The following is a 229300-nucleotide window of genomic DNA, read 5'->3' as shown; positions in this document are numbered from 1 at the left end:
GGGCGCCTGAAGGGCGCGCGCTATGTGTTCGACATGGTCAGCGTCACCGGCACCGAGAACGTGCTGATGGCCGCGGTGCTCGCCGAAGGCACCACGGTGCTGGAAAACGCGGCGATGGAGCCGGAAGTCACCGACCTGGCCGACTGTCTGATCGCACTCGGTGCGCAGATTGAAGGCGCCGGCACGCCGCGCATCGTGGTGCAGGGCGTCGAGCGGCTGGGCGGCGGGCACCATGCGGTGCTGCCGGACCGCATCGAAACCGGCACCTTCCTGGTCGCCGCGGCGATGACCGGCGGCAGCGTCACCGTCCGCCGCGCGCGCCCGGAAACGCTGGATGCAGTGCTGGACAAGCTGACCGAGGCCGGCGCCACCATCACCACCACCGCCGACAGCATCACGCTGGACATGCAGGGCAAGCGTCCGCGCGCAGTCAGCCTGACCACCGCGCCGTACCCTGCGTTTCCCACCGACATGCAGGCGCAATTCATGGCGCTCAACTGCGTGGCCGACGGGGTGGGCGTGATCAACGAAACCATCTTCGAAAACCGCTTCATGCACGTCAACGAGCTGCTGCGCCTGGGCGCGGATATCCAGGTCGAAGGCCACACCGCCATCGTGCGCGGTGCCGAACGCCTGAGCGGCGCGCCAGTGATGGCGACCGACCTGCGCGCATCGGCATCCTTGATCCTGGCAGGCCTGGTCGCCGATGGCGACACCACCATCGATCGCATCTACCACCTGGACCGTGGCTACGAAAACATCGAGGAGAAGCTGGGGGCGCTGGGCGCGACCATCCAGCGCACCGCATGATCCTGCACGGCCGTTTCACCACCCGGCGCAAGATCCTGCTCGGCGTGATCGTGCTGATCCTGGCGTGGCTGGCCTATGCCTGGAGCGTGGGCATGGCCATCACCCAGGGCATGGAGTTCAAGGACATGGACTGGAACAACGACGGCACTGCCAGCCGCGAAGAGATCGCACAATCGTTCTATGCAGTGGCGGTGAAGAAGACCGTTGAAGGCAAGCGCCATTGCGACCTGTTCTACTGGCGTAGCACCGGCGAGCAGATCCGCGTGGACTGCCGCACGGTGTTCTCCAGCGGCGATGACAAGGCCGCGGCCAAGCCCTGAGAGGTCGCAGCTCGGCCTGGCTCCGATCGGTGCATGAAGAGCGGCTGAGCTGAGGCTTGGCTGCAGGGTCCTCGCCTGCCCACCATCGCGGGACACGCCGCAAGTACGTCCGTGTAGGCTCTTATGCGGCATCCATGCCGCATAAGGTCCCGCGACGGTAGGCGGGCAAGGACCAGTCACGATGGTCGGGGTGCGCAGTCTCAACCAAACAACACTCAGCGCGCTGGCGTGGCGTCTTGGTTCTTCAATCGAGGCGCACGCAAGAGGTTTGAGGAGGTGTCCTCACCGTGCCTTCAACCGGCCGTTGCTGCTCTCGCTTTCAACAGAGCAGCCCGCGAACTGCCTGGTGCGGTGTCCTCGCCGTTTGCGGGACGTGTGGCGGCATGGATGCCGCCACCGAGCCTCCACGGACGGATTCACGGCGTGTCCCGCGAGCGGTGAGGGCATCGCGCACTCGGTTCACCACGCTTCAGAATGGCTATTGGCGGGTTGCCGCTCAATAGTGCCTCCCAGCAGCGCACCGCAGCGCATTCCTGGGCACGCTCGATCAGGCACAAACGCTCAGCGCAGCGACTTGATGGTCAGATCCAGCGCGTCCTGGCCTTTTTCCTTCTGCAGCAGGCGCGCCGGTACCGGCAGATCTTTGACCACCCACGCAATCAATTCCTTGTCGCCGTCCACGCGCGAGACCTTGGTGGCCTGCTCCTGCTTGCCGTTGACGGTGATGGTTTCCTTGCCGACCACCTTATAGCTCATCGGCTTGATGCGGCCTTCGTCCACCATGCGGTAGTTCAGTGGTTTGCCGGCGGCCAGATCGCGCGTGATGGCCAGGTTGATCAACAGCGCGTCCATGTCGCCGGGCTGCAGTTTCACCGGCCCGCGGCGGTCCGGCTTGATGTCGCCGCCCCAGGTCGCCTGACTGGTCTTCCAGTCGTAGTTGGCGGTGACATTACGGCGCTTGACCATCATCGATGAGGTGTCGTTGCTGCTGACCGGGCGCAGTTGGCCATTTGCTTCTTCGAACACCGTGCTCTGGGTCAGGTTGGCCAGCTGGTTCTGGATGGTCAGCGTATAGCGCCACTGGTTGGCGCCGGCAGCGGCCAGGGTCATGGTGCCATTGGCTTGCATGCCCATGTAGTTGGCCGAGTAGTCGGCCTGGAATGGCTGCATGGCCAAGGCAGGCAGACTGGCCAAGGCCAATGCGGCGGCGGCAACGATGGCGCTGGGACGGGGGAGGGTTTTCATCGATCAGGCTCCTTGGTATTCGACCAGGCGTAGATCGACCTGATCCTCACCTTTGTCACGTTGGAGGATGCGCACCGGGGTGGGGACCCCGTTGGCGATCCAGAGGATGGTTTCGTTGTCGCCACCGTTGACGCGGTACACGCGCAACGCGTCGTAGCTCAGATCGCCCACCTGCACCACCTCGGTGGCGTCGGCTGCGCGGTAGTCGTATTTGCGCACCTTGCCTACGTCGACATAGCGATAGCTGAGGTTGCGCCCGGGTTGCGCGTCGCGCATCAGCGACAGGTTCAGCGACAACGCGCTTTGGTCGCCGTGCTGCAAGGGGATCGGCTGCTGGCGATCTTCCTTCAGATCACCGTTCCACTGCGCTGTGCCGGCCTGCCAGTTGTAGACACCGGTGACCTTCTTGCCGAAGAACACCGCCTTGCGCACCGTGCTCTGGCTCAGCGGCACATAGGTATCGCCATCGACGCGGAACACCGTGCTCTGTTCCAGGTTCAAGCCGAGAATGCTCGCGAAGCCCTTGCGGCCACGCACCGACATGTCGATGCGCCACTGGCTACCCTCGCCGTGGCTGACCTGCATGGTGGCATCGCCTGCTTCCTTGCCACGGTAGAACGCCTGGTAGGTCGCCACGAACGGTTCCAGTGGCGGCGGGGTCCAGGTGCTGGCGGGCAGGGCTGCGGGCGGTGTCGGCGCGGCGCCTGGAGTTGTGACCGGAACGGGCGCCGCTGGCACAGGCGCGGCGGGCGCCTGCTGCGCACGGCCGGGGCCGGCCTCGGTCAGCAAGGCGACAGTTAACAGCGCGGCGGCGATCGGGATGACGTTCATGCGCTGGTGGCGGGCACGGAGGCCGCAAGGATGTCCGAGACGGGATGAGGGGGATGTCTTCCGCATTCAGGAGAGTGCGGTGTTTGCGGACTCTAGTCGCAGTGGCGTAAACAGGCACTGACCGTCGACAAGCACGGTGTCGCCGTGCACCGCGACGCGGCCACTGGCAAGCAGCTCCAGCGTGGCCAGGAGCAGCGGGTGCTCGCGTGCCAGCACCCGCGTGGCCAGTTGTTCGGCACTGTCGCCGGGCAGGACCGGCACGCGTGCCTGCGCGATCACCGCGCCGGCATCCAGCTCCGGCACCACCAGATGCACGCTGGCACCATGCTCTGCATCGCCGGCTTCCAGCGCGCGCGCGTGCGTGTGCAGGCCGCGGTATTTGGGTAGCAGCGAGGGGTGGATGTTGAGCGTGCGCCCGGCGAAACGGCGCACCAACGGCTCACCCAGGATGCGCATATAGCCGGCGCAGATCACCCAGTCCGGCTGCGTGGCGGCGATGGCATCGCCCAGCGCGGCATCGAAGGCGGCGCGGTCGGCGAAATCGCGCGGGCTGGCGCTCCAGCGACGCGCCGGCTCGACTTTCTGCAAGGCCGGCGCCTGCGGGCGATCGGAAAATACGCCGACCACCTCGGCATGCAGGCGTCCGGTGGCGATCGCATCCAGGATGGCCTGCAGGTTGCTGCCGCGGCCGGAGGCCAGCACGGCCAGGCGCAGGCGGGCGTCAGGTGCGTGCATTGAATAACGTCCTCACAACGGGGTAGGCAGCCAGGCTGCCAAGGGTGGCCAGCAGCATGTCTGTATGCGCATCCCACGGGTCGCCCTGCTGGCCGTTGTAGGCTTCGGCCGCCTGCGGCGACAGCAGCAGCGCGATGCCCCATTCGAACCATTCGTAGACCAGGCTGACGCACATGATGGTCATCACCATCAGCACGAATGCTTGCCGAAGCGTCAGGCGTGGCCAGCGCTGCATCGCCAGCTGCGCAATGGCTGGCGTGAAGCACAGCCCGAACAGCAGATGGATCAGCCGATCGAAATGATTGCGTGTCCAGCCGAACGTGGCGCTGGGCGACCAGTGCAGCAGCTGCATGCTCCATTGCTCATAGGGCACGTTGGAATACAGCCAGCGTGCGCCAATGCAGTGCATGGCGATGAACACGCAGATGGCTACGAATGCACCCGTGCCCAGCGGCCAGCGACGGTCGGCCCACGCCAGCGCAAGCAGCCCCAGCACCGTCAACGAACTGTGCAGCGCCTGTTCCACCGGCCACGGCGGCGAGATCCAGCTCACCGAAAAGACCGCGACCGTAATGAGCAATGCCGCTAGCTTGGGACGGCGCAACGCGGGTGTGCTCACGTCGATTTCAGGCGGCGGGTGCGGCGACGCCGAACAACGCTTTGACCTGTGGACGCAGCAGCAGCACCAGCGTAAACACACCGACGACGGTGCCGAACGGCATGAACGAGCAGGAGATGCCGGCCACGATCAGGCACAACAGATGCCGCCTGCGCTGGGCGATGCAACGGCCGGCATAGGCGATGAACCCTGCCAGCGTCAGGCCGCAGCAGATGAACGCTGCCGCGAACACCACGAAAAACCAGCCGAACCAGCGCGGGTCCATTGGCGGCGCGTCCGGGCTGGTGCTCTCCATGGGCAGATGGCCAGTCACGATGGCAAGGCCCATGAACAGATGGATCAATGGAAACAACGAAAACAACCCGGTGATGCCGGCCAGCACGTAGTGGAAGATCGACAGCAGCTTGAGCTGCTGCAGATCTTCGGCGCTGGCAGCGGCAGTGGAAGGGCTGGCGATCGGGGACGCGTCCATGCAGGTCTTCTCTCAGCCGATCCGCACGCGCTCGTCGCCATGCGCCGGCACCACCTGGCCGATGCGCCAGTGCGCCAGCGACTGCGCATCCAGTGCCTGCTCCAGCGTGGCGGCCTGCTCGGGCGAGGCGATCAGCACGAAGCCGATGCCGCAGTTGAAGGTGCGCCACATTTCGGCATCGGCCACCGCGCCTTCGCGCTGCAGCCAGGCAAAGACCGGCGGCAGCGTCCAGGCGGTGGCGTCGATGTCCAGACCCAGCCCGTCCGGAACGACGCGGATGATGTTCTCGGTCAACCCGCCGCCGGTAATATGCGCCATGGCGTGGATCGCCTCGCCATGCGCCTTGAGCAGGGCCAGCACCGGCTTGACGTATAGCGCGGTCGGCGCCATCAGCGCATCGATCAGCTTGGTGCCATCGTCCAGCACGTGTTCGGCCGGCGCACCGGCGCGCTCGTAGATCTTGCGGATCAGCGAATAGCCGTTGGAATGCGGGCCGGAGGAGGCGATGCCGATCAGCACGTCGCCGTCGCGCACCTGCGCGCCATCCAGTAGCTGCGATTTTTCCACCGCGCCCACGGTGAAACCGGCCAGGTCGTATTCGCCCGGCGGGTACATGTCGGGCATTTCGGCAGTTTCGCCGCCGATCAGCGCGCAACCGGAGAGCTCGCAGCCACGCGCGATGCCGCCCACCACCGCCGCGGCGGTGTCCACATCCAGCTTGCCGGTGGCGAAGTAATCCAGGAAGAACAGCGGCTCGGCGCCCTGCACCAGCACGTCGTTGACGCACATGCCGACCAGGTCGATGCCGATGGTGTCGTGCCGTCCCAATTGCTGAGCCAGCTTGAGCTTGGTGCCCACGCCGTCGGTGCCAGAGACCAGCACCGGCTCCTTGTACTTGCCGGACAGGTCGAACAGCGCGCCGAAGCCACCCAGGCCGCCCATGACCTCGGGTCGGAAGCTGCGCTTGACCAGCGGCTTGATGCGTTCGACCAATGCATTGCCGGCGTCGATGTCGACCCCTGCGTCGCGGTAGGTCATGGGCGAGGGGCTGGAAGGCGTCTGGCTGGTCACGGGCGGGGGTGGCTCGGCGGTAAAGGCGGCGATTTTAGCAGCCACGTTGGCGCTAGCGCCCCATTCGGGCAACAATTCACCCGGATACGCTTATGTCATGGAACCGTCGATGCGCCGCAGTCTCGCTTTCTTTCTCGCCCTCGTGGTCGCCATGCCCGTTGCTCCGGCCTTTGCGCAAGCAGATCTGCGCACCGAAGGCGACGTTGCCAAGGCGCAAAGTGCCTACGACGCCGAAGTGCCGGTCAATAGCCAGAGCGAATCCGATCGCCCCGGCGCACTGGCACGTGCGCTCGGCGCCGTGCTGGGCAAGGTCTCCGGCGACCGCGCCGTGATGAGCCGCCCCGGCGTTCCGCAGGCGCTGCGCAACGCGCCGAACTACGTCGAACACTACGACTACCGCCAGGATCAGGGCACCTCGCGCACCGGCGCGCCGACCTTCCGTACGACCCTGGTGGCACGTTTCCGGCAATCGGATGTGGATGGCCTGATCGCCGCGCTGGGCTTGCCGGTGTGGCCCTTGCCGCGGCCCAAGCCGGTGCTGTGGTTGGCCATCGACGACGGCAGCGGCCCACGCCTGGTTGGCGTGGCCCAGGCCAATGCCGCGCGCAGCGTGCTGGACCGTGCGATCGAACGTGGCTACCGCCTCGGGCTGCCGAGCGGCGCCGCCGCCGAGCAGGCGCTGGCTGGCGCGATCTGGCGCAAGGACACCGCCGCGGTGTCGCGCGCCTCGGCCAAGTACAGCCCACCGATGCAGTTGATCGGCAAGCTCTACCGCAACGCCGCCGGCTGGACTGCCGATTGGGTCTTCGTGGACAACGGCAATGTGCTGTCCAGCTGGACCAGCAGCGACGGCGATGCACGCCGCGCCATGGCGGCCGGCGCCGACGGCGCCGCCGATGCGCTGGTCAAGCGCTACGCCAAGCGGGTGGATTCGGGCGTGCCCGGTGTCTACCGCGTGGTGATCACCGGCATCAGCAGCGCCGACGACTACCTGCGCGTGTCGGCCGCGCTGCAGGGCGTCTCGGTGGTACGCAGCATCCGCCCGGTCAGCGCCAATGGCGACCGGATGGAATTGGACCTGGAATTGCTCACGGGTATTTCCGGCCTCAACCGTATGCTCGGCGACAACAGCCCGCTGGTCTCGGTCTCGGTACCGACCGAAGGCCCGATCATTCTCGAAAACGAGCACGCCGAGTACCGTCTGAAATGACTTTGACTCCCGAAGCCGAAATTGCCCTGTTCCTGCGTCGCCTCAAGTGGGCGGCGGTGATTGTCGGTGTGTTGTGGGTGGTCTCGCTGCTGGCGCCGATCCTGACCCCGTTCGTGCTGGCGCTGTTGCTGGCATGGCTGGGCGACCCGCTGGTGGATCGCATCGAACGTGCCGGACGCTCGCGGAATGTCGCGGTGATGCTGGTCTTCGTGCTGGCGACATTGCTGTTCGTGCTGGCGCTGATGATCCTGGTGCCGATGATCGAGCGCCAGATCATGACCTTGATCGATGCGCTGCCGCAGATGCGCAACTGGGCGATCGGCACCGCCATTCCGTGGCTGGAAGCCAAGACCGGCATGCAGCTGATGGCCTGGCTGGATCCGGAGCGCTTGATCGACTGGATCCGCAGCCACTGGGAACAGGCCGGTGGCGCCGCCAAGACGCTTTTCGGCTACGTGTCGCGCTCGGGCTTTGCGATGGTGACCTGGGTGATCAACCTGGCGCTGCTGCCGATCCTGGCGTTCTACTTCCTGCGCGACTGGGATCGCCTGGTCGAACGCGTGGCTGCCGTCATCCCGCGCGCCTACATTGGTACCGTGAGTCGCCTGGCACAGGAATCCAACGACGTGCTCGGTGGCTTCATCCGTGGCCAGTTCCTGGTGATGCTGGCGCTGGGTGCGATCTACGCCACCGGTATGTCCATCATCGGGCTCAACCTGGGCCTGTTGATCGGCATCATCGCAGGCTTGATCAGCTTCATCCCGTACCTGGGCGCGACCACAGGCATCGTGCTGGCGCTACTGGCAGCCATCGTGCAGGCGCAAGGGCTGGATCTGAAATTGCTGATCGGCGTGGGCGTGGTGTTCACCGTCGGCCAGTTGCTGGAAAGCTATGTGCTCACGCCGCGTATCGTCGGCGACAAGATCGGCCTGCACCCGGTGGCGGTGATCTTCGCGGTGATGGCCGGCGGCCAGTTGTTCGGCTTTCTCGGCATGTTGCTGGCATTGCCGGTCGCGGCAGTGGCCAACGTGCTGTTGCGCTATGCGCATGAGCAGTACACGCGCAGCGATCTGTATGCGGGCGAGCGCGCCGGCATCGTGCTGCAGTCCACGCCCGAGCGCAGCGTGATCATCGACCCCAGCAAGGACCCGGACCGGTCGTGAGTGTTCCGCAGTTGCCGCTGGCGTTGCGCGCGCCACCCGATCAGCGTTTCGACAGTTACATCGCCGCGCCCGACGGCCTGCTTGCGCAGTTGCAGGCGCTGGCTGCGGGGCATGTGAGCGATTGGTTGTATCTCTCCGGCCCCGCCGGCACCGGCAAGACGCATCTGGCGCTGTCGCTGTGCGCCGCCGCCGAGCAGGCCGGGCGCACTCCCGCGTATCTGCCGCTGCAGGCGGCCGCCGGCCGCTTGCGCGATGCGCTCGAAGCGCTGGAAGGCCGCGGCGTGGTCGCCCTGGATGGCGTGGAAAGCATCGCCGGCCGACGCGACGACGAAGTGGCGTTGTTCGATTTCCACAATCGCGCGCGCGCGGCCGGCATCACGCTGTTGTACACCGCGCGACAGATGCCCGATGGGCTGGCGTTGGTGTTGCCGGACCTGCGTTCGCGGCTGTCGCAATGCATTCGGATCGGGTTGCCCGTGCTCGACGATGCGGCACGCGCGGCAGTACTGCGCGACCGCGCGCAGCGTCGCGGCCTGGCGCTGGACGAAGCGGCGATCGACTGGCTGCTGACCCACAGCGAGCGCGAACTGGCGGGGCTGGTGGCCTTGCTGGATCGTCTGGATCGCGAATCGTTGGCCGCAAAACGCCGCATCACCGTGCCATTTCTGCGGCGTGTGGTAGCGGGGATGCCGGGACCCGAATAACGCAGAAGCGAAGCGGGTCGCGGTGCAGTTGTGCCGTGTGTTGGATACGCTGCGGTGGATCGGCGGCAGGTAATGCCCACGCCCTGGCGCGTCAGCTTTTCTCCGGTCCCGCCAGTTCCCCCTGCAGCGCGGCCAGCCGCTGCGGCGTGCCGACATCGGTCCAGCGTCCGGGGTGGTGGATGCCATCGATCAGGCCCTCCGCCATCTTTGCGCGCAGGATCGGCGCCAGCGCAAAGCGCGGCGCAGTACCAGTCTGTTCCGGCAACTGGCCAATGACCGATTGCCAATCGCGCAGCAGCGCTGGTCGATACATGCCAATGCCGGAATAGGTGAGCGTCGCGGGCAGATCTGCGCGCACCTTGCCATCCGCATCCAGCGCGAAGTCGGCGCGCGCTGCGTAGCTGGGGCGGTCGACCAGTACCAGCTGTGCAAGTCCTGCGGGTACCTGCGGCAGACGGGAAAAATCGAAGTCCGTCCAGATGTCGCCGTTGATCAGCAAAAAGGGCGCATCGCCTAATAGCGGCAGCGCATGCAACATGCCGCCGCCGGTTTCCAGCGGCGTGGTCCCTTCGTAGGAATAGGTCAGCCGTAGACCGTAGGCGCTGCCGTCTCCCAACAGCTGCGGAAACTGCTCGGCCAGCCACGAGGTATTGATCACCGCCTCGTCCACGCCCAGCGCCGCCAACTTGCGCAGATGCCACACGATCAACGGCGCACCACCGACGGACAGCAGTGGCTTGGGCGTGTGCTCTGTCAGCGGGCGCATGCGCTCGCCGAATCCTGCCGCAAAGATCAGCGCCTTCATGCCGTGGCCTGCTGGGCACGCGCAGCCAGCGCGGGCTTGATCACCGCGTCAAGCAGGCCGATTAACGGCGCAAGCTCGGCGTAGCGCGGCAGCACTTCGTCCAGATACGCCATGAAACGCGGCACATTGTCCAGATACCAATGCTTGCCATCGCGATGACTCAGGCGCGAGAAAATCCCCAGGTTTTTCAGGTGGCGCTGCACGCCCATCCAGTCCGCATCGCGCAGGAACTGCGCCAACGGCGGTACCGGTAATCCAGCCGTTGCGGCACGTGCGTGATAGTGCTGCAGCCAGCTGTCTACGCGAGCGATCGGCCAGCTCACCGAAGTGTCCTTGAACAGGCTGATCGGGTCGTAGGCAATCGGGCCGATCACGCAATCCTGGAAGTCCAGCACCGCCGGGCCATCGGGCACCGGCATCAGATTGCGCGGCATGAAATCGCGGTGGGTGAACACGCGCGGCTGGGCCAGCGCGTTGTCCATCAGACGGCGCTGCACCAATTGCAACTGCTCGGCATGGGCGCAGTCCAGCTGCACGCCCAGGTGGCGGCCTAAAAACCACTCTTCGAACAAGCCGGCATCGCGTTGGAGCAGCGCCTCGCCAAACACGCCACTATCGGCAGGTGGGGGAATTCTTTGCAGCAGCAGCAGCTGGGCAATCGCGCCATCCAGCAAGTCGTCGGCGTTGGCGTCGGTGAGCACCTGTGCCAGCGTCGGAACGCCCAGATCCTCTAGCAGTAAAAAGCCCGTTTCCAGATCCTGCGCAAGCACCTGAGGCACGCGTACCCCATGGGCGCCCAGAAGTGCATGCATGCGCAGCCAGGGCGCCACGTTTTCCAGCTGTGGCGGCGCATCCATCAAGATGCGATCCACGCCACGCCCGCGCGTGCGCCAGTAGCTGCGAAACCCTGCATCGACCGATGCGCGCTGCAGCGAAGCGTGTGGATCGTCGAGCGCTTGTTGTGCCCAATGCAGGCGAAGCGCGTCGCGCGCAGGATCCGGATGAAGTGACGTCATGAAGAGAGAAGGCGTAGTGGAGTGATGGATAGACGCGGAAGAGACGCGTTGAAACGCTCAGCGCTTGCTGCCACTGAACAACCGCAACAACGCCAGGATGGCAATCGCGCCGAGCAGCGCGCCAAGGAAACCGGCCGGCTCGCCCGCGCGGTACCACCCCATGTAGCGGCCAAACCAGCTGGCGACCACGGCACCGGCAATGCCCAGCACGATCGTCAGCAGGCAGCCCAGACGTTGGGTACCCGGCGTAATGAAACGCGCCAGCAGCCCAACCACAAAACCGACCAGCAGAATGTAGAGCCAGCTGTCGCTACCAAACAGATGATTCATCGCAGCACCGAAGGTGGACGGGATCGGCAGACTAGCATTTCGGATGTCGCTGCCTCACGCAGCGAGCATTGGAGCGCGCGGGCCGATGCACTGCCTTCAGCATGACATGGTCATCGGCTCCTGCTACCACGCGCTCATGGTTCGGGCAGTGACTCCCGGGAAGTTGTCTTCCCGCGCAAAGAAGCCGTCTTTCGATAAACAAACCCCTGCGGGAACCCTTGCCGACTTGGGTGTGCAAAGAACGCCAGTTCTGCGCTGGGCAATGCGCGCCAGGCACGTCCCGAAGAAGAGCAACCGATCTCCCCTCTGCCAGCGGCAGAGGGAATCGGGTAAGGATGCGGTCCAGGCAGTACGTGGAGCCCGGCGGCCAGGTTGCGCCAGCAAGCCTGAGCGCCAAAGCGGGTCAGCCCGACGACCACGGCGCACCCGCTCATCCCCACTTAAAGCGCAGCCCCACCTTTCATGAAATCGATGCGCGCCAACCGCACGCATCGATGAAGCCACAACTCAACAGCAACCATGCCCACCATGACGGGTGCCGCTATCGGCCGCCACCGGCGAGCCGCTGGTTTCGCCGCGCAGGCAGGCGGCGTGATGGTCGGCAATCACCTTCGAGACGCAGGCAGTCACGCGCTTGCCCATCGGGATGTGCAGGAACTCGTTGGGGCCATGCGCATTGGAATGCGGGCCAAGCACGCCGGTGATCATGAACTGCGCGCCGGGAAACTTCTCGCCAAGCATGCCCATGAACGGGATCGAGCCGCCTTCGCCCATGTACATCGCCGGCTTGTCGAAAAAAGCCTGGCTGGCGTCGTCGATCGCCTTCTCCAGCCATGGTGCCATCGCCGGTGCATTCCAGCCGGACGAGGCCTTTTCCAGCTCTAGCGTCACCTGCGCACCATTGGGCGGGTCGCGCAGTAGCGCGGCCTTGAGCAACTCGCCGCAGGCCTTGCCATCGGCCGTTGGCGGCAGTCGCAGCGACAGTTTCACCGCGGTCTGCGGACGCAGCACGTTGCCGGCCGACGCCAGCGGCGGCATGCCATCCACACCGGTGATCGACAGCGCCGGGCGCCAGGTGCGGTTCAACACCAATTCGGTGAGGTCCTCGTGCATCGGCACCAGGCCATCGACCATCGGGAACTTGTCGAAAATCGCGGTATCCAATGTGGCAGCGGCGGCCTTCGCTTGGGTCAGCCGCTCGGCGGGCACCTCCACATGCAGGCCATCGAGCAGGATGCGGCCGGTGGTTTCGTCTTCGATGCGGGACAGAAGCTGGCGCAGCAGGCGGAAGCTGGACGGCACTACGCCCGAGGCATCGCCCGAGTGCACGCCTTCTTCCAGCACCTTGACCATCAGGTTGCCGCCGGTTAGCCCGCGCAACGAAGTCGTGCACCACAGCTGTTCGTAATTGCCGCAGCCCGAGTCCAGGCACACCACCAGCGACGGCTTGCCGATGCGCTCGGCCAGATGGTCCACATAGGCCGGCAGATCGTAGCTGCCCGATTCCTCGCAGGCCTCGATCAACACCACGCAGCGCGCATGCGGCAGGCCCTGGTTGCGCAGTGCCAGAATCGCGGCGAGAGACCCGAAGATGGCATAGCCGTCGTCGGCGCCACCACGCCCGTACAGCTTGTCGTCGCGCAACACCGGCTCCCAGGGGCCCAGGTCCGGGTCCCAGCCGGTCATCTCCGGCTGCTTGTCCAGATGACCGTACAGCAGCACGGTGTCCTCGCCCGATTCGGGGCCGGTGGCCGGAATCTCGATGAAGATCAATGGTGTGCGGCCTTCCAGGCGCACCACCTCGACCTGCATGCCGTCGATGGCCTGCGCACGCGCCCAGGTCTCCATCAACACGACCGCCTGCTCCATGTAGCCGTGGGCCACCCAATCGGCATCGAACATCGGCGACTTGTTGGGAATACGGATGTAATCGACCAGTTGCGGGACGATCTCGCGGTCCCAGGTGTCGCTGAGGAATTGGTCGATCTTGGCGCTGTCCATGGAGGCTCCGAATGCGTGACGTAGCCGCACATTCTACGCCCGCCTCGGGGGGTAGGTATTTCCCTACAAGGCGGCGCGCAGTTCACCGGCTGTGTGAAAAGTTCGTTGGCGATAGGATTGCTGCATGTGGCGCGGGACACTGGCTCCGCCGGCAGGAATGCTGGCTAGGACCATCACCCAAGCCACAAGGAGCGTTGCAATGAAGTCATTTACCGTAGTCCTGAAGTCCCTGCTACTGGCGTTGTTGTTGTCCTCGAATGCGTATGCGCTCGACAAGGTCGATATCAACACCGCGTCTGCTGAGGAATTGGACAAGGTGCTGATGAATGTCGGGCGATCAAAAGCCGAGGCAATCGTCGAGCACCGTCAGGCAAACGGTCCCTTCAAAAGTGCCGAGGAACTGGCACTGGTCAAGGGCATCGGACTCAAGACGGTCGAACGGAATCGCGACCTGATCGAAGTTGGAGCCACGATGGCTCCAGCCAAGAAGGCTGCCAAGGGGGCGGCGGTGAAACCGGTGGGACGGCGTTAAGGGGAAGGGATCCGAGATACGGTTCGACGCGAGGATGCGTGGCCGCAACCTAACTGGACAGGATGTCTGGGGGATGGCTGGAAGCCGACAAGGACGTGGAATCGCCCGGTGTTGCACTTGGATGTGCAGCCGGGCGTTTTTCGTTTTGGCCTGTGAAGATCTTGGGATCGCGCATCGCCAAGGTGTTTTGAAGTGGACAGCAAAACTTGGTGGGCAGTCTTCAGGCAGAGTGGACTGCTTCAAAGCCTCCAAGTGTTCGAGTGACTCATGCGTACCAAGTATTGGTAGAGCCCGCCTTGCGATGGGTCGTGGCGTCAGCCCGCCGCTTGATGTTCAGGTCACTGGCTATGCGTCTTGCCGATAAAGACAGACGAAGCAGCAAGATACAGCCTGATCTCGGGGCGTGAGCTTGAGGCACAATGCGCCGATGCAGCTGACAGACCTGAGCAGCCGGGTGATTCCGGCCAATGAGTACCGCCGTGAGCGGTGGCGCAATCAGTTGGGTTGGACGCGGGAGATCCTGCGTGTGGGCGATACAGCGCAATGGGCATTGCGGCTGTCGATTGCCGAAATCGAGCAGGATGCCGCGTTCTCGGCATTCCCGGGCATCGATCGTGAGTTGGTGCTGCTTCGGGGTCATGGCATGCGTTTGACGTTCGGCGGTGGCGATACTGATGTCCAAGCCGCAACCAAAGCCAAACCCAAAGCCGAAACCCATATCCATACCGGTGCTAGTGACATTGCCAGCGCTCGTGTGACCGTCAGCGCCGAGAATGCCGGAGCCGAAACCGAAACCGCTGCGGGTGCCTGGAAGGGTGTTGGTTCAGACGCGAGTGGCGCAGAGAGTGTTGGCGAGCATGCTGCTGTCGATGGATCGTTGAGCGCTGGTGAGCGCCTTGCTGCAAATGCTTCGGGCAGCAGGCGATGGGTGGACTTAGTACCGCCCTATCAACGCGTGCGATTTGCCGGCGAAGAGGCGGTTGAGGCAGTGCTGCTGGACGGTCCTACCCAGGATTTCAACCTGATGTGGCGGCGCGATGTGCTGCAGACCGAGCTGCTGCATCGTCCTCTGGTCGGCACCATGTTGTTCTTTGCCGACCCAGGTAGCGCCTGGGCGATTCATCTGCTTGCCGGCCAGGCCAGTTTCGGGCGCGACAGCGGTTTGCCGCCGTTGGCGGCTGGCGATACCGCGTGGTTGAGTGCAGCGACGCGCACCCGTTACGTACTCGACGGTGGGGGCGAATTGCTGGCGATTCGGGTGAGTCCGGTCTAGGGCCTTCTTCACGTATCTGCGAGCAGGGCGCGCCTCCTGGCACGCGCCCGGATGCATTCGTGTCAACGCAGACAAGCGACGGCATCGCTGTGCCACCTGGCTAGGGAACAGTGCAGGCGCCGCGAGTGGTTCCGGCAATTCCAGGGGGAAACCAATGAGTACCATCAGCTCGGTCGGAGCCGGCTACGCCGCCTACACGTCCTATGCAAGCCGCAGTGCGACCACCGGCAACGCCGCATCCGCCGCACAGGCGGAAAAAACCAATCCGCTGACGCAGTTGTTCAAATCCATCGATAGTGACAGCGATGGCAGCCTGACCGCGTCCGAGCTGTCGACCGCGCTGTCCTCCAATAGCAATGACGACAGCAAGATCGACATCGACGGGCTGCTGAGCATGCTCGATCAGGATGGTGGCGGCACCGTCAGCGAGAGCGAACTGGCGCAGGCCTTGCCGCCGCCTCCGCCACCGCCGGGTGAGCAAGGACAGGATGTGCAGTCGTTGTTTGCCGGCCTGGACAGCGATGGCGACGACAGTGTCAGCAGCGGTGAATTGAGCACGCTGGTCAATGGCGACAGTGCGTCGAGCACGCAGCTGCTGGACCTGCTCGACAGCGACAAGAGCGGGGCGCTGAGTCTGCAGGAACTGCAGGAAGCGATGCAGCCACGCGATCCGCCGCCGCGACCGCCGTCATCGGCCGATGCATCCAGCAGCGACGGCACACAGCAGGCCTATGCAGCGTTGATGCAGATGGCCGTGGGGCAGTACCGCAGCATTGGCGGCAGCGCGACACCGAGCAATCTGGTCGATCTGGCAGCGTAATGCGGTGATCGAGAGAGAATGGGGAAGCCGGAGCGCGGTCCTGGATCAACCGGCGCGTCTAGCGCGCAGCCACCGCAAGCAGGGATGTTGCGGATTTCAGCAGCAGACGCGCTGCGGGTATCTGCGTAATCGCTTTGTTGATCGCTTTTGGCGGTGCCGCGTGCGATGGTTCAGTACACGTCGCGGCGATAGCGCCCGCTGCCCAGCAGTTCCTGGCTGACATCGGCTCCGAGGATGCAATCCAATGTGCGGTCGAGTTCGGGTGCCATGCCGCGCAGGCTGCCGCAGACGTAGATACAGGCATCTTGATCGATCCAATGACGCAGGCGGTCGGCGGCTGCGGCCAGTGCGTGTTGGACGTAATGCGGTGGCTGCGGTTGATCGCGCGAGTAGACAAGCTCCAGGCGTTCGATCCAGCCGTCCTGGTGCCACTGCTGCAACTCGTCGGCATACAGCGCGTCGTGCGCGGCATTGCGTTCGCCGAACAGCAGCCAGTTGCGCCGCGCGCCGGCTGTGATGCGTGCACGTAGATGCGCGCGCAGACCGGCGATGCCGGTGCCGTTGCCGATCAGCAGCATCGGCTGGTCGGGTGCGGGCGGGTGGAAGCCGGGGTTGCTGCGCAAGCGCAGCGCGATGGGCGCGCCTATCTGTGCATGGACGCAGAGCCAGCCGCTACCCAGCCCCAGGCTGCCGTCGGCGTGTCGATGCTCGCGCACCAGCAGTTCGGCATGGCCTTCCTCGGGGATGGAGGCAAGCGAATAGTCGCGATGGGGCAGGGCGGCCAAACTGCGCACCAACACATCTGCGTCCAGTGGTGAAGTTGTACCTGTGGCTGTTCCCGTAGCTGTATCAGTGCCTTTACCTGTGCCCGTAGTTGGGTCGATTCTGACTTCGGCATCGGCATCGGCATCGGCATCGGCATCGGCATCGGCATCGGCATCGGCGCCAGCCCTAGCACTAGCACTAGCTCTGAGGCTGGCACCGGCATCCACATCGATACCAAGAGCGGCATCGGTATCGACGGGAAGTTGCGCGCCGCCGAGCCAGTCGCGCAGGGGGCGGCCGTCGATCTGCTGCGCGCCATCGTAGTGGTTACGCCGCAGCCAGGACTCGACCGCATCCGGGGTGTGACGCGGTGCGATCTCCGCGATATCGCCTGCGCTCCACTGCGGCAACGCGCCATCGCATGGCGTCAGGCGCAGTCGGTAAATCGGCGCACCCACACTGCCGGGATTGACGTGGACACGTTCGCGTAGCTGCCAGGTGGTGTAGGTGGGCAGGCTCCAGTCGGGTTGCGTCGCCATTGCGGGCGCCAGTTCCGCCAGACGGCGTTGCCAGTGCTGCAGGGCGTTCGGGTCAGCGTTATCGACCTCGATGCGTTCGAACAGGCGAGTGGCGCCGCGCGCCTGCAGGCGACCGTCGAGGCGTCGGCCGAACGCGCAGTAGTGCGCGTAACCACGGTCGCCAAGCGCCAGCACTGCGTACTGCACCGCCGTCAGATCCTGCGCGTGGTCGGCACGCCAGGCGCGCTCGGCGGCCTGCGCATGGTCGGGCGCATCGCCTTCGCCGGTGGTGCTGACGATGCACAGCAGCCGCGGCACGCGTGCGAGTTGATCGCTATCGACGGCTTCGATCGGCAGCGCATGCGCGCCGACGCCAGCCGATTGCAGCGCGGCAACGCTGCGTTGCGCCAGCTCACGCGCGAAACCGGTCTGGCTTGCCCAGACGATCAACACGCCGCTGGCGTCTGCGCGTTGTGCGCCGACGCGCTTGCGGGCACGCAGCAGCACGACCGCACACAGGCCCAGATACAGCGCCAGGCCGAGTGTGGCCAGTTGCCAACGATGCGGCGTGGGTGGGCTCCACCATGCGCCCTCATGCAGGCCGGCCAGCCAGCCGACGATGACCGCAAGCGCCAGCAGAACCAGCCCGTTGCCCAGCCACACGCGTGAGGTGGCGCTGCTCATGACGCGGACAGGTGGCGTTCGAATGCCGGGCTCATGGATTCGAGCAGGATGCCGTCTTTGCGTGCCAGGAATCGCACGGCCAGTTCCGCCTTGCGTGCATGGGCAAGACCGGCATCGACGCCAAGCACGGTCATCGCGGTGGCCCAGGCATCGGCCTGCATCGCATCGGGCGCGAGTACGGTGACCGCCGCAGGGGCATGCGGAACGGGCGCGCCGGTGCGTGGGTCGAAGGTGTGCGTATAGCGTGTGCCGTCGGCATCGAAGCGGTGCCAGCGATCGCCGGAGGTGGCGACCGCCAGGCCGTCCAGCGCCAGCACGCGTGGTGGTAGTGCGCTGCCGGCGTCTTCGTCGGGGGCGGATTCGACCAGCACGCGCCACACGCTGGTATCGGGCTTGCGTCCGTAGCCGAACAATTCGCCGCCGACCTCGATCAATGCACTGTCGATACCCGACTGCAGCAATGCGCGATGCACACAGTCCACACCGAAGCCCTTGGCGATGCCGGACAGATCCAGTCCCACTGCGCCTGGCTGCAGCACACGCTTGCCATCCAGCTGCAGGCGTTGCCAGCCGCAACGCAGGCTCGCCAATGCGATCGCCTGCGCTTCCGGCACACGCCGGCGCGCGCCGGCGGCGCCGAAGCCCCATAGCTCGACCATCGGACCGACGGTGGGGTCGAAGGCACCCTCGCTGGCCTGTGCGATCTCCAATGCTGCGCTCAGCACTGCGTGGAATTCGTCGGGCAGGTGATGCCAGCTACCCGCCGGTGCGCGGTTGTAACGGCTGATATCCGAATCGACCTCCCAGGTACTCATCTGCGCGACCACGCGATCCAGCGCGGCCTGGATGCACGCATGCAAGGGGTGCAGATCGCGTCCGCGCGGCGCCACCAGCTTCACGCTCCAGGTGGTGCCCATGCTGCGGCCGCCGAGCGTGGCAATGGCGTGGTCGGCGGAAGACGATGCGGGCATGGACGGGTCTTATGAAGATGGGGCGGCAGGATGCACGTTGCGTGCGCTCCTGCCGCGTGCCGGCAGATTACTGCGGCAGCACTTCCAGCGTGGCGACATAGCCCAGGCGACGTTGCTTGGCCTGCGGCAGCGAGGTCGTTGTGTCTTCGCTGGTGGTTTCCAGCCAATACATGCCGGCTTCCGGCCAAGTCACGCTGAAGCCACCCTTGGCATCGGTCTTGAGCTTGATCTCGTTTTGCGCATTCCGGTAACGGGTGCCGCCGCGCACGATGTCGATCTCCAGCCCGGCGGCCGGTTTGCCGTCCAGCTGCAGGGTGAACTGCGCGGGTTCGCCGGCAACCAGATCGTTGGGATGGGTCACCGGAATCAACTCGATGCCCTTGCCGGCGGGCTTGAAGACCGTGGTGGTCGGCGCACCGCGGGTGACGAAGGTCTCCACCCGATTGAAGGACTGCGAGACCTGTAAATCCTGCGCGTTCTTCGGCACCTCGGTGGCGAAGCGGGTTTCGTCGCCACGCCAGCGCTTGGGCTTGCCGTCTTCCTTCCAGCTGGCGAACAGGCCTGCATTGACGATGGCCAGCTTGTAGGTGCCGGGCTGGGTGAGCTGCAGGTCGAACACGCTGCGGTACTTGCCGATCGCCGGGTTCTCCGGCGTGAGCGCACTGCCATCGGGGGCGGTGATGCTCAGGTTATCCAGTCGCAGCGGCACGTGGTTGAAGTAGAACAGATCGTTGGACACTGCAGCATCCACGGTGATCCACGGCGCATCGCCAGCGATGACGGTCTGCGACGGCAGCAACCAGGCCTTATGAGCAAGTGCGCTGAGTGGCAGGCTGGCAAGCAGGCTAATCAGGACGAGCGAGCGTTTCATGACGACTCCTTGAAAGACGATGACAACGATGGGACGCACGTGGAATCAGCGCGAGACTGCAGCGCTGTCTGCATGCGTGGAAAGCGCCGGGTGTGAAGCAACACGCCTTGCCGCCATGCGGCAGGTGTGACCTGCGGAAACAGCGACGTGCTGGAGAGCACCGCCAACGCCAGCGCAGCGTTCAGGGCTTTGCAACCAGGCTGATCGCACCGAGCTCGCTGCTGCCGCTGGCTTTGGCTGTCTGCGCGGAGGTCGCCGGCCAGGTGAAAGGCACCTTGACCAGCTCGCGGCCGCCAACTTCGCGTGCGGCTTCCACCACCAGCGTGTATTGCCCAGCCGGCAGCGACTTCAATGCGCCCTTGGTGTCGGAGAACGACAGCGCATGCGCGCCGGCCGGCCGGGTGGGGCCGGTGACGCCGTCGACCGGCACGCTCAGGGTGCGGCCGCTCTTGCGCCACCACTGGCGCAGATCCGGCAGCCATTTGGTGCCGTGGCCTTCGGCGGTGTCCCTGGATTGATACCAGACCGCCAGATTGGCGGCGACCTTCTGATCGGCACCTTCCAGCCAGACCGCGACATACGGGCGGTGGTATTCGGCGACGTTGAGCTTGGGGATTTCGATGTTGATGTCGAGCGTGGCCGCATATGCCGGCATGGCGAGCAGGCCGCTCAGGGCGATGGTCAATGTGGCGCGCATGATCGTCTCCGGTAGAAGGATTCAGTGGACCAACAGCAGGGCAAGCAACAGCGGAATCAGCAGGCCCAGGCCGACCAGCGGCCAGGTCATGTGTCGCTGCCGTGCATGCAAGTGAAGAAGAAACAGGCCGGTGATGCAGAACACCAGGCAGGCGATCGCAAAGACATCGATAAACCAGCCCCAGGCCGGCCCGGCGTTGCGGCCTTTATGCAGATCGTTGAGATAGGCCACCCAGCCCCGCGATGTGCGCTCGTATTCGATTGCACCCGTCGTACGGTCCAGGCTCAGCCACGCGTCGCCGCCTGGGCGGGGCAGTGCGACATACACCTCGTCGGCCGACCATTCTCCATTGCGCGCGCCGATGCTGATGTCGAGCTGGCGCCCTAACCATTGCGCCACACGGGGCGGCAGCGGTGCATTGCCGTCCTGCCGCTTGCCCAGCGTGTGCAGCAGGGCAGGCGGCAGCGTCAGCGTGCGTTGCTCGGTCGATGGGCTGGCTTCGATGCGCGCGGCGTGATTCAAGGTCAGCCCGGTGACCGTAAACAGCAGCATGCCGATCAGGCACAGCGCCGAGCTGATCCAGTGCCACTGATGCAGCATGCGCAGCCAGAAACCGCGACGTTGCTGCGCGCTGGCGAGGTGAGCGTGGTCTGAGCTGGACATGCTGCGCTCAGGCCATAGCGTCAGAAACGCGAGGCTGCAACTGCCGCTGCCGTGCAGCCACCTCGTGCAGCAAGGCGCGCAGGCGCGGATGGCGCGCGCCGGCCAGCAGCGGGGCGAGCTGTTGCAGAAAACCGGCGTGGCCACCTGCGATGGCGCGGCGCATCCACTGTTCTGCGTCATCGAACTCGCCGCTGTCGGCAAGCAGGGTGGCGTAGCTGGCCTGACCGCGGAAATCGCCCGCCTCGGCAGAGCGCCGGTACCACACGCATGCGGCCAGGGGATCTGCAGCGCAGGCCAGGCCCTGGTCGAGATAGCGCGCCAGGAAGTTCATCGACTTGGCATGACCGGCTTCGGCCGCGCGGCGGTACAGCGCCAATGCCTGCGTGTGGTCCTGCGCCACGCCGCGCCCGGAGGCGTACATGTGCGCCAGGTTGTACATGCCCCAGACCAGGCCCTGTTCGGCGGCGTGGCGATACCACAGCACGGCCAGCACATCGTTGCTGGCCGTGCCGAACCCGAGCTCATGGCAGCGGCCCAGCTGGTTCATCGCCTCCGCACACCCTGCGTTGGCGGCCACTTCGTACCACAGCATCGCTGCAGCCGGATCTGCGGCAATGCCGCGTCCTTCGGCGTACATCTGCGCGAGCAGTACTTGTGCACTTACGTCATGGTTCGCAGCGGCTTTGTGCAAGAGCGCACGTGCCTGTTCCGGCTGCGTGCGCAGCAATGCGCTCAGCTGCGTGATGTCCAGCGCCGGCTCAGACATCGGCCCATTGCCGCAACAGGTTGTGATACACGCCGGTGAGCTGGATCAATGAGGGATGCCCGGGCGTGTCCTGGGTGAGGCGGCGGATCGAGACATCCAGTTCGAACAACAGGCGGCGCTGCGCAGCGTCACGCAGCATGCTTTGTGTCCAGAAAAAGCAAGCCACGCGCGCCCCACGCGTGACCGGCATGACCCTGTGCAGACTCGTGCCCGGATAGATCACAAGATGCCCGGCCGGCAGCTTGACCGACTGCGTGCCGTAGGTGTCTTCGATGACCAGCTCGCCGCCGTCGTAGCTGTCCGGGTCGCTGAGAAACAGCGTGGCGGAGACATCGGTGCGTACTGCTTCGGCGCCGCCACGACTGCGGTCGTAGCGCACTGCGTTATCGACGTGATAGCCGAACGACTGCCCGCCGCTGTAGCGATTGAACAGCGGCGGATAGATCCTGCGCGGCAGCACTGCGGAAAAGAACGTGCTGCTGCGCGCCAGTGCCTCCAGCACCAGCGCGCCGGCCTCGCGTGCAACGGCGCTGTCTTCGGGCAACTGTGCGTTGTCCTTGGCCTGTGCCGACTGGTGGCCTGCAGTGATGCGGCCGTCTGCCCAGTCGGCCACGTCCAGCTGTGCGCGCAGCTGGCTGAGCTGCGCGGGGCTGAGCACATCGGGAATGGGCAGCAACATGCGGTGGTCTCCACGTCGCCAGCGCAGCGCGCACGGCGTGCCTGAGGGTTAGAAGCTGAAGGTGGCGTTCAACACTGCCGAGCGGCCGTCCCCCGGCAATGCCCAACCGCTGCCCGCCGTGACGGTTCCTGCGGCATTGACAGTGAGGTTGTTGCGGATGCTGGTGTAGTAGACCTTGTCGAACAGGTTGTTGACGTTCAACTGCAGGCTGAGCCACGTGTTGACGCGCAGGCCGACCATGGCGCGATGCACCCAATAGGCGTCGGTCTTGCGGTAGACCGCGGTCGAGGTGTTGTTCGGGTAGAAGCTGCCCTGATAGTTGACGCCGTAACCGAAGGTCCACTGGTTGAGCTGGTAGGTGGTCCACAGATTGCCGGCGTTGCGCGGGGTCTGCACCAGCTCGCGCCCGGCGATGGGGTCGCCTGTCAGGCTGGCGGTGCGGTTGGACACGCTCTGCAGCACTTCGCTGTCCAGGAAGGTGTAGTTGGCGAAGATGGACCAGCGCTCGGTCAGGTAGCCGGCCGCGCCCAGCGCAATGCCGTCCACGCGCGCCTTGCCGTCCAGCACCTGCTCGGGGACCAACGGGTCGCCGCTGTTGACCTTGTAGTTCTGGCGTTCGTTGCGGAACACCGCAGCGGTCAGCGCCAGGCGCTCGTCCAGCGCATCCCACTTGCCGCCCAGTTCGATATTGACCGCGGTTTCCGGTTCGACATTGCAGTTGGCACCCACGGTGGAGGTGGCAATCGGCGTGCACGAGCCGTTGACCGAGGCCTTGGAAGGCGTCTTCGCATTTGCATAGGACAGGTACAGGCTGGCGTTGTCGACCGGTTTGAATACCAGGCCGGCGCGATACGAAAACAGATCGTCCTTGCTGCCGGCGGGGAAGCCCGCAGTCACGCCGGTGATGCCGCCGGTGGCGTTGACGGTATAGGTGGTGGTGTCGCCTTCGTTGTGCTCGTAGCGGCCGCCCAGGTTGAGCATCCATTGCTCGTTGAATTGCAGCGTGTCGAACAGGTACACCGCCTGGTTGGTCAGGCTGCCCTTGCTGCGGCCGGTGCGGAAATAGTTCTGCGGGCCGGTCCAGATGTTGTACGGGTTGTCGAACGACTGCAGCGGGTAGGTGATGCCGGTGGTGGAGCCGTCGGCATTGCGGAACAGCGAACCGCTATCCAGCTCGAAGTCTTCCTTGCTGAAGGCGACGCCGGCGACGACGCGATGTTCGATTGCACCGGTGTGCAGCGTGGCGGTCAGGTCGGTCTGGCTGTGCGCGATGAAGTTTTCGGTATCGCGCACCAGTCCGCGCGGCCCGCTGTTGGGGTTCCAGGTGGACGGCGGCTGGCCCACGCACGCGCGGCCGGTGTAGGCGTTGGTGTTGTTGGGCAGGCACCAGGTGCCCTCCGGAGCAGTGGCGGTGGTGCGCTGATCCACGCGCTGCAAGCGCGCCAGGCTGCGCAGTTTGACGTTGTCGTCGAAGTCCATTTCCAGCACGCCGGTGAGCATGTCCACGTCGATCTCCTGACGCGCCACATTGCGATAACCGTAGTAGGTTTCGCGGTCCACGCCCGGCAGCGGGCCATCGTTGAACGGGCTGAGCGCGAAGGGCACGCCGTACTGCGGCAGGTTGTTGTCGTGCTGGTGCAGATAGCTCAACGTGAAACGCGTGTCCGAGCCCAGGCCGAACGCCACCGACGGCGCAAACCCCCAGCGGTGACGGAATTCTTCATCGCGGCCCGGCACGTCCTGGGTGTGGCCCATCGCATTCAAGCGCACGGCAGTGCCGTTTTCGAAATCGTAATTGCTGTCGGCAGTGAGGCGGCCGTAACGGTCGCTGCCGCCGCCGATCATGACGTTGGTGAAGTTGCCCTGGCCGGCAGTCTTGGTGACCAGATTGATGTTGCCACCGACCGAGCCGGCGCCGGACATGGCCGAGTTGGCACCGTTGATGAGCTCGACGGATTCGAGGTTGAAGGTGTCGCTGCGGCTGTACTGCGCGCTGTCGCGCACGCCGTCGGTGGTGATGTCGCTGCTGGCGGTGAAGCCGCGCAGGTTGATGCTGTCGCCATAGCCGCCGCCGCCTTCGCCCGCGCCGAAGGTGATGCCGGGCAGGGTGCTGAGCACATCGCGCAGCGACAGCAGATTCTGCTGGTCCATGGTCTGCTTGGTGACCACGGTAATGGTCTGCGGCGTGTCGCGCAGCGCTTCTGTGTACTTGGGCGAAGACGGCTTCTGCGCACGTTCCTGCTGCACCCGGATCGCATCCAGATCCACCGCCCCTGGAGGCGCCGACACATCGTCGGGCTGGGCGAAAGCGGGGGCGGACAGCGTCAGCAACACGGCCGAAGCGAGCGGGGAAATGCTAGGCGTCATGGAAGGTCTCAAAGAGGAGGCGAGGCTCCCACCTGGCGATGGCTCGGCGGATGCGGGATGGAATGCGTGGACGCTGCGCCGGCTAATCCGATGCGCTGCGCCGACAGTCGCCGAAGCCAGGCAAGCTGAAGCGCTGCGCGAGGGCGCGCAGGCGCAGCGAACGAGCGGGGCGGGTGTCGAGCAGGACTGGTTGCATGGGGTCGCAGACAGGCCAGTTGTTAAGAAGGCCTTAAGGATGCGATCTTAAATGCAAATCATTCTTCTTTGCAATATTTACCGATCGATGGCAGACGCTGCAACGCGTGGCGCCCTAGCGCCCTGGAGCGCTGGCCGCCGCAATGCACCGCGTCAGCGATCGTCGCGGGTCCAGATACCGTCGTGTTCGCGCTTGACCGGGAACTTGGGCACGGCCGTGTAGGCAGGCGCGCACAAGGGGCGGCCGTCGCGGACATCGAAGCGCGCGCTATGCAACTGGCATTCGATGGTGCCGGCAACCGGATCGAAGCTGCCGGGCGACAATTCGTAGTCTTCGTGGCTGCAGCGGTCTTCCAGCGCATACAAGGCGCCATCGAGGTTGAACACCACGATCGGCGTGTCGGTGACCTCGTCCCAGACGGTCTGCATTTCACCGGGCAGCAGCGCATCGCTGGCACAGACGAAGGTCCAGGTGTCGCTCACGGGGTTGGCCCGCCCAACTGCTTTTCCAGCACTTCAAAACGCAGATCCTGGCGCAGCGGAATGCCGAAGCGCTCGTCGCCGTACGGGAAGGGTTTGACGATGCCGGTGCGGCGATACCCGCGGCGTTCGTAGAACGCGATGAGTTCATCGCGCACATCGATGACGGTCATGCGCATGACCGGCAGCTGCCACTGGCTATGTGCCAGGCGCTCGGCTTCGGCCAACAGCGTCTTGCCGAGCCCGCTGCCCTGCAACGAAGGATCCACCGCGAACATCCCGAAGTACCCGGCGCCGTGGTCATCGGCGATATGCGCACAGGCCACCAGCCGCTCATCCTGTTCGACCACCAGCACCAGGCTGCGTTCGCGCAGGAGATCGTCGCGCAGCACGGCCGGATCGATACGCGCACCCTCGAGAATATCGGCCTCGGTGGTCCAGCCCACGCGGCTGCTATCGCCGCGATAGGCCGAGGTCACCAGCAGGACAAGGGCGTCGATGTCAGCGACGGTGGCGGTGCGGAAAGTGGTGGTCTGCATGGAGGCAGTTTAATCGGGAATCGGGAATCGGGAATGGGGAATGGGGAATGGGGAATGGGGAATGGGGAAAAGCATGTGCTGCTCGATGAGCCATGTTCCATGCATCGAGCGTTACCGGCGTTCGGGAGAACCGCTCTTCCGATTCTCCATTCCCGATTCCCGATTCCCGATTCCCATCAGCCCAACAGTCGACGCACCTTCACCAACGCGGCGACGAAGCGCTCGATTTCGTCGTGCGTGTTGTAGAACGCCAGCGACGCGCGGCAGGTGGCGGCGACACCGTAGTACTGCAGCAGCGGATGCGCGCAGTGTTGGCCCGAGCGCACCGCGACGCCTTCCAGGTCGAGCAGGGTGGCCAGGTCGTGCGAGTGCGCACCTTCGATCAGGAACGACACCACCGCGGCCTTGTCGGGCGTGGTGCCGAAGATGCGCAGGCCATCGATGCGTTGCAGCTCTTCAGTGAAATGGGCGAGCAGTTCGGCTTCGCGTGCTTCCACGTGCGCCAGCCCGAGCGACTCCAGGTAATCCACCGCCGCACCCAGGCCGACGAAACCGGCGATGTTGGGCGTGCCGGCTTCGAACTTGTGCGGCGCATCGTTGAAGACCGTGTTTTCGAAGCTGACTTCCTTGATCATCTCGCCGCCGCCCAGAAACGGCGGCATCGCCTGCAGATGCTCCCGACGTGCCCACAGTGCGCCGGTGCCGGTAGGGCCGCACATCTTGTGCCCGGTGATGGCGTAGAAATCGCAGCCGATGCTGGCCACGTCGATGCGTCGATGCGGTGCCGCCTGCGAGCCGTCCACCATGGTGACGATGCCGCGCTTGCGCGCTTCGCGGCAGATCTCGCGTACCGGGTTGACCGTGCCGAGCACGTTGGACACATGGGTAATTGCCAGCAGCTTGACGTCCGGGGTCATCGCCTTGCGCAAGGCATCCAGATCCAGCGCGCCATCGGGCGTGATTTCGGCCACGCGAATGGTGGCGCCGGTGCGCTGGGCCACCAACTGCCACGGCACGATGTTGGCATGGTGTTCCATGCGCGAAATCAGGATCACATCGCCGGCGCCCAGCCGCGGCAATGCCCACGAATACGCCACCAGATTGATTGCAAAGGTGGTGCCGCTGCACAGCACCAGCTCATCGGCGCGGACGTTGAGAAAGCGCGCCAGCTTGCTGCGCGCGCCCTCGAACGCGTCCGTCGCCTCGCTGCCGAGCGCATGCACGGCACGGCTCACGTTGGCATTCTGGCGCCGGTAGAACTCGTCGGTGGCGGCAATCACCTGCAGCGGCTTCTGGCCGGTGTTGGCGTTGTCGAAATAGATCAGCGGCTTGCCATGCACCTGCCGCATCAGCAGCGGGAAATCCAGGCGCACACGGTCCCAATCGGGCGCTGCGCTGGGCGGAATGGCCGGCATGTTCATGCCACGCCTGCCGAATTCAATGCACGGTCCAATTGCAGTGCCAGCACGGCACTCAGGGCGGCTGGCAGCACGCGCAAGGGCTCATGACAGAACGCGGCGCTCAGCAGGCGCTGCGCTTCTTCCTGCGGCAAGCCGCGCGAGCGCAAGTAGAACAAGGCGTTGTCGTCGAGCTGGCCCACCGTGGCACCATGCGCGGCCTGTACCTCGTCGGCATCGATCACCAGCACCGGCTGGGTGTCGATTTCGGCGTTGGACGACAGCAGCAGATTCTTGTTGGACAACCGTGCATCGGTGCCGTCGGCACCTGCGCGGATGCGGATGCCCCCATGGAATACCACGCGGCTGCGGTCCGCGCCCACACCGCGCCACACCAGCTCGCAGGCGGTGTCGCGCGCGATGTGCTCGATGCCCAGGCGCGTGTCCACATGCCGGCGGCCGTTGCCGAGCAGCACGCCATTGGCGGTGAGCTGGGCGTTGTTGCCTTCCAGCCGCACGTTGAGCTCGTGCCGCGACAGCCCGGCACCCAACTCCAGGTCCACACGCTGGTAGCGGGCGTCGCGTGCCAGCACCGCCTCGGTGCGCAGCAGCGACGTCGCATGTGCGCTGCCGGCTTGCACGCGCGCGTGCGACAGTGCTGCACCCTGGGCCAGATGCACATGCATCACGCTGTTGGCCAGATGCGCGGCATCGCCCACGTGCAGATGATGCTCGACCACCTGCAATGCGGCGCCGGCACGCAATTCGATCAGATGGCGGTGATGCCAAGACAGATCCTGCTCGCCGGCCACGCCGACGAACACCAGATGCAGCGGCAGCTCGATCTGCGCGCCGGCTTGCACGCGCACCAGCACGCCTTCGTCGGCAAGCGCAGCATTCAGACGCGCAAAGACTTCATCGCTGCCGTCGAAGCGGCGGCCCAGCAACTGCTGCGCCTCGTCGCTTGCAGCCAACGATGCAGACAGGGTGTCCAACTGCACGCCTTCCGGCAACGTGGACAGATCGCTGAGCGCCTCGGATGGGCGGCCATTGACGAAGACCAGGCGTGGCGACGGAATGTCGTCCAGCGCGGCGGCATCCACCAGCGTGGGCACCAGCGGGGCAGGCTGAAAGCTGCGCCGTTCCAGCTGCCGCAACGAGGTGTATTTCCAGGCCTCGGCACGCGGGCCGGGCAGGCCGGTCTGCAGGGCGGCATCGAGCTCGGCGCGGCGTGCGTCACTGCCGCAGAAACCGCGCGCCAGGGAATCGAGCAGGGCGCTCATCAGGCGGCAACCTCAGGCACGACGCGGTCCTTCAGGAAGTGGTAGCCGTGCTTTTCCAGCTCCAGCGCCAGTTCCGGGCCACCGCTCTGCACGATGCGGCCCTCGGCCAGCACATGCACCACGTCCGGCTTGATGTAGTCGAGCAGGCGCTGATAGTGGGTGATGACCAGGAACGAACGCTCGGGCGAACGCAGCGCGTTGACGCCGTCGGCCACGCTCTTGAGCGCATCGATATCCAGGCCCGAATCGGTCTCGTCCAGGATGGCGAGCTTGGGCTCGAGCACTGCCAGCTGGAAGATCTCGTTGCGCTTCTTTTCGCCGCCGGAGAACCCTTCATTGACACCGCGATGCAGCAGCTCGTCCTTCAGATGCAGCACGGCCAGCTTCTGCCGCACCAGCTTGAGGAACTGCATCGAATCCAGCTCGTCTTCGCCGCGCGCCTTGCGCTGCGCATTGAGCGCGGCGCGCAGGAAATAGGTGTTGTTGACGCCGGGAATTTCCACCGGGTACTGGAAGGCCAGGAACAGGCCGGCGGCGGCGCGTTCTTCCGGTGGAAGGTCGAGAAGATCCTTGCCGTCGAACTGCACGCTGCCTGCGCCGACCTCATAGCCATCGCGACCGGCCAGCACATTGCCCAGCGTGGATTTACCCGCGCCATTGGGACCCATGATGGCGTGCACCTGGCCGGGCTGGATGTCCAGCGACAGGCCTTTGAGGATGTCTTTGCCGGCGATGCTGGCGTGGAGGTTTTGAATGTTGAGCATAGTCTTATCCAGTGATTGAGCCCCTCTCCCGCCGGGAGAGGGGTTGGGGTGAGGGTTGGTGCGAAGCATCGTGCTGTTTGAGTGCACTTGGCTTCGCTCGTACCCTCATCCGGCGCTGCGCGCCATCTTCTCCCGAGGGGAGAAGGAAAGATGTGTCAGCCGACGCTGCCTTCCAACGAGACTTCCAGCAGCTTCTTGGCTTCCACTGCGAACTCCATCGGCAGCTCGCGGAACACCTGCTTGCAGAAGCCGTCGACGATCAACGACACCGCATCTTCCTGGCTGATGCCACGCGCGCGGCAATAGAAGAGTTGGTCGTCGCTGATCTTGGAGGTGGTGGCCTCGTGTTCGACGGTGGCACCCGGGTTCTTCACCTCGATATAGGGAAAGGTGTGGGCGCCGCACTGCTTGCCGATCAACAGCGAATCGCACTGCGTGTAGTTGCGTGCGCCATCGGCATTGCGGTCCACCTTGACCTGGCCGCGATAGGTATTTTGGCCGCGTCCGGCACTGATGCCCTTGCTGACGATCTTGCTTTTGGTGCGCTTGCCGATGTGGATCATCTTGGTGCCGGTGTCGGCCTGCTGACGGTGGTGGGTCAGCGCGACCGAATGGAATTCGCCCACCGAATCGTCGCCGATCAGCACGCACGACGGATACTTCCAGGTGATCGCCGAGCCCGTTTCGACCTGGGTCCAGGTCACCTTGCTGCGCGCGCCACGGCATTCGGCGCGCTTGGTGACGAAGTTGTAGATGCCGCCCCGGCCCTCCTCGTCGCCCGGGTACCAGTTCTGCACGGTGGAATACTTGATTTCTGCATCTTCCAGCGTCACCAGCTCGACGACCGCCGCATGCAGCTGGTTCTCGTCGCGCATGGGCGCCGTGCAGCCTTCCAGATACGAGACGTAGGCCTTGTCTTCGCACACGATCAAGGTGCGCTCGAACTGGCCGGTATGGCCGGCATTGATGCGGAAGTAGGTGCTCAATTCCATCGGGCAACGCACACCCGCAGGGATGAACACGAAACTGCCGTCGGAGAACACGGCCGAGTTGAGCGCGGCGAAGTAGTTATCGCCCACCGGCACCACGCTGCCCAGATACTGCCTGACGATCTCCGGGTGTTCCTTGATGGCCTCCGACATCGAACAGAAGATCACGCCTTTTTCGGCCAGCTCCTTGCGGAAGGTGGTACCGACCGAGACCGAATCGAACACCGCATCGACTGCGACGCCGGCCAGCTTGGCGCGCTCGTGCAGCGGCACGCCAAGCTTGTCGTAGGTGTCCAGCAATTCCTTGGGCACCTCGTCCAGCGAGGCGTACTTCGGGCCCTTGGGTGCGGAGTAATAGCTCAGCGCCTGGAAATCGATCGGCGAGATCTGCAGTTTCGCCCACTCCGGCATCGGCATCTTCAGCCAATGGCGATAGGCCTCAAGACGCCAGTCGGTCATCCATTGCGGCTCGTCTTTCTTGGCCGACAACGCACGGATGACGTCTTCGTCCAGGCCGGGCGGCAATGAGTCCGATTCGATTTCGGTGATGAAGCCGGCGTCGTAACGTCGACCCAGCCGTTCGAGGATCTGCGCATTCTGCGGAGGAGCAAGTTCGGTGGCCATTGGGCTGCCTACAGGTCAGGTGGTCGCGACGCGTGCGGCGATCGAACGCCGACGGCTGTCGCCAGGGAGAGAGAGGGGCTGCAACATCTGCGCGAGCGTGACGCGACGCAAGGCATCGCCGACCACGTCGTTGATCAGGCGCCAGTTCGACCGCACGCCGCAGCGCTGCGCGATACCGCACTGGCTGTGGTCCTGGCTGCATTCGGTGATCGCCAACGGACCTTCCATCGCTTCGACGATCTCCACCAGGGTGATGTCGCTGGCGGCGCGCGCAAGCCGGTAGCCGCCGTGCACGCCGCGCAAGCCTTCGACCAGGCCTGCCTGCGACAACGGCTTGAGAATCTTGCTGACAGTCGGTGCTTCCAGACCGGCCTGTTCGGCCAATTCGCTTGCGCTGAGCACCTGATCGCAGCGTGCCGCCAGGACGGTCAGCACCACGGTGGCGTAATCGGTGAGTTTGGTGACGCGCAACATGGGGAAGGCGGAATCCGAAAGCGGACCGAAATTGTACTCTTTCCGGCAGGGCAGGGCCAACGGCGCGGTTCAGCCGCCGGCAAGCGTAGCCCGTTGCGGCGCACGCTGCGCTTGTGCTTGGCGCAGTGGCGCGCTGCAGTCACAATGAGCGGCCCCATCACTGGACCCTTACATGTCGCGCAAAGTTGCCGCCCGCAAGTCTCGTATCCACGGCAATGGCATGTTCGCCCTCGCCCCGCTCCGCAAGGGCGAGCGCATCATTCAATACAAGGGGCGGCTGCGCACGCATGCCGAAGTGGATGCCGACGACACCGGCGACGTGGAAAGCGGGCATACCTTTTTGTTCACGCTCAGCGACGACTACGTGCTGGATGCCAACTACGAAGGCAATGTCGCGCGCTGGATCAACCACAGCTGCGATCCCAATTGCGAGGCGGTGATCGAAGAAGCCGAGGGCGACGACCGCCGCAAGGACAAGATCTTCATCGAGGCCAAGCGCGACATCAAACCCGGCGAAGAGCTCACCTATAACTACGGCATCACCCTTGCCGAGCGTCATACGCCACGCCTGAAGAAAATTTGGGAATGCCGGTGCGGCTCGAAGAATTGCACCGGAACGATGCTGCAACCCAAGCGCTGAGCACGCAGCCATGTGGCGCGTACTGACGCCGCGCACACATCGGTTCACGGATGCGCAACGGCATGATTCCTAGGGTCTGGGCTTCTTTTCAAGGAGCCTCCCATGTCTTATTCGCTCTCTGGCAAAACCGTCGCCGTGCTGGCCACCGATGGCTTCGAGCAATCCGAACTGACCGAACCCAAGCGCCTGCTGGAAGGCTGGGGTGCCAAGGTCGAGGTGATCGCGCCCGGCGACGGCGCGCAAATTCGCGGCTGGAATCACACAGAGTGGGGCGATTCGGTAACGGTCGATCGGCGGCTAGATCATGCAGCGGCGGAATCCTACGACGCACTGGTGTTGCCTGGCGGTGTGCTCAATCCCGACACACTGCGCACCGATGAGCAGGCAATCACGTTCATTCGCGCGTTTTCGAACGCACAAAAACCGGTGGCGGCGATCTGTCACGGGCCGTGGTTGCTGCTCGAAAGCGACTTGGTCCGCGACCGCAAGGTCACTTCATGGCCATCGGTCAAGACGGACCTGATCAATGCCGGTGCGCGCTGGCAGGATGCCGAAGTGGTGGTCGACGGCCAACTGATTACCAGCCGCAAGCCGGACGACATTCCTGCATTCGCCGCAGCCGTGGCCAAGGCCTTGGCTGCATAGGTTCTTCACTGGCCAGTGTCAGCTCGAAACACCAAGGCCCGGCGCAGATGCGTCGGGCCTTGATGTGTAGCCTTGCGTGGATTGTCGCCATCCACGCCAATACCACGCGGACCTACTTCCCGGACAGCGCTGCCGCGGGCACCAGTTGCTCGATGTTCTGGTTGAAGTTGACCGCAACCCGCCCGTTCTGGATGCCGACCGATTCCACCTGCACCGCACCCATCACGGATGCAATGGCCGGGTCGATCCGATAGATCGGCTCCTTGCGCGCATAGTCGGCCAGCCAGGTATTGAGCAGCTGCCGCGTGCTGTGGTCGAGCTTTGCGCCTGCATGGGCGGGGCGGAAGTCGTCGATGCTGGGTTGATCCAGATAAAAGCCCTGTTTGGCCACGTCGTAGCGCAGTGCGCTGGTCAAGGTCACATTGCCGACCGGTGCAGGAGCGCCGCCTGCGGTCGCCACGGCAAGATCGAAGGCCATCTTGAGCCGATCGCCTGGCGGCAACGATAGCGCCGGGTTGCTGACCGTCATCGCGATCAGCCCGCCCAGCGTGTCATGTGTCTGCGGGAAGCGACCACCCAGATAGTGCTGCAGGTCGCTGGCCTGCACGCTGATTTGTTTTCCCTGGATCTGCGGCGCAGCCCAGGCGCTGGTGATGGGCATTGCCAAGGCGAGGGCGAGCATGGAACCGGCAAGCGAACGCAGTTTCATCGGGTGACTCCGGCAACAGGTGACATCACCTTAGTCGGCGCCGGTGAACCACGGGTTAGCGCAACACCGGCTGCAGCGTGGCCGAATAGATTTCCCAGCCATCGCTGCCGGCCCGGGGTTGCAGCCGGTATGCCCCGACCAGGCGTTGCGTGCCGGTGGTGGTGCGTACCGTCAATTGCACCGGTACTTCGATACGCTGTGGCGGCTGCGCCTGATCCAGTGCAAAGGGCGGATCGTTGTTGATGCGCATCGACTGGATATTGGGGATGGCACGCAAGGCCGCATCGTCCGGTACCGGGGGAGGGCGACCGCCGGCCCATAAGGCATCGGCCTGCGCGCGCGCCGCTCCCGGCAACGCGCCGAGGTAGCGTTGAACGGTGGCGCTTGCTTGGGCGTAGTTGGCCAACGCAATGGCATCGGTGGGATCAGCCGCAGGGGCGGGTGATGCGGTCGCGGTGCCGGTAGCGGCGTTATCGAGCGGGCGCGATGCGCTCGCAGCGTGCGTCGCCGAGGCGACGTTTGCCTGCGGATCGCCAGTGCGATGACAGCTGCAACCGGAAAGTGCGGCTGCGATAACGAGCATTCCCATCCAGCGCATGGCGCGTCCCATCCCCGAGGTGCGCAGTGTAGCGGGTACGTGTGGCGATGCGTCTTCAGGCGCCGGTGGCGGGGTGTACGCGCTGCAGGCGTTCCAGCAGCAGCTGCAGTTTGGGACGCAATGCGTCCAGCGCATCGCTGGGCTGGGCGCGTGGGCGGGCCGCCAGGTCTTCCAGCAACTGCGAGCCTACGGTCAGTGCCGCGCATTCGTCGCTGCTCAGGTCGCGGCGCAGGTGCAGTTCTTCGAGCAGCCGCATCCAGTCGGCGCGCGAGCGTTGTTCGAATTCGATGGTGCAGCGGTCGTCACAAGGGCGGCCGTCGTTTTCGATCGGCGTGACCGTGATGCGATAGCGTTTGCGGGACATATGGGTCGCGTCGTTCTGGGCTGTGCTCACCATAGGCGTAGGACGCAACCGTCTCGATAGGGTGGCCCATGACGCAGTGTTCCAACGTGCTCAGTTTGCTGGCCGAGCGGCATGTTTGCGCAGGAGCGGCAGCGGATCGTACGCACCGTTGCGTCCATATACACCATAGTGCAGGTGTGGCGGCGTGCCGCGCGCATTGCCGGTGCTGCCGACCTTGCCGAGCAGGGTGCCGGGCTCGACCACATCGCCTACTGCGAGGCCGGCAACCCAATCGTCAAGATGCGCGTAGTAATGCCGTTCCATCGCTGGACCCAGCAGCCAGACCTGTTTTCCGCCCAGGCCCTGGTCGCGGATGGCGCTGACCACGCCGCGCGTTGCCGCCACCACCGGTGTACCGCGTGGCGCGAAGATATCCACGCCCGCATGCGTACGGTCGCGGCCACGCGGTGCACCAAAGGTGTCGGCAATCTGTCGCGCACGCACGCCTTCCACCGGCACATGCAACTGCGCAGGCGGCGGCATTTGCGACAGCTCCCAGCTGGTACGGAGCTGATGGGCGATCGGCAGCTGCCAGGCCCAGCGCGCGGCCACCGCCAGCACGCACAACAGCGCAATGGAGACAACAATGCTGCGCAGGCGACGTGCCGGGCTACGGGTGGCAACTCGGCGTGGCGACGATGGCGGGGTGTTCGACGGACCGGTCACAGGCACCTGCAGATGGCGAACCAGCATGCAGGGTAGGGCAGTGCCGATGAGCGGTATGTGCTGCTCTCTGCGGAGCGAGCGCAAAAAAAAGACGGCCCGCAGGCCGTCTTCGTGATACAGGATGCGTGCTCGATTAGAGCGCCGCGTCCTTCAACTTCTTCAGTGGACGTGACTTGAGCTTGGTGGTCGCAGGCTTGGCGGCGAACATCTGCTCTTCCTTGGTGAACGGGTTGATGCCCTTGCGCTTCGGCTTGGCCGGCACGTGCACGGTGGTCAGCTTGAGCATGCCCGGGATGGTGAAGCTGCCGACGCCCTTCTTGCTCAGCGAGGCGTGTGCGGTGGCTTCCAGCGAAGCCAGCACGGCGCGGACGTCCTTCGGGGCCAACTGGGTGCTTTCGGCAATGTGCGCGACCAGGCCGGTCTTGCTCAGTGCTTCCTTGATCGGCTTGGGCGCAGCGGACTTGGCAGCAGCGGCCTTGGCCGGCTTTGCGGTCTTGGTCGCGGCGACCTTTTTCACTGCCTTCTTGGGGGCAGCCTTCTTAGCGGCGGTTTTTGCCATGAGTGATGTGTTCCGTATTCGTTGGTGGTGTTGGGTCTGCCGACCCAGTCGGCAACGCGAAATGTAGGGCAACTGCTGCGCGCCGCCAATAGGCAAACGATGAAACAGCACGAAAAAAGCATCTTTCGACGGGGATTCGTTCACCAGCGGCAGAAAAAGCGCACAAAACGCATCGGCTTGCCCGTGCCATGCGCGCGTTCGCTGCATGTCTGACGCACAGCAGCAGATCGTTTGCGCGAGCAAACGCCGCAACACGCATCCGTGGGGACGATGGAACGAGCCGATAAGGCCAGCCTTTTGGGGGATGCATGTAACGGGGCCACGCGCCGACAAGATGGCTGCCATCGATTGCAAACGTGGACGCACGTTCCATGTGCGGCAAATGGAGCGGTTATTGGGCGCTATGCAGCCTTCGGCCTTGTATTGCCCTGCATCCACCTTCCGGTGATCAGGCGCTGGCGCGGCGGTTTGCGCAGATGTTCGAATCGTTTTCGGCGTGCCATGCGCGCCACGCGAAGGCACCGCGCGATACGCGACATGCAGACCCGCCGCGTTTCAATCAGTCATTGGCCGCGGACAGGCTGCGGCCGCGTTCGGTCGCTGCGGCAATGGCCTGGGCGGTGAGGGCTTCAAAGCCGCCGGCCTGGAACGTCTCGATGGCGGCGTGGGTCGTGCCGTTGGGCGAGGTCACGCGGCGACGCAGGACCTCCGGTGGTTCGCCCGATTCGGTGAGCATGCGTGCGGCACCGAGCAGCGTTTGCAGCACCAAGGTGCGCGCGGTTGCGGCGGGCAGGCCCTGCGCTTGCGCGGCAGCTTCCATCGCTTCTGCCAAGAGAAACACATAGGCCGGTCCGCTGCCGGAGACCGCGGTCACCGCATCCATCTGCACTTCGTCGTCGATCCAGACGGTGACGCCGGCGCTGTCCAGCAGTTGGGTCGCCTGTTGGCGTTGCGCCGCCGACACGCGCGCGTTGGCGTACAGCCCGGTGACACCGGCGCCGAGCAGGGCGGGTGTGTTGGGCATGGCACGAACCACCGCGATATCGCCGCCCGACCAGCGCTGCAGCTGCGTGGCGGTGATGCCGGCAGCGATGGAAACCAGCAGCGGTTGTTGTGCCTGCGCCAGATCGGCCAGTTGCGCGCACACCATTGGCAAGACCTGCGGCTTGACCGCCAAGACCCAGGTCGTGGCCGCATCGACAGCGGCGCGCGCATCCTCGACCACCTGCACGCCGAAGTCGCGCGCCAAGGCGTCGCGCAGCTCGGCCACCGGCTCGGCCACGCGGATGCTGGCAGCCGGCGTGCCCTGCCGGATCAGCCCGGCAATCAGGCTGCGCGCCATGTTGCCGCCGCCGACGAAAGCGATGGACGTGGCAGCGGAAGACGAGGGCGATGACGAGGCAGGTGTGTTCATTGCGGCACCTTCATAAGACAAATCGATGTGGGAGGCGAGGCGATCAGGCAGAGGCGGCCGGCGCCTGATCGCGCGCACCGAACAACGCCGTGCCCACCCGCACCATGGTGGCGCCGGCCGCGATCGCTTCGGCGAAATCCGAGCTCATGCCCATCGACAAGGTGTCCACCTGCCGATGGCGGGCTTGCAGCTGCTCGAACAGCGCCTGCATGCGCATGAACGCGGCCTGGCGTCGTGCCTGATCCGGAAACGGGGCAGGGATGGCCATCAGTCCGCGTAGCTGCAAACGCGGTTGCAGGGCGATCGCTTCGGCCAGGCTGTCGATCGCTTCGGGTGCGCATCCATGCTTGCTGTCCTCGTCGTCGATGTTGACCTGGATCAACACATTCAACGGCGCGCGGTCGGCAGGGCGATGGCGTGCCAGCAGCGGAATCAATTTGGCGCGGTCCACCGTCTGCACCCAATCGAAGCACTGGCTCGCCAGTTCGGCCTTGTTGGATTGCAGGTGGCCGATCAGATGCCATTCCAAACCCAACGCACGCAACTGGGCAATCTTGGCATCGGCTTCCTGCACGTAATTTTCGCCGAAGGCGCGCTGGCCCTGCGCGGCCAGGGCGGCGACGGCGTCGGCCGGCTTGGTCTTGGAGACCGCCAGCAGCCGCACGTCGGCACGCGCGTGTGCGGCCGCCGCGGCGTGGATGGCATCGAGAATCTGCTGCAGCGACGAAGCCGGCACGTGGCATTCCGAAGAAGGGCGGGAACGCTATAGTGCCGGCCGCAGACGCTTCCATCCAGTTGGGGGCTGCCGGGCGCCTGTATCGGCGCGCCGGCGCTGCGTGTATTTAGAGGAGTGTCTGGAAGCAAGGTGGGAGACCGTCCCCAGGTCCGCCCAAGGCCGGGCGCGATACGCACTGACGGCAGCGCGACCGGCTACGCTCGGGCCAGCGCTGCGCTCGCCAGCATTCCTTGAAGCCACCGAGCAGCAGCCGTTCGGCCTTGGGCGGTTCCGCACCCGGGCGCAAGGCAACGGTTTCAGCCAGGCGCGTTGCGGCCGACCTGAACCGGCAACAGGGCTGCTTCCCGCCGGCAGCCAGAACGCTATACTGCCGGCCGGGGAGTACCTTCCAATCGCAGCCTAGGGGAAAAGCAGCGCATGGATATCGCTGAACTATTGGCGTTTTCTGTCAAGAACAAGGCATCGGACCTGCACCTGTCTGCAGGGCTGCCGCCGATGATCCGTGTCGATGGCGATGTCCGTCGCATCAATATTCCGGCGTTGGACCACAAGCAGGTGCACGCGCTGGTGTACGACATCATGTCGGACAAGCAGCGGCGCGATTACGAGGAATTTCTCGAGGTCGACTTTTCGTTCGAAATTCCATCGCTGGCGCGTTTCCGCGTCAATGCGTTCAACCAGAACCGCGGCGCCGGCGCGGTGTTCCGTACCATTCCGTCCGAAGTGCTGACGCTGGAAGACCTGGGCTGCCCGCCGATCTTCCGCCAGCTGATCGACCAGCCGCAGGGCCTGATCCTGGTCACCGGCCCGACCGGCTCGGGCAAGTCGACCACGCTGGCAGGCATGATCGACTACATCAACAAGAATGAGTACGGGCACATCCTCACCGTCGAGGACCCGATCGAATTCGTGCACACCTCGCAGAAGTGCTTGATCAACCAGCGCGAGGTGCATCGCGACACCCACGGTTTCAACGAGGCGCTGCGCTCGGCACTGCGCGAAGACCCGGACATCATCCTGGTCGGCGAATTGCGCGACCTGGAAACCATTCGCCTGGCGCTCACCGCCGCGGAAACCGGCCACCTGGTGTTCGGCACCTTGCACACCAGCTCGGCGGCCAAGACCATCGACCGCATCATCGACGTGTTCCCGGCCGGCGAAAAGCCGATGGTGCGCTCGATGCTGTCCGAATCGCTGCGCGCAGTGATTTCGCAGGCACTGCTGAAGAAGGTCGGCGGCGGCCGCACGGCGGCGTGGGAAATCATGGTCGGCACCCCGGCCATCCGCAACCTGATCCGCGAGGACAAGGTGGCGCAGATGTATTCCTCGATCCAGACCGGCCAGCAATACGGCATGCAGACGTTGGACCAGCATCTGCAGGACCTGGTCAAGCGCAGCCTGATCACGCGCAACCAGGCGCGCGAGTACGCCAAGGACAAGCGGATATTCGAGTAGCCGGGATTCGGGATTCGGGATTGGGGATTCGCAACTGCGATTTCCCGTGCCGGATCCGCTCTTGCCAATCCCGAATCTCCACTCCCGAATCCCTGCTCCAGAGGAGCACGCCATGAGCACCATCGACTTCACCTCCTTCCTCAAGCTGATGGCGCATCAGAAGGCCTCGGACCTGTTCATCACCTCGGGCATGCCGCCGGCGATCAAGGTGCACGGCAAGATCAGCCCGATTACCCAGACCCCGCTGACTGCGCAGCAGAGCCGCGACCTGGTGTTGAACGTGATGACGCCGTCGCAGCGCGAGGAATTCGAAAAGACCCACGAGTGCAATTTCGCCATCGGCGTATCCGGGGTCGGGCGTTTCCGTGTGAGCTGCTTCTACCAGCGTAATCAGGTGGGCATGGTGCTGCGCCGGATCGAAACGCGCATCCCCACCGTGGACGAGCTGAGCTTGCCGCCGGTGATCAAGACGCTGTCGATGACCAAGCGCGGCATCATCATCTTCGTCGGCGCCACCGGAACCGGTAAATCGACTTCGCTGGCGGCGATGATCGGCTACCGCAACCAGAATTCCACCGGGCACATCATCACCATCGAAGACCCGATCGAATTCGTGCACAAGCACGAGGGCTGCATCATCACCCAGCGCGAGGTCGGCATCGACACCGACAGCTGGGAAAATGCGCTGAAGAACACCCTGCGCCAGGCGCCGGACGTGATCATGATCGGCGAGGTGCGCACCCGCGAAGGCATGGACCATGCGATCGCCTTCGCCGAAACCGGCCACCTGGTGCTGTGCACGCTGCACGCCAACAACGCCAACCAGGCGATGGACCGCATCATCAACTTCTTCCCAGAGGATCGGCGCAACCAGCTGTTGATGGACCTGTCGCTCAACCTCAAGGGCGTGGTCGCGCAGCAGCTGATTCCGACCCCGGACGGCCGCGGCCGACGCGTGGCGATGGAAATCATGCTGGGCACGCCGCTGGTGCAGGACTACATCCGCGATGGCGAGATCCACAAGCTCAAGGAGATCATGAAGGAGTCCACCAACCTGGGCATGCGCACCTTCGACCAGAGCCTGTTCGAGCTCTACCAGGCCGGCGAAATCAGTTACGAAGATGCGCTGCGCTACGCCGACTCGCAGAACGAAGTACGCCTGCGCATCAAGCTCTCGCAGGGTGGCGATGCCAAGACCTTGTCGCAGGGCCTGGACGGTGTGGAAATTTCCGAAGTGCGCTGAGTGCAGCACGCTTCGGTGCCCGCGTGCACGGGTGCCAGTGTCGACGGATAACAAACGCGGATACCTGCCCGGGCGTGCACGGAACTGACCTGCTGGCGCCGCGGCGACGCCAGCCCGTCTGCGTGCCGCTGCCATTTCGTGCCGGGCGTGGCGACCAGCGTTGCGCCAGGATCGTACCGACGACGCGGCCCGGGCCGCCGCGTGGAGGAATCGCCTGAGCGCGCCAAAGAAGAAGACGGCCCGGCTCGAATCGTCCGCGCATCTGCCGACGATCGAGAAGCCCGGCCATACCGTTGCCGCGCCGTCCCGGCATGCCCGGGTGCTGCGGAGGAGGCGGCGGTCGACGGCCGGCCGAGGCGCCCCTGTCACGCAGCGAGCTGGCGAGGCGTCGTCCCGGTTTCAGATGTAACCGGGTAGGTCGATAGTGTCTAATATCGCACCCCACTGCAGTGCCCAAGCCCGTGAGCCTTCCCGATTCCGATCTGCGACCGGAGCAAGAACCCTTGCCCGACGATGGTGCCGTGGTCACCGCCGGCCCGCTCACTCCTCCGCCGGATTCGGCCGGGACTGCCGCCGACGACCACGCCTTCCATCATTCGGTGGCTGAGGATGCGCAAGGCATGGTGCTGGCGACCCTGGTTGCATCCCTCGGTCTGGCCATCTTTGCCAAGGGCGGACTGATGATCGGCGGCATGGCCGGCGTGGCCTTCCTGTTGCACTACGCGCTGCACTGGAATTTCGGCCTGGTGTTCGTGCTGGTCAATCTGCCGTTCTATTGGCTGAGCGTGCGCCGGATGGGGTGGGAATTCACCCTGAAGACCTTCGCGGCAGTCGGCGCGTGCGGCGTTCTGACCAACCTGCTGCCGCGCTGGGCCGACTACGCGCACATGAGCACGGCATTTTCGGCAATCGTCGGCGGCGCGCTGTCTGGCCTGGGGATTTTGTTCTTCATTCGCCACCGCGGCAGCCTGGGCGGCATCGGCATCCTGGCGGTGTACCTGCAGCGCGAGCGTGGCTGGAGCGCGGGCAAGGTGCAAATGAGCTTCGACGCGATGCTCATGCTGGTCGCCTTCTTCGTGCTGACCCCGGACAAGGTGCTGTATTCGGCCATTGGCGCCTTGATGCTGAGTCTGGTGCTGATGTTCAATCACCGCCCGCACCGCTATATGGGCGTGTGATACGTGCCGAAGATCGCTCGCATGCGTCCGGGAGCGGCTAGCACGATGTCGCGGGCAGACGGTCAGCGGGCGCGGCTGGCGCGGCCAGAACCGCAGCGTGCCAGCGATGCATGCCGCTTTCCGTGTACCGGCCAGGCCCGCCTGGCGACAAGCGCCGTCGTTTGTCAGCAGTTCTAGGTGGTTTCGCGTGCCGGGCAATCGGTAGGCAACTGCAGCCGTTGCATCAACCCGCGCGCATCGAACGGTGCATGCACCTTCATGTCGTTGTCGAAATAACAGTACACATCGCGCATTGCGCGCTTGCGGGCGCGTGCGCCGACCCGGGCTGCATCGTCCGGTTCGGCTCCGCTGGCCCACGCGGCGATGCGTGCTGCCCAGCGATCCAGTGCGGTATCGCTGTAGCCGCTGGCGTACAACTGCGCATCGCCATGCAGACGCACATAGACAAAATCGGCGCTGACGTCCTCCAGGTACGGGAATTTGCCTGCGGTGTCGGCGACCACCACCGCGACATTGTGACGCCGCAGCAGGCGCATGCAGGCTGGATCGCAGAAGCTGTCGTGACGCACTTCCAATGCGTGACGGATCGGCCGATTGCGATCGATTGCCAGGGCGCTGCGGCCCTGCATCAGCGCGGTGTCGCGCTTGCGCGCCCGCGCCAACGCGGCCTCGCTGTCGCGCGGCAGGCTGCCTAGAAATGCGTCCAGCAGCTCGGCATCGAACCGGAGTGTCGGCGGTAGCTGCCACAGGACCGGGCCCAGTTTGGCGCCCAGCCGCAAGATTCCCGAAGCGAAGAAGTTGGCCAGCGCCTGCTCGCAATCGCGCAGGCGCTTCATGTGGGTGATGAAGCGCGGGCCCTTGACCGAAAAGACGAAGTCCTCGGGCGTTTCGTCATGCCAGCGCTGGAAGCTGTCCGGGCGCTGCAGCGAATAAAAGGAGCCATTGATTTCCACGCTGGGAAAGCATCCCGCGGCGTATTCGAGCTCACGCCGCTGGGCCAGGCCAGCCGGATAGAACGTGCCGCGCCAGCGTGCGTAACGCCAACCGGAAATGCCGATGCGAATAGCCATGACCCCGAGCATTTCGCGTGCGCCGTGCAAGAGGTGTCTAGCCGCGCTGGACCGTGCGCGCTTTCGCCGGCGTCTGCGCCTGCAGCCAGGGCGGCGCCAGTGCCCGGATCTGCGCAAACACCGGGCACCGGGCATGGTGTGCGCCGGGCAGGTAGCCCAGGCTCATCAGGAACTCGCCGGTGATTTCGCCGCCGGTGAAGCGGAAGGTCTTCTTGAACAGCTTGACCCAGGCCGGTTTGTCGAGCGGGTGGTGGGCGTCCAGCCACTGCGCGAAGCTGCCGTGCGTGGCGCGTAGCGCCTGGATGACCTGTGCATTGTGGATGGCCGCCAGCACCTTGAGGCGATTGCGGATGATGCCGGCATCGCCCATCAACCTGCTGATGTCCTGGTCGCCATATGCCGCAACAGCGTCCACGTCGAAGCCGTCGTAAGCCCGCTGGAAATTGACGCGCTTGCGCAGGATGGTTTGCCAGCTCAGTCCGGCCTGGTTGATCTCCAGCACCAGCCGTTCGAACAACTCGCGTTCGTCGCGCTGCGGAAAGCCATACTCGTGATCGTGGTAGTGGCCATGGACCGGATGGCCTGGGGCGATGCTGCAGTAACCGCTCATGTGGATGCCTGTGGTTGTGGGGCGAGGCTTGCCAGTCGCGCGCCGGTCGCTGCCGTGGCGGGCGAGCGGCAGTAGCGCAGAGGCCGGGAGGCCGTTTGCGCCGCTGCAGCGCTGCAACTCGCACGCATCGCGGTCAAGCTGAACGTGTCGGTCAGGCGCCGCATGCGGTCTGCCGCGAAGGCTGCCGCATCGGCGGCATCGCACGTTTCCGGCGCCGGCAAGGCCCAGTATGGCAGCGGCTCTGCGCGCGGCGAAGCGAACGGCTAGAATGCGGCCATGTCTGTTTTGCCCACGCCTCTGGCCAACCAACTGCTGATTGCGCTTCCGGCGCTGTCCGACCCCACCTTCTCGCGCAGCGTCGCGCTGATCTGTCAGCACGACGAGAACGGCGCCATGGGCGTGCTGGTCAACCGGCCTTCCGAATACACCCTGGGCGAAGTGTTGTCGCAGATGGGCATCGACACCGACGATGAGCCGCTGCGCGAGCAGGTCGTGCTCAGCGGCGGGCCGGTGCACCCTGAGCGCGGTTTTGTGATCCATGACGATGCGCGCGAATGGGATTCCAGCCTGGAAGTGGGGCAGGGCGTGTTCCTGACCACCTCGCGCGACATCCTTGAGGCGATGGCGGCCGGCAACGGCCCGCGCAATGCGCTGGTCGCGCTGGGCTGCGCGGGTTGGAGTGCCGGCCAGCTGGAATTCGAGCTGGGCGAAAACAGCTGGCTCACCGCGCCCTCGGATGCCAACGTGCTATTTGCGACCGCGCTGGAAGATCGCTGGCAGACCGCTGCCGGGCGTATCGGCGTAGACCTGTTCCGGCTCACGGATTATTCCGGGCATGCCTGAGGCGGGCGCGATTCGCCCCGATGGCACGGTGCTGGGCTTCGACGTGGGGTCGCGCCGGATCGGCGTGGCGGTCGGAACCGCGCTCGGTGCCGGCGCGCGCGCGGTGGCCGTCATCAATGTGCATGCCAACGGCCCGGACTGGGTTGCGTTGGACCGCGTGTACAAGCAGTGGCGACCGGACGGCCTGGTGGTTGGCGACCCGCTCACGCTGGACGACAAAGACCAACCCGCCCGCAAGCGCGCACACGCGTTCGGCCGCCAGCTGCGCGAGCGCTATGCGCTGCCGGTTGTCCTGATCGACGAGCGCTCCAGTTCGGTCGAGGCTGCGCAGCGTTTCGCGCGCGAGCGCGCGGATGGGCGCAAGCGCCGCCGCGACGCCGAAGCACTCGATGCGATGGCCGCCGCAGTGATCGTCGAACGCTGGTTGGCCGCGCCCGACCAAGCCACCTCTCTTCCTTGACTCCCGACCTGCGATGACCACCATGCAACTCGATTCGGACGGACGCCTGCGCCACCTGCTCACCCTGGAAGGACTGCCGCGCACCACGCTGCTGCAATTGCTCGACCGCGCCGGCCAGATCCGCGATGCGGCGGTGGGGCGCGTGGGCAAGCGCAGCGTGCTGGCGGGCACGGCGGTGTGCACGCTGTTCTTCGAACCCTCCACGCGCACGCGCAGCTCCTTCCATCTGGCCGCGCAGCGGCTGGGCGCGGACGTGCTCAATTTCGATGCATCCACCTCATCCACCCGCAAGGGCGAAACCGCGCGCGACACCTTGAAGAATCTCGAAGCGATGGGTGTGCGCGGCTTCGTGGTGCGTCACCCCGAGGACGGCGCGGTGGAAGCGCTGGCGGCAGCCGCGGGCGAGGGCACCGCGTTGATCAATGCCGGCGACGGGCGTAGTGCGCATCCCACCCAGGGCCTGCTCGACATGCTCACCCTGCGCCAGGCCAAGGGCACCGATTTTTCCAAGCTCAAGGTCGTCATCGTCGGCGACGTCAAGCATTCGCGTGTTGCGCGCTCGGACCTGCATGCCCTGCGCACGCTAGGCGCTGGTGAGATCCGCGTCTGCGGCCCGGCCAGCCTGCTGCCGGACGACGGCATACTGGAGGGCTGCGTGGTCGGCCAGGATTTCGATGCCATGCTCGAAGGTGCCGACGCGCTGATGATGCTGCGCCTGCAGCGCGAGCGCATGGAAGAAGGCCTGGTGCCCTCGCTGGAGCAGTACCACGCCGAATATGGTCTGACCCGCGAGCGTCTGGCGCGTGCTGGCCGCGACGCCGCGGTGCTGCACCCGGGCCCGATCAACCGCGGCGTGGAAATCACCGATGAAGTGGCCGACGGCGCGCAATCCTGCGTGCTGCGGCAGGTTGCCAATGGCGTTGCCGTGCGCATGGCCGTGCTGGAAACCCTGCTCGGCTAAGCGCGGCTGCGCCGTCATATCGTGAGTCGCTCCAGGAGCGGCGCCCCCACCGCGCAACCAACGCGCGGTGGCCTTTGATCCATGAGGCGTCGATTGCGAAGAGGCAGCCGCTTCTCGCCGAACGTGCACCGTGGTCGGTCGCGCGGTGGCGTTCGATGCGCAACATCATGCGTGCAGACAAACAGTCGCTTGCTGCCTGAGGTGCCTGGCGGTCTGCTCTTGCGAATCCCGAATCCCGAATCCCGAATCCCGAATCCCGAATCCCCGCACCACCAGCTAACACCCTCTCACCTATCGTGAGCGCTCCTTTCAGCGCAGGAGATCGCAATGGGTATTTCACGTCACGCCACCGCCCACTGGGAAGGCGACCTCAAGACCGGCAAGGGCCAGCTCAGCACGCCGCAGAGCGGCTTGATGGACAACACCCGTTATGCCTTCAGCAGCCGCTTCGGCGACGAGAAGGGCACCAATCCGGAAGAACTCATCGCCGCCGCGCATGCCGGCTGTTTCACCATGGCGTTGTCTGCGCAGTTGACCGAAGCCGGTTTTCCGCCGGCCTCGCTGGACACGCGCGCCGATGTGGATCTGTCGATGGAAGGCGGCCCGCAGTTGTCGCAGATTCGCCTCAAGCTCAAGGCCGTGGTGCCCGGCATCGACGAGGCCAAGTTCCGCGAGCTGGCCGACACCGCCAAGAAGAATTGCCCGGTCTCCAAGGCACTGAGCGCGGTGCCGATCAGTCTGGAAACCGAGTTTTCCAGCTAACGCCAATACCGCTGCGACGCGTCGGCGCAAACGCCCGGCGCGCGCAGCTGGCGGCAACCTGAATGGGGCTTTTTACGGCCGGTTTGGTTCAGTGCGGTTTCACTGGCGCAGGACGAGCATCGGCAGCGTGTCCTCCCTATGAAGCTGCCGCAATGAAAACTCTCGTGCTTGGTGCTCTGGTGATGGGTCTGGTCGTGGCGGGCAATGCCACGGCGCAGCGCTATGACAGCGGCTATCGCGATTACGGCCGCAGCGGCTACGAGGATGGCCGTTACGAATATGCGCGCGTCGTGCGCGTGGATCCGATCATCGTTGCCGACTCCTACAACGAGCGCACCAGCGAGCGTTGCTACGATCGTCCCGCCGACGGTTATTACACGAGCAACGACGGGTATTACCGCGACGGCGGCTATGCACAGGCCGGTGTGTCCAATCGCGGCGTGGCCAGTGTGATCGGTGGTATTGCGGGTGCCGTGCTCGGCAGCCAGGTCGGCGGCGGCAATGGTCGTCTGGTCGGTACCGCCGTGGGCACCATGGCGGGCGTCGCGGCGGGCCGTTCGATCTATGAGGCCAATCACCGCACCTACCAGGGCAACGTGAGGGTCTGCGAGCCGGTGTCCTACCGCCGTGAACGCGACCGCGTGGATGGCTACGACGTCACCTACGAATACGCCGGCCGCATGTACCACACGCGTAGCGATTACAACCCGGGCGACCGAATCCGTGTGCGTGTCGACGTGCGCCCCGACTGATCAGTGCCGGATGCATGCGGTACCGCTGGTGGTTCCGGCATCGGGCTAAACAGAACGCTGCGGGCAACCGCAGCGTTCTTGCGTTTGGCGGAGCGATTGCCGGCAGCAATGGCGCGTCAACCAGGCGTGGGCGCTGATTGATGCGAGGCGCCTTGCTTCACACAAGCGCCGATGCGCGCTGCACCGGCGGTGATCAGAAATTGGCAGCACCTGCAGGCCACCCGCTGCGTTGAATCCAGCGCGGCAGCGCTGCTGCCGCCCTAAGCCCAGTCCAGCGTGCCGCGAATCACCGTCTGCACCTGGCCACCCGACCACACGTCGCCGTCGGCATCGATATGCAGTTCCAACAGGGCATCGAAGCCGATTTCGCGGCCCTGGCTGACGGTGTAGCGACGGTCGGTGCCGGGCAATGCGTCACGGCTGTCCAGCCATGCGGCCAGGACCGCATTGGCCGCGCCGGACGCCGCATCTTCGAAGCGCCGGCCATTGCCGACGAAGGCACGTACTGCCAGATCGTAGGCGCCCGGTGCGCCGGCGCGTGCATACGCAAACACGCCCATGCTGCCGGTGGATTCTGCCAACCCGGCAATCGCGTCCCAGTCCGGCTGCAGGCTGCGCAGCGCGGCTTCGCTTGCCAGTTCCACCACCCACCAGATGCGGCCGCCGTCCATCAGCGCAGGCGGCAGCGTCCCCAGCGGCCAGCCCTGCAAGGCATCGCGCAGGCGCGGATCGTCGGCATCCACCTGCTCGGCCACGCGTGCGCGTGGCGTGCGGATCGCAATGCTGCGGTGGCCGCCGCGCTGCTCCACACGCAGCGGCAACCGGCCGGCGATGCCGTCCTGCACCAGGACGCCATCCTGTGGTGCGGCCAGGCCGGCCTCGAGCACGGCATGCGCAGTGCCCACACTGGGATGGCCGGCAAACGGCACCTCCTTCTGCGGCGAAAACATGCGCAGCCGGTAGCTGCTGTGCGTGCTTTCGGCGGGAAAGACGAAGGTGGTCTCCGGCAGTTTGGTCCAGCGTGCGATGGCCTGCATCGCCGCATCGTCCAGACCCTGCGCATCCAGCACTACCGCCAGCGGATTGCCGCTGCCGGGGCGGGCGGAGAACACATCCAGTTGCAGGAAACGGCGAGTGGTCATGGGCGTCGATCCGCAGTGAGGGCGCGGCAGCTTACCAATCGATGCGGCCGTCGATCACCTGCAGCGTCGCTCCACCAATCCAGACTTCGCCTTCCGCGTCCACCTCCACCTGGACGCGGCCGTCGCGGCCAACCTCGCGGCCCTGACTGGCGACGTAGCGCGACTGCGCTCCGGGCAGGCGGCCCTCGCCATGCAGGCGGGCGGCAATACAGGCATTGGCGCTGCCGGTGACCGGGTCTTCCGCAATGCCATCGCCCGGGCAGAACGCGCGGACGACCAAGTCGGCATCGCCATCGTGCACGGGCGCGTAGATGGCCAGGCCAACGGCGGCGCTGGCCTGGGTCAGGCGCGCAATGGCGGCAAGCTCCGGGACTGCCTGCCGTACCGCCTGCGCGTCGGCCAATTCCAGCAACCACCAGTTCGGGCCGTTGTTCCAGAGTGCGGCAGGCTGCGCGCTGACGCGCAGGCCAGTGCAGGCGGCACGCAGCGCCTCGGCGTACGTGTCGCCCGTGTCGATGGCGCGTCCGCGCGGGGCGCGCAGCCGCACCAACAAGGCGCCGTGCCGGTCGAACACGTCCACCGGCAGCACGCCAGCCGCGCATTGCTGGCGCAGCCGGCCGTCGGGCTTGTACGCGGTCACGCCGTGGGTCACCGCCGCCCACGCGGCACCGACGCTGGGGTGGCCGGCAAACGGTAGCTCGGCACGTGGGGTGAAGATGCGGATGTGGTAATCGGCATCGGGCACGCTGACCGGCAGGAAGAAGACCGTCTCGGACAGATTCAGCCACGCGGCGATCTGCTGCATCTGCGCAGACGACAACGTCTCTGCATTGAAGACCACGCCCAGCGGGTTGCCGCTGCCGGCCCGGGCGGCGAAAACATCCAGTTGCAGATAGCGGTGCTTGCTCATGGTGGGGACATCTCGATCGAAGGAGGGGCGCGGCGATGGTTGCAGTGCAAACCGATACGGCAGTGGACGTGGCGACCGGAACGCTGTGATCGCACGCGGGGTCATGTCAGCGGCATTGGCAGTAGAATCGGAGGTTCCGCTCGGCATCCCGGGCATCTTCCCCCCATCCTAAACGCCTATCTCAATGTCAGCTCCCCACTCTACCGATCGTTGGATCGTCCTCAAGTTCGGCGGCACTTCGGTGTCGCGTCGTCATCGCTGGGACACGATTGGAAAACTGGCGGGCAAACGGGCGCACGAGACCGGCGGTCGCGTGCTGGTGGTGGTGTCTGCATTGTCGGGCGTGACCAACGAGCTCACCGCCATTGCCGACGGCGCCGCCGATAGCGCACAGCGCGTGGCGGCACTGGACCAACGCCATCGTGAGTTTCTGGCCGAGCTCGAACTGGACGCCGATGCGGTGCTGGGCGAGCGACTGGCCGCACTGCATGCTTTGCTGGGCGACGCGCGCGCTGCAACGCGCACGCTGGACTGGCAGGCCGAGGTGCTGGGGCAGGGCGAGTTGCTGTCGTCCACCATCGGTGCGGCGTACCTGCATGCCAGCGGCCTGGACATGGGCTGGCTGGATGCGCGCCAATGGCTGTCGGCGCTGCCCCCGCAGCCGAATCAGAGCGAGTGGTCCAAGCGGCTGTCGGTGTCGTGCCAGTGGCAGTCCGATGCCGATTGGCGAACGCGTTTCGCCGCGCAACCGACACGCTTGCTGATCACGCAAGGCTTCATTTCGCGTCATGCCGATGGCGGCACCGCGATTCTGGGCCGTGGCGGTTCGGATACCTCGGCGGCGTACTTCGGTGCGCTGCTCGGCGCCAGCCGCGTGGAAATCTGGACCGATGTGCCCGGCATGTTCAGCGCCAACCCGAAGGAAGTGCCGGATGCGCGGCTGCTGACTCGGCTGGACTATTACGAAGCGCAGGAAATCGCCACCACCGGCGCCAAGGTGCTGCATCCGCGTTCGATCAAGCCGTGCCGCGACTCCGGCGTGCCGATGGCGATCCTGGACACCGAGCGCCCCGATCTGCCGGGTACCAGCATCGACGGCAATGCCGAGCCGGTGTTGGGCGTCAAGGCGATCAGCCGTCGCAACGGCATCGTGCTGGTGTCGATGGAAGGTATCGGCATGTGGCAGCAGGTCGGCTTCCTGGCCGATGTGTTCACGCTGTTCAAGAAGCATGGCCTGTCGGTGGACTTGATCGGTTCGGCCGAGACCAACGTCACCGTGTCGCTGGATCCTTCGGAAAACCTGGTCAACACCGACGTGCTGGCGGCGTTGTCGGCCGATCTGTCGCAGATCTGCAAGGTCAAGATCATCGTTCCTTGCGCGGCCATCACCCTGGTCGGGCGCGGCATGCGTTCGCTGCTGCACAAGCTCTCCGACGTGTGGGCCACGTTCGGGCAGGAGCGCGTGCACATGATTTCGCAGTCGTCCAACGACTTGAACCTGACCTTCGTCATCGACGAAGCCGATGCCGACGGTTTGCTGCCGATCCTGCATGCCGAACTGATCGACAGCGGTGCAATGCCGGTCAGCGAGGGCGAGGTGTTCGGCCCGCGCTGGCGGCAGATCATCGGCTCGGTACGTCCGCGTCCCACGCCGTGGTGGCATGCCGAGCGCGCGCATCTGCTGTCGCTGTCCAAGGCCGGGACGCCGCGTTACGCGTACCACCTGCCCACGGTGCGTGCGCGTGCGCATGCGCTGGCGCAGATTGCCGCGGTGGATCAGCGCTATTACGCGATCAAGGCCAACGCGCATCCGGCCATCTTGATGGCGCTGGAACAGGCCGGCTTCGGGCTGGAGTGCGTTTCGCAGGGCGAATTGCGCCGCGTCTTCCAGGCGCTGCCGGAGTTGTCGCCGCGGCGCGTGCTGTTCACGCCGAGCTTTGCGCCCAAGGCCGAATACGAAGCGGCCTTCGCGCTGGGCGTGACGGTGACCGTGGACAACGTCGAAGCGCTGCGCAACTGGCCCGAGGTGTTCCGTGGCCGCACGATCTGGCTGCGCATCGACCTGGGGCACGGCGACGGCCATCACGAGAAGGTCAACACCGGCGGCAAGGCGTCCAAGTTCGGCCTGTCGTCCACGCGCGTTGATGAATTCGTCGATGTGGCGCGCACGCTCGAGGTCACCATCACCGGCGTGCATGCGCATCTGGGCAGTGGCGTGGAGACCGGCGAGCACTGGCGGATGATGTACGACGAGTTGGCCGGCTTCGCGCGTCGCATCGGCACGGTAGAGACCATCGACATCGGCGGCGGCCTGCCGATTCCGTACAGCGCCGAAGACGAGCCGTTCGATCTGGAGGTGTGGGCCAAGGGCCTGGCCGAGGTCAAGGCGGTGCATCCTGGCTACCGCCTGGCGATCGAGCCGGGCCGCTATCTGGTGGCCGAAGCCGGCGTCTTGCTGGCCAGCGTCACCCAGGTGATCGAGAAGGACGGCGTGCACCGCGTGGGCCTGGATGCGGGCATGAACACCTTGATTCGCCCGGCGTTGTACGACGCCTGGCACGACATCGAAAACCTCAGCCAACTCGACGCGCCGGCCGATGGCATGTTCGATATCGTCGGGCCGATCTGCGAATCGTCGGACGTGTTCGGCAAGCGTCGCCGGCTGCCAGCGGCCACTGCACCGGGCGATGTGGTGCTGGTCGCCGATGCCGGTGCCTACGGCTACACGATGGCCAGCACCTACAATCAGCGCGAATTGCCGCGCGAAGAGGTGATCGATGCGTCCACTGGCTGAGTTCGTCGTACTCAGCACGTTGGCCGGTGGCGTGGCGATGGTGTTTTCCACCGCCATCGATATCGCCGGGCAACCGACCCCGTGGACCGACAGCTTGAAGTGGGCAATCCCCGCATTGGTCGCTGCCGGCCTCGGCGCGTGGAGCGCAGCGTTCTGGCAACGTCGGCGTGCCCGGCAGGCACGCGCGCAGCGCGCCGGCGGCATGGCATTGCGCACCGTGGTGTTGAGTGCGCTTGGCTATCTGCCGGCGTTGCTGCTGTATCTGCTGGTCGCGTTGGCCATCACCGGCGACGCAACGGTGATTCGCTCGGATGTGATGCTGCTGTTGTTCGTGATCGGTTGCCTGCCGTTGCTTTGGGCGGCGGTGCCGTTTTCCATGATTGAATATGTCCTGTGCCGACGTTATCTGCGTCGTGTACGTGTTTCTGCAGGTAGTCCATGAGCGCTTTCGACAAACATCAGATGTCCACCTTCCGTTTCGTGCGTTGCGCACTCGACGCGCAGACCGGCGTGGCGACGCTGGTGTATGCCTTCGATCAAGGCCCGGAGCTGGTCGAGACCGTTGCGGTGCCGGGCGCTCCGTTCGTGCTGGAGGGCGCGCGGGCAACTGCCGTGCAACAGGCGCTGCGGCTGCTGCATCTCATTGCAGGGGTCAGTTATTTCAAGGCCGCGGTGCCGCCGAACATCGCCATCGACAGCTACGGCATCGATGCCGAGACGGCCGCGCTGGTGGAAAGCGTGTATCTGCACGGCCTGGGCGAATTTGCCTACCGCAATGGCTTGGATCTGCACGGCAAGATCCACTTCCCGGTGGAGGCGCAGGCTTCTGCCGCCGCGCCGGCGGTGGGGTTGCGCGAGCATGCGCTGGTGGCGATCGGCGGCGGTAAGGATTCGCTGGTCAGCATCGAGGCGCTGCGCCAGGCCGGCCTGGCGCAGACCGTGAGCTGGATCGGCGGTTCGCAACTCATCCGTGCCTGCGCAGAGCGCACCGGGTTGCCGGTACTCAACATCGGCCGCGTGCTGGCACCGGAATTGTTCGAACTCAACCGCCAGGGCGCGTGGAACGGGCATATCCCGGTGACCGCGGTGAACTCGGCCATTCTGGTGCTGGCAGCGCTGCTCACTGGTGTTGACCAGGTGGTGTTCTCCAACGAACGCTCGGCCAGTTACGGCAGCCAGATTCCCGGCACCGGCGAGGTCAATCACCAGTGGTCCAAGGGCTGGGCCTTCGAACAGGCGTTCGGCGAGTACGTGCAGCGGCACGTGGCAGCCGATCTGCGCTACTACTCGTTGCTGCGGCCGCTTTCGGAGTTGGCGGTGGCGCGGCAGTTCGCCAAGACCGATCACTACGACGCGCATTTTTCCAGCTGCAACCGCAACTTCCACATCATGGGCGAGCGCCCCGTGCATCGCTGGTGCGGCGTGTGCCCGAAGTGCCATTTCGTGTTCCTGGCGCTGGCGCCGTTCATGCCCAAGACACGGCTGGTCAACATCTTCGGGCGCAATCTGCTCGACGATGCGACCCAGGCCGGCGGCTACGACGCGTTGCTGGAATTCCAGGACCACAAGCCGTTCGAATGCGTGGGCGAAGGCCGTGAATCGCGCGCGGCGATGGCGGTGCTGGCCAGCCGCGCGGAGTGGAAGGAGGACGCGTTGGTGAAGCGCTTCATCCGCGACATCCAGCCGCAGCTCGACCCAAATGATCTGCAGGTCGAGCCACTCATGGCCATCGATGGCGAGCACCGGATTCCGCCGGCGCTGTGGGAGCGCGTGCGTGCGAATTTCGCAGCTTGAAGGCAAGACCGTTGCGTTGTGGGGCTGGGGGCGTGAAGGACGCGCGGCGTACCGTGCGCTGCGGGCGCGCCTGCCGACGCAAGCGCTGACGGTGTTCTGCAACGCCGAAGAGGCGCGCGAGATTGATGCGCTGGAAGATGCGGCCTTGCAGGTGGAAACCGCTGCCAGCGCGCAGGCGCTGGGGCGATTCGAGATCGTCGTGAAGTCGCCCGGCATCAGCCCGTATCGCGCCGAGGCATTGGTCGCCGCCGCGCAGGGCACGTGCTTCATCGGCGGCACCGCGCTGTGGTTTGCCGAACACGCGCAGGCGGACGGCAGCGTGCCCGGTGTCATCTGCGTCACCGGCACCAAGGGCAAGAGCACCACCACGGCGCTGCTGGCGCACCTGCTGCGCGCGGCCGGGCATCGCACCGCGTTGGTCGGCAATATCGGCCAGCCCTTGCTGGAAGTGCTGGCACCGCAGCCGCCGCCGGCGTATTGGGCGATCGAGTTGTCCAGCTACCAGACCGGTGATGTCGGGCGCAGCGGCGCGCGCCCGGAACTGGCACTGGTGTTGAATCTGTTTCCCGAGCATCTGGACTGGCACGGCGATGAGGCACGCTATGTGCGCGACAAGCTGTCGCTGGTGACCGAAGGCCGGCCGCGGATCGCCTTGCTTAACGCTGCCGACCCGCTGCTTGCCGGCCTGCAGTTGCCGGATAGCCAGGTGCGTTGGTTCAATCATTCCGCCGGTTGGCATCTGCGTGGCGACGTGGTCTATCGCGGCGAACAGGCCATTTTCGATACCGCCGATGTGCCGCTGCCGGGCGAGCACAACCGCCGCAACCTGTGCGCGGTGCTGGCGGCGGTAGAGGCCTTGGGCCTGGATGCGGCGGCACTTGCGCCGGCGGCAGCGAGCTTTCGTCCATTGCCCAACCGCCTGCAGTTGCTCGGCAGCGTGGACGGCATCAGCTACGTCAACGATTCCATCAGCACCACGCCGCATGCATCGCTGGCTGCCCTGGCGTGCTTTGCGCAGCGACGCGTGGCACTACTGGTCGGTGGCCATGATCGCGGGCTGGATTGGCACGATTTCGCCCAGCAGATGGCGCGGCAGGCGCCGCTGGAAATCGTGACCATGGGCGCCAACGGCCCACGCATCCATGCATTGCTGGCGCCGCTGGCCGAGGCGGGGCACTTCGGCCTGCATGCGGCCAACGATCTCGAACACGCCATGGGACTGGCGCGCGCTGCGCTGGGCCAGCAGGGCGGTGTGGTGCTGCTCTCGCCCGGGGCGCCCAGCTTCGGCGCCTACAGCGACTACGTTGCGCGCGGCCGCCACTTCGCGCAGCTGGCAGGGTTCGACCCGGCGGCAATCAGCGCGATTGACGGACTGGGTGTGCACTGAAGGCGGCTAACGCACCGGCTGCGCTCATCGGCTGGTGGGCATGGCCGATGCTCGGCACTGGCATGTGCCGCTCGCACACCGCTGTGCCTGCGCGCTGTTCTCCGCCACCCGATGGATGTTCGTTGCCTGTTGGTCGCCGCGCCAACGCCAGCGCCGCCGCGGTGGCGTGATCGCCTCGAAAGCACGCACGCACACACGCGCAGCGCATGCGAACGCGCAGGTGTGATCGGACTGACTGCCTGCCGCCACCGTGGCCGGCAGCGGCGACGATGACCTCTCCTGCACGGCAGCAGCGCCTACACTCGCCGCACCATCCTGGGAGCAAGCACATGTACAAGCAACGGACATGGCGTGGCATTGGGTTGATCGGTGTTCTGGCTTCGCTGGCCTTCCCCGCAGCAGCGGCGATGCAGGCCAAGCCGCTGGAATGGAAGATCGGCAAGGACACCTATAGCGGCGTGCTGGTGTACGACGATGCCGGCGATGCCAAGCGCCCGGGGCTGGTCATGGTGCCCAACTGGCGCGGTGTCAACGACTCGGCGGTGACCAAGGCCAAGCAGCTGGCCGGCGACGATTACGTGGTGCTGGTGGCCGACGTGTATGGCAAGGGCAAGCGCCCGGCCAACGACAGCGAGGCTGGGCAGTTCGCCGGCGCCCTGAAGAAGGATCCGCCGGAGTTGCGCGCACGCGCGCTGAAAGCGGTAGAGGTGCTCAAGGCGCAGGCCGGCAAGGCGCCGCTGGACGCAGCGCGCATCGGTGCGGTGGGCTTCTGCTTCGGCGGCACCACGGTGCTGGAGCTGGTGCGCTCAGGCGCGCAGCTGGCCGGCGTGGTGAGCCTGCATGGTGGCATCGCGACTCCCAGCCCGGCCGCCGCCGGCTCGGCCAAGACGCCGCTGCTGGTGCTCAACGGTGCCGACGACAAGAGCGTGAGCAAGGCGGATATCGCCGCGTTCGAAACCGAAATGAATGCAGCCGGAGCGGATTGGCAATTCGTCAATTTCAGCGGCGCGGTGCATTGCTTTGCCGAGGCCGACGCCAACAGCCCGCCGGGCTGCCTGTACAACCCGCGTGCGGCCAAGCGGGCGTATCGCATGCTCGGCGATTTCTTCGACGAGCGCTTTGGGCAGTAACCGGGATTGGTGATTTGGGATTGGGGATTCGCAAGAGCGAAGTCCCGTCCTTCAGCGAATCAAACCCCCGGGTTTTTGCTCGGGCGTTGCGCTGATCAATCATTCGGCTAACCGATGTCGGGACGCGCAAAACCGCGATCACGCCGCCTTTGCGAATCCCTGATCTCCAATCTCAAATCCCGGCCGGCGCGCGCTGCGCGCCGGATCAGTGCGTGCGCTCGACCGCGTAGCGCGCCAGGCCGCGCAACGCCGCCACGGCAGGGCTGTGCGGCAGGGTTTCCAGCGCCTGTTCGGCGGCAGCGGCGTATTCGGCCGCGCGTTGACGGCTGTAGTCCAACCCGCCGGTGGCATGGATGGCGGCCAGCACTTCCGGCATCGCCGCCGCATCGCCTTGCTCGACGATCTGTCGCAGGCGCTCACGGGTGGTGGCATCGGAGTGCGCCATCGCGTGGATCAGCGGCAGGGTGGCCTTGCCTTCGGCCAGGTCGTCGCCCAGGTTCTTGCCCAGGTCCGCGGCCTCGGCGGCGTAGTCGAGCACGTCGTCGGCGATCTGGAAGGCAAAGCCCAGCTGCATGCCGTAGTCGTACAACTGCTGCTGCACCTGCGCGCTGGCGCCGGAGGCAAGCGCACCCAGACGCGTGCCGGCGGCGAACAGCACCGCGGTCTTGCGCTCGATCACGCGCAGGTAGGCCGCTTCGTCGGTGTCGGGGTTATGCACGTGCAGCAGCTGCAGCACTTCGCCCTCGGCGATGCGGTTGGTGGTGTCGGCCAGGATCTGCATGACTTCCATGCGGTCCAGTTCGACCATCAGCTGGAAGCTGCGCGAATACAGGAAGTCGCCCACCAGCACGCTGGGAGCGTTGCCCCATAGCGCGTTGGCAGTGCTGCGTCCGCGGCGCAGGTCCGATTCGTCCACCACGTCGTCGTGCAGCAGGGTCGAGGTGTGGATGAATTCGATGATTGCCGCCAGTTGGTGGTGCTCCGGGCCGGAGCCGCCAGCGGCGTGGCCGGCCAGCATCACCAGCATCGGGCGCAGGCGTTTGCCGCCGGCAGAGATGATGTGATCGGCAATCTGGTTGATCAGCACGACGTCCGAGGCCAGACGGCGGCGGATCAGTGCGTCGACCGCGGCCATGTCGGGCGCGGCGAGGGACTGGATCTGGGGCAGGCCCAGCACGGTGGGGAGGTCTTCGGCGATGGTCATGCGCAGGCATTCGTGATGTGGGTCGATTATAGGTGCCCCGGCCGGATCCGTCCCGCCGGGCACATCCGGCGTCTTCACATTTGCCGCCCTGCGCAGCTGGGCCGTGACCCGCAAAGGTCTGTACGGGCTGGATTTCCGACCCTTGGCAAGGCACTTGCCCGGCAGCGCCGCGCGGCAACCTGCCAGGACCGCCGAGCGGCAGGTGCGGTAACATTGCCGCACAGACATTCATCGTTGCGCGCTCCCGGCGCCAGCGCATCATCTCGGAAGCACCTATGGCCCGCGGCATCAACAAAGTCATCCTCGTCGGCAACCTCGGCAACGATCCCGACACCAAGTACACCCAGGCCGGCATGGCAATCACGCGCGTGAGCCTGGCCACCACCAGCATGCGCAAGGACCGCGACGGCAATAACCAGGAACGCACCGAGTGGCACCGCGTGGTGTTTTTCGGAAAGCTGGGCGAAATCGCCGGCGAGTACCTGCGCAAGGGTTCGCAGGTCTACGTCGAAGGCGAACTGCGCTACGACAAGTACACCGGCCAGGACGGCGTGGAAAAGTACAGCACCGACATCGTCGCCAACGAGATGCAGATGCTCGGCGGCCGTGGTGAAGGCGGCGGTGGCGGGATGGGCGGCGATCGCCCGCAGCGCTCGGCGCCGCGTCAGCAGGGCGGCGGCGGTGGGCAGGGTGGTGGATACGGCGGCGGTGGCGGTGGTCAGGACTATGCGCCGCGCCGTCAGCAGCCGGCCCAGCAGCAGTCGGCACCGCCGATGGACGATTTCGCAGACGACGATATCCCGTTCTGAGGGCAGCTCGTCGTTGCCTCATCCAGGAAGGCCCGCATTGCGCGGGCCTTCCGCGTTATGGGAAGTCCGCGCAGGCATTGGCCGGTTTCGGCAGAACGGCGGCAAGAGCCACGCGTGTGTCACGCGTGCTCGGAGGCGCGGGTCGTACGTGCAGCGCCCCTCCATCGCAGGCGTGCGCGCAACGCATGGAGTGGGTGCGCCGTCCATGCGTTGCTTCCGGCTCGCGACATCCACCTTACGACAGCAGCGTGACCTCTACGGCAGGTTGTCGGCATCCCGGCAGCGCTAGGCTGATGTGCGATTGCGTCCCTTCTGCTTGGCGCGATACAGCGCCGAATCGGCATCGTGCACGATGGCGTTGGGGCTCAGCGGCGCTTCGCCCGGCTCGAAGGTGGCTGCGCCGATGCTGACGGTGACGTGCGCGCTGGTGGGGCTGGACAGGTGCATCAGGCCGAGCTCGGCGACCGCATTGCGCACGGCGTCGGCCAGGCGCAGCGCGCCGGCGGCATCGGTATGCGGCAGGATCATGCCGAACTCTTCGCCGCCGTAGCGCGCGGCGAGGTCTTCGCTGCGGCGCGAGCAGCCGGCAATGGCGCCTGCGATCAAACGCAGGCAGGCATCGCCGTTCACGTGGCCATAGGTGTCGTTGTAGAGCTTGAAGTGGTCGACGTCGATCATCAGCACCGACAATGGCGCCTCCAGGCGAACCGCGTCCTGCAACGCACGCGATAATCGGTGGTCGAAGGCGCGCCGGTTGGCGATGCCGGTCAATGCGTCTACCCAGGCTTCGGTGCTCAGCTTGGCTTCGTTGCGATGCATGCGGCGCAGTTGCAAATCCAGCCAGATCCCCACGCCCAGCAGCAGGGTGCAGCCCAGCGCGGCCACCACGATGCGCTGGCGCGCGGCTTCCCGCCAGTTCGCCAACGCATCGTCGACCGAAACGCCGGTGAGCACGGTCAGCGGATAGGGGCGCGCCGGTGCAAAGCTGGAGATGCGCTCCACGCCGTCGATCGGCGAGCGATAGGTGGCGGTGCCGTGCTTGCGTGCGCGCATGGTCACGTAGATCGACGTCCCCGCGATCGAGGTACCGATCACGCCCTGTTTGTCTGGCCGTCGCACCATCACGATGCCATCGTCGTTGGTCATGCCGATGGTGCCGTGCGGGCCAACTTCGAAGGTGCTGTAGTAGTTCTGGAAATACTTCAGCTGCAGGGTGACCAGCACCACGCCGGCGAACTCGCCGCCGGGGGCGTTGAGACGGCGGCTCAACGTCAGCACCCAGGAGCCGTCCGAGCGGCTTTGCACGGGCGGGCCGACCAGCGACAAGGCGTCGCGATGGTCGCGGTGGTATTTGAAATAAGCGCGGTCGGCGTTGTTGTGGGTCCTGGGGGTGCTGTCCAGCGACGAGCTCACCCAACTGCCGTCCGCGGCATAGATGAAGATGCCATGCAGGCGATCGGAGCGGCGCGCTTCGCGCACCAGAAACTCATGCATCGCAGAACGCGCCGCGCTGGAGCCCTGGTCGTGTTCGACCCGCGACACCAACCCGGACAGCACTGCGTCGGCAATGGACAGGGTGTCGCTGGCATGCTGCGCCAGCGAATTGGCCAGATTCAACGACTGCGCCTGTGCGCTACGCAGCGCGGTCGCGCGTTCTTCGTGGATGGACCAATACTCCGAGCCGAGCAACAACATCCAAGACACAGTCAGTACGAAATGCAGCGCGATGCGCTGAGCACGTTGCCGCCGCCGCTTGCTTGTTGACGTCACTGTGGCTACCTGTCTGGATACCAGGGCGATGCAACCGCCGTGCCAGCCTACGCGTCGCGGCACGCGTGCCTAGGTGCAGCAACACGTGCAATGACAGATCTGTGATTGCTGCCTCACGTTGCATGCAACAGCCCGCTTGCCCACGTCGCTACGCGCGATAGCCGCTGCAGCAGCGCTCGCTGCATCGCATCACCACGCACCGCGACAGATGTCAGAGCCAGCTCGACTGCGTTTGCGTAACGGGCAGCATGCTATCCCGGGTACCGAATCACGCTCAGGAGTTCCCCATGCACGCCATTCGTCTTCGCCATCCCGCCGCCATCGCATCGCTGCAGTCCGTTGCACTGCCCGATCCGGGGCAGCCTGCACGCGGTCAGATCCGCGTCCGCCTGCATGCCAGTTCGCTCAATTTTCATGATCTGGGCGTTGTGCTCGGACAGATGCCGACCGCAGACGGGCGTATTCCGATGTCCGATGGCGCCGGCGTGGTGGAAGCAGTGGGGCCGGAGGTGGACGAGTTCGCAGTGGGCGATCATGTGGTGTCCACCTTCTTCCCGCAGTGGCTGGACGGCGAGCCCTTGCATGCCGGTTTTGCCACTACCCCAGGCGATGGCGTCGATGGCTATGCGCGCTCGGCGGTCGTCGCCGACGCGCAGGCATTCACCCATGCACCCCGCGGTTACAGCCATGCCGAGGCTGCGACGCTGACCACTGCCGGCGTTACCGCGTGGCGCGCGCTTGCGGTCAATGGCGGGCTCAAGGCCGGCGACAGCGTGTTGGTTCTGGGCACCGGCGGCGTGTCGATTTTCGCGCTGCAATTTGCCAAGGCGATGGGTGCGCGCGTGATCGCCACTTCCTCATCCGACGAGAAACTGGAAAAGGTGCGAGCGCTCGGTGCCGACCATCTCATCAACTATCGGCAGCATCCCGAATGGGCGGCGCAGGTCCTGGACATCACCGAAGGGCGTGGGGTGGACCATGTGGTCGAGGTCGGTGGCCCGGGCACGCTGACGCAATCGATCCGTGCAGCGCGCGTGGGTGGGCATATCGCCTTGATCGGTGTGTTGACCGGTGCCGCTGGGCCGGTTCCGACCGCCGAAATGATGGGGCGCCAGCAACGCCTGCAGGGGTTGGTCGTTGGCAGCCGCAGGCATCAACAGGACCTGGTGCGCGCACTCGACAGCTTGCCGCTGCGGCCGGTGATCGATCGCAGCTTTGCAATGGATGAGATCGGTGAAGCGTTCGCGCTGCAGAAGGCCGGTGGGCACCTCGGCAAGATCGCGCTGGAGTTCTGATCCAGCCTGCGGTACTGAGCGCCGGCGATGCGTCCGCAGCGCCGGCGTGTGACTTCCGTAGTTCGACGTGTGCAAGGGCCGCCGCCTGCATGACGCTGCTGGCGAGCGCAACCAATACTTCTCGAGTTTCGTTCGTTCGCAGCCCACGGCGGCCAACCCGCGTGCTGCACGTGCACATTCCAAGAACTGTTCGGCCGGCCCGTCCGACTCCAACGTCATCGGCGCATGGGCCTGGTTACTCGCAGTGATGAGCGTCTTTCATAGGCGCATGCAGCAACCAGCGCTAATGCGGGCAAAGGCGGCAACTAGAATCTGGCAATACCACTGCTTCACGCGTGCAGTCGCCACCGCGCACTCACGCGCTTGTGACCGGCAGCGCTGCACATTGATTGAGAACTGTAAAAGCCAGCATTGTTGGAGATGCCAGCCATGAGAGACATCAAGATGACCCGTCGCGAGGTATTGATCGCAGGAACGGCATCGGCAGCCAGCGTTGCCGCAACCCAGTCGATGGCCGCCACCGCCGCCACTGCGATCTCGCAGCGGCCGGCAACCGAGCCTGCCAATGCATCCAGCCAGGTCGCTTTCGAGGTGAACGGCAAACCGGTCACGCTGACGCTGGATAACCGCACCACCTTGCTGGATGCGCTGCGCGAACATCTGCATTTCACCGGCACCAAGAAGGGCTGCGATCACGGCCAGTGCGGCGCCTGTACGGTCATCGTCGACGGGCAACGCATGAACGCATGCCTGTCGCTGGCAGTGATGCACGAGGGCGCCAAGGTCACCACGATCGAAGGGTTGGGCACGCCGGACAAGCTGCATCCCATGCAGGCGGCGTTCGTCAAGCACGATGGCTACCAATGCGGGTATTGCACGCCCGGGCAGATCTGTTCGGCAGTGGCGGTGCTGGACGAGGTGAGGCGCGGGATCCCCAGCCATGTCACCGAAGACCTCACCGGAAAGACCAAGCTCACCACCCCCGAATTGCAGGAGCGCATGAGCGGCAATATTTGCCGCTGCGGTGCGTATTCCAACATCGTTGAAGCCATCAACGACGTTGCCGGAGGCCGCGCATGAAGGCCTTTAGCTACGAGCGGGCCACCTCGCCAGCAGATGCGGCAGCCAAGGCCGCGCGCCAGCCCGGTGCCAAGTTCATCGCAGGCGGGACCAACCTGCTCGATCTGATGAAGCTGCAGATCGAAACGCCGTCGCACCTGATCGATGTCAACGGCCTGAGCCTGGATACCATCGAGGCCACGCCTGAGGGCGGCCTGCGCATCGGTGCATTGGTGCGCAACACCGATCTGGCGGCCGACCAGCGCGTGCGCCGCGATTACGCCGTGCTGTCGCGCGCATTGCTGGCCGGTGCCTCGGGACAACTGCGCAATCGCGCCACCACGGCCGGCAACCTGCTGCAACGGACGCGGTGTCCCTATTTCTACGACACCAATCAGCCGTGCAACAAGCGACTGCCTGGCAGTGGCTGCGCGGCCATCGGTGGCTATAACCGTCAACTGGCAGTCATCGGTGCCAGCGATGCGTGCATTGCCACCCATCCCAGCGATATGGCCATTGCCATGCGCCTGCTTGATGCCGTGGTGGAAACGGTGCGCCCGGATGGGCAGACGCGCGCCGTGGCCCTGTCCGAGTTCTATCGCGCACCGGGAACGACGCCGCATCTGGAAACCGTGCTGGAGCGCGGCGAATTGATCACCGCCGTCACCTTGCCCAAGCCGCTGGGTGGCACGCACGTGTACCGCAAGGTGCGCGACCGTGCCTCGTATGCTTTCGCCCTGGTGTCGGTGGCCGCCGTCGTTCAGCGCGACGGCAGTACGCGCGTCGCAGTCGGCGGCGTCGCGCACAAGCCATGGCGCAGCGAAGCTGCCGAAGCCAGAGCGAAAGAGGGTGCCCGCGCCATTGCGTCCGTGTTGCTCGACGGCGCACAGCCCACCGAACACAACGCATTCAAGGTGCCGCTGGTCGAGCGCACCTTGACCGCGATCCTGGCCGACACGAGGGCCTGATATGAAATTCGACACTCCCGCCGGCACCAATCCCATCGATCAGCTCACTGTCGTCGGCAAGCCCGTCGACCGTATCGACGGGCCACTCAAGACCACCGGGCAGGCACCGTATGCCTACGAACATCACGACCTGCCGGGCCAGCCCGCTTACGGGCATGTGGTGGGCGCAGGCATCGCCAAGGGCACCATTCGCAGCATCGATCTGAGCGCGGCGTGCAAGGCGCCGGGCGTGCTGGGCATCGTGACCGCGCAGAACGCAGGCAAGTTGCAAAAGGGCAAGTTCAACACCGCCAAGCTGTTGGGCGGCCCCGAGATCGCGCATTACCACCAGGCCATTGCCGTGGTGGTGGCGGAAACCTTCGAGCAGGCGCGTGCGGCCGGCCAGTTGATCAAGGTCGATTACGGCCGGCACGTTGGCGCCTACGATCTGGAAAAGGCCCGTGCCGGCGCCAAGGTGACCAAGAAGGGCGACGCGCCCAACAGCAATGTCGGCAACTTCGACGCTGCCTTCGCTACAGCGCCGGTGCAACTGGATGCCCAATACACCACACCGGATCATTCGCACGCGATGATGGAGCCGCACGCATCGATTGCCATGTGGGAGGGCGACAAGCTCAGCGTGTGGACATCCAATCAGATGATCAATTGGGGTGCCGGCGATCTGGCCAGGACGCTGGGCCTCCCGCGCGAAAACGTACGGATCATGTCGCCGTACGTCGGCGGCGGTTTCGGCGGCAAGCTGTTCCTGCGTGCCGATGTAGTCCTGGCATCGCTGGCCGCGCGTCAGGTCGGACGTCCGGTCAAGGTGATGTTGCCGCGGCCGCTGATCGCCAATAACACCACCCACCGCCCGGCCACGGTGCAACGCATCCGGCTTGGGGCCGGGCGCGACGGCAAGCTCACGGCGATTGCGCATGAAAGCTGGTCGGGTGACTTGCCCGACGGCAGCCCGGAAAACGCCGCTGCACAGACGCAATTGCTCTACGCTGGTGCTAACCGCCTGATTACGACCCGTCTGGCCGTGCTCGATCTGCCCGAAGGCAATGCCATGCGCGCGCCGGGCGAGGCGCCGGGATTGATGGCGTTGGAAATCGCCATGGACGAGATGGCCGAAAAGCTCGACATGGATCCGGTCAAGTTCCGCATCGTCAACGACACCCAGGTGGACCCGGAAAATCCGCAACGCCCGTTCTCGCAGCGTCAGCTGGTCAAATGCCTGGAAGATGGCGCAAAGCGATTCGAGTGGTCCAAGCGCAAGGCCAGGCCGGGCAGCACGCGCGACGGTCGTTGGCTGGTCGGCATGGGCGTGGCGGCGGCATTTCGCAACGCGCCGGTCACGACCTCCGGCGCGCGCATGCGGCTGGAGCAGGGTGGGCGCGTGGTGGTGGAAACCGACATGACCGATATCGGGACCGGCTCCTATACCATCATTGCGCAGACCGCTGCGGAAATGCTCGGGGTCCCGCTGAACTGGGTGGATGTGCGCCTGGGCGATTCGAGCTTTCCGGCCTCTGCAGGCTCCGGTGGGCAGTGGGGCGCGAACAGTTCCACCGCAGGCGTCTATGCGGCCGCAGTCAAGTTGCGTGAAGCGGTGGCCAGGCAATTGGGCCTGGATCCGGCCGCTGCCGAATTTGCCGATGGCTATGTGCGCGCCGGTGGCAAGCGCATTGCGCTCGGCGATGCCGCGGCCAGTGGCGTGCTGGTGGTAGAAGACAAGATCGAGTTCGGCGACCTCAGCAAGACGCATCAACTCTCCACGTTCGGCGCGCATTTCGTCGAGGTGGGCGTGGATGTGGCCACCGCCGAAGTGCGCATCCGGCGCATGCTTGCCGTATGCGCCGCAGGACGCATCCTCAATCCCAAATCCGCACGCAGCCAGGTCATCGGCGGCATGACCATGGGTGCCGGCGCGGCACTGATGGAAGAGCTGGCAGTGGACAAACGCCTGGGCTTTTTCGTCAACCACGACCTGGCCGGCTATGAAGTGCCGGTGCATGCGGACATCCCGCATCAGGACGTGGTGTTCCTGGAAGAAAGCGACCCGCTATCGTCGCCGATGAAGGCCAAGGGCGTGGGTGAGTTGGGCATCTGCGGCGTGGCAGCAGCCATCGCAAATGCGGTGTACAACGCAACCGGCGTGCGTGTGCGCGACTATCCGGTGACCCTGGACAAATTGCTGCCGCACCTGCCCGAGATGCTGCGCGCGTGAGCGCGGTGGTTGCCCCGGTCGCGCATGCGCCGCCGGCGTGGCCGGCATGGCCGGGCTACGCGTTGCTCGACGATTTGTTGCCAACGTTGAGCGCATGGCAGCGTGCAGGGCAGCGCGTGGCGATGGCAACCTTGATCGATGTGCAAGGCTCCTCCCCACGGCCGTTGGGAAGCGAGATGGCCATCAGCGCCGATGGGAGCGTGGCAGGCTATGTCTCAGGCGGCTGTGTCGAGGCGGCGGTGGCGCATGAAGCCATGGCAGCGCTGCGCGATGGTCAGCCGCGCTGGCTGGATTATGGCGAAGGCAGCCAGGTGCTGGACATCCAGCTCAGCTGCGGCGGGCGCATCGGCGTGCTGGTGTGGCCGGTGCCGGATCTGGGCGAGCACCTCGCACGTTGGCGTAACGCGCGCCAGCATCGGCGTGCATTTCATGTGGCCTTGGATCGTGCGTCCGGCACGGTGCGTTACCTGGCAAATGCACAGGACGCGCGTGCAGGCGAATTCGTGCGCACTCATCGTCCGCCGTTACGGCTGGTGCTGGTCGGCGCCGACCCATCGCTGCTGGCGCTGGTGTCGTTGGCCAGCCAGATGGGCATCGATGTGCGCGTGTTGCGGCCGCATGGTCCGGGCGAACCGCCGCCGGGCTTGGCGCCCGAGCACTACGACCGACGTGCGTTGGGCGATGCGCTGCAGGACCTGCATCTGGATGCCGACACCGCGCTGTATAGCCTGGCCCACGATGCCGAGATCGACATGCAGGTTGCGCAGCGCGGCTTGGCGTCCCCTGTCGCCTGCATCGGCATCCTCGGCAGCCGGCAGAAGCGCCAATGTCGCTTGCAGGCCTTGCGGGCGCTTGGGTATGGCGATGCCGCGCTCGCACGCCTGCGTATGCCGGCGGGCTGGCGCATGGGGCGCTCGTCACCGCACACCATCGCGCTCGGCATCATCGCCGAAGCCACGCAAGCGGTGGTAGATCTACAGGCGGTTACCGCAAGCCGATAAGTCGCTGGCTGCTCCTGCCGCGTGCGTGAGTCATCAAGGCGCATCGCAGCCGGTCGGGTCGAACACAGCTGCTTTCGAGCACTATCGTGGCAGGCCTCCGACAGTACGCTGTCATCTGCATCGCTATGGGCAGGCCTTGGCCAATGCATCCACAGCGCACGCCAAGGGTAGTCACCTTGCACGCACAGCCGGCGCTCTAGGCTGCAGCTGTCTTCCATTCAAGCAGCACGTCGCCATGACCCTTGTTCCGGATCGCCACGTCGACGTATCGCGTGATGCTGTTCGCGTTAGCTTCTTCGCCACCCACCATTCCGCACGTGGTGACAACGTCGGAAAGCGCCACGCTCCCGCCGTCTGGCAACCAGCGCCGCACGCTGCTGCCGCCACGCCAGCAGCGTACGGCGCATGAGTGGCGATCACGCCGCACTGGTGCTGGGCGCCGGGGCAGGGCGCCGGCTTGGCCGCTCGAAGCAATTGCTGATGCGCGATGGCGAGCCGTTGCTGCATCGCGCCGCTCGCATTGCGTTACTGACTGCGCCACGCCGCTGCGTGGTCGTGCTGGGTGCCGATGCTGATACGTTGAGCGAGGTATTGCAGGATCTGGATGTCGAAATACTGCGGCACCCCGATTGGTCCGAGGGCATGGGCTCCAGCCTGGCCGCGTTGCGCCGGCATGTGCAGGGCGACCCGGCATTGCGACGCAGCCTGATCCTGGGGTGCGATCAGCCTGCGCTGGATGCCCCGCATCTGCGCTCCCTGCTGGAAGAAGCCGATCGCGCCGTCTCCGGGTGTGCAACCAGTGGCTACAGCGGCGTGCGCGGCATTCCCGCGGTGGTCACGCATGCGGCCTGGGCGGATGTGCCATTGCAGGCCGATAGCGGCTTGCGGGGCCTGTTCGCCAGCCTGGACATGCAGAGCCTGGGGTGCGTAAGCGCCCCGGCGTTGGCATTGGATATCGACACGCCGACGGATCTGGCCGCCGCGCAGCAGCGCGGCTGGGTCGATGCGGACTGAGACGCCGTGACGGGTACGCACGCAAATCTCTGGCAGCCTGGGTCCTGACACGATCGGCGCCGGCCGCACCGTCAGCGGCAGGCACCGTCACTGCACGCACGCTGACGTGACCGGTGCCGATCACCGACACCGGTCCAGGCGCGTTACCTCTTTTTTGCAGCCCGCCAACCGACATGCCTGGCCGACACGCTCAACCGTGCAACAGCCTTACGACCACAGCACGACCGCTTCCCTGATCACCAACACATAGCCAATGACCATGGCGGTCTTGACCGAAAACTGGAATTTCCTAAGCAGATGCATGCAACCCCTCCCCAGAGGCAGTCTTCAAGAGCGACTGATCACCCACTGCGCACCGTCCACGCTCGTCTGACGGTTGCTGATGACGCGGCGTTCACCAGTCCTGACCGAATGTAGCGCTGGACGTGATGTGTGTCACGTAAGAATTTTCCTACCGACCTGCCAGTGTCAGCCCGACGGCATTGGCATGCATAAAAGAACATCCTGGCTATGCCGGACGCGGGGCCATTGGCTACTCTCCCGCGGCCCCTTGAGTAAGGGCACGCCGGCATACCGGACGGGAGAAGGCGTTCCCATTCCTCGCGCATCGCGGCCCTACGCCCCATGCGCCTTTGCTCGACCGCTAGACGCACTGGCCGGAGGCCTGATGGACGAGTCTCGTTATGTCGTACGCATCCACCCCGCACAGGGCGGCTGGTGGGTAACCCGCCCGCACTGGTCGCCGCTGCGGTATTTGCGCGAGCAGGGCGCCCTGGACTTTGCCGAATGGATGGCAAAACTGCACTGCCTGACCACCGGTCAGCCCAGCGGCGTGGTGGTCAACACCGGCGGCGGCGATCGGGTGGTGCGGCGTTACGGCTGAGGCCGTACGCAACGCAGTCGTTTGCTGCAGTAAACCATTGCCCACGGTGGCGGCTGTCCGCAGCTGTGCGGGGTTTGCGCAGACGTCCGGGTCGGCTAGATTCGAGGTATCGGCCACCTGGGGCCGGTCCGCGCTCTGGCGGCTACTTCTCTGGATGTCCGCCTGTCGTGAATGCTGCCGGTGCTGCGCTGATTCGAAACGATATCGTCGTGTTCGGCCTGATCGCCGCCACCCTGGGCGCGGTGTTCTGGACGTCTGCACGGGAGCAGGGGTTCTGGCGGCGTTTCTACGCGGTGGTGCCGGTCTTGTTGCTGTGTTATCTGCTGCCTGGCATCTACAACACGGTCGGTTTGATCGATGGTGCCAACACCCGGTTGTACAACCCGATCGCCCGTGACGTGTTGCTGCCTGCGGCATTGATCCTGCTGACCTTGAGCATCGATCTGCGCGCGATCCTGCGGCTCGGCCCCAAGCTGGTGGCGATGTATCTGGGCGCATCGCTAAGCATCATGCTGGGTGCGGTGGTGGCGTTCTGGGTGATGCGCTGGCTGCATCCGGCCACCGTGGCCGGCGATACCTGGGCCGGCATGGCAGCGCTGGCGGGCAGCTGGATCGGCGGTGGCGCCAACATGCTGGCGATGCGCGAAGTGTTCGATGTGGACGCAACCACGTTCGGGCAGTTCGCGGTGGTCGATGTCGGCGTGGGCTATGTGTGGATGGCGGCGCTGATCTTCCTGGCCGGCCGCGCGCGCAAGATCGATGCACGCAGCGGTGCCGACACCCGGGCGCTGGATGCCTTGCAGGAGCGCATGGCGCGCTTCCAGGCCGAGCATGCGCGCATTCCCAGCTTGGCCGACTTGATGGTGATCGTGGCGGTGGCATTCGGCGGTGTCGGCCTTGCGCATGCCCTGGCCAATCCTCTTGCCGCGTGGTGCAAGGCGCAGTTGGATTGGGCCAGCCAGTTCAGCCTGGACACGCCGTTCGTGTGGGTGGTGGTGCTGGCGACCAGCCTGGGCCTGCTGCTGAGCTTTACCCGTGCGCGCACGCTGGAGGGCGCGGGCGCGTCCAGGATCGGCACCTTGCTGCTGTATTTCCTGATCGCCTGCATCGGCATGCAGATGGATCTGCTGGCGCTGCTGGACCGGCCATGGTTGTTCCTGCTCGGCCTGATCTGGATTGCCGTGCACATTGCCGTGTTATGGGGGCTTGGCCGGTTGTTGCGGGTGCCGTTCTTTTATTTTGCGATCGGCTCGCAATCCAATATCGGCGGCCCGGCCTCCGCGCCGGTGGTTGCCGCGGCATTTCACCCGGCTCTGGCGCCGGTCGGTGTGCTGCTGGGCACGATGGGCTACGCCACCGGCACCTATCTGGCCTATCTGGTCGGCATTACCTTGCGGGCGATGGCAGGCGCTGGATAACTCGCGCCGCAATCTGCAACGCCACGATGAAGCGACCGAGCGAGTATCACACCGCTGTGCAATCGCCAGTGCGGCTGGGCGATGCTCGGCGTTGCGCCATGTGCCGCGCCTGGCATCCCGCTTCTGCGCACCGTGCGCGATTGGCTGACGACTCCGATGACACGGTGTCGGCCATGTCGCGCCGCGGTTCGAATACGCGCGCTAGTCTCAAAGACACGCTGCACTGCGCGAAGCCGACAGCGATCGCGCGCAAGACCTTGACGCGCTGCTGCCAGCCGCGTGCAGGCGAAGAGTGGCCCGCGACATTGCGCGGGCCACTGGCGCCTTACTGCTGAATCACCCGGCGCTGCTCTTCCTGCTGCTGCGGCGGCTGCTGGGTGTGTTGCTGATTGTGCTGGTGCAGCTGGCTGACATTGGTCTGCGCCGGCTCGTTGGCTGCCGATGCCGTCTGCACATGGCTGCGCAGATGGGCCGGGTCGTCCATGCGCCCCTGCACCGCGATCAGGCTGTCGCCGTCACGGTTGGGCACCAGGTGATCGATACGTTGCAAGCCATCGTTGCCTGCACGCGCGGCCACGCTGGCAGCGGTATTGAGAAACGCGGTGTCGTCGCGCAGCCCCAGGCGGTCGCGTTGCCCATCCAACTGCACCACCGCGTCGTTGAATAGCTGGCTGCCGGGCTGCAATGCGGTGCCGCGCGCCTGGTCCTGCAACTGCATGTCCTGCGCCTTCATCACCGAATCGATGCCGTGCAGATCCAGCCGATGCTTGAGCATCATGCCCGGCACCAGACGCTGGCCGAAGGACAACGGGTCCGGTTCGGGCAGTTCGATCTGATGACCGGCCGCATTGGGCATGGCCCATTTGAGCGGGATGCTGTCTTCCTGCAGATGGGTCAGGATTTCGTTCTTGACGTGGTAGCCGCGGATCAATTCGCTGTTGGCGTAATCCTTGGCCGCCGATGCATCCAGACCTTGGCGCTCCAGCGTGCGGTCGTTGACGCCGGCGGCGTTATAGGTCACTGCCGGAATGTCGTTGACCATTGCCGATGCCGCGGCCAGACCGCCGCCCAGCGAATGCCCGCTGATCACCACCTGGTCGCCGAACGCCTGTTTGGCCTGGCTACCGAGCTGGATCGCCGAAGCGTATTGCGCATCGTCCAAGCCCAGGCCCTGGCCGATGTTGTGCTTCCAGTCCTTGCCTTCGTCGGTGCCGCAGAAGCCCAGCACCACCTGCCCCTGATCATTGCGATAGAACGCGGCATCGAAGCCGCTCTTGGCGTCGTGCAGCAGTGCAGGGTCGATGCCTGCCTGCTGCAGCGCGCGGTCGTCCATGCGCGACCAGCCATTGGGCAGGGCGGCAAAGGTTTCGGCGCCGCCTTCGCGTCGTTGGGCGGCGGTGGCGTAAAGGTCCTGCAGCATCGCTGGAAGCTGGCGGTCTTCCGGATGCGGTTGTTGCCCGCGCATCGATTCTGCGAACGGGGTGGAAGAAGAGGATTCTGACGGGCTCATGCGCGGCTCCTTGCGTTCGTCATGCGAAAAGCGCGCTTAGCGGCTGCTTTCCACGGGAATGTTATGGGCGTTCAACCACGCGCGTACGTCCGACCTGACCTGCTGGCCGCTGGCGTTGAGCAGGCGGTCCGGCGTGGTGAAGAAATACGCCTGGAAGGTCTTCTGCTGGGCATTACGCACGGTGGGATCGACACCGGCCTTGAGCAGGGTGAGCACTGCAGGGCTGGCTGCGCCACTTTGCGCCGCAAGGTGCAGCAGGCTGTTGCCGGTGTGGTCGACGCGCTGTACATCTGCACCGGCCTTGATCAGCAAATCGATCTGCGCATCGCGCTTGCTCTGCACCGCGCGAAACAGCGGCGTCCAGCCCGCCCGCGCGCTGACGACATCGATCGGCGCCTTGTGCTGCAGCAGGATCTGCAGATACTGCGGGTCTTGCGCCATGGCGGCCATGTGCACGACCGTTTCCTGATCCATGCCGGGGAGCGATGGGTCTGCACCTGCATCGAGCAATGCGGCCAGCGCGCGCGGTTGTTCGTTCCAGATTGCCCATTCGAGCAAGGTGACGTTTTGATCGCCATGCGCGGCGAGATCGACAGTGGGGGCGAGTGCCTTGATCCGGGCCACATCACCGTGCGCAATGGCCTGGGCGATGTCGGTCAGGGCGGGGTCGCGGAAGGCGACGGTGTGGTCCTGCAGCGTGGCTGACATGGTGGTTTGCTCCTTGGCACCGGGCGAGGCGGTGCATGAGACCGCGAAAAACGAGGTCGCAAGAACGAGCAGGGCGGGGAATCGCGGTTGCATCGAAATCTCCTTCTCCTGATCGCATTCCTGATGACGCTGCAGCAAGTCCCGCCGCAGCGGGGCAGATCCTAGCAGCTGGAAAAATCGCTTGCGGTAAGATTTCGTGACATGGCTTTTTGTGACATGACGGTACGGCGTGTGACATGACGGTGCTGTGGGCCGCATGCTCGGGGCCGCCTGTCCTGATGGTGCGCATGCTGCAAGCGGCGAAGTGTCCATCGCCACAGCCTGCTGCCCCACAGCCGACGGTCACACCCGGGCCGGCATAATGGCGCTTTGTGAGCAGATGGGTGCGATGGAGTACGAGCTACTGATCAGTGACTGTGATGGCGTTCTTGTCGACAGCGAGATACTGGCCGACCGGGTAATGCGTGAGGCGCTGGCGTCTTTCGTGCCAAGCGAGCCGCTGGAACAGCTGCTGGAAACCACCTTCGGGCAGACCACGCGCGAGGTGCTGCGGCGGGTGGAAGAGCGCTTTGCATTGCAGTTGCCAGAGACCCTGCTCGCGCAGATCCAGGCGCGCAGCGAGGCCTTGATCCAGGCGCAGGTGCAGCCGATCGCAGGCGTACGCGAGGCGTTGGAGCAGATTCCACTGCCGTTGGCGGTGGCCTCCAATAGCCGGCGCCACAATGTGATTGCCTCGGTGGAACGGGCCGGGCTCACCGCACGCGCGGCGGGACGTATTTTCAGCACCGACATGGTGGAGCGGCCCAAGCCGGCACCGGACGTGTATCTGCTGGCGGCACGCACCGCCGGAGTCGCGCCGCAGCGTTGTGTGGTCATCGAAGACAGCCCCACCGGTGCAACCGCGGCCGTGACGGCCGGCATGCAGGTGCTGGGGTTTACCGGTGCAAGCCACATTCCACCGGGGCATGGCGACACCCTGCGCCGCATCGGTGTGCTTGAAGTGTTCGACGACATGCGTGATTTGCCTGCGCTGTTCGCGCGGCTGGCGCAGAAGCGGGCTGGGTAAGGCGGCAGCTTGGTGAGGGGGGCGGTGTCATGGGTACGTAGTGGACCCGTCCCGCAAGCGGCGAGGACACCGCGCCGCAAGGTGTTCGGTTGTCTTGTCGAAACATGCGTAACGACCAACGTGAGAGGGCCCGCAGCCAACGCGCGGGCAGTGTCCTGCAATTGATGGATTGGACGTTGCGATCCGTCCGAGTGATCGCGATTCGCGTCATCGCCCAATCTTGACGCATTCAAAAGCTGGGTCGTCGAGTGCGCGGTTTCCTCGCCGCTTGCGGGACACGCCGTGAACCCGTCCATGGGAGTCGTTGGCGGCATCCATGCCGCCAACGGTCCCGCAAGTGGCGAGGACACCGCACCAGACAGTTGACTGACGCCTGGTGAAAGCAGCTCGCTGCCGCGAACAGGTTCCTGCAGGCGTCGATTGGGTCTTTGCTGCGGATCGATCGGCCATCACATCGACAGGCGCTGCGACGAGCGAATGCGCCATTACGTGATTCGTTTTATCGAGTTGCGGTCGAGCCAACGCAACAGGGCGCGATTCGCATCGCGCCCTGCTGCGGTTCTACCTCTTGATCAGCCGACGACCGGCCAGGCAATCAACCGTCACCGATCAACAACAGCGAAACCCACTCTTGCCGCCATAGCGCGCATCCTGGCGCTCGCGGAAGAAGGCGGGGTAGTCCATCACCGGTTTGTCGGGATGCTTTTCCAGCATGTGGCGCACGTAGTTGTCGTAGTCGGGGATGCCGCAGCACAGCCGCGCGGTCTGGATCAGACGCCGCCAGATGCGGCGATGCGCCTGATAGTGACTGGCCAGGACGAGTTGCGTGCCCATTACAGGTCTGCCATCTGATGCGGCTGCAACGCCACGTACGGGGTTTCGCGGTCGGTGCGCTGCGGGTTGCGGCGTGCTGCCACGATCGTCTTGATCGAATAGATCAGGATCGAGCCGACCACGAACAGGAACAGCACGGTCAGCCCGGTGTTGACGTAGGCATTGGTGACGATCTGCTGCATCTGCGGCACTGTCTTGGCCGGCGCGGTGATGGTGTTGCTGGCGATGGCCGCCTGGAACTTGTGCGCCTGCGCCAGGAAGCCCTGCGCCGGGTTGCTGTCGAAGATCTTGATCAACCCGGCGTACGTGGTGCACAACAACAGCCACAGCGCCGGCACGATGGTGACCCACGCGTAGCGGTCGCGCTTCATCTTGAACAACACCACCGTACCCAGCATCAACGCGATCCCGGCCAGCATCTGGTTGGAGATGCCGAACAACGGCCACAAGGTCTGGATGCCGCCGAACGGATCGATCACGCCGGTGTAGAGCAGGTAGCCCCACAGCGCCACGCAACCGGCGGTGGCGATGATGTTGGCGGTCCACGACTCGGTTTTCTTCAACGCCGGGATGAAGTTGCCCAGCAGGTCCTGCAGCATGAAGCGGCCGGCGCGCGTGCCGGCGTCTACCGCGGTCAGGATGAACAGGGCTTCGAACAGGATGGCGAAGTGATACCAGAACGCCATGGTGTCTTCGCCCGGCAGCAACTGGTGCAGGATCTGCGCGATGCCCACCGCCAGCGTAGGGGCACCGCCGGCGCGCGCCAGGATGCTGTGCTCGCCGATATCGCGTGCCGTGGCCTCGAGTACCTGCGGTGTGATCGAGAAGCCCCACTCGCTGATCTTGGCAGCCACTGCGACAGTGTCGGTGCCCACCAGCGAGGCTGGGCTGTTCATGGCGAAGTAGATGCCCGGCTCGATGATCGACGCGGCCACCAGCGCCATGATCGCCACGAACGATTCCATCAGCATGCCGCCGTAGCCGATGTAGCGCATGTGGCCTTCGTTGGCGAGCAGCTTGGGCGTCGTGCCGGACGCGATCAACGCATGGAAGCCGGAGACCGCGCCGCAGGCAATGGTGATGAACAGGAACGGGAAGATGCCGCCCTTCCAGACCGGGCCATCGCCGGTGGAGGCAAATTGCGTGAGCGCCGGCATCTTCAGGTCCGGCATGACAACCAGGATGCCGATCGCCAGGGCCAGGATGGTACCGATCTTGAGGAAGGTGGACAGGTAGTCGCGCGGTGCCAGCAGCAGCCACACCGGCAGCACCGAGGCGACGAAGCCGTAGCCGATCAGCATCCAGGTGATCTGCTTGGCGGTGAAGGTGAAGGCCGGGCCCCAGGTCGGGTCCGCGGCCACCTTGCCGCCTAGCCAGATCGCCCCCAGCAGCAGGATCAACCCCACCACCGAGATCTCGCCGATCTTGCCGACGCGGATGTAGCGCATGTACACGCCCATCATGATCGCGATGGGCATTGTGGCGATGACGGTGAACATGCCCCATGGGCTTTCCGCTAGCGCCTTGACCACCACCATCGCCAGCACCGCCAGGATGATGATCATGATCAGGAAGGCGCCGAACAGGGCGATGGTGCCGGGCACCTGGCCCATTTCCTCGCGCACCAGATCGCCCAGCGAGCGGCCGTTGCGACGGCTGGACAGGAACAGCACCACGAAGTCCTGCACCGCACCGGCGAACACCACGCCCACCACCAGCCACAGCAGGCCGGGCAGGTAGCCCATCTGTGCGGCGAGCACCGGGCCGACCAGCGGCCCGGCGCCGGCGATGGCGGCGAAGTGATGGCCGAACAGCACGTGCTTGTTGGTGGGCACGTAATCCAGGCCGTCGTTGTTGGCGACCGCCGGGGTGGCGCGGGTGATGTCCAGCTGCATCACCTTGTCGGCGATGAACAGGCTGTAGAACCGGTAGGCGATCAGGTAGATCGACACCGCGGCCACCACGATCCATAACGCGTTGATGTGCTCGCCACGCCGCAGCGCAACGGTACCCAGGCAGAACGCGGCCAGCAGCGCCAACGCGCCCCAGGCCAGCTTGGAGAACCCTTTCATGCATGCCCCTCAGGAACGATTCGTTCAAGGGTCCCCCCACGCCCGGCTGCGGTCAATGCCAGGCGGGCGCAACGGGTTAAAACTTTGGTCGTAGGGTGCTGCGGTCACAGATCGGTTAGGGCGCTGGCACGCTGGCGGCGTTTGGAACGATCGGTTGCAATGGTCGCGGTTGGGCGGCGGCCCGCGCGCACCCATCATTGGCGCTTCGCCACAGGGCACAGGGACAAGCGATGAGCACCACGACCACCACAGCAGCGCACGTACTGCGCACCATTCGCGGCATGCCGACCTCCGACGGGGCCGGGGTCAAACTGACCCGCGTCATCGGCACCCAGCAGCTGCCGGAGCTGGACCCGTTCCTGATGCTGGACGAATTCGGCACCGACAAGGCCGAAGACTATCTGGCCGGTTTCCCCAGCCACCCGCATCGCGGTTTCGAGACCGTGACCTACATGCTCGACGGGCGCATGCGCCACAAGGACAACCACGGCAACGAAGGCCTGCTGACGCCGGGCAGCGTGCAGTGGATGACCGCCGGGCGCGGGCTGATCCATTCGGAAATGCCGGAGCAGGAATCCGGGCGCATGCGCGGCTTTCAGTTGTGGGTGAACCTGCCGGCGCGCGAGAAGATGACCGATCCCAAGTACCAGGAGTACGCACCCGACCACATTCCGGTGGCGCATCCGGCGCCCGGCGTGACGGTCAAGGTGATTGCCGGTGCGGTGGGCGAGGTGGTCGGGCCGATCGTGCAACCTGCAACGAGCCCGGTGTACCTGGATATCGCGTTGGAACCGAACGTGGAATGGGAGTATCAGCTGCCCAGCGGACATAACGCGTTCGCGTATGCCTTCGAGGGCGCGCTGACGGTGGGCGAGAGCGACACCGCGCGCGTGTTGCCGGCGCAGCAGCTGGCCGTGCTGGGTGGCGGACAGCGCCTGCGCCTGCACGCCGGTGCCGACGGTGCGCAGCTGATCCTGGTCGCGGGCCGCCCGCTCAACGAGCCGGTGATGCGGCATGGCCCGTTCGTGATGAACACCAAGCAGGAGCTGATGCAGGCGTTCGTCGATTTCCAGGAAGGCCGGTTTTGAACCGGCCCGCGTACGACAACAGGAGCCGGCAATGAGTGACCGGCCCGTCAGCGTGCGCACCGGCACGGTGCCGTACACGGTCAGCATCCACGACGGGCTGCACACCTGGAGCGGCGATACGCAGCCGGCCAATGGTGGCAGCGACGCCGGGCCGGATCCCGAATCGCAGGTGTTGGGCGCACTGGGTGCGTGCACCGCCATCACGGTGTCGATGGTGGCCGCGCGCAAGCAGTGGCCGCTGACGGCGGTGCACGTGCATCTGCGTTACACGCAGCGCGGCGCTGCCGGCACGGCGATCGCCCGCGCGGTGGTGCTTGACGGTGCGCTCGACGACGAGCAACGCGCACGGTTGATGGAGGTGGCCGACAAATGCCCGATCCATCGCCTGCTGACCGGCGAGGTGCGCATCGAGACTCAGTTGCAGGCGGCTGGCGGCGGTGGAGACACGGCGATTCGAAGCGACTGACAGACGCTTGCCGGCAGTCTTTGGGTTCGGTGAGTGCGGAATCGGAATTGGAACGAGCGATCGGTCCACCCCGATTCCGGGCGGATGCCGACATGACATGCGCCACTGCTCCAACGTTTGCAAGCGTGAGCGTTCTCCAGCCCATCGCCGTCGCACGTGGTGGCCGCCGGAATCAAAATCGTTGAGCGGCTGGACGCATCGGCGCGCCTGGTGCGTCAGACACTGTCTGCAGCGTGCCGGCTAACCCGCGCGCTGCAAGACGGGTGCAGCAGTGCGCGGGGCTGTGACGCGCGCTGCGTCAGCGCTGCAGCGCCAGGCTGGCCGGCTGCAGATCCATGTTCTGCACCATCGACTGCATCGAGGCGAGTTCTTCGGTGCTGGCGCCATCGATCCACAGCTGGGCGTAGCGCTTCTTGCCCAGTTCGACCACGGTGACGCGGCGCGATTCCGTGCCCGGCATGTCGCGGCCGCCCAGATCGAGCTTGTACCAGTAGAAGTCTTCCTGCTGAATCTGGCCCTTTTCGGCGCGCCGCTCGCGTGCCAGTGTCATCGCCGGGTCGCGGGTAGTGAGCATCACGCCGACCACCTGCCGGCCATCGGCAGTCATGGCCTTGCAGACCAGGTAATCGGCACCGGCGAGCTCGTTCCACTGCAGGCCGGAGGCCGGTGGCAACGGCGGGCAGACCGGCGAGGTCTGGGCATGGGCGGTGGCAGCGGCCAGCAGCAAGCTCAGGCCAACAAGGCAGGATGCAGACTTCATACACGATTCCCCGGCATTGGATGACGATGCGGGCGCGCCGATTTCGTGCCGTTGCAGTGCCTCGAACTCCCCGTCCAAGGACTGCCGTCTACGCAACGCGCTCCGTCTACAAGGCCATCACTACCACAGTTTTGCGAATCAGCTCAAGTGGTGTCGCACCTGTGCCTGGCATCGCATGTGCAGCGTGGCACTTCCGGTAAGAGACCTGGTGATCGCGCGTGTGGGTCCACTCGCGCAGCGCACGGTTTCAAGGGTAATTAACCGGTTTTGGGGCCGGTGACTCGGGCAGCGGAATGAACTCCTTGTCGTCGCCGGGAATGCTGCCGAAGCGGCCTGCCTGCCAGTCGTCCTTGGCCTGCTCGATGCGTTCCTTGGAACTGGATACGAAGTTCCACCATAGATGACGCGGCCCATCTAGCGGGTCGCCGCCAAGCAGCATCGCCTTGAGCGGGGTCTTGGCGCGCAGGCGGCCGCGGGCGCCGGGCGAGGGCACGATCAGGTGGCGAGCTGGCACGTCGGCACCGTCCAGCTGCGCTTGGCCTTCCAGGATGTACAGGGCGCGCTCGGCGTGCCCGGTGTCCAGATCCAGTTCGGCGTCGGGCGCCAGATCCAGCGCCACATTCAGCGTGCCGCTGAACACCTGTACCGGCGATTCCTCGCCATATGCGCGGCCGGCGATCACGCGCAGCCACACGCCGTCGCGGCGCTGCTGCGGCAGGCTTGCCGCCGCGTGGTGATGGAACGCGGGCGCGGTTTCTTCGGCCGAGCGCGGCAAGGCGATCCAGGTCTGCATACCGTGCAAGGCGTGTTCGCGTGCGCGCTCCGGGCCAGGCGTGCGTTCGGAATGGGCGATGCCGCGGCCGGCGGTCATCCAGTTGACGTCGCCGGGGCGGATCACCTGATCCGAGCCCAGCGTGTCGCGGTGGCCGATTTCGCCGGCCCACAGGAACGTGACCGTGGCCAGGCCGATGTGCGGATGCGGGCGTACATCGATGCCGTGATCGGGCTCCAGCACGGCTGGGCCCATGTGGTCGACGAACACGAACGGGCCGACGCTGCGCGCCTGCAGGGTTGGCACGGCGCGGCGCACTTCCAGTCCGCCGATGTCATGGACGCGTGGAGCGATCAGGGTGGTCATGCGCGGTCTCGCGGAGTTGATGACGTGGGCACGAGCTTCGCATGCGCGGTGGCCGGGGCGGGCGCGTGGCGTAAAACGCAGTGTCCGGGTCATGGCGCTTCCTGCGCGTCGGGGGACGCGCCATCGGCGCGGCAGCGGGTGCCGCACCGCGAATGCCTTACGGAAGCGGTACGAGGTAGCAGCGGCTCAGCGCGAGACAGCCCCGGTCTTTGCAGGCAGATGCGGTGCCAACGAGGACATTGTTGGCAGCGAAGACGACGCATCCAGCGCTGCGGTCCGGGATCATGCAGGCCGCACTATTGAAGCTCGGCGCGGGCGCCATTGCCGTGCGCATGTTTCCCATCGGCAAGGCCCGGGGTGCCTGTGGCCGCCATGGCCGGCCTGATCTTGCAACGCAAGCGGCTGTCTCCAGGCCTCGCCACCGCTGCTGCCGCCAGGTATCGGTGGACGAGGTTCTGGCAGCGGCGAAGTTGCAACACGAACGAAGTTGCATGGCGGGAAACGTACCGCCGCCACCTAAATGCAGCGTGCCAGGTCATGTGCGTCATCGCGCCATGAATAATGGCGGCGCTGCACGATCCACGAGCGCTTTGGCCTTCACTGCATGCGTCTCAGGTGACGGATCGGCAACGGTCGCTTGCTGCGCATCGTCTGCGGTGTACACCTAGCGGCAAGTCGCTCGCGCTTTAGCGTTTTACTCGATGCGTTTCAGATTCTTACTCCCAATCCGAGGAATACGTTATGTCCTTATCGATCTCAGGAAGGAAGACAACATCGCTGCTCTTCTTGGTGATGGCAGCGTTGGCGCCCTGCCTTGGTAGTGCGCAGAGCGCTCGGGCCCTCCCCAGTCGCATCATCAGTGCGTCCGCCAATGTCCGCTCGCTGGCATTCCTGATAAATGGAAGCGCGGTCGGCTGCTATGCGGTCTACTCCGGCAGGAGTGTTGCAGGGCCGACGCTCAGCACGGCGACCACCTATCAGGTCGCTGCGTCCTCGTCCTCGTGCAGCGATCAGCCCTATGCAGTGGGCTCTTTGGTGAATTACCGGCCTCCGTCAGACAAGCAACTGATTTTCTTCCGGATCGACGGCTCCGGTCGCATCGTCATCACTTACAACTGATGGGTTGCCCCAGCGCCGTGCCTATGCGGCCGGCGCTGGGGCTGTGGCACGTGGCCGCTGACGCGACGCCTGCTCACAGCAGCTGACCGGAGCAGGCTGCCGGTACCGTCACCTCGCCGCGGCGCGAGGCCAGCCGGTCGGCCAGGCGCGTGGGCTCGGGCAGGCGATAGGCGCGCAACGTGCGCAGGGTCCAGTCGAGCGCGCCTTGCATCGACACGCAATGGCCGGGCGAGACAATCAAGGGGTTGCAACGCGGTTTGCTGCGCAGTGCCCAGCCGATCTGCGCACCGCCCAGCAGGATCGGCGTGTGGTCGCCGCGTTCGGGCCCAGGCTCGGCGAAGCTGCCGGCCAGGCGCTGCTTGGCGATGCCGATGCACGGCAGGCCGGTGACCACGCCGAAGTGCGCTGCGATGCCCAGCCTGCGCGGATGCGCGATGCCCTGGCCATCGATGAACACCAGATCCGGCGTACGCGACAGCAGCGCCAGGGCCCTCAGCAACGCGGGCAATTCGCGAAAACTGAGCAGGCCGGGGACATAGGGCATCGAGGTCGGCACGCGCGCGACGTGCGTTTCCAGCGGGAGCAGCGTTTGCGCATCCAGCAACACGGCAGCCGCGCGGGTGGTCTGGCCATCGTCTTCGAAACCGACATCGAACCCTGCAAGCAACTGCGGCGTTGCGCTCACCGCGTCATCGAGCACCACGCGCCGTGCCAGTTGCTGCTGCAACTGTCGCGCCTGAATCACGCTGCCGTCCCAACCGGCGAAGACGGGATCGTTGGTCTGCATTGCGAAAGCATCGCGCGCTGCCTGTGGCGATCTCGTGCACGCCTGCGATGCACGCGCTGCCGCTACAATCGCAGGCTGATCGGCCCCAATCGGAGAACCGTAGTGACCCGCAAACTCGTACTGCTGCGCCATGGCCAGAGCCAATGGAATCTGGACAACCGTTTCACCGGCTGGGTGGATGTGGAACTCACCGACCAGGGCCGCCAGGAAGCTGTGGCGGCCGGCAAGCTGATGAGGGACGAAGGGCTGCAGTTCGATGTCGCCCACACCTCGGTGCTCAAGCGCGCCATCCACACGCTGCAGGGCGCATTGAAGGAACTGGACCAGGACTGGTTGCCGGTGTCCAAGAGCTGGCGCCTCAACGAGCGCCACTACGGTGGCCTGCAAGGCCTGGACAAGGCCGAAACCGCGGCCAAGCACGGCGAGGAGCAGGTCAAGATCTGGCGCCGTTCCTACGACATCCCGCCGCCGGCGATGGACGTCAACGACCCGGGCCACCCGTGCCATGACCGGCGCTACGCCACCCTGGACCGCAACGCGCTGCCGGGGACCGAGTCGTTGGCAACCACGCTGGTGCGCGTGTTGCCGTATTGGCACGACGCGATTGCGCCGCAGTTGAAGGCCGGGCAGACCGTGCTGGTGACCGCGCACGGTAATTCGCTGCGCGCGCTGTACAAGTACCTCAACGATGTCTCCAACGAGCAGATCCTCGAGCTCAACATCCCCACCGGCATCCCGTTGCTGTTCGAGCTGGACGACAACCTGCAGGTGCGCAGCTTCCGTTACCTGGGCGACCCGGAAGCGGCCAAGCGCGCGGCCGAAGCGGTGGCCAACCAGGGCAAGGCGAAGTAATCGCCGCCAGCGGTTGCAGCGCTGCGTGCGGTGCGCGCAGCGCGTGTTCTTGTGCGCATGCGGCTGCAAGCGGCTGCGTGCGGTGATGAATGGAAGCGGTGCGAGGGGGTAATACGCGCTCGGCACCGAGGCGCAGGCGAGACACGATGTCCAGCAAACGGAGAACCCGGCAGATGACTGCCGTTTACTGTCGCGCGTATCTGGTGACGCTCGGCATGCTGGTGGCCGGCGGGGCCGCGTTTGTCGCCTTGGCTGCTGGCGACATCTCCGGCGCGGGACTGGCGCTGGCACTGCTGATCTGCGCGATGGGAGTGCTGTTGCTGGGGTTTGGCGTGGCTGGGCCGGCGCCACAGATGGAAGCGTGGGCCGATGCGGCGTCGGGGCACGAGGTCGCCCTGGCGCTGATGGTGCTGGCGTATCCGGTGTATCTGGTGATGGCGCCGTTTTACGCGCGGCGTTGAGCGCATGCGATGGCGCGCGTTGCGCCGGCATGCAGGTGGGTGGAAGCAGTGCGTGGCGGTGCCGATGACGGACGCGCACGTGCTGTACAGATGCAATGGACTTTCATGGCGCACGGCATCGACTTCATGTTGCGGTGCCGCTGCACGGATGTGGTCTGGCCGGTTGCAGAGCGACTGACGAAGAGGCGGGCGCCTGCGCTGCGCGGTTCTTCGCCAGCGCTTGCCGACCGGATGTCGACTTTTTTCGATCGCGCCTGCGCGGTCATGCCCTGGAGAATTCAATGAAGTTGCGCAAGTTAGCTCCGCTGTCGCTTGCGGTCGCCATCGTGGTCGCGCTGTCTGCGTGCGGCGCCTCCGATGACACCGCCAAGGTGGCGCCTGCCGCGCCGCAGGCGGTATCGACCAAGGTGGATGTGTCCAAGCTCGATGCGCCGATCGTGGCATTCAGCAACAGCGACCTGGACCCGAGCATCGCTGCGTGTCAGGACCTCAACGGGTTCGTCAACGCCAAGTGGCTCAAGGCCAATCCGGTGCCGTCCGATCGCACCAGCTGGGGCAGCTTTGAGGTGCTGGCCGAGCGCTCGCTGACCATCCAGCACGCGTTGGTGGAGCAACTGGCGCGCGGCAATCTGTCGGCCGGTTCGGTGGATGCCAAGATCGCCGACCTGTGGCGGACCGGCTCGGATGAAGCGGCGATCGACAAAGCGGGCATTACGCCGCTGCAGCCGCAGTTGAAGGACATCGACGCATTGACCGATGCGCCGTCCATCGCCGCCTGGTTGCGCAACAGTTATGCGCAAGGCCAGGGCTTGGTGTTTTCGTTCGGTGCCAATGCCGACTACAAGAATTCCGAGCAGATGATCGCCTACGCAGGGCAGGGCGGTCTGGGCTTGCCCGAAAAGGGCTATTACACCGACCCGGCGCAAGCAAAGATCCGCGAGCAGTACGTGGCCTACATCGCACGGATGCTGGAGTTGTCGGGTATCCCGGCCGCGCAGGCGGCCGCGCAGGCCAAGGCGGTGATGGCGTTCGAGACGCGCCTGGCCAATGCGTCGTTGTCGCGTATCGAACTGCGCGACCCGGCCAAGCGCTACAACCCGGTCGATGTGGCCGGCGCCAACGCCATCACGCCGCACTTCGACTGGAAGGCGTTTTTCGCAGCGCTCAAGGTGCCGGCCGGCACCTTCTCGCTGAGCCAGCCGGGCTATTTCGCCGAGCTCGATGCGATGCTGGCCGATACGCCGATCGCTACCTGGAAGGCGTATCTGCGCTTCCATACGGTGGATGAAGCGGCGCCGTATCTGGCCAAGCCGTTCGAGCAGGCCAATTTCGATTTCTACGCAAAGACCCTGCGCGGCCAGCAGGACATGCTGCCGCGCTGGAAGCGCACCTTGAATGCGGTCAACGAGGCGATGGGCGAGGCCCTGGGCCAGCTGTACGTGCAATCTGCATTCCCGGCCGAATCGAAGGAGCAGATGCAGCAACTGGTGCAAAACCTGTCGGCGGCGCTCAAGGCGCGGTTGGAAAAGCTCGACTGGATGAGCGCGGACACCAAACAGCGCGCACTGGAGAAATGGGCCAGCTTCACTCCCAAGATCGGCTACCCGGACCAGTGGCGCGATTGGTCGGGCCTTCAGACGCGTGGCGACGGCTTTCTTGCCAACATGCAGGCCGCGCAGGCATTCAACTACCGCGACATGCTGGACAAGATCGGCAAGCCGGTCGACAAGCGCGAGTGGCACATGACCCCGCAGACGGTGAATGCGTACTACAACGCCACACGCAACGAGATCGTGTTTCCGGCCGCCATCCTGCAGCCGCCGTTCTTCGACCCCAAGGCCGATCCGGCCTTGAACTACGGTGGCATCGGTGCGGTGATCGGGCACGAAATGATGCACGGCTACGACGATTCCGGCAGCCAGTTCGATGCCAAGGGCAACTTTGATAGCTGGTGGACCGATGCAGACCGCAAGCTGTTCACCGAGCGCACCGACCGGCTGGTGGCACAGTTCGATGGCTATGAAGCGATCAAGGGCGTGCACGTCAAAGGCAAGCTGACGCTGGGCGAGAACATCGGCGATCTGGGCGGCCTGACCGTGGCGTACGATGCATTGCAAATGGCGTTGCAGGAGCAGCCGGCCGCCAACACGCAGATCGATGGGTATTCGCAGGACCAGCGGTTCTTCATGAACTGGGCCACGGTCTGGCGCCGCAACTTTACCGATGGCGAATTGCGCGTGCGCCTGAACACCGATCCGCACGCACCGGCGAATTTCCGCGCCAACGGTGCGCCGTCGAACATGCCGGCGTTTGCGCAGGCATTCCAGTGCAAGCCCGGCGATGCGATGGTACGTGGCGACAAGGAGCGGGTGACCATCTGGTAAGCGCCGCGGGCGCGCGATGGTGCTTCGGCAGCTGGCGCGCCATACCGCTGATGACGCCGTAACCACCACGTTCGCCCTGTGCGGCACGCGGTGCTGCGAGTACTCGCGTCCACGGCACTTCCACGACACCCGTCTGTTTCTCGCGGGAATTGTCGAGGTTGCTTGTGGCGGCGTCTGCACACCGGCCTGCCCGCATGGGCTCTACACTGCCGCGCTGCGCATCGCGGAATCGGCAGTGACAAAGCGGAAATTTTTCAAATGGTTCGGCATTGCGCTGCTGGTACTGGTGCTGGCCAGCGCGTTATCGCTGTACGGCTACGGGCGCTTTGCCGACCGCCAACGCGGGCCGGTCAGTCACGTGCTGCCTGCCACGGCGGTCGCGACGCCCATCGACAAGGTGGTGGCGCCACTGCAACAGGCGCACGTCGATCAGACCGGCATGGTGATCCTGCCGGATAACGTCGATGCGTTTGCGGTACGTGCGCTCACCGCGCGTGCGGCCGGGCGCAGCCTGGATCTGCAGTACTACATCTGGCATGCCGATTTCACCGGCAACCTGCTGCATAACGAATTGCTGCGCGCGGCCGATCGCGGCGTACGCGTGCGGTTGTTGCTGGACGACATGAATATCCATGGCAGCGATTCGGTGCTGGCTGCCCTGGATAGCCATCCGCTGATCGAGATTCGCCTGTTCAACCCGACACGCGCGCGCGAAGGCACCTTGATGCGCGGCGTGGAGATGGTGCTGCGCATGTTCAGCATCAATCGCCGCATGCACAACAAGGCCTGGATTGCCGATGGCCGCATCGCGGTGGTGGGTGGGCGCAACGTGGGCGACGAATATTTCGATGCGGCGCGCGACACCAACTTCATGGATATGGATGCGGCGCTGATGGGGCCGGCGGTGGGCCAGGCCGAGCAGGTGTTCGACGCGTACTGGAACAGCCCCAATGCCTTGCCGCTGTCTGCGCTGGTCACCGCAAAGCCGCAGGCACTGGAGGCCTTGCGTGGCAGCCTGGACGCGGGCATGGCATCGGTGCGCGCGCATCCGTATGTGGAGCGGCTCAAGCGCTCGCCAAGCGTGCGTGAACTGATGCAGGGCGACCGACCGGTGCACTGGGTGTCGCAGGCGCGCATCGTCTCCGACCCGCCGGAAAAAGCCGAAGGTGCGCCGCCGCAAGCCGACTGGATGACGCCGGTGCTGATCGGCGAAATGGCGCACGCACAGCGCGAGCTCAAAGTGATCTCGCCGTATTTCGTGCCGGGCGACGAGGGCATGCGCTGGATCGGCAACCTACGCCAGCGCGATGTGCGCGTGAGCATTCTGACCAACTCGCTGGCGGCCAACGACGTGGTGGCCGTGCACAGCGGCTATGCCGGCTATCGCGTGCCGCTGCTGCAGCAGGGCGTGCGCCTGCATGAGCTCAAGCCGATGGGCAAGCCGGACGGCAGCCTGTTCGGTTCCAGCGGCGCCAGCCTGCATACCAAGGCGTTTGTCGTGGACGACAGCAGCGGTTTCATCGGCTCGTTCAACCTGGACCCGCGTTCGATGAACCTCAACACCGAAATGGGCCTGCTGTTCAACGACCGCGTGGTCACCGCGGAGCTGGAGCGGCTGTACAACCACAAGATCAGTGCGCCGGTGAGTTACCGCGTGACCCTGGAGCAGGGCGAGCTGCGTTGGCACGACGATGCCGCGCAGCCGCCCGAGGTGTGGTCGCGCGAGCCGGCGGCGAGCGTGTGGCGACGTGGCGCAGCAGCGGTGATGGGCTGGTTGCCGCTGGAGTCGCAGCTGTAGCTGGCTGGTTAGCGTGTTGCCCTCATCCGCCCTTCGGGCACCTTCTCCCGCCGGCGGGAGAAGGGAATGTGGCGGTCTTTCATGGATAGGAGAATGCGCGCGTCGATGCGGCGCAGACGCAGTGGCTGCGTTGGAGCAGACGCAATGGCTGCATTGGAGCACGGGCAATGGCTGTGTCCAGCAGGTGCACAGGCTCTGTCCAGCAGGTGCAGTGGGTCTGTCGCGCGGAAGACGCGGTAGACGCGGTGGCTCTGTCAGAGCGTTGAGCGCGTGACGTGGACTTCTGTCGCGTTACTGCAGCTGCGTCACGATCTCGCGCGCCATCGCGCCCAGCGGCAGGATACGGTCTGCGCCGCCGCGCTTGATCGCTTCCTTGGGCATGCCGAACACAATGCTGGTGTGTTCGTCCTGTGCCACCGTGCGTGCGCCGGCCTGGCGCATTTCCAGCAGGCCGGCGGCGCCATCGTCGCCCATGCCGGTCATGATGATGCCCAGCGCATTGCTGCCGGCCGCGCGCGCGGCCGAGCGGAACAGCACATCGACCGACGGGCGATGCCGGTTGACCGGTGGGCCTTCCAGCACTTCGACGAAATACTGCGCGCCGCTACGACGCAGCAGCAGATGTTTGCCGCCCGGTGCGATCAATGCACGGCCCGGCATCACCCGGTCGTTGTTGGCGGCCTCCTTGACGGCGATCTGGCAAAGACCGTTCAGGCGCGCGGCGAAGGCAGCGGTGAATTTCTCCGGCATGTGCTGCACGATCACGATGCCGGGGCAGACGCGCGGCAGCGCGGTGAGCACTTCTTCCAGGGCCTGGGTGCCGCCGGTGGAGGTGCCGATGGCGACGATGCGTTCGGTGGTCTGCGCCAGCGCACGTCCGCTTTGTGCCGGCAGGATGACATCGGCGGTGTGCTTGACCTCCGCTTCCAGCGGCGCGGCAGTCACGCGCGCAGCCAGCCGCTTGACGTTGGCGCGCGCTGCGCTGCGCACGGTCGCCACCAGTTCGTCGGCAGAGTCGGTGAGAAATTGCTTCAGACCCAGGCGGGGTTTGGTCACCACCGCCACCGCGCCGGCGGCCAGTGCATCCATGGTGACGCGCGCGCCTTTTTCGGTAAGCGTGGAGCAGATCACCACCGGCGTGGGCCGCTCGCTCATGATCTTGCGCAGAAAGGTGATGCCGTCCATGCGCGGCATTTCCACGTCCAGCACGATCACATCCGGCCAGTGCTGGCGCATTTTTTCGATCGCCAGCAGCGGGTCGGCGGCAGTGGCGATGACCTCGATGCCCGGCGCGTCGTTGAGCACGCCCACCAGCACCTGGCGTACCACTGCCGAATCGTCGACCACCATGGCCTTGATGGTCGTGGGGTTGGCGGCGGGGCGATGAAGCGCTGTCGACACGGTGAATCCTTGGGTCATGCCTTGCGGAAGATCGAGGGTGCCACCTGGACCAGATCGATGTCGAGTTCGCTCAGGCTTTCCGAATGGCCGATGCAGAAGTGCCCGCCCGGCTTGAGGTTGGACAGCACGCGCAGGATCACTTCGCGCTTGGTCTGGCCGTTGAAATAAATCATCACATTGCGCAGGAAGATCGCATCGAAGCTGCCCAGTGCCGGCAGCGCGGCATTGAGGTTGGCGTGCACGAACTGCACGCGCTCGCGCAGCCGCCGCTCCACCAGCAAGGTGCCGTCGTACTCGCCCTGGCCACGCAGGCAATAGCGTTTGAGATAGGCCTGCGGGATGCCGTCGATACGTTGCAGCGCGTAATGGCCGGTGCGCGCCTTGGTCAGCACGCGCGTGCTGATGTCGGTGCCCACCACCTCGAACGGGCGGCCCTGCAAGGTGTCGTCCAGCACCATGGCCATGCTGTAGGCCTCTTCGCCGCTGGAACTGGCCGCGCTCCAGCAGCGGAACGGCAGCCCGCCACGGTGTTCGCCGGCCAGCCTGCGCAGCAGCTCGAAGTGCTTGGGCTCGCGGAAGAAATAGGTTTCGTTGGTGGTGAGCAGGTCGATCGCAGTCTGGATTTCCCTGCGGTCCTGGCGGCTTTCCAGCAGCTGCAGGTACTGCGTATAGGTGCTGAACTGATGTTCGCGCAGGCGCTTGCCCAGGCGGCCGCACAGCATCGCCTTCTTGCCGGAGGAAATGGTGATGCCGGCCGCTTCGAAGATGAAGCGCTGGAAGCGGCCGAACTCCTGTTCGGTGATGGCGGTCGCGGTGCTCATCGGCTCAGGCCACGTCCGCATCGCTGTGGAACGTGCTGTCGCTCAGGCGTGCGATGCGCATGGCGTGTTCGCGCCACCACTCCGACAGCATCGGCCCGGGCATCGGCGAGGCCATCAGATAGCCTTGGGCCAGGTCGCAGCCAAGTTCGCGCAGCAGCCGCCAGTCGTCGGGCGTTTCCACGCCTTCGGCCACGGCAGTGAGCTCAAGCCGATGCGCCAGCTCCAGCGTCGATTCGAGCACGGTGCGCTGGCTGCGGCTGCGATGCGCTGCATGCACGAAGCTGCGGTCCAGCTTGAGTTCGGTGAAGGGAATGCTGGCCAGCCGCTGCAGCGAGGAGAAGCCGGTGCCGTAGTCGTCGATGGACAGGCCGAACCCGTGCAGGCGCAAACGCGCCAGCATGCTCAGCGCATTGGCCGGCTCCACGATGGCGCTTTCGGTGAGTTCCAGCACCAGGTTGGCCGGGCTCAGGCCGTTCTCGCCCAGCTTGGCGCACAGCTCTTCGAGAAAATGGTCTTCGCCCAAGAGCCGGGGCGAGAGGTTCAAGGCCAGGCTCAGGTCGAAGCCTTCGGCGCGCCAGTCCACCAATTGCGCGATGGCCTTGTCGATGACCTGCTGCGTCAACGCGTGGATCAAGCCTTCGCGTTCGGCCAGCGGAATGAAACGGTCCGGGCCGATCATGTCGCCTTGCGGGCGGCGCCAACGTGCGAGCGCTTCCACGCCACGCAGGCGGCCGTCCTTCAGGTCGAGCTTGGGTTGGTAGGCCACACGGATCTCGCCGCGGCGCATGGCACGGTCCAGCCGCGAGGCGGCGGCACCACCGCTGGACATCAGCGGCGAGATCGCCACCGGCGCGAATGCCGGTGCATCGGCGGCCGGCTCCGGTTCGCAATCCAGCACGGTGGCCAGATCTTGCAGGTTCATCGGCTTTTCGATGCCGCCGAGCACGCGCACGCCGGCACTGCGGCTGAGTTGCATCACTGCATCGATCAAGGCACCGCCGCGTTGCGAGACCACTACCACCGGCACGCTGTATTTGCCCCGCGCCAGGGCGTCGAGCAACTGCACGCCGTCCATGCCCGGCATTTCCAGATCCACCAGCAACAACGATGGCGCCTGGGCGCGCGTCAGCCATTCCAGTGCCGCGTTTCCGTCGACGGCACCGTCGACCACGCTTGCGCCGAGCTGGCGACACAGCGCCATGGCGTGTTCGCGCTGGACCACGCTGTCGTCCACGACCAGGACCGGGCCGGCCAGCGTGCAGTTGCAGGAGAGAAGGGCGGGGCGCATGGGAGTCCTTGAGTGCATGCGTGAGGTCAGGCCGCCAGCTCGGCGGCCGGCAGCTGGGCGAGCGTGTCGTTGCCCAGCACGGCATCGGCATCGAGCAGGATCACGAAGCGCTCGCCGATCTTGCCCATGGCGTGGATGAAGTCGCGCGCGATGCCGGCGCCGAAGCTGGGCGTGTCGACGATGTCGGAAGGCGCGATTTCCAGCACTTCGCTGACCGCATCCACCAGGAGCCCGAGCACCTGATGCAGCTGGCCATGCGCGATCTCCACGATCACGATGCAGCTGCGCTTGGTGATCGCGCTGGCGTTGCGGCCGAAGCGTTGCTGCAGATCCACCACCGGCACCACCGCACCGCGCAGATTGATCACCCCGCGCAGTGCCGGCGGCATCATCGGCACATCGGTCGGCACGCGGTATTCGATGATTTCCTTGATGCCCAGGATGCCCAGGCCGAACATTTCCCCACCCAGCAAAAACGTGAGGTATTGCTGCGGTGCCGTCGAAGACGGCACTTGGCGGTCGGTTGCAGGAAGCGCTTGCATCGTCGGCTCCTCAGAAGCTGGCGAATTGCGATTCGTCGATCGCATCAGCGGTGGCGGCCACCGCACTGAGCTGGCGCACGTTGGTGCGTCGTGGCTGCGCGCTGCTCACCGTGGCAGGCGCATGCGCGGCGATCCTGCGCGGACCCTGCCTGTTGCTGCCCGACGCGGCGCCGCGGCCGCCATTGCCCAGCCGGAAGAAGCCCATCAGCTGCTGCAGCTGTTCGGCCTGCGCGCTCATCTCTTCCGAGGTGGCGGCCAGTTCTTCGGCATTGGCGGCGGCCGATTGGGTGGTCTGGTTCAATTGCCCCACGGCGGTGTTGATCTGGCTGACACCGGCGGTCTGTTCTTCGGAAGCGGCGGCGATTTCCTGCACCAGGTCGGAGGTGCGGCGGATCGAAGGCACCATCTCGCCGAGCACGCGGCCGGCGCTTTCGGCCAGTTCCACGCTGGATTCGGCCACTTCGCCGATTTCCTGCGCAGCGATCTGGCTGCGCTCGGCCAGTTTGCGCACTTCGGCGGCGACCACCGCAAAGCCCTTGCCGTGTTCGCCGGCGCGCGCGGCTTCGATGGCGGCATTGAGCGCCAGCAGGTTGGTCTGATACGCGATGTCGTCGATGATGCCGATCTTCTTGGCGATGTCCTTCATCGCCACCACGGTGGCGCGCACGGTGTCTCCACCGTCGGCCGCTTCGCTGGCCGCCTTGGCCGCCATGCTGTCGGTGACGCGCGCGTTTTCGGTGTTCTGTGCGATGGAGGCGGTCATCTGCTCCAGCGAGGCGCTGGTTTCTTCCACGCCGGCCGCCTGTTCGCTGGCGGCCTGGGCCAGCGCCTGCGCGGTGGCGCTGACCTCTTCCGACGCACTGGCCAGGTTTTCGGCGTTGCGGTTGACCTCATCGACGATCTCGGTGAGGCGGCTCATGGTGGTGTTGACGTAGCGCTGCATGTCGGCGAAGGCGCCTTCGTAGCGGCCTTCCACGGTGTGGGTGAGGTCGCCTTCGGCCATCGCGCCCATGACCTGGATCACTTCGGAAATGCTGCGCAGGTTGCCGCGCGCGCGCTCCACGGTGTCGTTGATGAAAGCCTTCTTGCCCGGCAGCTGCGCCAGCGGGGCATCGAAGTTACCGCGGCCGAATTCGGCCACCACGCCCATCGCCAGCTTCTTGACCGCGATATGCGCGCCCACCATCTGGTTGATGCCCAGCGCCATGCTGCGGAAGTCGCCATCGAAGCGGCTGCTGTCGATGACCACGTCGATATCGCCGGCTTCATGTTCGGCCGACATGTGGTTGATCTCGGCGATCAGGCCGGTGAGGTTGCCGCGTACCTGTTCGATGGTGTCGTTGATGAAGCGCTTCTTGCCCGGCAGCAATGGCAGCTGTGCGGTGAAGTTGCCGCGGCCGAATTCGCTGACGCAGGCAATGGCTTGCTTCTTGACCGCGATATGGCTGGCCACCATTGCGTTGATGCCTTCGGCCATGCGACGGAAATCGCCGGTGAAGCGCTGGGTGTCGATGACCACATCGATATCGCCGGCATCGTGCTCGGCCGACATGCGATTGACCTCGGCGACCATGCCGGTGAGGTTGCCGCGGATCTGGTCGACGATCTCGTTGATGAAGGCCTTCTTGCCCGGCAACCGTTCCAGTTCGGCGGAGAAGTTCCCGCGACCGAACTCGGCCACACAGGCCATCGCCTGCTTCTTGACGGCGATATGGCTGGCCACCATGCGGTTGATGCCGTCGCCCATTGCGCGGAAATCGCCTTCGAAGCGCGCCACGTCGATGCGCGCGTCGATCTCGCCGGCATCGTGTTCGCGCGAAACGCGATTGATTTCCTCGTTGACATGGCGGATGCCGCTCTGCACCTTGCGCAGCCCGCGCAGGACATCGCTGGCCTGGTCCTCGCGCACCTGCGGCAGCGCCACATCGAAGTTGCCGCGCGAGAACGCGTCCAGCGTGGTGGTGGCCATCTCCAGCGACGCGCTGGCGATACGGATTGCCCAGACCAGCAAGGCGCCGCTGATCAATGCTGCAACCAGGCTGGTGCCCAGCAAGGCTGCGTGCGAGAGCGCCAGCGCCACGCCGGCGACGACCACGACAACGGGCAGGGCGATTGCAAGCGCGGCGGTGAACCACAACTGCGTAGCGATCGGTAGACGGTGTGACATGACGGTAGCTTCCTGGGGTCAGGTAACGACAAACGACGGTTCGGACGGAGCGATGGCGCGGGCGTTCAGGCCGCCAACGCGTCCTGGTTGGGATGCAACTGCTGAATCAGGCTGGGCACATCCAGAATCAATGCGACATCGCCGCTTCCCAGAATGCTCGAGCCGCTGATGCCTTTGACCTGCGCGAACACCTTGGACAGCGGCTTGATCACCGTCTGCCATTCGCCGAGCAGGGTGTCCACCACCAGGCCGAAGCGCTGTGCGCCCTGCCGGATCACCACGATGCTTTCGCGCGAGGGCGTCTTGCCGCCCAGCGCGAACAGTTCGCGCAGGCGCACGTAGGGCAACACGCTGCCGCGCAGGTCGATGTAGTCGCTGGCGTAGTCGGGGGTGAACTCCACGCACTCTTCGACCACGTCCAGCGGCACCACGAAGACCGATTTGCCCACGCCGACCTGGAAACCGTTGATGATGGCCAGCGTCAGCGGCAGGCGCACCGAGATGGTGGTGCCCACGCCGGCGGCGCTGTCGATCTCGACCGTGCCGCGCAGTGCGGTGATGTTGCGCTTGACCACGTCCATGCCCACGCCGCGCCCGGACAGATTGGTGACCTTTTCCGCCGTGGAGAAACCCGGTTCGAAGATCATCGCGAAGACGTCGCGGTCGCTGAGTTGGCGGCCTGGTTCGATCAGGCCACGTTCGAGCGCCTTGGCCAGGATGCGGTCGCGGTTCAAGCCGCCACCGTCGTCGGTGATCTGGATGACGATGCTGCCGGAGTCGTGATATGCGTTGAGCCCGACGGTGCCGCGCGCAGGCTTGCCGCGCGCCACGCGCACGTCTGCCGGCTCGATCCCGTGGTCCATCGCGTTGCGCACCAGATGGGTGAGCGGGTCGCCGATCTTTTCCACCACCGACTTGTCCAGTTCGGTGTCTTCGCCTGCCACCACCAGCGCGATGTCCTTGCCCAGTTCGCGCGCCACGTCGTGCACCACGCGCTGGAAGCGGCTGAAGGTGCCGCCGATCTTGACCATGCGCAGCTGCAACGCGCTTTCGCGCACGTCTTCGACCAGGCCAGCCAGGATCGAGGCCGATTCCAGCAACTGCGCATCGCCGGTGCGTTGCGCATTGGCACTCGTGCTGGACACGGCGATGATGAGTTCGCCGACCAGATCGATCATGCGATCGAGCTTGTCGGCATCCACGCGGATGGAACGCGCGTCGGCGCTGCGCGCGGCAGCGTCCGGCGCGGCACGGCCTGGGGCCGAAGCGGCGCTGGGTACTGCAGCAAGCGGCTTGTTCGGCGTGGGGCTGGCTGCCGCTTCGGCGCTGAGCAATTCAGCGGCGTCGGATGGCGCCGGAACCGACACGATCTCCAGATCGCAATCTTCGCGGACGAATTCGAACACCTCTTCGATGGCGGCGCGGTCGGCATCGCTGCGCAGCAGGATCTGGAAGCCCAGGTAGTTGGCTTCCGGATCGAGGTCGTCGAATGCCGGCAGCTGGCTGATATCGGTGGTGATCGATTCGACCGAGCCCAGGCTGCGCAGGTTGCGAATCAGCTTGAGCGGCGAATTGCCGAAGCGCAGTGCGTCGGCGAACAGTTTCAGGGTGATCCGCCAGTAACCACTCTGCTTTTCCGGTGCGCCTTGCGCAACCGCGGCTGCAGTGACGCCGCAGGCGCTGCGTTGCAGATACGTCTGCAATTGCGCCAGCAGCGGTTCGGCTTCGGCGGCCAGTGCGACCGGGTCGGCGTGGCTCGGGTCTGCGGCGGTTTCCACCAAGGCATGGATATGGTCGCAGCACACCAGCAGCAGCCCGATCAGTTCCGAGCTCAAGCTCAGCGCTTCGTCGCGTACCAGATCCAGCACGCTCTCCACCACATGGGTGAAGCCGACCAGCTGCGGCAGGTCGAACAGGCCGCCGGAGCCCTTGATGGTGTGCGCGGCGCGGAAGATGGCATTAACCGCATCCGGCGACGGTTCGCCGCGCTCGGCTTCGAGCAGATGACGTTCCATGTCTTCGAGCAGGTCCCGGCTCTCGGCCAGGAAGGTCTGCATCAGCTGGTTCATGTCCATGCGCGCGTCACCAGTCCGTTAGTGAATTCGTTCGCCCAGGCCTGCAACCGCATGCGGGTACAGGGCCTCGAGCAGGCCGAGCAGCTCGATGACATCGACCACCGCACGGCTGGAATCGGTCAACGAAAACGGCCGGCCATCGGCCTGGATCGCCTGCTTGGTGGCCAGCAACAATTGCAGGCCGGTGGTATCGATCTCGCTGACGGCGGCCAGGTCCAGATGCAATCCACCCGGATGCAGCAAGGCCGGCTGCAGCAACGGCTTGAGCTCGGCCGCGCGACGAATGGTCATCTCGCCCTCCAGGGCAAGGGTCAGCGGCGCGGGTAGATCGGACAGTGGCGTGTTCATTGGTGCCTCAAGCGGTGCGATGGCGCACGGGTGCGTACCATGGCCTGGGAAGGTCGCAACGGCCTGGACGGGTGTGAGCAGCGCTGCACACGGGCCATGCCGGTCTATGCAGGTATCGGCGCCTTTTGGAAATATTTAGGCAAAATTCAGCGCAATGACGGATTTGCGAAACCCGTCACCGCCTGTGGATTAATTGCTCAGCTTTGTCGGAAGCAGGCTCAGGGGGACTGTTCGAGCCTGTCCCGTCGGACAGTTCGCCCCGTTCCGGCACGGCGTTGCAGGTGACGCCCCGGCTTCGCGCGCGTGAAGCACCGGCGGGCGCTTTTATCCAAACCGGATGCGCGGCGCGCCTGCTGCGGTAGTCATGACGGGCAAATGCGACCAGGCGGTGGATTGCCCGCCTGCCTGGTCGCGTTTTATACGTGGTGATCGTGCTCGGTGCGGTCGCCGCTTGCCGGCGCCGCAGCGCTTCAGCCCGGTGACAATGCCGCCAACAGGCCGCGTGCCGCATTGAAACGGTCGGCGCCTTCGGGCATCGGCAGTTTGATGCGCAACTTGTCCGGGCCATCCATCGTGTAGATCTTCGGCTGTTTCTGGATCATCTGGATGATGGTCATCGGGTCGATCGCCGGCTTGGCCTCGAACACCAGCCGCCCGCCGTTTTCGCCCAGGTCCAGCTTGCGCACGCCCAGCGCATTGGCCTGCAGCTTGAGCTCGGCGATGGCAAACAGATGCTTGACCGGGTCCGGCAGCAGACCGAAGCGGTCGATCATCTCCACCTGCAGTTCGCGCAGCGCATCGGGGTCGCGTGCGCTGGAAATGCGCTTGTACAAGGTCAGGCGCGTGTGCACGTCGGGCAGATAATCCTCGGGAATCAGCGAGGCCACGTGCAGTTCGACGTCGGCACCGCGCACTTCTTCGCCGGCATCCAGGTCAGGCAGCTTGCCCTGGCGGATGCTGCGCACTGCGCGCTCGAGCAGTTCGGTGTAGAGGCTGAAACCGACCTCGGCCATCTGGCCGCTCTGGTCTTCGCCCAGCAATTCGCCGGCGCCGCGGATTTCCAGGTCGTGCGTGGCCAGGGTGAAGCCGGCGCCGAGCTCGTCCATCGAGGCAATCGCTTCCAGGCGCTTTTCCGCATCGGAGGTCATCGAGCGGCGATCCGGCACCACCAGGTACGCATAGGCGCGGTGATGCGAGCGACCCACGCGGCCGCGCAACTGGTGCAACTGCGCCAGGCCAAAGCGATCGGCGCGGTTGATGATGATGGTGTTGGCATTGGGAATGTCGATGCCCGATTCGATGATCGTGGTCGACAGCAACACGTTGAAGCGCTGCTTCTGGAAATCCAGCATCACCCGTTCCAGCTCGCGCTCGGGCATCTGCCCATGCGCGATACCAATGCGCGCTTCCGGCACCAGTTCCGACAGATCGCGCTGCATGCGCACGATGCTTTCCACATCGTTATGCAGGAAATACAGCTGACCACCGCGACTGAGTTCGCGCTGGAAGGCTTCGCGCAGCAGCGTATTGTCCCAGGCAGTAATGAAGGTCTGCACCGCCAGGCGGTTCGGCGGCGGGGTGGCGATGATCGACAGATCGCGCAGGCCGGCCATGGCCATGTTGAGCGTGCGCGGGATGGGCGTGGCGGTGAGCGTGAGCAGGTGCACATTGGCACGCATCGCCTTGAGCGCTTCCTTCTGGCGCACGCCGAAGCGCTGTTCTTCGTCGACCACGACCAGGCCGAGATCCTTGAACTTCACATCCGGCTGCAACAAGCGGTGCGTGCCGATAATCACGTCGATCTCGCCGCTGGCGACCTTCTCCAGTTCGGCCTTGATTTCCTTGGTGCTCTTGAAGCGCGACAGCACTTCCACCTTCATCGGGTAATCGGCGAAGCGGTCGCGGAAATTGCGGTAGTGCTGTTCGGCCAGCAATGTGGTCGGCACCAGCACGGCGACCTGTTTGCCGGCGCTGGCGGCGGCAAACGCCGCACGCACCGCAACTTCGGTCTTGCCGAAGCCCACGTCGCCGCACACCACGCGGTCCATCGGTTGGCTGCTGCCCAGATCGCGCAGCGTCGCATCGATGGCGGCCAACTGGTCGCCGGTTTCCTCAAACGGAAATCCGGCCGCGAACGGCTCGTACATTGCGCGGTCCACCTGCAACGCCAGGCCGGCGCGTGCACGGCGACGTGCCTGGATCTCCAGCAGTTCGGCAGCCACGTCGCGCACCTTCTCGGCAGCCTTGCGCTTGGCACGGGTCCACTGCTCGCCGCCCAACGAATGCAGCGGCGCGGTCTCGGCCGAGGCGCCGGAATATCGGCTGATCAGGTGCAACTGCGCCACCGGCACATAGAGCCGGTCGCCCTTGGCGTATTCGATCTCCAGGAACTCGCCGGGCATGCCGCCGGCATCGAGCACGATCAGCCCGCGGTAACGGCCCACGCCGTGATCCTCGTGCACAATCGGCGCGCCTTCGGACAGTTCGCCCAGGTCGCGGATGATCGCTTCCGGCTCGCGTCCGACCCGACGCGTGCGGCGCGGCTGATTGGCCCGCTCCGGGAACAGCTGGCGCTCGGTCAGCAGCGCAATCTGCGGTTGATCCAGCGCAAAGCCGTCCTCCAGCGGCGCCACGGTGATGGCAAAACGCAGCGTGCCCGCCAGGAACGCCGGCACATCGGCGACCAGCTCCGGTTTCAACTGCGCGGCGGCCAGCACTTCCATCAAGGCTTCGCGGCGGCCGGCCGAATCGGCAGCGATCAGCACGCGGCCCGGATAATGGCTCAGGAACGTCGCCAGCGCCTGGCCGGCCGGCGCGTCCTTTGCGGCCACCGGCAGCGGCGGCAACGGTTGGTCGCCGAGCGGGGCGGCCTCATCGATGCGCGCATGATCGCTGGCCCATACTTCGATACGCGCCAGCTTGTTGAGCCGCTCGCGCAGTGCATCCGGCGATTGGTATAGCTCGTCCGGCGGCAGCAGCGGGCGCTCCACATCGTGGCGGCGCTGTTCGTAGCGGTTCTGCGCCTGGGCCCAGAAGGCGTCGGCGGCATTGGACACGCCGGTGGCGATCACCGGCAGCACGCGCTTGTCCAGGTAATCGAACAGCGTTGCGGTCTTGGCGAAGAACATCGGCAGGTAATACTCGATGCCCGATGGCGCCAGCCCGGATTTCAGGTCCTGGTACAGCGCGCTGCGCCGGGTATCCACGTCGAAGCGTTCGCGCAGGCAGGCCAGCACGCGCTCCACGCTGGCATCGTCCATCGGCACTTCGCGGCCCGGCAGCATCTTGACCGCGTCCACCTTGTCCAGCGAGCGCTGCGATTCCGGGTCGAACACGCGGATCGAATCGATGTCCTCATCCAGCAGCTCGACGCGCAATGGCGTGTCCGCGCCCATCGGAAACACATCCAGCAGGCCCCCGCGCACCGCGAAATCGCCCGGGTCCATCACCTGCGGCACATTGCGGTAGCCGGCGCTTTCCAGGCGACGCTTTTCCGCATCCAGATCCAGCCGCTGGCCAACGGTGAGATCGAAGCTGCCGCCGACGATGTAGCTCAGCGGCGCCAGCTGCTGCAGCAAGGTCTGCACCGGCACGATCACCACGCCGCGGGTCAGGCCGGGCAGGCGGTGCAGGGCGGCCAGCCGCTGGCTGATGATTTCCGGATGCGGGCTGAACTGGTCGTAGGGCAGGGTTTCCCAATCGGGAAACGGCACCACCGGCAGCGCCGCCTGTTCGCCGAGCAAGGCGTGCAGATCGGCTTCGATCTGGTGCGCGCTCTGGTTATCGCGTGCGATGACCAGCAACGGGCCGGCATGCGCTTCGGCTGCCCGCGCAATCGACCAGGCCAGCGCAGTCGGAGAGGACGGAGCGCGCCAGTAGGCGCGGAGCTGGCCAGACTTGGGCAGCGGCGGGGAGGGGAAGGTAGGCGACGGCATCAGCCGGCGATTTTATCAGAGCCCCCGCTGCGGCCGGTCCATCTGGTGTGAAAGCTGGTGGTGGGCCACCCGCCCGGATGTGCACTGCGGGTCATGGGGTTGGGTACGCGGGTGCAAGTCATGCGCACGCTCGCGAGGCAAAGACCCCACTCGGTCGAGTGCGCGCGACCCTTACCGCTTGCGGGACACGCCATGAATCTGTATCTGCAGGCTCGGTGGCGGCATCCATGCCGTCACACGGTCCCGCAAGCGGCGAGGACACCACAGCAGACGGTTTTACGTGGCGCCTGGGTATGAGCCAGACACAGCGCTCCCGTCGGCACGGCAACACTCTCGACGGTTGTGGCAGCTTTCAATGGCGAAACGTCGGGCTGTCTACCTTCGGGAAGCGGCGTGCGCGGATGAAGCGTGGCACCCATGCCACCCCAGGATCCTGCAAGCGGCGAGGGGAAGGATCCGTAAGTGGCCTTAGGTGTCAGCCAGTGTGCCGATCCTTTCGGGGGTCTTGCAGCTTACCGTCGAGAACATCAGGCCGCCGCGCAACGGTGGCTCTCCGTGATGAAGCAAGACCCAAGCCCCGATCACGCAAAGCAGCCGCGATCTGCTTTTACGAATCCCAAATCCCGTATCCCGTATCCCGTATCCCGGCCCCTCAAGCATCCAGCTCCAACACCATCCGCACCAGCTCCGGCGACTCCGGATGCGCCTGCGGCTTGAAGCCCAGCGATTCTGCCAACTGCAGCATCGGCACATTGCTTTGCAGCACATCGCCGAACAGGCAGTCCAGGTACTTGCGCCGTGCCCACTTGACCAACTTGCGCATCAGCTGCCGTCCCAGCCCCTGGCCGGCGACGAAGCTGCTGACCAGGATGGTGTATTCGGCCTGGCGGGTGCCCGGCACCAGTGCGGCGCGCGCGACCGCGCCGACCAGCGCTTCGCCGGGCGGCAGTTGCTCGGCAGCGACCAGCACGATCTCGCTCTTGGGGTTGGGATGGGTCAGGCGCTGCACCATCTCCGGGGTGATTTCGGTGGAGGAGCGCACAAAGCGCGCGCGAATTTCCTCCGGTCCCAACAGGCTGAAGGCTCCCTGCAGCGGCGGACCATCCTCGGGACGGATCGGGCGAAGCAGAAGGGTGCGGCCATTGGGCAGGCTGAAGTTTTCATGCCAGGGAGGCATGCGATTGCGAATGGCCATGACCGGTGTTCCTTAAAGATCGGAAGATTCTGGCACCAGCCCGGCGCGCAACCGTGAATGAATCCGGTGTGCCGCCGGGGGCCGACAGGAGGTGGCAGTGCTTCTCACACAACTGTAACGAGCGGAGCCGTGAGCCGGTCGTGAGCGTGATGGGGCGCGCACTGTGGCAGCCGAGTGGACGCCGCGGGGCCGCCGGAAGGCATTGGTCGCCCGGCCCGGCCTTGCTGGGACATGGGCATCCGGCGCAGCGCCCGTTTGTTTACGCTGCGCTGGAGGTGCTCGCGGCACCTGCCGCGTTGCCGACGCGGTGCGCGTGGCGCGGGCCATTGCAGCGGTGCAACGACGCCGCCGGGCTACCCACCGTGATGGTAGGCAAACGCGCCTGCCGGCTCAGCCGTCCTGGCGCAGCCACTCCAGCCGGGTCGAGGCGCCGGGCTCGCCCAGATGCTGCTTGAGCACCGGCAACGCCGGCGCCAGCATCTGGTCGAACTGCCAGGGCGCGTTGACGATCAGCAGCCCGCTGCCGGTCAGGCGCAGCGGCGAGTCGTCCGGGCGCACCTGCAGCTCGGCGACCAGCACCGACTTGGCCGGCAACGCGGCGGCCTTGCGCATGAACGGCTGCAGGCTGCGGCGCAGCTTGATCGGGTACCACACCATGCAGATCGCCTGCGGCCAGCGCGCCAACGCTTCGCGCACGCTATGGATGATCTGCGGGTATTCGGCGTCCTGCGATTCGTAGGGCGGGTCGATCAACACCAGCCCACGGCCGATCTTGGTTTCGCCAGCCCGTGGCGGCAGGAAGGCGCGGATGGCCGCGTAGCCGTCGCCGGCGTGCACGCGTACCCGGCTGTCCCTGGCGAACAGGGCCTTGAGCGCCTCGGCTTCGTCGGGCTGCAGTTCGCAACATGCCATGCGGTCCTGCTCGCGCAGTGCTTGCGCAGCCAGCAGCGGCGAGCCGGGGTAGTGGTTGAGCTGGATGCCGGCGGTCGGGCGGGTGGGCTTCTGGCCGGGCGTGGCGGGGCGGGCGACGGCTTGGTTGTCGGCCTGTACCGCGCGCAGATAGCGCTCGACCACCTCGGGCAAGCTGGCCTCTGCCATCAGCCGCATCACGCCGGCATCGGCCTCGTTGGTCTTGCGGCTCTCTTCGCCCCCGAGTTGGTAGCGGCCGCGCCCGGCGTGCGTGTCGAGCACGAAGAACGGGGTGTCCTTGCGCTTGAGGGTGTCGATCAGGGCAAGCAGGGCGATGTGCTTGAGCACGTCGGCATGGTTGCCGGCATGGAAGGCGTGGCGATAGTTCATCACGGCAGTGTAGAGGCTGCGGCGCGATTTGTTGCCGCCCATTGCGGGCGACGCAGCGCAAGCGCACGGTGGCGACATCCAGAGGCCGCGCGATGCCGCGAGCAATGCGGCGTGTGCGCATGTCGTGCCACGCCATGCGTGGACCACCTCGACCTGTAGGCCGTGCCCGCATGCCGGTATGCTGCGCGGCATGTCCGAGTCTGCCGCCCGCGTGCTCGTCGTCGAAGACGAAGCCGCCATTGCCGATACCGTGCTCTACGCACTACGCAGCGAGGGCTATGCGCCTGAGCATTGCCTGCTGGGCCGCGATGCGCTGACGCGTCTGCGCGCCGATCCGGCCGATGTGGTGGTCCTCGATGTGGGCCTGCCGGACATCAACGGGTTCGAGGTGTGCCGCACGTTGCGCAGTTTCAGCCAGGTGCCGGTGATCTTCCTGACCGCGCGCAACGACGAGATCGACCGCGTGCTCGGCCTGGAGCTGGGCGCCGACGATTACATGGCCAAGCCGTTCTCGCCGCGCGAGCTGGTGGCGCGCGTGCGTGCGCGCCTGCGCCGACGCCATGCCGGCACGCCGGCCGAATCGGGCTGGCAGCCGCACGGCGCGTTTGCGATCGACCGCGAGGGCAGCCGCATCCGCTATGGCGAGACCCTGCTGCCGCTGACACGCTACGAATACGCGCTGCTGGCAGCGTTGCTGCAACGCCCCGGTGCGATCCTGAGCCGTGCGCAGCTGATGGACCGCGGTTGGGACGCCAGCGCCGACAGTGCCGATCGCACCGTCGACACCCATATCAAGACGCTGCGCGGCAAGCTGCGCCTGGCCGGCGTGCCGGCCGACCCGATCCGCACCCACCGTGGCCTTGGCTACGCGCTGGAGGTATAGGCATGCGCCGGCACGCATGTGGTGAACTGAGCGAGGCCGCGGGCTGACATGCGGCTTGGTCTCAAGCTGTTCCTGGGCTTCTTCCTGATCGTGGGCCTGGCCGCGTTCTTCGTGATGCGCGTGTTCGTCAACGAGGTCAAGCCAGGGGTGCGCCAGGCGATGGAATCCACGCTGGTGGATGCGGCCAATGTGCTGGCGGAAATGGCCAGTGGCGAGTTGGCTGCCGGCACGCTTGCCGATGGCCGCTTCGCGCGCAACGTGGCCAGGGCCCAGCAGCGCGACCCCAAGGCGTGGGTATGGCGCTTTCGCAAGAACACGGTGGATTACCGCGTGACCGTCACCGATGCGCGCGGCGTGGCGGTGTTCGATTCGCTGGGCCGCGACGTGGGCCGCGACAATTCGCGCTGGAACGATGTCTACCGCACGCTGCGCGGCGAATATGGCGCGCGTTCCAGCCCGGACATCGATGGCGACCCTGCCGCCACGGTGATGCATGTGGCCGCGCCGATCTACGCACCGGACGACCCCGGCAAACTGATCGGCGTGCTGACCCTGGCGCAGCCCAATCGCAGCATCGACCCGTTTATCGAAGCCAGCCAGCGCAACATCCTGCAGCGCGGCGCCTGGTTGATCGGCATTTCCGCGTTGATCGGCATTTTGATGACCTGGTGGTTGATGCGTGGCATCGGCCGGCTCAATCGCTATGCGCAGGCGGTGAGCGCCGGCATCCCGGTACCGCCGCCCGAACCGCGTGGCGATGAAATCGGCGATCTGGGCCAGGCGCTGGAGAGCATGCGTCGCAAGCTGGAAGGCAAGGCCTACGTGGAGCGGTACGTGCAGTCGCTGACGCACGAGATGAAAAGCCCGCTGGCGGCCATTCGCGGTGCCTCGGAGTTGTTGGCCGAGCCAATGCCGGAGGCCGACCGCCAGCACTTCGTTGCCACCATCCGCGCGCAGGAACACCGGCTCACCGAAACCATCGACAAGCTGCTGGCACTGGCCGAGGTGGAGCAGCACGGCTGGCTGCAGAAGCGCGAGCCCATCGGTATTGATGGGCTGCTGCAGGCTGCGGCGGACGCGGTGGCGCTGCGTGCAGCGGCGGCGGGCATCACCGTGGAGGTGGACGCAGGGGCTGGCGCGCCAGGCGATCACCACGTACTGGGCGATGGGTTTCTGCTCAGGCAGGCACTGATCAATCTGCTCGAAAACGCCATCGCGTTTTCGACGCAAGACAGCCATGTGCGCCTGCAGGCGCGGCTGCGCGACGGACACTGGGAGTTGCTGGTTGAAGACCGCGGCAGTGGCGTGCCGGATTACGCGCTCGAGCGCGTCTTCGAGCGGTTCTATTCGCTGGCACGCCCGCAGACCGGCCAGCGCAGCTCCGGTCTCGGCTTGCCGTTCGTGCGCGAGGTTGCGCGCCTGCATGGCGGGGACGTGATGCTGGGCAACCGCGATGGTGGCGGTGCGCGTGCGGTGTTGCGCCTGCCGATCGGCTGAGTCGCTGCAGGCCGTTGTCGCGGTTGGCTGGCGCCGGTGGCAGCCGCGCGTTCAAGGCGGCGGCATGCGCCAGGGCACATGCCGCGCCTGCATCACTCAGCGTACGGCGCGTGGCCGCGTCGTGCTAGTACACCACCTCGGCGCCGATCACATCCTTGGCGACCACCGACCAGGACAGTTTGCCGAAGCCTTTGTTGCCCCATGCGGTGCCCCAGCTGTTTTCCACGATCAGTCCTTCGCTGTCGTAGCCCAGCGCGATGACCGCATGCCCGCCCAGGATCGGCGTCGTGGTGTCGTAATCGACCTGATTTTGGGCTGTCAGGTCTTCAAAGCCCTGGCGCACATAGAAGCCGATCGCCACCGGCGTGGAAGAGGCAAGGGCGAGCTTGATCTGTTGGATCAGGGCGCTTCCCCCATTCCCCCTGCCCGAATACAGCACGGTGTAATGGCGATACGGCGTCGGGTTCCTGGCAGCGTTGGCCCTGTCGGCGGCAGTGGGTTGGTGTTTCCAATCGTAGTTGCCCCACGAATAGTGCTGCTCGGTGTCGATGCCCTGCGCAAGCGCGACCTGCAGCGGCGCTTCCAGGGTAGAGCCTTCATCCACGCCGCCGTTGACCTGGCTGTACAGGTACATCGGGGCAAAGCGCGTCTGGGCCTGTCTGTTGGCGTTGGCATACCAACCGGTCAGGGTGTGAGCGGTCGCCCATGACACGCAGGCATCGACCTGGCCCTGGTCGCCCGGCGTGATCGCCCATGCAGTCAGGTCGACTCTGGCAGGCAGCGGTGTGCTCACGCTCGCGGTACCGAACAGCGGGGTGACCGGCTGCATCAACGACGAAGGCTTCAGGCCCATGCCGTGCACTGCCGCCTGCGCGGTGGCGGCGGTCAGGCTCAGGGCGGCGAGCAGGCAAAGGGCGAGCGAACGGTGCGAGTTCATGGAAGGCAGCTCCAGGTTAAGAGAGGAATGCAGTCGTGCGCAGTTGCCAAATCACTGCCGAGTGGGCGTGCGGCCACGGCAGCGCTGATGCAATGCGTGCGGCTCGAGACCTCATCGAAGCGCGGCGAACTGGAAGCTGCGATCAGATGAAAGGAGGGATTCGGGGCTGCGCACCTGCCCGTGCATCGTTACGCGTGAAGTCGCTGCGTGCGGCGGCCAGGCGAAGTGCTGCCGATCAAACGGAAGCTCGTTTTGGGCAGGGGTGGCACTTTGGAGCGTTGAAAGCCGCATTTCGTCAATGCGTCACAGTGCCGGTCGCCGGATGTCCGGGTTGCCCACTTCACATTCGCTTCAAATTCGCCTCAAACCGCCGACACCGGCGCAGCGCACCCTGGCCACCTCCCAAGATGAGGATGGCCGATGAAATCCCTGAAACTGTTGTTGCGGTTCGCCACCATCGGCGGGCTGATCCTGCTGTTGTTGATTCCGCTGCTCCTGATCCGTGGCGCGGTGCAGGACCGGGCGCGCTACCGCGACGAGGCGGTGGAGCGGGTAGCGCAGAGCAAGGCCGGCGAGCAGCAGTTCATCGCGCCGGTGCGGGTGCTGCCGTATACCGAAGACGTGCAGGTCACCGAGCCGGACGAGCAGGGCAACCAGCGCAAGGTCTGGCGCAAGCGCGAAGGTACGCTGCTGCAAACGCCGCGTCGCCTGAAACTCAGCGGCGAAATGGTGCCCTCGGTGCGCGAGGTGGGCTTGTACCGCGTGCAGGTGTATTCCTGGAAGGCCACCTTGCATGCCGAGTACGACCCCTTCGACTACGCGGCTGCGCCGACCCGTGTGTATGGCCAGCCGTATCTGGCAATCGGTATTTCCGACGTGCGCGGCTTGGTCGGCACGCCGCGCTTGCAGGTCGATGGTCGCGCGCTGGCGCTGGAGAGCGGCGCAGGCGCACTGGCCGACCGTTCGGCCGGCATCCACGCCCAACTGGGTCCGCTGGCCGACCCGCTCGCCGGCCGGCTGCAGGACGGCAACGTGGTGGACATGCAGTTCGTGCTGGACGGCACGCGCCGGCTGGCCATCGCGCCGATCGCCGACAACAACGACATCGCCCTGCGCTCGGACTGGCAGCACCCGTCCTTCGGCGGCCGCTTCCTGCCGAATGTGCCGAGCATCGGGCCGAAGGGCTTCGATGCGAGCTGGTCGCTGTCGTCGCTGGCCACCGGTGCGCAGACCCAGTTGCAGTCCAGCCATGCGGCGCTGGATACGCTGGAAGTGCGCCTGGTCGACCCGGTGGACGTGTATACCCAGGCCGACCGCGCCAGCAAGTACGGCATCTTGTTCGTGGTGCTGACCTTCGTGGCCTTCGTGCTGTTCGAGCTGATCAAGCGCCTGCCCATCCATCCGTTGCAGTACCTGCTGGTGGGCCTGGCGCTGGCGATCTTCTTCCTGCTGTTGCTCAGCCTTTCCGAACACATCGCGTTCTGGCAGGCCTATCTGGTGTCGGCGGCGGCGTGTATCGGCCTGCAGTTCTTCTATCTGTCCGGCGTGTTGCGCAGTTGGGTCCGTGCGGCTGGCTTCTCGGTGATGCTCACCGCCTTGTACGCGGTGCTTTACAGCCTGTTGATCTCCGAGGACAACGCGCTGCTGATGGGATCGTTGCTGCTGTTCGGCATCCTGGCCAGCATCATGTGGGTCACCCGCAAGCTCGATTGGTACGAGCTTGGCAATAGCCTGCGCTGAGCCCGGCATGCTGACGCAGGCACACTTGCACCGGCGCGCGCAGCGTTTGCTGCCCGCCGGTATCGACACGGTGGCGCTGCTTCCCGCAGCGCTGCCGCACGTTTGGGAGAGCTCGGCGCTGTCGGCCTTGCCGCTAAACCGCGACAGGCGCCGCGGGGTGGTGGGCCTGCAGCTGCACGCACGCACCGCGCAGCAACTGCGCAGCGGCGGGCATGCGTTCCTGCAGGCGGCAGCGCAGCAGCACACCCGTACCGGCCACGCCCGGGCACACAGCTATGGGCCGTGGCAACGGCTGAGCAATGGCAGCTACTGGGCACGCAGCACCGATGCGCTGCTCGGGGTACTGCTGGCCACCGACGAAGCGGCGGTGTGGTTGCTGTGGCAACAACCGCAGACCTGCATTTCGAACCATGGTCATTGGCTGCGTTGAAGCATCGCATTGCAGCCACGCCTTGCTGGCTTACCATGGCGGCATGGCTGGCTCCTCGTTAATGGTGGAAACGGTGCGCGGCACGCAGGTGCTGCCGCATCTGGATGCAGTGGCGCAGCTGCGCATCAGCGTGTTCGGCGCATGGCCGTATCTGTACCAAGGCGATGCCGCATACGAGCGCGACTATCTGGCGGCCTATGCGGCATCGCCGGACAGCGTCTTCGTGCTGGCGCGCGATGGCGATGCGGTGATCGGTGCATCGACCGGTTTGCCGCTGCTCGATGACAGCGACGCGTTCCACGCACCGTTCCGTGCGGCAGGCATCGATCCGGCCGGCGTGTTCTATTTCGGCGAATCGGTGCTGCTGCCGGCGTATCGCGGGCAGCGTATCGGTCATGCATTTTTCGACCGGCGCGAAGCGCATGCACGCGCGTTGGGCCGCTTTGCATCGACCGCGTTCTGTTCGGTGGAACGCGCGCCCGACGACCCGCGCCAACCAGCCGATTACCGTCCCAACGATGCGTTCTGGCGCAAACGTGGCTACGCCCCGCAGCCGGGCATGCGCGTGCACCTGCAGTGGGCGGAGTTGCAACATGGCGAGATCGACCACAGCTTGGTTGTGTGGACACGTGCGTTGTCGCAGTGAGCGCGGCCAGCGCCCTACAGCCACCGACAAGCATCACGAGCGGTCTGCAAGATCGCTGCACAATGCGTTGGCGAGCTGGTCTGATTGCTTCGCCGCTTCGATCCAACACCCCAAAGGCCACCAGATGAAAATTGCCGTTGCCAAATACCCCATCGGCAAGCCAGTCGACTTCGCCGCGTTTGCGGCGCGCCAGTCGGCCCTGATCGCCGAAGCCGCCGCTGCCGGTGCGCGGGTGGTGGTGCTGCCCGAATATCTGTCGCTGGAACTGGGCGCAACGTTCGACACGCAGATTTCTGCCGGCCTGCCCGAATCGCTGGCGGCCATCCAGGCGCTGCGCGCGCCGTGGCTGGAACTGTTTGCCGACCTGGCGCGGGAACATCGGCTGCACCTGATTGCCGGCAGTTTTCTGCTGGATCTGGGGCACGGCCGCTACCGCAATCGCAGCGACTGGTTCACCCCGGAGGGCCTGCACGGCTGGCAGGACAAGTTGCAGCTCACCGGTTTCGAAAAGGCCACCGGGCTGATCGAGCCGGGCGAGGAACTGAAGGTGTTCGAACTGGACGGCATTCGCGCCGCGATCGCGATCTGCTACGACAGCGAGTTCCCGCTGCCGGTGCGTGCGCAATACGAGGCCGGTGCACGGTTGTTGATCGTGCCCAGCTGCACCGACACCGCCGCCGGCGCCATGCGCGTGCGCATCGGCTGCCTGGCGCGCGCGCTGGAAAACCGCGTGTTCGTCGCGCAATCGGTGACTGCAGGCCAAGCGCCGTGGAGCCCGGCGTTGGACATCAATACCGGCGAGGCGGCGGTGTTTGCGCCGATGGATGTCGGCTTCCCCGCCGACGGCGTGCTGGCGCAGACCCAGGGCGAGACGGTGTGGGCACTGGCCGAGTTGGACTTTGCGGCGTTCGAGGCCAGCCGCGCGCAGGCGCAGGTGGCCAACGACCGCGATTGGCCGGGGCAGTTGGCGGCCGATGTGGTGCGTGCCAAGCTGGCCGCGTTCGGTTGATCCCTCATCCTAGGTGCCCATGGCCAAGAAAACCCTGATTCCGCATAGCGTCAGGCTCGAATTCGCGCCCGGTGCGCTGGTGCACAGCAATCTGTCCGGCGCCGCCTTCACCGACGATTGGCTGTGGGTGGCCGGCGACGAAGCCTGCGCGGTGGATCGGCTGCGCAAGCTCGATCCGGTACGGCGCGAGACGCTGCGCTTCGGCGAAGGGCAGAGCTTTCCGTTGGCTGACCTGCTGGATCTGCCGGGCGAAGACGGCGAGGAAGCCGACCTGGAGGGCATGGGCCTGTCGGACGGATTCTTGTGGGTCGTCGGTTCGCACGGCAGCAAGCGCAAGAACGCCAAGCGCGGCCGCGACGACGCCGAAAACGCGAAACGCCTGACCAAGTTGAAGCTCGATGGCAACCGCCGCTTGCTTGCCTGCCTGCCGATCGAGCAGGCGCAAGACGGCAGCCCGCAGCTGGTACGCCAAGCCGCCGACGGCCGCCGCGCACTTCGCCTCAAGGGCGATGCCAAGCACAACCAACTCACCGACCTGCTGGCCGACGACCCGCATTTCGGCCCGTTCCTGAAGATTCCCGGCAAGGACAACGGCTTCGATATCGAAGGCATCGTGGTCGATGGCCAGCGCTTGCTGCTGGGCCTGCGTGGGCCGGTGCTGCGTGGCTGGTCGGCAATGCTGGAGATCCAGGTGGAAGCGCATGGCGACCATCTGCGCCTGGCACCGCTGGACGAAGACGGCACCCTGCTGCGCAAGCACTTCCTGCAATTGGGCGGGCTGGGCATTCGCGACCTGCATTATTCCGGCGACGATCTGTACCTGCTCGCCGGGCCGACAATGGTGCTGAATGGCGAGATTCGCCTGTTCAAATGGCCGGATGCGCGCACCGTGCTGGCCGCCAACCGCGCACCGGTGCGCTTTCAGCACGACCTGCTGGAATCGGCAGTGCTGCCGCATGGCAAGGATTGCGACCGCGCCGAGGCCATCTGCAACCTGCCCAGGCACCTGGCCGGCAAGATTCCCACCTGGCTGGTGCTGTACGACGCCCCGGGCACGGCACGCAGCGGCGGCGATTGCGTGGTGTACGGCGACCTGCTGCGCAACCGCTGAGCCACGGGCCGGGCAGGGCCACGCCGCGCAAGGTAAAATCGGCCGACTCCCGTCCGCCGAGCGCTCCATGACCTGCCGCACCCGTTTCGCCCCCAGTCCCACCGGTTACCTGCACATCGGCGGCGCCCGCACCGCCCTGTATTGCTGGCTGGAGGCACGTCACCGCGGCGGGCAGTTCGTGCTGCGCATCGAAGACACCGACCGCGAGCGCAGCACCCAGGCGGCCATCGACGCCATCCTGGAAGCGATGGACTGGCTGGGCCTGGGCTACGACGAAGGCCCGATCTACCAGACCCAGCGCATCGCGCGCTACCAGGAGGTTGCCGAGCAGTTGCTCGCGCAGGGCAAGGCGTATTACGCCTACGAAACCCGCGAAGAACTCGACGCCATGCGCGAGGCCGCCATGGCCAAGCAGGAAAAGCCGCGTTACAACGGCGCTGCCCGCGAGCAGAACCTGCCGTATCGCGACGACCCCAACCGGGTCATCCGCTTCAAGAATCCCGTCGGCGGCACGGTGGTGTTCGAGGACCTGATCAAGGGGCGCATCGAGATCGCCAACAGCGAGCTCGACGACATGGTGATCTTCCGCCCGGACGGCTTCCCCACCTACAACTTCGCGGTGGTGGTGGACGACTGGGACATGGGCATCACCGAGGTGATCCGCGGCGACGACCACATCAACAACACCCCGCGCCAGATCAATATCTACGAAGCACTGGGCGCACCGGTGCCCAGGTTCGCGCACATGCCGATGATCCTGGACGAGCAGGGCGCCAAGCTGTCCAAGCGCACCGGCGCGGCCGACGTCATGCAGTACAAGGACGCCGGCTATCTGCCGCATGCGCTGATCAATTACCTGGCGCGCCTGGGCTGGTCGCATGGCGACCAGGAGCTGTTCACCCGGCAGGAATTGCTGGACCTGTTCGACGTCAAGGACGTCAATTCCAAGGCCGCGCGCCTGGACATGGCCAAGCTCGGCTGGGTCAATCAGCATTATCTGAAGACCGACGACCCGGCCAGCATCGCCCCGCAGTTGGAATACCAGCTTGCCAAGCTCGGTGTGGACATCGCCGCCGGCCCGGCCGCCGCCGATGTGGTGGTGGCCTTGCGCGAGCGCGTGCAGACCTTGAAGGAAATGGCCGAAAAAGCCGTGGTCTGGTACCAGCCGCTGGAAACCTATGACGAAGCGGCGGTGATGAAACACCTCAAGCTTGGCGCCGAGGTGCCGCTGGGCAAGGCGCGCGAGCTGCTGGCTGCCGTGGATGCGTGGAGCGTCGAAAACGTCTCGGCTGCGCTGCACGACGCTGCTGCCGCGCTGGAACTGGGCATGGGCAAGATCGCCCAGCCGCTGCGCGTGGCCATCACCGGCACCCAGGTCAGCCCGGATATTTCGCAAACGGTGTACCTGGCCGGACGCGAGGGTGCCTTGAAACGCATCGATGCGGCACTCATCAAGATTGGAGCGGCCTGACGCCGGAGCCTGTATGACCAAGCACACCCACGCACCAGATCTCGCCTGCACTGCACCGCATCACCACGTCGACGATGCCAACGGTTTCGTGCGCGCGGTGGAGCGTGCCTGCAGCGAACGCGGCCTGCGGCTGACGCCGATCCGCGCGAACGTGCTGCGGCTGATCGCCGACGCCGGCAAGCCGGTCAAGGCCTATGAACTGCTGGACTGGGTGCGCGAAGGCAAGGGCGTCGGCGCCGACGCCCCGCCCACGGTGTACCGCGCGCTGGATTTCCTGATGGCCAACGGCTTCGTGCACAAGCTCGAATCGGTCAATGCGTTCGTCGCCTGCCACCACCCCAACAGCGCCCAGCATTCGGTGCCGTTCCTGATCTGCGACCGCTGCCACAGCGCGGTGGAGCTGGAAGATCGCGACGTGGTGTCGCAACTGGAAGCCCGCGCCAAGGCGCTGGGTTTCCAGCCGCAGGCACAGACGCTGGAAGTGCATGGCCTGTGCGCGAAATGCGCAGTGGCGGAGTAACCAGCCGCTAGGTCGTGCCTCGACGCGGCCTGTTCCAAGGTGCTGGTTGCGCAATGCCCGGGCGGCAACATGCGTGCGATGGCAACGTGTTCAAGCGCAAGCGCAACACCGTTCAATCGCTGCAGCAGCATTCCTGTGCCGGCCGTACAGCGCAGCCTCGCTGCCCGGTTGCGTCATGCGGTGATGATGCTGCTGCGCTCAAGCCAGCGGCGCGGCAGGGCAGTTAGGCGCCTGAGTGGACTGCAGGCCTGGCGTCCGTATGCGCGCACTGCGCCTCGTGGCGCAGTGCAATGCAGTGAAGTCGCAAAGGGCGTCACGCCGCCTTGCCTGCCTTGCCGCCATACGCGGCCAGAAACGTCTGCACCGCACGTCGCGTCGCGTCGCGCAGAAACTCGGGCGTGGGGTCTTTGAGTGCGCCAAACAGGCAGGGCATCAAGGTTTCCGATTCCAGCAAGGCCGCGTACTGGTGGGCGGCAAGCAGGGTGTCTTGGCAATGGAGCAGGCCGCAATCCACCTGTGCCTGCAGGTATTCGGCGAAGCGCTGTATGCCTTCTTCCTGGCCGGCGCTGAAATATAGTGCGCCGACCGCCGATCTGCCGGATACCCCGATGATGGTCTGCCAGCTGGTGATGTTGGGCGGGGCGCACAGGAAGGTCAGCACATCCTCGCCGAAGCGCTGCAGAGCCTCATCGACCGGGCCGCTGCTTTGCGAAAGCGCATGCAGCAATGGGTCGAAATAGCGGTCGGACATGTCCTTGGCAACGGCCACGAACAGCTCTTCCTTTGACGGAAAGTAGCCATACAGCGTGCGCTTGGAGCCGCCTACGCGGGCGGCGATCTGCGACATCGACGCGCCCTCGAAGCCCAGCTCGAGGAAGACCTCGCTGGCTGCCTGGACGATGGCCTCGCGTTTTTCTTCGGTTCTGACCCGCATCAGGTTCTCCCAATAATTCATAAGTATACCGACTGGGCAGAAATGCTTGACGGCCACGGATGTGCTTATTAGGATACCGAACCGTACCGTTTAGATTTAATCATCACACCTCCTGCGGAGACTGCCCGTGCGTGCTCATGCCTCGTTTCGCCTGTCGTTGCTTGCTGTTGCTGTTGCCGTTGCCGCCACCGCCCTGCTCAGTGCCTGCGGCAGCCCACCGGGAGGCCCGCCGCCGCAGGAAGGCACTCCGGAAATGGGCGTGCTGACCGTCAAGCAGCAACCGGTGACGCTCACCACCGAATTGCCGGGGCGCACTGTTCCGTACCTGATCTCCGAAATTCGTCCGCAGGTGGGCGGCATCATCCAGTCGCGCCAGTTCACCGAAGGCGGCGACGTCAAGGCTGGCCAGACCCTGTACCAGATCGATCCGGCCCAGTACCGCGCCAGCTATGCCAGCGCGCAGGCGTCCCTGGCCAAGGCCGAGGCGACCCTGCGCACCGCGCAGCTCAAGGCCGAGCGCTACAAGGAACTGGCGCAGATCAAGGCGATCAGCCAGCAGGAAGGCGACGACACCGATGCCGCGCTAGGCCAGGCCAAGGCCGACGTGGCAGCCGGCAAGGCGAGCGTGGAAACCGCGCGCATCAACCTGGCGTTTGCGCGGCTCGACGCACCCATCTCCGGACGCATCGGCCGCTCCAGCGTGACCCCGGGTGCGCTGGTGACCGCCAACCAGGCCACGGCGCTGACCACCATCCAGCAGCTGGACCCGATCTACATCGACGTCACCCAGCCCAGCAGTGCGGTGTTGCGCCTGCGGCAGGCGATGGCGCGCGGCGATCTGGAACAAGCCGGCGACGGTGCGGCCAAGGTGTCGCTGTTGCTGGAAGACGGCAGCACCTACCCGTTGCAGGGGCACCTGGCGTTCTCCGACGTGACCGTCGACCAGAACACCGGCTCGATCACCCTGCGCGCGGTCTTCCCCAACCCGAACGCCGAGCTGTTGCCAGGCATGTACGTGCGCGCGGTGCTGCAGGAAGGCGTCAAGGAGCAGGGCATGCTGGTGCCGCAACAGGCGGTCTCGCGCAACGGCGCGGGCAAACCCACGGCCTTTGTCGTCGGCGCCGACCAAAAGCTGCAGTTGCGGGTGCTGGAGACCGATCGCGCGGTGGGCGACCAGTGGCTGGTGCGCAGCGGCCTGAAGCCCGGCGAGCAGGTGGTCGTCGAAGGCGCATCGCGCGCACGCGATGGCATCGTGGTCAAGACCGTGCCGTGGCAGCCCAAGGCCACACCCGCCGCCGGCAATGCTGCCGGTCTTGCCGCCGCGACCGCACCGCGTGCGGCCAACTAAGGCGGGATCACACGTCATGGCACGTTTCTTCATCGATCGTCCGATCTTCGCCTGGGTGTTGGCCATCATCGTGATGCTGGCCGGCATCCTGTCCATCGCCACCTTGCCGATCGCGCAATACCCCAGCATCGCACCGCCGGCAGTCGCCATCACCGCCAACTACCCGGGCGCCTCGGCGCAGACGCTGGAAGACACCGTCACCCAGGTCATCGAGCAGAAGATGAAGGGGCTGGACCGCCTCAGCTACATGGCGTCTACCAGCGAATCCAGCGGGGCGGTGACCATCACCCTGACCTTCGAAAACGGCACCGATCCGGACACCGCGCAGGTGCAGGTGCAGAACAAGTTGTCGCTGGCCACGCCGTTGTTGCCGCAGGAAGTGCAGCAGCAGGGCGTGACGGTGACCAAGTCGGCCACCAACTTCCTCAACGTGCTGGCCTTTACGTCCGAAGACGGCAGCATGAGCGATTCGGACCTGTCCGATTACGTGGCTGCCAACGTGCAGGAAACCATCAGCCGCGTCGAAGGCGTGGGCGACACCACCTTGTTCGGTTCGCAGTACGCGATGCGGGTGTGGATGGACCCCAACAAGCTGAGCAATTTCAGCCTCACGCCCGTGGATGTGCGCAACGCGATCCAGGCGCAGAACGCGCAGATTTCCGCCGGCCAGTTGGGCGCGTTGCCGGCGGTGGCCAACCAGCAGCTCAACGCCACCATCACTGCACAGACCCGGCTGAAGACCGCCGAGCAATTCGAAAACATCCTGCTGCGCACGCAGTCCGATGGCTCGCAGGTGCGCTTGGGCGATGTGGCGCGCATCGAGCTGGGCAGCGAAAGCTACAACACGGTGGGCCGCTACAACGGCAAGCCGGCCGCCGGTCTGGCGATCAAGCTGGCGACCGGCGCCAATGCGCTGGACACGGTGCGCGCGATCGACAAGAGCCTGGAAGAGCAGGAAAAGTTCTTCCCGCCCGGCATGAAGGTGCAAAAGCCGTACGACACCACGCCGTTCGTGCGCATCTCCATCGAACAGGTGGTGCACACGCTGGTGGAAGCGGTGGTGCTGGTGTTCCTGGTGATGTACCTGTTCCTGCAGAACTTCCGCGCCACCCTGATCCCGACCATTGCGGTGCCGGTGGTGCTGCTGGGCACCTTCGGCGTGCTTGCGGCGTTCGGTTTCACCATCAATACCCTGACCATGTTCGCGATGGTGCTGGCGATCGGTTTGCTGGTGGACGATGCCATCGTGGTGGTGGAAAACGTCGAACGCGTGATGAGCGAGGAGCAGTTGTCGCCCAAGGACGCCACGCGGAAATCGATGGACCAGATTTCCGGCGCGTTGATCGGCGTGGCGCTGGTGCTGGCGGCGGTGTTCGTCCCGATGGCGTTTTTCAGCGGATCCACCGGTGTGATCTACCGGCAGTTTTCGATCACGATCGTCTCGGCGATGACCTTGTCGGTGCTGGTGGCGATGATCCTGACCCCGGCCTTGTGCGCCACCTTGCTCAAGCCGGTGCACAAGGGCCACGGCCTGGCGACCACCGGGTTCTTCGGTTGGTTCAACCGCCTGTTTGATCGCGGCAACACCGGCTACCAGGGCGTGGTACGGCACATGCTTGGCAAGGGCTGGCGCTACATGCTCGCCTACGCGGCGTTGCTGGCCTTGGTGGTGTTCGGGTTCATGAAATTGCCGGTGGGATTCCTGCCGGACGAAGACCAGGGCACCTTGTTCGTGCTGGTGCAGTTGCCGCCCGGTGCCACCAACGCGCGCACCAGCGAGGTGCTCAAGCAGGTGGAGCATCATTTCCTGGTCGACCAGAAGGAGTCTGTTGCCGGTGTCTTCGCCGTGACCGGTTTCAGTTTTGCCGGTAGCGGCCAGAACGTGGGCTTTGCCTTCGTCAAGTTGCGGCCGTGGGACGAGCGCACCGGCAAGGGCCAGAGCGTCACCGACGTGGCGGCCAGGGCCGGGGCATTTTTTGCCGGTATCCGCGATGCCAAGGTGTTTGCGTTCGCGCCGCCTGCGGTGTCGGAGTTGGGCAATGCCACCGGCTTCGATCTGATGCTGCAGGACCGCGCCAACCTGGGTCACGCAGCGCTGATGCAGGCGCGCAATCAATTGCTGGCCGAACTGTCGCAAGACAAGCGCCTGGTGGCGGTGCGCCCGAATGGCCAGGAAGACACGCCGGAGTTCAAGCTGGAAATCGACCCGCATAAAGCGCAGGCGATGGGCGTGTCGATCTCCGACATCAACGATACCTTTTCCAGCGCATGGGGCAGCACCTACGTCAACGACTTCATCGACAAGGGCCGGGTCAAGAAGGTGATGCTGCAGGCCGATGCGCCCTACCGCATGAACCCGCAGGACATCGACCATTGGTTCGTGCGCAACAGCGCCGGCACCATGGTGCCGTTCAACGCCTTCGCCACGGCAAGCTGGCAATCCGGCTCGCCGCGCCTGGAGCGCTACAACAGCGTGCCGTCGATGGAGATCCTGGGCATGGCGTTGCCGGGTGCGGCCTCCAGCGGCGAGGCGATGCAGATCGTCGAAGCCGCAGCCGCCAAGCTGCCTCCGGGCATCGGTTTCGAGTGGACCGGGTTGTCGCGGCAGGAAAAAGCCTCGTCCGGTCAGACCGGGCTGTTGTACAGCGTCTCGATCCTGATCGTGTTCCTGTGCCTGGCCGCGTTGTACGAAAGCTGGGCGATTCCGTTCTCGGTGATTCTGGTAGTGCCGCTGGGCGTGTTCGGCACGCTGCTGGCAGCGATGCTGACCTGGAAAATGAACGATGTGTACTTTCAGGTGGGCTTGCTCACCACCATTGGCCTGGCATCGAAGAACGCGATCTTGATCGTGGAGTTCGCAAGGGAATTGCACGAGGGCGGCAAGAGCCTGGTGGCTGCAGCATTGGAAGCGGCGCGCATGCGCTTGCGGCCGATCCTCATGACCTCGCTGGCCTTCATCCTCGGCGTGGTGCCGCTGGTGTTGACCAGTGGCGCCGGCGCCGGCGCGCAGCACGCGCTGGGCACGGCGGTGATCGGCGGCATGCTCTCCGGCACGGTGCTGGCGATCTTCTTCGTGCCGCTGTTCTTCGTGCTGGTGTGCGGCCTGTTCCAGCGCCGTCCACAGCCTGCCTCGCCCGCACCGCAACCGACAGGACACTGACATGACCACGATTCGCACGACACTCTGCGCGCTTGGCGTGGCCAGCGTGCTGTCCGGTTGCACGCTGATGCCGCGCTACACACGGCCCGACGCACCGGTGCCAGCGCAATTTGCCGGCACCGACGTGTCGGCAGCCCCTCCGGCTGCCACTGCCGATAGCGGCAGCGCCGCCGACGCCGCGTACATTGCCGATATCGGCTGGCGCCAGGTCTTCACCGACCCGGCGCTGCAGCAGGTGATTGCGCTGGCCTTGGACAATAACCGCGACCTACGCGTGGCCGCGCTCAATATCGAGGTGGCACGCGCGCAATATCGGGTGGACCGCGCCGCGCTGCTGCCCGCCATCGAGGGCACCGGCACCGCCAACAATGCGCGCACGCCCTCGGAGCTTGCCATTCCCGGCCAGCCGCAGGTGTTCCGCACCTACAGCGCCAATATCGGCGTCAGTGCCTATGAGCTGGACCTGTTCGGCCGCGTGCGCAGCCTGAAGGAACAGGCGTTGCAGCAATTCCTGTCCACCGCCGAGGCACGCCGCAGTACGCATATCAGCCTGGTGGCAGAAGTGGCCACCGCCTATCTGACCTTGGCGGCCGACCAGCAGTTGCTGCAGCTGGCGCAATCCACCCTGGCCAGCCAGAGCGACAGTTATCGCCTGCAGCAGCGCAGCTTCGAACTGGGTGCGGCCTCGCAACTGACCTTGCGTCAGGCGCAGACCACGGTGGAAACCGCACGCGTGGATGTGGAGCGCTACACCGCGCAGGTGGCGCAGGATCGCAATGCCCTGGTGCTGCTGGTCGGCACGCAAGTGCCGGTGGAATTGCTGCCGCATGCACTGCCCGACAACGCGAGCGTGGAAGGCAATGTGTTGGCCAGCGTGCCGGCCGGCTTGCCGTCTCAGTTGCTGCAACGTCGCCCCGACATTCTGGAAGCCGAGCGCAACTTGCGTGCGGCCAACGCCAATATCGGTGCGGCGCGGGCAGCGTTCTTCCCCAGCATCAGCCTGACCGCATCGACCGGTTCGTCCAGCAGTAGCCTGTCCAGGCTATTCGATGCCGGGACGCGCGCCTGGAGCTTCGTGCCCACGCTGACCTTGCCGATCTTCAATGCCGGGCGCAATCGCGCCAATCTGGACATGGCCAAGGCCAACCGCGATATCGAGGTGGCGCGCTACGAAAAGTCGATCCAAAGCGCGTTCCGCGAGGTCTCCGACGCGTTGGCGCAGCGCGACACGCTGGGCAGGCAACTGCAGGCCCAGCAAGCGCTGGTGGATGCCACTGCCGATAGCTACCGATTGTCGCAGGCGCGTTTCGAACGCGGCATCGACAGCTATCTGCAGGCGCTGGATGCGCAGCGTTCGCTGTACAGCGCGCAGCAGACCTTGATCAACACCCAGCTGTCGCGCTTCACCAACCTGGTGACGTTCTACAAGGCCATGGGCGGGGGCTGGCTGCAAAGCGCAGCGCCCACTGCCGCCGCGGCCCCGGCAACGGAGCCGCCGCGTGGATGACGACGCACCGTCGGTTGCGCCCAGGCGTGCGCCGCACGACAAGCGTGGCGCCATCCTGGCGGCGGCACGCGTGCTGTTTCAGCAGCACGGCTTCGACAGGACCAGCATGGACACCATCGCCGAGCGCGCGATGGTGTCCAAGGCCACGGTATATGCGCATTTCGCGTCCAAGGAGGTGCTGTTCCGCACCACCCTGGAAGCGCTGGCGCAGGCCTCGCCCAATCGCTGGACGGCCTTGCTGGAGCTGCAGGGGCCGCTGGAGCAACGCCTGACTGCGGTAGCCGATGCAGTGCTGCGCGTGTCTGCCAGCAGCATGCGGGATGATGCCGCGTATGGCCTGGTACGCCCGCCACTGCTGCCTGGCCAGGTGCGCGAGGAAATGTGGACGCTGTGCTTCGAGCGCTACGACACCATGATGCGCACGCTATTGGCGCGCGAGGTGCAACGCGGCGCATTGGTGATCGACAACCTGCCCGATGCATCGGTGCATTTTTTCGGATTGATGACCGGGCGGCCGGCCACCGCTGCCGCGCGCGGCGATGCGCCAGAGGCGCAATCGGTGCAGCTGGATGCGTATGTCAGCGGCGCGGTGGCGTTGTTCCTGCGTGCGTATCGTCCCGCATCTGCACTGGTTGAGGCGGATCGCAAGCGCGAGGTGCCCAGCGGGTTCTAGTTGCGGCAGCAGGGCGGCGCGCTGGATGGCTGGCGTCGGTAGCGCGCCGTCGTCGTCTCGTGCGCAGATCCTACGGTCAGCCTGCGCGTTGATGAGGGTCGCTCATAAGGCTTAGCGTCGCCCGCTGTGCAATGCGCCTGTGGCACCGGACTATCGTGGCGCATCGGTGCTGCAGCGGTGTTGTTGTCTGCGGCGGACTCATTCGATGCGGCCGTTGCCGCGGGAGCAAACGATGCAAACACGACAGTTGGGAAACAGCGGATTACGTGTGTCTGCGCTGGGGCTGGGCTGCATGGGCCTGAGTTATGGCTACGGGCCGGCGACCGCGCACAAGCAGGCTGTCGCCTTGCTGCATGCGGCAGTGGAGCGCGGCGTTACCTTCTTCGATACGGCCGAGGCTTACGGGCCCTTCGCCAACGAGACGTTGCTGGGTGAAGCGCTGTCGGCGCAGCGCGAGACGCTGGTGATTGCGACCAAGTTCGGCTTCAAGGAAGGGCAAGCCGACGCCGGGCTGGACAGCCGTCCCGAACGCATCCGTGCGGTGGCCGAGGCCAGCCTGACGCGTCTGAAGACCGACCGTATCGACCTGTTCTATCAACATCGCGTGGACCCGGCGGTGCCGATCGAAGAAGTGGCGAGCACGGTCAAGGACTTGATCGCCGAAGGCAAAGTGATGCATTTCGGCTTGTCCGAAGCGTCCGCCGATACCATCCGGCGCGCACACGCGGTGCAGCCGGTGACCGCAGTGCAGAGCGAGTACTCGCTATGGTGGCGCGAGCCGGAAACCAGTGTGCTGCCAACGCTGGAAGAACTCGGGATCGGCTTTGTGCCATTCAGTCCGCTCGGCAAGGGATTTTTGACCGGTGCCATCCGAGCCGACACGCAATTTTCCGCCGACGATTTCCGCAATCAGGTTCCGCGGTTCGCTGCCGAGGCGCGGCAGGCCAATCAGGCGCTGGTCGAACGCATCCAGGCCATTGCAGCCGACAAGGCCGCCACGCCGGCGCAGGTGGCGTTGGCGTGGTTGCTGTCGCGCAAACCATGGATCGTGCCGATTCCCGGCACCACCAAGCTGCATCGCCTTGACGAAAATCTGCGCGGTGCTGCATTGACCTTGAGTAGCGAGGAGCTTGCGCGTCTCCAGCAGGCGCTGGATGCGGTGGCGATTGTCGGTGCGCGTTACAGCCCGGAGCGGCAGAAACTCATCGGCAAATAACGTCAGCGGTCTTGCCTGCCGCACGCGTCATCGCGCCCGGGCACGCTCTGTACGAGCGTGTCAACGCACCAGATCGTGCCGCAATGCATCGATCACGACCTTGAGCGCGCTGGAGGATTGGCGGCGGCTGGGGTAGTAGGCGTAATAGCCTGCGAACGGCTCGCACCAGTCTTCCAGCACGCGGCGCAGCCGCCCGGCGGCCACGTGCTCCAGCACCATGGTCTCCGGCAGAAAGGCCAGGCCGCCGCCTGCCAGTGCAGCGCGCAGGATGGCGCTGCTGCCATTGAAGGTCCATTGCCCGTCCACGCGCACCTTCACTTCGCGCCCGTCCTTGTCGAAATCCCACGGCAGCAAACCGCCGTGGGTGGGCAGGCGTAGACAGACGCAATTGTGCTGCGCCAGATCGGCCGGTACTGCCGGGATGGTGTGGTGCACGAAATACCCCGGCACTGCCACCACAGCCATGCGCTGCATCGGGCTGATCGGTACCGCGATCATGTCCTTGGCGACCTGATCGCCGAGCCGGATGCCGATGTCGTAGCGTTCTGCAACGATGTCGGCCAGGCCGTAGTCGACGGTCAGTTCGACCTTGAGGTCCGGGTAGTCTGGCAGCACCTTCGACAATGCCGGCCAGATGTAGGCATCGGCGGCATGGCCGGCGGTGGTGATGCGGATGGTGCCGGCCGGCTTGTCGCGGAAGTCGGTGAGCGCGGACAACTGCGCGTCGATCTCTTCCAGGCGCGGTGCCACGGTTTCGAACAGGCGTGCCCCGGCTTCGGTCATCGCCACGCTGCGCGTGGTGCGGGTCAACAGGCGAATGCCCAGCCGCGTCTCCAGTGCGCGCACGGTGTGGCTGAGTGCCGACTGCGAGAGGCCCAGTTGCGCGGCGGCACGGGTGAAGCTGCCTTCGCGCGCTACCGTGACGAACACCTGCAGGTCATTGAGATTTTCCCGTGCCATTGCCACCAATGCCCGCGTCAGGCATGCCATTCATGCGGCTGCATCATGCGCGAATGTGCGTGATGGCTTCAATGCAGCAGCAGGCACTCCGCGGCGCTGCGGATTGATGCGCCGTGTTTCTGGGAGCATGCGCGGTTAGCCGGTTAGTGGCCTCGGGCAAGCGCGCTACAGTTCGAACACTCGAATCAAGGAGCACTGCAATGAATCTGTTCGCGACTGCAATGTCATTGTCGATGATGGCCGCCGTGGTTCCTGATGAGGCCGCGAGACCGATCAGGGTGAGCAAGGCGGGTGGGGCGCCGTCGGCAGTGGGGTCGGCCGCGTATTTCACCGGCAAGGTGCGCATCGATGCACCGTTCCAGGCCGACGCACCGGCACGCGTCGGCGGCGCCACCGTCACCTTCGAGCCGGGCGCGCGCACCGCATGGCATACCCATCCGCTGGGCCAGACGCTGATCGTGACCGCCGGCGCCGGGCGCGTGCAGGAGTGGGGCAAGCCGGCGCAGCAGATCCGCCCGGGCGATATCGTGTGGATTCCGCCCGGCGTCAAGCATTGGCACGGCGCCAATGCCAACGTGGCGATGACGCATATCGCCATTACCGAATCGCAGGACGGCACGCCCGTCACCTGGCTGGAGCAGGTGAGCGAAGCGCAATATGCGGCTGAGTAGACAGCGGTGATGCCGATGCTGGCGCGGTGACGGTGCCGCCTCGGCGTGAGTGGACGCTGCGGCGGATTGCCGGGGCTGCTGCGCGGCCCGCGCTGCGCCCGGCAGACCTCACGCCGCTTCGGTGGCGTCCTGCGCGTTGGCACGCAGCCGTTGCGCATCGCGCGCGGGCGAGATGCCGAGGATGCGTGCATAGTCGCGACTGAACTGCGATGCGCTCTCATAGCCAACCCGGAAGCCGGCGTCGGCAGCGGTCAGCGCCTCGGCGACCATCAGGCGGCGCGCTTCGTGCACGCGCAGCTGCGAGCGGTATTCCAGTGGCGTCATCGTGGTCACCGCCTTGAAATGCGCATGGAAGGTGGAGCGGCTCATCGCCGAGAGATCGGCGATCTGCTCGATGCTGAAGCGCTGCGCATAGTGCTCGCGCAACCACACGATGGCCCTGGAAATCTGGTTGAGCCGGCTGTCGGCGATGGCCATCTGGCGCACTGCCGCATTGGCCGGGTCGGCCATCAGGCGGTACAACAGTTCGCGCACGATCAGGGGAGCGAGCGCGGCAATTTCATGCGGTCGATCGAGCAGGCGCGCCAGCCGTAACGCTGCGTCCTGCAACTGCGGCGTGCTGCGATTGAGCAGCAGCCCGGCCGATGCCGCATCGCGCTGCGTGTCCACCAGTTCCGGATGATTGATCGCCAGCTCGCTGAGCACCGCGGTGTCCAGGTCCAGGCAGAAACACAGATACGGTTGCGCGCTGCTGGCTTGGATCACCGAGCCGACGATGGGCAGATCCACCGACGCCACCAGGTACATCTGCGGGTGATAGACATACGCCTGCGCGCCCAGCATTGCCTGCTTGCGGCCTTGCGCCACCAGACACAGCATGGGTGTATAGACAGTGGGCATGGCCACTGTCGGCGCTGCGCTACGCATGATCTGCAATCGGGCGATCTGCGTGGGATGCATGCCGTCGCCAGGCGCATGACGCAGCAAGATCGTGCTCAATTCGGTCAGCGAAGACATGCGAAAACCCGTCGACGATGCGATGCGGCCCGGCCGCGAGGGCACCGATCGTACAAGAGTGCAGGTGGTGTGGGCGGCAAGGTCCATCGCGCGGGCGGTGGGCTTGCGCCCGATGGACAGCGCGGCAGCAGTCGTGGCCGCCTGCGCGTGAACTGCGTCGGCCCTGATAGGGCGATCACAGGCCGGCCGTATCATGGCGAGGTCTCTCGCATTCACTTGCTGCCATGCCCGCAAAACGTTCCAGCTTTCCAACGCCGACCAGCCCGGCAGAGTGGAAGCGGCTCCAAGCCGCTGCCGCCACCGAATTGGCGCGGCGCACCGCACAGGCGCATCTGCAGATCCTGGGGCTGTTGCGGACGCATGGACATCTATTGAGCGATGCGCAGCGGCGTAGCCTGCACAAACGCCTGCTGCGCGGCGGGCGTTGATCTGCGGGAGCGATTGCCTCGGCGGTTGCGCACGCTGCCGGCCTCAGCTTGTGGTCGTGCACGGTCATGCCGATAGCACGATGCAGCAGCTCGCCAGTCACCTCATGCGACCGAAGGCTGCGCGTTCGGGCCGCCAGCCAGTCGCGCAGTCGGGGCGCGTGAGACGCAGCGACCATGCATCGATGCCGCCGTTTCCGAAGGTGACTGGCATGCCGCAAACGGCGCCCTACACCTGCTCGCAGTCGCGGCAGGCGCGTTTCGCTGCAGCGCCTTCCGCACGGCAACCGCCGGTGCCGGCCGGTCCTATGCGCGCGGCGGCGTTATGTCGCCAGGTCCCAAGGCGGCTGCTCGCCCAGCCGCTCCAGCAGGAAATCCACGAACGCACGCACGCGCGGCGGTTGCAGCTGGCGCGCCGGCGTCACTGCGCTGATGTGCGAGGTGGGCGGGGGGTAGTCGCGCATCACTTCGACCAGGCGGCCGCTGCGCAATTCGTCGGCGATGTGCCAGTACGAATGCACCGCGATGCCCTGGCCGGCGACCACGGCGTCGCGCACCAGCTCGCCGAAGTTGCTTTCGAAGCGGCTCTGCATGCGCACGCGCACCAGCCCACCGTCGGGCGTTTGCAATGTCCACACGTCCTGGCGGCCGTCACGGCCCATCAGCAGCACGCCGGCGTGCTGTGCAAGTTCGTCCGGCGTGCGCGGTATGCCGTGACGCTGCAGATAGGCGGGCGAGGCCGCCAGGGTACGGCGGTTGTCGGCAATGCGCCGGGCCACCAGCCCGGAGTCCTCCAGTGGTCCGATCCGGATCGCCAGATCGAAGCCCTGTTTGACCAGGTCCACCAGGTCGTCGCTCAGGTGCGCGCTGATGCGCAGGCGCGGATGGCGGGCCTGGAATTCCGGCAGCAGCGGCGACACGTATTGCCGCCCGAATGAGGCGGACATGGTCATGCGCAGCACGCCACCCACGTCGTGCGCGCTTTCGCGCAGATCCTCGGCCAGCGCGTCCAGATCTTCCACCAGCACGCGGCCACGTTCGGCCAGCCGCTGCCCTTCGGCAGTGGGATGCAGGCGGCGCGTGGTCCGGTGCAGCAGGCGCACGCCCAATTCGCGTTCCAGGCGCTTGAGACGCTGGCTGGCCACCGCCACCGACAGATCCAGGCTACGCGCGCCTGCGGTGATCGAGCCCAGGTCGAGCACGCGCAAGAACAGGGCAATATCGCCAAGACGGTCCATGCGATTGTCAATGATTGCTTGAAAGTGAATCAGGATAGCAGGGCTTTCTGTAAGTAAACGCAGGGCGCAGGCTGTGCGCAGTCCTCCCTGGCCATGCCCATGTCCAATCTCACCTCTGCGCGTGCGTCGCGCTTTCCGCCGGCATTGCTGGCATTGACCATCGGTGCCTTCGGCATTGGCACGACCGAATTCGTGATCATGGGGCTGCTGCAGCAGGTGGCCGCCGATCTGGGCGTTTCGCTCAGCGCGGCAGGCCTGTTGATCAGCGGTTATGCGCTGGGCGTGTTCGTCGGTGCGCCGGTGCTGACCCTGGCCAGCGCACGCCTGCCGCGCAAGGCGGTGCTGATCGGGCTGATGCTGATCTTCACCGTCGGCAACGTGGCCTGCGCGCTGGCGCCGGACTACACCAGCCTGATGCTCGCGCGGGTGCTGACGTCGCTGGCCCACGGCACGTTTTTCGGCGTCGGCGCCGTGGTGGCGACGTCGCTGGTGCCGGCCGAACGCCGTGCATCGGCCATCTCGCTGATGTTCGCCGGGCTGACCGTGGCCACCTTGCTCGGGGTCCCGGCCGGTGCTTGGCTGGGCCTGCAACTGGGCTGGCGCGCGACCTTCTGGGCGGTGGCAGCGATCGGCGTGCTGGCCACTGCCGCGGTCGCGGTGTGGGTACCGGCCACGGCAGGTGCTGCCACGCCGGTGTCGTGGCGGCAGGAAATGGCGGTGTTGCAGCGGGGGCAGGTGCTGCTGGCGCTGGCGATCACGGTGGTGGGCTACGCCGGCGTGTTCGCGGTGTTCACCTACATCCAGCCGCTGCTGCTGCAGGTCACCGGCCTTGCGCAATCGGCAGTGTCGCCGGTGCTGCTGGTGTTCGGCGTGGGCATGATCGTCGGCAATCTGCTCGGTGGCCGGCTGGCAGATCGTCGCCCCACCGCGGCCCTGCTGGGTAGCCTGGCCGCCCTGGTGGTGGTGCTCGGCGCGCTGGGGTGTGTCCTGCACAGCAAGGCCGCCATGGTGGCCTTTGTCGGGCTATTGGGCGTGGCCGCCTTTGCCACCGTGGCGCCACTGCAGTTGCGCGTGCTGGAACACGCGCGTGGCGCCGGCCAGAACCTGGCCTCCAGCCTCAACATCGCCGCCTTCAACCTGGGCAATGCGCTGGGCGCATGGCTGGGTGGCGTGGTGATCGCCACGCAGGCGGGCCTGGCCGCAACGCCCTGGGTGGCCGCGCTGTTGAGTGCCATCGGGCTGGGCATGGCGCTATGGAGCGTGCAGTTGCAACGCCGCCGCGCGACTGCGCCACTGGCCTGTACGCAGATGGGGTGAGGTGATCGCGCGCTGGTCATTCGCCGGGTTGGCGCAGTGCGCCTCAGGCGGCATTCGAGGCGCATAAACACTGGTTTCGCGCCCAGCATTCCACAAGCGCGAGCGGCCAGCGGTCACCCAACGCATCTCTCATTCAACGTTACCAAGGAATTCTCAATGGAAACCCGTCTACTGGGCCGTTCCGGTTTCAAGGTGCCCGTGCTTGGCCTGGGGGCCGGCACGTTCGGCGGTAAGGGGCCGCTGTTTTCTGCATGGGGCGATACCGATGTGGCGCAGGCGCGGCGCATGATCGATGTGTGCCTGGATGCAGGGCTCAACCTGTTCGATACCGCCGATGTGTACTCCGATGGCGCATCCGAAGACATCCTTGGCCAGGCCCTGCAGAGCCGCCGCGATCAGGTGATTCTCTCGACCAAGACCGGCCTGCGCCTGGGCGATGGCCCCAACGATGCCGGCGCCTCGCGTTTCCGTTTGCTGCGTGCGGTGGAGGCCTCCTTGCGGCGTTTGCGCACCGACTACATCGATCTGCTGCAGCTGCACGCCTTCGATGCGATGACGCCGATGGAAGAGACCCTGTCCACGCTGGATGGCTTGGTGCGCGCGGGAAAGGTGCGCTATCTGGGCGCGTCCAATTATTCCGGGTGGCAGCTGATGAAGTCGCAGGCGGTCGCCGATGCGCACGGCTGGAGCCGCTTTGTCGCCAACCAGACGTATTACTCGCTGGCCGGGCGCGACTACGAATGGGAGCTGATGCCGCTGGGTATCGACCAAGGTATCGGTGCGGTGGTGTGGAGCCCGCTCGGTTGGGGGCGGCTGACCGGCAAGCTGCGGCGTGGGCAGCCATTGCCACAACACAGCCGTCTGCACGCCACCGCCGCGGCCGGCCCGGCGATCGACGATACGCGCTTGTTCGACATCGTCGATGCGCTCGACGTCATCGCCGCAGAGACCGGCCGCAGCGTGCCGCAGATCGCCATCAACTGGCTGCTGCAGCGGCCGACCGTGAGCACGGTGCTGATTGGCGCACGCAACGAGGCGCAACTGCGCGAAAACCTCGGCGCGGTGGGGTGGTCGTTGACCGAGGACCAGCGTGCCCGCCTGGATCAGGCCAGCGCGGTGGAGCCGCCGTACCCGTACTACCCCTATTGGCGCGGGCATTTTGCAGAGCGCAGCCCGCTGCCGCTGTAAGGCGGGCTGCGCCAACGCGCCACGCTGCAACACACTGCAGCAGCGTGGCACGCGTGACTGCCGCGGTCCTCGTGCAGTGGCGTCACAACGGCCGTGCCGCCGGAACGATCACTTCCGGCTTGATCGCGCCCACGCCGTTGCTGCCTTGCAGCTGGCGGCAATTATTTAATGCGGTCATCGCCGAGGCATAGCCGATCATCGCGCTGCCGTCGGTGGCGGAGGCATAGATCAGCCTGCCGCCCGTACGCGTGGCCAGTGCGCGCGCGATGGCTGGCGTGGTCTCGAACAATTTGATCGAAGCGCCGAGCAATGCCGGCTGGCCGCTCCGCGTTTCCAGCGCGGCAACGACGGTCGCCGGTGGTTCGCTGCGCGCGGTGCGCGCGACCGCGTTCGCCGCGCCGCTGGTGTCCAGGTAGATCGCGTAGCGATCGACGCGGGCAACCGGTGCGTTCGCGCTGGCCTGCGTGCTTGCTAGCGTTTGCGTGGCGGCCGTACCGCGCGTGGTGTCGGCCAGCTGTACCACTGCCGCTGGAATCAGCCGGAAACTGGCACGGTCCACCACCACGGTTTGCCCGGTTGCGGCAGCCCGCAGGCGGACGCGATCGAATACCTGTGCCGAGGCGGGTGCAGACATGCTGGCGGCAACGACGCACAGCAATGTGATCAGAGAAGTTTTCATGTCAGTGGCCCACCACGCGCATTTCGAATTGCTGCAGTTGTTCCTTGCCGTTGTCGGCGAGCATGTCGTCCACCTCCAATGTCCAGCGACCGGCGGCCGCCTCATCCAGGAAGGCATTGCTGGAGGTCAGGAAGACCACGAAGCCATCGCCCGGATCGAGCGTGGAAAACGGCGTCATCACGGTGCTGCGGGTGCCGCTGGGCGAGACCAGCACGGCGCGCAGTTGACGAGGATTCTTGTGCGTCCCCGCGAAGTACAGCTGTACGCCTTCCACCTTGAAGGACTGCTTGATGTCGATCGCCAATCGCGCTGGCGAACCGATACCGCCGATGGTGCTGCTCTTGCCGTCATAGACGGTCCACTCGGTGTCTTGCATTGCAGGCAGCGGAGTGAAATGCATCGCACGCTCCACCGCCGCGGCTGCATCCACCAAGCCGAAGCCATACCAGTTGCTGAAACGGTGGCCGGCCGCGTTGGTGATCCAGGCGGGCTCGATCACGGCGTCCTTGTAGAACGCCTTGGCCTGATGGGGATCGACCTGCACCGCCGTCGTCGCCAGGATGTATTTGACATCGCGCAACGTCAGTTGCGGGTTGGCGCCCAGCATCAGCGCTGCGACGCCTGCAACCGTCGGTGTGGCGGCAGAGGTGCCGTTCATGCGTGCGCTGTAGTTGCACGAGGCATCGATCTTTGAGTGGCTGGTATCCAGCGCGTTCTGCGGCGCACGCGTGCGATCGCGGTTATTGCCTGCCGCGCATCCGCTCAGATCGGTCGTCACGATCGCCGGTGAGAAGAATGGTTGCGGTCCCTGTGCAGCGAGCAGTGTATAGAACGGACTGTAAGTCTCAGGATGCGGGTCGAAGCGACGCTGGAACCCAAATTCGCCGGAGAGACCGGACACCCACACTGCGGATCCGGGCGAGGAATAACTCGCACGCACACCGTCGGCGTTGACCGCACCGACCACAATCATGGTGGTCAGGCTGTTGAGGTTGTCGATATTGGCGCTGCTGCAGGCGACGCCAAGCTGCCGGGTCTGGTCGCTGCAGCGATCGATCAGCTTGCCCTGTGCATCCACATCAAGCAGCGTATTGAAATCATTGCCGGCTGCCTTGACGTAGATGCCGCCCTTGCCGCCACGCTGGGCACGCATCATTTTTTCCAGAGAGCGCTGCTCGTCGAGATCGCTGAATGGATAGACCGCTGTCGAGATGCCGAAGCTGTTGTTGAACACGTCCATCGCACGGGCTTCCGGGCCATCGCCCCAGGAGTAACGGATATCGACGTACTGCTTGCTGCCATCGACTATGGAAAGTGCATTGAAGCCAGCTACATTCGCCTCCGGCGCAACACCGCGTCCACCCAGCCCGTTCCATCCGCGTGCCGCGATGATGCCGGCGACCGCGGTGCCGTGGTCATTGTCGATTTCATCCGCAGGCGGCGTCGGATCGTTGGAACCATTCAAGAAGTTATGCGAGCCGCCGGCAACGATGTTGTCGACGAGATCCTCATGCGCAATCTCAAGCCCGCCATCGATGACCGCCACCTTGACTCCGGCTCCGCGAATGCCAAGCGTGTGCAGGATGTCCACATCCAGATCGACGCCTGGCCGTGGACGCTGGTCGCCGAACACCGGCTGGCCTTGATTGAGCAGATGCCATTGGTAGCGGAACAACGGGTCGCTGGCATTGTTTGTGTTCTGGGTGGTCTTGATCGGCGCGTCAACGCCGGTTGCTGCAGCATCGGCTGTCAGCGAGAAGGGCCCGAGCGCCAGCAGGCACGCGCAAAGCAGCGGCAATCGCCGCAGGGGAGACAGTGTCATGGCATGGTATCGGTCATGGGGGCGCACGCCAGATGCAGGTGCCGGCCAAACCGGCCGGCAGGCTGCCTGACGTGAAACGGCCGCAGGGATCGGCCTGCGGCCGATGTACTTACATCGGTTGCATCACCGCCTGCATGACCACCAGCGCCGCCTGCGCGACACCGCTGCTGCGCTGCAGGCCGGGCAGTGCGCGCTGGGCCTGGTCCACCGATGCATAGGTGATCACCGCGCTGCCGTCCACCGTCGAGGTGTATGCAATGGTTCCGCCGGTGCTGGCAGCCAGCGATTTCGCAGTGGCGGGCGTGATACCGGTGAGTTTCACCTGCGGGTTGACCAGCACGACACGCCCGTTGCGCTCATTCACCGCAGCGGCGATGGGGCGTTCGGTGTTCGTGGCAAGACTGCGTGCGGTACCCGCAGGCGCATCCAGCACGACCGCATACGGCCCGATGCGCGCGGCGACCTTGTCGCTGGGGGCCACCGCACCCGTAATGCCGGCTTTGGCTGCCGACCGCTGCGCCGATATCGCGTTCCGTGGCGGCTTGTGCTCGCTCACCACCGTGGCCGGCAGCATGCGGAACATGTCCGGTCCGGACTTGAAACGCACGCCGGTCGCTGCCGCACGCAGGGTGTTGGCGTCCATGTATTGCACTGCCTGGGCAGCACCGGTTGCGGCGAGTGACAGCGTCAATAGGCAAGCAACAATCATCGGTTTCATATCAGTGCCCCACGATGCGAAGTTTGAAAGCGTTGAGTGCGACAGTGCTCCTGGGATCGCTCATGTCGGTCACTTCCAGGGTCCAGATGCCGCGCGATTTCTCGTCCAGAAACGCATTGCTGGAGGTCAGGTCGATATAGAACCCGGTCTGCGCATAAGCAGCCGGATCCAGGACGGAAAACGGCGTGGCGACAACGCTGCGCGTCCCGCTCGGCGACACCAGCACCACACGCAGGTTGGACGGCGTCTTGTGCGCCGACTGCAGCGACAGCTGCACCGCTTCCACCTTCATCGCCTGCTGCACACGGATGCGCAGTTTGCCCGGGCGCGCCGGGCCGCCGATCTGACTGGCGGCATCGGTGGAGCTGATCCATTGGGTATCGCGCATGGGCGGCAGGGGCGTGAAATAGCGCGCCTTGTAGACCGCGGCCGCGGCATCGGCCAGGCCGAAGCCGTACCAATTGCTGAAGCGGTGCCCGGCTGCGTTGGTGATCCAGCCCGGATCGATCACGCTGCCCTGGTAGACCGCCTGCGGCTGCCATGGGTCGATCTGGCGCGCGGTTGTCGCAAGGATATATTTGACGTCGCGTGCGCTCAGGCTCGCATTGGCACCGAGAATCAACGCAGCCACGCCAGACACCGTGGGCGCTGCAGCCGAGGTGCCGTTCATGACGGCGTTGTAGTTGCACGATGCGTCGATCTTCGACTTGCTGCCGTCCAATGCGTTGTAGACCACGTCGGGAGCTTCGACGTTGTCGCCAGCTGCGCAGCCGCTGAGATCGGTGGTGACAATCGCCGGATCGTAGGCATAGGGCGCCGAATCCGGGAAAAAGGTGGACGCTGCGTCGGGATAGAACTTGCGTTGACGGCCGAACTCGCCGCCAAGACCGGAGACCCACAACGCAGAGCCTGTGGACGAATACGAGGCACGGGTGCCCTTGGCATTCAGGCTGGCCACGACGATGGTTCCAGGCAGATTTGCCAACGGATCGATGTTGGCCAGCGAGCAGCCGACTTTCAATGCACGCGATTGTTCGCTGCAGCTATTGACGGGGTTTCCGTTCTCGTCGGGCGCAAGGAAGCGCAGGAAGCTATTGCCCGCAGATTTGACGTAAATGCCGCCAAGGCCTCCGCGTGTCGAAGCCATCAATGCTTCCCAGCTGCGCTGGTCTTCCAGCGGAAAATCCTGGTAGAACGGGGTAGTCGAACCCCAGCTGTTGTTGAAGACATCGATGTTGCGCGCCTCCGGCCCATCGCCCCATGCATAACGGACGCTGGCATCGGTGATCGAAGAATCGCGCGCAAACATGTCGAATCCTGCCAGTTGCACTTCTGGCGCCACGCCGCGTCCGCCGCGGCCATTCCAGCCCACCGCACCGATGATGCCGGCGACGGACGTGCCGTGACCATTGTTCGGGTCGATCGGCGTGGTGTCGTGTGACCCGTCGCCGAAATTGTGCGACCCGTTTGGCAGGATGTTGTCTGCCAGATCTTCATGGCCCAATTCCAGCCCATCGTCCACTACGCCGACCCGCACGCCGCGGCCGCGAATGCCCAGGGCATGCAGGATGTCGACATCCATGTCCACGCCGGCGACCGGACGGCTGTCGCCGATCACGGCCTGCCCCTGATTGGAGATATGCCACTGGTACCGCAGCAATGGGTCGTTGCCAGTGGCTTTCGCTGTGGCGCTATTGCTGGCGCTGGCGCTGGCAGTGGCCGGGGTGGCGGCAGCCGTTGCCTGGGTGGCAGCAAGTACCGACGGCGGCGTACTGCCGCTCAGGAGGACAACGATCAACAGCGCGAGAGGTCGCCTGCGAAGAGAGTTCATTCCGTTTGATTCCAGTCAAATGGGGGGCGCCGTCGAGTGACACACTCCTCCGTCAGGCCAACCGCGCGATCGGCCTTTGCAGCTGCTCCACTCCACGAAGCTCGCGCCTGTGAAGCCGGTGTTGGTGGAGCCGGAAAGAGGAATGCGAGTGAAGGACCCAACAGGTGCCAGCCGGGTCCGGAAAGCCCGTCAGGCAGTGCGATCCGAAAGCCGAGCTGCACCGCAGGCAGTCAGATGCGGCGTGTCGATGCCCGGGGTGTGCGACATCGATGCAAAGGAGGCTGCAACAAGAGCCATGTGCGTTTATCCCAGTTGAGTTACCAAGCGCATGTCTGCCGATGGACGCTGCGGTCAGGTCCGGCGTCGGCTCCCCTGTGCGTGTCGACGCAGCCGATGTTGTCGATGCGTGTGCATCAAGAACGCCTGGATTACAAATGGGGGCAGCATTGTCTGCAAGGCATGCCAGCGACGACATCTTCGTGACACATCGCGCAATTTACGGCTGGCGTGTCGGGTGATGCGTTGCATGCGAAGTTCTGCCGACGAAAATTGCAGAAAAATTTGGCAGTGGCAGTCACTTCGATCGAAATAAGCGATCACGATGCGTCGTCGTGCTTCGCATGCGGCGCTGTTCGGCTCCGTCCTGTCATCACCGTGTTACACGGTCTGCCGCGCATGGGAAAACGCATGGGGCCCGCAGCGTCTGGCAACGTCGGCCATGGCCCGGGCATGCCAGTGCCACCAGGCTGCGCATCGAGACATGCGGTAGCGAGGTGCCGCGCAGCAGTCTGCGCTGCTGCGCGGCTCAGCGTGTGGCGGCAAACTACCAGCGGTAAGCCACCGACATCTGGAACTGCCGCCCGGCGATGGGGCGGCCCATGAAGACACCACCGGTGGCTGCGCCAGGCACGCGCACGTTGCCTTCGGTCAGGCCCAGCGTGTCGGTGACGTTGCTGCCGCTGGCCGTCACTTCCCAATGTTCGCCCACATGCAGGTTGGCGCCGATATCCAGCATGTCGTACGAAGGCAGGCGCTGGCTGTTGGCCAGGTCCGCAAAGCGCTCGCCGATGTACGAATAGGTAGCAAACACCTTGAGGTCGCCGAACGGCAGCATCCAGTAATAGCTGGGCGTGATGCGGAACTGGCGCTTGGGTTGGCGCATCACCTGGTTGCCGGTGAACTCGCGATAATTGCGGTACTTGGCGTCCAGCCACACCCCGGTGCCAGCCAGCTCGAACCCGCCGAACGGCCGGATCGCACCCTCCACCTCCAGGCCACGTGCGCGCGAATCGCCCACGGCGGTGAAGTTCTCGCCATTGGCCAGGAATGCCTGGAACGGCGAGTTCTTGAAGGTGTTGTAGAACGCGGTGAGATACAGGTCGTAGACGCTTGTGCCGGACTTCAAACCCAGCTCGTATTGATCCACGTCCTGCACGCGGGTCTGCCCATCGCGCAGGTTGTCGAAGCCGGGAAACTTCACCCCGGAGTTGACCCGCGCAAACAGGCTGTTGTGCTGGTCCAGCGTGAAGTTCAGACCGGCTGTCCATGACAGCGCTTCATCGTTCTGATCGATGCGCCGGGTGGTCGCCAGCGCCAGCGAGGTGGCGTTGTCGTACAACGTGGCCGGGTTGCCATCCAGATCCACGGTCGTAGTGTCGTGCACATCGCCGGTGACGCTCTGGCGCTCATAGCGTGCGCCCAGGTCCAGGCGCAGGCGTTCGCTCAGCTCCCACTCGTCGGCGACGAAGGCGGCGATGTTTTCGCCGTCGTACTTGGCGCGCAGGTTCAAGAACGCGGTACTGGTGAACCCCTGGCGCGTGGCCTGGCGGCCATCGTCCAACGCCACATCGATGCGGCGCGCGTTGTTTTGCGCGGTGAGCAACATGGTATTGCCCAGGTACCAGGTGTCGGCAGAGGAATACTTGGCGTAATACGCGCCCACCGTCAGCGTGTTGCCGGCAAACAGCTCGCGGCTCAGACGCAGGTCGTTGGTAAAGGAATTCAGGCGTTTGTCCACCGACCACCATCCGGCTTCGAGCACCTGCTGATTCGCATCCACCACGCCGCCCCCATTGGTGTAGCTGGCGCTACCACTGCTGCCGTAGCTGGCGATGAAATCGCCCAGGCGTTGTGGCGCATCGCCGGTAAACAGCGCGTAGGTCGGTGCGCTGCCGCTGATCACGTTGAAGCGGTCTGCAACGGTCCAGCCGCCGCTCTCCCAGTTCCATTCGCCGCCGAACACGTCGATGTTGACGCCGCGCCCGTCGGCCAGGTCGCGCCGCAGCGTCTGGCCATCGGGTCCGACCAACAGATCCACATTGCGGAAGTCGCGGCCGAGCAGGGTGCCGGTCTGCGCGTTCAAGCCGGGGAAACTGGAAAGATCGTTGCCGTTGTTGCGCGAGAGCAACGGGATCGCGGTGTAGAACGCGTTGTTATCGTCGGTGTGGCGCGCGTAGAACGACAGCTCGCCGTTGTCCCAGCGCTTGCTCAAGGTGGCGCTCAACTGGCCGCCCTTGTCGGCGGAGAACTGCGGGTCGCGCACGCCGTCGGTTTCGCGAAAAAAACCGCCTACGCTGTAGTACCAGCCATTACCCATCGGTCCGCTGTTGAACACATCGATGCGGCGCAAGGCGTTGTTGCCGCCGGTCAGGCGCACGCTGCCTTCGGGTTCGTCCTGGCCTTTTTTCTGGATGAAATTGACGGTCAATCCGGGCTGGCCGTTGGAGAAGATCGGGCTGGAGCCGCCGCGCAGCACTTCCATGCGATCGACGGTGTCATCGACACGGAACAGCGTGGAATTCTCCAGGAACGACAAGGTCGGCGGCGGAAACAGCGGCGAACCATCCAATTGCATGGTCACGAACGGCGCATCGCCTTCCGATGGCATGCCGCGCACGAAGATGTTGGCGCCGGTGCCGCCACCGCTGGGCTCGGCCCACACTCCGGGCACGATCTTGAGCAGGTCGGCGGTGCTTTGCGGCACCGCCTGCTGGATCTGCTCCGGGCTGGCCGTGGTGATCGAAAAACTGGCGTCGCGCTTGGCCAGGCCCTTGAAGCGCGCGGTGCCGCTGACGATAACCGCATCCAGCGTGGTGGCCTCCTGGTTGCCTGATGCAGGCGTGGCGGTCTGCGTGCGGCCATCCGGTGCCAGCAGCGCGGCAGCGACGGCAAGCGAAAGGGTGTAGCGGGGCGATGAAAAACGCATGCGCATGGCTCCTTTTCTTAAAGTGCAAGAACGCTGCCGAGCCACGCCGCGTGTGCAGGCATCGGCAGCCAGTGCACGCGCGCGCCCGCGCTATCGCGTCGCTTGCGCCCCCTGTCAGCGCAGTGCTAATGAAGTTTTAACCCTAGATGCGCCGCAGCGTGTTGTGCGACGCAGCAGCCGTGGGCTGCGCTTCCACGTTGGGAAGAAGGTCGTGCTGGCGTGTCGCGCGTCGGTGCTCCCGTCCTGAGTGCCGTGCAAATCCACGCGCTGGCGAACGCGACTGCAGGCGCAGTACAGTGCGCGCAAGCCGGCGCCGATAGCTCGGCAATGCACATAAAAAAGGCCGCCCGAAGGCGGCCTTCCTTCCAGTCAGCAGGGGAGAGAGTCTGCCGTCAGAAGAACAGGCGCACGCCGAACGAGGCGCTGCGGCCAGGAAGCATCACATCGTCCTTGAGGAAGGAGGTGTGCACGCGTGCGTCCTGGTTGGTCAGGTTGTTGCCGTCCAGGAACACTTCCCACGCCGTGCTGCCGCGGTCCACGTGATACGCCAGATGTGCATCGACGAAGGTGTAGCCGTCGGTCGGCGTTTCGTTCACTGCCACCTTGTCCTGCTTCATGGTGCGGGTGGCACCGAGCGATGCGCGCCACTGCTGCGCATCCCAGCGCAGCTGCGCACCGAAGCGGCCCGGTGCGATCCGCGGCAGGTTGCCGCCATCGTTCAGGCGCGCCCGCACGGTATCCCCGAACACGCGCAGGTCCCACGCACCGTTCTCGTTGTTGGCCAGGTGGAAGGTGGCCTCGCCTTCGAAGCCGTGGAAGATCGCATCGGCCTGCGTCCACTGGCGAATCGGCAGGAAGTCGTTGTCTTCTTCGTTGAACCACTGGCCGCCGGTGTCGACGATGTAGACGAAGTCGTTGTAGCGGTTGTAGTACGCCGCCACCTTGGCATCCACCCAGTCATTCTGGAAATTCAATCCCAGCTCGGCCTGGTTGGCCTTCTCGGTCTTCAGGTTGGCGTTGCCGATTTCGAAGGCGAGGGTGGCGATGTGCGGGCCGTTGGCGAACAGTTCTTCTTCGGCCGGCGCGCGCTCGGCATGGTCCAGGTTGGCGGTCAGACGCCATTGTTCGTTGAAGCGGAAACCGCCGCTGGCCGAGAAGCTGGTCGGCGTGAAATCTCGATCCACGCCGACATCGGTCTGGTACTTGACCTTGTCCACGCGCGCGCCGACTTCGGCGGTGACCCGCTCCCAACTGTTGCGCGCAACGGCAAATGCGCCGAGCGAGCGTGTATCGGTCTTGGGCACGAAGGATTCTTCGCCGATCGCCTGGAAGGTGCTGTCGCTGCCTTGCAGGCCGAATGCAGTCTGCCAGCCGCCGCCAAACGTGAACGAGGCTTCCACGCGGCCTTCGTTGGCCCGCTTGGTGAACACGGTGCCGACTTCGGCGCCTTCGAATTCGGTATGTGCGTAATCGGTATGGCCGAAGCTGTAACGCAACGCGCTGCCTTCGCCCCACGGATCGGTCAGCCCGCCCTTGAGGTCGTAGCGGTCCTGCTGCAGTTTCAGCGACACGCCGCGCTCGCCGATGGACGGGTCGCCCGGCTCGCCCGGGTTGCCGTAGTTGTCGCGGAAACGCGATGCCGACAGGCCGACAAACCCCCAGTCGCCGGACAGCGATGCACCGATCGAGCCCACCTTGGAATCGATCCAGCTGTTGAGCTGGCGACCCTTCGGCGTGTCGTAGTCGTTCTGGTTGCGATACACGCCATCGGCGTGGATCGACAGTCCGCTGCCATTACCGGCATCGACGCGGAACATATCGGTGTTGCCGTCCTTGTCGCCGCCGTCCATGCGCACTTCGGCGCGCCCGCTGAAGCCGTCCACCGGGGTCTCGGCGATGCGCCCGTCGACCACGTTGACCACGCCGCCGATGGCGCCGGAGCCATACAGCAAGGTCGAAGGACCCTTCAGCACTTCGATCTGATTGGCCAGGAACGGCTCGATCGCCGGGGAATGGTCCTGGCTGACGGTGGATACGTCCTGGGTGGACAGGCCGTCGCGCAGCACTGCCACGCGCGGGCCGTCCAGGCCGCGGATGATCGGCCGGCCCACGCCGGGTCCGAAGTTGGAACTCTGCACGCCGGGCAGGCTGGCCACGGTTTCGCCCAGGCTGGAACTGCGCACCTCGTCCAGACGCTCGCCGGCCAGCACTTCCACCGGGCGGCTCAACTCACCGGCCGCATCGCGCAGCGGGCTGGCGGTGACCACCACCTTGTCCAGATCCTTGATATGACGCCCACTGGAGGGGCTGGCATCGTGGCGCGTGTCCGAACTGGGCGGGGTCTGCCCATCGGCAGCGACCGGAGCGTCCTCGGCCATGGCCAGGGCAGGGGTCAGCAGGCTGGTCAGGGCCAGCGAGAGCGCAGAACGGCGGAAAGAGGGAGCAAAAGAGGGCATGGTGGACCGTACTCTGTAATTGTTACTGTGTATCAGTGGTAAGGCGCAGCTTTCCTGCTGCGCCGGCGGCGAGCCCGCATGACTGCGCGATGCACTGATGCGGGGCTGGAACAGTAAGATGTTATATTATTCCACGTCGCCGCGAGTACCCTGCTGGACGTCATGCCTCTACCAACCCTTCGCCATCTTCTTGACCGCTTCGGCGCAACCGGCTCGCTGCTGTGCGCGGTGCACTGTGCGGTATTGCCACTGGTGCTGGCGCTGGCGCCTTCGCTGGGCCTGTCGTTCTGGCTGGGCGACGGGGTGGAACGGGCCATCGTGGTGTTCGTGACGCTGCTGGGCCTTTTCAGCCTTGTGCTCGGGTATCGCCGGCATAAAGCGCTGCATGCACTGGCGTTGCTGCTGCCCGGCCTGGGGTTGCTGTGGCTGGGCCTGCTGTACGACCCGCTTCATCATTCGGTGGTGCCGCATGCGGTGGTGATGACGCTGGGCGGCGCCCTGGTCGGTATCGCCCACCTGGTCAATCTGCGCCTGAATCACGGGCATGGGCATGTGCACGACGCCAGCTGCGCGCACTAAGAGCGGCTAACAACACGACTGCGCAGCCGCCAGGCGGGCGCGGCCGGTGCTCGGATCGGCATGTACCACGCGTACGCTAAGGTTCTGAGCGTGCCTACCTGATAGCTGCTCGCTACGTTTTGTCAGCCGCACTAAGCCTTTGTCGTCGTGCGGTTGCGCCACCGCCAGGCCGGTGCGGACAGCGGAGTTCCTCCCGTCCGCCCCCTGCATTTTCTGGCTGCTCTGCTGCTCCAACCGCGGCCGAGCACAGTCCACGACTGCATCCATCGTTCTTGGATCGATCAGTGCGGCAAGGCGGCCGGGCGCTGCCCAGCTACGCGCGCCGGGGCCGCCGTGGTAGGCTTGTCGGCCTTGCGCGAGGGCGCCGCCGGTGAAACCTCGCCAGACCTGTGCCAGCACGGGAATTTGTATTCACATTCAGGAGTCGACGAAATGGGTAAGGGTGACCGTAAGACCGCCAAGGGCAAGCGCTACAACGCCAGCTACGGCAATTCGCGTTCGCACGCGGTGAGCAAGGTTGTCGTGGGTGCAGCTGCCCCGGTTGCCAAGAAGGGCGTGGTCAAGGCCCCGGCCAAGAAGGCCGTCGCCAAGAAGACCGTCGCCAAGGCCGGCTGATCCCGGCCAGCTTCGCGACACCAGAACGCGGCGCTTGCGCCGCGTTTTTTTATGTCCGCTGTCCGGCATTGCCCGGCCGGCATCGTGAAGGCGCCGGCTGGTCAGGCGATGCCCGATCAGTTCGCGGCAACGTCTTTTCCCCGGCACGTTCATGGACCTGGCGTACGTGTGCGCGCTGGCTTACGCCTGGCGCCACCCGATCAACGCCGGGACATGTGGTCGATCACCAGGCGACCCGGCACTGGATCGTTGCTGTCGCAGCCGGCCGCGCTGCGCACTGCTGGCCGGCCGCATCCAGCGTCAGTGACCAGGCGCGGAAGTCGTCGGTGCCACGGTAGCGCCACCCGGTGCCAGCAACTGCTCGGCCAGGCCACGATAGATCGGCGTCTTGCAGACCAGCCCGGAGACTGCGCGCGCGATCAGTACGGTGGCCAGGATCGGCAGCAGCATCTGGCTGGTGTCGGTGAGTTCCAGCGAAATCACCGCCGAGGTCAGCGGCGCCTGGGTCACGCCGGTGAGATAGGCGCACATGCCCAACAGCACGAAGGTGCGCGGGTCCACGCTGGGCATCAGTATCGAGAGGTTGTGGCCGATGCCGGCACCCACTGCCAGCGCCGGCGAAAACAGGCCACCTGGAATGCCGGCCAGATACGAGACCAGGTTGGCGATGAGTTTCATCATGCCGAACTCGTGGCCGACCACCGCATGCCCCTGCACCAGGCTGCGCGCCTGTTCGTAGCCGGTGCCGAAGGCGCCTTGCCCGAACACCAGCGCCAGCCCGACCAGGGCAACGCCGCACAACGCGGCCAGCAGCACCGGATGCCGTTGGCGCAGCGCGCCCAACCAGCGCGGTTTACCGCTGACGCTGGCCAGCACCATCCGCGCGAAGATGCCGCCGAGTAACCCGGCCACGCTGCCGCACAAGGCGATCGCCAGCCAGGCCTGGCCCAAGGGCAAGGCCACGGCCACCTTGCCGAAATAGGTGTAGTTGCCCAGCAGGCCCAGCGACACCACCCCACCGACGATCACCGCGGTGAGCAGGGTGCCGGAAAAGCGGTGCTCGAAACGCCCGCTCAGCTCTTCAATCGCAAAGACCACGCCCGCGAGCGGGGTATTGAATGCGGCCGCGATACCGGCGGCGCCGCCGGCGAGCAGGAAATGCGAGAGCTCGCGTGGGTCGCGAAAACCGAACCAGCGCCCGAACACATGCATCAGGCTGGCGCCGACATGCACGGTGGGTCCTTCGCGTCCCACCGATGCGCCGCCGAGCAGCGACAAGGTGGTCAACGCGAGCTTGCCAACCGACACGCGCAACGAGAGGTTGCTGTCGCGAAACGCCGGCTCCGGGTGCTCCAGCGCGGCTATTACCTGCGGAATGCCGCTGCCGCGCGTGGGCCGCAGCGCACCGGAGGTGAGCCAGGCGAGCAGCGCGAAGATGCCCGGCGTCAGCAGCAGTGCCCACCAAATCGAGTGTGCGGTTATGCGTTGAAATAGATGAAAGGCCGCGTCGCTGGCCTTGGCGAATACGATCGCCACCAGCGCCACCGCAATGGCGCCGCCCCACAGTGCAGCGCGACGACGCCAGCCTTCGCTGGACAACAACGGCCGCAAGCGACGCGGCGGGGGATTGGAACCAGACATTGCGTCATTGTCGCACTGCTGGGCCGCAGCGGTGTCTACAGCGAGCCACATTCCTGTGCTGTCGCCGACATGAGCCGCGCGGCCACGACGTGGCGCGGCGTCTTGCCTGCGTGCGCGTTTTCGGCGTGGATGCTGCGCGCGCGCATGGCGGCGTTGCTGCGGGTGCCGGTCGCGTCTATTTGGCGTCGGCTGCCGGCGGCACGCGCAAGGCCGGCAGCAAGGTTGCCGGGTTGCCATCGTTGGGCGCTGCCGGAATACCCAGCAGCCGGGTCATCAGCGCATACACATCCACGTTGTCGAAGCCTGGCAGTGTCTTGCCTTGCGCCAGGTCCGGGCCTTGCGCCAGGAACACCGCCCGCATCGATGGCAATGCCGGATCGAAGCCATGCGAGCCACGTGTGCCCCGCTGCGCGCGTTTGGCAAGCTTGTCCGGGAAGAGTGCATCCCAACCTTCGTGCATCTGGCACACGATCGACGGAATGCGCGGGTGGCTGCCGTACTGCCAGCGTGCCGGCAGCTCCGCCTTGCGCCAGCAGTCGTAGTGGTCGTGCGCACCGAGCACGCTGGCCTCGGCAGCGTCCTGTTGCCCGGGCAGTGGCTGCAAGCCGATCACCTGGCCATCGGTGATTGCGGTGGCGATCTGCGGCGGCGCGATGTCTTCCACGCTGATCGCATGCCCCGGCGCAACCTCGGCCATGCCATGGTCGGAGACCACGATGATGTTGGTGCGCGTACGCGTGCCATCGCGTTGCATGCCTGTCAGCAGCCGGCCGATGGCCGCATCCACCGCGCGCACGGCGTCGGCGTATTCGCGCGATTCCGGGCCGTGGTCGTGGCCGGCTTCGTCCACATGTTCGAAGTAGAGCGTGACGAGGCGATTGTGCCGGGCGCCGTCGGTTTTCAGCCAGCCCCGCACTGCGTCCACGCGCGTGTCCAGGCGCACGCCTTTTTGATAATGGCGCCACTGCGACGGGCGTACGCCCTTGATTGCCGCCTCGCTGCCTGGCCACGACCAGGTGGCCGCATGCTGGCCGCTGTTTTCCACGCCCACCCACACCGGTTCGCCGCCCCACCAGCGCGCATCGCCCACCGCCTCGGACTTGCTCAACCAGAAACCCCCAAGCGTCGGGTCGCGCATGCTGTTGTGCACGATGCCGTGGTGGTCCGGGCGCAGCCCGGTGACCAGGGTGTAGTGATTGGGAAACGTCAGCGACGGATACGAGGGCGTCATCCAGCGCGCACGTACGCCTTCGCGTGCCAGTTGCGACAGGTTCGGCGTGATGCCGCGATCGAGCATGTCCGCGCGCAGGCCGTCGATGGAGATGAGCAGCAGTGTGTGCGGGGTGCTGGCCGATGCGGTCTTGGGCGCTGCAGTTGGCGCCTGCGTGGGCGCGCTGCGCGCAGATGGCTGGCTGCTACAGGCCGCAAGCAAGGCAAGCGCCGCTGCGGCAACTCCAAAACGTCGGTCGATCATGGCGTCAGTTTACGGCGCAGCGATGACGCCGCGAAGTCAGCCAGTGCGCACTGCCGAGGCAGGTGCAAACAGATCGTCGGCGCGCGCGCCACGCGGGGACCAGCCTTCCAACTGCAATAAGGCCTGCTTGGTCGGCAGGCCGCCGCCGAAGCCGGTCAACGTGCCATTGGCGCCGATCACGCGATGGCAGGGCAGCACGATCGGCAGCGGATTGCGTCCGTTGGCAGCGCCCACCGCGCGGCTCGCGGCCGGCTTGCCGACCGCCTGCGCAAGTTGCGCGTAGCTCCAGGTCTGCCCGAACGGAATCTGCGCCAGCGTGCGCCAGACCGTCAGCTGAAACGGTGTGCCGACCGGCGCCAGCGGCAGATCGAAACTGCGTCGCCCGCCATGCAGGTAATCGAGCAACTGTTCGCGTGCTTCGCGCACCAGCGGCGCATCAGGGTCGTGCAACCAGCGCGCACGGCCGATGGCGTCGTAGCGGTTCTGCGCGAACAGGATGTGGTGCACGCCGCTGTCGTCGGCGGCCACGCTCAGTGCGCCGATCGGCGAGGGAAAGGTGTCGTAGTGCAGTGTGCTCATGCGCGGGTGTCCTTGCGGTCGTTGGCCAGATGCCATAGGTGCAGCACGGCGTAGGCGCGCCACGGTCGCCACGCCTGCGAACGGGCGTCGGTGGCGCGTTCGCTCAGGCGCCCGGGAGCGCCGAGCACCTGCTGCAGGATCAGGTCGCCGGCCGGAAACGCGTCCGGATGCGACAACGCACGCATGGCCACATAATGCGCGGTCCACGGCCCGATTCCGGGCAGCGCGGTGCAGGCGGCGATGAAATCAGGCAGGCGCTGCCCGGCACCGAAGTGCAGCTGGCCTTGCGCGCAGGCCGATGCCAGCGCACGCAGCGTGGCGGCGCGCGCACGCGGCAGCCCGAGTTGTTCCAGCGGCGCGTCGGCCAGCTGTTCGGGCGTGGGGAAACTGCGATCCAGTCCGGGTGGCATGTCGGCATGATGACCGCCATGACGGTTCACCAGCCGCGCTGCCAGCGTTGCCGCGCCGGCCACGCTGATCTGCTGGCCCAGCACCGCACGCACCGCCACTTCGAAGCCGTCCCACCCGCCGGGTACGCGCAGCCCGGGGCGGCGCGCGAGCGCCTCGGCCAGCAACGGTTCCGGCGCGAGCGTGGCGTGCACGGCCTGCAGGTCTGCATCCAGATCGAATAGCCGGCGCACGCGCCGCACGATCTGCGGAATCTGGCGCGGGTCGGTGGCGCCGATGCGCAGCAGCAGTTCCGCGCGCTGCGGTGCCGCGCTGACCTCGATCACGCTGGCCTTGCCCGGCGGGCCGATGACGCGCCGGTAGCCGTTGGCATCGACCTGCTCGATGCCCGGGATCGCGCGGCGCTGCAAGAAGGCCAGCATCGCCGGCAGATCCAGTGGCGGGCGATAGCCCAGGCGCAATGTCAGTTCGCCGCCGGGGACCTCGGTACGCTGCTTGCGCAATGCAGAGGGCGGCATGCCGCAGCCCTGCACGAAGGCCGCGTTGAAGCGGCGCAGGCTGTTGAAGCCTGCCGCAAGCGCGACCTCGGTGACCGGCAGGGCGGTTTCGGTCAGCAATTGCTTGGCCAGCAGCAGCCGATGCGTGCCGTGCACCTGGATCGGCGTGGCGCCCAGCTGCTGCACGAATTGCCGCTGCAGTTGGCGCGCGCTCAAGCCCACCGCATCGGCCAGCGTCTGCACCGGCTGCTCCTGCAGCGCGCCGTCGGCAATCATCGCCAGCGCACGCTGCACGCTTTCTTCGCCCAGATGTTGCTGCGCCTGCGGCGACAGCTCCGGCCGGCAGCGCAGGCACGGCCGGTAGCCGGCGGCGCTGGCTGCCGCGGCAGTGGGGTAGTAACTGACATTGGCCGGCTTCGGCGGCGGCGCCGGACACACCGGGCGGCAATAGATGCCGGTGCTGCGCACGGCGGTGAAAAACAGCCCGTCGAAGCGTGCATCGCGTGCCAGGCGCGCGCGGTCGCATTGGGTTCGGTCGGGCGTTGCGGTCTGCATGGCGCCAGTCTATGCGCTCGCCCTGGCGCCGGCTGGCCGTTTTCGGACAGGGTTGCGGCGAGCCCGCGCGTTCATGGCCGGGTCAACCCATCGACCCATTCAGCCATAGACTGCGGGTGATCTCCGTCGCGCTCCGTGCCCCACATCATGCTGAAATCGGTTTGTCTGTCCCTTGCCTGCTTGCTCCTGCTGGCCGCCTGCGATCGGTCGGCGACCTCCGCCGATGCAGCGGTTGCGCAGCAGAGTGGTGCAGGGCAGGCAAGCGATGGCGATCACATGGTGTCGGTGGATACGCCCGACCCGGTCCCGCCACCGCGCCCGCGCACGCAGGCGGGCGAGGCCGGCTGGCCGCAGGCGGAACTGGAATCGGGCCAGGCCTGGATCAGCTGCGCGACCGATTACAGCCGCGAGGCCGGCGACGGCACCCTGTTGCCGGCACTGGACCGGGCCAGCGTGGAAGCGGCGCTGGCGCCGTGCCGCGAGACCGGGCTGGTGCGGGTGCGCTACGCCGGCAAGATCAATGCAGGTTTTGCGGCGCTGGTGTGGCGGCTGGCCTCGGTCGCGGAGCAGTGGAAGTTGCCGCATCGCATCCTGGACCTGGATTCCAGTGGCGGGCAGGTGGAGGCGGCGATCCGCGCCGGCGATACCATCGGCGAGTCCAACTGGACCATCTGGGTGCGCGAAGGCTCGATCTGCCACAGCGCCTGCGTGTTCGTGCTGGCGGCCGGCGACAACCGCCTGGTCGCCGGCAAGGTCGGCATTCACCGCATGATGCGGATCAGCTCCAAGGCCACTTCGCGCGCCGAGCTCAATCGCGAACTGCGCGAAGTCTACGGCAACGTCAAGGATTACCTGGAGCGCAACGGCGTGGCGGTGGCGGTGGCCGACTTGATGATGACCGTGCCCAACCGCAGCCTGCGCCTGCTCAGCGTGGAAGAGTTGCGCGAATACGGGCTGGACGGCACCAACGCCGTGCAGGACGATCTGGAACGCATCCGCCAGATGCGCAAGTGCGGCGATGCCTTCGTACGCCGCAAGGACGCGTTTCTGGTCGCCTTCGACCAGAAGTGCAAGGGCGAGGGTGCAGACCTGGACGCGGTCAATGCCTGCGGCCTGGCCTTGAAGCAGCGCTTCGGCTTTCCGGATGCGGCCTGCCCGGAAGAAAGCCCGCTGGCCGAAACCGATGCCGCGGCGCTGCCGGCCAGCCCGACGTCCGAGACGCAGACCGGTGAGGCGCAGGCCGGCCAGACGCACAACGACCAAGCCCAGCGCGATGCCGCAGGTGCGGCGACACCTGCAGCCGAGCCAGACTCCGCGCCAGCGCAGGACGCGGCCCAGGCCGGCCCGTCGCCCGCGACGCACCCCGACGGTTGAGCGCAGTGATGGGCTTCACGCGTATCGCACTGCGCGCTGCCTATCGTCGCTGCATCACAACCGAGCCGGGGGGCGTATGCGAGGCAAGACCAAGGGTGTGTTACTGGCATATCTACCTTCGGCCCTGTTGGTGCTGGTTGGCTTCGGTGTGGCCGAGCTGCTGCGTCTGGCCGCTGCGGCCATGCACGAACAATGGCCGGCGACGCTGGCCACCTGGCTGAGTCTGGCGGCGCTGATTGCCGCGATCGCGCGTGCCTTCTGGGTCAGTTGGCGTCTGTGGCGGCCGCGTGGCGTGGCGGCCGTACCGCCGGCTCCCGGGAGCGAGGTCTAGATCGCGTTGACAACGGCAATGGGAATTCAAGGTTGGTGCGTGCCTGTGCGGAATGCGCGCCTGGTCACTTCACGTGATTGCGGCACGCGTCCGCGCACCCAGCCGAGCCCGACATCTGCAGCATGCCTGCCACTCCAGACAGAAGGATGAAACGCCGCTGCCAGACCTGATGACTTCCAATGCGCGCATTGGTGGCCGGAGGTCTCTGCTCGCCGCTTGCGCGCTCGAGAAGTGTGTTTTCCAAAAGGCCCGCGTCAGCGCTTGCTTTGTCGCCCTCAGCGCCGTCCCCGGACCTGCAGCCGCAGACTTGTGTTGCGCATGACGCGCTCTAGACTGCGCTACCCACTAAAAGGTGGGTGGCGCCTCTCCCTTTCCACCCGATCCGTACAAGGTCCCCATCCAATGCTTCGTTCTCGTCTGGTTATCGTGTTGGCACTGGCTCCAGCGCTGGCGTTCGCTCAACAACCGCAGGCGGCCGGTCGCCCTGCCAGCCCGGCGGCAGCGCAACCGGCCGCTGCAGCGCCCGCAGGGCAGCCGGCGCTCAGCCCGGCGCAGCAGGCGCAGCTGACCAAGCAGAACACCGAGATGACCCAGGCCGCCTTGCGCGTGGCGCAGATGGTGGACGGCAACCAGGTCGCGTCCTTGTGGGATGGCGCGTCCAAGGTGGCCAAGACCGCGGTCAAGCGCGACGTCTTCGTCAGCCAGATCGGCACCGAACGCGCGCGGCTGGGTGCGGTGGTGGGGCGCGGGCAGGGCTCGGTCACGCGGGTCAAGTACGGTCCCGGCGCGCAGGTGCCCGAAGGCCTGTATGTCAACGTCAGCTTCCCGACCCGTTTCGCCAAGGCGCAGCAGCCGGTCCGCGAGCTGGTCTCGTTCCGTCTGGACGAAGACAAGACCTGGCGGTTGGCCGGTTACAGCCTGCGCACGGCGGTGAAGTGATGTTTCCATCGGCCGGGAGAAACGTATGCCACTGACGATCGAGCTGCAGATGCTGGGCTGGGCGATGGTGCTCGGGCTGGTGCAATTACTGGCCGCCTCGGCCAGCATGACCGCCCAGCGCGGCACCAAGTGGAATGCCAGCGCACGCGATGGCGAGGCCAAGCCGCTCACCGGCGTGGCGGCGCGGCTGGACCGTGCGTTTCGCAATTATCTCGAGACCTTTCCGATCTTCGCGGCCGCCGTGCTGGCGGTGAGCGTGGCCGGGCGCACCAGCGCAGAAACAGCACTCGCCGTGCAGCTCTACCTGTGGGCGCGCGTGGCGTATGTGCCGGTGTATGCCGCGGGTATTCCGTACCTGCGCAGCGCCATCTGGGTGGTGTCGTTCTGGGGCATCATCAAACTGGTGCGCGCACTGCTGGGCATTTGATGCAGCGTCGCCGGCGGGTGTGAGCTTCAATCAGTCGCTTGCACCCGCGCCAGGATTGCATCGGTGGCCGCCTGCGTATCGCCGGTATGCAGGGCCTGCTCCAGCAGTGGAATCACCCAGGCGCAACCGGCCCTGGTCACCTCTGCACGCCAGTCGCCGCGCCAGGCATCCAGTTCGTGCAAGGCCAGCATGCTGCAGCCGCCTCGCTCGGCATGGCCGCCGCGGATGGACTGCTCCAGCCAGAACGGCTGGTCCGAGTCGATGGCGATCGAAAAAACACAGACGTCGTGGGTTGGATCGTCGGCCGAAGGTGCGTTGTTGCGCCGGCCGATCTCCACCACCCTCATGCGTCAGGCTCGGCGTCCGGGTTCCATGCCAATACGCGAATTTCCACATCGTCCAGCTGCACCAGCTGGCCGGGACGGATCTTGGCGGTCTTGCGCAGCTCCTGCACGCCGTCGACGCTGACCGCGCCGCTGGCGACGATCGCCTTGCCCTGGCCGCCGCTGTCGGCAATGCCGGCCAGCTTGAGCAACTGGTTGAGTTCGATGTAGTCGCCGTCCAGGTCGAATTCCAGGTATTGCATGGTGTGCTCGGTGGCAGGGAGGCCGCGATTATCCGCCTACTCGCGCTGGAAACGCGCGATCTGTTCCAGCAGGGTCTCGGTGCGGGCGACGCTGCGGCCGGCATGCGCGGTGTCGAGGCGTTCCAGCCAGGGGTGACCGCTGCGCTGCAGCCGTCGATAGCCCAGCCAGGTGCCGATGCCGCCGATGACACCGACCAGCAGGTTGCATAGCAGCCAGGCGGTCGGCAACGACTGGCCGGTGAAGACCCGCCACGCAGCGTCTGCCACTGCCACCCACAGCACCCAGAACGCCACGCCCAGCCACGGCGCCACGCGTGTGCGCCAGCGCCGCAGCTGTGCAAGCGCGCGCTGTGTCTGCAGCAGTGGCCTGGCGAAATCCAACTGCGACAACAGCCACAGTTGACGGGCCGCAGACGCAGCCAGCGCAACGCACCACGCCTGCAGCAACACGCCGCCGACGACGGCAGCGGCCTGTTCGGCGAAACTGAGCCAACTGTGGGCAACGATGCCACTCACTGCGATGGCGCACAGCAGTTGCGCCGACTGGCTCAGCCACAACGGGCGCAGATGCGCGCGCGCTGCGTGGCTGCGCAGGTCGCCGACCACCTGGCCGGTGAGTGCAGCGTGTTGGTCCAGCCGTTGTTCCAGGGAACGCCAGGCCAGGGCGATGTCGTCCAGTTCCATGTCTTGCTCCGGTTGCGGATCGGTGGGGTTCACAGCTCGGCGCGAATGCGCGTTTTCAGTCGGCTGAGTTTGGTGGCGACATTGGTTTCGCTGATGCCGAGCACTTCGCCGATTTCGCGATAGCTGTGCTCGTCCAGATAGAGCAACAGCAGCGCGCGTTCCAGCGGCGGTTGCTGTGCGATGAAGGCATACAGCGCGGCCACCTGTTGCGCGCGTACAGGGTCGTGCGCCTGTGGATCGGCGATGCGCTCCATCACCGCATCCAGCGCGATCGGCTCGCCGGCCGCGCGGCGGCCGCGCAGATCGCTGATCGCCACGTTCAGGGCGATGCGGTACATCCAGGTGGAAAAGCGCCGACCCGGGTCGTAGCCGGGAAATGCCCGCCACAGTTGCGTGGCGATTTCCTGCGCCAGTTCGTCGCGGTCGTCGCGTCCGCGGCAATAGCTGGCCGCCACCTTCAGCACGATGCCGCGATGCTGCTGCAGCAGGGCGCTGAAGCGGGTGTGCAGGTCTGTGTCCAGGGGCGTGGCTCCGGTCGGGCAGGTCAAGGGACGACACGGGGGATGATTCGCGCAGCAGCGCAATTCCTCACAACCTGAATGGACTGTCACGAAAATTTCGACAGCAAGGGGGCTGAAGAGGCACACTATGCTGCTTTGCGCCTGCCGGCTCCGTGCGGCGCCTCCGGAGTTACCCATGACCCAAGAATCTTCCGCGCCGCTGCTGTTTGCAGATCTCGGCCTCTCGGACGCTGTGATGAAGGCCGTTGCCAATGTCGGCTACGAGTCGCCGTCGCCGATCCAGGCTGCCACCATCCCCGCGTTGCTGGCCGGCCGCGATGTGCTCGGCCAGGCCCAGACCGGTACCGGCAAGACCGCCGCATTCGCGCTGCCGGTGCTGTCCAACGCCGATCTCAACCAGGTCAAGCCGCAGGCATTGGTGCTGGCCCCGACCCGCGAACTGGCCATCCAGGTCGCCGAGGCGTTCCAGAAATATGCCGAAGCCATTCCCGGCTTCCGCGTGCTGCCGGTCTACGGCGGCCAGCCGTATGCCCAGCAGCTGAGCGCGCTCAAGCGCGGCGTGCATGTGGTGGTCGGTACCCCGGGCCGGGTGATCGATCACCTGGACCGCGGTACCCTGGATCTGTCCCAGCTCAAGACGCTGGTGCTGGACGAAGCCGACGAAATGCTGCGCATGGGCTTCATCGACGACGTCGAAGCGGTGCTGAAGAAGTTGCCGGAGCAGCGCCAGGTGGCCTTGTTCTCGGCCACCATGCCGCCGGCCATCCGCCGTATCGCGCAGACCTATCTGAAGGACCCGGCCGAAGTCACCATCGCGGCCAAGACCACCACCTCGGCCAACATCCGCCAGCGCTACTGGTGGGTGAGCGGGCTGCACAAGCTGGACGCGTTGACCCGCATTCTCGAGGTCGAGCCGTTCGACGGCATGATCATCTTCGCGCGCACCAAGGCGGCCACCGAAGAGCTGGCGCAGAAGCTGCAGGCGCGCGGCATGGCGGCAGCGGCCATCAACGGCGACATGCAGCAGGCCGCACGCGAGAAGACCATCGCCCAGCTCAAGGACGGCAAGCTGGACATCCTGGTGGCCACCGACGTGGCCGCACGCGGTCTGGACGTGGAGCGCATCAGCCACGTGTTGAACTACGACATTCCCTACGACACCGAAAGCTACGTGCACCGCATCGGTCGCACCGGCCGTGCCGGGCGTAACGGCGACGCGATCCTGTTCGTGACGCCGCGCGAGAAGGGCATGCTGCGCTCCATCGAACGCGCCACCCGTCAGCCGATCGAAGAGATGCAGCTGCCGAGCGTGGACGCGGTCAACGACACCCGCGTCGCGCGTTTCATGAGCCGCATCACCGAGACCCTGGCCGGTGGCCAGATCGACATGTACCGCGACCTGCTGCAGCGCTACGAGGCCGAAAACAACGTGCCGGCGATCGATATCGCCGCCGCGCTGGCCAAGCTGCTGCAGGGCGATGCCCCGTTCCTGCTGACCCCGCCGGTGCGCGGTGCGCGCGAGGACACTGCGCCGCGCGAACGTCATGAGCGTGCCGACCGCGGCGATCGCCCCCGCTTCGAGCCGAAGTTCGAACGTGGCCCGCGTGCCGACGGCGAGCGCACTGCACGCCCGCCGCGCGGTGACGATGCCGGCGAGCGTCCACGCCGCGAGCCGGCCCCACGTGGCGAGCCGGAGTTCGGCATGGAGAGCTACCGCATCGAAGTGGGCCACAGCCACGGCGTGAAGCCGGCCAACATCGTCGGCGCGATCGCCAACGAAGCCGGGCTGGAAAGCCGCTATATCGGTCGTATCGACATCCAGGACGATTACTCGATTCTGGATCTGCCGGCCGACATGCCGCGCGAACTGCTGCAGCACCTCAAGAAGGTCTGGGTGTCTGGCCAGCAGCTCAACATGCGCAAGCTGGAAGACGGCGAAGCGGCCGCAGCGGCGTCCAAGCCGCGCTTCCCGCGTGGCGGCAAGCCGTCCGGTCGCCCGAACGGCCCGGGCCGTCCGATGGACCGCGCCGGCGCGCCGCACCGCAAGGGTCCGCCGAAGCCGCGCGGCGAGTAAGGCTGCCCGGCCCTGCTTGCAGGGATCCTGCAGACGGTCGGGTTGCCCAGTATCGCTATGCATCCAAGGGCATAGCGAGCAGGTAAGGCGTTACGGCGCCTCGAGGCGGCGGCGATCAGGCTGATCTAGTCAGCGTCGCTAACACCGGTCGCATCACGCCAAGCGGGCATAGCCATACAGACTCGGCCGTTGCGGCCGTTACTGCCTTCAGGCGCCCAGTGGGCGCCTGAATCGCATTGGTGCGGCGAAGGACGGACGGCGATGGCGCAAGCAGTACGCGGCAAGGGCGGTGGGCAGACCATGCACCTGGTGCGTGGCTGGCTGACGCTTCCTCTGGCGCTGTTGATCGGTATCGCCGTCTGTATGACGGTGGTGTCGGCGCTGGTGATCGAAGTGCAGTCCGGCGCGACCGCCTGGATCGTCGGCCAAAGCCATTGGTCCAACGCCCAGCAGGAATCGGTGTACTGGATGGAGCGCTATCTGGGCAGCGGGGATACGGCCGATCTGCAGGCCGCCTGCCGCGCGCTGGAAGTGCCGCTGGGCGACCGCGCCGCACGCGTGGCGATCGAACAGCCGGTGATCGATTGGGACGCGGTCTACGCCGGTCTGACCGCTGGGCGTAATGCCCATGAAGACATGCCGCAAATGGTGCGGCTGTATCGCTACGGGCACCAATTTCCGTATCTCGGCGACGCCATCGCGCTGTGGAAGCGCACCGACGCCGGCATCCTGCAACTGAGCGATCTGGCCGACCGCGCCGCTTCGGTGCAGGCCGCCAACCGGCCCGACCCGCGCGCGCTGCAGGCACTGCGCGATGAACTGCATCTGCTGGACGGCCGCATGCGTCACGACGCGTCCGAATTCCTGGCCTACCTGACCCGCTGCGCGCGACTGCTGCACGATGTGATGGTGGTCTGCAGCCTGGCCACCTTGCTGCTGGTGTTGATCACCTGCGTACTGGCGATGCGGCGCATTCGCGATTATCTGCTGTCGCATGAAGGCCGCTTCCGTACCGCGTTTCAGCAGGCGGCGCTGGGCATGGTCAAGTTCGATCTGCGCGGCAACGTGCTGGATGCCAATGCGTCGATGGCCAACGTGCTGCTCTACCGGCCCGAAGAATTGCAGGCCTGCACCTTGGCCGAGGTGATGCATCCGGAAGACATCAAGCTGGACAGCCGCGGCATGCTCGATTGGCCCAAGCTGCTGCAGTCCGGCGAATTGCGCTTCGTGCGTGCCGACGGCGGGGTGATGTGGGGCCGCTGGAGCGCGTCGTTGGTCGAGCCGGGGCCGGAAGAGCCGACCCTGGTGCTGGCGGTGATCGAAGATGTCTCGCACGCGCACGAGCTGGCCGACGAAGTGGCCTTCCATGCGCGCCACGACGCGATGACCGGGCTGATCAACCGGCATGAAATCGAACGCCGGCTGCTGCGCCTGATCGAGCTGCCGCAATCGCCGCAGATGTGCCACGCGCTGTGCTTTGTCGACCTGGATCATTTCAAGCTGGTCAACGACACCTTCGGGCATGCGGTCGGCGACAAGTTCCTGTGCCACTTCGCCGATGTGATCACCATGCAGCTGCGCTCTGGCGATTGGCTGGGGCGTCTGGGCGGCGATGAGTTCGCCATCCTGCTGGCCAATACCGACCTGGCGCAGGCGCAGGCCGTGCTGGAACGCATGCACGGCGTGCTCGGTCAACCGTGGAGCCATCAAGGCGGGCGACCGCTGACGCCCAGTTGCAGTTTTGGCGTGGTGGAGATTCGCCACGGCGTCAGCGACCTCACTACCTTAATGACCGCCGCCGATCTGGCTTGTCATGCGGCCAAGGAAGAAGGGCGCAACCGCGTTCGCTGCTTCAACGAGAACGATCTGGCACTGGCGCAGCGCCGCCACGATGGTGGCTGGATCAGTGCGGTGCAACAGGCGATCGCCGAAGAGCGTTTGCTGCTGTACGCGCAGAAAATCCAGGTGCTGAACGACCCGGGACGCCTGCAGTACGAGGTGCTGGTGCGCATGCGCGCCAGCGACGGACGGGTGCTGAGCCCGGGTGAATTCTTGCCGGCAGTGGAGCGTTACGGCCTGGGGCGCATGGTCGATACCTATGTGCTGGAAGCGCTGTGCGCGCAGTTGGCGGCCAATCCGATGCATGTGGCGATGCTGGACCTGTGTCACGTCAATCTGTCTGCGCAATCGATCGCGCAGCCGGATTTTCTCGACGTCGTCTGCGCCCTGTTCGAGCGCTACCCGGCACTGGTGCCGAAGCTGTGCATGGAGATCACCGAGACCGCGGTCATCGGCGATCTGGAACACGCGCAGCGTTTTGTGCAGAGCGTGCGCGCACGCGGGTGCCACGTGGCGCTGGACGATTTCGGCAGCGGCCTGGCCTCGTTCGGCTATCTCAAGCAATTCACCGTGGACGTGTTGAAGATCGATTGCGGCTTCGTCCGCAACTATGCGCACGATGCAGTGGATCGCGCGGCGGTGCATTCGATCGCCCAGGTCGGGCTGGCGCTGGGCATCGAGGTGGTCGCCGAAGGCGTGGAATCGGAGGCCGACATCCCCGGGCTGCGTGAGGCCGGCGTGGGCCAGGTGCAGGGTTTCAGCCTGCATCGTCCATGCCCGCTGGAAGAACTGTTGCACACACCGCAGCTGGTGGCCGTCTCCGGGTAGCGCGCTTGACCCGGGCGATGTCGGGCAGCGTCAGGCCGGTGCTGCGTGTACAACGCGGCTGGCGACTGCCTGCTGCCGATTGCTGGCCCGGTCAGCCGGCATGGCGCACGGCCTGCTCCAAATCGCCGATAATTGGCAGATGACGATCCGACTCAACAAATACATCGCCGAAACCGGCTTCTGCTCACGCCGCGAGGCCGATCGCCTGATCGGCGAACGAAGGGTCACCGTCAATGGCGTACCCGCCGGCACCGGCGCGGTGGTCGGCGCGGAAGATACCGTGCTGGTGGATGGCCAGCCGCTACGCATACGCGAGGCCAAGAAGCTCGGTGGTCGCAAGCACGTCTACATCGCGCTCAACAAACCGGTGGGCATCACCTGCACCACCGAGAGTTCGGTCAAGGGCAATATCGTCGAATTCGTCGGTCACGAGCAGCGCATCTTCCCGATCGGCCGGCTCGACAAGGACTCCGAAGGGCTGATCCTGATGACCAGCAACGGCAACATCGTCAACGAGATCCTGCGCGCGGAAAATCGCCACCAGAAGGAATATCTGGTCGCGGTCAACAAACCGGTCACCGATGAATTCCTGCGCGGCATGGCACGCGGGGTGCGCATCCACAACGAAACCACATTGCCGTGCCGCACCGCACGCATTGCCAAATTCGGCTTCCGCATCGTGCTAGAGCAGGGCCTGAATCGGCAGATTCGCCTGATGGCTGCCGAGTTCGGCTACCGGGTGACGCAACTGCGCCGGGTGCGCATCGACAACATCAAACTGGCTGCGCTCAAGCCGGGGCAGTGGCGCAACCTCAGCGATGCGGAATTGCGCGGGCTGCTGCCGCAACGCACCGACTGGTAAGCGCCTGTGCCGGGCCGGCTGCATCGCAGTCAGGTCAGCGCAGCCGGCGTTTCGGACACGGCATATGCCCGCGCTGTAGTGCCGTGCTGCCGCGCCAAATGTGCAACGTCGTGCCGGGTGCTTGCGCCCGCTGTATGGATCACGCTTCGAAATATCCGATGCCGTCCAGGGCGGCGCTGCAGCGTAGGGTGCGCCCGATGGTGGCACTTGCCGGGCTCCGGCATACTTTCACAGATAACAGCCAGGGGGCGGCAGTGATCAAACCGGAATTGCCGAGCAACGAGGCCGAGCGGCTGGCCGCGCTGCGCCAATACGACGTGCTGGATACGCCAGCCGAACGTGCATTCGACGACCTGACCATGATTGCCTCCACGCTGTGCGAGACGCAGATGGCGGCGGTGGTGCTGGTGGACGAAGACCGGCAGTGGTTCAAGTCTGCGCACGGTGCGCCACGCAGCGAAGCACCACGCGATATCTCGTTCTGCGCGCACGCGATCCTGAGCCCGGACGAAGTGCTGATGGTGGACGACACCTTGCTGGACCCACGCTTCCACGATAACCCGATGGTGGTCGGTAGCGGCGGGGTGCGCTTCTATGCCGGCGCGCCGCTGGTGACCAGCCAGGGCCTGGCGCTGGGCTCGCTGTGCGTGTTCGACCAGACCCCGGCGCATCTGCGCGAAGACCAGCGCGAGGCCTTGCAGGCATTGTCGCGGCAGGCCTCGCAGCTGCTTGAGTTGCGGCTGGCCGGCAGGCAGTTGCGCCAGCAGTTGCACGAGCGCGAGTGGTACGAACAGCAGATGGCTGGCTATTACGCGCAGATGGATGCGTTGAACGCCGACCTGGTCGAACAGACCCGCACCGATCCGTTGACCGGCCTGCCCAACCGGCGCGCGTTCGCGGTGGCATTGGCGGCGGCCACCGAACAGACGCGTGCGGTGGGCCAGCCGCTGTCGGTCGCGCTGCTGGACGTGGACCACTTCAAGACCGTCAACGATGTGCATGGGCACGATCAGGGCGATGCAGTGCTGCGCGGATTGTCCGCATTGTTGCGTGCGCATATGGCCGGTGCCGGCACCATCGCCCGGTATGGCGGTGAGGAATTCGTATTGCTGCTCCCCAATACGGATCTGCTGCAGGCACGCGTGCAATGCGAATACCTGCGCCAGAGCGTGGCGGCGATGACGATCGCGCTGCCGGTGACGGTGAGTATCGGTGTGGCGACCTTGTACCCGCAGGAAAGCGTGGAGGCGGTGATCAAGCGTGCCGACCAGGCCCTGTATGCGGCCAAGCGCGGTGGGCGCGATCAGGTGGTCGCACTGGAGTAGGGGCGCGTGGTTGCGCATCTGCCGATGCAGATCGCCTGGCCAGCGCATGGGACGTCGATTGCCGTATGCCGGGCGGCGCGGACGCCGCGCGATGCAGCGTGAACGCCGGCGTGCTTCAACGCGGCGGTCGCAGTGGACAAGCGCGATCTTGCAGCGCTGTGCAATCAGTCGACGATATTTTTCGCCTCGGCTGTGCCGAGCAATTCCGGGTGCGCCACCGTGCGCCGACGCTCCAGAACCGGATGCAGGAACACCGCGCCGAGAATGATCGCCACGCCGAGATAGAACTGCAGGGTCAGTTCGCGTTGTTCGCCCAGCAGCGCGATCGCCAGCACGATGGCGTACACCGGTTCGAGATTGGTCACCAATTGCACCGAATAGGCGCTCAGATGCCGCAAGGCGACCAGCGCCAGCGCAAATGGCAGCAAGGTGCAGGCCAGCGATAACGCCAGCAGCAACACGCCATCGTGCAGGCTGGGCACCACCAGCAGATCGCCATGCAACGCCGGCAGCAGCAGCGGCATCGCCGGTGCAAGCAGGGTCAGGGTCAGCGTGCCGGCGCCCAGTTCCAGCGCGGTGACGGTGAGCGGGTCGGCATGCGCCACCATGCGCTTGTTGAGCGAGCCGAATAGCCCGACGAACACCGCCGAAATCGCGCCCACCACCACGCCGGCCCGCATGCCGTCCGGCACCCCGCCGACGACCAGCGCCACGCCGGGCAACACGGCCAGCCCGAACAGCAGCTCGCGCGGACGGAACGGGCGATGCGTGACCAATGGCTCGATGACCGCCGTGAAAACCGGCGCCAGTGCGATACAGGTCGCCGCCACCGATGCATTGGCCAGCTTGATCGCGCCGTAGAAGGTGAGCCAGTGCAAGGCCACCAGCGCGCCGATGCCGCAATAGCCCAGCACCACACGCCCGGACAAGCCACGCAACCCACGCCACACGCGTGGCCACAAGGCCAGTGCCACCACCACGATCAACATGCGCCACCACACCAGCGGCAGTGCCTGCAGCGTGATCAGCTTGCCCAGGATCGCGGTGATGCCCCAAAGCAGGACGCAGAAGTGGATTTGCAGTTGCGCCTTGCGCAGGTCGGTCGTGGGCATGCGCCATTGTCGCCGAAGACTGCGTGATGTTGCGCTGCAAGGAACGCGGCGCCGGCGTGCAGCGGCGGGGTGGAGGGATGGCTGACCAGGCTGTCGCGCAGCAATCGTGCGACCCGCCCGCCAACGGCCGACCTGCATCACGGCAGGATGGCCGAGGAGCGATGCACCAGCCCATTCCGCGATCGATCGTGGCACCTCAGCGCTCAGCGCTGTGCGCAAGAGACGGCCGCTTCAACCAGCGCGGATTGCCCTCATGTGCGGACCAAGGGCGGCTGATAAAACGGCAAGCCGTCGTCAGATGGGCTGCCGACGCCGCACGCAGAATCGAACGTACGCATGGAACCTGCCGATCCGAAGCGGCCGCGCTGTCGTGTTGCTAGCTGCCCTGACGCGCCGACACTTCTTTCAACAACGCCATCGCCGCTGCCGGGTTGCGTTCCTTCGCCGCACTGATGAAAAACACGAAGACCTCGCGCGGCTGCCGTGCCGGCGCTGCCGAAGCGTCCACGTGCGGCAGATCGGCCGGGTCTTCGCCGCGGCGCCAGGCCTGGATGCGCTCTGCCCAACGCGCCAGTGCCGGCGCCGGATACCCTGCATGCAGGCGCGCCTGGCTGCGCATCAGACGCGCATAGACGAAATCCGTGGAGAGATCGGCGAACGAGGGGTGCTCATCCGAATCGGTGAACACCGTGGCCACGCCATGGCCGCGGACCAATGCGAGCAGCGAGGCATCTACCGCATCGTGGTCGCGGATCTCCAGCACATGGCGCAGCGCACGCGGACCTGCACGCTTGGGCAGCAACGACAAAAACGCGTCCAGATCGTCGGCCTGCAACCGGTGCCCTTGTTCGAATTGCCACACCAGCGGCCCAAGCGTATCGCCTAGCTCGACAATGCCGCCGATGAAATCTTCCACCTGCGCCCTGGTGCCAGCCAGCTTGCGCGACTGGGTAATGCGGCGCGGCGCCTTGGCCGAGAACACGAAGCCGGGCGGCACTTCATCGCGCCACTTCGCGTAAGTGGCCGGCTTCTGCGTGCCGTAATAGGTTCCGTTGATTTCGATGGCGGTGACGTGGCGGCTTGCGTATTCCAGCTCGCGGCGCTGCACCAGGCCTTCCGGGTAGAACATGCCTGCGCGCCACGGCGCATACACCCAGCCACCAATGCCGATGTGGATACCTTCGAGGGCGGGCGGGGCGGAAGCGAACAGATCGGTCATTGCATGGAGACTCGCTGGCGAGGTCGTGCGTCATTGCGGATGCGTCGATGGGTGCGACGCGTGCCGGCCGATCATAGCCGTGGCGCAGGTGGCGCGATGAGAAGATGGGTTGCCAATGGGCGCCGCGGGGCAGTGCAATGGTTGAGCCCGCACGACGCAACGTTGCATGGCAGGCTGGCGGTCGTGCCAACGTTGGGTTACGCCTGCGCTGGTCTGCCGCGCTGGCGTTGCACGCTGCTGGAGATGGGCTGCGCAAGCCGCAGCCGGCGTAGCTGCCGGAAACCCACGCCGTCTGCGCTGCGCGCCTCGGCGGAGACCATACGCGGTAAGCGCCGCATGGCGACTGCCTTGCAGCGACCATCACGACGCAGCGAACGCAGCGTTGTCCGCGTGCGCGCACCTTCGCTGAGCGTGCGTGCCTGCATGGCGCGTTATCGGGTGTCGGTCATCGGTATCGGTCATCCGTCACCCATCGCCCGCGCGCGGCCACAGCCGGCTACCATGCCAGCTCTGCCGCGCGAGATCGCCCCGATGACCTGGACCACGCCTGATCTGTGTGACTGCTACCCCGACGTGACGATCGCCGAGCCGCTGTTCCGCCACTTCGGCGGGCGCACGGCATTTGCCGGGCCCATGGTCACGGTGCGCTGTTTCGAAGACAACTCGCGGGTGCGCGAGCTGGCCGCCACGCCGGGCGACGGCCGCGTGCTGGTGGTGGACGGGCAGGGCTCGCTCAAGCATGCGCTGCTGGGCGACCAGATCGCGGCCAATGCGGTGGCGAACGGCTGGGCCGGCGTGCTGATCCACGGCTGCGTGCGCGATGTCGAGATTCTTGCCACGTTGCCGCTGGGGGTGCTGGCGCTGGCGGCTTGCCCGCGCCGCACCGAGCGACGCGATCTGGGCGATGTGGATGTGCCGGTGAATTTTGCCGGCGTGCCCTTCGTTCCGGGCCACTGGCTGTACGCCGATGCCGATGGCGTGCTGGTGGCGCCGCAACCGTTGGCGCTGGATGGCGCCGGCGGATCGATCTGACCAACAACCTGAAGGTGATGCAGTGACCTTGAACCGATGGCTGAGTGGGGGCGTGCTGATGGTGGCAAGCTTGGTGACGACAACGCACGCGGCCGAACTTCCCGCCGGCATGCAGCAGTTCGATGCGCAGATGGAACGCGTGCGCAAACAGTTCGACGTGCCCGGTATTGCGGTGGCCATCGTCAAGGACGGCCAGGTGGTGCTGGAGCGCGGCTACGGCGTGCGCGAGACCGGCAAGCCTGCGCCCGTGCAGGCCGACACGTTGTTTGCGATTGCCTCCAATACCAAGGCGTTCACTGCCGCATCGCTGTCGATCCTGGCCGATGAAGGCAAGCTCTCGCTCGATGACAAGGTCATCGACCATCTGCCGTGGTTCCGCATGTCCGATCCGTATGTGAGCGGGCAAATGCGCATCCGCGATCTGCTGGCGCACCGCAGCGGCCTGAGCCTGGGTGCAGGCGATTTATTGTTCTGGCCCAGCACCAGCTACACCACCGAAGAGGTCGTGCAGCGCCTGGCCAAGGTGCCGCTGAAGGGCGGTTTTCGCGACCGCTATGCGTACGACAACATCCTGTACGCAGTCGCCCAGAAGGTGATCGAGCAGGTCTCCGGGCAGAGTTATGCGGCATTTCTGCAGCAACGTATCTTCGACCCGGTGGGCATGCGCGGCACGCGCTTCAACGCCGACCATCTGCAGCCCGGCGATCACGCGGCAGTCGGGCATGCCAAGTACGACTTTACCGAGCTGCGTACGGTGGCGCCGCTGACCTGGTCCAACAACTCCGGTGCCGGCGGCATCTATTCCAGCGTGCACGACATGGCGCTGTGGATGAACGTGCAACTGGCCGGCGGCATCCTGCCCGATGGCAAACCCCTGTTCAGCGCCAAGCGCCAGCAGGAAATGTGGTCGATGATCACGCCGATCCCGATCGGCGAGGTGCAGGTGCCCGAGCTTGCCGCGGCGCGGCCGAACTTCGCCGGCTACGGTGAGGGCTGGAGCCTGAGCGATTACCGCGGCCATCGCCTGGTCTGGCACACCGGCGGCTGGCCCGGCATGGTATCGCGCCTGACGCTGCTGCCGGATCAGAAGCTGGGCGTGGTGGTATTGACCAATCAGGAGGTGGGCGCTGCGTTCAACGCCGTGACCTTCCAGGTGCTGGATGCCTTCTTGCAGGTGCCGTCCACCGATTGGACCGCCGCTTACGCCAAGCTGGTGGAGAAGGCCGACAGCGAGGCGGACGCAAGTTGGAAGAAGCACCAGGACGCGCGCGCGGCGCGGTCCACGCCGTCGTTGCCGCTGCGCAGTTACGCGGCCACCTATCGCGACCCCTGGTATGGCGATGTGGTGATCGTCCAGGACGGCAAGCGGCTGCGCCTGCAGTTCGCCAGGACCGCCCAGTTGGTGGGCACGCTGGAGCATTGGCAGCACGACAGCTTCATCGTGCGCTGGGACGACCGCTCCTTGAATGCCGATGCCTTCGTCAATTTTGCGCTGACCCCGGACGGCACGGTGCGCGAGATGCGCATGGAGCCGATTTCGCCGCTGACCGATTTCAGCTTCGATTTCCAGGACCTGGTGCTGACGCCGGTGCCGACGCAGACCGCTGCGGGCAAATGATGCAGGCACGCGCGGATGACCTGCGCGCTGCGCCTGGCGGGCCCAAGCGCGCAGGTGGCTCAGATCGCCATCGGCCGCCGCACGCTATCGAAGTGCGGCAGGTCCGGTTACGATCTGCGCACTTTTCAGGGATGTCGCCGCACGCATGACCACTCCGCAGATGTCGGTGTATTTCTTTTTGCAGGCTGCCGCGATTTTGTTGGTGTGCCGGCTGGTCGGCATGCTGGCCAAGCGCCTCGGGCAACCGCAGGTGGTGGGCGAAATGATTGCCGGCGTGATGCTGGGGCCCTCGTTGTTCGGCTTGCTGGCGCCGGGCGCGCAGGCGGCCCTGTTCCCCAAGCAGACCATGGACGTGCTGTATGTGTTCGCGCAGTTCGGCGTGGGCCTGTACATGTTCCTGGTCGGAACCGATTTCCGCGGCGACCACTTTCGCGCGCGCTATCGCAGTGCCATGAGCGTGTCGATGGCGGGCATCGCGGTGCCGTTCCTGCTGGCATTTGCCATGTGCCCATGGTTGATCAACGTGCAGGGCCTGTTTTCGGAAAAGGCCAAGCTGGCCGAAGCGTCGCTGTTCCTGGGCGCGGCCATTGCGATCACCGCCTTCCCGATGCTGGCGCGCATCATCCACGAACGCGGTCTGACCAATAGCCCCTTGGGCACCTTGGCGCTGACCGCTGGCGCGTTCGACGATGCCGCAGCGTGGTGCATTTTGGCCGTGGTGCTGGCCAGTTTCGGCGGCAGTTGGGGCAGTGCCTACCTGGCCATCGGCGGCGGCATCGGCTATGCGGTCTTCATGATTTTCGTCGGCCGGCATCTGCTCAAGCGGCTGGCCGATCATGTGGTGCCCGGCCAGCCGCTGAGCAACAGTGTCCTGGCGGTGGTGCTGATCCTGTTCTGCATCAGCGCCTGGGCCATGGATGCGATCGGCATCCACGCGGTGTTCGGCGGTTTCCTGCTCGGTGTCTGCCTGCCCAGGGGCGCACTGACCGAGAAGCTGCGCGAGATGATGCAGCCGTTCGTCGTGGTGTTGCTGCTGCCGATGTTCTTCACCTATTCGGGCTTGAAAACCCAGCTCAGCGTATTGCTGCAGCCGCAGATCATGCTGGCGGGCGTGGCGATCCTGGCCGCGTCGTTCATCGGCAAGGGCGTGGCCTGCTGGGCCGCGGCGCGTGCGACCGGCGAGAACAACCGCGACGCGATGGCGATCGGTTCGCTGATGAATGCACGCGGGCTGATGGAGCTGATCATCATCAATATCGGCTTGCAGGCGGGTGTGATCGAACAGGGCCTGTTCTCGGTGCTGGTGCTGATGGCGATCCTGTCCACGCTGATGGCCACGCCGTTGTTCAACTGGATCATGCGCCGCCACGCCAATGTGACCGACGCGGTGCCGAGCCTGCAGTCGCGGTGATCGGCGCGCGACTGCCCGCAGGTGCGGGCAGTGCACTGGCGGCGTGTGCGGCCGGGCCTTGCGTCAACGCCCCAGCGGCAACTGCACGCTGGCCAGCAGGCCACCGCCGGGGCGGTTGCTGACGACCAGTTGGCCATCGTGCGCCTGGCAGATGGCCGAGGCGATCGCCAGGCCCAGGCCGCTGCCGCCGGAATGCCGCGCGCGCGAGCTGTCGGCGCGCCAGAAGCGGTCCAGCAAGTGCGGCAGTTGCGCAGGCGCCACGCCGGGACCGCGGTCGCCGACGGTGAGCTGCACGCTGTTGCCGTCGCGGCGCACCTCGATTTCCAGCAACTTGCCGGCTGCGGCGTAGCGCAACGCGTTATCGATCAGGATCGACAGCACCTGGCCCAGCCGGTGCCGGTCGGCATGCAGGCGCAGCGCCGGAGCCGTGGGGTAGTGAATGGTCATCTGCGCCTCGCGCAGCGCCGGGCCTGCCCACTCGATGCGCTCGGCGACGAGCTCCCGCAGCTCGACGCTTTCCGGCTCCAGCACCAGCTGGCCGGCACGCGCCAGCGACACCAGGTGCAGGTCGCCGATCAGCCGATTGATCTGCTCCAGCTGGCGATGCACCAGCCGCAGTTGCTCCGGTTCGCGCGGGAAGACGTCATCCAGCATGCCTTGCACGCGTCCCATCGCGGCATTGAGCGGGGTGCGCAGTTCATGCGCCAGCATCGCGCTGGAGTCGCGTAATTCGCGCTCGTATTGCTGCAGCCTGCCGCTCATCGTATTGAAGTCGTCGGCCAGGGCGGTGAGCTCGTCCGGCGCGCCGCGCACCACTTGCGCGCGTGCGCCGAAATCGCCATCGCTGACCCGGTGCGCGGCGAAAGCCACCTGCGAAAATTGCCGCGACAGCGGCCGCGACGCGAGCAGGCCGCAGAACAGGATGACCGGGACCGAGATGGTCATCATGGCGCCCAGCATCCACCAGTCCGGATTGGCCAGCCCGGGCAGGAAATTTTCGATGTCGTAATAGCGCTGGAACAGCTCCCACAGGCGCGCCTGGTTGGCCCGGGGCTGCTCGATCAGCTGGGAGATCTCGGCACGCGGCTCGGCCGGCACGTTGCTCAGGATCAGGCTGTAGCGCAGGTTGAAATAGCACCACATGCCGAACGCGATGACCATCATGGTGACCACCGCCAGCGCGCTCATGCGCAGTCCCACCCACCACCACAGGGGCGCCTGGTTGCGCCAGGCATGAAACCGCCGCAGCACCTTCATTGAAAGCGATACCCCACTGCACGCACGGTGACCAGCACACCGGTGATGCCATGCACTTCGAGTTTGCGGCGCAGGTTGTGGATGTGCGAATCCACCACCCGTTCCAATGCATCGCTGTCGGGCAGGCAGGCGTCGAGCAGTTCGCTGCGCGTAAAGGCCTTGAATGGGGTCTTGAGCAGCAGCGCGAGCAGGTTGAATTCGGTCGGCGTCAGATCCAGCGCCACGCTGTCGCCGTTTTCGTGTTGCACGCTGGCGACCACGGCGGCCGGATCCACGCTCAGCCGACCGTGCTGCAATGGCTCGCCCGGCGCGCGCACCGCCACGCTCCGGCGTAGCACCGCATGCACACGCGCCACCACCTCCTTGGGGCTGTATGGCTTGACCACGTAATCGTCGGCGCCGTAGCGCAGGGCGCCGAGCTTTTCCGGCTCGTCGCCAATGGCGGTGACCATGATCACCGGCGTGTCGCCGGCGCGGCGGATCGTCGACAGCACCTCGATGCCGCTGAGCTTGGGCAGCATCACGTCCAGCAGCACCAGATCCGGTGCCCATTGCCGGTGGAGCTGGATGGCGCGTTCGCCATCGCCGGCCACCGCCACATCGAAGCCGTCGCGGCGTAGATAGGCCTCCAGAATGCTGGCGCTATCGCTGTCGTCTTCCACCAGCAGAACCTTTTTGCCTGTCATGGCGTGTTGCCCTGTCGTCTCGATCAAATCTGGATAATTCCCGAAAACAACCTGGACGCTGCGGGTCGAGGATGTCGGTCGAGATTGGCTCTGTGCTCCGACATCATGATTCCACAAATTATTCCGCATCGTTGGTCCTGCGTGTGCCTGGTTGCCGCCAGTGCGGTGCTGTCGGTTGGCTGCTCGCTGACGCCGGCCTACCAGCGCCCGGTGGTCGGCGTGCCGGCCACGTTCGGCAGCCCGCAGGCGGCATCGGCGCCGGCATCCGGCCAGCCCGACGCCGATGCGGCCGCCGCCGTCACTCTGAACGAGCAAGAGCGCGCGTTTCTGCAGGCCTTCGCGCCAGACCGCGACCTGCGGCCCCTGGTCGAACGTGCCTTGGCGCACAACGGCGATTTCCGCCGTGCGGCGTTGCAGGTAGAACAGGCACGTGCACAGTACGGCATTGCGCGGGCGTCGCGCCTGCCGACGCTCGCCGTCGGCGCGCAGCAGCTGCGGCAACATTTCGACAACCCGACGCTGGATGCGCGGTACCAGCAGGATCTGGTGATTGCCAATGCGGGAATCGGCAATTTCGAAGTGGACTTTTTCGGCAAGCTGCAGGCGATGTCCGAGGCCGCACGCCAGCGCTACCTGGCCAGCGCCTATGGCCGCGACGCGGCGCGTGGCGCCCTGATTGCAGAGGTGCTGCGTGCCTACACCGCCGAGCGCACCACCGCGCAGGCGCTGCAGCAGCTGCAATCGCTGGATGCCGACAGCGCTGCGCTGCTTGCCATCGCCGAGCGGCAATATCAGGTAGGGCTGATTGCGCGCGACGAGCGCGATGCGCAGCAGCGACAGGCCGACCAAGCCCATGTGGCGGCCCTGCAGGGCAACGACAACCACGCTGCGGCGCTGCGTGCGCTGCAGTTGCTGGCCGGCTACGACAGCACTCCGGTACCCGGCGACCTGCAGGGTCTGATCGCCGCTGATACGCCTGCCAGTGCGTGGCGCGCCCTGGATTCGTCGCTGTTGCTGCAACGCCCGGACATCCAGCAGGCCGAGCTGGAATTGCGCGCGGCCAATGCCGACATCGGCGCGGCGCGCGCGGCGTTTTTTCCGTCCATCACCTTGAGCAGCAGCGTGGGCACGGCCAGCGACGGATTGAACGGCCTGTTTTCTGCAGGCCACGGCGTATGGAGCTTCATGCCGCAACTGAACCTGCCGTTGTTCGATGGCGGCCGCAATCGCGCCAACCTGGACCTGGCGCAAATACGCAAACGTGCCGATGTCGTCGCCTACGAGCAGGCGATCGAGTCTGCATTCCGCGAGGTCGCCAACGCGCTCGACGCGCACGCCACCTTGTCGCAGGCCGAGCCGCGCTCGCGCGAGCAGGTCGAACGCGAGCAACTGCGTCTTGCTCGAATGCATGAACGCGTGGATGCCGGTCTGGAAGACCGCAGCGCGCTGCTGGCCGAGCGGACCCGCATCGCTCAGACCGAACTCGATTACCTGGATACCGCACGCCAACGCGTGCTGAGCCGTATTGCGCTGTTTCAAGCCTTCTATGGCGTGCGCCTGCCCACCGCTTCCTGACTTCCGACGGAGACTTTCGATGAACCTATCGTCCTTCAATCGCCTGCGTGGCCACCATGCCGTTCGCGCCAGCGTGCTTGCCTGCATGAGCGCCATTCCGTGCATTGCGCACGCACAAACCGATCTGACCGGGAGTTCGCGCCTGCTGGGAGACCGTACTGAAATCACGGCCGGCGCGGCCGCGGTTGCCACGCCGGAGTATGCCGGTGCCGAGCGCGCGCGCGTGCAATTCAACCCGGTGCTGGTGGTGCAGCGCGGCGTGTTGTTCTTCGACACCTCCCGCGGCGGCGGCCTGCAATTCCAGAGCAAGTCCGGCTTCTACGTATCGCAATCGTTGTATTACGACCTGGGCCGGCTGCAAAGCGACAGCAACTGGCGGCCGGGCTCGCGCCTGCTGGCCGGCATGGGCGATGTGCCTGGCTCGGTGACCGCACGCACGCTGGTGATGCAGCAAGTGACGCCCTACATGAACGTCAATGCGGAGGCCGAATTCACGCTCAAGGATGCTGCGCGCCGCAACCGCTATCGCGCCGGGACGGAGTTCACCCTGCTGCATAGCGCCAACGACACGGTCACCCTGGACCTGGACGTGCATGGCGGCGACCGCCGCTTCAATCAGGCTTACTTCGGCGTCACCGATGCGCAAGCCGCGCGCACCCGCTTTGCCGCCTTCAATGCCGGGTCCGGTGCGTATGCCGCCGCGGTAGGTGGCAGTTGGACGCACTCGTTGGGCGACCACTGGGCCACCACGTTGGGGGTCACCGGAACGCGCTACCTGGACAACGCCGAAGACAGCCCGCTGGTGGCACGCCGCAGCGTGGTCAGCGGCAACCTCGCACTGACCTACAGCCGCTGAGCGGCATACACCGGGGGATCGAATGATGACGATGTTCTATCGCGGCCTGGTGTGCGGCGCGTTGCTGCTGGGACTGGCCGCATGCAGCGGGCCGGAGGCGCCGGCCACCGAGACGCCGCGCGCGGTGAAGCTGGAGCGCTTCGGCAACGGGAGCGATAACCCACTGCAGGTGCCGGCGCTGGTGCGCCAGGAACAACGTGCCGAGCTGGGGTTCGAAGGGGCAGGCCGTCTGTCTGCGGTGCTGGTGGATGTCGGCGACCGGGTGACCCGCGGGCAACTGCTGGCACGGCTGGACGATGAGCCGCTGCGCCTGCGCGAACAGCAGGCCGATGCCAACGTGCGCGCGGCACTGGCGCAATCCGGCGAACGGCAACTGCAATTGCGCCAGCAACAGGCACTGTTCGATGACGGTGCCAGTTCCAGCGCCACCTTGACTGCCGCGCGGGCGGCGGCAGATGCGGCCGCCGCGCAGCTGCAGGTGGCCAGGGCCGACCTGGCCATGGCGCGCCGCGGCGCGCGTCTGGGCGAGCTCCGCGCGCCCTTCGATGGCAGCGTGGTGGCGCGCCTGCAACAGCCGCAGGCCGATGTGGCGGCGGGGCAGGCGGTGCTGCAGGTGGAGGGGCAGGGCCATGTGCAACTGGTCGCCACGCTGCCGGCAATTGCCGGTGCCGGTCTGGTGCCGGGGCAAACCGTGCATGCCCGCGTGGTGGATGCGGGCGGCGCGCCGATCGAACTGCGTCTGCGCAGTCTTTCCAGCCGCCTGGACAATGCCACGACGGTGCAGGCGTTGCTGGAACCGCTCGCCGCCGCGCCTTCGCTGCGCAGCGGCGACAGCGTGATGCTGACGCTGCCGCCTGCTGCCGCGTCCACGCCGAGCGTGCCGTTGTCGGCGGTATTGCCCCGACTCAACCGGCAACAGGCCAGCGTGTTCGTTTACCAGCCGGCCACGCGGGCCGTGATCGAACGCGCGGTCGACCTGGGAACGATCGTCGGCGAGCGCGTCCAGATTCTGCGCGGGCTGCGGGCAGGCGAGCAGGTGGTGAGCGCCGGTGTGGGCTTCTTGGTGAACGGCCAGCCGGTGACGCCACTGCAGGCGCAGACGCAGCTGAGCGGAGGTCGCACGCCATGAAGCTGACCCAGATGGCGATGCGCTCGAGCCGGCTGACGTTGTTTGCCGCAGCGATGATCCTGATCGGCGGCATCGTGGCGTTTCTCGGTTTCCCATCGCAGGAAGAACCGTCGGTGACCGTACGCGACACGCTGGTGTCGGTGGCCTATCCCGGCATGCCCAGCGAGCAGGTGGAAAACCTGCTGGCGCGTCCGGTGGAGGAGCGCTTGCGCGAGCTGGCCGGCATCAAGCGCATCGTCACCACGGTGCATCCGGGCAGCGCGATCGTGCAGCTGACCGCCTATGACGATGTGCAGGATCTGCCGGCGCTCTGGCAGCGGGTGCGCGCCAAGGCCGCGGAGGCCGGCGCGCAATTGCCTGCGGGCACGCTTGGTCCCTTTGTCGACGACGACTTCGGGCGCGTGTCGGTGGCGTCGATCGCGGTGACCGCACCGGGCTTTTCGATGAGCGAAATGCGCGGCCCGTTGCGGCGCATGCGCGAGCAGCTGTACGCCTTGCCCGGCGTGGAGCAGGTGAAGTTGTATGGCCTGCAGGACGAATCGGTGTATGTGTCGTTTGATCGCGCACGGTTGCTGGCGAGCGGCTTGACGCCGTCCAGCGTGATGGCGCAATTACGCGCGCAGAATGTGGTGGGTTCCGGTGGGCAGGTCGCGGTGTCGGGGCTGGCGCTGACCGTGGCCACGTCCGGCGAAATCCGCACGCCCGAGCAGTTGCGCGCTGTTCTGCTGAGCGTGCCCGGCGCACCTGCGGGCGGTGCCCGCGAGGTGACCCTGGGCGAGCTGGCGCAGGTGCAGGTGATGCCGGCCGACCCGCCGCAAAGCGCGGCCGTTTACCAGGGCCAGCCGGCGGTGGTGGTCTCGGTCTCGATGCAGCCGGGCACCAATATCGCCGAGTTCGGCAAGGCGCTGCGCGCCAAGCTCGACGACACCGCGCACGAGCTGCCTGTCGGCTTCACCCAGCACGTGGTGAGCTTCCAGGCCGATGTGGTCGAGCGCGAGATGGGCAAGATGCATCACGTCATGGGCGAGACCATTGTCATCGTCATGGCGGTGGTGATGCTGTTTCTGGGCTGGCGCACCGGGTTGATCGTCGGCGCGATCGTGCCGTTGACCATCTTCGCCTCGCTGATCGTCATGCGTGTGCTGAACGTGGAGCTGCAGACGGTCTCCATTGCCGCCATCATTCTTGCGCTGGGCTTGTTGGTGGACAACGGCATCGTGATTGCCGAAGACATCGAGCGCCGCCTGGTGGCCGGCGAGGAACGCCGCCAGGCCTGCATCGATGCGGGCCGGACGTTGGCGACACCCTTGCTGACCTCGTCGTTGGTCATCGTGCTGGCGTTCTCGCCGTTCTTCTTCGGCCAGACCAGCACCAATGAATATCTGCGCTCGCTGGCCACCGTGCTTGGCGTGACGCTGCTGGGTTCGTGGTTGCTGAGCATCACGGTGACGCCGCTGCTGTGCATGTACTTCGCCAAGGTGCATGTCACCAAGACCAGCGATGCAGCCGAATCGCGGTTCTATCGCGGCTACCGCCGTGTGATCGAACGCGTGCTGCAGCACAAGGTGCTGTTCATCGGCGCGATGACGGCGATGCTGGCAGTGGCGGTCACCGTGCTGGTGTCCATTCCATACGACTTCCTGCCCAAGTCCGACCGCCTGCAGTTCCAGATGCCGGTGACCTTGCAGGCGGGCAGCGATGCCCGCCAAACGCTGCGCACGGTGAGTGAACTCAGCCGCTGGTTGGGCGACCGCCGCGCCAACCCCGAGGTGGTGGACAGCATCGGGTATGTTGCCGATGGCGGGCCGCGCATCGTGCTGGGCCTGAACCCGCCGCTGCCGGCGGCCAACCAGGCCTACTTCACGGTCAGCGTGCGGCCGGGGACCGACATCGATGCGGTGATCGCACGGGTGCGCTCGCATGTGCGCAGCCACTTCCCCGCGCTGCGCGCCGAGCCCAAGCGCTTTTCGCTGGGCGCCACCGAAGCCGGGATGGCGGTGTATCGCGTGGTGGGTCCGGACGAGGCGGTCCTGCGCAGCAGCGCTGCTGCGATTGCCAGGGCCTTGCGGGCGGTGCCGGGCACCGTGGACGGGCAGGACGACTGGCAGGCGCGCATTCCGCGCTATGTGGTGCAGGTGGACCAGCTCAAGGCCCGCCGCGCCGGTGTCAGCAGCGAGGACATTGCGCAGGCATTGCAGGGGCGCTACAGCGGCGTGGATGCCACGTTGATCCGCGACGATGGCACCGATGTGCCGGTTGTCGTGCGCGGCAGCACCGACGAGCGTGCCGCCAACGGCAACCCGGCCGATACGTTGGTGTACCCGCAGGCAGGCGGCGCACCGGTACCGTTGGCGGCGGTCGCCACGGTGCTGCGCGACAGCGAGCCGTCGGCGATCCAGCGGCGCAACCTCAGCCGTGCGATCACCGTGACCGCGCGCAACCCGCAACTGACCGCGACCGAGATCGTCGAGCGGCTGTCCGCGCCAATTGCCGCGCTCAAGCTGCCGCCCGGCTACCGCGTGGAGATTGGCGGCGAGCTGGAAGATTCGGCCGAAGCCAATCAGGCCCTGCTGCACTACATGCCGCATGCCTTGGGCGCGATCCTGCTGCTGTTCGTGTGGCAGTTCAACTCGTTCCGCAAGTTGTTCATCGTGCTGTCGGCGGTGCCGTTCGTGCTGATCGGTGCGGCACTGGCGCTGGTGATGACCGGCTATCCGTTCGGCTTCATGGCGACCTTCGGCCTGCTGGCGCTGGCCGGCATCATCGTCAACAACGCGGTGTTGCTGCTGGAGCGCATCGAAGCCGAACTTGCCGATGGCCTGCCGCGCCGCGAAGCGGTGGTGGCGGCCGCGGTCAAGCGGCTGCGCCCGATCGTCATGACCAAGCTCACCTGCATCGTCGGCCTGGTGCCGCTGATGCTGTTTGCAGGCCCGCTGTGGACGGGGATGGCGATCACCATGATCGGTGGGCTGGCGTTGGGCACGCTGGTGACGCTGGGCCTGATTCCGATCCTGTATGACCTGCTGTTCGGTTTGCGCCTGCGCCGCAGTGCTTGAGCGTGGCCGCCAAGCCGTGACGCGTGGCGGTCGGATGGGCGTGGACGGGGCGCTCAGAGGCGGGATGGACAAGTGCTACATCCCGACCCGGGCACCGGCCGCGCCCGCCTGGCGGTTGCGCAGTGATTCAATCGCCGATCTGGACAGCGTCTGCATTCGCCTGCCTGGCACGCCATACTGGTAACAGGCAGGCACACGCATCGCATGATGACCAAGGCAAAAAAGAAATCCGCGCAGCAAGCGCTGCAGGCACCTGCGCCGGTGTATCAACTGCATGTGGCATTGACCGGCAGTGCGCCGCTGATCTGGCGGCGCTTGCTGGTGTCGGGCGCAGTACGCCTGGCCACCTTGCATCGCGTATTGCAGCCGGTGATGGGATGGAATGGCGCCCATCCCTACGAATTCGACCTCGGCGGCGGGCGTTACGGCGAATCCGGGCTGGATGTGCCCGAGCGTCCCCGGCTCAAGCATGCCGGGCGTGTCACGCTGGAAAGCGCGGTGGGCGAACTGGAAGGCTTCGAGTATTTCTACGGCGCCAGCCCTGGCTGGCAGCATCGGCTGCAAGTGGAAGCGCTGTTGCCGGCCGATGCCGGCCTGCGCGTGGCGCGCTGTGTGGACGGTGCCAATGCCTGTCCGCCGAATAGCAGTGGCGGCATTGGCGATTACCAGGCGCTGTTGCACATCATCGCCGACCCGGACCACCCGCAGCATGTGCAGGAATTGGCGAGCTTGGGTGGGCGCTTGGAACCTGGGCATTTCGATCTGGCAGAGGTCAATCGCCTGCTCGCGCGCGTGCGCGAGTGACAGCGGTGGCGCCTCATGGGCGAAGGCGCTGCAAACCTCGTCTCTTGTTCTCCTGGCGACGGCGTTGACGCAGTGCATGGGCTGATCAAGCCGCGTGCCGACCAGCGCCACTGCGGCTTGACGCCCGATCGGCTAGCCTGAGATCCCGGTGTTTCCGAAGTCTGCGCAATGTTCCGCTGGTTCGAGTCCCTGATCGATATCTTCCCGCCCATCGAGCGGGAGATGCCGCCACGCAGCGTGTGGCGCTTTTATCTGCATTATCTGCGGCCGTTGTGGCCGATCCTGCTGGCCACCTTGATCGCCGGGCTGCTGCTGGCGCTGGTGGAAGTGGCGATGTTCGACTTCCTCGGCCGCATCGTCGACATGCTTGCCGGCAAACCTGTGCCGGACTTCTTCCGGCAGCATGCGGGCGAACTGATCTGGATGGCGGTCATCACGCTGGTGGCAAGGCCGTTCTTCACCGGCCTGCACAATCTGCTAGTCAATCAGGCGATCGTGCCGGGTCTTAGCAACCGTTCGCGCTGGCTGATGCACAACTACGTGGTGCGCCAGAGCCTGGGCTTCTTCAACAACGATTTTGCCGGGCGCATCGCCAATCGGGTGATGCAGACCGGCACCTCGCTGCGCGAATCGGCCGTGCAGATGGTGGATGCGCTGTGGTACATCGTGGTCTACACCGGCAGTGCCCTGTGGCTGTTCGCGCAGGCAGACCCCTGGCTGATGGCGCCGCTGCTGCTCTGGCTGGTGGTGTACGTCGCGCTGATGGCGTTTTTCGTGCCGCGCATGAAGGCGCGCGCATGGGTTGCCTCCGATGCGCGCTCCAAGGCGACCGGCCGCATCGTCGATGGCTATACCAATATTTCCACGCTCAAGTTGTTCGCCCATGCCGGCCGCGAACAGGCGTATGTGCGCGATGCCATCGACGAACTGGCGGTGAAACACCGCCGGCAGACCCGGGTGACCACCGCCATGGACACCGCCATCGCAGTGGCCAACGGCTTTTTGATCGTGGGGACCTGCGCGCTGGCGCTGTGGTTGTGGAGCCGCGGCCAGATCAGCGTGGGCGCGATCACCCTGGCCACCGGTCTGGTGATCCGTATCCACAACATGTCCGGCTGGATCATGTGGACGGTCAACGGCATCTTCGAGGACATCGGCACCGTGCAGGACGGCATGCAGACCATCTCGCAACCGGTGCAGGTGCAGGATGCAGCCGATGCGGTGCCGCTGCAGGTAACGCAGGGGCAGGTGCAGTTCGAGCACATCCATTTCCATTACGGCAAGCGCGGTGGGGTGATCGCCGGGCTGGATCTGCAGGTGCGTGCCGGCGAGAAGATCGGCCTGGTCGGGCCATCCGGTGCCGGCAAATCCACCCTGGTCAACGTGTTGCTGCGGCTTTACGACCTGGAGCAGGGCCGCATCCTGATCGACGGGCAGGACATCGCAACCGTGACGCAGGAAAGCCTGCGCGGGCAGATCGGCCTGGTCACCCAGGACACCTCGCTGTTGCATCGCTCGATCCGCGATAACCTGCTGTATGGGCGGCCGCAGGCCAGCCAGGCGCAACTGCTCGACGCCGTGCGCAAGGCACGCGCCGACAGTTTCATCGACACGCTGATCGATGGCGAAGGCCGCCGCGGTTTCGATGCGCATGTGGGCGAGCGCGGGGTCAAGCTCTCCGGCGGTCAGCGCCAGCGCATCGCGATTGCGCGGGTATTGCTGAAGGACGCGCCGATCCTGATTCTGGACGAAGCGACCTCGGCGCTGGATTCGGAAGTGGAGGCCGCCATCCAGGACAGCCTGGACGCGCTGATGGGCAACAAGACCGTGATTGCCATCGCGCACCGCCTTTCGACCATCGCGCGCATGGACCGGCTGGTGGTGATGGATGCCGGCAAGATCGTCGAGACAGGCACGCATGCGCAATTGATTGCGCATGGCGGCTTGTATGCACGGCTTTGGGCGCGGCAGACCGGAGGGTTTGTTGCTGCGGATGCGTGACGGAAAGCTACGTGTAAGGACACGGGACTGGGGTAACGCGGGTTGGAAACTGGCCAATAGACATTGGCAACGACCTAAGCCCCTCTCCCGGCGGGAGAGGGGTTGGGGTGAGGGTCCGGGGCGAAGCCACTTGCTAGTTTTGGATGACACAAGGCTTCATGGTCGATTGAATTCGCACCAGGAAAATGCGTCCTCTATGAGGCACGCGAGGCTTCGCCCGTACCCTCATCCGCCCCTGCGGGGCACCTTCTCCCGCGGGGAGAAGGGAAATGCTCACTCGATCGGTTGATCCAGCATCAGCTCGCGGGCGAAGCGTACCGGCGGTGCACCGTAGGACAGCATCTTGTCATGATAGGCCTTCAGGTTGAAGGTCTCGCCGAGCTTGTCCTGTACCGCCTTGCGGGTGTCCAGATGTTCCTGCACGCCGACGAAGTAGGTCGGGAGCTGTGCGGAGGAGAGCTGCGCACGCACCCACTTGCCCGAGGCTTCGCTTTCCTGCTGGAAGGTGTCGTGGGTCATCAGGTGCATCGCCTTGTCGCGATCCCATCCGTCCACATGCACACCCTGGTCGAGAATGGCATTGGCAATGGTGCGCAGGTAGAACTTGAGCTGCACCAGGTGGAACAGCGGGTCGTTATCCAGGTAACCCTGCTCCTGCATCATGCGCTCGGTGTAAACCGCCCAGCCTTCGGCGAACATGCCCGAGCGCAGCACCGCGCGTAGCGTGGAGGGGAACTTGGCCGAATGCCAGCCTTCCAGGTAGTGACCCGGCGTGCCCTCATGGATGCTGAGCAGCTGGATCATGCGGGTGTTGTATTCGCGCAGGAACGAATCGACCTGCTTGTCGTTCCAGTCGTCGGGAATCGGCGACACCGCGTAGAACGTCTTGAGATTCTTGTCGAGCGGGCCGGGCGAATCGCAATACGCGACCGCCACGCCACGCTGGAACTCCGGCATCAGGATGATGTCCACCGGCGAATCGGGTAGCGTCATCAAGTCCTTGTGGCGCACGAATTCGGTGGATTGGGCCAGCGCTGCCTTGGCCGCGTCCACCACCTTGTCGCGCGCCGGCTTGTCGGCATACGCCAGTTCCAGCGCCGCTTCGATCGCCGCCTGCTGCTGGTCTTCGGTGGGCGATTCGGGCAATTGGGGAGCGCCGGGCTTGTCCTTGAGTACCGTGCGCGCAATCCCGTACATGTCGCTGCGCACGCGCTTGAGCTCGGATTCGGCGCGCTGCTTGATGTCGGCACGCGACAGCGACGACAGCAGCGCGAATTTCAGCTTCTGATCGTATTTTTCCGCACCGATGCGGAAGTCGCCCTTGGCATTGGGGACCAGCACGGTGTCCAGCCAGGTCTGCTGCTCGGCCACTGCCTTGCGCAGGTTGTCGATGGCCGCCTGCGCACGCGCCGCCTCGATCGGGCCAAGCTGGCTGATGTTGGGCGCGATGAAGCTGTCGACGATGCTCAGGATGCCCTTGTTCTGCTTGGCCACCGTTTCGGCATGGATCTTCGGCACGCGCGCCGGGTCCAGGTTCTCGCGTGCCTGCGCAAAGATGCTCGGGATCTTTTCCATGCGCTGGGTGGCCGCGGTCAGGCGCTCGGGCAGCGGCGCGAATTCGCGCGCCATCAGGCTGTACAGCGCGCTGCCGGCCAGCCCGTTGTAGACCTGCGGGTCCCAGGCCCAGCTTTGCAGCACCTCGGTATTCCAGATCTCCGATTGCAGCTGATTGCGCAGGATGGCCGCATCCACCTGGTTCTCGCGCGAAAGCTTGGCCACCTCGATTGCATCCAGGGTGGCCAGCAGCTTCTTGCCCGCATCCACGCTGCGCTGACGGCCGCCGGCGCTCAGGTCGTCGATTTGCGCATCGAAGCGATGGTCGCCGGTCTGGGTGGCGGTCACCGGCGACAGCTGCATCCAGGTGTCCAGGGCCTGTTTGGATAATGCGGCAAAGCGCGCATCCGGGGTCTGTGCCTGGCTGGCGGCAGGCGCGGCTGCATCGGCGCGCGGTGATTCGGGCTGTTGCTGGCAGGCGCTGAGGCCGGTGAGCAGGGCAAGGACAAGCAGGCGTTGACGCATCGTGGGTCCTGGTGGAATCAAACCGCCAGCATAGGCATCTGCGCCCACGTGCGCATCCGCCATTGGTGTAGGGCAGCCAATAAATCGACGGCCTCACCGCCAGGCGGGCGCGGCTGAGGCTTGGACCAGCGTGTGCCGCCTGACCCTCCGGATCGTGCGCGCCCTCCATGTGCCCTGACAGATGCGCACCACGTGTGGGTGAGCGCCCCGATCCTGCCGGCCGTGCAGCGGCGCAATCGCCCGCGGGCACACGACGGCTGCACGTTGCGGGCGCGATCGCTCGTACACTCCGGTTCCCGGGCGCCGCCTCGCTACCCAGGCGGCGCGTACACGCAACATCATGCTTGCCATCCGCACGGTGGCCTGTTCCAAGGAGGATCACATGCACTATGCCGGTAGCTGTCATTGCGGACGCATCGCGTTCGATCTGCAGACCGAAGCGCCCATCACTGAGGTCTACGACTGCAACTGTTCGCTGTGTCGCCGCCGTGGCGGTTTGCTCTGGTTCGGCGCGCGCACGCAGCTGCAGCTTCAGGCCGCGCCGGAAGCTGTGGGCAGCTACCGCTTCAATCAGCAGCACATCGATCACCACTATTGCACGCAGTGCGGGATCGCGCCCTTCAGCGAGGGCCTCAACCCCAAGACCGGCGAAATGGGCGTCGCGGTCAATGTGCGTTGCCTGCCGGCGCTGGATCTTGCCGGGCTGCAGGTGCATGCAATCGACGGAGCCAGCCGATGAGCCGTGCCATGCAGCGGTATGCCACGGCCATGCTGCTGGGATGGGCGCTGTGCGGGTGTGCGAAGCATCACGCGCAGATCGCGGCCGACGGCGGGGCTGCGGCGCCGGCACCGCCTGCCGCGCAGGGCAATGCCCTGGCCTACGAGCACGATGTGCGCATCGAGCTGCCTGCCGACCAGATCGGCCAGCGCATCGCCGCGATACGCACTGCCTGCCAGGACGCGCAGTTCGGCGACTGCGCCTTGCTGGCGGTCGAGCAGGAAGGCGGGCGCGATCCCAGTGGGCGCGTCAGCGTACGGCTGGCACCGGAAGGGATCGAACCCATGGTGCAGTTGGCCGGCCAGCATGGCGATGTCGCCGCGCGTAGCACGCGGGCCGAAGATCTGGCCCAGCAGATTGCCGACACCGGCCTGGCACAGGCGCGGCTGCAAAAAGAGCATGCGCGCCTGCTGGAATTGCAGCAGCGCCGCGATCTGGCGGTGACCGATCTGCTGGCCTTGTCCAAGCGGCTGGCCGAGATCGAAGCCGAGGCGCAGCAGACCCAACAGCAGGCCGCGCAGCAGCAGCGCCGGGTGCGCACGCAATTGCTGACGCTCAATTTCCGCAGTACCGGTGGCGAGCAGGGCAGGGGCGAGATCGCACAAGCCGCTGCCGAGTTCGGCGAGGTATTTTCCAGCAGCGTGGCGTTCGTCATCCGCGCAGTGGCAGCGCTACTGCCGGTGGCTGCGGTTGCACTGATCGCCGGCTGGTTGTTGTTGCAGGCGTGGCGCTGGCGCGTACGTCGGCGCCGGATGTCCTGATGCACCGCAGCTGCGCGGGACTGCCGTGCAGCTGCGGGGTCATCCGACCGATCAGTGCATGCGGCGTGCGCTGTCAGCGCTCGGTCGCACGCGGCTTGAGCGCGCAGCGGCATGCCCAAGCGACGCAGGACGCGTCATGGCGTCGCGTGTGATCCAGCAACGCAGCACTGTCGCCACAGGTAGGGCTGAGCCCGGCTCAACCTTCGTCCACTTCGTATTCCACAAACACGTCCAGCTGCAGTGCCAGCTCTTGCACCGCGTCGCGGACCTTCTGCGCGGTGGCCTCGTTGCCGGCTTCCACTTCGAACTCGTGGCTGCCCGGACCTTCGTCGTCCGACAGGCCTGCCGAGCTGGAATCTTCGTCGTCCAGGTGCGGCATCAGATCGTCCACTTCTTCCACGTGCTCGATGCCGTCGATGCTTTGCAGCAGGTTGGCAATGGCACGCGCGTCGTCGTCGGTGCCGGTGATGCGCATGCGGAGGGTAGGCATGGGAGTGTCCTGTGGATTGGGGACATCAAGCCTAGGCATCGCCAGGACAAAACGAGGTGATGGCGCGCTGCTCACATCACGCGGGCCGTGCCGGCCATGCCTGGCTGGTAACGGGATCGGACTGCATCACGCGGCCTACTGCGGCGCGCAGCATCGTGGGCATGACGTAGTGGTGATGCACATGATGGATACAGGCCATGTAGACTCGGCCAAACCCGTTGCGGCAGCTCACTCGGGTGGCCATGGTCAGCTCGATCTCGTGCGTGCCGACCCGGCGCAATGCCACCGACGAGCGGAAGCGCAGATGTTTGTCGTCGGCGTTGTTGCGTTGTGCCAGCATCGGGAAGCGCCCTGGATAGCCCAAATTTTTCGACAAATGCCAGCCTGCCGCTTGGTTCATTCCGCCGCCGATGCGCTACGCAAACGCCGCCTTGCACGCGGCTCCTGCACGCCTTCGCTCAGCGGCAACGCCACCAATTCGGCGGGCAGTGCCGGCATCGGGGTGCGTTCGTCCTGTGCTTCGCGCTTGAGCCAGTCAATGAACAATGCCGCGGCCGGGCTGAGTTCGCGGTGGCTGGGGTGCACGATGTAGTACGCGTAACGCGCCTTGAGCGTGGGGCCGGGCAGGCGTACCAGTTCGTAACGCTGCAGGTAGGGCTGGGCGATGTGCTTGCGCGCCAGCACCGCGCCCAGGCCATACACGGCGGCGCGCATCGCGTCGGTGCTGTCGTTGAAGGTGTGCATCGGCGGCACGGTGGTACCGCGGACCTGGGCTGCGCGGAACCAGTCGCGCCACCCCTGCGGCGACATGTCGGTCAGTAGCGGTAATTGCGCGATCTGCGCCGGCGTGCGCAGGGCAGCCACTTCCGGCAACGACGGTGAGGCCACCGGGAACAGTTCGTCGTCCATCAGGTGATGCGAGGTCAGTCCGGGCCAGGCGCCTTGGCCATAACGAATACCCAGGTCCGGGCCGCCTTCTTCGAAACGCGAAAAGGCCGTATCCGATTGCAGGTCCATGCGGATATGCGGATAGGCGCGGCAAAAGCGCGGCAGCCGCGGCAACAACCAGCAGTACGACAGCGAGCGCAACGTGGTAACGCGCAGTGGAATGGCGTCTTCGCGCGGATGCAGGTTGCCGGCTACCGCCGCGATCTCGGCCAGCGCGGCGGTGGCCGCATCGGCCAGCTGGCGGCCTTCGGCGGTGAGTTTGACGCCACGCGGTAGCCGCTGGAACAAGGTCGCACCCAGCAGCGCTTCGAGCTTGCGCACATGGTGGCTGACCGCGCTGGCGGTGAGGTGCAGTTCTTCGGCGGCGTGGGCGAAATTCTGGTGGCGGGCGGCAGCGGCGAACACGCCCAGCGCAGGTAACAAGGTAGGGCGCAGATTCATCGAGGCATGAGTGAGATTTGTGGCTCGCCCCGATACTACGCGCTTGTCGCGCCCCTGGTGGCAACCGATGCTGCATCATTCCTTCGCGACGATCGTGCCATGTCTCTTTGTCTGCCTGCTGCCGTCTTCTGCCGTTTCATCCCCGCATGGCACGGTTCGGGAGCACGGTCATGAGCGTCCAATCGTCGGTGCAGCCCGAGCTTGCGGTACGTCAATGGCGTACGCCGCTTGAGCTTGGTTTTCTGGGCGTGGTGTGGGGCTGCTCGTTTTTGTTCATGCGCGTGGCCGCGCCCAAGTTCGGCACCGTGGTGCTGGTGGAAATTCGCCTGGCGCTGGGTGCGTTGGTGCTGCTGCCATTCCTGTGGCTGGCACGCGAACGTTTCCCGTTACAGCGCTGGCCCATGCTGGCGGCAATCGGCGTGCTCAACTCGGCGTTGCCGTTCCTGCTGTTCGCCTGGGGCGCGCAACACGCACCGGCGGCAGTCGGGGCGATCTGCAATGCGATGACGGTGCTGTTTACCGCGCTGATCGCCTTCCTGTTTTTCGGCGAACGGATCGGCACGCGTCGCGCGCTGGCCTTGCTGGTGGGGTTTATCGGCGTGCTGGTGCTGGCCACCGGCAAATCCGCCGGCTTGAGCGTCGGGCCGGCAGCGCTGGCTGGTGCAACTGCCTCGCTGCTGTACGGCATCGGCTACAACCTGGTGAAGCGCCATATGGGCGATTTGCCGCCTGCTGCGTCGGCGGCGTCCACCCTGGGTTGCAGTGCGCTCTTGCTGGCGCCCTTGGCCTGGTGGCAATGGCCGACCACGCCGGTGCCGGCGGTGGCGTGGGCCTGCGCCACCGCGTTGGGTGTGGTGTGCACCGGGCTGGCATTCTTGATGTACTACCGGCTGATCCAGCGCATCGGCCCGGCGCGTGCGTCCACGGTGACCTATCTGGTGCCGGTGTTCGGCGCGCTGCTGGCATGGTCGCTGCTGGGCGAACCGCTCACCTGGACCATGCTGGTGGCCGCGGTGCTGATCCTCGGCAGCGTCGCCTTCAGCCAGCGCGCCCGCTGACGGGGCGCGACTCGCTCTTGCGATTCCCGATTCCCGATTCAACCGGCCGGCGGCACACGCACCGGCAACGGCACATTGCACAGGTCGATGTGCCCGGCCGGGCGCTTGTAGAAATCGTCCTTGCGGTTGCGGCGCGCCTCGACCACATCGCGGAAGGTCTGGCTGTCGGTACGCAGCAATTGCAGTGGCGTGCGCTCTGGCGCAGGCACTTCGCTGGCCAGCCGGATCGCGCGGATCGGTGCGCGTTGCGCGGGGTCTTCGTAGAAGCCCATCGGGTCGGGGCCGCGTGGCGTCACGCTGAGCAATTCCATGCCCTTGACCACACGCCCGACCACGGTGATGTTGCGATCCAACTGGCGCGGCGATTGCCCGGTGACCACGTACAGTTCGGCGCCGATGCTGCTGTCTTCGTCGTTGTTGCGGCCGGCGCCCAGGGTGCCGTAGCAGTGCGCCAGCCAGGTCTTGCCGGTGGCCGTGTCGCGGCCGACCGGGAAGCCGTCGACAAAGCCCACCTGCGGCGCCCAGCCATCGCTGTCGGGCAGGCGCTGGAAATCCAGGCCCTGCGATGCGCGTTCGAATTCGGCCGGCAGATGCGTCTTGGCCGAGCCAAGCGATTTGGCCTTGGCCGGCGTCTCGCCATCGGGGTCGCCGAACTGCACCACGAAATTGTCCTGCGAGCGATAGATGCTCAGCCCGTCCCAGAAGCGCTCATGCGCCAGCGTGCGAATGTTGGCGACGTGCTCCGGCGCAAATTGCGGCGCCAACTCGATGATGACCCGTCCGGCATCCAGCTCCAGGTACAGCGTGCGGTCCGGATCGAGCACGCGCCACGCGCTGGCCGGCGAGCTGTCCAGAATCTGTTGCGGGCTACGGTAAGCCGCGTTGGCGGCTACGGGTAACAGCAGGGCGAGCAGGCAGGCAGAAGCAACAGTGCGCAGGAGCATGAAGGCAGCCAGCAGGGAGGTGTCTGCGATTCTTGCCGACCACGCGCCCAGACGCAAAGCATGCATCGCATGGCATGACGCCGACGCAGTGCGCCGGCGTCATGCACAGATGCGAAGACCTGCCGCGCGCAGGAGGTTACGGATTGTTGCGCACGTGCGGGCTGGTGTGATGCCCGGCAGTGCCATGGTTGTTGCGGAACAGCGGTACCAGCTGCCACAGCGCCGAGAGCCCCACCAGCGTGTAAACCACACGCGACAGCAGCGCGTCCTGTCCGCCGAACAGTGCGGCAACCAGATCGAACTGGAACAGGCCGACCAGCCCCCAGTTCAATCCACCGACGATGAGAAGCACCAGAGTGATGACGTTGATCGCTTTCATGAAAGCATTCCATGTGGGTTGGGAGACCCCAGACTCCGCATGCCCCAGCGAGAAGGCCGTGAGCGTCGCCCGCTGGCGGCCCGCTTTGCACACATGTCGCTCACATCCGCCAGCCATGCGGGTAGTGTCTGCGCTCGGGCAGCGGTCGCCAGCTGCGCGATGGCCGGTGACCAATGCCTTGGCAGACAGGCGGCGACCCGACATGGATAGGGGCGATATCGCTTCGTTCACCGCCGAGGCGAACGATTCAGCGGCGTGCATCTTCGGCCTGATGCCGCCGCTGGTCCGGCACTGAGTCCGCTTCGGCATCCGCCTGCCGGCGCGGCTGCCGAGGAAGCAGCACACCCCGCGTCAATCGACGTCGGTAACGGACAAGGCAGCGTCCGGTGCGGCGGCCATGTTGCAGGGAGGCGACGCCCTGCAACATGCCGGATCATCACCTCACACCAGGTGCTTGGAGTGTTTGCCGGCCATGCGGGCGAACTCGTGCAGTTCCGTCCCCAAGTTCCGAGCGCTCTTGGACCGCGTTATCTCGTTGTTGGTCTGTTCCAGCCTCGATCGGTTCGGGCTACTCGGTGCCGAAACATGTTCCCGGCGCGGTGGTGCCGCCGTGGATGTCGATGGCAAATCCTGTGGCTGGCTGGAAGAGGTGCTTGCCTCCTGCACAGACAACGCTCTTGCCGTTGCCAGCAGCGCTTCAACATCATTGCCCTCCAACAAGGCGTTGATGGCCTTGCTGGCCTTGGTCCCACGTCGCTGGGAGAGCGTTTCATGCATGGCGCCCAGGACTCCGCGGCCTAGCTGCTTCCCCAGCCCGATGTCGGTGCTTCCCTCGCGACGGTTGTTCTTGATGGTGATGGCGGTGTGCTGGTTCAGGGCGCCAACGGCGGCCATGCCCCCGGAGATCGCCGAGACCGCCAGGCTTTGCGGGAGCGGAACATTGCGGGTGCCGCCCTGGGAGGCCGAAACGAGTTTGCTGATCACCGACGATGCGGCGCTGCCCAGGAAGATCAGATGGAACATCTGGCCGATGCGCTGTGCGGTTTGCGCGGTGAACTCGAGATAGTTGTACTTCTTGGCGATATCGTTGAACAGCTGCTGCGACAGCACGGACTTTTCGGCGCCGATAAGCAGCTTGGATGCGGTGCCGTTCGGGTCGATTTCGTCGAGCCTGCCTTCGCGCAACGCCTCAAGGTCGTTGCGCACCAAGCGCAGTTCCTGCATCGCCTTGCTGGCGTCGCCGGCCTCGATGTCGCGGTCGTCTGCCGTGATTGCGCCTGGCTGCGTACCCTCTGCTGTCACTGCATCCGCCAGCAGCTTCTCCAACTCCGCGACCCCGGCGGTGACGCGCTTGACCAGCGCTTGGGTGGGCGACTGGATCAGGCTGCGTAGCTTGTCGGTCTTGATGTCCTCTGCGCTGACCGCCGCGCCGCTGGCCAGCTTCTGCTTGCCTGCGTCGGTCAGTACATCGGCGTACAAGAGGTTGAGCTTGTTGTTGGCTTCCTGCTTGGCTTGCTCGTCGAAGCCGGCGGCCACATGTTGCGCAGCCGTCATCAACATCGCGCCAACCGTCTGCGCCGTCGGCGACAGCGCACGCATCGCGCCTGTCTTGCTGAGCAGCCCCAGCGTGCTGGCCACCGGCGAGCGCAAGATACGTGGAACGGCCTGCCAGCGGTTGCCCTGCCACTGGCGATCGTGTGCGCCCTGGGTCATGACGAAATCATGCTGGGCCTGGTGCAGCTCCTTCTCTGCTGCCAGCAAGATGTCGGCTGCCGCCGCGCGTTCCTTACTTGAGGAATTCGGATCACTCTGAATCTCGCGAAACACGTCGCAGGCTTTGGCGAACGTTTCGATCTTTTCCTTGAGGGCGTGTGCCAGTTCGGGGAGCCAGTGCTTGTCGTTGATCTGCTTCTTGTCCGGCACGATGACATGAGCGCCGTGTTCGCGAATCGACTCGCACAGGCTGACAACCGCCGATTGTTGGCCGGCATTCACAGGTGCGGCGACCAGCATGGTGGCCAGGCCGAACCCTGCGCCGGCCCACGGTTGGCGTGTCGCATAGTTGATCCACGGCGAGACGATGTACTGCATGGCATTGGTGAGGAAGCTGCCGCTCGGGTTGGGCATGCCGGAAAGCAGCGCGGTGCGCCGCAGCGTGGCTACGTCGTTTTCGTTCAGCCCCTGCGCCTTGTACCAATCGATCACATCGTGTTCGCTGATGCGGCTGACCAGATCCGCATGCGTGGCCGCGCGTGCCTGCGCACCCGTGGTGCCGGGCGATTTCATCGGCCTGAGCCTGCTGATCAGATCGGCCGCCAAGTCCGGTGCGATTGCGCGTGCATTGTCCGAGGCCAACTGCTGACGAAGCCGTGCCAGCGTCGCCTTCGTTGCATTCGATGAGGTTGCCGGTTGCGGGACGAGGGCCTGGGCGTCTTGCTCGGGCCTGGCTAGAAGCGCCCCTAGCGTGGTTGCGCCACTGCGCCTGACGGGCGCACGCCCAAGTGGGCTGAGTGCGGGGTCCGGCGCGGATTGGTGTGTGACGGCCGCAGAGGTGGAGGCAGTGGCGAGCTCTGTTTCCTGGATCTCAGGCAAGTGCGGCCCCGCACTGCGGCTGGCCGAATCAACGGATGCGGATGACTTCATCGGGACATCTCCTGACGTGTATACGGCAGATAGATTGCGTGCGTACCGGACGATTGGTGCGCATCGCATGGGATTGCATCGCAGATGCCGTGGAACCTCCCTCCCGTAGCGAAGTTCCTGGTGCAATCCTGGGCCTGCCGGTATTGGTGGAGGCGAAGTGGTGAATGCACTGCGCGAAAATTGAACTACCAGACGCGTATGCCCGCTGTCTGTCCAGCAGATTTTCTATCGCCGTACGCGAACCAAATCAGGTTCCGAAGCGGCGCCTGGTATGCAATGGATGTGGAGCGTGACAGAGGGCAGTCTTTTCAAATGCACTGGCACTCTGCAGTCGGCCGGTCTCTGTCTCGTCAGCAACCTTCCAAAAATGCGCGTCCAGGGCGAGCAGGTCGTCGTGGGTGCATGCCAATGGTGCTGCGCGTCAGGACTGCCGCGCCGGACGGCGCGCCAGGCGATGGTCATTGGTGACGGGCATGGCCTGAGGTGCCGAAAAATCTGTGGCCACCACAGCCTTGATCGCTGACTTGAGCAAACAGGCAAGCGTGCGGATCGAACTATTTGCGTGAGGCTTTTGCGCTTCGTGCGTTGCGCCGGTGATTCGCGCTTTTTTTGCGGTGACCGGGCGCTGACAGTGACACTGCCCAGGCAGAGCCAAGCGATGCAGCTCGCACTTTCATTGTGAGATACCTCAAATGACATCCGATCAGATCAATGTTGATTCCATGGTGGCTTCGTTCTTTTCCGGTCTTGGTATTCGCCTGGGCCTGACCGATGCACTGGTGCAGCGCCTGCGTGAAGGCGAGACCGTTCTCGGGCCTGCGGGCATGCTGTGTCGCGTGCATGCGCAGCCCCGGAACGATGGCGTGTCGGGATTTCCGGAAGTCATCCTGCCGTTGGCCGCACGCGAACTCCAGGGCGACGAGGTCGTCACACTGCTTGCGCTGCAAGAGCAACTGCTGACCGAGTACGGGTGGCGGCTGACGATGTCCAACCTGGGCCTGCTGTGCATCTGCCCGTTGCTGCTCGCGCAGACGCCCGAAGACGTGGCAGCCACTCTCGAGCGGGGGCAGGTCGTCGCACGTGTCGTGCTGGATGCGCTGGTGACGCAGGCGGGCAGCGCGAGGGAGGCTGTCGTATGAAGCTCCAACGCCAGAACAGCGCTCCACCGTCCATCCCAAGTGGATCGTCCGCAAATCCCGGTGCCGCGCACGCAAGCGAACCATTCGTGCCAGAGCCGCAGACGCCGCGTTCGACGGTGCTAAAGGGGCTGGCGGAGCCGAGCCCGCGCTTGCGCGCGCGTGCAGGCAAGACCACAACGCTGCCGTCGGGTGAATTATCCCCCGCCAAGACCAGGCAGTGGCGTCCGGAAGCGGGTGAATCCTCCCGCGCTGCGTCTGAGCGCGCAGAGCGCCAGCATCGCGCTGGGCGGCATCCAGGCAACCAGCAGGCGGCTTCTTCTTCGGCGACGCAGGGGGCTTACGCGCAGCGTTGTGTCGCCGCTTGCGAACGCCTGAAGACGCAACTGCGTGCAGGTCTGAAGGATCGCCCGTTTGCGGAGCCGTCGGACGAGCAGCTCGCATTGCAGGCGGAATACGTGCAGTGGGCCGATGCCCGCTTGCAGGAGCGTATTGAGGCATTCGGTCCGGACGCTGCCTACGAAGTTGCCGGGGATATGAAGGCGGTCGGCAGGAAAGCGTCGCTGCCCATTGCGTATGAAAGTCTCAGATCGTTTTTCGTTGGCGCGTTGCGGACGCCGCTCGGCATTTCTGCAGCCACTGCCTACCAGAGCAGCCGCCCGCCCGCTTCCGAACCCTTGAGTACAGCGACCCTGGCTGGGGTGATCTCGGGAATGGGGTCGCATGCCTGCGACACGCTGTTGATTCCATCGATGGACAGGCGCGCGCGCGTTGCCAATCTGCCGCGTTTCCAGGCGATCGATCCCAAAATCCTGGTGCCGGACCCGCCGCCGGTCCTATTGGAAGTCACCCCTGAGGGAAACAAGCGCTTCGTGCGTCCCGGAGAAAACGGTACGCCGACCCGTGCCGAGCTCACGGCACAGGCCTATGACCGTCGGGCAGGAATCGCGCAGCGTCAGTCCATGCTGGACGATACGGCGCTGGACACCATGCTGCTCAGGCCGACCATCAGCGGCGGCTTTAACGCCGCGCGGCGCACTTCAGGGGACCCCTCCACCCGTACGGCGGTTGCCGAAGTTGGCCTGGCCGGGCTGGCGGTGGGTGGTGCAGGCGCTCTGCATAAGGCGTTGCTGGACACCGGCAAGGCAATGGGGCGCACTGGCCAGATGACGGTTCCCGATTTGCTCGGTGGGAATCAGCGCTTGAATCTGTTCGCTCTTGCATTGCCGGACAAGACACGACCTCCTGCCACGTGGTCCGATGCGGTGCATTTTCCCAGCTATCTGTTGCAGACAGGTCAGGAAGCGATGGCATTAGCGAGACAGGCGTTCAGCACGGCGAACGCGGCAACGACGGCGCTCCGCGATGTGCTGGGACGCCATATGGTCGGCAATGTGTTGGCCAACATGGCTTCGTTGGGTGCCACCAGATTGATCGCTTCCCCGCTGAGAGGAGGGTATGGCGGCGGCAGCTTGCCTGGAGAGGCCGACAATTCTCCAGCATGGGTGTTGCAGCAAGGAGCGCAGATGTTCTTCAACGATGTGGTGTGGAATGCGCTGAAAGCCAAGAACGGCACAAATACCACCCAGGCCACGCGATTGGATCACGAGCGCGCCATTGTAGCGGCCGAGCAGGATAGAACGATTTCACGCACCTTGCAGACGCTCGCCCAGCCCCTGGACACAGCGCTTGGCTTGCTTCCCCCGCCAGCCCAGGGCGAAGTGGCGCGTGCCATGGAAGAAGGCACGGGCGTGCCCGTGCCGCTCAGCGCTGACGTCGACCGATTGCGCAATGCGTTGCAGCAGCTAAGGAACCAGGTGGCTGCGCAAGCGGTCTCGATCGCGACCATCGACGATGCGCTTGGTCGGCTGGCCGATCTCCCCGTCGCGGGTGAAGGCGAAGGCCGCGCGGTGATCGCAGAGTTGTCTGCGCAATTGCACGCGCTTGGCGCGGCCTTGCGTCAGAAGCAGGCGCTGCAGCAGTGGCAACAGGGTAGGCCTTGAGCGCCGCCCAGACGCCGGCGCCTTGCCATAACCAAACGCACGCGCTACGAGTTGCAGCCAGGGCTGCGGCCGTGGCGCTTGCGTCAGCCCGGCGTTACCTGCATGCCAGAACGCAGGCTTGTCAGTGAGCAACGGGTTCCAAGTCAATGCGCCCATGGCCTGATACAAAACAGATGCGCGTTGCGCGACAACTGCAGCAACGGGCGGCACGCTTGCGGTTGCGGTGGCGACACTCGCGTTGCGCCTACGGCAAAGCGCCTGCGCGTTTGCTGCTGCGGCATTAGCGCCTGGTCAGGAGGGCGTGCAGCTGTTTCGCTCTGCCATCATCCGTTGCGTGGGCGGCGAGTCGAGCGAAACATGCATCGCCGTATCGGCTGGCGTGGCAGCGTCACTGCCGTCATCCTCAGCGTGCGGGTTTGCGTTTGACGTAGAGCTGCTTGCGGACATGTGCGACCACTTCGCCGTCGCGGTTGTAGACCGTGTTCTCGAACCAGCGCAGATGTTTCTCGCCGTTTGCAGTGGCCTGGCGCAATTGCGCCAGCACGCTGTCGTCGATGACGAAATCCGCCGTTACCGTGCCGCGCCCGGGCTTGACGAATTCGATGCTGCCGGCCTTGTCCCACACGTAATATTCGCGGCCCAGGTTGTGCATGGTCAGCAGCATCCAGAACGGGTCGGTCATCGCAAACAGGCTGCCGCCGAAATGGGTGCCGACATAGTTGCGATTCCATGGGCGCTGGCGCAGCTCCACCCGCGCAAAACGGTAGTCGGCCGAGAGCACGGTGACGTGGATGCCGGCAAACAAAAATGGCGGCCACAGATTGATGCCTAACTTGAACAGCGATGCGCGCATGCGGGCCTGTTTCCTTGCCAAGGGAAAGTGCGCAGCATAACATTCGCATGCGTATGGATTAAGCCGGCTGCGCGTGGTCGGCACGGCGTCCGTCCGTTGCTGCTGACCGCGAGCTGGTGTCGTCATGGTCGTTGGCCCGGGTCAAAAAGCCATGCAGGCCCCCGAACGCAACACGCCGGGCACAGGCCCGGCGCGCATCCTGCGGTGAGCAGGGCGATCGGGTGACCGCCTCAACTCAGCGCAGGTGTCGCACGTCAACGCTGGGGCTTAAAACACCAGCGCCGACATCTTGCGACGATAGCGGCCGACCAGATCTTCGTCCTCGATCACGCGGAAGGCATCGATCAGGCTACGGCGCGGCAGGTTGTCGTCGAAGCTGCGGTCCTGCCGCAGCATTTCCAGGAACTGCTCCAGCGCCGCTTCGTCGTTGCCGTCGAGCAGATGGCGCACGCCGAGCAGGTGCCGTGCGCGCAGGTCGGCGCTGTTGGCATCCACGGCAGCCTGCAGGGTGCCGGCGTCCGGGGCGTCCTTGAGAACGTTGGCAAAGCTCAGCCGCGCCTTGGCGCGCACCGCGCGGTCGTCGGTGGCCAGGTTGGCGGGCAGGGCATCGATCAACTGCTCGGCCTCGGCGGTGTCGCCGGTCTTGAGCAGCGCCAGCGCCAGGTCCAGCTTGAGTTCGTCCTTGTCCGGTTCGGCGGCGACCGCTTCACGCAGCGCCGCGGCCTGCGCCTGCGGGTCGAGCGGCGCCAGCGGCACGTCTTCTGCCACCTGCGGCTCGGCCGGCAGCACGCCGTGCTGGGTCAGGAATTCGCGCACCTGGCCTTCCGGCATCGCGCCGGGGAAGCCGTCGACGATCTCCCCACCCTTGACCAGGAAGACCGTCGGCACCGAGCGGATCTGGAACGCCGCAGCGATCTGCTGTTCCTTGTCCACGTCGACCTTGCCCAGCTCGAACGCACCGTTGTACTCGCCGGCCAGCTTTTCCAGGATCGGCGTCAGCGACTTGCAGGGGCCGCACCAGGTGGCCCAGAAGTCCACCAGGACCGGTGTCGTCAACGATTTCTGCAGGACCTCGGTCTCGAAGGTGTCGGTGGTGGCATCGAATACATGCGGCTTGTCGGACATGGGCTTCCAGAAGTTAAGTGCGGCAACAATGGGAGGTAATGGTGGCAAACGCGGCTGACACAAGCCCAGCCGCAATGAGGCGCTCACGTGCCCGGTTCGGGCGCCTTCCGCATGGCCGTGGCAGCGTCAGGGGTTCACGCCGCGCCCGACCGGCACGACAATGCCGCGTTCTGGCGGCGCGTCGCGCCCCGTGTTGGAGCAAGCCAATGGCAACCACCGAGCGCGCGCAGCGCTACATGGGCCTGATCGCGGCAACGGTTTTCGTACTGGCGCTGGCCGGTTTCGGCGTCACGCTGCCGGGCTATCTGCAGGCCAGCCATCCGGTGGCGCTGTTGGGCGCGCAGGGCGTGCCGCATGCGCTGGGCTTCAATCTGGTCGCCTTCGTGCTGGTGGGCGCGCTGGGCATGGCCACCGGGGTCAGCCTGCTGGCGCGCATGCCGCCCAAGGCCAGCTGGAGTCTGCGCGTGGGCGGACAGTTGATCGTGCTGGCCGGCCTGGCCTTCCTGGGCATGGGCATGCTGCCGCTGGATCCCACCGATCTGGATGGCCGTGCCAGCCAGGCCCATGCCACCGCCTGGTTGTTGTGGGCCGTGGCGTTCGTGCCCGGCATGTTGTTGATTGCCGCCGCGCTGCTCAACGATGCCACGACCCGCAGGCTGGCCTGGTTGAGCCTGGCGGCCGGATTGCTGGTGGCAGTGCTGGCGTTCGGCCCGCCGGGCCTGGTGCGCCAGGCCATTGCGCAACGGCTGGCGTTCCTGGCCTGGGTCGGCTGGCTGGCGGTGGCGGGCTGGATCTGGCCGCCGAAGCCGGCCGCGCTGCGGTAACGGTTTGGTCCACCTGCTGCACTGCGGTACCCTGTACCGCTTTGCACCGCCCGAGCATCCGCTCCCAATGTCCACCGTCGAACCGAACGTCTACGACCCGCAGCAGGTCGAAACCTCCGCCCAGCAGTTCTGGGATGCCACCCGCGCCTTCCAGGTCGACGAGAACTCGGAGAAACCCAAGTTCTATTGCCTGTCGATGCTGCCGTACCCGTCCGGGGCGCTGCACATGGGCCATGTGCGCAACTACACCATCTCCGACGTGGTCAGCCGCTACAAGCGCATGACCGGCCATAACGTGCTCCAGCCGATGGGCTGGGATGCGTTCGGGTTGCCGGCCGAAAACGCCGCCATCAAGAACAAGACCGCGCCGGCCAAGTGGACCTACGCCAACATCGAGCACATGCGCGCGCAGCTGAAATCGCTGGGCTACGCCATCGACTGGTCGCGCGAGTTCGCCACCTGCACGCCGGACTATTACGTGCACGAGCAGCGCATGTTCACCCGGTTGATGCGCAAGGGCCTGGCCTACCGCCGCAACGCGGTGGTGAACTGGGACCCGATCGACCAGACCGTGCTGGCCAACGAGCAGGTCATCGACGGCCGCGGCTGGCGCTCCGGCGCGCTGGTGGAAAAGCGCGAGATCCCGCAGTGGTTCCTGCGCATCACCGATTACGCCCAGGAGCTGCTGGACGGCCTGGATCAACTGGATGGTTGGCCGGATTCGGTCAAGACCATGCAGCGCAACTGGATCGGCCGCTCGGAAGGGCTGGAAATCCAGTTCGACGTGCGCGACATCGACGGCGCACCGCTGGACCCGCTGCGCGTGTTCACCACCCGCCCGGACACGCTGATGGGCGTGACCTTCGTGTCGATCGCCGCCGAGCATCCGCTGGCGTTGCATGCCGCCAAGTCCAACCCGGAACTGGCCGCGCTGCTGGAAACGCTCAAGCATGGCGGCGTCTCCGAAGCCGAGCTGGAAACCCAGGAAAAACGCGGCATGGCCACTGGCCTGACCGCGGTCCACCCGATCAGCGGCGAGCAGGTGCCGGTGTGGGTGGCCAACTTCGTGCTGATGGGCTACGGCACCGGCGCGGTGATGGCCGTTCCGGGCCACGACCAGCGCGATTTCGAGTTCGCCAACAAGTACGGCCTGCCGATCGTGCAGGTGGTCAAGCTGCGCGAGCCGCGCAACGAAGAAGAGCAGACCTGGGACGCCACCCACTGGCGCGATTGGTACACCGACAAGAGCCGCGAGCTGGAGCTGATCAATTCGGCCGAGTTCGATGGACTGGATTTCGGCGGTGCCTTCGAAGCACTGGCCGAGCGCTTCGAGCGCAAGGGCCAGGGCCAGCGTCGGGTCAATTACCGCCTGCGTGACTGGGGCGTGAGCCGTCAGCGTTATTGGGGCTGCCCGATTCCGGTGATCTATTGCGCCAAGTGCGGCGCGGTGCCGGTGCCGGAAGATCAACTGCCGGTGGTGCTGCCGGAGAACGTGGAATTTTCCGGCACCGGTTCGCCGATCAAGACCGACCCGAGCTGGCGCCAGACCACCTGCCCGGACTGCGGCGGCCCGGCCGAGCGCGAGACCGACACCTTCGACACCTTCATGGAATCGAGCTGGTACGTGGCGCGCTATACCAGCCCCAACGCACGCGACATGGTCGACCGCCGCGCCAATTACTGGATGCCGGCCGACCTGTACGTGGGCGGCATCGAGCACGCGATCCTGCACCTGATGTACTTCCGCTTCTATCACAAGCTCATGCGCGACGCGCGGCTGGTGGACAGCGACGAGCCGGTGACCAACCTGCTCACCCAGGGCATGGTCATCGCCGAGACCTTCTATCGCGATGCCGACAACGGCGGCAAGGACTGGATCAACCCGGCCGACGTGGAAATCCAGCGCGACGAGCGTGGCCGCGTCACCGGTGCGGTGCTGATCGCCGACGGCCAGCCGGTGCACATCGGCGGCACCGAGAAGATGTCCAAGTCCAAGAACAACGGCGTGGATCCGCAGTCGATGGTGGCCAAGTACGGCGCCGACACCGTGCGGCTGTTCTCGATGTTTGCCGCACCGCCGGAGCAGTCGCTGGAGTGGAACGAGGCCGGCGTCGATGGCATGGCGCGCTTCATGCGCCGGCTGTGGGTGCAGGTGCACAAGCACGTGGACGAGGGCATTGTCGAAGTCGATAAGTTGACCAAGGTCGTGATGTTTGCTGCGTTGAGCGCCGAGCAGAAAGCGATCCGCCGCAAGACCCACGAAACCATCGGCAAGGTCAGCGACGACTATGGCCGCCGCCACAGCTTCAACACCGCCATTGCCGCAGTGATGGAACTGTCCAACGCGCTGGCCAAGTTCGACGACGCCAGCGAACAGGGCCGCGCGGTGCGCCAGGAAGCGCTGGAGGCGATGGTGCTGCTGCTCAATCCGATCACCCCGCACGCCAGCCACGCGTTGTGGCAGGTCCTGGGCCGGGGCGAGACACTGCTGGAAAACGTGGCGTTCCCGCAGGCCGATGCCAGCGCGCTGGTGCGCGATGCATTGACACTGGCAGTGCAGATCAACGGCAAGTTGCGCGGCACGATCGACGTCGCTGCCGATGCGACCCGCGAACAGATCGAAGCGCTGGCGCAGGCCGAGCCGAACGCCGCCAAGTTCCTCGAAGGCCTGAGCGTGCGCAAGATCATCATCGTGCCGGGCAAGATCGTGAACATCGTCGCCGGCTAAGCCGTGCTGGTCCGGCGGGTTGCCCTCGCCGGTCCGGGCAGTGCGCCGGATCGGCGTGGCAACGCGCTTGCACGGTGGCGGGGACGTCCAATGCGGTCAGGTGCGTGGGTAACGTTGCAGCTGCCGCTCACTGCACCGGCGTGCGATGTGCGGATGTGCTGCTACGATGGATCTTGCGATGCATGGCATGGGCGCGCGACAACACGAAAAGGCGAGGCCGATCGGCGAGAAGCGCCAGGTGTCTTGGGCGACCATTCCATCGGTGCGTGACGACGTGCTGCTGGGTTTTCAGGCAAATCACCGCGTCGGCGCGTGGCGTGGCTTACGTGGGCACTGCTTTCGTTTTCGACACCGCATTTCACTGGCGCGCACGACGCGTGGGTAGAGTTTTGGCAGTGGTTGCCGACGATGCGTTTCACTGGCGCGTGGCGACGCGCGTTTTTTCATTCCTGGGGCGCCGCAGTGTTTCGCGGCGTCCTCTCAAGCCCCGTTCACGCGGTCTCGGGCAGGCTAGCCGCCTGTTGCCGCCGCCGGGGCGCTCATCCAGACTGTGCCCATGATTCGATTTCCTACTGCCTTCGCTGCGTCCCTCGTGCTCGTCTCGAGCCTCACCGCCTGCGGCTTCCATTTGCGCAATTCGCTGGCGTTGCCGCCCGACACACCGGCGGTGAAGGTGCAGTCCGCCGTGCAGTACAGCGAGTTGGCCAAGCTGTTGCGGCGGGGTCTCAAGGCCTCCGGCGCCACGCTGGCCGACGAGGATGCCAAGACCGGCTTTGCGCAGTTGCAGGTGTTGTCCGAGCGTTGGGGCGATCTGCCGATCGCCATCGACAGCCAGGGCCGTGCACAGGAATACAGCCTGCGCTACGCGGCCATTTTCACCGTCACCACCGCCAATGGCTCGGTGCTGGTGCCGCAGCAGGTGATCGAGCTCTCGCGCGACTACGTGTCGCCACCGGTGGATGCCACCGGTACGGCAACCGAGCGCGAAATCCTTGCCGACGAACTGCGCAAGGACATGTCGGCCTCGATCCTGCGTCGTATCGACAGCGTGGTGCGGGCACGCCTGCAGCGCGGCGAAGGTCTGGAGAGCACGCCGACCGCGCCATTGCCGCCGGCCCCGACGGCGCCAGCGCAGCCGACCACGACACCCGAATCCAGCGTGCCGGCCTCGTTGCCGCCCGCGCCCACGTCGGGCAACTGAGCCGCGCCCCGCGTTTTCGGTGATGGAACTTCGCCCAGAGCAGCTGGCCGGCCAGTCCAGCCAGCCCTTGCAGCCGGTGTATCTGATCGCCGGCCCCGAGACCTTGCGTGTGCTTGAGGCCGCCGATGCGGTGCGCGCACGCGCGCGCGCCGAAGGCATCGGCGAACGCGAAGTTTTCGATGCCGATGGCCGCGAGTTCGACTGGAACCAGCTTGACGCCAGCTTCAATGCGCCCAGCCTGTTCAGTCCGCGCCGCCTGGTCGAAGTGCGCCTGCCCAGCGGCAAGCCCGGCAAGGACGGGGCCGAGGTCATCACCCGCTTCTGCGCCAACCCGCCGCCGGACGTGGTGCTGCTGATCACCGCCAACGACTGGAGCAAGGCGCATCACGGCAAGTGGGCGGAGGCGGTCGGTCGCATCGGCACCATCGCGGTGGCCTGGGCGATCAAACCGCACGAACTGTCCGACTGGATCGAGCGCCGCCTGCGCGCGCACGGCCTGCGCGCCGATGCCGCTGCCGTGCAGCGCCTGAGCGAGCGGGTGGAAGGCAACCTGCTCGCCGCCGCGCAGGAAATCGACAAGCTCGCCCTGTTGGCCGACGGCAAGACGCTGGATCTGGAGGCGATGGAATCGCTGGTGGCCGATGCCGCACGCTACGACGTGTTCCGGCTGGCCGAAACCACGTTGTCCGGGCAGCCGGCCGCGGTGATCCGCATGCTTGCCGGCCTGCGCGGCGAAGGCGAGGCGGTCGCCGCGCTGATGCCGATCCTGATCAAGGAGCTGCTGCGCACCGCGTCACTGGCGAAGGTGCAGGCCAACGGCGGCAACCTGGCTGCCGAAATGAAGGCGCAAGGGCTGTGGGAATCGCGCCAGGCGCCCTTCAAGCGCGCGCTGCAGCGTCACCCCGAACCGCACCGCTGGGAACGCTTCGTCGCCGAAGCCGGGCTGGTCGATCGCATGGCCAAGGGCCGCGCCGACGGCGACGCCTGGGTTGGTCTGGAACGCCTGCTGGTGGCCGTGGCCGAAGCCCGCGCGGTGAGATTGTTGGCGTGAAGGCCAGGGACGCCGGAACCCGGGACCCGGGACCGGGGAGCCGGGAAGGGCAGGGTGACCGGCAGCGAGCCCATTCCGACCAGCTTGCGCAGGCCAGCCCTGCAAGCAGCTCTTCCGGATCGCAGGAACAGCAACACTCCCATCCCGACCACGTTGCAGACCCCGGCTCTTCCGATTCCCGAATCCCGAACCCCGATTCCCAGCTCCATCTTTACTACGGCGGCACCTTCGACCCGATCCACCTGGGCCATCTGGCCATCGCCTGCGCGGCGCGCGACGAACTGGGCGCGTGCGTGCAACTGGTGCCGGCGGCCGACCCGCCGCATCGCCCTGCACCCGGTGCCACCGCTGCGCAGCGTGCGCAGATGCTGCAACTGGCGCTGGCCAACTCTCCAGGCCTGCAACTGGATACCCGCGAACTGCAGCGCGCCGCGCAGTGCGATGCGCCGTCCTACACGGTCGATACCTTGCGCGAGCTGCGTGCCGAACTTGGCCCTGCGGCGCCGATCGCCTGGTTGCTCGGCGCCGATGCCTTCGTGGGGCTGCACCATTGGCATCGGTGGGAGGCGTTGTTCGGGCTGGCGCATTTCGTGGTTGCCGCCCGTCCGGGCGCACCCTTGGCGTTGGCCGACGCACCGCAGCTGGCCGCGATGGTGCAGGGCCGCTGGGTCGCACGCGCGGACGAGCTGGTCGGCGCGCCGGCCGGCCGCCTGTATTTGCTGCATCAGCCACTGCGCGGCGAATCGGCCAGTGCGGTGCGGTCACGCATCGCCACCGGCGCGCAATGGCAGCGTCTGGTGCCGCCCCCGGTGGCCGCAATGATCCAGCGTGAAGGCCTGTACCGCAGCGTCCGCCCGGCTACCTGAACACGCGTGCTGCCGGACCGGCCTATAATTCACGCCAATTCCATCGAGTTGCCGCTTTGACCAGCCAAGCCCAAGTCATCAAGACCTCCCTTCCGAACCCGCCGCCGTCCGTGCCGGCCCTGTTGGCTACCGTGCGCGAGGCTGTCGAAGAACTCAAGGCCAAGGACGTGGTCGAGATCGATGTGCGCGGCAAGTCCAGCGTCTGCGACTACATGGTGGTGGTCTCCGGCACCTCGACCCGCCACGTCAAATCGATCGCCGACGAAGTGGTCAAGTTCGCCAAGCGTCTGGACGTGATGCCGCTGGGCGTGGAAGGCGAGCGCGAAGCCGAATGGGTGCTGGTCGATCTGGGCGATGTGGTGGTGCATGTGATGCTGCCGCGCGTGCGCGAGTTCTATGCACTGGAGCGTCTGTGGACCGTGGGCGATCAACGCCCGTCCGACGAAGACGAGTCCGACGAACTGCGCTGAGTCTGCGCAGGTGCGCCGCAGGCGCGCAGAGACAACAACGGCGCCCTTGGGCGCCGTTGTTGTGTGGGGCGTTCGCTGCGCAATCGGTCGGCGTCGTGCATTCCTTGGCCACGCGCTGTTCGGGACATGCATACCGCAGGTGCGCAGCGCCACGCGCTTACAGCGGTCCGCGTTCCCACGGCCCGGTGATGGCCAGGGTAATGCCCGGCGTCTGGATGTTGACGAACAAGGTGCGCGCCAACGGGTCCCAGCACGCGCCGCAGAACTCGGTGTCGCGGTAGTCGCCTTCGGCGATCGTCTTGCCGGCATCGGCAATCTGCTGCGAGGTCAGCTGCACGTTGTTCTTGGCCAGATAGAACGAGGCGCCGTTGCGCGTCAGCCCGAGCAGACGCGCGCCGGGGCCGTATTGGTCCGGGCTTTCGCCGCCGTCTTCGCACAACACCACGCCGCCGCGCGCACTCACCGTCACGTTATCCGGGTTGTGCGCAGCCAGCTGATTGCCGCTGACGAACAGCGCGCTCAGGCGTTGGGTAAACAGGTCCAGCACCCACACCGCACCGTTGCCGTAACCACGGCGCCCCTGCGCATCCACGCCGGTGCTGGTGTCGACGATGAACATCTTGCCGTAGCTGTACCAGATGCCTTCGCCGCGGCTCATGCGCAGCGCGCCATCGGCCCAGGCCTGCGCGAACGGGCCGCTCAGGGTGTCGTTGGCGCCGATATCGGCAAAGCCGGCCGGCGCAGCGATGCTGTCCAGGTCGGGCTCGGAGATATCCACCCATTCCAGCTGGAATTGCTGGCCGATGCTGGCCACGGTGAGATCGGCATTGCGGCGCCCGCGCACGCGCGCGGCTTGCAATCGCCCGCCGTTTTCCAGCGAGCCATTGCGGCCGCGGCGGTCGTTGGGGATGAAGCGGTACAGGCCGGCCTTGTTGCGGTCGTCTTCGGTGAGATAGACGATGCCGGTGCGCGGATCGATCGCCACCGCTTCATGGCTGAAACGGCCCAGGCCCACCAGCGGGCGGCCGGTGGTGCGGTGGCTGTCCGGGTCCACCTCGAACACATAGCCATGCTTGCGGCCGGTGCTGGAGACCGCATTGGTCTTGATCTCTTCGCAGCTCAGCCAGGTGCCCCACGGCGTGGGGCCACCGGCGCAGTTGACCAGCGTGCCGCCCAGGCTCGGCTCCAGGCTGCCCCAGCCGCGCCGGCCGTAACTGAGCGTGGTGGTGCCGCCGCCGGCCTGCTGGGTGCCGCTGACGATGCCGGTGTCGTACATCGCCGGGGCGCGGAACGGGTTGCCTGCGCCGCGTTCGTGGTTGCGGATCAGCACATATTCCAGACCGCGTAGCGGGTCGCTACCGGGGCGCCAGTCGGGTCGGCGCAGGCCGACCACGGCCATGCCGTCGTGGCGGTCGGGGCAGGGCTGGCCGTCGTCCATGCGGTCGCCGCTCCAGCCGAACGAGCGATAGCTGAAACCCTGTGGCAGCTGCAGCAGCGGCAAACCGGTGCTCTGGTCGGCGACCGGGGCGAGCGGGCCGTACCGGCTCGGGACCGGTGCAAGCTGCGTGGAAGGCGAGGTGGCGGCCTGGGCTTGGCGCGACTGCAGCGCGCTCAAGCTGCCAAGGGCGCCGGCGGCCATGACGGCAGCACTGCCCTTGAGAACCTGGCGGCGGGCGGGATCGAAAATCGGCATCGAACGACTCCTGCGTGGCTGGGTGGTCGAGCGACACTAATTGCCAGCTGTAACCACACCATGACACGCGGTGACAAATCGCCGCGGGCTGCCCGGGCTGTGACGCGGATATCATGTGGTCATGAAATGCCGACTCATCGCTACCGGCGAGCGCGCACCAAGCTGGGTGGCGCAAGGTTTTGCCGAATATCAAAAACGTCTTTCGCACTGGATGCCGCTGGAGCTGGTCGAGATCGAGCCCGGCCTGCGCGGCAAGGGCCGCGATGCGCAGCGCGCGACCGACGACGAAGGCCGTCGCGTGCTCTCGGCGCTGCCAAAAAATGCCTACGTGGTGGCGCTTGATGTCCCCGGGCGCCCGCTCAGTTCCGAACAGCTCGCCCAGCGCATGGAGCATTGGCGCGGACAGGGCCGCGACCTGGCGTTTCTCATCGGCGGGCCGGAAGGCCACGCGGCGGAGGTGCTCAAGAGCGCCAGCGAAAGCTGGTCGATCGGCCCGCTCACCCTGCCGCACATGCTGGTGCGCCTGATCGTCGCCGAGCAGCTGTATCGCGCCGCGGCGATGCTGGCCAACCATCCGTATCACCGCGCATAAGAGCGCCTAACGGAACTGGTGTGCAGAGCCACATCGATGCGGCGGCTGCGGTTGCAGGCCGCCGCATCCAGTCGCCACTTAGTTCAGCGAGAAGCTCACCGGCACCAGACCATAGGCCTGCACGGCCTGGCCGTTCTGCATCGCCGGCTGGAAGCGCCAGCTGCGCAGCACCTGGCTACGCGCGGCCAGGTCGAGCACGCGATGGCCGCTGCTGGTCTGCACGCTCACTTCGGCCGGACGCCCATCGGTGCCAACCAGTACGCGCAGCACCACCGTGCCTTGCTGCCCTGCACGCAGTGCAGCCGCCGGATAGCTCGGCGCGGGCGAACTCAGATACTGCAATTGCCCTGCTTCGACCGGGCCGCTGGGTGTGGTGGTTGTCGGAGCGCTGTCTGCAACAGCGTCGGAGACGGTTGCGGCAACGGCAGCCGGTGCGCTGTCGACAACGGAGGGTTCACTGACCACCGGGGTCTGTACCGGCACCGGCAGCGTCTTGGTCGGTGAATGCGTTTTCGGCGTGAACTTTACTTCGACTGGAAATACCAGCGGCGGTGGCGGCGTCGGGATGCTGACCGGCATGAGCCAACGCTCTTTTGGCGCGGTCTGCTGCGGAATGGCCCGGTGCGAGAGCGGAATCAGCAACAACCCGCCGGCCAGCAGGTGCAATGCCACGGCCGTGCTCATCGCCAGAACGCGCGAGGGGTCGATGCCAAGGGGACGGGAAGAAACCTGCGATTGCGTGCGAACCATCATCCACCTCCAGAACGGAACTGCGGAAAGGACCAGCGCGAGCCGGACGCACATCACCATCCGGTGGCGTAGGTTTACCGCGACCTCTGCGCGGGCACAAGCGATTTCGAAGCGCTGGAGGTCGGCTGGTCGATTCGCCCCGATCGCATCGATCCGCACACATTTGGCGCGCCTGACTCGTGTCGGAAACGGGGCGTTGCCATCGCAAGAGGAGGCAACAAAAATTTTGGCTTGGCCATAAAAAAAACTGCCCTCGAGGAGGGCAGTCTGCAAAGCAAACCGAACGCGGTTGCGGTCAGGTCAACGCCCCAGCTCGAACGTCACATCCAGGTTGATCGACAAGGTGCTCTCGCCGGGGGCGACCGGGGTGTCCATCTCGGCCTTTGCCGAGCGCATCGAGGCGGCCATCATCATCGGGCGGACTGCGCCGCCGCTGCGGCCTTCGGAAATGCTGACGATGCGGCGCACCTTCAGCCCCAGCGACTTGGCGTAAGTTTCGGCGCGCGCCTGGGCCTTCTTCAGTGCGGCAACGCGGGCTTCGTCGTAGACCGGCTCGGGCTGGTCGATCGAAAAGCTGGGGCCGTTGATGTCGTTGGCGCCTTGCGCGACCAGGGCGTCGAGCACCTTGCCCAGGCGGGTGATGTCGCGCACCTTGAGGCTGACCGTGTTGCTGGCCTGGTAGCCGTTGATCTTGGGCGCTTCGTTTTCCTTGTAGGTGTACTGCGGGCTCAGATTGATGCCGCTGGTCTGTACGTCTTTGTCGGCGATGCCGGCAGCTTTGACCGCGGCCATGACCTTGCTCATCTGTTCGGCGTTCTGGCGCATGGCGGCGTTGCCGTCGGCGGCCTGGGTGACCACCCCGGCAGACAGCGTGGCGATGTCCGGCACACGCTTGGCTTCGGCCTCGGCCGAGACGTTGAGCAGGGTGCCGTCGCTGGGAATGGTGTAGCTGGACGCGGGTTGGGCGTGGGCAGTCATGGCGGTTCCGGCAGCGATGGACAGGGCCAGCAACAACGGCTTGAGATGGGTACGCATGAGATCTCCTTGTCTGTGTGGCGAGCGTGTTGGCAGGTCGATGAATATGTTGTGAGTCGAGCACGGCCACGCCGTCGGCAACGGTGTGTGCGTTCACCAGGCAAGCGGGCGAGTGCGGGCAACAGGTATGCTGGACGGATGCTCTATCTCGCTTCCCGTTCGCCGCGCCGACAAGAACTCCTGCAACGCCTGGATGTGCCGTTCCAGACGCTGCAACTGGATGTGCCCGAGCTGCGCGCAGCCGACGAATCGCCCGACCAGTACGTGCAGCGCGTTGCGTTGGAGAAGGCGCATGCCGGGCTGGCGCTGGTACAGGCCGCCGACCCCGACGCCATCGTGCTGGGCTCCGATACCGAGGTGGTGCTGGGCGAGCGGGTGTTCGGCAAACCGGTCGATGTGGACGATGCCGTTGCCATGCTGCGCGCGTTGTCCGGTCGCACCCACCAGGTGCTCACGGCGGTGGTTCTAGTCTGCGCACAGCGCGCGCCGGCCCAGGCATTGGTGGTGTCGGAGGTTACCTTCGACACGCTCGATGATGCGCAGATCGCCGCCTACGCCGCCTGCGGCGAGCCGATGGGCAAGGCTGGCGCCTACGCGATCCAGGGCCGCGCCGAACGCTTCATCCGCCATCTGTCCGGAAGCTATTCCGGCGTGATGGGATTGCCGCTGTACCACACCTCGCAGTTGCTCACAGCCTTCGGAGCGCATTGATGTCGGAAGAGATTTTGGTCAACGTCACCCCGCGCGAGACCCGTGTGGCGGTGATCGAGAACGGCATGCTGCAGGAACTGCACATCGAGCGCGGCTGGCGCCGGGGCGTGGTGGGCAATATCTACAAGGGCAAGGTGCAGCGGGTGATGCCGGGCATGCAGGCTGCCTTCGTCGAAGTGGGGCTGGAGCGTGCCGCGTTCCTGCACGCCAACGACGTGGTCCGTCTGGCACCGGCACCAGCCAGCGTGGTCGATACCGAAGAAACCCCGATCCCGCCGCCGCCGCCGGCCTCGGTGCCGATCGTGGAGCTGCTGCGCGACGGCCAGGAGATCGTGGTGCAGGTGGTCAAGGATCCGATCGGCACCAAGGGTGCGCGGTTGACCACGCAGATCAGCATCCCTTCGCGCTATCTGGTGCTGCTGCCGCAGTCCAAGGTGGTTGGGGTGTCGGCGCGCATCGAAGACGAAGCCGAGCGGCTGCGCCTGAAGACCATCGTCAGCGAGGTCTCGGCCCAGCATGGCGGCTTCGGCTACATCATCCGCACCAATGCCGAAGGCCAGCCGGCCGAGGCGCTGGCCGAGGACATCGCCTACCTGTCGCGGGTCTGGAACGTGGTCGAGCGCCGCGGCCGCGAAGCGCCGCCGTGCAGCATCATCTACGAAGACCTGAGCCTGCCGCTGCGCGCGGTGCGCGACCTGATCCGCCGCGACGTGGAAAAGGTCAAGGTCGATTCCAACGAGACCTTCGTGCAATTGCAGGCGTTCGTGGCCAAGTACATGCCGGTGCTGGCCGAGCGGCTGGAGCTGTACACCGGCGACCGCCCGATCTTCGACCTGTACGGGGTCGAAGACGAGATCGGGCGCGCGCTGAACAAGCAGGTGCCGCTCAAATCCGGCGGCTATCTGGTGATCGACCAGACCGAGGCGATGACCACCATCGACGTCAATACCGGCTCGTTCGTCGGTCAGCGCAACCTCGAAGAAACCGTCTTCCGCACCAACCTGGAAGCCGCGCAGGCGGTGGCGCGGCAACTGCGCCTGCGCAACCTGGGCGGCATCATCATCATCGACTTCATCGACATGGACGATGCGGAGCACCGCCGGCAGGTGCTGCGCACCCTGGAAAAAGCGCTGGCGCGCGATCATGCCAAGACCACGGTGTATGAGTTCTCGCCGTTGGGCCTGGTGGAGATGACCCGCAAGCGCACCGTCGAAAGCCTGGAGCGCCAGCTCTCGGAAACCTGCGGCCAGTGCGGCGGGCGCGGCACCATCAAGACCGCCGAAACGGTGACCTACGAAATTTTCCGCGAGATCACCCGCGCCGTGCGCCAGTTCGATGCCGCGCGCCTGTTGGTGATCGCCTCGTCGAAAGTGGTCGCCCGCATCACCGAGGAAGAGTCCGCCGCCGTGGCCGAACTGGAAGAGTTCCTCGGCAAGAGCATCCGCTTCCAGTCCGACGACCAGTACCTGCAGGAGCAGTTCGATGTGGTGCTGCTGTGAGTCCGGGAATGGGGAATCGGGATTGGGGATTTGTAAAAGCCGGCCCCGTCATGATGTGCGGCCAGCAGGAGCGTTGACGTTACCGTGCTTGGACACGCTGTAACCAATCCCGAATGCCCAATGCCCAATCCCCGCTCCTGATGCCCACCCCGCTGCGCCGCCGTCTTCGTCTGTTTCGCCGCTATGCGATCACTGCCTGCGCGCTTGCGCTGGTGGCGGTCGCGTTGTTGGTGGGCGCGGCCAGCCAGGCGCTGCCGTTGGCCGAGGAACACCCGCAGCAGATTGCGCAGTGGCTGAGTCAGCGTGCCGGTCAGCCGATTGCGTTCGACCGGCTGCAGACCGAATGGACCCGGCGCGGTCCGCTGCTGCGGCTGGATGGGCTGCGTATCGGTCCGCACGGCGAGGTGCGCGTCGGCCAGGCCGAGGTGCTGTTGGCGATGTACGCCGGGTTGCTGCCGGGCCATTCGCTGACCGAAATACGGCTGCGCGGCCTGGCGCTGACCTTGCAGCGCAGCGACGACGGTGTGTGGTCGGTCCAGGGCATGCCCGGCGGCGGAAACTCCGATCCGTTGGATGCGCTGCGCCGGCTGGGCGAGATCCAGCTGGCCGAAGCCCGACTGCACGTGGCCGCGCCCTCGATCGGCCTGGACACCACGCTGCCGCGCATCGACCTGCGCCTGCGCGTCAGCGGCTCGACGGTGAAGGTGGGCAGCCGTAGCTGGATCGATCTCAAGCGCGCGCCGCTGACGGCGGTGCTGGAATTCGATCGCGACAGCGGCGACGGCAGCGCTTATGTGCAAGCCGATCCGGCCGACCTGTCCGCATGGGCGTCGTTGCTGCAGTTCGGCGGAATGCGCGTGGAGGGCGGTGGTGGGCGCTTGCAGGCCTGGGCGCAATTGCGCGCACGCCGGATCGCTGCAGTGAGCGTGGATGTCGACCTGCAGCAGCTCCGCCTGTCCGGGGCCGCGCTGCCGGACGAGACCGCGCGGCGCACGCTCACCTGGGAACGGCTGCAGGCGCGTGCGCGCTGGCAGACCATCGATGGCGGCTGGCGCGTGGACGCGCCGCTGCTGCGCCTGGGCCCGGCAGCGCAACTGCAGCACCTGGACGGGCTGAGCATTGCCGGCGGGCGCCGCTATGCGGTGGTGGGCAAGCATGTGGATGTCTCGGGCCTGATCGCAGCTGCCGCCTTGAGCGAGCAGTTGTCGCCCGCTTTGCGGCGTTGGCTGAGCCTGTCCAAACCGCAGCTGCGCGTGGCCGACCTGCAGGTCGCCGGCGAGCCAGGCGGCGCGCTGCGCGCGCGGGGCCAGATCGAAGCGTTGGGATTTCTGCCGGTGGGCAATGCGCCCGGCATCAGTGGCCTGCGCGGCACCCTCGATGGCGATGCGCAGGGCGTCGAGCTGGACCCCGCGCCCGACGCCACGCTGCGTTTCGATTGGCCGACCGGCTTCGGCGTGGTGCACGAGATCCAGCTGGCCGGCAAGATCGTCGGTTGGCGCGAAGGCGCGGGCTGGCAGGTCGCCACTCCGGCGTTGCGCGTGCAGGGCAAGGATTACGGCGCCAACGTGCGTGGCGGGCTGTGGTTCCAGGGCGATGGCAGCCGCCCGCGCATGCAGCTGGCGGCCCAACTGGACGATGTGGCGCTGCCGGTGGCGCGCAAGTTCTGGATCCGCTCCAAGATGAGCGAGGCCGCCATCGACTGGCTCGACATGGCCGTGGCCGGCGGCACCGTCACCGGCGGCACTGGCCTGGTCAGCGGCGATCTGGACGATTGGCCGTTCGACAACAACGACGGGCGCTTCGAAGCGTTCGGGCAGATCCGCGATGGCGTGATCCGCTTCCAGCCGGACTGGCCGGCGATGGAGCAGGTCCAGGCCAACCTGAGCTTCATCGGCAACGGCTTCTCGCTGCAGGGGCAGGGTGATCTGGCCGGTACCCCGGTCGCGCAGCTGGAAGCGGGTATTCCCAGCTTTGCCACCTCCGAACTGTACGTGCGCGCCGCCACGCAGGCCGATGCGGCGCAACTGCTCGGCATGTTGCGCAAGAGTCCGCTGGAGCGGCGCTATGGCGACACCTTGCGCAATCTCACCGTGTCCGGGCCGGCCGCGGTGACCTTCGACCTGCTGCGCCCCTTGCGGACGCACGGTGCCGGCGGCCATCTGCAGGGCACGGTGGCCCTGCAGGGCGCCAAGCTGGCCGACGCGCGTTGGGACCTGGCCTTCGACCAGGTCAGCGGGCAGGCCGAGTATCGCGACACCGGCTTTGCCGCCGAGCGGCTGAGCGTGCAGCACGAAGGCCGCAGCGGCGAATTGTCGTTGCGCGCCGGCGGGTTGGTGCAGGACCCCAGGCAAGCTTTCGAAGCACGTCTGGGCGCCACCCTGGATGCCAGGGAACTGTTCGACCGTGCACCCCAGATGGAATGGCTGCGCCCGTACGTGCATGGCAGTGCGCCCTGGCAGGTGGGCGTGGATGTGCCGCTGCCGCCGCCGGGGCAGACCGATGCGAATGCGGTGCTGACGCTGCGCTCCAATCTGGTCGGCACCACGCTGGATCTGCCCGCGCCGTTGGACAAGGCAGCCAGCGAGCCATTGGACACCCGGGTCAGGGTCGCGCTGCCGCTGGGCGATGGCGACATCGATGTGGGGTTCGGCAAGCTGGTGGCGCTCAAGGCCAGCAGCCATGGCGCGCAGACCGGCGTGCGTGTGGTGATGGGCACCGATACCGTCACCGAACGGCCACCCGCCAACGGGCTGGTGGTCACCGGCCGCGCCGCCTCGCTGGATGCGATCGACTGGATCAGCCTGGCGCGCGGCAGCAGCGGCGACGCCGACATGCCACCGTTGCCCGGCCAGCCGGCCGTGCCCACCAAAGACCCGATGCCGTTGCAGCAGGTGGATGTGCAGGCAGACCGGTTGCTGATGATCGGTGGGGTGTTCCCGCAGACGCGTCTGCGGCTGCGCCCCACCCGCGACACGGTGGCGGTGACGCTGGACGGCCCCTCGCTGGCCGGCCAGCTCACCGTTCCCAATGCCGACGGCGCAACGGTGCAGGGCACGTTGAAGACCGTGCACTGGCAGCCGGTGGAGGCGCCTGCCGAGCCGGCCGCGCCAGAGCCCGGCGACCCATTGGCAGGCGCGTTGCCGGAGCCCGCGCGTCGTGCCGTGGCCGAATTCGACCCGGTGTCGATCCCGCCGCTGGCGCTGGATATCGACGATCTGCAGATCGGCAAGATGACCTTCGGTGCGGCCACCCTGCGCAGTAGCCGGCTCACCGATGGCATGCAGGTGGATCAGCTGCAACTGCGCTCGGACGATCAGAACATCGGCCTCACCGGGGCCTGGCGCGGCAAGGGCGAGGCGGCCAGCACGCGGTTGTCGGCGCGCGTGGACAGCCGCAACCTGGGCAATCTGCTGCAGAACCTCACCCTGGGCGGCCAATTGCGCGGCGGCGAAGGGCAACTGGAGCTCAATGCCGGCTGGCAGGGCTCACCAACCGGTTTCGCGCTCGGCTCGCTGGACGGCAACCTCAAGGTCGATGTGCGCAATGGCCAATTGCTGGAAGTGGACCCGGGCGCCGGCCGCGTGCTCGGTCTGCTGAGCGTGGCGCAGCTGCCACGCCGGTTGATGTTCGACTTCCGCGATTTCTTCTCCAAGGGGCTGGCCTTCAACAAGCTGGCCGGCGAGGTGCGCTTCGGCGAGGGCTTCGCGCGGACCGATGCCATCCGCATCGAAGGCCCGGCTGCCGACATCGCGATCCGAGGCCAGACCGACCTGCGCGCGCAGACCTTCGACCAGACCGTGGACGTGAACCCCAAGGCCGGCAACCTGCTGACCGTGGTCGGCGCAGTGGCCGGCGGCCCGGTGGGGGCCGCCGTCGGCGCAGCGGCCAACGCGGTGCTCGGCAAACCGCTGGGTGCGATCGGTGCCAAGACCTATCACGTCACCGGGCCATGGAAAGACCCGCAGGTGGACGTGGTGGAGCGCGAGGCGCGCGAGCGGGCGCCGAGCAAACCGGCCGCCCCCTCCGGCAGGTCCGGCAAGGCAGATCCGACGCAGCGCTGACGGACTCCGTCGGCCTCACTCTGCGGGCGCGTCCTCGCTGCCGGCACGGGTAAACATCGGCAGGCGCAGTCGCGACCGATGTCCCGGCACTGGCGGCTGCCCAGGTGCGGCCACACCAAGAAAATAGCCACGCTGCCATTTTTCGCGTGCCGCCGCCGATTGCGCATCGGGCAGGTCCTCGAGAAAGCGCGTGCGGCTGGATGTCCAGTCGGCGTGTTGCTGCGCCAGCTGCGGCGCTTCGGAAAGCGGCTTCCACTGCGGCTGCACCTGCTCGATCAACTGCCGCTGCAGCGGGAACAGATGACAGAACGGTTCGCCCGCCTCGAAGCGCACCCGCCCGGGCCGGGTGAAGCGCCAGTTCATGGTGAAGGTGTGCGGGCTCCAGTCGGTTTCCACCATGCCGCTCAGCGCGCCGATGCCGTCCTTGGGCCGGTTCAATGGACCGGTGACGAACAGGTCGATGCCGGTGTCGGTGCGGAACAGGCACGGTACGTGGAAGGTCAGCACGCCATAGCCGAAGTGGCTGATCGCCGGTGCCTGCGTGTTGGCATCGGCGCTGATGCTGATCGCCGCCAGTGCGTCGCTGCCGTCCCAACTGGCCTCGAAACCGGACTGGCACAGCAGCTCCCAGCCATGCGCATTGGCGATCGCCAGCGGCAGGCAGCGGTAGGCGTAGCGCTGGTCGGTGGCATCCATCCACGCGCGCTCGTGCGGGGCAGGGCGGATGTCCAGCGTATGGCCATCCAGGACGTAGGCGATGAGCTTCATGCGCGGGCGATCGGTGAAGAACTGGCCAGCGATGATAGCCGCGCGCATGTTCAGCCGAACGACTTGTCTCCCCGGCGCGCGGGCCCCATCCTGACCACATGACCGATAACGCTCTCACTCTGGCCGAAACCCGGCTGCTGCTTCCTTCCGGCCTGGACGCCGGCCATCTCGACCGCACCTTCGGCGCCCTGCTGGGCCCGGGCATCGACTTCGGCGATCTGTATTTCCAGCATTCGCGGCGCGAGAGCTGGAGCGTAGAAGACGGCATCGTCAAGGACGGCGCGCATTCCATCGAACAAGGCGTGGGCGTGCGCGCAATCGCCGGCGAAAAAACCGGCTTCGCCTATTCCGACGACATCCACCGCGATGCGCTGCTGGAAGCGGCACAGTCCGCGCGCGCGATCTCGCGCGAGGGCGGGGCGCAATCCACCCGCGCGCTGGTACGCGGCAATGGCCGTGCGCTGTACCCGGCCACCGATCCCATCGACGACATGGACAGCGCCACCAAGGTGGACCTGCTGCGCCGAATCGACCAGTTCCTGCGCGCTGCCGACCCGCGCGTCAAGCAGGTGATGGTGAGCCTGTCCGGCGGCGTGGACACGGTGCTGATCGCCCGCAGCGACGGCGTGCTGGCAGCAGACGTGCGGCCGCTGGTGCGCTTGAACGTGCAGGTGATCGTCGAACAGGGCGGCCGGCGCGAATCCGGTTATTCCGGCGGCGGCGGCCGCTATGGCTATGCCGAACTGTTCGCCGACGGCCGCCCGGAAGGGTTTGCGCGCGAAGCGCTGCGCCAGGCGCTGGTGAATCTGGACGCGATCCCGGCGCCGGCTGGGGTGATGCCGGTGGTGCTCGGTCCGGGCTGGCCCGGCGTGCTGTTGCACGAGGCGGTGGGGCATGGCCTGGAAGGCGACTTCAACCGCAAGGGCACCAGCGTCTACGCCGGCCGCATCGGCGAGCGCGTGGCCTCGCCGGGCGTGACCATTGTCGATGACGGCACCCTGGACGGGCGCCGCGGCTCGCTCAATATCGACGACGAAGGCACGCCCAGCCAGTGCACCACGCTGATCGAAGACGGCGTGCTGGTGGGCTATATGCAGGACAGCCACAACGCGCGCCTGATGGGCGTGGCGCCCACCGGCAACGGCCGCCGCGAATCGTTCGCGCACCTGACCATGCCGCGCATGACCAACACCTACATGCGCGCCGGCCAGCACGATCCGGAAGAGATGATCCGCTCGGTCAAGAAGGGCATCTACGCGGTGAACTTCGGTGGCGGCCAGGTCGACATCACCAGCGGCAAATACGTATTTTCGGCCACCGAGGCCTACCTGATCGAAGATGGCAAGGTCACCGCACCGGTCAAGGGCGCCACCCTGATCGGCAACGGCCCGGAAACCATGCAGAAGGTGCGCATGATCGGCACCGACCTGGCGCTGGACGAAGGCGTGGGCGTGTGCGGCAAGGACGGGCAGAGCGTGCCGGTCGGCGTCGGCCAGCCGTCGCTGCTGATCGACGGCATCACGGTTGGCGGAACGCAGGCCTGAGATGCGGGGAATCGGGATTGGGCAATGGGGAATCGCAACGGCGGGAGCGGGGTATCGCGTGTCTGAGCCTTGTGCTGCGTCGGGCTTGATACCGGGAATCGGGATCAGGGCAGCGGGAAGCGCAGCCGGACAGAGGCATAGCGTCCTAGGTGCTCAGGTGTCGCCTATCCAGGTTGCTGATGTTGGACGCATGCTGCCGCGGTGGACTGCGGCAGAGGCGCTGGTTGAGCAACTCCGCGCTTCCGGCCGCCAAGTCCTATTCGTCGTCTCCCGGATCCTGGTCGTCTTCCAATCCCGGATCACCACCCTCCAATCCCTGCTCCTGAGACAGCTCCCGCAGCACCTGGAACAGCTCGCGGTAGGCGCGCGGCGGCTTGTTCTTGGCACGTTCGTGGATCGCGTTGCGCACCAGTTGACGCAGTTGCTGGCGGTCGGCGGCCGGGTAGGCTTCCAGCAGTTCGGCCAGCGCCACGTCGCCTTCGGCCAGCAGGCGTTCGCGCCAGCGTTCGACCCGGTGGACCGCCGCCACTTCGCGGCGCGCGGTATCGCTGTTGGCGTCCAGCGCATCGCGGATCGCGGCCAGGGTCTGCTCGTCCTCGCGGCGCATGTGCTTGGCCAGAAACGCCAGCTGCCGCTTGTGCGCAATATGCGAGGTGATGCGCTTGCTCTCTTCGATATGCGGGATCAGCGATTCGGGCACCGGCAACTTGGCCAGCTGCGCCGGGGTCAGCGCCACCAGCTTTTCGCCCAGGTCGAAAATCTCCAGCGCCTCGCGCCGCTGCTGGCTGCGGCTGGCGCCACGAAATTCACCGGTCTCTTCATCGCGTCCGCGCATTGCCACCACATCCCGAAACTTGGTTGATAAACATCTGCGGCCTCGAACGGCCGGGCGTCGGCGGAACAACTCCGCACCGAATTCAAACATTCCGGTCATGGATGGCCGGGCTTTCGCGGACGGATCCGCGTTTCCAAGGATAAAGCATTGAACGCACTCTCCTCCGAAATCCGCGTCACCGACGACAGCCTGCAGCGCCTGGATGCGCTCACCGACATCTCCCAGCGCCTGCTCGAGCGCGCGCGCGCCGCCGGCGCCACGCAGGCCGAAGTCAGCTGCAGCGAAGAGCGCGGCCTGGACGTCAATGTGCGGCTGGGCGATGTGGAGACGGTCGAATCCACGCGCGATCGTGGCATTGCGGTCACGGTCTACTTCGGCAAGCGCAAGGGCAGTGCCAGCACTGCCGACCTGCAGGATTCCAGCCTGGAATCCACCGTGGCGCAGGCCTGCGCGATCGCCCGCTTCACCGAAGACGACGTGGCTGCCGGCCTGGCCGACCCGGAGTTGATGGCGCGCGAGTTCCCCGAGCTGGACAGCTGGCATCCGTGGGCGCTGGACGCCGATACCGCCGTGGATCTGGCGCTGGCCTGCGAAACCGCCGGCCGCGACGCCGACGCGCGCATCAGCAACTCCGACGGCGCCTCGGCCAGCACCGGGCTCAGCCTGTCGGTGTACGCCAATTCGCATGGTTTCATCGGCCGCGAGCGCGGTACCCATCATTCGATCAGCTGCGCGCTGATCGCCGGGCAGGGCGACGGCATGCAGCGCGATGGCTGGTACAGCAGTGCACTGGCACGCGAGGACCTGGAAGCGCCCGACGCCATCGGCCGCCATGCCGCCGCGCGTACCGTGGCGCGCTTGCAGCCGCGTTCGCTGCCCACCGGTCAGTTGCCGGTGCTGTTCGCTCCGGAAGTGGCGCGCTCGCTGGTCGGCCACCTGCTCGGCGCGGTGTCCGGCGGCGCGCTGTATCGCCGTGCCAGCTTCCTGCTCGACAGCGTCGGCAGCACGTTGTTCCCGGACTGGTTCAACATCGAAGAGCTGCCGCACCTGCGCCGCGGTTTGCGCTCGGCCGCCTTCGACGGCGAAGGCGTGGCGACGCGGCGTTCGGCGCTGATCAGCGACGGTGTGCTGCAGCGCTATGTGCTGGGCAGCTATTCGGCGCGCAAGCTGGGCCTGCAGACCACCGCCAACGCCGGTGGCGTCCACAACCTGCAGGTCACCGCCAATGCGGGCGATCTGGCGTCGATGATTGCCGGCATGTCGCGCGGCCTGCTGGTCACCGAACTGATGGGCAACGGCGTCAATCCCGTCACCGGCGACTATTCGCGCGGGGCCGGCGGCTTCTGGATCGAAAACGGCGTGATTGCCTACCCGGTCGATGGCCTGACCATCGCCGGCAATCTGCGCGACATGTTCGCCGGCATCGAAGCGGTGGGCAGCGATGTCGACCCGCGCTCGCACGTCAAGATCGGCTCGGTGCTGATCAACCGCATGACGGTGGCAGGCGACAGCTGAGCGGCACCGCTGTGTCGGCTTCGCCGGTTTCCGGGCGGCTTGTCGTGTAGGCGCACGCCTCACGAGCCGCCGCTCGCACCTGACGATGCATCTGCGTAACGCCGAAGCGGGCAGGTCACGGTCACCGCCGCTGTCTCCGATGCGATATGCGCAATGGGGTATGGATCTTGCGGCGGCGCGCGCGACGTGCGAGCGCTACCTACGCACCTTGCGACGCGCGTGAATAAGCCCTCTGCGTCTTGTGGGCGGCACCCGCTCGCACTAAGGCAGGGTGGTCTTTTTCGCCATGGCGCGGCCGATTGCAGCCATGGCCGGGCCGCGCACCCATGTCTTTCCGCACTGGTGGCTGGCTGAATCGTTGCTATAGTCCGCCGCACCACAACCATGCACGGGGAGACATGATGAGCGAATTCGAATCGCACGCCGCACCGCCACCGCCACCGGTCAGCACCAGTCCGTCGGAGGAGCGTACGCTCGCGCTGGCCGCGCATCTGCTCGGCATCGTGACCTCGTTCGTCGGTGCGTTGGTGATCTGGTTGATCAGCAAGGACGCCAGCCCGTCCAAGCCGTTCGCGACCGATCAAGCCAAGGAAGCGCTGAATTTCCAGATCACCGTGCTCATTGCCACCGTGGCAGCGATCATTCTGACCATTGTCTCGTTCGGCATCCTGTTCTTCTTGCCGACGCTGGTGTGGATTGCCAACCTGGTGCTGTGCATCCTGGCCGCTGTCAAGGCCAACAACGGCGAGCATTACCGTTACCCGTTCGCGCTGCGCCTGATCAAGTAACCGGCGCGGTGGAAGCGACAAAGGCCCGGCAGCGATGCCGGGCCTTTGTCGTATCAGGCGATGGAGCGATCAGTTCTGCGCCGGGGTGTTTTCGGCGAAATACTCATGGCTGTCGGCGTTGGTGATGGCCTGCGCCGGGTTGCTGATCGCCAGGCTGCGCGCGCCGGACTGGCCATAGACGCGATCCTGGGTGCCGGCAACGACCGTGAAGTGACTCATCTCGTGTACCAGCGTGCCGGCCTTGGAGTCGGTGCCGGTGGTCGATGCACTCCAGAACGCATTGCAGACATAGATTTCGTAAGGTGCATTGGCGTAGACGTACGCGAAGGCACTGTCGGTGCAACCGCAATTGATGGTGATCTGGCCGTTGTTCTGGTCCAGCGCATTGTCGATGTTGACGAAGTTCGAGCTGACCCGGCTGTAGCGCGAGGCGTTATAGGCACCAAACCAGGTGGTGTAGCGCGCGCCGGTGCTGCCGGCATTGAGGTAGTTGCGCGCGTTCTGCGAGTAGTTGCGCGCGGCAGTGACGGCACTGGCGATCTGGCTGGTGCGGGTGGTGCTGCAGTTGAGGTAATTGATGCCGTTGACCACGGCGGTCGGGCCGACTGCGAGCTGGCGCTGTACGCCACGGTTGACGCCGTCCAGCCACACGGTGAGCGGGGTGCTGGTGGCCACGGCCGGCTCGCCGCTGGCGGCTTTCATCAGGCTGCCGTCGGAAAAGGAGGCGTACTGCAGCGCCGAGCGCACCTGGATGGTGTAGTTGCCGCTGGTGGACAGATCGTAGGCGCCGGCCAGATCGACCTCGCCCTTCACGCTCTGGCCTGGCTGCAGGATGGTGAAATCGGCGGCCTTGGGCAGGCCGCGCTTGACCAGGCGCCCGGTGTAGTCCACCGGCTTGCCGTCGCGGCTCACTTCCAGAATGCCGTTATCCAGCGACTTCAGCGGCAGCTGGTACGTCGGCACGCGTGCGGTCTGGCTGCCGTTATTGGTGACGGTGACGGCGATCTTGCCCTGATGACGCCCAGCCTGGTCGGCCACTGGCGACAGTTCGATGGTCAACGGAACCGGGCCGCGCACGGACTGCGCCTGGGCCGATCCGAGGACGCCAACAACGGCCAGCGTGCCTGCTGCAAACGATGCGAGAAAAACGTTCTTCACCAGTGACTCTCCGTGTGATCGGGGGATGTCCGCGGATGCGGGCAAGCCAAACCTAGGCAGGACGAGCGGACGCGACAAGTATTCAATTGCGAATATTTTTGTTCGTAGCGAACTTATGAACGCCGCTGAAATAGCACGGATGTCGACAATTCAGCTTTAAAATGTGCGATCGGTCATGTGCTGCAACTCCGAATGTGTCAACGCATGACACAAACGCAGCCAAGAAAAGTTGCAATGTGTGACCCAGTTCGCCGCTTGCACGCCCCCGATGCAGACGTTGACCGTGCGCTGGCGCACGGAGTGCGCAAATCGTGTCCGGCGCGTCCGCTTTATGTCGCAAATCGTCCAGATGTGGCTGCGCGAGCCACCGGCGCGCCATTGCGGCACGCGGGAAACTTCAGATCGATTCGGGCATCGGCCGTTCCTGCTCGCTGCGGTGTAGCGGCGTTGGCAACTGCGCCTAGTGCGCGCGGTTCACCGCAAACCGGCCCAAGGTGGCCAACGTCTCGCCTGGTTGCCCATAGGGCTGCAGGACGTCGTGCATGCGCGCGGCCAGCTCGGCCAGCTTCGCCTTGGCGCCATCCATCCCCAGCAGGGCGGGGTAGGTGGATTTGGCTTGCGCCGCGTCCTTGCCGGCGGTCTTGCCCAGCTGCGCCGAGCTCGATTCCACATCCAGGATGTCGTCGCGCACCTGGAAGGCCAGGCCCAAGGCGTCGGCAAATTCGTCCAGACGCTGCTGGTCGGCCGCCGCGGCACCTCCGGTGAGTGCGCCCATCCGGACCGCCGCACGGATCAACGCGCCGGTCTTGAGCGCATGCATACGTTGCAGATCCTGCAGCGACTGCAGTTGCCCGGTCGCATCGATATCCAGCGCCTGGCCGCCGCACATGCCGGCCGCGCCCGCAGCAGTGGCCAGGCTCTGCATCCAGCTGACGCGCAGTTCGGCGCTGGCAGAGGCAGTGGCGAGTAATTCGAACGCGCGCGTCTGCAAGGCGTCGCCGGCCAGAATCGCGGTGGCCTCATCGAAGGCGATATGCACGGTGGGCTGGCCGCGCCGCAGCGCGTCGTCGTCCATCGCCGGCAAGTCGTCGTGCACCAGCGAATAGGCGTGAATCAGCTCTACCGCCACCGCGGGCGTGTCGAGCTGATCCTCAGCAGCGCCGAACAAAGCGCCGCTTGCGTAGACCAGCAGCGGACGCATGCGCTTGCCCCCGCCCAGCACGGCATGGCGCATCGCTGCATGCAGGCGCTGCGGTGCATGCGTGGCGCGCGGCAGGCCGGCCTCCAGGCTGCGTTCGGTGCGGGCGATCCAGTGGTCGAACAGCGCCGAGCTCACCTCAGCCGTCCAGCGACGGCGGTTCGAAGGCTTCGGCAAGCTCGGGGCGGGCGGGGTCGGTCAACAAGCGCACGCGCAGTTCGGCCTGTTCCAGCGCCTGCTGGCAATCACGGTACAACCCGATGCCGCGCTCGTAGGCCGTGAGCGATTGCTCCAGGCTCAGATCGCCGACTTCCATCTTCTGCACCAGTTGCTCGAGTTCTTCCAGCGACTGTTCGAAGCGGGCAACCGGGGACGTTTCGTTCAAAGACTTCTTGGCCATCGCTAAAGTGTGCGGCGCGCGCGCAGGCGGGTCAATTCGCGTCGGCAGCTGCGCGCCATTGCAGCGCGGCGGCATTGGTCTGCAACCATGCGTCCAAGGTGGCGGAAATGATGCAGTCGCCGGCGGCGAGCACCTGCGTGCCGTCCCACAGGATTGGCAGGCGCCCGCGCTCCCACGGCGGTAGATCCAGCGCCTGCAGCAGGTGTTTGAGTTGGTGCGAGTGCGTGCGCTGCGGCAGCACGATGCGCTCGCCGCCCTGGCGTGCGCGCACCAGCAGCGGTTGCGCAAAGCGCAGCCCGGGTGCGCCGAGCAACCGCAACTGCGCACCGTCGGGCAGGTGCAGGGGCGCTGCGCCGTCCCACTGCGCGTGCCAGTCCGACGGCCAGGCCGCAGCGTGGCGATGCAGAAACAGGTACTGGCGCCAGCGGCGTACTTCTACCTGTTGCCAGGCAAAGCAGGCCTGCCGATCTGCAGCGTGATTGTCGATTTCCCGTTCCAGTGCGGCCACGCCTTGCGCAGGCAGCGGCGGCGCGTGCGCCGCACTCACCCAGGCGCGCAACAGCCGTGCCCTTCGTTCCACGGGGTGCGCGCGCAATGCCTGCAGATCCAGCGCGCCGCTTGCGGTCCGCACACTCGGCAACAACGCCATGTCCTGCTGCAGCAGTAATGCGCTGGCATCGGCGCTCAGTTGCGCACTGCGCGCCAACGCGTCGGGTGCTTGCGGCCAGCGTTGCTGCAGCAACGGCACGACCTGGCTGCGCAGAAAATTGCGGTCATGGCGTAGGTCGGCATTGCTGGGGTCTTCGATCCAGCGCACGCCTTGCGCATGCGCGTAGGCGAGCAGATCGGCGCGGGCGTGCGCCAGCATCGGGCGCCACAGCGTGCCGCTGGCGAATGGGCGCTGCGGCCGCATCGCCGCCAGGCCTTCGGGGCCGGACGCACGCAGCGCACGCAGCAGGAAGGTTTCCGCCTGGTCGTCGCGATGGTGCGCCAGCGCCAGCCATTCGCCAGCAGTGAGCGCCTGCGCGAACGCCGCATGGCGCGCGTGGCGTGCTGCCGCTTCCAACCCAAGACCGCTGTCGCGTGCCACCTGCACCCGCACGATCTGCAACGGCACCTGCAGCGTGTCGCAGGTGCGTTGGCAATGCGCGGCCCAGGCATCGGCATCGGCATGCAGCCCATGATGCACATGCAGCGCGCGAAATCCTGCGTGCCGATAGCGTGGCGTCGCCGCCAGCAGATGCAGCAGCACGCTGGAATCCATCCCGCCGCTATAGGCCAGCAGCACCGGGCCGGGCGGGGTGGCTGGCAACAGGAGCGGGGTGCCGGTCAGCATAGGCGCAATCTCGCAGCGGCTCCTGCGCGCTCGGCGAGCAGATGCCATCCCTGCTGCGTGATTGCGTGTCGGCCGCCTGCCCGGGGTGTTCTCTGCCTGGGACCCATCGACGATTCCGTCGTTCCCGGCGCCCCGTAGCGCGAACAACCGTGCGCAGCTGCAGTCTGGGCTGCAACGTGCTGCCGTGCGCGGTCACCGCATCGTTCCGCTACGGCCCATCCGAGCACCACACCAACGGCTGGGGACTGCGGCTGTTCGCAGGCGCGATTGCACATGGCGGTGGCGACGCCAGGCGGGCAGGTCGAGCGGCGATGCGGCAACCGCATCACGCGCCAGCTCGCCCGCCATCGCCGCAGCGCCGCCCGCGCATCAGCGCTTGACCGCAGCCTCGAAGGTGGCCGGCCTGGGCAATTCCACCGGCACGCCGGCGGCATCGCAGGTGCCTGCCTTGCACAGGCGCTCGCGCAAGCGCGGGGTGGCCTGGACGATGACGTGGTAGATCACGTTCTCTTCCAGCGTGCCGCGGAATGCCGCGCTGCCGGGGCCGGTGGCCCAGATGCCGACATCTTCGCCGCCGTGGCTTTCGGATTTGGTCGGCACCAGCGCTTCCTGCATGTAGCTGGGGGCCTCGGTGTCGACGTGGGTCAGGTCCGGGCGGCCGGCAGCCGGCTCGCTGCTGCTGGGTTCGTGCGGATATTTCTTGGGGCCGGCCGGCTGCGCATTGCTGGCACCGGTGTAGCCGGGACCGTTGGCGTAGCTGAGCGTGGTGTATGGCTGGCCGGCCAGGTCGGTGGCCAGCTGGCTGCGGTCGCCTTCTTCGCCGCCGGTGCCGCGCACCTTGCCCAGGATCGGGTTGCCGCGCACCGGGTAGCCAACAAAGTTGAGCGTGTGCGAATGGTCGGCAGTCACGATGATCAGCGTGTCCGCTGGCGCAGTCTGCACGGCAGCGCGTACGGCATCGGACAGCGACACGGTTTCGTCGAGTGCGCGGTAGGCATTGCCGGCGTGGTTGGCGTGATCGATACGGCCGCCTTCGACCATCAGGACGAAGCCATTCGGGTCGCGCGACAGCGACTGGATCGCGGTGCGGGTCATTTCGGTCAGGCTGGGCTCGCCCTGCGGGGTGCGGTTGCGGTCGTGGTCGAACTGCATGTGGTCCGGCTCGAACAAGCCCAGCAGCGCCGGTGCACCGGACGCTGCCTGCAACTGCTGCTCGTTCCAGACATAAGCGCCCTGCGGGTGCGCCTGTTTCCATTCGGACACCAGATCGCGGCCGTCCAGGCGCAGGCCCACCTTGTCGTCGTATTCCGGGTCGCGCTCCTGCACGCTCTGGAACTGGCTGCGTCCTCCGCCCAGTACCACTTGCGGGCCTCGGCCGTAGCGGGCGGTGGAGAGCAATTGCTGGGCGATGTCCTGGCAGCCGGCAGCACGGGCCGATTCGGGAAGGTCGGTGTCGTTTTCCCAATTGCGGTCCGGCGAATGCGCATAGGTTGCCGCCGGCGTGGCGTGGGTCAGGCGCGTGGTGGTGACGATGCCGGTGGCCATGCCGGCGCTGTCGGCCAGCTGCAGCCAGCTCAGCAGGCCCTTGTTCAAGCTGTCGGCACAGTCGCTGCGGTTGCCGCTGCTGACCCCGATCGCGCCCATGTGCGACTTCACGCCGGTGGTGATCGCGGTCATGGTGCCGGCCGAATCCGGCGTCTGCGAGTCGGTGTTGTAGGTCTTGCTGAAAGCGGTGGCGGGGAATTGTTCCCACGACAACAGGTTTTCTTCGCCCGGCCCGCCCTTGCGCTGGCCGTCCAGGATGCGGGCGGCGGCGACCGTGGTCAGGCTCATGCCATCGCCCAGGAACAGGATCACGTTGCGCGCCTTGCCGGCCATGGCGCCGTTGCCGGCGGCACGGGCGGCGCCCGAGCGGTACCACCACTGCGGGGTTTCGCCCGCCGGGTGCGCCACCGGCGGTACCTCCACGCGGACCGACGCGGGTGCGGAGGTGCTGCTGCCGGTCGTGGAGGCGCAGGCGGCGACGCACAGCGTGGTCAGGGCGGCGAGGGTAGGCAGGCGGTAACGCATCGGCATCGAACTCGTGGCTGAATCAATCCCCATTATGCCGCGCTGGGTGGTGTCACACCGATGACACAGCGCTGTTCCAGCGGTGGTCTCGCGGGCAGGGCAGCCCTGGGCTATGGTGCATGCACTTTCCCCCCGGAAGATTCGACGACATGAAACTGGTTGCGGCCTGGTTGCGCATTCCGTTCTGGCAGCGCGTGGTGGCCGGCTTCGTCCTCGGCGCGCTGGTCGGCTGGGCCATGGGTCCGGCGGCCGATGTGTGGTTCGGTCCGCTGGGTGACCTGTACGTCACGCTGATCAAGATGATCGCCATCCCGCTGGTGTTCTTCGCGGTGATCAATGCGATCTCGTCCTTGCACGGGCAAAAGTCGGTTGCCGCACTCGGTGGACGCACGTTTTTATGGTTTGTCATCACCGCAGCATTGGCGGTGGGCGTGGGCCTGGCGGTCGGCACGATCATGCAGCCGGGCGCCGGCCATTTCAGTCTGAGCGTGGATTCGGCCTGGAAGCCGCGCGATGTGCCAAGCCCGGTCCAGGTGCTGCTGGATGTGGTGCCGTCCAATCCGTTCTACGCACTGACCGGCATCGGCACCAAGACCAACGCGGCCGGCGAAACGGTGCTGGCGGCGGGGCGTGGCTCGATCCTGCCGGTGATCTTCTTCGCCGCGTTGCTGGGCTTTGCAATGGTCAAGCTCGGCGAGCGGGTGGCCGAGGCGCGCAAGCTCACCGGGCAGATGAGCGACATCATGATTCAGGTGACGCGCTTCGTGCTGGAAATGACTCCGCTCGGCACCTTTGGCCTGATCGCTGGCCTGGTCGGCAGCTACGGCTTTTCGAAACTGCTGCCGTTCGGCAATTTCGTCCTGGCGCTGTATGTGGCCTGCGCGATCCACATTGTGGTGGTCTACAGCAGCCTGTTGCTCGCACATGGGCTGAACCCGTGGAAGTTTTTCCGCGGTGCCGCGCCTGGCATGCAGGTGGCGTTCGTCAGTTCGTCGAGCTTTGCGGCAATGCCGGTGGCAATGCGTTCGATCACGCATAACCTGGGGGTCAGCAAGGATTACGCCGCATTCGCGGTACCGCTGGGCGCCAGCATCAAGATGGATGGCTGCGGCGCGATCTTTCCGGCGTTATGCGCGGTGTTCATCGCGCAATACACCGGCGTGCCGCTGACCGCCAACCAGTATTTCGTGGTGCTGATCGCCTCGGTGCTCGGCAGCTTCGGCACGGCCGGCGTACCGGGCACGGCCGTCATCATGGCGACGGTGGTGCTGAGTGCGGCCAATCTGCCGCTGGAAGTGATTGGCTACCTGTATGCGATCGACCGCATCCTGGACATGATGCGCACCATGACCAATGTCACCGGGCAGATGCTGGTGCCGGTGCTGGTGGCCAAGGAGACCGGACTGCTCGACAAGCGCATCTACGACTCCGCCTCCACCAATGTGGGGCTGGAAGAACCGCCGGCCGACAGCGCCAGACCACTGCGCTGAGGCGGCTTGATGCGTGCCGGATCTCCACTCCTGCGCGAACGGCTGCAGCAGCTGCCCGAGCTGCAGCGCATGGATGGCGTGTTCGTGCAGCGCGGCTTGGCCGACGACCCCTTCGAGACGCGCTATCTGGAGATCCGGCGCAAGGAAGGCCGGCTGTACACCGATGCGCAGGTGCGCAGCCTGCCGCGTCCGGGCGGAAAACTGGCGGCAACGCTGGAATGGCGCGTGCGCGCGCTGTCGAGCAGTTTGCTGGTGCAGCACCTGGACACGCATGCCGGCGAGGGCGCCATCCTCGAACTCGGTTGCGGCAATGGCTGGCTATCGCACTTGCTGGCGAAGTCGCTGCAACGCGAGGTCTGCGGCATCGACGTCAATCGCACCGAGCTCACCCAGGCCGCACGCGTATTCGGCCATGCTGCGCGCCTGAGTTTCATCGCTGGCGACATCCAGACCGTGGCACTACCGCGCGACGTATTCGACATCATCGTGCTACCCGCCTGCGTGCAATATTTTGCTGATCCTGGCGCGTTGATCGAGCGTTTGCTCGCGCATCTGCGCGAGGATGGCGAGCTGCATATTCTCGATAGCCCGCTCTACGCCACGCCGCAACGCGGCCAGGAGAGTGCCGCACGCAGCCTGCGCTACTTCACCGAGCTGGGCGTCCCGGAGCTGGCCGCGCATTACCACCAGCATACCTACGCGACGTTCGAGCGCTTTGCGGTGCAGTGGTTGTTCGACCCGCGTTGTTGGAGTGCCTGTGCGCGAAAGGCGCTCAGCGTGTCGCAGCCACATTTCCCATGGCTGTGTCTGCGCAAGCGGGACAACCCTGGGGTGCTTGGCGGTTGAGTGTGCTTGTGGGTGTTGTCTGATGACGCCGGGCAGTGTGCGTCGGGCGATCTGGCGATGACGCTGCTCACGCTCGCATGTGAATTTCAAGGCATCCGGCACTCGCTGATGGACAGCAATGGCAACGAGGGGTGTGCCGGCCGATGTTCGTAGGCGCTCACGTCGACCGGTATGGCCATCGCGTCGCGGGTACGACGAGCTTCAACCACATGGCACACTTCCAGCTCATCCATTGACGAGGGCGGGCGGTGATTGGCCAACAGCGTGATCTGACATTTCGTTTTCTGGCCGAGCCCAGCGACGTCAACTTCGGCGGCAAGGTGCATGGCGGCGTGGTGATGAAGTGGATCGACCAGGTTGGTTTTGCCGCCGCCAGCGGTTGGAGCGGGCATTACTGCGTCACCGTGGCGGTGGGCGGCATCCGGTTCGTGGCGCCGGTGCGCATCGGCGATCTGGTGGCGGTGTCGGCCAAGCTGGTCTACACCGGCCGCAGCAGCATGCATTTGGCCATCGACGTACGCGCGCGCAGTCCGATGGGAGGCGACTCGCGCCTGTGCACGCATTGCATCATCGTGTTCGTGGCGATGGACCCGGACGGGGTCACCCCGGTCGAAGTGCCGTCCTGGCGGCCCGACACCCCGGAAGATCAACGCCTGGCCGAATATGCGCTCAAGGTGATGGAGTTGAGCAAGGGCATCGAGGACACCATGGCGCGGTACAAGGCCGACACGTCGCAGTAAGCCGCGTACGGGGTAGGTCGTCTGGCCCGATGACAGCGTATGCGGCGCGGGCAGCGTGACTCCTGGTGCGCCTGGCACGCGGGCCGGTAGGCGCCAAGAGGCTGCGCAGTCGCACACGGACGTCGCGGCCGGGTTCCGCACAACAAAAAGGCCGCGAGATCGTCGCGGCCTTGCTTGACTGAGTCCGGGCAACCGAGCGTTACAGCACGCGACGCGCCTGGATGAACTTCTCGCTCCAGTAGCCGCTCGCCAGCGAATCCACGCGCACGTCCTTGCCGCGGCTGGGCGCGTGCAGGAACTTGCCGTCGCCGACCACCAGGCCGACATGGTCGATACGACCGCGCTTGCCGAAGAACACCAGGTCGCCAGCCTTCAGCGCGCTCGGGTCCTTGATCAGTTCGGCCGATTCGTCGCGGGCGATGTCGCGCGAGACGCGCGGCAGGTCGATGCCGAGCGCAGTCTTGAACACATAGCCGACCAGGCCGCTGCAATCGAACCCTTCGGTGGACTCGCCGCCCCAGACATACGGAGTGCCGAGCAGGGCCATGGCGCGCTGCAGGATCACCTGCACGCGGCTGTCGGCCACGGCGTTCTGGGCCGCATTGGCTGCGCTCTGCGACACGTCGTAGTTGGCAAGCAGGCGGCTGAGATCGCCGGCGAACATTGCCGAGCGGTCCATCAGCGGAATGGCATCGTTGGCAGCCAGATGCGGAAGCAGGGCGGCCAGTGTTGCAGTGGCAGCGGCGTCAGCGCGGCTGCGGGTTGCGGCTTTCTCGGCGGCGACGGCGCTGTCAGGCGTGGTCGTCTGCGGAGCGGATGGCGTGCTGCTGGCGGTCTGCGCGAATGCGGGAAGTGCTGCAATCAAGAGAGCGGTGGCGCATAGCAGGCGGAGCGGTTTCCTGGGCGGAAGCGGTGCGGCGCCAGTTTTGATCTGTTCGTCGTTCGTCACGCGGGAATCACAGTTCTGCTGTCGATGCGAGATGATGCCCTGGTGAAAGAATCGTTACGTTCAAAAAAAGTTAACTTTCCGTTTTATGACTTGTGATCTACGTCACATTTCAGTGTAAAACCCGCTTCGAACCTGAATAATGGTCACGCCAGTAAGCTCCATCAAGGAAATCCAGGCGGACCGTACCGCCCGTGGTAGGGGCATGCACGAAGCGGCCTTCACCGACATAAATGCCGACGTGGGTCACGTTGCCGCCGGAGCCAAAAAACACCAGATCGCCGGTGGCAAGTCGCTCGGGCGGGATGCGCGGGCCCTGAATTGCGGCCAGTTCGCGGGAGGTGCGCGGTAGCGCCAGGGCCAATACATCCCGGTAAACATAGGTGACCAGCCCGCTGCAGTCGAACCCGGTCTCTGGCGTGTTGCCGCCGAACCGGTACGGGGTGCCCACCAACCCCAGCGCGCGCATCAGGATGTTGTTGGCGGCGGCCGGGTCGGCTGGCGTTACCTGCGGCCACACGCGCGTTGTCGGCGGTGGCGCGGCCGGGCGCTGAACCGGCGTGTGCGACGAACAGCCCCCCAGGAGCAGCAGGCCCAGCAACAGGCTGGCCGCGGCGCAACGGGCGCGGGCGGCGAAAACTGGCGTGATATGCATGGAGCCGGGATAATGGGCGGTTCGAAAGGTCGCCATGATGGCGGCGCACCCGGCGGCCGACAAGCCGTCCTCAACCGTCTGCCACCGGGCAGCCCATTCAGAGCCAGGCATGAAGATCGAAAAAGACAGCGTCGTCCGCTTCCATTACACCGTTTCGGAGATCGGCCAGGAGCCGATCGAGAGCTCCAAGGAGCGTGACCCGTTGGCGATCATGATCGGCCACGGCAACATCATCCCGGGCCTGGAAGCGGCCATGATGGGGAAGGAGGCCGGCGAGAGCTTCGGCGTGGACGTCAAGGCCGCCGACGCCTACGGCGAATACCGCGAAGGCCTGAGCCAGCGCGTGCCCAAGAAGCATTTCGGCGCCACCAAGCTGGTGCCCGGCACCCAGGTCGTGCTGCAGACCAACTTCGGCCCGCGCGCAGTGACGGTGCAGAAAGTCGGCATGAGCGTGGTCGATGTGGACCTCAATCACCCCATGGCCGGCAAGGATCTGCATTTCGACGTGGAGATCGTCGAAGTGCGTGAAGCCACCGCAGAAGAACGCGACCACGGCCATGTGCACGGCGACGGCGGTCATCACCACTAAGGGTGGGGCACGCGCTCGTATGGCGGTTGGACGGGTGCGACGCCTGCGCGCCACTGACGTGGGCCGGTCATCCGGCGCTGCGCTGGCGCATGCAGTCCACGCGCATGTCGGCCCATCCGTGCGGTTTGCCGCGGCGCGTGCATGATTGCTGTTCCTGACGGCCCGCCCCATCGGCGGGCCGTTTGCATTCTGCGGCGCGCGCCGCCGTATCTGGTTGCCTGAGCCGTGATGACATCCCGCGACGTGCTGCTTCCCATTGCTGCGACCGAGCGCATCGTCGTGCTGGATGTCCTGCGCGGCGTGGCGCTGCTGGGCATTCTGCTGATGAACATCGAAGCCTTTGTCGGGCCGCTCGATCTGGCCATGACCGGAGTGGAGCCGCATTGGCATGGCGCCGACCGGGTTGCCGATGCGCTGGTTTACGTGTTCGTGCAAGGCAAGTTCTACACGCTGTTTTCGCTGTTGTTCGGCATGGGCTTTGCGGTGATGGCGCAGCGCGCCGCACAGGCCGGGCGCGCGTTCTTCGGCCTGTATCTGCGCCGCACCCTCGGGCTGTTGGTGATCGGGCTTGCCCACGCGCTGCTGGTGTGGTCCGGCGATGTCCTGGTGACCTATGCCCTGCTGGCGTTGCTGCTGCTCAGTGCGCGCAACGTGCCGACCGTGACGCTGCCGTGGTTCGCTGCGTTGGTGTACCTGTGCGCACCCGGGCTGACCCTGCTGTATGGGGTGGCAGGCGAGTTGGCGCAGGCCGATCCTGCCGCGACGGTGCAGTGGAAAGCGGCGATGGCCGACGCCGCGCAGCAGGCGCTGGCGAATGTGCAGGCGCAGCGCGCCGCATTCGCCAGCGGCACCTACCTGCAGGCGACGGTGCAGCGCTGGCATGACTTTCAGCAGGCGATGACCGGGCTCAGCATCAATGGCCCGGCCATGCTCGGCATGTTCCTGTTCGGTAGCTGGTTCGTGCGCAGCGGTGCGATCGCCGCGCCCGAGCGCTTCCCCCGTTTGTTTGCGACGCTGCGCCATGGCGTGTTGCCGCTCGGGCTGGGCGTGATGCTGGCAAGTTATGCATTGGAGCCGTGGATCGATCCGGCGCGGCTGGACCTGCGCCTGTCCGGCGCCTTCGCGCTGTCGCTGATTGCAGGGCCGTTGATGTGCCTGGGCTACGCCGCATGGGTGGTGCGCCTGGCACCGCGTCTGGCATGGCTTGCGCCGGCGGGGCGAATGGCATTGAGCAATTATCTGCTGCAATCGCTGGTCTGCACCGGCATCTTCTACGGCTACGGGCTGGGCTATTTCGAACAGCTGCCGCGGGTGTGGCAACTGCCGTTCGCGCTGGCACTGTTCGCGCTGCAGGTGCAGCTGAGCCGGTGCTGGCTGCACTGGTTCCGCTTCGGGCCGATGGAATGGCTATGGCGCAGCGCGACCTATCTGCAGATGCCGCCGATGTGGCGTGGCGCTGGGCGCGCCGGGTAGCGCCTGCATGCACGGCAGCCGCGATGATGTGGTGGTGATCGGTGCGGGCGCGATTGGCCTGGCCACCGCGCTGGCACTGGTCGAAGCGGGCCGGCAGGTGCGCGTGCTCGATGCCGGTGCGCCCGGTGCGGCGACCTCCTACGGCAATTGCGGCACCATCACGCCAAGCCATGCACCGCCGCTGGCGGCGCCCGGCATGATTGCGCAGGCACTGAAATGGATGTTCACCCCGGACGCGCCGCTGTATATCCCGCCACGTCTGGATCCGGGGTTGTGGCGCTGGCTGCTGCGTTTTGCGCGGCGCTGCAATTCACGCGATTGGCAGGCCAGTGCACAGGCGCGCGCGGCGTTGTTGCACGACGCGCGGCAGCGCTTCGACGCGTGGGTGGCGCGGTACGGGTTGGAGTGCGAGTTTCGTAACGACGGGCTGGATTACGTGTTCGGCGATGCGCGCCGCTTTGCGCAATACCGCGACGAATGCGCGCTGCTGGCGCAGTGGGGGATCCGGGCAGAGGTCATCGATGGTGCGGACTACGTACGCCAGGATCCCGCATTTCGCGATGGGATCGCCGGTGCGATCCACTTCCCGGGCGATGCCCATCTGCGCCCGGAGCAGTACACCGCGGAGCTTGCGAGGGTGCTGCGCGCACGTGGCGTGGTGATCGATGCGCACTGCCGCGTGCAGGCAATCGTGCCCGATGGAGCTGGCAGCTGCGTGCAGACCGAGCACGGCAAGCGCCCTGCGCGCGAAGTGGTGATCGCAACCGGGCCATGGTCGCCGGTGCTGGCGGCGCAACTCGGTTTGCGCCTGCCGGTGCAGGCCGGCAAGGGCTATTCGATTACCTACAGCGCGCCGCATCTGATGCCGCGCCGCCCGGTGGTGTTGAAGGACCGCTGGGTGTTCGTGGTGCCGTGGCGCGACCGCCTGCGCATCGGCAGCACGATGGAGTTTTCCGGGCGCGATACGCAGCTCAATGCCACACGCCTGGCTGCGTTGGAGCGTGCAGCGGCCGAATATCTGCAGGCGCCATGCGGGCCTGCGGTGATCGATCGCTGGTACGGATGGCGGCCGATGACCTGGGACGACGTGCCGGTCCTGGGCGCGGTGCCGGGCCATCCTCACGTCTGGCTCGCAGCCGGGCATGGCATGCTCGGCATCAGCATGAGCACTGCAAGCGGACAATTGATGGCCGACCTGATCACGGGCCGCGCACCCGCGCTGGACCCGCATCCTTACCGGGCGGAGCGTTTCGCATGAGTGCGCGTTACGACTACGACGTGGTGATTCTGGGGGGCGGCTCCGGCGGCCTCGCGGCTGGATTTCGCGCAGCAAAACATGGCGCGCGCGTGGCGATCATGGAGCCCGACGAACTGGGCGGCACCTGCGTCAATCTCGGTTGCGTGCCGAAGAAGGCGATGTGGCTGGCAGCCGATCTGGCCGGCAAGATCGAGTTGGCCAGCGCGCTGGGATTCGATGTGCCGCGCCCGACGCTGGCCTGGCAGGAGCTGGTCACGCATCGGCAGGGGTACATCTCCAACATCCACGCCAGCTATCGACGCCGCCTCAACGAAGATGGCGTGGTCCTGATCCCGCAACGCGGCGTATTGCAGGACCGCCATACCGTCATGGGCAGCGACGGCGTACCGGTGACCGCCGAGCACATCGTGATCGCCACCGGCGCACACCCGCTACGCCCGGACGTGGAGGGCGCAGAACATGGCGAAGTCTCCGACGATTTCTTCAATCTCTGCCATGCGCCCGAGCGGGTCGCGATTGTCGGCGGTGGCTATATCGCGGTGGAAATCGCCGGGCTGCTGCAGGCCCTGGGAAGCCGCGTGCATCTGTTCGTGCAGGGCGAGCGCTTGCTGGAGCGCTTCGATGCGGAGCTGACCTTGCAGTTGGCCGACAACCTGCGCCATCTGGGCGTGCGGCTGCACTTCGGTTTCACCACCACCGCATTGGAGCGCGATCTGCACGGTGCGTTGCGCGTGCATGGTCATTGCGTGCATCCGCGTGAGCAGGGCAACGACGTCTTCGACAAGGTGTTTTTTGCGGTGGGTCGCCGCGCCAATACCGCCGGGCTGGGTCTGGACACAGTGGGCGTTGCGCTTGGTGACAAGGGCGAAGTGGTGGTGGACGACGGGCAGACCACCAACGTGCCGAATATTCACGCCATCGGCGATGTGGGCGGCAAGGTCGGACTGACGCCGGTGGCGATTGCGGCAGGGCGCAAGCTGATGGATCGCCTGTTCGGTCACCAACCGGATGCGCGCATGGACTACGAAAACGTGCCCAGCGTGGTGTTTTCGCACCCGCCGCTTGGCAATGTCGGGCTCACCGAAGAACAGGCGCGTGCACGGTACAACGGTGCGGTGCGCGTGTACCGCAGCAATTTCCGCCCGATGCTGCACGCGCTGGCCGACGCGCCGCAGCGCAGTCTGTTCAAGCTGGTGTGCGTGGGCGAGGAGGAACGTGTGGTCGGTGTCCATCTGCTGGGTGAGAGCGCCGACGAAATGCTGCAAGGCTTTGCGGTGGCGGTGAAGATGGGCGCGACCAAGCGGGACTTCGAGGAGACCGTGGCGATTCATCCCACTTCGTCTGAAGAGATTGTGTTGATGCATTGAGGGGGGCGCTGTCGCCATCGACGGTGGGTTGCCGCGTGGCGGCGCATGAGGCGATGCCTTGATCAATGCCAGGCTGGGATAGCCAGTGGCAGCCGTAGCCTCATCCGGCGCTGCGCGCCACCTGGTCCCCCAGTGTCTCGATGGAAGAATGGACCGAGCTTCTGTCCCTGTGGGAGAGGGTTGGGGTGAGGGTCTGGTACAAGCGACGCATCGATCCAACGCGACCTGATGTTCAAGCTTGGTTGTACCTTTATCCACGAACAAACGACGACTGATTGCGTGTCCTCGGCGGTTTGCTTTGCTGCGCCCGCACCTCAAGCCCTCTCCCGGGAGGAGAGGGCTTGCAACTTTCCCCTCGCGTGCAGGGCGATCCGCACACGCACGCTCATCAGCTGGCATGCTTGTGCGATGCCC

202 protein-coding genes and 2 other RNA genes (2 of these 204 cut by a window edge) are annotated in these 229300 nt (G+C 65.8%); 105 read left to right on the top strand and 99 right to left on the bottom strand.

From position 1 onward, the window contains the following. Both murA and J7396_RS07910 read left to right on the top strand, forming a co-directional pair. On the top strand, positions 1 to 810 hold the 3' portion of the coding sequence (gene murA / locus J7396_RS07915) for a UDP-N-acetylglucosamine 1-carboxyvinyltransferase (protein WP_029819917.1). The gene continues 465 nt to the left of window position 1, outside the view; only the last 810 of its 1275 coding nucleotides appear in the window; its start codon lies beyond the left edge, outside the window; it ends in the stop codon at positions 808 to 810. Next, on the top strand, positions 807 to 1130 hold the full coding sequence (locus J7396_RS07910) for a hypothetical protein (protein ID WP_008572651.1): 324 nt from the start codon (positions 807 to 809) through the stop codon (positions 1128 to 1130). Before murA ends, J7396_RS07910 begins: the two co-directional genes overlap by 4 nt. 561 nt (positions 1131 to 1691) lie before the next feature. On the opposite strand, the gene J7396_RS07905 is transcribed toward J7396_RS07910, so the two are convergent. The 6 genes from J7396_RS07905 to purM all read right to left on the bottom strand — a co-directional run bounded on the left by J7396_RS07905 (position 1692) and on the right by purM (position 6178). Beyond that, positions 1692 to 2375 (bottom strand): DUF3108 domain-containing protein, encoded by a 684-nt coding sequence (locus J7396_RS07905; protein WP_008572650.1) that lies wholly within the window; start codon positions 2373 to 2375, stop codon positions 1692 to 1694. Positions 2376 to 2378: 3 nt separating this feature from the next. Beyond that, positions 2379 to 3206, bottom strand: coding sequence for a DUF3108 domain-containing protein (locus J7396_RS07900; protein WP_008572646.1), 828 nt, complete (start codon positions 3204 to 3206; stop codon positions 2379 to 2381). Between the two features lie 66 nt (positions 3207 to 3272). Then, the gene (gene purN / locus J7396_RS07895; protein ID WP_209261266.1) at positions 3273 to 3941 is read right to left on the bottom strand and encodes a phosphoribosylglycinamide formyltransferase; all 669 of its coding nucleotides are present in this window, start codon (positions 3939 to 3941) and stop codon (positions 3273 to 3275) included. Next, positions 3928 to 4545, bottom strand: coding sequence for a DUF2238 domain-containing protein (locus J7396_RS07890; protein WP_209261410.1), 618 nt, complete (start codon positions 4543 to 4545; stop codon positions 3928 to 3930). The genes purN and J7396_RS07890 overlap by 14 nt, the downstream gene beginning before the upstream one ends. Positions 4546 to 4567: 22 nt before the next feature. Next, complete coding sequence (locus tag J7396_RS07885; RefSeq protein WP_209261265.1) at positions 4568 to 5032, bottom strand: hypothetical protein; 465 nt, start codon at positions 5030 to 5032, stop codon at positions 4568 to 4570. Between the two features lie 12 nt (positions 5033 to 5044). Then, on the bottom strand, positions 5045 to 6178 hold the full coding sequence (purM, locus tag J7396_RS07880) for a phosphoribosylformylglycinamidine cyclo-ligase (protein WP_029819912.1): 1134 nt from the start codon (positions 6176 to 6178) through the stop codon (positions 5045 to 5047). A gap of 22 nt (positions 6179 to 6200) precedes the next feature. On the opposite strand from purM, the gene J7396_RS07875 reads away from it, so the two are divergent. Genes J7396_RS07875 through hda form a run of 3 tightly spaced genes read left to right on the top strand, consistent with a single transcriptional unit; the run spans position 6201 to position 9180 of the window. Next, a complete protein-coding gene (locus J7396_RS07875) occupies positions 6201 to 7313 on the top strand; it encodes a DUF2066 domain-containing protein (RefSeq protein ID WP_029819911.1) in 1113 nt (370 codons plus the stop codon). Next, positions 7310 to 8476, top strand: coding sequence for an AI-2E family transporter (locus J7396_RS07870; RefSeq protein WP_005913351.1), 1167 nt, complete (start codon positions 7310 to 7312; stop codon positions 8474 to 8476). Before J7396_RS07875 ends, J7396_RS07870 begins: the two co-directional genes overlap by 4 nt. Continuing rightward, a complete protein-coding gene (gene hda / locus J7396_RS07865) occupies positions 8473 to 9180 on the top strand; it encodes a DnaA regulatory inactivator Hda (RefSeq protein WP_029819910.1) in 708 nt (235 codons plus the stop codon). The genes J7396_RS07870 and hda overlap by 4 nt, the downstream gene beginning before the upstream one ends. A 91-nt stretch (positions 9181 to 9271) precedes the next feature. Here hda and murU read toward each other — a convergent pair whose 3' ends face one another. From murU to J7396_RS07845, 4 genes are all read right to left on the bottom strand, one after another. After that, positions 9272 to 9985 (bottom strand): N-acetylmuramate alpha-1-phosphate uridylyltransferase MurU, encoded by a 714-nt coding sequence (murU, locus tag J7396_RS07860; protein WP_011348135.1) that lies wholly within the window; start codon positions 9983 to 9985, stop codon positions 9272 to 9274. After that, on the bottom strand, positions 9982 to 11001 hold the full coding sequence (locus J7396_RS07855; protein WP_014090686.1) for a phosphotransferase: 1020 nt from the start codon (positions 10999 to 11001) through the stop codon (positions 9982 to 9984). The genes murU and J7396_RS07855 overlap by 4 nt, the downstream gene beginning before the upstream one ends. 57 nt (positions 11002 to 11058) lie before the next feature. After that, entirely contained in the window at positions 11059 to 11331 is a 273-nt protein-coding gene (locus J7396_RS07850; protein ID WP_005913344.1) for a GlsB/YeaQ/YmgE family stress response membrane protein, read from the bottom strand. 507 nt (positions 11332 to 11838) lie between these two features. Continuing rightward, the gene (locus J7396_RS07845; RefSeq protein ID WP_209261264.1) at positions 11839 to 13332 is read right to left on the bottom strand and encodes a M20 family metallopeptidase; all 1494 of its coding nucleotides are present in this window, start codon (positions 13330 to 13332) and stop codon (positions 11839 to 11841) included. A 157-nt stretch (positions 13333 to 13489) separates the two neighbouring features. Here J7396_RS07845 and J7396_RS07840 point away from each other — a divergent pair, with 157 nt between their 5' ends. The 3 genes from J7396_RS07840 to J7396_RS07830 all read left to right on the top strand — a co-directional run bounded on the left by J7396_RS07840 (position 13490) and on the right by J7396_RS07830 (position 15957). Continuing rightward, positions 13490 to 13864 (top strand): helix-hairpin-helix domain-containing protein, encoded by a 375-nt coding sequence (locus tag J7396_RS07840; RefSeq protein ID WP_008572623.1) that lies wholly within the window; start codon positions 13490 to 13492, stop codon positions 13862 to 13864. A 427-nt stretch (positions 13865 to 14291) separates the two neighbouring features. Further along, positions 14292 to 15137: a HutD family protein gene (locus J7396_RS07835; RefSeq protein WP_127167415.1), complete on the top strand. Its 846-nt coding sequence runs from the start codon at positions 14292 to 14294 to the stop codon at positions 15135 to 15137. A 154-nt stretch (positions 15138 to 15291) separates the two neighbouring features. Then, positions 15292 to 15957, top strand: a complete 666-nt coding sequence (locus J7396_RS07830) for an EF-hand domain-containing protein (RefSeq protein WP_209261263.1) — start codon at positions 15292 to 15294, stop codon at positions 15955 to 15957. 170 nt (positions 15958 to 16127) lie between these two features. On the opposite strand, the gene J7396_RS07825 is transcribed toward J7396_RS07830, so the two are convergent. The 15 genes from J7396_RS07825 to J7396_RS07755 form a co-directional block, all read right to left on the bottom strand. After that, positions 16128 to 17924 carry a flavodoxin domain-containing protein gene (locus J7396_RS07825; RefSeq protein ID WP_209261262.1) on the bottom strand — a complete coding sequence of 599 codons (1797 nt, stop codon included), beginning with the start codon at positions 17922 to 17924 and terminating at the stop codon, positions 16128 to 16130. Continuing rightward, positions 17921 to 18895 carry an FAD:protein FMN transferase gene (locus J7396_RS07820; RefSeq protein WP_209261261.1) on the bottom strand — a complete coding sequence of 325 codons (975 nt, stop codon included), beginning with the start codon at positions 18893 to 18895 and terminating at the stop codon, positions 17921 to 17923. The genes J7396_RS07825 and J7396_RS07820 overlap by 4 nt, the downstream gene beginning before the upstream one ends. Before the next feature lie 67 nt (positions 18896 to 18962). After that, positions 18963 to 19766 (bottom strand): DUF4198 domain-containing protein, encoded by an 804-nt coding sequence (locus tag J7396_RS07815; protein WP_071118570.1) that lies wholly within the window; start codon positions 19764 to 19766, stop codon positions 18963 to 18965. A gap of 181 nt (positions 19767 to 19947) precedes the next feature. Next, positions 19948 to 20463 (bottom strand): DUF2271 domain-containing protein, encoded by a 516-nt coding sequence (locus J7396_RS07810; protein ID WP_014090678.1) that lies wholly within the window; start codon positions 20461 to 20463, stop codon positions 19948 to 19950. A 21-nt stretch (positions 20464 to 20484) separates the two neighbouring features. After that, positions 20485 to 21126 (bottom strand): PepSY-associated TM helix domain-containing protein, encoded by a 642-nt coding sequence (locus J7396_RS07805; protein ID WP_136732789.1) that lies wholly within the window; start codon positions 21124 to 21126, stop codon positions 20485 to 20487. 7 nt (positions 21127 to 21133) lie between these two features. Further along, positions 21134 to 21892 carry a tetratricopeptide repeat protein gene (locus J7396_RS07800; RefSeq protein ID WP_209261260.1) on the bottom strand — a complete coding sequence of 253 codons (759 nt, stop codon included), beginning with the start codon at positions 21890 to 21892 and terminating at the stop codon, positions 21134 to 21136. Next, complete coding sequence (locus J7396_RS07795; RefSeq protein ID WP_057680715.1) at positions 21885 to 22571, bottom strand: Fe2+-dependent dioxygenase; 687 nt, start codon at positions 22569 to 22571, stop codon at positions 21885 to 21887. The genes J7396_RS07800 and J7396_RS07795 overlap by 8 nt, the downstream gene beginning before the upstream one ends. Before the next feature lie 48 nt (positions 22572 to 22619). Beyond that, on the bottom strand, positions 22620 to 24938 hold the full coding sequence (locus tag J7396_RS07790; RefSeq protein ID WP_029819899.1) for a TonB-dependent siderophore receptor: 2319 nt from the start codon (positions 24936 to 24938) through the stop codon (positions 22620 to 22622). A 348-nt stretch (positions 24939 to 25286) separates the two neighbouring features. After that, on the bottom strand, positions 25287 to 25616 hold the full coding sequence (locus J7396_RS07785; RefSeq protein WP_008571843.1) for a non-heme iron oxygenase ferredoxin subunit: 330 nt from the start codon (positions 25614 to 25616) through the stop codon (positions 25287 to 25289). Further along, positions 25613 to 26152 carry a GNAT family N-acetyltransferase gene (locus tag J7396_RS07780; RefSeq protein WP_008571841.1) on the bottom strand — a complete coding sequence of 180 codons (540 nt, stop codon included), beginning with the start codon at positions 26150 to 26152 and terminating at the stop codon, positions 25613 to 25615. Before J7396_RS07780 ends, J7396_RS07785 begins: the two co-directional genes overlap by 4 nt. 176 nt (positions 26153 to 26328) lie before the next feature. Then, complete coding sequence (locus J7396_RS07775; RefSeq protein ID WP_005913317.1) at positions 26329 to 27573, bottom strand: cysteine desulfurase; 1245 nt, start codon at positions 27571 to 27573, stop codon at positions 26329 to 26331. Then, entirely contained in the window at positions 27570 to 28832 is a 1263-nt protein-coding gene (gene sufD, locus J7396_RS07770) for a Fe-S cluster assembly protein SufD (RefSeq protein ID WP_005913315.1), read from the bottom strand. The genes J7396_RS07775 and sufD overlap by 4 nt, the downstream gene beginning before the upstream one ends. After that, positions 28832 to 29596 (bottom strand): Fe-S cluster assembly ATPase SufC, encoded by a 765-nt coding sequence (gene sufC, locus J7396_RS07765; protein WP_008571840.1) that lies wholly within the window; start codon positions 29594 to 29596, stop codon positions 28832 to 28834. The genes sufD and sufC overlap by 1 nt, the downstream gene beginning before the upstream one ends. Before the next feature lie 155 nt (positions 29597 to 29751). Beyond that, positions 29752 to 31209 (bottom strand): Fe-S cluster assembly protein SufB, encoded by a 1458-nt coding sequence (gene sufB / locus J7396_RS07760; RefSeq protein WP_008571839.1) that lies wholly within the window; start codon positions 31207 to 31209, stop codon positions 29752 to 29754. A 15-nt stretch (positions 31210 to 31224) separates the two neighbouring features. Next, positions 31225 to 31683 carry an SUF system Fe-S cluster assembly regulator gene (locus J7396_RS07755; RefSeq protein WP_011348117.1) on the bottom strand — a complete coding sequence of 153 codons (459 nt, stop codon included), beginning with the start codon at positions 31681 to 31683 and terminating at the stop codon, positions 31225 to 31227. Positions 31684 to 31855: 172 nt separating this feature from the next. Here J7396_RS07755 and J7396_RS07750 point away from each other — a divergent pair, with 172 nt between their 5' ends. Next, positions 31856 to 32323, top strand: coding sequence for an SET domain-containing protein-lysine N-methyltransferase (locus J7396_RS07750; RefSeq protein ID WP_003487757.1), 468 nt, complete (start codon positions 31856 to 31858; stop codon positions 32321 to 32323). Positions 32324 to 32425: 102 nt separating this feature from the next. Then, a complete protein-coding gene (locus J7396_RS07745; RefSeq protein WP_209261259.1) occupies positions 32426 to 32968 on the top strand; it encodes a type 1 glutamine amidotransferase domain-containing protein in 543 nt (180 codons plus the stop codon). A gap of 112 nt (positions 32969 to 33080) precedes the next feature. Here the strand turns inward: J7396_RS07745 and J7396_RS07740 are convergent, their stop codons facing one another. From J7396_RS07740 to J7396_RS07710, 7 genes are all read right to left on the bottom strand, one after another. Continuing rightward, positions 33081 to 33677: a DUF1439 domain-containing protein gene (locus J7396_RS07740; RefSeq protein ID WP_008571834.1), complete on the bottom strand. Its 597-nt coding sequence runs from the start codon at positions 33675 to 33677 to the stop codon at positions 33081 to 33083. Positions 33678 to 33732: 55 nt separating this feature from the next. Further along, positions 33733 to 34275, bottom strand: a complete 543-nt coding sequence (locus J7396_RS22780) for a hypothetical protein (RefSeq protein ID WP_014090670.1) — start codon at positions 34273 to 34275, stop codon at positions 33733 to 33735. Between the two features lie 55 nt (positions 34276 to 34330). Next, positions 34331 to 34672 carry a DUF3861 family protein gene (locus J7396_RS07730; protein WP_003489901.1) on the bottom strand — a complete coding sequence of 114 codons (342 nt, stop codon included), beginning with the start codon at positions 34670 to 34672 and terminating at the stop codon, positions 34331 to 34333. A 57-nt stretch (positions 34673 to 34729) separates the two neighbouring features. Then, positions 34730 to 35371, bottom strand: a complete 642-nt coding sequence (locus tag J7396_RS07725; RefSeq protein ID WP_057680719.1) for a M23 family metallopeptidase — start codon at positions 35369 to 35371, stop codon at positions 34730 to 34732. A gap of 106 nt (positions 35372 to 35477) precedes the next feature. After that, entirely contained in the window at positions 35478 to 35903 is a 426-nt protein-coding gene (locus J7396_RS07720; protein ID WP_008571830.1) for an HU family DNA-binding protein, read from the bottom strand. 559 nt (positions 35904 to 36462) lie between these two features. Next, entirely contained in the window at positions 36463 to 37317 is an 855-nt protein-coding gene (gene proC, locus J7396_RS07715) for a pyrroline-5-carboxylate reductase (RefSeq protein WP_033478563.1), read from the bottom strand. 43 nt (positions 37318 to 37360) lie between these two features. Next, positions 37361 to 38053, bottom strand: coding sequence for a YggS family pyridoxal phosphate-dependent enzyme (locus J7396_RS07710; protein ID WP_008571828.1), 693 nt, complete (start codon positions 38051 to 38053; stop codon positions 37361 to 37363). Between the two features lie 417 nt (positions 38054 to 38470). Here J7396_RS07710 and J7396_RS07705 point away from each other — a divergent pair, with 417 nt between their 5' ends. The 3 genes from J7396_RS07705 (at position 38471) to J7396_RS07695 (ending at position 41929) form a co-directional block, all read left to right on the top strand. Beyond that, complete coding sequence (locus J7396_RS07705; RefSeq protein WP_003489919.1) at positions 38471 to 39508, top strand: type IV pilus twitching motility protein PilT; 1038 nt, start codon at positions 38471 to 38473, stop codon at positions 39506 to 39508. Positions 39509 to 39620: 112 nt separating this feature from the next. After that, entirely contained in the window at positions 39621 to 40751 is a 1131-nt protein-coding gene (locus J7396_RS07700; RefSeq protein WP_008571827.1) for a PilT/PilU family type 4a pilus ATPase, read from the top strand. Positions 40752 to 41254: 503 nt separating this feature from the next. Continuing rightward, on the top strand, positions 41255 to 41929 hold the full coding sequence (locus J7396_RS07695; protein WP_016851096.1) for a YitT family protein: 675 nt from the start codon (positions 41255 to 41257) through the stop codon (positions 41927 to 41929). 173 nt (positions 41930 to 42102) lie between these two features. Here J7396_RS07695 and J7396_RS07690 read toward each other — a convergent pair whose 3' ends face one another. Further along, positions 42103 to 43029, bottom strand: a complete 927-nt coding sequence (locus J7396_RS07690) for a DUF72 domain-containing protein (RefSeq protein ID WP_014090666.1) — start codon at positions 43027 to 43029, stop codon at positions 42103 to 42105. 7 nt (positions 43030 to 43036) lie between these two features. Continuing rightward, positions 43037 to 43609: a DNA-3-methyladenine glycosylase I gene (locus J7396_RS07685; RefSeq protein WP_209261258.1), complete on the bottom strand. Its 573-nt coding sequence runs from the start codon at positions 43607 to 43609 to the stop codon at positions 43037 to 43039. A 276-nt stretch (positions 43610 to 43885) separates the two neighbouring features. Here J7396_RS07685 and J7396_RS07680 point away from each other — a divergent pair, with 276 nt between their 5' ends. The 5 genes from J7396_RS07680 (at position 43886) to J7396_RS07660 (ending at position 47387) form a co-directional block, all read left to right on the top strand. Beyond that, positions 43886 to 44452 (top strand): YqgE/AlgH family protein, encoded by a 567-nt coding sequence (locus tag J7396_RS07680; RefSeq protein WP_209261257.1) that lies wholly within the window; start codon positions 43886 to 43888, stop codon positions 44450 to 44452. Then, positions 44445 to 44912 carry a Holliday junction resolvase RuvX gene (ruvX, locus tag J7396_RS07675; RefSeq protein ID WP_008571823.1) on the top strand — a complete coding sequence of 156 codons (468 nt, stop codon included), beginning with the start codon at positions 44445 to 44447 and terminating at the stop codon, positions 44910 to 44912. Before J7396_RS07680 ends, ruvX begins: the two co-directional genes overlap by 8 nt. A 13-nt stretch (positions 44913 to 44925) precedes the next feature. Further along, a complete protein-coding gene (locus J7396_RS07670; RefSeq protein WP_014090664.1) occupies positions 44926 to 45873 on the top strand; it encodes an aspartate carbamoyltransferase catalytic subunit in 948 nt (315 codons plus the stop codon). 327 nt (positions 45874 to 46200) lie between these two features. Continuing rightward, the gene (locus tag J7396_RS07665) at positions 46201 to 46635 is read left to right on the top strand and encodes an OsmC family protein (protein ID WP_003489936.1); all 435 of its coding nucleotides are present in this window, start codon (positions 46201 to 46203) and stop codon (positions 46633 to 46635) included. Between the two features lie 152 nt (positions 46636 to 46787). Beyond that, positions 46788 to 47387: a glycine zipper 2TM domain-containing protein gene (locus tag J7396_RS07660; RefSeq protein ID WP_039416638.1), complete on the top strand. Its 600-nt coding sequence runs from the start codon at positions 46788 to 46790 to the stop codon at positions 47385 to 47387. 260 nt (positions 47388 to 47647) lie between these two features. Here the strand turns inward: J7396_RS07660 and J7396_RS07655 are convergent, their stop codons facing one another. Both J7396_RS07655 and J7396_RS07650 read right to left on the bottom strand, forming a co-directional pair. Continuing rightward, the gene (locus tag J7396_RS07655; RefSeq protein ID WP_057680723.1) at positions 47648 to 48529 is read right to left on the bottom strand and encodes a PhzF family phenazine biosynthesis protein; all 882 of its coding nucleotides are present in this window, start codon (positions 48527 to 48529) and stop codon (positions 47648 to 47650) included. A 31-nt stretch (positions 48530 to 48560) separates the two neighbouring features. Then, on the bottom strand, positions 48561 to 49439 hold the full coding sequence (locus tag J7396_RS07650; protein ID WP_041469731.1) for a PhzF family phenazine biosynthesis protein: 879 nt from the start codon (positions 49437 to 49439) through the stop codon (positions 48561 to 48563). Positions 49440 to 49623: 184 nt separating this feature from the next. Here J7396_RS07650 and J7396_RS07645 point away from each other — a divergent pair, with 184 nt between their 5' ends. The 6 genes from J7396_RS07645 to J7396_RS07620 all read left to right on the top strand — a co-directional run bounded on the left by J7396_RS07645 (position 49624) and on the right by J7396_RS07620 (position 56544). After that, positions 49624 to 52233, top strand: a complete 2610-nt coding sequence (locus J7396_RS07645; protein ID WP_014090660.1) for a bifunctional aspartate kinase/diaminopimelate decarboxylase — start codon at positions 49624 to 49626, stop codon at positions 52231 to 52233. Further along, positions 52217 to 52675 carry a hypothetical protein gene (locus tag J7396_RS07640; RefSeq protein ID WP_008572403.1) on the top strand — a complete coding sequence of 153 codons (459 nt, stop codon included), beginning with the start codon at positions 52217 to 52219 and terminating at the stop codon, positions 52673 to 52675. Before J7396_RS07645 ends, J7396_RS07640 begins: the two co-directional genes overlap by 17 nt. Continuing rightward, positions 52672 to 54027 carry a UDP-N-acetyl-alpha-D-muramoyl-L-alanyl-L-glutamate epimerase gene (gene murL / locus J7396_RS07635; RefSeq protein ID WP_209261256.1) on the top strand — a complete coding sequence of 452 codons (1356 nt, stop codon included), beginning with the start codon at positions 52672 to 52674 and terminating at the stop codon, positions 54025 to 54027. Before J7396_RS07640 ends, murL begins: the two co-directional genes overlap by 4 nt. Further along, positions 54008 to 55414, top strand: coding sequence for a UDP-N-acetylmuramoyl-L-alanine--D-glutamate ligase (gene murD, locus J7396_RS07630; RefSeq protein WP_014090657.1), 1407 nt, complete (start codon positions 54008 to 54010; stop codon positions 55412 to 55414). The genes murL and murD overlap by 20 nt, the downstream gene beginning before the upstream one ends. A 62-nt stretch (positions 55415 to 55476) precedes the next feature. Then, positions 55477 to 55549, top strand: a non-coding RNA gene (locus tag J7396_RS07625) — sX9 sRNA. Between the two features lie 194 nt (positions 55550 to 55743). Beyond that, positions 55744 to 56544, top strand: a complete 801-nt coding sequence (locus tag J7396_RS07620; RefSeq protein WP_008572408.1) for a dienelactone hydrolase family protein — start codon at positions 55744 to 55746, stop codon at positions 56542 to 56544. A gap of 205 nt (positions 56545 to 56749) precedes the next feature. Here J7396_RS07620 and J7396_RS07615 read toward each other — a convergent pair whose 3' ends face one another. Then, positions 56750 to 57748: a polyprenyl synthetase family protein gene (locus tag J7396_RS07615; protein ID WP_011348098.1), complete on the bottom strand. Its 999-nt coding sequence runs from the start codon at positions 57746 to 57748 to the stop codon at positions 56750 to 56752. Between the two features lie 275 nt (positions 57749 to 58023). On the opposite strand from J7396_RS07615, the gene J7396_RS07610 reads away from it, so the two are divergent. Continuing rightward, positions 58024 to 58557 (top strand): single-stranded DNA-binding protein, encoded by a 534-nt coding sequence (locus J7396_RS07610; RefSeq protein ID WP_008572410.1) that lies wholly within the window; start codon positions 58024 to 58026, stop codon positions 58555 to 58557. Between the two features lie 285 nt (positions 58558 to 58842). Here the strand turns inward: J7396_RS07610 and J7396_RS07605 are convergent, their stop codons facing one another. Next, positions 58843 to 60390 carry a sensor domain-containing diguanylate cyclase gene (locus J7396_RS07605; RefSeq protein WP_184419901.1) on the bottom strand — a complete coding sequence of 516 codons (1548 nt, stop codon included), beginning with the start codon at positions 60388 to 60390 and terminating at the stop codon, positions 58843 to 58845. 224 nt (positions 60391 to 60614) lie between these two features. On the opposite strand from J7396_RS07605, the gene J7396_RS07600 reads away from it, so the two are divergent. From J7396_RS07600 to J7396_RS07565, 8 genes are all read left to right on the top strand, one after another. Then, the gene (locus J7396_RS07600) at positions 60615 to 61622 is read left to right on the top strand and encodes an NAD(P)-dependent alcohol dehydrogenase (RefSeq protein WP_109291348.1); all 1008 of its coding nucleotides are present in this window, start codon (positions 60615 to 60617) and stop codon (positions 61620 to 61622) included. Between the two features lie 420 nt (positions 61623 to 62042). Then, positions 62043 to 62702 carry an aldehyde dehydrogenase iron-sulfur subunit PaoA gene (gene paoA, locus J7396_RS07595; protein WP_272912142.1) on the top strand — a complete coding sequence of 220 codons (660 nt, stop codon included), beginning with the start codon at positions 62043 to 62045 and terminating at the stop codon, positions 62700 to 62702. Further along, on the top strand, positions 62699 to 63649 hold the full coding sequence (locus J7396_RS07590) for a xanthine dehydrogenase family protein subunit M (RefSeq protein WP_071117639.1): 951 nt from the start codon (positions 62699 to 62701) through the stop codon (positions 63647 to 63649). The genes paoA and J7396_RS07590 overlap by 4 nt, the downstream gene beginning before the upstream one ends. Position 63650: 1 nt before the next feature. Then, the gene (gene paoC / locus J7396_RS07585; protein WP_209261255.1) at positions 63651 to 65858 is read left to right on the top strand and encodes an aldehyde oxidoreductase molybdenum-binding subunit PaoC; all 2208 of its coding nucleotides are present in this window, start codon (positions 63651 to 63653) and stop codon (positions 65856 to 65858) included. Continuing rightward, positions 65855 to 66859 carry an XdhC family protein gene (locus J7396_RS07580; RefSeq protein WP_031423549.1) on the top strand — a complete coding sequence of 335 codons (1005 nt, stop codon included), beginning with the start codon at positions 65855 to 65857 and terminating at the stop codon, positions 66857 to 66859. The genes paoC and J7396_RS07580 overlap by 4 nt, the downstream gene beginning before the upstream one ends. Positions 66860 to 67264: 405 nt before the next feature. Then, complete coding sequence (locus tag J7396_RS07575) at positions 67265 to 67873, top strand: nucleotidyltransferase family protein (protein WP_008572425.1); 609 nt, start codon at positions 67265 to 67267, stop codon at positions 67871 to 67873. Between the two features lie 667 nt (positions 67874 to 68540). After that, positions 68541 to 68756 (top strand): hypothetical protein, encoded by a 216-nt coding sequence (locus J7396_RS07570; RefSeq protein WP_008572430.1) that lies wholly within the window; start codon positions 68541 to 68543, stop codon positions 68754 to 68756. A 167-nt stretch (positions 68757 to 68923) separates the two neighbouring features. Beyond that, entirely contained in the window at positions 68924 to 70174 is a 1251-nt protein-coding gene (locus tag J7396_RS07565) for a DUF819 family protein (RefSeq protein WP_008572432.1), read from the top strand. Positions 70175 to 70499: 325 nt separating this feature from the next. On the opposite strand, the gene J7396_RS07560 is transcribed toward J7396_RS07565, so the two are convergent. Continuing rightward, the gene (locus J7396_RS07560; RefSeq protein WP_033478649.1) at positions 70500 to 71684 is read right to left on the bottom strand and encodes an XVIPCD domain-containing protein; all 1185 of its coding nucleotides are present in this window, start codon (positions 71682 to 71684) and stop codon (positions 70500 to 70502) included. A 36-nt stretch (positions 71685 to 71720) separates the two neighbouring features. Further along, a complete protein-coding gene (locus J7396_RS07555) occupies positions 71721 to 72530 on the bottom strand; it encodes an ankyrin repeat domain-containing protein (RefSeq protein ID WP_029819871.1) in 810 nt (269 codons plus the stop codon). Positions 72531 to 72753: 223 nt separating this feature from the next. On the opposite strand from J7396_RS07555, the gene J7396_RS07550 reads away from it, so the two are divergent. Then, the gene (locus J7396_RS07550; protein ID WP_209261254.1) at positions 72754 to 73458 is read left to right on the top strand and encodes an HAD family hydrolase; all 705 of its coding nucleotides are present in this window, start codon (positions 72754 to 72756) and stop codon (positions 73456 to 73458) included. A gap of 609 nt (positions 73459 to 74067) precedes the next feature. On the opposite strand, the gene J7396_RS07545 is transcribed toward J7396_RS07550, so the two are convergent. After that, entirely contained in the window at positions 74068 to 74292 is a 225-nt protein-coding gene (locus tag J7396_RS07545; protein ID WP_003488133.1) for a CstA-like transporter-associated (seleno)protein, read from the bottom strand. After that, positions 74292 to 76364 carry a carbon starvation CstA family protein gene (locus J7396_RS07540; protein ID WP_008572442.1) on the bottom strand — a complete coding sequence of 691 codons (2073 nt, stop codon included), beginning with the start codon at positions 76362 to 76364 and terminating at the stop codon, positions 74292 to 74294. Before J7396_RS07540 ends, J7396_RS07545 begins: the two co-directional genes overlap by 1 nt. A 230-nt stretch (positions 76365 to 76594) precedes the next feature. Here J7396_RS07540 and J7396_RS07535 point away from each other — a divergent pair, with 230 nt between their 5' ends. Then, a complete protein-coding gene (locus J7396_RS07535) occupies positions 76595 to 77452 on the top strand; it encodes a pirin family protein (protein ID WP_065613314.1) in 858 nt (285 codons plus the stop codon). A gap of 31 nt (positions 77453 to 77483) precedes the next feature. Continuing rightward, positions 77484 to 77918 (top strand): OsmC family protein, encoded by a 435-nt coding sequence (locus J7396_RS07530; RefSeq protein WP_031423537.1) that lies wholly within the window; start codon positions 77484 to 77486, stop codon positions 77916 to 77918. Positions 77919 to 78216: 298 nt separating this feature from the next. On the opposite strand, the gene J7396_RS07525 is transcribed toward J7396_RS07530, so the two are convergent. Both J7396_RS07525 and J7396_RS07520 read right to left on the bottom strand, forming a co-directional pair. After that, positions 78217 to 78678, bottom strand: a complete 462-nt coding sequence (locus J7396_RS07525) for a hypothetical protein (protein ID WP_008572445.1) — start codon at positions 78676 to 78678, stop codon at positions 78217 to 78219. 247 nt (positions 78679 to 78925) lie between these two features. Beyond that, positions 78926 to 79816, bottom strand: a complete 891-nt coding sequence (locus J7396_RS07520) for a pirin family protein (protein ID WP_209261253.1) — start codon at positions 79814 to 79816, stop codon at positions 78926 to 78928. A 741-nt stretch (positions 79817 to 80557) separates the two neighbouring features. Between J7396_RS07520 and J7396_RS07515 the strand changes: the two genes are divergently transcribed. Next, on the top strand, positions 80558 to 80935 hold the full coding sequence (locus tag J7396_RS07515) for a hypothetical protein (RefSeq protein WP_122272532.1): 378 nt from the start codon (positions 80558 to 80560) through the stop codon (positions 80933 to 80935). 73 nt (positions 80936 to 81008) lie between these two features. Here J7396_RS07515 and nfi read toward each other — a convergent pair whose 3' ends face one another. Continuing rightward, positions 81009 to 81722, bottom strand: coding sequence for a deoxyribonuclease V (nfi, locus tag J7396_RS07510; RefSeq protein ID WP_011348080.1), 714 nt, complete (start codon positions 81720 to 81722; stop codon positions 81009 to 81011). Positions 81723 to 81824: 102 nt separating this feature from the next. On the opposite strand from nfi, the gene gpmA reads away from it, so the two are divergent. The 4 genes from gpmA to J7396_RS07490 all read left to right on the top strand — a co-directional run bounded on the left by gpmA (position 81825) and on the right by J7396_RS07490 (position 87217). Then, positions 81825 to 82574, top strand: a complete 750-nt coding sequence (gene gpmA, locus J7396_RS07505; protein WP_127166693.1) for a 2,3-diphosphoglycerate-dependent phosphoglycerate mutase — start codon at positions 81825 to 81827, stop codon at positions 82572 to 82574. A gap of 146 nt (positions 82575 to 82720) precedes the next feature. Then, complete coding sequence (locus tag J7396_RS07500; protein WP_209261252.1) at positions 82721 to 83035, top strand: hypothetical protein; 315 nt, start codon at positions 82721 to 82723, stop codon at positions 83033 to 83035. A 281-nt stretch (positions 83036 to 83316) separates the two neighbouring features. Further along, positions 83317 to 85419 (top strand): M13-type metalloendopeptidase, encoded by a 2103-nt coding sequence (locus J7396_RS07495; RefSeq protein ID WP_209261251.1) that lies wholly within the window; start codon positions 83317 to 83319, stop codon positions 85417 to 85419. 235 nt (positions 85420 to 85654) lie between these two features. Continuing rightward, the gene (locus J7396_RS07490) at positions 85655 to 87217 is read left to right on the top strand and encodes a phospholipase D family protein (protein WP_046936756.1); all 1563 of its coding nucleotides are present in this window, start codon (positions 85655 to 85657) and stop codon (positions 87215 to 87217) included. A gap of 291 nt (positions 87218 to 87508) precedes the next feature. Here the strand turns inward: J7396_RS07490 and J7396_RS07485 are convergent, their stop codons facing one another. The 10 genes from J7396_RS07485 to rlmJ form a co-directional block, all read right to left on the bottom strand. Continuing rightward, on the bottom strand, positions 87509 to 88636 hold the full coding sequence (locus tag J7396_RS07485; RefSeq protein WP_008571299.1) for a chemotaxis response regulator protein-glutamate methylesterase: 1128 nt from the start codon (positions 88634 to 88636) through the stop codon (positions 87509 to 87511). Further along, positions 88633 to 89439 (bottom strand): CheR family methyltransferase, encoded by an 807-nt coding sequence (locus tag J7396_RS07480; RefSeq protein ID WP_209261250.1) that lies wholly within the window; start codon positions 89437 to 89439, stop codon positions 88633 to 88635. Before J7396_RS07480 ends, J7396_RS07485 begins: the two co-directional genes overlap by 4 nt. Positions 89440 to 89443: 4 nt before the next feature. After that, positions 89444 to 90727 carry an EAL domain-containing response regulator gene (locus J7396_RS07475; protein ID WP_209261249.1) on the bottom strand — a complete coding sequence of 428 codons (1284 nt, stop codon included), beginning with the start codon at positions 90725 to 90727 and terminating at the stop codon, positions 89444 to 89446. A gap of 26 nt (positions 90728 to 90753) precedes the next feature. After that, positions 90754 to 91269: a chemotaxis protein CheW gene (locus tag J7396_RS07470; protein WP_209261248.1), complete on the bottom strand. Its 516-nt coding sequence runs from the start codon at positions 91267 to 91269 to the stop codon at positions 90754 to 90756. A 10-nt stretch (positions 91270 to 91279) separates the two neighbouring features. Further along, complete coding sequence (locus J7396_RS07465) at positions 91280 to 93436, bottom strand: methyl-accepting chemotaxis protein (protein ID WP_031423520.1); 2157 nt, start codon at positions 93434 to 93436, stop codon at positions 91280 to 91282. 65 nt (positions 93437 to 93501) lie between these two features. After that, the gene (locus J7396_RS07460) at positions 93502 to 95511 is read right to left on the bottom strand and encodes a chemotaxis protein CheA (protein ID WP_008576106.1); all 2010 of its coding nucleotides are present in this window, start codon (positions 95509 to 95511) and stop codon (positions 93502 to 93504) included. Positions 95512 to 95529: 18 nt separating this feature from the next. Then, the gene (locus J7396_RS07455) at positions 95530 to 95859 is read right to left on the bottom strand and encodes an STAS domain-containing protein (protein WP_003488096.1); all 330 of its coding nucleotides are present in this window, start codon (positions 95857 to 95859) and stop codon (positions 95530 to 95532) included. A 470-nt stretch (positions 95860 to 96329) separates the two neighbouring features. Next, the gene (mfd, locus tag J7396_RS07450) at positions 96330 to 99794 is read right to left on the bottom strand and encodes a transcription-repair coupling factor (RefSeq protein WP_014090633.1); all 3465 of its coding nucleotides are present in this window, start codon (positions 99792 to 99794) and stop codon (positions 96330 to 96332) included. Between the two features lie 652 nt (positions 99795 to 100446). Then, the gene (locus J7396_RS07445) at positions 100447 to 100989 is read right to left on the bottom strand and encodes a GNAT family N-acetyltransferase (RefSeq protein WP_003488532.1); all 543 of its coding nucleotides are present in this window, start codon (positions 100987 to 100989) and stop codon (positions 100447 to 100449) included. Between the two features lie 390 nt (positions 100990 to 101379). Further along, entirely contained in the window at positions 101380 to 102288 is a 909-nt protein-coding gene (gene rlmJ / locus J7396_RS07440) for a 23S rRNA (adenine(2030)-N(6))-methyltransferase RlmJ (protein WP_014090632.1), read from the bottom strand. 178 nt (positions 102289 to 102466) lie between these two features. On the opposite strand from rlmJ, the gene creB reads away from it, so the two are divergent. Then, complete coding sequence (gene creB, locus J7396_RS07435; RefSeq protein ID WP_014090631.1) at positions 102467 to 103171, top strand: two-component system response regulator CreB; 705 nt, start codon at positions 102467 to 102469, stop codon at positions 103169 to 103171. A 48-nt stretch (positions 103172 to 103219) separates the two neighbouring features. Then, on the top strand, positions 103220 to 104668 hold the full coding sequence (gene creC, locus J7396_RS07430; RefSeq protein ID WP_209261247.1) for a two-component system sensor histidine kinase CreC: 1449 nt from the start codon (positions 103220 to 103222) through the stop codon (positions 104666 to 104668). A gap of 124 nt (positions 104669 to 104792) precedes the next feature. Here creC and J7396_RS07425 read toward each other — a convergent pair whose 3' ends face one another. Next, positions 104793 to 105605: a C1 family peptidase gene (locus J7396_RS07425; RefSeq protein WP_057681445.1), complete on the bottom strand. Its 813-nt coding sequence runs from the start codon at positions 105603 to 105605 to the stop codon at positions 104793 to 104795. Positions 105606 to 106025: 420 nt separating this feature from the next. Here J7396_RS07425 and creD point away from each other — a divergent pair, with 420 nt between their 5' ends. The 7 genes from creD to J7396_RS07390 all read left to right on the top strand — a co-directional run bounded on the left by creD (position 106026) and on the right by J7396_RS07390 (position 112532). Beyond that, entirely contained in the window at positions 106026 to 107345 is a 1320-nt protein-coding gene (gene creD, locus J7396_RS07420) for a cell envelope integrity protein CreD (RefSeq protein ID WP_122272538.1), read from the top strand. Positions 107346 to 107352: 7 nt separating this feature from the next. Continuing rightward, positions 107353 to 107775 (top strand): hypothetical protein, encoded by a 423-nt coding sequence (locus J7396_RS07415; protein ID WP_209261246.1) that lies wholly within the window; start codon positions 107353 to 107355, stop codon positions 107773 to 107775. A gap of 43 nt (positions 107776 to 107818) precedes the next feature. After that, a complete protein-coding gene (locus tag J7396_RS07410) occupies positions 107819 to 108421 on the top strand; it encodes a GNAT family N-acetyltransferase (protein ID WP_209261245.1) in 603 nt (200 codons plus the stop codon). A gap of 124 nt (positions 108422 to 108545) precedes the next feature. After that, positions 108546 to 109430: a carbon-nitrogen hydrolase family protein gene (locus J7396_RS07405; RefSeq protein ID WP_071118051.1), complete on the top strand. Its 885-nt coding sequence runs from the start codon at positions 108546 to 108548 to the stop codon at positions 109428 to 109430. Between the two features lie 19 nt (positions 109431 to 109449). Continuing rightward, complete coding sequence (locus J7396_RS07400; protein WP_122272540.1) at positions 109450 to 110541, top strand: DUF3616 domain-containing protein; 1092 nt, start codon at positions 109450 to 109452, stop codon at positions 110539 to 110541. A 67-nt stretch (positions 110542 to 110608) separates the two neighbouring features. Beyond that, complete coding sequence (gene gltX, locus J7396_RS07395) at positions 110609 to 112012, top strand: glutamate--tRNA ligase (protein WP_031423501.1); 1404 nt, start codon at positions 110609 to 110611, stop codon at positions 112010 to 112012. A 13-nt stretch (positions 112013 to 112025) separates the two neighbouring features. Then, complete coding sequence (locus J7396_RS07390) at positions 112026 to 112532, top strand: transcriptional repressor (protein WP_005912830.1); 507 nt, start codon at positions 112026 to 112028, stop codon at positions 112530 to 112532. Between the two features lie 313 nt (positions 112533 to 112845). Here the strand turns inward: J7396_RS07390 and J7396_RS07385 are convergent, their stop codons facing one another. Further along, on the bottom strand, positions 112846 to 113487 hold the full coding sequence (locus tag J7396_RS07385) for a TetR/AcrR family transcriptional regulator (protein ID WP_008576090.1): 642 nt from the start codon (positions 113485 to 113487) through the stop codon (positions 112846 to 112848). Between the two features lie 106 nt (positions 113488 to 113593). Here J7396_RS07385 and J7396_RS07380 point away from each other — a divergent pair, with 106 nt between their 5' ends. From J7396_RS07380 to J7396_RS07360, 5 genes are all read left to right on the top strand, one after another. Further along, positions 113594 to 114814, top strand: a complete 1221-nt coding sequence (locus J7396_RS07380) for an efflux RND transporter periplasmic adaptor subunit (RefSeq protein WP_209261244.1) — start codon at positions 113594 to 113596, stop codon at positions 114812 to 114814. A 16-nt stretch (positions 114815 to 114830) separates the two neighbouring features. After that, positions 114831 to 117974, top strand: a complete 3144-nt coding sequence (locus J7396_RS07375; protein ID WP_209261243.1) for an efflux RND transporter permease subunit — start codon at positions 114831 to 114833, stop codon at positions 117972 to 117974. A gap of 1 nt (position 117975) precedes the next feature. Beyond that, the gene (locus J7396_RS07370) at positions 117976 to 119481 is read left to right on the top strand and encodes an efflux transporter outer membrane subunit (RefSeq protein WP_055026674.1); all 1506 of its coding nucleotides are present in this window, start codon (positions 117976 to 117978) and stop codon (positions 119479 to 119481) included. Further along, on the top strand, positions 119474 to 120154 hold the full coding sequence (locus J7396_RS07365; protein WP_209261242.1) for a TetR/AcrR family transcriptional regulator: 681 nt from the start codon (positions 119474 to 119476) through the stop codon (positions 120152 to 120154). Before J7396_RS07370 ends, J7396_RS07365 begins: the two co-directional genes overlap by 8 nt. Before the next feature lie 232 nt (positions 120155 to 120386). Then, positions 120387 to 121370 carry an aldo/keto reductase gene (locus J7396_RS07360; protein WP_209261241.1) on the top strand — a complete coding sequence of 328 codons (984 nt, stop codon included), beginning with the start codon at positions 120387 to 120389 and terminating at the stop codon, positions 121368 to 121370. Positions 121371 to 121430: 60 nt separating this feature from the next. On the opposite strand, the gene J7396_RS07355 is transcribed toward J7396_RS07360, so the two are convergent. Then, positions 121431 to 122330, bottom strand: coding sequence for a LysR family transcriptional regulator (locus tag J7396_RS07355; RefSeq protein ID WP_057681465.1), 900 nt, complete (start codon positions 122328 to 122330; stop codon positions 121431 to 121433). A 200-nt stretch (positions 122331 to 122530) separates the two neighbouring features. Here J7396_RS07355 and J7396_RS07350 point away from each other — a divergent pair, with 200 nt between their 5' ends. Beyond that, positions 122531 to 123001 (top strand): cupin domain-containing protein, encoded by a 471-nt coding sequence (locus J7396_RS07350; RefSeq protein ID WP_031423492.1) that lies wholly within the window; start codon positions 122531 to 122533, stop codon positions 122999 to 123001. Positions 123002 to 123109: 108 nt separating this feature from the next. On the opposite strand, the gene J7396_RS07345 is transcribed toward J7396_RS07350, so the two are convergent. Next, entirely contained in the window at positions 123110 to 124018 is a 909-nt protein-coding gene (locus J7396_RS07345; protein WP_011348053.1) for an AraC family transcriptional regulator, read from the bottom strand. A 224-nt stretch (positions 124019 to 124242) separates the two neighbouring features. Here J7396_RS07345 and J7396_RS07340 point away from each other — a divergent pair, with 224 nt between their 5' ends. After that, the gene (locus J7396_RS07340) at positions 124243 to 124446 is read left to right on the top strand and encodes a hypothetical protein (RefSeq protein WP_014090619.1); all 204 of its coding nucleotides are present in this window, start codon (positions 124243 to 124245) and stop codon (positions 124444 to 124446) included. 320 nt (positions 124447 to 124766) lie between these two features. Here the strand turns inward: J7396_RS07340 and J7396_RS07335 are convergent, their stop codons facing one another. After that, a complete protein-coding gene (locus J7396_RS07335) occupies positions 124767 to 125681 on the bottom strand; it encodes a LysR family transcriptional regulator (RefSeq protein WP_209261240.1) in 915 nt (304 codons plus the stop codon). Positions 125682 to 125780: 99 nt separating this feature from the next. Between J7396_RS07335 and J7396_RS07330 the strand changes: the two genes are divergently transcribed. Both J7396_RS07330 and J7396_RS07325 read left to right on the top strand, forming a co-directional pair. Then, entirely contained in the window at positions 125781 to 126998 is a 1218-nt protein-coding gene (locus tag J7396_RS07330; RefSeq protein ID WP_136732763.1) for an MFS transporter, read from the top strand. Positions 126999 to 127154: 156 nt separating this feature from the next. Continuing rightward, a complete protein-coding gene (locus J7396_RS07325) occupies positions 127155 to 128186 on the top strand; it encodes an aldo/keto reductase (RefSeq protein WP_209261239.1) in 1032 nt (343 codons plus the stop codon). 82 nt (positions 128187 to 128268) lie between these two features. Here the strand turns inward: J7396_RS07325 and J7396_RS07320 are convergent, their stop codons facing one another. From J7396_RS07320 to J7396_RS07295, 6 genes are all read right to left on the bottom strand, one after another. Beyond that, complete coding sequence (locus tag J7396_RS07320; protein WP_122272545.1) at positions 128269 to 128865, bottom strand: hypothetical protein; 597 nt, start codon at positions 128863 to 128865, stop codon at positions 128269 to 128271. 1 nt (position 128866) lies between these two features. Beyond that, entirely contained in the window at positions 128867 to 130687 is a 1821-nt protein-coding gene (locus tag J7396_RS07315; RefSeq protein WP_122272546.1) for a S8 family serine peptidase, read from the bottom strand. A 109-nt stretch (positions 130688 to 130796) separates the two neighbouring features. After that, positions 130797 to 131405: a hypothetical protein gene (locus J7396_RS07310; RefSeq protein WP_209261238.1), complete on the bottom strand. Its 609-nt coding sequence runs from the start codon at positions 131403 to 131405 to the stop codon at positions 130797 to 130799. Between the two features lies 1 nt (position 131406). Next, a complete protein-coding gene (locus tag J7396_RS07305; protein WP_209261409.1) occupies positions 131407 to 133203 on the bottom strand; it encodes a S8 family peptidase in 1797 nt (598 codons plus the stop codon). Between the two features lie 856 nt (positions 133204 to 134059). Continuing rightward, positions 134060 to 136441: a TonB-dependent receptor gene (locus J7396_RS07300; RefSeq protein WP_209261237.1), complete on the bottom strand. Its 2382-nt coding sequence runs from the start codon at positions 136439 to 136441 to the stop codon at positions 134060 to 134062. Between the two features lie 392 nt (positions 136442 to 136833). Further along, positions 136834 to 138897: a TonB-dependent receptor gene (locus tag J7396_RS07295; RefSeq protein ID WP_209261236.1), complete on the bottom strand. Its 2064-nt coding sequence runs from the start codon at positions 138895 to 138897 to the stop codon at positions 136834 to 136836. A 162-nt stretch (positions 138898 to 139059) separates the two neighbouring features. On the opposite strand from J7396_RS07295, the gene J7396_RS07290 reads away from it, so the two are divergent. From J7396_RS07290 to J7396_RS07280, 3 genes are all read left to right on the top strand, one after another. After that, positions 139060 to 139476, top strand: coding sequence for a MerC domain-containing protein (locus tag J7396_RS07290; protein ID WP_008571877.1), 417 nt, complete (start codon positions 139060 to 139062; stop codon positions 139474 to 139476). Between the two features lie 60 nt (positions 139477 to 139536). Then, positions 139537 to 139604: non-coding RNA, sX9 sRNA (locus tag J7396_RS07285), on the top strand. Positions 139605 to 139908: 304 nt separating this feature from the next. Next, a complete protein-coding gene (locus J7396_RS07280) occupies positions 139909 to 140091 on the top strand; it encodes a 30S ribosomal protein THX (RefSeq protein ID WP_008571876.1) in 183 nt (60 codons plus the stop codon). Between the two features lie 300 nt (positions 140092 to 140391). On the opposite strand, the gene J7396_RS07275 is transcribed toward J7396_RS07280, so the two are convergent. The 4 genes from J7396_RS07275 to J7396_RS07260 all read right to left on the bottom strand — a co-directional run bounded on the left by J7396_RS07275 (position 140392) and on the right by J7396_RS07260 (position 145245). After that, positions 140392 to 141783, bottom strand: coding sequence for a chloride channel protein (locus J7396_RS07275; RefSeq protein ID WP_094030634.1), 1392 nt, complete (start codon positions 141781 to 141783; stop codon positions 140392 to 140394). A 124-nt stretch (positions 141784 to 141907) separates the two neighbouring features. Beyond that, positions 141908 to 143206, bottom strand: a complete 1299-nt coding sequence (locus tag J7396_RS07270) for an ectonucleotide pyrophosphatase/phosphodiesterase (protein ID WP_209261235.1) — start codon at positions 143204 to 143206, stop codon at positions 141908 to 141910. A 36-nt stretch (positions 143207 to 143242) separates the two neighbouring features. Then, positions 143243 to 143785 (bottom strand): methylated-DNA--[protein]-cysteine S-methyltransferase, encoded by a 543-nt coding sequence (locus J7396_RS07265; protein ID WP_209261234.1) that lies wholly within the window; start codon positions 143783 to 143785, stop codon positions 143243 to 143245. Then, positions 143782 to 145245, bottom strand: a complete 1464-nt coding sequence (locus J7396_RS07260) for an AlkA N-terminal domain-containing protein (protein ID WP_209261233.1) — start codon at positions 145243 to 145245, stop codon at positions 143782 to 143784. Before J7396_RS07260 ends, J7396_RS07265 begins: the two co-directional genes overlap by 4 nt. A gap of 147 nt (positions 145246 to 145392) precedes the next feature. Between J7396_RS07260 and J7396_RS07255 the strand changes: the two genes are divergently transcribed. The 4 genes from J7396_RS07255 (at position 145393) to J7396_RS07240 (ending at position 148316) form a co-directional block, all read left to right on the top strand. Then, positions 145393 to 146619, top strand: a complete 1227-nt coding sequence (locus tag J7396_RS07255) for a hypothetical protein (protein ID WP_065628369.1) — start codon at positions 145393 to 145395, stop codon at positions 146617 to 146619. A 76-nt stretch (positions 146620 to 146695) separates the two neighbouring features. Then, positions 146696 to 146950 carry a hypothetical protein gene (locus J7396_RS07250; RefSeq protein ID WP_005912872.1) on the top strand — a complete coding sequence of 85 codons (255 nt, stop codon included), beginning with the start codon at positions 146696 to 146698 and terminating at the stop codon, positions 146948 to 146950. Positions 146951 to 147352: 402 nt separating this feature from the next. Then, positions 147353 to 147889: a DUF4019 domain-containing protein gene (locus tag J7396_RS07245; RefSeq protein WP_011348040.1), complete on the top strand. Its 537-nt coding sequence runs from the start codon at positions 147353 to 147355 to the stop codon at positions 147887 to 147889. 25 nt (positions 147890 to 147914) lie between these two features. Further along, positions 147915 to 148316, top strand: a complete 402-nt coding sequence (locus tag J7396_RS07240) for an MAPEG family protein (RefSeq protein WP_005912874.1) — start codon at positions 147915 to 147917, stop codon at positions 148314 to 148316. A gap of 26 nt (positions 148317 to 148342) precedes the next feature. Here the strand turns inward: J7396_RS07240 and J7396_RS07235 are convergent, their stop codons facing one another. From J7396_RS07235 to J7396_RS07220, 4 genes are read right to left on the bottom strand one after another with little or no spacing between them, the layout of a single operon-like run. After that, on the bottom strand, positions 148343 to 148663 hold the full coding sequence (locus J7396_RS07235) for a hypothetical protein (protein ID WP_209261232.1): 321 nt from the start codon (positions 148661 to 148663) through the stop codon (positions 148343 to 148345). Then, positions 148660 to 148902, bottom strand: coding sequence for an RNA-binding S4 domain-containing protein (locus tag J7396_RS07230; RefSeq protein ID WP_005912879.1), 243 nt, complete (start codon positions 148900 to 148902; stop codon positions 148660 to 148662). Before J7396_RS07230 ends, J7396_RS07235 begins: the two co-directional genes overlap by 4 nt. A gap of 36 nt (positions 148903 to 148938) precedes the next feature. Next, entirely contained in the window at positions 148939 to 149586 is a 648-nt protein-coding gene (locus tag J7396_RS07225; RefSeq protein WP_209261231.1) for a hypothetical protein, read from the bottom strand. Between the two features lie 29 nt (positions 149587 to 149615). Next, positions 149616 to 150134, bottom strand: coding sequence for a sigma-70 family RNA polymerase sigma factor (locus J7396_RS07220; RefSeq protein ID WP_008576880.1), 519 nt, complete (start codon positions 150132 to 150134; stop codon positions 149616 to 149618). Positions 150135 to 150282: 148 nt separating this feature from the next. Here J7396_RS07220 and J7396_RS07215 point away from each other — a divergent pair, with 148 nt between their 5' ends. The 4 genes from J7396_RS07215 to J7396_RS07200 all read left to right on the top strand — a co-directional run bounded on the left by J7396_RS07215 (position 150283) and on the right by J7396_RS07200 (position 157035). Next, positions 150283 to 152181 (top strand): DEAD/DEAH box helicase, encoded by a 1899-nt coding sequence (locus tag J7396_RS07215; RefSeq protein WP_209261230.1) that lies wholly within the window; start codon positions 150283 to 150285, stop codon positions 152179 to 152181. Positions 152182 to 152442: 261 nt separating this feature from the next. After that, the gene (locus J7396_RS07210; RefSeq protein WP_029819818.1) at positions 152443 to 154848 is read left to right on the top strand and encodes an EAL domain-containing protein; all 2406 of its coding nucleotides are present in this window, start codon (positions 152443 to 152445) and stop codon (positions 154846 to 154848) included. Between the two features lie 139 nt (positions 154849 to 154987). After that, the gene (locus J7396_RS07205; protein WP_014090599.1) at positions 154988 to 155710 is read left to right on the top strand and encodes a pseudouridine synthase; all 723 of its coding nucleotides are present in this window, start codon (positions 154988 to 154990) and stop codon (positions 155708 to 155710) included. 197 nt (positions 155711 to 155907) lie between these two features. Continuing rightward, positions 155908 to 157035, top strand: a complete 1128-nt coding sequence (locus tag J7396_RS07200) for a sensor domain-containing diguanylate cyclase (protein ID WP_209261229.1) — start codon at positions 155908 to 155910, stop codon at positions 157033 to 157035. A 164-nt stretch (positions 157036 to 157199) separates the two neighbouring features. Here J7396_RS07200 and J7396_RS07195 read toward each other — a convergent pair whose 3' ends face one another. Both J7396_RS07195 and J7396_RS07190 read right to left on the bottom strand, forming a co-directional pair. After that, positions 157200 to 158147, bottom strand: a complete 948-nt coding sequence (locus J7396_RS07195; protein ID WP_003487571.1) for a DMT family transporter — start codon at positions 158145 to 158147, stop codon at positions 157200 to 157202. 376 nt (positions 158148 to 158523) lie between these two features. Then, positions 158524 to 159366 (bottom strand): DUF72 domain-containing protein, encoded by an 843-nt coding sequence (locus J7396_RS07190; protein ID WP_008573497.1) that lies wholly within the window; start codon positions 159364 to 159366, stop codon positions 158524 to 158526. Positions 159367 to 159897: 531 nt separating this feature from the next. On the opposite strand from J7396_RS07190, the gene rraA reads away from it, so the two are divergent. The 3 genes from rraA (at position 159898) to J7396_RS07175 (ending at position 163427) form a co-directional block, all read left to right on the top strand. Next, a complete protein-coding gene (gene rraA, locus J7396_RS07185) occupies positions 159898 to 160398 on the top strand; it encodes a ribonuclease E activity regulator RraA (RefSeq protein ID WP_029819814.1) in 501 nt (166 codons plus the stop codon). After that, positions 160340 to 162016, top strand: a complete 1677-nt coding sequence (locus tag J7396_RS07180; RefSeq protein ID WP_209261408.1) for a serine hydrolase — start codon at positions 160340 to 160342, stop codon at positions 162014 to 162016. The genes rraA and J7396_RS07180 overlap by 59 nt, the downstream gene beginning before the upstream one ends. Positions 162017 to 162161: 145 nt before the next feature. Then, positions 162162 to 163427 carry a cation:proton antiporter gene (locus J7396_RS07175; RefSeq protein WP_057681421.1) on the top strand — a complete coding sequence of 422 codons (1266 nt, stop codon included), beginning with the start codon at positions 162162 to 162164 and terminating at the stop codon, positions 163425 to 163427. A 63-nt stretch (positions 163428 to 163490) separates the two neighbouring features. On the opposite strand, the gene J7396_RS07170 is transcribed toward J7396_RS07175, so the two are convergent. Then, on the bottom strand, positions 163491 to 164684 hold the full coding sequence (locus J7396_RS07170; protein ID WP_008573491.1) for an ATP-binding protein: 1194 nt from the start codon (positions 164682 to 164684) through the stop codon (positions 163491 to 163493). Further along, positions 164681 to 165370, bottom strand: coding sequence for a response regulator (locus J7396_RS07165; protein ID WP_005912893.1), 690 nt, complete (start codon positions 165368 to 165370; stop codon positions 164681 to 164683). Before J7396_RS07165 ends, J7396_RS07170 begins: the two co-directional genes overlap by 4 nt. A 105-nt stretch (positions 165371 to 165475) precedes the next feature. On the opposite strand from J7396_RS07165, the gene J7396_RS07160 reads away from it, so the two are divergent. The 6 genes from J7396_RS07160 to J7396_RS07135 all read left to right on the top strand — a co-directional run bounded on the left by J7396_RS07160 (position 165476) and on the right by J7396_RS07135 (position 174791). Continuing rightward, positions 165476 to 166945 carry an efflux transporter outer membrane subunit gene (locus J7396_RS07160; protein WP_041470118.1) on the top strand — a complete coding sequence of 490 codons (1470 nt, stop codon included), beginning with the start codon at positions 165476 to 165478 and terminating at the stop codon, positions 166943 to 166945. Positions 166946 to 166964: 19 nt separating this feature from the next. Continuing rightward, the gene (locus tag J7396_RS07155; RefSeq protein WP_209261228.1) at positions 166965 to 167801 is read left to right on the top strand and encodes a MipA/OmpV family protein; all 837 of its coding nucleotides are present in this window, start codon (positions 166965 to 166967) and stop codon (positions 167799 to 167801) included. 22 nt (positions 167802 to 167823) lie between these two features. After that, positions 167824 to 168930 (top strand): efflux RND transporter periplasmic adaptor subunit, encoded by a 1107-nt coding sequence (locus J7396_RS07150; RefSeq protein ID WP_209261227.1) that lies wholly within the window; start codon positions 167824 to 167826, stop codon positions 168928 to 168930. After that, positions 168927 to 171986, top strand: a complete 3060-nt coding sequence (locus J7396_RS07145; RefSeq protein WP_209261226.1) for an efflux RND transporter permease subunit — start codon at positions 168927 to 168929, stop codon at positions 171984 to 171986. Before J7396_RS07150 ends, J7396_RS07145 begins: the two co-directional genes overlap by 4 nt. 204 nt (positions 171987 to 172190) lie before the next feature. Next, complete coding sequence (locus J7396_RS07140; RefSeq protein ID WP_209261225.1) at positions 172191 to 172790, top strand: plasmid pRiA4b ORF-3 family protein; 600 nt, start codon at positions 172191 to 172193, stop codon at positions 172788 to 172790. Positions 172791 to 172958: 168 nt separating this feature from the next. After that, entirely contained in the window at positions 172959 to 174791 is a 1833-nt protein-coding gene (locus tag J7396_RS07135) for an ABC transporter ATP-binding protein (RefSeq protein WP_109291381.1), read from the top strand. A 273-nt stretch (positions 174792 to 175064) separates the two neighbouring features. Here J7396_RS07135 and J7396_RS07130 read toward each other — a convergent pair whose 3' ends face one another. Further along, complete coding sequence (locus tag J7396_RS07130) at positions 175065 to 176870, bottom strand: DUF885 domain-containing protein (RefSeq protein WP_029819807.1); 1806 nt, start codon at positions 176868 to 176870, stop codon at positions 175065 to 175067. A gap of 340 nt (positions 176871 to 177210) precedes the next feature. On the opposite strand from J7396_RS07130, the gene J7396_RS07125 reads away from it, so the two are divergent. Next, positions 177211 to 177609 carry a GFA family protein gene (locus J7396_RS07125; protein WP_209261224.1) on the top strand — a complete coding sequence of 133 codons (399 nt, stop codon included), beginning with the start codon at positions 177211 to 177213 and terminating at the stop codon, positions 177607 to 177609. Then, a complete protein-coding gene (locus J7396_RS07120; RefSeq protein ID WP_209261223.1) occupies positions 177606 to 178409 on the top strand; it encodes a DUF4349 domain-containing protein in 804 nt (267 codons plus the stop codon). The genes J7396_RS07125 and J7396_RS07120 overlap by 4 nt, the downstream gene beginning before the upstream one ends. Before the next feature lie 196 nt (positions 178410 to 178605). Here J7396_RS07120 and J7396_RS07115 read toward each other — a convergent pair whose 3' ends face one another. The 3 genes from J7396_RS07115 to J7396_RS07105 all read right to left on the bottom strand — a co-directional run bounded on the left by J7396_RS07115 (position 178606) and on the right by J7396_RS07105 (position 180288). Further along, positions 178606 to 178899 (bottom strand): hypothetical protein, encoded by a 294-nt coding sequence (locus J7396_RS07115; RefSeq protein WP_005912915.1) that lies wholly within the window; start codon positions 178897 to 178899, stop codon positions 178606 to 178608. Positions 178900 to 178975: 76 nt separating this feature from the next. Further along, positions 178976 to 179239, bottom strand: a complete 264-nt coding sequence (locus J7396_RS07110) for a DUF2867 domain-containing protein (protein WP_057681463.1) — start codon at positions 179237 to 179239, stop codon at positions 178976 to 178978. A 56-nt stretch (positions 179240 to 179295) separates the two neighbouring features. Further along, a complete protein-coding gene (locus J7396_RS07105) occupies positions 179296 to 180288 on the bottom strand; it encodes a LysR substrate-binding domain-containing protein (RefSeq protein ID WP_011348013.1) in 993 nt (330 codons plus the stop codon). Between the two features lie 170 nt (positions 180289 to 180458). Between J7396_RS07105 and J7396_RS07100 the strand changes: the two genes are divergently transcribed. Beyond that, positions 180459 to 181346, top strand: coding sequence for a DMT family transporter (locus J7396_RS07100; RefSeq protein WP_029819802.1), 888 nt, complete (start codon positions 180459 to 180461; stop codon positions 181344 to 181346). A gap of 38 nt (positions 181347 to 181384) precedes the next feature. Here the strand turns inward: J7396_RS07100 and J7396_RS07095 are convergent, their stop codons facing one another. From J7396_RS07095 to xopN, 3 genes are all read right to left on the bottom strand, one after another. After that, on the bottom strand, positions 181385 to 182356 hold the full coding sequence (locus tag J7396_RS07095) for a peptidylprolyl isomerase (protein ID WP_008573185.1): 972 nt from the start codon (positions 182354 to 182356) through the stop codon (positions 181385 to 181387). A gap of 70 nt (positions 182357 to 182426) precedes the next feature. Then, a complete protein-coding gene (locus J7396_RS07090) occupies positions 182427 to 182669 on the bottom strand; it encodes a DUF378 domain-containing protein (protein ID WP_209261222.1) in 243 nt (80 codons plus the stop codon). 441 nt (positions 182670 to 183110) lie between these two features. Then, entirely contained in the window at positions 183111 to 185312 is a 2202-nt protein-coding gene (xopN, locus tag J7396_RS07085; RefSeq protein ID WP_209261407.1) for a type III secretion system effector XopN, read from the bottom strand. Positions 185313 to 186004: 692 nt separating this feature from the next. Between xopN and hap3 the strand changes: the two genes are divergently transcribed. Together hap3 and xopF1 are read left to right on the top strand one after the other, a co-directional pair. Beyond that, positions 186005 to 186451, top strand: coding sequence for an Hpa3 family type III secretion system protein (gene hap3 / locus J7396_RS07080; protein ID WP_136732744.1), 447 nt, complete (start codon positions 186005 to 186007; stop codon positions 186449 to 186451). After that, positions 186448 to 188451, top strand: a complete 2004-nt coding sequence (xopF1, locus tag J7396_RS07070; protein ID WP_244669570.1) for a type III secretion system effector XopF1 — start codon at positions 186448 to 186450, stop codon at positions 188449 to 188451. The genes hap3 and xopF1 overlap by 4 nt, the downstream gene beginning before the upstream one ends. Positions 188452 to 188854: 403 nt before the next feature. Here the strand turns inward: xopF1 and J7396_RS07065 are convergent, their stop codons facing one another. Next, complete coding sequence (locus tag J7396_RS07065; protein WP_014090578.1) at positions 188855 to 189304, bottom strand: DUF4442 domain-containing protein; 450 nt, start codon at positions 189302 to 189304, stop codon at positions 188855 to 188857. Positions 189305 to 189571: 267 nt separating this feature from the next. Further along, entirely contained in the window at positions 189572 to 190429 is an 858-nt protein-coding gene (gene trxA, locus J7396_RS07060; protein WP_029819793.1) for a thioredoxin, read from the bottom strand. A 206-nt stretch (positions 190430 to 190635) separates the two neighbouring features. Here trxA and J7396_RS07055 point away from each other — a divergent pair, with 206 nt between their 5' ends. The 6 genes from J7396_RS07055 (at position 190636) to rsfS (ending at position 197569) form a co-directional block, all read left to right on the top strand. Then, positions 190636 to 191253 (top strand): DUF998 domain-containing protein, encoded by a 618-nt coding sequence (locus J7396_RS07055; protein ID WP_008573173.1) that lies wholly within the window; start codon positions 190636 to 190638, stop codon positions 191251 to 191253. Between the two features lie 67 nt (positions 191254 to 191320). Continuing rightward, positions 191321 to 193981: a leucine--tRNA ligase gene (leuS, locus tag J7396_RS07050; RefSeq protein WP_209261220.1), complete on the top strand. Its 2661-nt coding sequence runs from the start codon at positions 191321 to 191323 to the stop codon at positions 193979 to 193981. 556 nt (positions 193982 to 194537) lie between these two features. After that, positions 194538 to 195182, top strand: a complete 645-nt coding sequence (lptE, locus tag J7396_RS07045; RefSeq protein WP_008573172.1) for an LPS assembly lipoprotein LptE — start codon at positions 194538 to 194540, stop codon at positions 195180 to 195182. 22 nt (positions 195183 to 195204) lie between these two features. Beyond that, a complete protein-coding gene (gene holA / locus J7396_RS07040) occupies positions 195205 to 196233 on the top strand; it encodes a DNA polymerase III subunit delta (protein WP_014090574.1) in 1029 nt (342 codons plus the stop codon). After that, complete coding sequence (gene nadD / locus J7396_RS07035; protein WP_209261219.1) at positions 196230 to 197099, top strand: nicotinate-nucleotide adenylyltransferase; 870 nt, start codon at positions 196230 to 196232, stop codon at positions 197097 to 197099. Before holA ends, nadD begins: the two co-directional genes overlap by 4 nt. Positions 197100 to 197155: 56 nt before the next feature. Beyond that, a complete protein-coding gene (gene rsfS / locus J7396_RS07030; protein WP_005912943.1) occupies positions 197156 to 197569 on the top strand; it encodes a ribosome silencing factor in 414 nt (137 codons plus the stop codon). A gap of 157 nt (positions 197570 to 197726) precedes the next feature. Here the strand turns inward: rsfS and J7396_RS07025 are convergent, their stop codons facing one another. Further along, positions 197727 to 199262, bottom strand: coding sequence for an alkaline phosphatase PhoX (locus J7396_RS07025; RefSeq protein WP_014090572.1), 1536 nt, complete (start codon positions 199260 to 199262; stop codon positions 197727 to 197729). Between the two features lie 121 nt (positions 199263 to 199383). Between J7396_RS07025 and rlmH the strand changes: the two genes are divergently transcribed. Then, positions 199384 to 199854, top strand: a complete 471-nt coding sequence (rlmH, locus tag J7396_RS07020; RefSeq protein ID WP_031423404.1) for a 23S rRNA (pseudouridine(1915)-N(3))-methyltransferase RlmH — start codon at positions 199384 to 199386, stop codon at positions 199852 to 199854. Positions 199855 to 199932: 78 nt separating this feature from the next. Here rlmH and J7396_RS07015 read toward each other — a convergent pair whose 3' ends face one another. After that, positions 199933 to 200538, bottom strand: a complete 606-nt coding sequence (locus tag J7396_RS07015) for an energy transducer TonB (RefSeq protein ID WP_209261406.1) — start codon at positions 200536 to 200538, stop codon at positions 199933 to 199935. A 366-nt stretch (positions 200539 to 200904) separates the two neighbouring features. Continuing rightward, complete coding sequence (locus J7396_RS07010; RefSeq protein WP_008573166.1) at positions 200905 to 201639, bottom strand: SIMPL domain-containing protein; 735 nt, start codon at positions 201637 to 201639, stop codon at positions 200905 to 200907. A 138-nt stretch (positions 201640 to 201777) separates the two neighbouring features. On the opposite strand from J7396_RS07010, the gene J7396_RS07005 reads away from it, so the two are divergent. The 3 genes from J7396_RS07005 (at position 201778) to J7396_RS06995 (ending at position 207910) form a co-directional block, all read left to right on the top strand. After that, complete coding sequence (locus tag J7396_RS07005; protein WP_011347998.1) at positions 201778 to 202350, top strand: Maf-like protein; 573 nt, start codon at positions 201778 to 201780, stop codon at positions 202348 to 202350. Beyond that, the gene (gene rng / locus J7396_RS07000; RefSeq protein WP_011347997.1) at positions 202350 to 203849 is read left to right on the top strand and encodes a ribonuclease G; all 1500 of its coding nucleotides are present in this window, start codon (positions 202350 to 202352) and stop codon (positions 203847 to 203849) included. Before J7396_RS07005 ends, rng begins: the two co-directional genes overlap by 1 nt. Before the next feature lie 140 nt (positions 203850 to 203989). Next, a complete protein-coding gene (locus J7396_RS06995) occupies positions 203990 to 207910 on the top strand; it encodes a YhdP family protein (protein WP_209261218.1) in 3921 nt (1306 codons plus the stop codon). A gap of 15 nt (positions 207911 to 207925) precedes the next feature. On the opposite strand, the gene J7396_RS06990 is transcribed toward J7396_RS06995, so the two are convergent. Continuing rightward, on the bottom strand, positions 207926 to 208678 hold the full coding sequence (locus J7396_RS06990; RefSeq protein ID WP_209261217.1) for a DUF6065 family protein: 753 nt from the start codon (positions 208676 to 208678) through the stop codon (positions 207926 to 207928). A gap of 98 nt (positions 208679 to 208776) precedes the next feature. Between J7396_RS06990 and tldD the strand changes: the two genes are divergently transcribed. Next, a complete protein-coding gene (gene tldD / locus J7396_RS06985; protein WP_209261216.1) occupies positions 208777 to 210222 on the top strand; it encodes a metalloprotease TldD in 1446 nt (481 codons plus the stop codon). 256 nt (positions 210223 to 210478) lie between these two features. Here the strand turns inward: tldD and yjgA are convergent, their stop codons facing one another. Beyond that, positions 210479 to 211057 (bottom strand): ribosome biogenesis factor YjgA, encoded by a 579-nt coding sequence (yjgA, locus tag J7396_RS06980; protein WP_209261215.1) that lies wholly within the window; start codon positions 211055 to 211057, stop codon positions 210479 to 210481. A gap of 147 nt (positions 211058 to 211204) precedes the next feature. Between yjgA and pmbA the strand changes: the two genes are divergently transcribed. Then, the gene (gene pmbA / locus J7396_RS06975) at positions 211205 to 212572 is read left to right on the top strand and encodes a metalloprotease PmbA (RefSeq protein WP_209261214.1); all 1368 of its coding nucleotides are present in this window, start codon (positions 211205 to 211207) and stop codon (positions 212570 to 212572) included. Between the two features lie 326 nt (positions 212573 to 212898). Continuing rightward, positions 212899 to 213360, top strand: a complete 462-nt coding sequence (locus J7396_RS06970) for a DUF4870 domain-containing protein (protein ID WP_031423388.1) — start codon at positions 212899 to 212901, stop codon at positions 213358 to 213360. 69 nt (positions 213361 to 213429) lie between these two features. Here the strand turns inward: J7396_RS06970 and J7396_RS06965 are convergent, their stop codons facing one another. From J7396_RS06965 to J7396_RS06945, 5 genes are all read right to left on the bottom strand, one after another. Then, a complete protein-coding gene (locus J7396_RS06965) occupies positions 213430 to 214518 on the bottom strand; it encodes a M35 family metallo-endopeptidase (protein ID WP_011347989.1) in 1089 nt (362 codons plus the stop codon). A gap of 460 nt (positions 214519 to 214978) precedes the next feature. Then, positions 214979 to 215854, bottom strand: a complete 876-nt coding sequence (locus J7396_RS06960) for a polyprenyl synthetase family protein (RefSeq protein ID WP_014090564.1) — start codon at positions 215852 to 215854, stop codon at positions 214979 to 214981. Between the two features lies 1 nt (position 215855). Further along, positions 215856 to 216116 carry an exodeoxyribonuclease VII small subunit gene (locus J7396_RS06955; protein WP_003486852.1) on the bottom strand — a complete coding sequence of 87 codons (261 nt, stop codon included), beginning with the start codon at positions 216114 to 216116 and terminating at the stop codon, positions 215856 to 215858. 31 nt (positions 216117 to 216147) lie between these two features. Next, positions 216148 to 217452: a tRNA lysidine(34) synthetase TilS gene (gene tilS / locus J7396_RS06950; protein WP_209261213.1), complete on the bottom strand. Its 1305-nt coding sequence runs from the start codon at positions 217450 to 217452 to the stop codon at positions 216148 to 216150. A gap of 369 nt (positions 217453 to 217821) precedes the next feature. Beyond that, positions 217822 to 219528 (bottom strand): alkaline phosphatase, encoded by a 1707-nt coding sequence (locus J7396_RS06945; protein ID WP_071117675.1) that lies wholly within the window; start codon positions 219526 to 219528, stop codon positions 217822 to 217824. Positions 219529 to 219671: 143 nt separating this feature from the next. On the opposite strand from J7396_RS06945, the gene J7396_RS06940 reads away from it, so the two are divergent. From J7396_RS06940 to J7396_RS06930, 3 genes are all read left to right on the top strand, one after another. After that, positions 219672 to 221012 carry a dicarboxylate/amino acid:cation symporter gene (locus J7396_RS06940; protein ID WP_014090560.1) on the top strand — a complete coding sequence of 447 codons (1341 nt, stop codon included), beginning with the start codon at positions 219672 to 219674 and terminating at the stop codon, positions 221010 to 221012. A gap of 9 nt (positions 221013 to 221021) precedes the next feature. Then, positions 221022 to 221858 (top strand): class I SAM-dependent methyltransferase, encoded by an 837-nt coding sequence (locus J7396_RS06935; RefSeq protein ID WP_209261212.1) that lies wholly within the window; start codon positions 221022 to 221024, stop codon positions 221856 to 221858. Positions 221859 to 222106: 248 nt separating this feature from the next. Further along, the gene (locus tag J7396_RS06930) at positions 222107 to 222598 is read left to right on the top strand and encodes an acyl-CoA thioesterase (protein WP_014090559.1); all 492 of its coding nucleotides are present in this window, start codon (positions 222107 to 222109) and stop codon (positions 222596 to 222598) included. A gap of 199 nt (positions 222599 to 222797) precedes the next feature. On the opposite strand, the gene J7396_RS06925 is transcribed toward J7396_RS06930, so the two are convergent. Together J7396_RS06925 and J7396_RS06920 are read right to left on the bottom strand one after the other, a co-directional pair. Then, positions 222798 to 223547 carry a C40 family peptidase gene (locus J7396_RS06925; protein ID WP_017168813.1) on the bottom strand — a complete coding sequence of 250 codons (750 nt, stop codon included), beginning with the start codon at positions 223545 to 223547 and terminating at the stop codon, positions 222798 to 222800. Positions 223548 to 223656: 109 nt separating this feature from the next. Next, on the bottom strand, positions 223657 to 224199 hold the full coding sequence (locus J7396_RS06920; protein ID WP_011347978.1) for a C40 family peptidase: 543 nt from the start codon (positions 224197 to 224199) through the stop codon (positions 223657 to 223659). A gap of 109 nt (positions 224200 to 224308) precedes the next feature. Here J7396_RS06920 and J7396_RS06915 point away from each other — a divergent pair, with 109 nt between their 5' ends. The 5 genes from J7396_RS06915 to J7396_RS06895 all read left to right on the top strand — a co-directional run. Beyond that, positions 224309 to 224788: a peptidylprolyl isomerase gene (locus tag J7396_RS06915; protein ID WP_014090558.1), complete on the top strand. Its 480-nt coding sequence runs from the start codon at positions 224309 to 224311 to the stop codon at positions 224786 to 224788. A 228-nt stretch (positions 224789 to 225016) separates the two neighbouring features. Continuing rightward, the gene (locus J7396_RS06910) at positions 225017 to 226261 is read left to right on the top strand and encodes a DUF418 domain-containing protein (protein WP_209261211.1); all 1245 of its coding nucleotides are present in this window, start codon (positions 225017 to 225019) and stop codon (positions 226259 to 226261) included. Positions 226262 to 226268: 7 nt separating this feature from the next. Beyond that, a complete protein-coding gene (locus J7396_RS06905) occupies positions 226269 to 227519 on the top strand; it encodes an FAD-dependent oxidoreductase (RefSeq protein WP_209261210.1) in 1251 nt (416 codons plus the stop codon). Beyond that, positions 227516 to 228886: a glutathione-disulfide reductase gene (gorA, locus tag J7396_RS06900; protein ID WP_065628209.1), complete on the top strand. Its 1371-nt coding sequence runs from the start codon at positions 227516 to 227518 to the stop codon at positions 228884 to 228886. Before J7396_RS06905 ends, gorA begins: the two co-directional genes overlap by 4 nt. 408 nt (positions 228887 to 229294) lie before the next feature. Further along, positions 229295 to 229300: the beginning of an MGMT family protein gene (locus J7396_RS06895; RefSeq protein ID WP_033478907.1), read on the top strand. It continues 402 nt past the right edge of the window; only the first 6 of its 408 coding nucleotides appear in the window; the start codon lies at positions 229295 to 229297; its stop codon lies beyond the right edge, outside the window.

It is taken from the genome of Xanthomonas sp. A1809 (genome assembly GCF_017746015.1).
Classification (GTDB): Bacteria; Pseudomonadota; Gammaproteobacteria; order Xanthomonadales; family Xanthomonadaceae; genus Xanthomonas; species Xanthomonas euvesicatoria.
The sequence above is the reverse complement of the archived record's forward strand: the minus strand, read 5'-3'. Positions and strand labels throughout refer to the sequence as shown.

Excerpts from the sequence above, each read along its gene's own strand:
- J7396_RS07705 (WP_003489919.1), top strand. The coding sequence starts at position 38,471 with ATGGATATCGCTGAACTATTGGCGTTTTCTGTCAAGAACAAGGCATCG.
- J7396_RS07315 (WP_122272546.1), bottom strand. The coding sequence starts at position 130,687 with ATGACACTGTCTCCCCTGCGGCGATTGCCGCTGCTTTGCGCGTGCCTG.
- nfi (WP_011348080.1), bottom strand. The coding sequence starts at position 81,722 with ATGCAGACCAACGATCCCGTCTTCGCCGGTTGGGACGGCAGCGTGATT.
- J7396_RS07775 (WP_005913317.1), bottom strand. The coding sequence starts at position 27,573 with ATGAACATGCCGGCCATTCCGCCCAGCGCAGCGCCCGATTGGGACCGT.
- J7396_RS07740 (WP_008571834.1), bottom strand. The coding sequence starts at position 33,677 with ATGAAACTGCGTTCGCTTGCCGGTTCCATGCTCGCCCTCGCCTTGGCA.
- J7396_RS07145 (WP_209261226.1), top strand. The coding sequence starts at position 168,927 with ATGAAGCTGACCCAGATGGCGATGCGCTCGAGCCGGCTGACGTTGTTT.
- J7396_RS07515 (WP_122272532.1), top strand. The coding sequence starts at position 80,558 with ATGTCCTTATCGATCTCAGGAAGGAAGACAACATCGCTGCTCTTCTTG.
- J7396_RS07010 (WP_008573166.1), bottom strand. The coding sequence starts at position 201,639 with ATGCGTACCCATCTCAAGCCGTTGTTGCTGGCCCTGTCCATCGCTGCC.
- J7396_RS07250 (WP_005912872.1), top strand. The coding sequence starts at position 146,696 with ATGCGAGGCAAGACCAAGGGTGTGTTACTGGCATATCTACCTTCGGCC.
- J7396_RS07535 (WP_065613314.1), top strand. The coding sequence starts at position 76,595 with ATGAGCACCACGACCACCACAGCAGCGCACGTACTGCGCACCATTCGC.
- J7396_RS07730 (WP_003489901.1), bottom strand. The coding sequence starts at position 34,672 with ATGGTGAGCACAGCCCAGAACGACGCGACCCATATGTCCCGCAAACGC.
- J7396_RS07660 (WP_039416638.1), top strand. The coding sequence starts at position 46,788 with ATGAAAACTCTCGTGCTTGGTGCTCTGGTGATGGGTCTGGTCGTGGCG.
- yjgA (WP_209261215.1), bottom strand. The coding sequence starts at position 211,057 with ATGCGCGGACGCGATGAAGAGACCGGTGAATTTCGTGGCGCCAGCCGC.
- J7396_RS07540 (WP_008572442.1), bottom strand. The coding sequence starts at position 76,364 with ATGAAAGGGTTCTCCAAGCTGGCCTGGGGCGCGTTGGCGCTGCTGGCC.
- trxA (WP_029819793.1), bottom strand. The coding sequence starts at position 190,429 with ATGTCCGACAAGCCGCATGTATTCGATGCCACCACCGACACCTTCGAG.
- J7396_RS06910 (WP_209261211.1), top strand. The coding sequence starts at position 225,017 with ATGACATCCCGCGACGTGCTGCTTCCCATTGCTGCGACCGAGCGCATC.
- J7396_RS07500 (WP_209261252.1), top strand. The coding sequence starts at position 82,721 with ATGTCCAGCAAACGGAGAACCCGGCAGATGACTGCCGTTTACTGTCGC.
- J7396_RS07795 (WP_057680715.1), bottom strand. The coding sequence starts at position 22,571 with ATGTTGCTGCCCATTCCCGATGTGCTCAGCCCCGCGCAGCTCAGCCAG.
- J7396_RS06915 (WP_014090558.1), top strand. The coding sequence starts at position 224,309 with ATGAAGATCGAAAAAGACAGCGTCGTCCGCTTCCATTACACCGTTTCG.
- J7396_RS07560 (WP_033478649.1), bottom strand. The coding sequence starts at position 71,684 with ATGAGCCCGTCAGAATCCTCTTCTTCCACCCCGTTCGCAGAATCGATG.
- J7396_RS07225 (WP_209261231.1), bottom strand. The coding sequence starts at position 149,586 with ATGGAACTGGACGACATCGCCCTGGCCTGGCGTTCCCTGGAACAACGG.
- xopF1 (WP_244669570.1), top strand. The coding sequence starts at position 186,448 with ATGAAGCTCCAACGCCAGAACAGCGCTCCACCGTCCATCCCAAGTGGA.
- sufB (WP_008571839.1), bottom strand. The coding sequence starts at position 31,209 with ATGGCCACCGAACTTGCTCCTCCGCAGAATGCGCAGATCCTCGAACGG.
- J7396_RS07885 (WP_209261265.1), bottom strand. The coding sequence starts at position 5,032 with ATGGACGCGTCCCCGATCGCCAGCCCTTCCACTGCCGCTGCCAGCGCC.
- creD (WP_122272538.1), top strand. The coding sequence starts at position 106,026 with ATGAAATCCCTGAAACTGTTGTTGCGGTTCGCCACCATCGGCGGGCTG.
- J7396_RS07645 (WP_014090660.1), top strand. The coding sequence starts at position 49,624 with ATGTCAGCTCCCCACTCTACCGATCGTTGGATCGTCCTCAAGTTCGGC.
- J7396_RS07280 (WP_008571876.1), top strand. The coding sequence starts at position 139,909 with ATGGGTAAGGGTGACCGTAAGACCGCCAAGGGCAAGCGCTACAACGCC.
- J7396_RS07725 (WP_057680719.1), bottom strand. The coding sequence starts at position 35,371 with ATGCTGGTTCGCCATCTGCAGGTGCCTGTGACCGGTCCGTCGAACACC.
- paoA (WP_272912142.1), top strand. The coding sequence starts at position 62,043 with ATGCCAGCCATGAGAGACATCAAGATGACCCGTCGCGAGGTATTGATC.
- J7396_RS07175 (WP_057681421.1), top strand. The coding sequence starts at position 162,162 with ATGACCACTCCGCAGATGTCGGTGTATTTCTTTTTGCAGGCTGCCGCG.
- J7396_RS07195 (WP_003487571.1), bottom strand. The coding sequence starts at position 158,147 with ATGCCCACGACCGACCTGCGCAAGGCGCAACTGCAAATCCACTTCTGC.
- J7396_RS07105 (WP_011348013.1), bottom strand. The coding sequence starts at position 180,288 with ATGAATCTGCGCCCTACCTTGTTACCTGCGCTGGGCGTGTTCGCCGCT.
- J7396_RS07300 (WP_209261237.1), bottom strand. The coding sequence starts at position 136,441 with ATGCGTTTTTCATCGCCCCGCTACACCCTTTCGCTTGCCGTCGCTGCC.
- J7396_RS07720 (WP_008571830.1), bottom strand. The coding sequence starts at position 35,903 with ATGGCAAAAACCGCCGCTAAGAAGGCTGCCCCCAAGAAGGCAGTGAAA.
- J7396_RS07910 (WP_008572651.1), top strand. The coding sequence starts at position 807 with ATGATCCTGCACGGCCGTTTCACCACCCGGCGCAAGATCCTGCTCGGC.
- lptE (WP_008573172.1), top strand. The coding sequence starts at position 194,538 with ATGATTCGATTTCCTACTGCCTTCGCTGCGTCCCTCGTGCTCGTCTCG.
- J7396_RS07015 (WP_209261406.1), bottom strand. The coding sequence starts at position 200,538 with ATGAGCACGGCCGTGGCATTGCACCTGCTGGCCGGCGGGTTGTTGCTG.
- J7396_RS07680 (WP_209261257.1), top strand. The coding sequence starts at position 43,886 with ATGTCTGTTTTGCCCACGCCTCTGGCCAACCAACTGCTGATTGCGCTT.
- J7396_RS07170 (WP_008573491.1), bottom strand. The coding sequence starts at position 164,684 with ATGAAGGTGCTGCGGCGGTTTCATGCCTGGCGCAACCAGGCGCCCCTG.
- J7396_RS07905 (WP_008572650.1), bottom strand. The coding sequence starts at position 2,375 with ATGAAAACCCTCCCCCGTCCCAGCGCCATCGTTGCCGCCGCCGCATTG.
- J7396_RS07570 (WP_008572430.1), top strand. The coding sequence starts at position 68,541 with ATGGACGAGTCTCGTTATGTCGTACGCATCCACCCCGCACAGGGCGGC.
- J7396_RS07405 (WP_071118051.1), top strand. The coding sequence starts at position 108,546 with ATGAAAATTGCCGTTGCCAAATACCCCATCGGCAAGCCAGTCGACTTC.
- J7396_RS07745 (WP_209261259.1), top strand. The coding sequence starts at position 32,426 with ATGTCTTATTCGCTCTCTGGCAAAACCGTCGCCGTGCTGGCCACCGAT.
- rraA (WP_029819814.1), top strand. The coding sequence starts at position 159,898 with ATGACCTGGACCACGCCTGATCTGTGTGACTGCTACCCCGACGTGACG.
- J7396_RS07655 (WP_057680723.1), bottom strand. The coding sequence starts at position 48,529 with ATGACCACTCGCCGTTTCCTGCAACTGGATGTGTTCTCCGCCCGCCCC.
- rng (WP_011347997.1), top strand. The coding sequence starts at position 202,350 with ATGTCGGAAGAGATTTTGGTCAACGTCACCCCGCGCGAGACCCGTGTG.
- J7396_RS07310 (WP_209261238.1), bottom strand. The coding sequence starts at position 131,405 with ATGAAACCGATGATTGTTGCTTGCCTATTGACGCTGTCACTCGCCGCA.
- J7396_RS07875 (WP_029819911.1), top strand. The coding sequence starts at position 6,201 with ATGGAACCGTCGATGCGCCGCAGTCTCGCTTTCTTTCTCGCCCTCGTG.
- J7396_RS07005 (WP_011347998.1), top strand. The coding sequence starts at position 201,778 with ATGCTCTATCTCGCTTCCCGTTCGCCGCGCCGACAAGAACTCCTGCAA.
- J7396_RS07670 (WP_014090664.1), top strand. The coding sequence starts at position 44,926 with ATGACCACCATGCAACTCGATTCGGACGGACGCCTGCGCCACCTGCTC.
- J7396_RS07855 (WP_014090686.1), bottom strand. The coding sequence starts at position 11,001 with ATGACGTCACTTCATCCGGATCCTGCGCGCGACGCGCTTCGCCTGCAT.
- J7396_RS06990 (WP_209261217.1), bottom strand. The coding sequence starts at position 208,678 with ATGAAGCTCATCGCCTACGTCCTGGATGGCCATACGCTGGACATCCGC.
- J7396_RS07025 (WP_014090572.1), bottom strand. The coding sequence starts at position 199,262 with ATGCCGATTTTCGATCCCGCCCGCCGCCAGGTTCTCAAGGGCAGTGCT.
- J7396_RS07110 (WP_057681463.1), bottom strand. The coding sequence starts at position 179,239 with ATGCTGGCACAACGCAACAACGCCGACGACAAACATCTGCGCTTCCGC.
- J7396_RS07610 (WP_008572410.1), top strand. The coding sequence starts at position 58,024 with ATGGCCCGCGGCATCAACAAAGTCATCCTCGTCGGCAACCTCGGCAAC.
- J7396_RS07470 (WP_209261248.1), bottom strand. The coding sequence starts at position 91,269 with ATGCAAGCGCTTCCTGCAACCGACCGCCAAGTGCCGTCTTCGACGGCA.
- J7396_RS07205 (WP_014090599.1), top strand. The coding sequence starts at position 154,988 with ATGACGATCCGACTCAACAAATACATCGCCGAAACCGGCTTCTGCTCA.
- J7396_RS06995 (WP_209261218.1), top strand. The coding sequence starts at position 203,990 with ATGCCCACCCCGCTGCGCCGCCGTCTTCGTCTGTTTCGCCGCTATGCG.
- J7396_RS06935 (WP_209261212.1), top strand. The coding sequence starts at position 221,022 with ATGCGTGCCGGATCTCCACTCCTGCGCGAACGGCTGCAGCAGCTGCCC.
- tilS (WP_209261213.1), bottom strand. The coding sequence starts at position 217,452 with ATGCTGACCGGCACCCCGCTCCTGTTGCCAGCCACCCCGCCCGGCCCG.
- J7396_RS07120 (WP_209261223.1), top strand. The coding sequence starts at position 177,606 with ATGAGCCGTGCCATGCAGCGGTATGCCACGGCCATGCTGCTGGGATGG.
- J7396_RS07125 (WP_209261224.1), top strand. The coding sequence starts at position 177,211 with ATGCTTGCCATCCGCACGGTGGCCTGTTCCAAGGAGGATCACATGCAC.
- J7396_RS07260 (WP_209261233.1), bottom strand. The coding sequence starts at position 145,245 with ATGCAGACCGCAACGCCCGACCGAACCCAATGCGACCGCGCGCGCCTG.
- J7396_RS07545 (WP_003488133.1), bottom strand. The coding sequence starts at position 74,292 with ATGGGCACGCAACTCGTCCTGGCCAGTCACTATCAGGCGCATCGCCGC.
- J7396_RS07295 (WP_209261236.1), bottom strand. The coding sequence starts at position 138,897 with ATGCCCTCTTTTGCTCCCTCTTTCCGCCGTTCTGCGCTCTCGCTGGCC.
- J7396_RS06945 (WP_071117675.1), bottom strand. The coding sequence starts at position 219,528 with ATGCCGATGCGTTACCGCCTGCCTACCCTCGCCGCCCTGACCACGCTG.
- J7396_RS07320 (WP_122272545.1), bottom strand. The coding sequence starts at position 128,865 with ATGAAAACTTCTCTGATCACATTGCTGTGCGTCGTTGCCGCCAGCATG.
- J7396_RS06905 (WP_209261210.1), top strand. The coding sequence starts at position 226,269 with ATGCACGGCAGCCGCGATGATGTGGTGGTGATCGGTGCGGGCGCGATT.
- hap3 (WP_136732744.1), top strand. The coding sequence starts at position 186,005 with ATGACATCCGATCAGATCAATGTTGATTCCATGGTGGCTTCGTTCTTT.
- J7396_RS07840 (WP_008572623.1), top strand. The coding sequence starts at position 13,490 with ATGCTGGCTAGGACCATCACCCAAGCCACAAGGAGCGTTGCAATGAAG.
- J7396_RS07180 (WP_209261408.1), top strand. The coding sequence starts at position 160,340 with ATGGCGTGCTGGTGGCGCCGCAACCGTTGGCGCTGGATGGCGCCGGCG.
- J7396_RS07130 (WP_029819807.1), bottom strand. The coding sequence starts at position 176,870 with ATGCGTCAACGCCTGCTTGTCCTTGCCCTGCTCACCGGCCTCAGCGCC.
- J7396_RS07665 (WP_003489936.1), top strand. The coding sequence starts at position 46,201 with ATGGGTATTTCACGTCACGCCACCGCCCACTGGGAAGGCGACCTCAAG.
- J7396_RS07115 (WP_005912915.1), bottom strand. The coding sequence starts at position 178,899 with ATGCCTACCCTCCGCATGCGCATCACCGGCACCGACGACGACGCGCGT.
- J7396_RS07235 (WP_209261232.1), bottom strand. The coding sequence starts at position 148,663 with ATGAGGGTGGTGGAGATCGGCCGGCGCAACAACGCACCTTCGGCCGAC.
- J7396_RS07330 (WP_136732763.1), top strand. The coding sequence starts at position 125,781 with ATGTCCAATCTCACCTCTGCGCGTGCGTCGCGCTTTCCGCCGGCATTG.
- J7396_RS07485 (WP_008571299.1), bottom strand. The coding sequence starts at position 88,636 with ATGACCCAAGGATTCACCGTGTCGACAGCGCTTCATCGCCCCGCCGCC.
- J7396_RS07335 (WP_209261240.1), bottom strand. The coding sequence starts at position 125,681 with ATGGACCGTCTTGGCGATATTGCCCTGTTCTTGCGCGTGCTCGACCTG.
- J7396_RS07055 (WP_008573173.1), top strand. The coding sequence starts at position 190,636 with ATGGCAACCACCGAGCGCGCGCAGCGCTACATGGGCCTGATCGCGGCA.
- sufD (WP_005913315.1), bottom strand. The coding sequence starts at position 28,832 with ATGAGCGCCCTGCTCGATTCCCTGGCGCGCGGTTTCTGCGGCAGTGAC.
- leuS (WP_209261220.1), top strand. The coding sequence starts at position 191,321 with ATGTCCACCGTCGAACCGAACGTCTACGACCCGCAGCAGGTCGAAACC.
- holA (WP_014090574.1), top strand. The coding sequence starts at position 195,205 with ATGGAACTTCGCCCAGAGCAGCTGGCCGGCCAGTCCAGCCAGCCCTTG.
- J7396_RS07400 (WP_122272540.1), top strand. The coding sequence starts at position 109,450 with ATGGCCAAGAAAACCCTGATTCCGCATAGCGTCAGGCTCGAATTCGCG.
- J7396_RS07455 (WP_003488096.1), bottom strand. The coding sequence starts at position 95,859 with ATGAACACGCCACTGTCCGATCTACCCGCGCCGCTGACCCTTGCCCTG.
- J7396_RS07805 (WP_136732789.1), bottom strand. The coding sequence starts at position 21,126 with ATGTCCAGCTCAGACCACGCTCACCTCGCCAGCGCGCAGCAACGTCGC.
- J7396_RS07375 (WP_209261243.1), top strand. The coding sequence starts at position 114,831 with ATGGCACGTTTCTTCATCGATCGTCCGATCTTCGCCTGGGTGTTGGCC.
- J7396_RS07245 (WP_011348040.1), top strand. The coding sequence starts at position 147,353 with ATGCTTCGTTCTCGTCTGGTTATCGTGTTGGCACTGGCTCCAGCGCTG.
- J7396_RS07475 (WP_209261249.1), bottom strand. The coding sequence starts at position 90,727 with ATGCGCCCCGCCCTTCTCTCCTGCAACTGCACGCTGGCCGGCCCGGTC.
- J7396_RS07445 (WP_003488532.1), bottom strand. The coding sequence starts at position 100,989 with ATGGCCATTCGCAATCGCATGCCTCCCTGGCATGAAAACTTCAGCCTG.
- J7396_RS07780 (WP_008571841.1), bottom strand. The coding sequence starts at position 26,152 with ATGCAGACCACCACTTTCCGCACCGCCACCGTCGCTGACATCGACGCC.
- J7396_RS07820 (WP_209261261.1), bottom strand. The coding sequence starts at position 18,895 with ATGCCCGCATCGTCTTCCGCCGACCACGCCATTGCCACGCTCGGCGGC.
- J7396_RS07685 (WP_209261258.1), bottom strand. The coding sequence starts at position 43,609 with ATGAGCGGTTACTGCAGCATCGCCCCAGGCCATCCGGTCCATGGCCAC.
- murU (WP_011348135.1), bottom strand. The coding sequence starts at position 9,985 with ATGAAGGCGCTGATCTTTGCGGCAGGATTCGGCGAGCGCATGCGCCCG.
- J7396_RS07650 (WP_041469731.1), bottom strand. The coding sequence starts at position 49,439 with ATGAGCAAGCACCGCTATCTGCAACTGGATGTTTTCGCCGCCCGGGCC.
- J7396_RS07460 (WP_008576106.1), bottom strand. The coding sequence starts at position 95,511 with ATGGACATGAACCAGCTGATGCAGACCTTCCTGGCCGAGAGCCGGGAC.
- J7396_RS07210 (WP_029819818.1), top strand. The coding sequence starts at position 152,443 with ATGGCGCAAGCAGTACGCGGCAAGGGCGGTGGGCAGACCATGCACCTG.
- J7396_RS07190 (WP_008573497.1), bottom strand. The coding sequence starts at position 159,366 with ATGACCGATCTGTTCGCTTCCGCCCCGCCCGCCCTCGAAGGTATCCAC.
- J7396_RS07900 (WP_008572646.1), bottom strand. The coding sequence starts at position 3,206 with ATGAACGTCATCCCGATCGCCGCCGCGCTGTTAACTGTCGCCTTGCTG.
- J7396_RS07830 (WP_209261263.1), top strand. The coding sequence starts at position 15,292 with ATGAGTACCATCAGCTCGGTCGGAGCCGGCTACGCCGCCTACACGTCC.
- J7396_RS06920 (WP_011347978.1), bottom strand. The coding sequence starts at position 224,199 with ATGCATATCACGCCAGTTTTCGCCGCCCGCGCCCGTTGCGCCGCGGCC.
- J7396_RS07575 (WP_008572425.1), top strand. The coding sequence starts at position 67,265 with ATGAGTGGCGATCACGCCGCACTGGTGCTGGGCGCCGGGGCAGGGCGC.
- murL (WP_209261256.1), top strand. The coding sequence starts at position 52,672 with ATGAGCGCTTTCGACAAACATCAGATGTCCACCTTCCGTTTCGTGCGT.
- J7396_RS07355 (WP_057681465.1), bottom strand. The coding sequence starts at position 122,330 with ATGGCACGGGAAAATCTCAATGACCTGCAGGTGTTCGTCACGGTAGCG.
- J7396_RS07800 (WP_209261260.1), bottom strand. The coding sequence starts at position 21,892 with ATGTCTGAGCCGGCGCTGGACATCACGCAGCTGAGCGCATTGCTGCGC.
- J7396_RS07415 (WP_209261246.1), top strand. The coding sequence starts at position 107,353 with ATGCTGACGCAGGCACACTTGCACCGGCGCGCGCAGCGTTTGCTGCCC.
- J7396_RS07465 (WP_031423520.1), bottom strand. The coding sequence starts at position 93,436 with ATGTCACACCGTCTACCGATCGCTACGCAGTTGTGGTTCACCGCCGCG.
- J7396_RS07520 (WP_209261253.1), bottom strand. The coding sequence starts at position 79,816 with ATGACCACCCTGATCGCTCCACGCGTCCATGACATCGGCGGACTGGAA.
- J7396_RS07480 (WP_209261250.1), bottom strand. The coding sequence starts at position 89,439 with ATGAGCACCGCGACCGCCATCACCGAACAGGAGTTCGGCCGCTTCCAG.
- J7396_RS07850 (WP_005913344.1), bottom strand. The coding sequence starts at position 11,331 with ATGAATCATCTGTTTGGTAGCGACAGCTGGCTCTACATTCTGCTGGTC.
- J7396_RS07270 (WP_209261235.1), bottom strand. The coding sequence starts at position 143,206 with ATGATCGACCGACGTTTTGGAGTTGCCGCAGCGGCGCTTGCCTTGCTT.
- J7396_RS07550 (WP_209261254.1), top strand. The coding sequence starts at position 72,754 with ATGGCGCTTTGTGAGCAGATGGGTGCGATGGAGTACGAGCTACTGATC.
- J7396_RS07155 (WP_209261228.1), top strand. The coding sequence starts at position 166,965 with ATGAACCTATCGTCCTTCAATCGCCTGCGTGGCCACCATGCCGTTCGC.
- J7396_RS07200 (WP_209261229.1), top strand. The coding sequence starts at position 155,908 with ATGGTGGCACTTGCCGGGCTCCGGCATACTTTCACAGATAACAGCCAG.
- J7396_RS07160 (WP_041470118.1), top strand. The coding sequence starts at position 165,476 with ATGATTCCACAAATTATTCCGCATCGTTGGTCCTGCGTGTGCCTGGTT.
- J7396_RS07530 (WP_031423537.1), top strand. The coding sequence starts at position 77,484 with ATGAGTGACCGGCCCGTCAGCGTGCGCACCGGCACGGTGCCGTACACG.
- J7396_RS07390 (WP_005912830.1), top strand. The coding sequence starts at position 112,026 with ATGACCAAGCACACCCACGCACCAGATCTCGCCTGCACTGCACCGCAT.
- J7396_RS06970 (WP_031423388.1), top strand. The coding sequence starts at position 212,899 with ATGTCTTTCCGCACTGGTGGCTGGCTGAATCGTTGCTATAGTCCGCCG.
- J7396_RS07135 (WP_109291381.1), top strand. The coding sequence starts at position 172,959 with ATGTTCCGCTGGTTCGAGTCCCTGATCGATATCTTCCCGCCCATCGAG.
- J7396_RS07215 (WP_209261230.1), top strand. The coding sequence starts at position 150,283 with ATGACCCAAGAATCTTCCGCGCCGCTGCTGTTTGCAGATCTCGGCCTC.
- J7396_RS07290 (WP_008571877.1), top strand. The coding sequence starts at position 139,060 with ATGCCTCTACCAACCCTTCGCCATCTTCTTGACCGCTTCGGCGCAACC.
- J7396_RS07750 (WP_003487757.1), top strand. The coding sequence starts at position 31,856 with ATGTCGCGCAAAGTTGCCGCCCGCAAGTCTCGTATCCACGGCAATGGC.
- purN (WP_209261266.1), bottom strand. The coding sequence starts at position 3,941 with ATGCACGCACCTGACGCCCGCCTGCGCCTGGCCGTGCTGGCCTCCGGC.
- J7396_RS07620 (WP_008572408.1), top strand. The coding sequence starts at position 55,744 with ATGTACAAGCAACGGACATGGCGTGGCATTGGGTTGATCGGTGTTCTG.
- J7396_RS07370 (WP_055026674.1), top strand. The coding sequence starts at position 117,976 with ATGACCACGATTCGCACGACACTCTGCGCGCTTGGCGTGGCCAGCGTG.
- ruvX (WP_008571823.1), top strand. The coding sequence starts at position 44,445 with ATGCCTGAGGCGGGCGCGATTCGCCCCGATGGCACGGTGCTGGGCTTC.
- J7396_RS07815 (WP_071118570.1), bottom strand. The coding sequence starts at position 19,766 with ATGAAACGCTCGCTCGTCCTGATTAGCCTGCTTGCCAGCCTGCCACTC.
- J7396_RS07230 (WP_005912879.1), bottom strand. The coding sequence starts at position 148,902 with ATGCAATACCTGGAATTCGACCTGGACGGCGACTACATCGAACTCAAC.
- paoC (WP_209261255.1), top strand. The coding sequence starts at position 63,651 with ATGAAATTCGACACTCCCGCCGGCACCAATCCCATCGATCAGCTCACT.
- J7396_RS07790 (WP_029819899.1), bottom strand. The coding sequence starts at position 24,938 with ATGACGCCTAGCATTTCCCCGCTCGCTTCGGCCGTGTTGCTGACGCTG.
- J7396_RS07385 (WP_008576090.1), bottom strand. The coding sequence starts at position 113,487 with ATGAATTATTGGGAGAACCTGATGCGGGTCAGAACCGAAGAAAAACGC.
- J7396_RS07425 (WP_057681445.1), bottom strand. The coding sequence starts at position 105,605 with ATGAACTCGCACCGTTCGCTCGCCCTTTGCCTGCTCGCCGCCCTGAGC.
- J7396_RS07325 (WP_209261239.1), top strand. The coding sequence starts at position 127,155 with ATGGAAACCCGTCTACTGGGCCGTTCCGGTTTCAAGGTGCCCGTGCTT.
- J7396_RS07140 (WP_209261225.1), top strand. The coding sequence starts at position 172,191 with ATGATGACCAAGGCAAAAAAGAAATCCGCGCAGCAAGCGCTGCAGGCA.
- J7396_RS07495 (WP_209261251.1), top strand. The coding sequence starts at position 83,317 with ATGAAGTTGCGCAAGTTAGCTCCGCTGTCGCTTGCGGTCGCCATCGTG.
- J7396_RS07845 (WP_209261264.1), bottom strand. The coding sequence starts at position 13,332 with ATGGACAGCGCCAAGATCGACCAATTCCTCAGCGACACCTGGGACCGC.
- J7396_RS07240 (WP_005912874.1), top strand. The coding sequence starts at position 147,915 with ATGCCACTGACGATCGAGCTGCAGATGCTGGGCTGGGCGATGGTGCTC.
- J7396_RS07265 (WP_209261234.1), bottom strand. The coding sequence starts at position 143,785 with ATGAGCACACTGCACTACGACACCTTTCCCTCGCCGATCGGCGCACTG.
- J7396_RS07345 (WP_011348053.1), bottom strand. The coding sequence starts at position 124,018 with ATGTCTTCGCTGACCGAATTGAGCACGATCTTGCTGCGTCATGCGCCT.
- J7396_RS22780 (WP_014090670.1), bottom strand. The coding sequence starts at position 34,275 with ATGCGCTGGATGGGAATGCTCGTTATCGCAGCCGCACTTTCCGGTTGC.
- J7396_RS07165 (WP_005912893.1), bottom strand. The coding sequence starts at position 165,370 with ATGACAGGCAAAAAGGTTCTGCTGGTGGAAGACGACAGCGATAGCGCC.
- J7396_RS07870 (WP_005913351.1), top strand. The coding sequence starts at position 7,310 with ATGACTTTGACTCCCGAAGCCGAAATTGCCCTGTTCCTGCGTCGCCTC.
- J7396_RS07810 (WP_014090678.1), bottom strand. The coding sequence starts at position 20,463 with ATGCGCGCCACATTGACCATCGCCCTGAGCGGCCTGCTCGCCATGCCG.
- J7396_RS07095 (WP_008573185.1), bottom strand. The coding sequence starts at position 182,356 with ATGCATGCTTTGCGTCTGGGCGCGTGGTCGGCAAGAATCGCAGACACC.
- J7396_RS07090 (WP_209261222.1), bottom strand. The coding sequence starts at position 182,669 with ATGAAAGCGATCAACGTCATCACTCTGGTGCTTCTCATCGTCGGTGGA.
- J7396_RS07590 (WP_071117639.1), top strand. The coding sequence starts at position 62,699 with ATGAAGGCCTTTAGCTACGAGCGGGCCACCTCGCCAGCAGATGCGGCA.
- gltX (WP_031423501.1), top strand. The coding sequence starts at position 110,609 with ATGACCTGCCGCACCCGTTTCGCCCCCAGTCCCACCGGTTACCTGCAC.
- gorA (WP_065628209.1), top strand. The coding sequence starts at position 227,516 with ATGAGTGCGCGTTACGACTACGACGTGGTGATTCTGGGGGGCGGCTCC.
- J7396_RS07410 (WP_209261245.1), top strand. The coding sequence starts at position 107,819 with ATGGCTGGCTCCTCGTTAATGGTGGAAACGGTGCGCGGCACGCAGGTG.
- proC (WP_033478563.1), bottom strand. The coding sequence starts at position 37,317 with ATGAACACACCTGCCTCGTCATCGCCCTCGTCTTCCGCTGCCACGTCC.
- rlmH (WP_031423404.1), top strand. The coding sequence starts at position 199,384 with ATGAAATGCCGACTCATCGCTACCGGCGAGCGCGCACCAAGCTGGGTG.
- xopN (WP_209261407.1), bottom strand. The coding sequence starts at position 185,312 with ATGAAGTCATCCGCATCCGTTGATTCGGCCAGCCGCAGTGCGGGGCCG.
- rlmJ (WP_014090632.1), bottom strand. The coding sequence starts at position 102,288 with ATGAACTATCGCCACGCCTTCCATGCCGGCAACCATGCCGACGTGCTC.
- J7396_RS07275 (WP_094030634.1), bottom strand. The coding sequence starts at position 141,783 with ATGTGGCTCGCTGTAGACACCGCTGCGGCCCAGCAGTGCGACAATGAC.
- creC (WP_209261247.1), top strand. The coding sequence starts at position 103,220 with ATGCGGCTTGGTCTCAAGCTGTTCCTGGGCTTCTTCCTGATCGTGGGC.
- J7396_RS07640 (WP_008572403.1), top strand. The coding sequence starts at position 52,217 with ATGCGTCCACTGGCTGAGTTCGTCGTACTCAGCACGTTGGCCGGTGGC.
- J7396_RS07100 (WP_029819802.1), top strand. The coding sequence starts at position 180,459 with ATGAGCGTCCAATCGTCGGTGCAGCCCGAGCTTGCGGTACGTCAATGG.
- sufC (WP_008571840.1), bottom strand. The coding sequence starts at position 29,596 with ATGCTCAACATTCAAAACCTCCACGCCAGCATCGCCGGCAAAGACATC.
- J7396_RS07150 (WP_209261227.1), top strand. The coding sequence starts at position 167,824 with ATGATGACGATGTTCTATCGCGGCCTGGTGTGCGGCGCGTTGCTGCTG.
- J7396_RS07255 (WP_065628369.1), top strand. The coding sequence starts at position 145,393 with ATGCTGAAATCGGTTTGTCTGTCCCTTGCCTGCTTGCTCCTGCTGGCC.
- J7396_RS07065 (WP_014090578.1), bottom strand. The coding sequence starts at position 189,304 with ATGCGCGCATCGCTGTTCAAGTTAGGCATCAATCTGTGGCCGCCATTT.
- tldD (WP_209261216.1), top strand. The coding sequence starts at position 208,777 with ATGACCGATAACGCTCTCACTCTGGCCGAAACCCGGCTGCTGCTTCCT.
- J7396_RS07700 (WP_008571827.1), top strand. The coding sequence starts at position 39,621 with ATGAGCACCATCGACTTCACCTCCTTCCTCAAGCTGATGGCGCATCAG.
- J7396_RS07525 (WP_008572445.1), bottom strand. The coding sequence starts at position 78,678 with ATGAAGTCTGCATCCTGCCTTGTTGGCCTGAGCTTGCTGCTGGCCGCT.
- J7396_RS06940 (WP_014090560.1), top strand. The coding sequence starts at position 219,672 with ATGAAACTGGTTGCGGCCTGGTTGCGCATTCCGTTCTGGCAGCGCGTG.
- J7396_RS07615 (WP_011348098.1), bottom strand. The coding sequence starts at position 57,748 with ATGACCATCGCCGAAGACCTCCCCACCGTGCTGGGCCTGCCCCAGATC.
- J7396_RS07350 (WP_031423492.1), top strand. The coding sequence starts at position 122,531 with ATGAATCTGTTCGCGACTGCAATGTCATTGTCGATGATGGCCGCCGTG.
- J7396_RS07340 (WP_014090619.1), top strand. The coding sequence starts at position 124,243 with ATGCCCGCAAAACGTTCCAGCTTTCCAACGCCGACCAGCCCGGCAGAG.
- J7396_RS07835 (WP_127167415.1), top strand. The coding sequence starts at position 14,292 with ATGCAGCTGACAGACCTGAGCAGCCGGGTGATTCCGGCCAATGAGTAC.
- creB (WP_014090631.1), top strand. The coding sequence starts at position 102,467 with ATGCTGCGCGGCATGTCCGAGTCTGCCGCCCGCGTGCTCGTCGTCGAA.
- J7396_RS07600 (WP_109291348.1), top strand. The coding sequence starts at position 60,615 with ATGCACGCCATTCGTCTTCGCCATCCCGCCGCCATCGCATCGCTGCAG.
- J7396_RS06955 (WP_003486852.1), bottom strand. The coding sequence starts at position 216,116 with ATGGCCAAGAAGTCTTTGAACGAAACGTCCCCGGTTGCCCGCTTCGAA.
- J7396_RS07360 (WP_209261241.1), top strand. The coding sequence starts at position 120,387 with ATGCAAACACGACAGTTGGGAAACAGCGGATTACGTGTGTCTGCGCTG.
- J7396_RS07825 (WP_209261262.1), bottom strand. The coding sequence starts at position 17,924 with ATGAGCAGCGCCACCTCACGCGTGTGGCTGGGCAACGGGCTGGTTCTG.
- mfd (WP_014090633.1), bottom strand. The coding sequence starts at position 99,794 with ATGCCGTCGCCTACCTTCCCCTCCCCGCCGCTGCCCAAGTCTGGCCAG.
- J7396_RS07755 (WP_011348117.1), bottom strand. The coding sequence starts at position 31,683 with ATGTTGCGCGTCACCAAACTCACCGATTACGCCACCGTGGTGCTGACC.